General features: G+C 64.1%; 207 protein-coding genes and 4 pseudogenes. 101 read left to right on the top strand and 110 right to left on the bottom strand.

What is annotated here, in order from left to right; all coding sequences use genetic code 11:
* Positions 1 to 117 precede the first annotated feature (117 nt).
* The 6 genes from QTI24_RS21490 to QTI24_RS21465 all read left to right on the top strand — a co-directional run bounded on the left by QTI24_RS21490 (position 118) and on the right by QTI24_RS21465 (position 4,725).
* Positions 118 to 387 carry a GlsB/YeaQ/YmgE family stress response membrane protein gene (locus tag QTI24_RS21490; RefSeq protein WP_286603232.1) on the top strand — a complete coding sequence of 90 codons (270 nt, stop codon included), beginning with the start codon at positions 118 to 120 and terminating at the stop codon, positions 385 to 387.
* A gap of 11 nt (positions 388 to 398) precedes the next feature.
* Positions 399 to 866: a YidB family protein gene (locus QTI24_RS21485; protein WP_286603231.1), complete on the top strand. Its 468-nt coding sequence runs from the start codon at positions 399 to 401 to the stop codon at positions 864 to 866.
* Between the two features lie 356 nt (positions 867 to 1,222).
* On the top strand, positions 1,223 to 2,956 hold the full coding sequence (locus tag QTI24_RS21480) for a RecQ family ATP-dependent DNA helicase (RefSeq protein ID WP_286603229.1): 1,734 nt from the start codon (positions 1,223 to 1,225) through the stop codon (positions 2,954 to 2,956).
* Positions 2,957 to 3,135: 179 nt separating this feature from the next.
* Complete coding sequence (locus tag QTI24_RS21475; protein ID WP_286603226.1) at positions 3,136 to 3,516, top strand: hypothetical protein; 381 nt, start codon at positions 3,136 to 3,138, stop codon at positions 3,514 to 3,516.
* A complete protein-coding gene (locus tag QTI24_RS21470) occupies positions 3,509 to 3,988 on the top strand; it encodes a hypothetical protein (RefSeq protein ID WP_286603224.1) in 480 nt (159 codons plus the stop codon). Before QTI24_RS21475 ends, QTI24_RS21470 begins: the two co-directional genes overlap by 8 nt.
* On the top strand, positions 3,985 to 4,725 hold the full coding sequence (locus QTI24_RS21465) for an alpha/beta hydrolase family protein (RefSeq protein WP_286603222.1): 741 nt from the start codon (positions 3,985 to 3,987) through the stop codon (positions 4,723 to 4,725). The genes QTI24_RS21470 and QTI24_RS21465 overlap by 4 nt, the downstream gene beginning before the upstream one ends.
* A 59-nt stretch (positions 4,726 to 4,784) precedes the next feature.
* Here the strand turns inward: QTI24_RS21465 and QTI24_RS21460 are convergent, their stop codons facing one another.
* From QTI24_RS21460 to QTI24_RS21395, 13 genes are all read right to left on the bottom strand, one after another.
* Positions 4,785 to 6,824 carry an AsmA family protein gene (locus QTI24_RS21460; protein WP_286603221.1) on the bottom strand — a complete coding sequence of 680 codons (2,040 nt, stop codon included), beginning with the start codon at positions 6,822 to 6,824 and terminating at the stop codon, positions 4,785 to 4,787.
* 203 nt (positions 6,825 to 7,027) lie between these two features.
* Positions 7,028 to 7,315 carry a hypothetical protein gene (locus tag QTI24_RS21455; RefSeq protein WP_286603220.1) on the bottom strand — a complete coding sequence of 96 codons (288 nt, stop codon included), beginning with the start codon at positions 7,313 to 7,315 and terminating at the stop codon, positions 7,028 to 7,030.
* 406 nt (positions 7,316 to 7,721) lie between these two features.
* Positions 7,722 to 8,042: a hypothetical protein gene (locus QTI24_RS21450; RefSeq protein WP_286603219.1), complete on the bottom strand. Its 321-nt coding sequence runs from the start codon at positions 8,040 to 8,042 to the stop codon at positions 7,722 to 7,724.
* A 13-nt stretch (positions 8,043 to 8,055) separates the two neighbouring features.
* A complete protein-coding gene (ku, locus tag QTI24_RS21445; protein WP_286603218.1) occupies positions 8,056 to 8,943 on the bottom strand; it encodes a non-homologous end joining protein Ku in 888 nt (295 codons plus the stop codon).
* Position 8,944: 1 nt separating this feature from the next.
* On the bottom strand, positions 8,945 to 9,124 hold the full coding sequence (locus QTI24_RS21440) for a DUF3606 domain-containing protein (RefSeq protein ID WP_286603216.1): 180 nt from the start codon (positions 9,122 to 9,124) through the stop codon (positions 8,945 to 8,947).
* A 174-nt stretch (positions 9,125 to 9,298) separates the two neighbouring features.
* On the bottom strand, positions 9,299 to 10,891 hold the full coding sequence (locus QTI24_RS21435) for a UdgX family uracil-DNA binding protein (RefSeq protein WP_286603214.1): 1,593 nt from the start codon (positions 10,889 to 10,891) through the stop codon (positions 9,299 to 9,301).
* 3 nt (positions 10,892 to 10,894) lie between these two features.
* The gene (locus QTI24_RS21430) at positions 10,895 to 12,298 is read right to left on the bottom strand and encodes a putative DNA modification/repair radical SAM protein (RefSeq protein ID WP_286603250.1); all 1,404 of its coding nucleotides are present in this window, start codon (positions 12,296 to 12,298) and stop codon (positions 10,895 to 10,897) included.
* Positions 12,299 to 12,464: 166 nt separating this feature from the next.
* Positions 12,465 to 13,106: a glutathione S-transferase family protein gene (locus QTI24_RS21425; RefSeq protein ID WP_286603213.1), complete on the bottom strand. Its 642-nt coding sequence runs from the start codon at positions 13,104 to 13,106 to the stop codon at positions 12,465 to 12,467.
* Positions 13,107 to 13,380: 274 nt separating this feature from the next.
* The gene (locus tag QTI24_RS21415) at positions 13,381 to 13,872 is read right to left on the bottom strand and encodes a hypothetical protein (RefSeq protein WP_286603212.1); all 492 of its coding nucleotides are present in this window, start codon (positions 13,870 to 13,872) and stop codon (positions 13,381 to 13,383) included.
* Between the two features lie 31 nt (positions 13,873 to 13,903).
* Positions 13,904 to 14,719 carry an N-formylglutamate amidohydrolase gene (locus tag QTI24_RS21410; RefSeq protein WP_286603211.1) on the bottom strand — a complete coding sequence of 272 codons (816 nt, stop codon included), beginning with the start codon at positions 14,717 to 14,719 and terminating at the stop codon, positions 13,904 to 13,906.
* A 73-nt stretch (positions 14,720 to 14,792) separates the two neighbouring features.
* A complete protein-coding gene (locus QTI24_RS21405; RefSeq protein ID WP_286603209.1) occupies positions 14,793 to 15,074 on the bottom strand; it encodes a hypothetical protein in 282 nt (93 codons plus the stop codon).
* Between the two features lie 965 nt (positions 15,075 to 16,039).
* Positions 16,040 to 16,267, bottom strand: a complete 228-nt coding sequence (locus QTI24_RS21400) for a hypothetical protein (protein ID WP_286603208.1) — start codon at positions 16,265 to 16,267, stop codon at positions 16,040 to 16,042.
* 40 nt (positions 16,268 to 16,307) lie between these two features.
* Positions 16,308 to 16,625 (bottom strand): hypothetical protein, encoded by a 318-nt coding sequence (locus QTI24_RS21395; protein WP_286603207.1) that lies wholly within the window; start codon positions 16,623 to 16,625, stop codon positions 16,308 to 16,310.
* Positions 16,626 to 16,815: 190 nt separating this feature from the next.
* On the opposite strand from QTI24_RS21395, the gene QTI24_RS21390 reads away from it, so the two are divergent.
* A complete protein-coding gene (locus QTI24_RS21390) occupies positions 16,816 to 17,481 on the top strand; it encodes a M48 family metalloprotease (protein ID WP_286603205.1) in 666 nt (221 codons plus the stop codon).
* A 1,338-nt stretch (positions 17,482 to 18,819) separates the two neighbouring features.
* Here the strand turns inward: QTI24_RS21390 and QTI24_RS21385 are convergent.
* Complete coding sequence (locus QTI24_RS21385; protein ID WP_286603203.1) at positions 18,820 to 19,833, bottom strand: LysR family transcriptional regulator; 1,014 nt, start codon at positions 19,831 to 19,833, stop codon at positions 18,820 to 18,822.
* Between the two features lie 137 nt (positions 19,834 to 19,970).
* On the opposite strand from QTI24_RS21385, the gene QTI24_RS21380 reads away from it, so the two are divergent.
* The 3 genes from QTI24_RS21380 (at position 19,971) to QTI24_RS21370 (ending at position 22,891) form a co-directional block, all read left to right on the top strand.
* The gene (locus QTI24_RS21380) at positions 19,971 to 20,960 is read left to right on the top strand and encodes a Bug family tripartite tricarboxylate transporter substrate binding protein (protein WP_286603202.1); all 990 of its coding nucleotides are present in this window, start codon (positions 19,971 to 19,973) and stop codon (positions 20,958 to 20,960) included.
* Positions 20,961 to 20,986: 26 nt separating this feature from the next.
* The gene (locus QTI24_RS21375) at positions 20,987 to 21,985 is read left to right on the top strand and encodes a methyltransferase (protein WP_286603201.1); all 999 of its coding nucleotides are present in this window, start codon (positions 20,987 to 20,989) and stop codon (positions 21,983 to 21,985) included.
* Positions 21,986 to 22,351: 366 nt separating this feature from the next.
* Positions 22,352 to 22,891 carry a hypothetical protein gene (locus tag QTI24_RS21370; protein ID WP_286603200.1) on the top strand — a complete coding sequence of 180 codons (540 nt, stop codon included), beginning with the start codon at positions 22,352 to 22,354 and terminating at the stop codon, positions 22,889 to 22,891.
* 383 nt (positions 22,892 to 23,274) lie between these two features.
* Here QTI24_RS21370 and QTI24_RS21365 read toward each other — a convergent pair whose 3' ends face one another.
* Positions 23,275 to 24,033, bottom strand: a complete 759-nt coding sequence (locus tag QTI24_RS21365; protein WP_286603199.1) for an SOS response-associated peptidase — start codon at positions 24,031 to 24,033, stop codon at positions 23,275 to 23,277.
* Positions 24,033 to 24,257, bottom strand: coding sequence for a hypothetical protein (locus QTI24_RS21360; protein WP_286603198.1), 225 nt, complete (start codon positions 24,255 to 24,257; stop codon positions 24,033 to 24,035). The genes QTI24_RS21365 and QTI24_RS21360 overlap by 1 nt, the downstream gene beginning before the upstream one ends.
* A gap of 53 nt (positions 24,258 to 24,310) precedes the next feature.
* Here QTI24_RS21360 and QTI24_RS31505 point away from each other — a divergent pair, with 53 nt between their 5' ends.
* The 4 genes from QTI24_RS31505 to QTI24_RS21345 all read left to right on the top strand — a co-directional run bounded on the left by QTI24_RS31505 (position 24,311) and on the right by QTI24_RS21345 (position 27,330).
* Positions 24,311 to 24,802: a hypothetical protein gene (locus QTI24_RS31505; protein WP_353506106.1), complete on the top strand. Its 492-nt coding sequence runs from the start codon at positions 24,311 to 24,313 to the stop codon at positions 24,800 to 24,802.
* The gene (locus QTI24_RS21355) at positions 24,799 to 25,824 is read left to right on the top strand and encodes a tyrosine-type recombinase/integrase (protein WP_286603197.1); all 1,026 of its coding nucleotides are present in this window, start codon (positions 24,799 to 24,801) and stop codon (positions 25,822 to 25,824) included. Before QTI24_RS31505 ends, QTI24_RS21355 begins: the two co-directional genes overlap by 4 nt.
* 196 nt (positions 25,825 to 26,020) lie before the next feature.
* Complete coding sequence (locus QTI24_RS21350) at positions 26,021 to 26,680, top strand: sigma-70 family RNA polymerase sigma factor (RefSeq protein ID WP_286603196.1); 660 nt, start codon at positions 26,021 to 26,023, stop codon at positions 26,678 to 26,680.
* On the top strand, positions 26,677 to 27,330 hold the full coding sequence (locus QTI24_RS21345) for a ChrR family anti-sigma-E factor (RefSeq protein WP_286603195.1): 654 nt from the start codon (positions 26,677 to 26,679) through the stop codon (positions 27,328 to 27,330). The genes QTI24_RS21350 and QTI24_RS21345 overlap by 4 nt, the downstream gene beginning before the upstream one ends.
* 308 nt (positions 27,331 to 27,638) lie before the next feature.
* Here QTI24_RS21345 and QTI24_RS21340 read toward each other — a convergent pair whose 3' ends face one another.
* The 4 genes from QTI24_RS21340 to QTI24_RS21325 form a co-directional block, all read right to left on the bottom strand.
* Positions 27,639 to 27,944, bottom strand: a complete 306-nt coding sequence (locus QTI24_RS21340) for a hypothetical protein (RefSeq protein WP_286603193.1) — start codon at positions 27,942 to 27,944, stop codon at positions 27,639 to 27,641.
* Positions 27,931 to 28,185, bottom strand: coding sequence for a hypothetical protein (locus tag QTI24_RS21335; RefSeq protein ID WP_286603191.1), 255 nt, complete (start codon positions 28,183 to 28,185; stop codon positions 27,931 to 27,933). Before QTI24_RS21335 ends, QTI24_RS21340 begins: the two co-directional genes overlap by 14 nt.
* Before the next feature lie 106 nt (positions 28,186 to 28,291).
* On the bottom strand, positions 28,292 to 29,206 hold the full coding sequence (locus QTI24_RS21330) for a ParB/RepB/Spo0J family partition protein (RefSeq protein ID WP_286603189.1): 915 nt from the start codon (positions 29,204 to 29,206) through the stop codon (positions 28,292 to 28,294).
* Positions 29,206 to 29,991, bottom strand: coding sequence for a ParA family protein (locus QTI24_RS21325; RefSeq protein WP_286603188.1), 786 nt, complete (start codon positions 29,989 to 29,991; stop codon positions 29,206 to 29,208). Before QTI24_RS21325 ends, QTI24_RS21330 begins: the two co-directional genes overlap by 1 nt.
* 369 nt (positions 29,992 to 30,360) lie before the next feature.
* Between QTI24_RS21325 and QTI24_RS21320 the strand changes: the two genes are divergently transcribed.
* From QTI24_RS21320 to QTI24_RS21240, 17 genes are all read left to right on the top strand, one after another.
* Positions 30,361 to 30,861, top strand: coding sequence for a hypothetical protein (locus QTI24_RS21320; protein ID WP_286603187.1), 501 nt, complete (start codon positions 30,361 to 30,363; stop codon positions 30,859 to 30,861).
* 64 nt (positions 30,862 to 30,925) lie between these two features.
* Positions 30,926 to 31,228, top strand: coding sequence for a hypothetical protein (locus QTI24_RS21315; RefSeq protein WP_286603185.1), 303 nt, complete (start codon positions 30,926 to 30,928; stop codon positions 31,226 to 31,228).
* A gap of 11 nt (positions 31,229 to 31,239) precedes the next feature.
* The gene (locus QTI24_RS21310) at positions 31,240 to 31,542 is read left to right on the top strand and encodes a TrbC/VirB2 family protein (RefSeq protein ID WP_286603184.1); all 303 of its coding nucleotides are present in this window, start codon (positions 31,240 to 31,242) and stop codon (positions 31,540 to 31,542) included.
* 11 nt (positions 31,543 to 31,553) lie between these two features.
* On the top strand, positions 31,554 to 31,934 hold the full coding sequence (locus QTI24_RS21305) for a VirB3 family type IV secretion system protein (RefSeq protein ID WP_286603183.1): 381 nt from the start codon (positions 31,554 to 31,556) through the stop codon (positions 31,932 to 31,934).
* Entirely contained in the window at positions 31,931 to 34,447 is a 2,517-nt protein-coding gene (locus tag QTI24_RS21300) for a VirB4 family type IV secretion/conjugal transfer ATPase (protein WP_286603182.1), read from the top strand. Before QTI24_RS21305 ends, QTI24_RS21300 begins: the two co-directional genes overlap by 4 nt.
* Positions 34,440 to 35,174, top strand: a complete 735-nt coding sequence (virB5, locus tag QTI24_RS21295; protein ID WP_286603181.1) for a P-type DNA transfer protein VirB5 — start codon at positions 34,440 to 34,442, stop codon at positions 35,172 to 35,174. The genes QTI24_RS21300 and virB5 overlap by 8 nt, the downstream gene beginning before the upstream one ends.
* A 250-nt stretch (positions 35,175 to 35,424) precedes the next feature.
* On the top strand, positions 35,425 to 36,501 hold the full coding sequence (locus QTI24_RS21290) for a TrbL/VirB6 family protein (protein WP_286603180.1): 1,077 nt from the start codon (positions 35,425 to 35,427) through the stop codon (positions 36,499 to 36,501).
* A gap of 155 nt (positions 36,502 to 36,656) precedes the next feature.
* Positions 36,657 to 37,379 carry a VirB8 family type IV secretion system protein gene (locus tag QTI24_RS21285; RefSeq protein ID WP_286603178.1) on the top strand — a complete coding sequence of 241 codons (723 nt, stop codon included), beginning with the start codon at positions 36,657 to 36,659 and terminating at the stop codon, positions 37,377 to 37,379.
* The gene (locus QTI24_RS21280; protein ID WP_286603176.1) at positions 37,376 to 38,209 is read left to right on the top strand and encodes a TrbG/VirB9 family P-type conjugative transfer protein; all 834 of its coding nucleotides are present in this window, start codon (positions 37,376 to 37,378) and stop codon (positions 38,207 to 38,209) included. The genes QTI24_RS21285 and QTI24_RS21280 overlap by 4 nt, the downstream gene beginning before the upstream one ends.
* Positions 38,206 to 39,558, top strand: a complete 1,353-nt coding sequence (gene virB10, locus QTI24_RS21275) for a type IV secretion system protein VirB10 (RefSeq protein ID WP_286603175.1) — start codon at positions 38,206 to 38,208, stop codon at positions 39,556 to 39,558. Before QTI24_RS21280 ends, virB10 begins: the two co-directional genes overlap by 4 nt.
* Positions 39,527 to 40,660: a P-type DNA transfer ATPase VirB11 gene (virB11, locus tag QTI24_RS21270; protein ID WP_286603173.1), complete on the top strand. Its 1,134-nt coding sequence runs from the start codon at positions 39,527 to 39,529 to the stop codon at positions 40,658 to 40,660. The genes virB10 and virB11 overlap by 32 nt, the downstream gene beginning before the upstream one ends.
* The gene (locus QTI24_RS21265) at positions 40,626 to 42,530 is read left to right on the top strand and encodes a type IV secretory system conjugative DNA transfer family protein (RefSeq protein ID WP_286603171.1); all 1,905 of its coding nucleotides are present in this window, start codon (positions 40,626 to 40,628) and stop codon (positions 42,528 to 42,530) included. Before virB11 ends, QTI24_RS21265 begins: the two co-directional genes overlap by 35 nt.
* Before the next feature lie 33 nt (positions 42,531 to 42,563).
* Positions 42,564 to 43,724, top strand: a complete 1,161-nt coding sequence (locus QTI24_RS21260; RefSeq protein WP_286603170.1) for an LPD7 domain-containing protein — start codon at positions 42,564 to 42,566, stop codon at positions 43,722 to 43,724.
* 10 nt (positions 43,725 to 43,734) lie between these two features.
* Positions 43,735 to 44,334 (top strand): phospholipase D family nuclease, encoded by a 600-nt coding sequence (locus tag QTI24_RS21255; protein ID WP_286603169.1) that lies wholly within the window; start codon positions 43,735 to 43,737, stop codon positions 44,332 to 44,334.
* Positions 44,335 to 44,346: 12 nt separating this feature from the next.
* Positions 44,347 to 45,054 (top strand): TraX family protein, encoded by a 708-nt coding sequence (locus QTI24_RS21250; protein ID WP_286603168.1) that lies wholly within the window; start codon positions 44,347 to 44,349, stop codon positions 45,052 to 45,054.
* A gap of 86 nt (positions 45,055 to 45,140) precedes the next feature.
* A complete protein-coding gene (locus QTI24_RS21245; RefSeq protein WP_286603165.1) occupies positions 45,141 to 45,620 on the top strand; it encodes a hypothetical protein in 480 nt (159 codons plus the stop codon).
* On the top strand, positions 45,617 to 46,741 hold the full coding sequence (locus QTI24_RS21240; RefSeq protein WP_286603164.1) for a zeta toxin family protein: 1,125 nt from the start codon (positions 45,617 to 45,619) through the stop codon (positions 46,739 to 46,741). The genes QTI24_RS21245 and QTI24_RS21240 overlap by 4 nt, the downstream gene beginning before the upstream one ends.
* Positions 46,742 to 46,949: 208 nt before the next feature.
* Here QTI24_RS21240 and QTI24_RS21235 read toward each other — a convergent pair whose 3' ends face one another.
* From QTI24_RS21235 to QTI24_RS21210, 6 genes are read right to left on the bottom strand one after another with little or no spacing between them, the layout of a single operon-like run.
* The gene (locus tag QTI24_RS21235; RefSeq protein WP_286603163.1) at positions 46,950 to 51,125 is read right to left on the bottom strand and encodes a PilC/PilY family type IV pilus protein; all 4,176 of its coding nucleotides are present in this window, start codon (positions 51,123 to 51,125) and stop codon (positions 46,950 to 46,952) included.
* Between the two features lie 17 nt (positions 51,126 to 51,142).
* Positions 51,143 to 51,757: a pilus assembly PilX family protein gene (locus QTI24_RS21230; RefSeq protein WP_286603162.1), complete on the bottom strand. Its 615-nt coding sequence runs from the start codon at positions 51,755 to 51,757 to the stop codon at positions 51,143 to 51,145.
* Positions 51,754 to 52,956 carry a PilW family protein gene (locus QTI24_RS21225; protein WP_286603161.1) on the bottom strand — a complete coding sequence of 401 codons (1,203 nt, stop codon included), beginning with the start codon at positions 52,954 to 52,956 and terminating at the stop codon, positions 51,754 to 51,756. Before QTI24_RS21225 ends, QTI24_RS21230 begins: the two co-directional genes overlap by 4 nt.
* A complete protein-coding gene (gene pilV, locus QTI24_RS21220; RefSeq protein WP_286603160.1) occupies positions 52,953 to 53,345 on the bottom strand; it encodes a type IV pilus modification protein PilV in 393 nt (130 codons plus the stop codon). The genes QTI24_RS21225 and pilV overlap by 4 nt, the downstream gene beginning before the upstream one ends.
* Positions 53,342 to 53,968: a prepilin-type N-terminal cleavage/methylation domain-containing protein gene (locus tag QTI24_RS21215; protein WP_286603159.1), complete on the bottom strand. Its 627-nt coding sequence runs from the start codon at positions 53,966 to 53,968 to the stop codon at positions 53,342 to 53,344. The genes pilV and QTI24_RS21215 overlap by 4 nt, the downstream gene beginning before the upstream one ends.
* Positions 53,962 to 54,429 (bottom strand): type IV pilin protein, encoded by a 468-nt coding sequence (locus QTI24_RS21210; RefSeq protein ID WP_286603158.1) that lies wholly within the window; start codon positions 54,427 to 54,429, stop codon positions 53,962 to 53,964. Before QTI24_RS21210 ends, QTI24_RS21215 begins: the two co-directional genes overlap by 7 nt.
* A 540-nt stretch (positions 54,430 to 54,969) precedes the next feature.
* Here QTI24_RS21210 and QTI24_RS21205 point away from each other — a divergent pair.
* Together QTI24_RS21205 and QTI24_RS21200 are read left to right on the top strand one after the other, a co-directional pair.
* On the top strand, positions 54,970 to 55,323 hold the full coding sequence (locus tag QTI24_RS21205; protein WP_286603156.1) for an alpha/beta hydrolase: 354 nt from the start codon (positions 54,970 to 54,972) through the stop codon (positions 55,321 to 55,323).
* Between the two features lie 131 nt (positions 55,324 to 55,454).
* The gene (locus tag QTI24_RS21200; RefSeq protein ID WP_286603154.1) at positions 55,455 to 56,792 is read left to right on the top strand and encodes an MFS family transporter; all 1,338 of its coding nucleotides are present in this window, start codon (positions 55,455 to 55,457) and stop codon (positions 56,790 to 56,792) included.
* 23 nt (positions 56,793 to 56,815) lie between these two features.
* Here the strand turns inward: QTI24_RS21200 and QTI24_RS21195 are convergent, their stop codons facing one another.
* Positions 56,816 to 57,547, bottom strand: a complete 732-nt coding sequence (locus QTI24_RS21195) for a FadR/GntR family transcriptional regulator (protein ID WP_286603152.1) — start codon at positions 57,545 to 57,547, stop codon at positions 56,816 to 56,818.
* 126 nt (positions 57,548 to 57,673) lie between these two features.
* Here QTI24_RS21195 and QTI24_RS21190 point away from each other — a divergent pair, with 126 nt between their 5' ends.
* From QTI24_RS21190 to QTI24_RS21175, 4 genes are all read left to right on the top strand, one after another.
* Positions 57,674 to 58,870, top strand: a complete 1,197-nt coding sequence (locus QTI24_RS21190; RefSeq protein WP_286603151.1) for a mandelate racemase/muconate lactonizing enzyme family protein — start codon at positions 57,674 to 57,676, stop codon at positions 58,868 to 58,870.
* Positions 58,871 to 58,911: 41 nt separating this feature from the next.
* On the top strand, positions 58,912 to 59,868 hold the full coding sequence (locus QTI24_RS21185) for a 2-hydroxyacid dehydrogenase (protein WP_286603150.1): 957 nt from the start codon (positions 58,912 to 58,914) through the stop codon (positions 59,866 to 59,868).
* 60 nt (positions 59,869 to 59,928) lie between these two features.
* Entirely contained in the window at positions 59,929 to 60,948 is a 1,020-nt protein-coding gene (locus tag QTI24_RS21180; RefSeq protein ID WP_286603149.1) for a Bug family tripartite tricarboxylate transporter substrate binding protein, read from the top strand.
* A 122-nt stretch (positions 60,949 to 61,070) separates the two neighbouring features.
* Entirely contained in the window at positions 61,071 to 62,051 is a 981-nt protein-coding gene (locus tag QTI24_RS21175; RefSeq protein ID WP_503011298.1) for a Bug family tripartite tricarboxylate transporter substrate binding protein, read from the top strand.
* A gap of 122 nt (positions 62,052 to 62,173) precedes the next feature.
* Here QTI24_RS21175 and QTI24_RS21170 read toward each other — a convergent pair whose 3' ends face one another.
* Genes QTI24_RS21170 through QTI24_RS21160 form a run of 3 tightly spaced genes read right to left on the bottom strand, consistent with a single transcriptional unit; the run spans position 62,174 to position 65,051 of the window.
* A complete protein-coding gene (locus tag QTI24_RS21170; RefSeq protein ID WP_286603147.1) occupies positions 62,174 to 62,926 on the bottom strand; it encodes a GntR family transcriptional regulator in 753 nt (250 codons plus the stop codon).
* A 52-nt stretch (positions 62,927 to 62,978) separates the two neighbouring features.
* Complete coding sequence (locus tag QTI24_RS21165) at positions 62,979 to 63,971, bottom strand: HpcH/HpaI aldolase/citrate lyase family protein (RefSeq protein ID WP_286603145.1); 993 nt, start codon at positions 63,969 to 63,971, stop codon at positions 62,979 to 62,981.
* Positions 63,972 to 63,986: 15 nt separating this feature from the next.
* Positions 63,987 to 65,051 carry a MaoC family dehydratase gene (locus QTI24_RS21160; RefSeq protein WP_286603144.1) on the bottom strand — a complete coding sequence of 355 codons (1,065 nt, stop codon included), beginning with the start codon at positions 65,049 to 65,051 and terminating at the stop codon, positions 63,987 to 63,989.
* Positions 65,052 to 65,223: 172 nt separating this feature from the next.
* Here QTI24_RS21160 and QTI24_RS21155 point away from each other — a divergent pair, with 172 nt between their 5' ends.
* The 4 genes from QTI24_RS21155 (at position 65,224) to QTI24_RS21140 (ending at position 70,726) form a co-directional block, all read left to right on the top strand.
* Positions 65,224 to 66,441 (top strand): CaiB/BaiF CoA transferase family protein, encoded by a 1,218-nt coding sequence (locus tag QTI24_RS21155; RefSeq protein ID WP_286603142.1) that lies wholly within the window; start codon positions 65,224 to 65,226, stop codon positions 66,439 to 66,441.
* A gap of 74 nt (positions 66,442 to 66,515) precedes the next feature.
* Positions 66,516 to 67,511, top strand: coding sequence for a Bug family tripartite tricarboxylate transporter substrate binding protein (locus tag QTI24_RS21150; RefSeq protein WP_286603248.1), 996 nt, complete (start codon positions 66,516 to 66,518; stop codon positions 67,509 to 67,511).
* Positions 67,512 to 68,256: 745 nt separating this feature from the next.
* Entirely contained in the window at positions 68,257 to 70,173 is a 1,917-nt protein-coding gene (locus QTI24_RS21145; protein ID WP_286603140.1) for a tannase/feruloyl esterase family alpha/beta hydrolase, read from the top strand.
* A gap of 133 nt (positions 70,174 to 70,306) precedes the next feature.
* Positions 70,307 to 70,726, top strand: coding sequence for a MarR family winged helix-turn-helix transcriptional regulator (locus QTI24_RS21140; protein WP_286603138.1), 420 nt, complete (start codon positions 70,307 to 70,309; stop codon positions 70,724 to 70,726).
* A 289-nt stretch (positions 70,727 to 71,015) separates the two neighbouring features.
* Here the strand turns inward: QTI24_RS21140 and QTI24_RS21135 are convergent, their stop codons facing one another.
* Positions 71,016 to 72,275: a fatty acid desaturase family protein gene (locus QTI24_RS21135; protein ID WP_286603136.1), complete on the bottom strand. Its 1,260-nt coding sequence runs from the start codon at positions 72,273 to 72,275 to the stop codon at positions 71,016 to 71,018.
* A gap of 61 nt (positions 72,276 to 72,336) precedes the next feature.
* Here QTI24_RS21135 and QTI24_RS21130 point away from each other — a divergent pair, with 61 nt between their 5' ends.
* Entirely contained in the window at positions 72,337 to 73,368 is a 1,032-nt protein-coding gene (locus QTI24_RS21130) for a GlxA family transcriptional regulator (RefSeq protein WP_286603135.1), read from the top strand.
* 405 nt (positions 73,369 to 73,773) lie between these two features.
* Positions 73,774 to 75,408, top strand: a complete 1,635-nt coding sequence (locus tag QTI24_RS21125; protein WP_286603133.1) for an AMP-binding protein — start codon at positions 73,774 to 73,776, stop codon at positions 75,406 to 75,408.
* 170 nt (positions 75,409 to 75,578) lie between these two features.
* Here the strand turns inward: QTI24_RS21125 and QTI24_RS21120 are convergent, their stop codons facing one another.
* Both QTI24_RS21120 and QTI24_RS21115 read right to left on the bottom strand, forming a co-directional pair.
* Complete coding sequence (locus QTI24_RS21120; RefSeq protein WP_286603132.1) at positions 75,579 to 76,328, bottom strand: Mut7-C RNAse domain-containing protein; 750 nt, start codon at positions 76,326 to 76,328, stop codon at positions 75,579 to 75,581.
* Between the two features lie 31 nt (positions 76,329 to 76,359).
* Positions 76,360 to 76,839 carry an aminoacyl-tRNA deacylase gene (locus QTI24_RS21115; protein ID WP_286603131.1) on the bottom strand — a complete coding sequence of 160 codons (480 nt, stop codon included), beginning with the start codon at positions 76,837 to 76,839 and terminating at the stop codon, positions 76,360 to 76,362.
* Positions 76,840 to 77,000: 161 nt separating this feature from the next.
* Here QTI24_RS21115 and QTI24_RS21110 point away from each other — a divergent pair, with 161 nt between their 5' ends.
* Positions 77,001 to 78,584, top strand: coding sequence for an MFS transporter (locus QTI24_RS21110; RefSeq protein WP_286603130.1), 1,584 nt, complete (start codon positions 77,001 to 77,003; stop codon positions 78,582 to 78,584).
* Positions 78,585 to 78,699: 115 nt separating this feature from the next.
* On the top strand, positions 78,700 to 79,251 hold the full coding sequence (locus tag QTI24_RS21105; protein WP_286603129.1) for an RrF2 family transcriptional regulator: 552 nt from the start codon (positions 78,700 to 78,702) through the stop codon (positions 79,249 to 79,251).
* Between the two features lie 47 nt (positions 79,252 to 79,298).
* Here the strand turns inward: QTI24_RS21105 and QTI24_RS21100 are convergent, their stop codons facing one another.
* Positions 79,299 to 80,519, bottom strand: coding sequence for an NnrS family protein (locus QTI24_RS21100; protein WP_286603127.1), 1,221 nt, complete (start codon positions 80,517 to 80,519; stop codon positions 79,299 to 79,301).
* Positions 80,512 to 80,916 carry a group III truncated hemoglobin gene (locus QTI24_RS21095; RefSeq protein ID WP_286603125.1) on the bottom strand — a complete coding sequence of 135 codons (405 nt, stop codon included), beginning with the start codon at positions 80,914 to 80,916 and terminating at the stop codon, positions 80,512 to 80,514. The genes QTI24_RS21100 and QTI24_RS21095 overlap by 8 nt, the downstream gene beginning before the upstream one ends.
* 167 nt (positions 80,917 to 81,083) lie before the next feature.
* On the opposite strand from QTI24_RS21095, the gene QTI24_RS21090 reads away from it, so the two are divergent.
* Positions 81,084 to 81,413, top strand: coding sequence for a cupin domain-containing protein (locus QTI24_RS21090; protein WP_286603124.1), 330 nt, complete (start codon positions 81,084 to 81,086; stop codon positions 81,411 to 81,413).
* 105 nt (positions 81,414 to 81,518) lie between these two features.
* Here QTI24_RS21090 and QTI24_RS21085 read toward each other — a convergent pair whose 3' ends face one another.
* Positions 81,519 to 83,039: a tripartite tricarboxylate transporter permease gene (locus tag QTI24_RS21085; RefSeq protein ID WP_286603123.1), complete on the bottom strand. Its 1,521-nt coding sequence runs from the start codon at positions 83,037 to 83,039 to the stop codon at positions 81,519 to 81,521.
* 15 nt (positions 83,040 to 83,054) lie between these two features.
* The gene (locus QTI24_RS21080; protein WP_286603122.1) at positions 83,055 to 83,546 is read right to left on the bottom strand and encodes a tripartite tricarboxylate transporter TctB family protein; all 492 of its coding nucleotides are present in this window, start codon (positions 83,544 to 83,546) and stop codon (positions 83,055 to 83,057) included.
* 218 nt (positions 83,547 to 83,764) lie between these two features.
* On the opposite strand from QTI24_RS21080, the gene QTI24_RS21075 reads away from it, so the two are divergent.
* Both QTI24_RS21075 and QTI24_RS21070 read left to right on the top strand, forming a co-directional pair.
* Positions 83,765 to 84,184 (top strand): MarR family winged helix-turn-helix transcriptional regulator, encoded by a 420-nt coding sequence (locus QTI24_RS21075; protein WP_286603121.1) that lies wholly within the window; start codon positions 83,765 to 83,767, stop codon positions 84,182 to 84,184.
* 288 nt (positions 84,185 to 84,472) lie between these two features.
* A complete protein-coding gene (locus tag QTI24_RS21070) occupies positions 84,473 to 84,697 on the top strand; it encodes a hypothetical protein (RefSeq protein WP_286603120.1) in 225 nt (74 codons plus the stop codon).
* Between the two features lie 351 nt (positions 84,698 to 85,048).
* Here the strand turns inward: QTI24_RS21070 and QTI24_RS21065 are convergent, their stop codons facing one another.
* Positions 85,049 to 85,210, bottom strand: a complete 162-nt coding sequence (locus QTI24_RS21065; RefSeq protein ID WP_286603118.1) for a DUF1059 domain-containing protein — start codon at positions 85,208 to 85,210, stop codon at positions 85,049 to 85,051.
* 347 nt (positions 85,211 to 85,557) lie between these two features.
* Here QTI24_RS21065 and QTI24_RS21060 point away from each other — a divergent pair, with 347 nt between their 5' ends.
* Positions 85,558 to 86,562 (top strand): adenylate/guanylate cyclase domain-containing protein, encoded by a 1,005-nt coding sequence (locus tag QTI24_RS21060; protein ID WP_286603116.1) that lies wholly within the window; start codon positions 85,558 to 85,560, stop codon positions 86,560 to 86,562.
* Between the two features lie 643 nt (positions 86,563 to 87,205).
* Here QTI24_RS21060 and QTI24_RS21055 read toward each other — a convergent pair.
* Positions 87,206 to 88,021 (bottom strand): DNA-binding transcriptional regulator, encoded by an 816-nt coding sequence (locus tag QTI24_RS21055; RefSeq protein ID WP_286603115.1) that lies wholly within the window; start codon positions 88,019 to 88,021, stop codon positions 87,206 to 87,208.
* A 124-nt stretch (positions 88,022 to 88,145) separates the two neighbouring features.
* Here QTI24_RS21055 and QTI24_RS21050 point away from each other — a divergent pair, with 124 nt between their 5' ends.
* From QTI24_RS21050 to QTI24_RS21000, 11 genes are all read left to right on the top strand, one after another.
* A complete protein-coding gene (locus QTI24_RS21050; RefSeq protein WP_286603114.1) occupies positions 88,146 to 89,138 on the top strand; it encodes a Bug family tripartite tricarboxylate transporter substrate binding protein in 993 nt (330 codons plus the stop codon).
* An 18-nt stretch (positions 89,139 to 89,156) separates the two neighbouring features.
* Entirely contained in the window at positions 89,157 to 90,932 is a 1,776-nt protein-coding gene (locus tag QTI24_RS21045; protein ID WP_286603113.1) for an FAD-dependent oxidoreductase, read from the top strand.
* Positions 90,932 to 91,882: a 3-carboxyethylcatechol 2,3-dioxygenase gene (locus tag QTI24_RS21040; protein ID WP_286603112.1), complete on the top strand. Its 951-nt coding sequence runs from the start codon at positions 90,932 to 90,934 to the stop codon at positions 91,880 to 91,882. Before QTI24_RS21045 ends, QTI24_RS21040 begins: the two co-directional genes overlap by 1 nt.
* A gap of 15 nt (positions 91,883 to 91,897) precedes the next feature.
* On the top strand, positions 91,898 to 92,686 hold the full coding sequence (gene mhpD / locus QTI24_RS21035) for a 2-keto-4-pentenoate hydratase (RefSeq protein WP_286603110.1): 789 nt from the start codon (positions 91,898 to 91,900) through the stop codon (positions 92,684 to 92,686).
* A 52-nt stretch (positions 92,687 to 92,738) separates the two neighbouring features.
* Complete coding sequence (locus tag QTI24_RS21030; protein ID WP_286603109.1) at positions 92,739 to 93,689, top strand: acetaldehyde dehydrogenase (acetylating); 951 nt, start codon at positions 92,739 to 92,741, stop codon at positions 93,687 to 93,689.
* An 11-nt stretch (positions 93,690 to 93,700) separates the two neighbouring features.
* Entirely contained in the window at positions 93,701 to 94,768 is a 1,068-nt protein-coding gene (gene dmpG / locus QTI24_RS21025) for a 4-hydroxy-2-oxovalerate aldolase (protein ID WP_286603108.1), read from the top strand.
* Between the two features lie 38 nt (positions 94,769 to 94,806).
* Positions 94,807 to 95,676, top strand: coding sequence for an alpha/beta fold hydrolase (locus tag QTI24_RS21020; RefSeq protein WP_286603107.1), 870 nt, complete (start codon positions 94,807 to 94,809; stop codon positions 95,674 to 95,676).
* Between the two features lie 427 nt (positions 95,677 to 96,103).
* Complete coding sequence (locus QTI24_RS21015) at positions 96,104 to 96,922, top strand: zinc-binding dehydrogenase (protein WP_353506104.1); 819 nt, start codon at positions 96,104 to 96,106, stop codon at positions 96,920 to 96,922.
* 20 nt (positions 96,923 to 96,942) lie between these two features.
* Positions 96,943 to 97,482, top strand: coding sequence for a cupin domain-containing protein (locus QTI24_RS21010; RefSeq protein ID WP_286603106.1), 540 nt, complete (start codon positions 96,943 to 96,945; stop codon positions 97,480 to 97,482).
* 281 nt (positions 97,483 to 97,763) lie between these two features.
* The gene (locus QTI24_RS21005) at positions 97,764 to 98,762 is read left to right on the top strand and encodes an ABC transporter substrate-binding protein (protein ID WP_286603105.1); all 999 of its coding nucleotides are present in this window, start codon (positions 97,764 to 97,766) and stop codon (positions 98,760 to 98,762) included.
* Between the two features lie 980 nt (positions 98,763 to 99,742).
* Entirely contained in the window at positions 99,743 to 99,931 is a 189-nt protein-coding gene (locus QTI24_RS21000) for a 2-hydroxycarboxylate transporter family protein (RefSeq protein ID WP_286603104.1), read from the top strand.
* 25 nt (positions 99,932 to 99,956) lie between these two features.
* Here QTI24_RS21000 and QTI24_RS20995 read toward each other — a convergent pair whose 3' ends face one another.
* A complete protein-coding gene (locus QTI24_RS20995; RefSeq protein ID WP_286603103.1) occupies positions 99,957 to 100,877 on the bottom strand; it encodes a LysR family transcriptional regulator in 921 nt (306 codons plus the stop codon).
* 197 nt (positions 100,878 to 101,074) lie between these two features.
* Here QTI24_RS20995 and leuC point away from each other — a divergent pair, with 197 nt between their 5' ends.
* The 3 genes from leuC to QTI24_RS20980 all read left to right on the top strand — a co-directional run bounded on the left by leuC (position 101,075) and on the right by QTI24_RS20980 (position 104,177).
* Entirely contained in the window at positions 101,075 to 102,493 is a 1,419-nt protein-coding gene (gene leuC, locus QTI24_RS20990; RefSeq protein ID WP_286603101.1) for a 3-isopropylmalate dehydratase large subunit, read from the top strand.
* Complete coding sequence (gene leuD, locus QTI24_RS20985) at positions 102,490 to 103,140, top strand: 3-isopropylmalate dehydratase small subunit (protein WP_286603100.1); 651 nt, start codon at positions 102,490 to 102,492, stop codon at positions 103,138 to 103,140. The genes leuC and leuD overlap by 4 nt, the downstream gene beginning before the upstream one ends.
* 71 nt (positions 103,141 to 103,211) lie before the next feature.
* Positions 103,212 to 104,177 carry a tripartite tricarboxylate transporter substrate binding protein gene (locus QTI24_RS20980; protein ID WP_286603247.1) on the top strand — a complete coding sequence of 322 codons (966 nt, stop codon included), beginning with the start codon at positions 103,212 to 103,214 and terminating at the stop codon, positions 104,175 to 104,177.
* 673 nt (positions 104,178 to 104,850) lie between these two features.
* Here QTI24_RS20980 and QTI24_RS20975 read toward each other — a convergent pair.
* From QTI24_RS20975 to QTI24_RS20940, 8 genes are all read right to left on the bottom strand, one after another.
* Positions 104,851 to 105,246: a cupin domain-containing protein gene (locus QTI24_RS20975; RefSeq protein WP_286603098.1), complete on the bottom strand. Its 396-nt coding sequence runs from the start codon at positions 105,244 to 105,246 to the stop codon at positions 104,851 to 104,853.
* 78 nt (positions 105,247 to 105,324) lie between these two features.
* Complete coding sequence (gene msrB / locus QTI24_RS20970; RefSeq protein ID WP_286603096.1) at positions 105,325 to 105,762, bottom strand: peptide-methionine (R)-S-oxide reductase MsrB; 438 nt, start codon at positions 105,760 to 105,762, stop codon at positions 105,325 to 105,327.
* A gap of 77 nt (positions 105,763 to 105,839) precedes the next feature.
* Complete coding sequence (locus QTI24_RS20965; RefSeq protein ID WP_286603095.1) at positions 105,840 to 107,150, bottom strand: epoxide hydrolase family protein; 1,311 nt, start codon at positions 107,148 to 107,150, stop codon at positions 105,840 to 105,842.
* A gap of 226 nt (positions 107,151 to 107,376) precedes the next feature.
* Positions 107,377 to 112,893, bottom strand: coding sequence for a trifunctional serine/threonine-protein kinase/ATP-binding protein/sensor histidine kinase (locus QTI24_RS20960; RefSeq protein ID WP_286603093.1), 5,517 nt, complete (start codon positions 112,891 to 112,893; stop codon positions 107,377 to 107,379).
* A gap of 131 nt (positions 112,894 to 113,024) precedes the next feature.
* The gene (locus QTI24_RS20955) at positions 113,025 to 113,405 is read right to left on the bottom strand and encodes a response regulator transcription factor (protein WP_286603092.1); all 381 of its coding nucleotides are present in this window, start codon (positions 113,403 to 113,405) and stop codon (positions 113,025 to 113,027) included.
* Between the two features lie 172 nt (positions 113,406 to 113,577).
* The gene (locus tag QTI24_RS20950) at positions 113,578 to 114,318 is read right to left on the bottom strand and encodes a response regulator transcription factor (RefSeq protein ID WP_286603091.1); all 741 of its coding nucleotides are present in this window, start codon (positions 114,316 to 114,318) and stop codon (positions 113,578 to 113,580) included.
* 105 nt (positions 114,319 to 114,423) lie between these two features.
* Positions 114,424 to 114,891 carry an Ohr family peroxiredoxin gene (locus QTI24_RS20945; RefSeq protein ID WP_286603090.1) on the bottom strand — a complete coding sequence of 156 codons (468 nt, stop codon included), beginning with the start codon at positions 114,889 to 114,891 and terminating at the stop codon, positions 114,424 to 114,426.
* Between the two features lie 151 nt (positions 114,892 to 115,042).
* Positions 115,043 to 115,363, bottom strand: coding sequence for a hypothetical protein (locus QTI24_RS20940; protein ID WP_286603089.1), 321 nt, complete (start codon positions 115,361 to 115,363; stop codon positions 115,043 to 115,045).
* 570 nt (positions 115,364 to 115,933) lie between these two features.
* Between QTI24_RS20940 and QTI24_RS20935 the strand changes: the two genes are divergently transcribed.
* From QTI24_RS20935 to QTI24_RS20915, 5 genes are all read left to right on the top strand, one after another.
* Positions 115,934 to 116,332 carry a helicase SNF2 gene (locus QTI24_RS20935; RefSeq protein ID WP_286603088.1) on the top strand — a complete coding sequence of 133 codons (399 nt, stop codon included), beginning with the start codon at positions 115,934 to 115,936 and terminating at the stop codon, positions 116,330 to 116,332.
* A 93-nt stretch (positions 116,333 to 116,425) separates the two neighbouring features.
* A complete protein-coding gene (locus tag QTI24_RS20930) occupies positions 116,426 to 116,845 on the top strand; it encodes a helicase SNF2 (RefSeq protein ID WP_286603086.1) in 420 nt (139 codons plus the stop codon).
* A 79-nt stretch (positions 116,846 to 116,924) separates the two neighbouring features.
* The gene (locus QTI24_RS20925; protein ID WP_286603085.1) at positions 116,925 to 117,374 is read left to right on the top strand and encodes an Ohr family peroxiredoxin; all 450 of its coding nucleotides are present in this window, start codon (positions 116,925 to 116,927) and stop codon (positions 117,372 to 117,374) included.
* A gap of 189 nt (positions 117,375 to 117,563) precedes the next feature.
* Positions 117,564 to 117,911, top strand: coding sequence for a hypothetical protein (locus QTI24_RS20920; protein ID WP_286603084.1), 348 nt, complete (start codon positions 117,564 to 117,566; stop codon positions 117,909 to 117,911).
* 115 nt (positions 117,912 to 118,026) lie between these two features.
* Positions 118,027 to 118,482: a MarR family winged helix-turn-helix transcriptional regulator gene (locus tag QTI24_RS20915; protein WP_286603082.1), complete on the top strand. Its 456-nt coding sequence runs from the start codon at positions 118,027 to 118,029 to the stop codon at positions 118,480 to 118,482.
* Positions 118,483 to 118,843: 361 nt separating this feature from the next.
* On the opposite strand, the gene QTI24_RS20910 is transcribed toward QTI24_RS20915, so the two are convergent.
* Positions 118,844 to 120,052 (bottom strand): aromatic ring-hydroxylating dioxygenase subunit alpha, encoded by a 1,209-nt coding sequence (locus QTI24_RS20910; RefSeq protein ID WP_286603080.1) that lies wholly within the window; start codon positions 120,050 to 120,052, stop codon positions 118,844 to 118,846.
* Positions 120,053 to 120,068: 16 nt separating this feature from the next.
* Positions 120,069 to 121,082, bottom strand: a complete 1,014-nt coding sequence (locus QTI24_RS20905) for a Bug family tripartite tricarboxylate transporter substrate binding protein (protein WP_286603079.1) — start codon at positions 121,080 to 121,082, stop codon at positions 120,069 to 120,071.
* A gap of 41 nt (positions 121,083 to 121,123) precedes the next feature.
* Between QTI24_RS20905 and QTI24_RS20900 the strand changes: the two genes are divergently transcribed.
* Together QTI24_RS20900 and QTI24_RS20895 are read left to right on the top strand one after the other, a co-directional pair.
* Positions 121,124 to 122,080 carry a LysR family transcriptional regulator gene (locus tag QTI24_RS20900; protein ID WP_286603078.1) on the top strand — a complete coding sequence of 319 codons (957 nt, stop codon included), beginning with the start codon at positions 121,124 to 121,126 and terminating at the stop codon, positions 122,078 to 122,080.
* A 123-nt stretch (positions 122,081 to 122,203) separates the two neighbouring features.
* Entirely contained in the window at positions 122,204 to 122,665 is a 462-nt protein-coding gene (locus QTI24_RS20895) for an AAC(3)-I family aminoglycoside N-acetyltransferase (protein WP_286603077.1), read from the top strand.
* Between the two features lie 144 nt (positions 122,666 to 122,809).
* Here the strand turns inward: QTI24_RS20895 and kdsA are convergent.
* A pseudogene (gene kdsA / locus QTI24_RS20890) lies at positions 122,810 to 123,662 on the bottom strand (3-deoxy-8-phosphooctulonate synthase).
* Between the two features lie 418 nt (positions 123,663 to 124,080).
* Between kdsA and QTI24_RS20885 the strand changes: the two are divergent.
* The gene (locus QTI24_RS20885) at positions 124,081 to 125,295 is read left to right on the top strand and encodes an alkane 1-monooxygenase (RefSeq protein ID WP_286603075.1); all 1,215 of its coding nucleotides are present in this window, start codon (positions 124,081 to 124,083) and stop codon (positions 125,293 to 125,295) included.
* 56 nt (positions 125,296 to 125,351) lie between these two features.
* On the opposite strand, the pseudogene QTI24_RS20880 reads toward QTI24_RS20885, so the two are convergent.
* From QTI24_RS20880 to QTI24_RS20870, 3 genes and pseudogenes are all read right to left on the bottom strand, one after another.
* Positions 125,352 to 125,723, bottom strand: a pseudogene (locus tag QTI24_RS20880) (helix-turn-helix domain-containing protein); the annotation flags it as partial.
* A 260-nt stretch (positions 125,724 to 125,983) separates the two neighbouring features.
* Complete coding sequence (locus tag QTI24_RS20875) at positions 125,984 to 128,713, bottom strand: DUF6351 family protein (RefSeq protein ID WP_286603074.1); 2,730 nt, start codon at positions 128,711 to 128,713, stop codon at positions 125,984 to 125,986.
* Positions 128,714 to 128,761: 48 nt separating this feature from the next.
* A complete protein-coding gene (locus QTI24_RS20870; RefSeq protein WP_286603073.1) occupies positions 128,762 to 129,763 on the bottom strand; it encodes a tripartite tricarboxylate transporter substrate binding protein in 1,002 nt (333 codons plus the stop codon).
* Between the two features lie 207 nt (positions 129,764 to 129,970).
* Here QTI24_RS20870 and QTI24_RS20865 point away from each other — a divergent pair, with 207 nt between their 5' ends.
* Complete coding sequence (locus QTI24_RS20865; protein ID WP_286603072.1) at positions 129,971 to 130,795, top strand: IclR family transcriptional regulator; 825 nt, start codon at positions 129,971 to 129,973, stop codon at positions 130,793 to 130,795.
* Positions 130,796 to 131,058: 263 nt separating this feature from the next.
* Here the strand turns inward: QTI24_RS20865 and QTI24_RS20860 are convergent, their stop codons facing one another.
* From QTI24_RS20860 to QTI24_RS20745, 24 genes are all read right to left on the bottom strand, one after another.
* On the bottom strand, positions 131,059 to 131,313 hold the full coding sequence (locus QTI24_RS20860; protein WP_286603071.1) for a hypothetical protein: 255 nt from the start codon (positions 131,311 to 131,313) through the stop codon (positions 131,059 to 131,061).
* Between the two features lie 65 nt (positions 131,314 to 131,378).
* Positions 131,379 to 132,893 (bottom strand): FAD-dependent oxidoreductase, encoded by a 1,515-nt coding sequence (locus QTI24_RS20855; RefSeq protein WP_286603070.1) that lies wholly within the window; start codon positions 132,891 to 132,893, stop codon positions 131,379 to 131,381.
* A gap of 413 nt (positions 132,894 to 133,306) precedes the next feature.
* Complete coding sequence (locus QTI24_RS20850) at positions 133,307 to 134,329, bottom strand: alpha/beta fold hydrolase (RefSeq protein WP_286603246.1); 1,023 nt, start codon at positions 134,327 to 134,329, stop codon at positions 133,307 to 133,309.
* A gap of 68 nt (positions 134,330 to 134,397) precedes the next feature.
* Positions 134,398 to 134,775 carry a helicase SNF2 gene (locus QTI24_RS20845; RefSeq protein ID WP_286603068.1) on the bottom strand — a complete coding sequence of 126 codons (378 nt, stop codon included), beginning with the start codon at positions 134,773 to 134,775 and terminating at the stop codon, positions 134,398 to 134,400.
* A 166-nt stretch (positions 134,776 to 134,941) separates the two neighbouring features.
* Positions 134,942 to 135,265: a hypothetical protein gene (locus QTI24_RS20840; RefSeq protein ID WP_286603062.1), complete on the bottom strand. Its 324-nt coding sequence runs from the start codon at positions 135,263 to 135,265 to the stop codon at positions 134,942 to 134,944.
* 628 nt (positions 135,266 to 135,893) lie between these two features.
* A complete protein-coding gene (locus tag QTI24_RS20835; RefSeq protein WP_286603060.1) occupies positions 135,894 to 136,409 on the bottom strand; it encodes an antitoxin Xre/MbcA/ParS toxin-binding domain-containing protein in 516 nt (171 codons plus the stop codon).
* A gap of 202 nt (positions 136,410 to 136,611) precedes the next feature.
* Complete coding sequence (locus tag QTI24_RS20830; protein ID WP_286603059.1) at positions 136,612 to 137,238, bottom strand: acyloxyacyl hydrolase; 627 nt, start codon at positions 137,236 to 137,238, stop codon at positions 136,612 to 136,614.
* Between the two features lie 344 nt (positions 137,239 to 137,582).
* Positions 137,583 to 138,254, bottom strand: coding sequence for a LuxR C-terminal-related transcriptional regulator (locus tag QTI24_RS20825; protein WP_286603058.1), 672 nt, complete (start codon positions 138,252 to 138,254; stop codon positions 137,583 to 137,585).
* 14 nt (positions 138,255 to 138,268) lie between these two features.
* Entirely contained in the window at positions 138,269 to 138,763 is a 495-nt protein-coding gene (locus QTI24_RS20820) for an Ohr family peroxiredoxin (RefSeq protein WP_286603056.1), read from the bottom strand.
* Between the two features lie 134 nt (positions 138,764 to 138,897).
* Positions 138,898 to 139,653 (bottom strand): SDR family oxidoreductase, encoded by a 756-nt coding sequence (locus QTI24_RS20815; protein ID WP_286603054.1) that lies wholly within the window; start codon positions 139,651 to 139,653, stop codon positions 138,898 to 138,900.
* Between the two features lie 27 nt (positions 139,654 to 139,680).
* Positions 139,681 to 140,160: a carboxymuconolactone decarboxylase family protein gene (locus tag QTI24_RS20810; RefSeq protein WP_286603052.1), complete on the bottom strand. Its 480-nt coding sequence runs from the start codon at positions 140,158 to 140,160 to the stop codon at positions 139,681 to 139,683.
* 178 nt (positions 140,161 to 140,338) lie between these two features.
* Positions 140,339 to 141,346, bottom strand: coding sequence for a bestrophin family protein (locus QTI24_RS20805; protein ID WP_286603050.1), 1,008 nt, complete (start codon positions 141,344 to 141,346; stop codon positions 140,339 to 140,341).
* Between the two features lie 12 nt (positions 141,347 to 141,358).
* A complete protein-coding gene (locus QTI24_RS20800) occupies positions 141,359 to 141,991 on the bottom strand; it encodes a peroxiredoxin-like family protein (protein WP_286603048.1) in 633 nt (210 codons plus the stop codon).
* Between the two features lie 411 nt (positions 141,992 to 142,402).
* On the bottom strand, positions 142,403 to 143,182 hold the full coding sequence (locus QTI24_RS20795) for an alpha/beta fold hydrolase (protein ID WP_286603245.1): 780 nt from the start codon (positions 143,180 to 143,182) through the stop codon (positions 142,403 to 142,405).
* A 166-nt stretch (positions 143,183 to 143,348) separates the two neighbouring features.
* Positions 143,349 to 143,669, bottom strand: coding sequence for a hypothetical protein (locus QTI24_RS20790; protein WP_286603046.1), 321 nt, complete (start codon positions 143,667 to 143,669; stop codon positions 143,349 to 143,351).
* A gap of 167 nt (positions 143,670 to 143,836) precedes the next feature.
* Positions 143,837 to 145,510 carry an electron transfer flavoprotein-ubiquinone oxidoreductase gene (locus tag QTI24_RS20785; protein ID WP_286603045.1) on the bottom strand — a complete coding sequence of 558 codons (1,674 nt, stop codon included), beginning with the start codon at positions 145,508 to 145,510 and terminating at the stop codon, positions 143,837 to 143,839.
* 218 nt (positions 145,511 to 145,728) lie between these two features.
* Positions 145,729 to 146,214: an Ohr family peroxiredoxin gene (locus tag QTI24_RS20780; protein WP_286603044.1), complete on the bottom strand. Its 486-nt coding sequence runs from the start codon at positions 146,212 to 146,214 to the stop codon at positions 145,729 to 145,731.
* 84 nt (positions 146,215 to 146,298) lie between these two features.
* Positions 146,299 to 147,489 (bottom strand): bifunctional alpha/beta hydrolase/OsmC family protein, encoded by a 1,191-nt coding sequence (locus tag QTI24_RS20775; RefSeq protein ID WP_286603043.1) that lies wholly within the window; start codon positions 147,487 to 147,489, stop codon positions 146,299 to 146,301.
* Positions 147,490 to 147,566: 77 nt separating this feature from the next.
* On the bottom strand, positions 147,567 to 147,935 hold the full coding sequence (locus QTI24_RS20770) for a hypothetical protein (protein ID WP_286603041.1): 369 nt from the start codon (positions 147,933 to 147,935) through the stop codon (positions 147,567 to 147,569).
* A complete protein-coding gene (locus QTI24_RS20765) occupies positions 147,932 to 148,690 on the bottom strand; it encodes a sensor histidine kinase (protein WP_286603040.1) in 759 nt (252 codons plus the stop codon). The genes QTI24_RS20770 and QTI24_RS20765 overlap by 4 nt, the downstream gene beginning before the upstream one ends.
* Positions 148,691 to 149,309: 619 nt before the next feature.
* Positions 149,310 to 149,918 (bottom strand): glutathione S-transferase family protein, encoded by a 609-nt coding sequence (locus tag QTI24_RS20760; RefSeq protein WP_286603039.1) that lies wholly within the window; start codon positions 149,916 to 149,918, stop codon positions 149,310 to 149,312.
* An 83-nt stretch (positions 149,919 to 150,001) separates the two neighbouring features.
* A complete protein-coding gene (locus QTI24_RS20755) occupies positions 150,002 to 151,024 on the bottom strand; it encodes a glycosyl hydrolase (protein WP_286603038.1) in 1,023 nt (340 codons plus the stop codon).
* 13 nt (positions 151,025 to 151,037) lie between these two features.
* On the bottom strand, positions 151,038 to 153,290 hold the full coding sequence (locus QTI24_RS20750) for a di-heme oxidoredictase family protein (protein ID WP_286603037.1): 2,253 nt from the start codon (positions 153,288 to 153,290) through the stop codon (positions 151,038 to 151,040).
* A 654-nt stretch (positions 153,291 to 153,944) separates the two neighbouring features.
* Complete coding sequence (locus QTI24_RS20745; RefSeq protein WP_286603036.1) at positions 153,945 to 154,424, bottom strand: carboxymuconolactone decarboxylase family protein; 480 nt, start codon at positions 154,422 to 154,424, stop codon at positions 153,945 to 153,947.
* Positions 154,425 to 154,671: 247 nt separating this feature from the next.
* Here QTI24_RS20745 and QTI24_RS20740 point away from each other — a divergent pair, with 247 nt between their 5' ends.
* The 3 genes from QTI24_RS20740 (at position 154,672) to QTI24_RS20730 (ending at position 156,485) form a co-directional block, all read left to right on the top strand.
* The gene (locus tag QTI24_RS20740; protein WP_286603035.1) at positions 154,672 to 155,427 is read left to right on the top strand and encodes an SDR family oxidoreductase; all 756 of its coding nucleotides are present in this window, start codon (positions 154,672 to 154,674) and stop codon (positions 155,425 to 155,427) included.
* 130 nt (positions 155,428 to 155,557) lie between these two features.
* Positions 155,558 to 156,016 carry a carboxymuconolactone decarboxylase family protein gene (locus tag QTI24_RS20735; protein ID WP_286603034.1) on the top strand — a complete coding sequence of 153 codons (459 nt, stop codon included), beginning with the start codon at positions 155,558 to 155,560 and terminating at the stop codon, positions 156,014 to 156,016.
* Between the two features lie 64 nt (positions 156,017 to 156,080).
* Positions 156,081 to 156,485: a cupin domain-containing protein gene (locus QTI24_RS20730; protein WP_286603033.1), complete on the top strand. Its 405-nt coding sequence runs from the start codon at positions 156,081 to 156,083 to the stop codon at positions 156,483 to 156,485.
* A 53-nt stretch (positions 156,486 to 156,538) separates the two neighbouring features.
* Here the strand turns inward: QTI24_RS20730 and QTI24_RS20725 are convergent, their stop codons facing one another.
* From QTI24_RS20725 to QTI24_RS20700, 6 genes are all read right to left on the bottom strand, one after another.
* Positions 156,539 to 157,141: a LuxR C-terminal-related transcriptional regulator gene (locus tag QTI24_RS20725; RefSeq protein WP_286603032.1), complete on the bottom strand. Its 603-nt coding sequence runs from the start codon at positions 157,139 to 157,141 to the stop codon at positions 156,539 to 156,541.
* A gap of 42 nt (positions 157,142 to 157,183) precedes the next feature.
* Entirely contained in the window at positions 157,184 to 157,885 is a 702-nt protein-coding gene (locus tag QTI24_RS20720; protein ID WP_286603030.1) for a dienelactone hydrolase family protein, read from the bottom strand.
* Between the two features lie 27 nt (positions 157,886 to 157,912).
* Positions 157,913 to 158,779: a hypothetical protein gene (locus QTI24_RS20715; protein WP_286603029.1), complete on the bottom strand. Its 867-nt coding sequence runs from the start codon at positions 158,777 to 158,779 to the stop codon at positions 157,913 to 157,915.
* 38 nt (positions 158,780 to 158,817) lie between these two features.
* The gene (locus QTI24_RS20710) at positions 158,818 to 159,645 is read right to left on the bottom strand and encodes an alpha/beta fold hydrolase (RefSeq protein WP_286603244.1); all 828 of its coding nucleotides are present in this window, start codon (positions 159,643 to 159,645) and stop codon (positions 158,818 to 158,820) included.
* Positions 159,646 to 159,941: 296 nt separating this feature from the next.
* Positions 159,942 to 160,967 (bottom strand): LysR family transcriptional regulator, encoded by a 1,026-nt coding sequence (locus QTI24_RS20705; RefSeq protein WP_286603028.1) that lies wholly within the window; start codon positions 160,965 to 160,967, stop codon positions 159,942 to 159,944.
* Between the two features lie 144 nt (positions 160,968 to 161,111).
* Entirely contained in the window at positions 161,112 to 162,188 is a 1,077-nt protein-coding gene (locus QTI24_RS20700) for a glutathione S-transferase family protein (RefSeq protein ID WP_353506102.1), read from the bottom strand.
* 183 nt (positions 162,189 to 162,371) lie between these two features.
* Here QTI24_RS20700 and QTI24_RS20695 point away from each other — a divergent pair, with 183 nt between their 5' ends.
* Together QTI24_RS20695 and QTI24_RS20690 are read left to right on the top strand one after the other, a co-directional pair.
* Positions 162,372 to 163,751, top strand: coding sequence for an amidase (locus tag QTI24_RS20695; protein ID WP_286603026.1), 1,380 nt, complete (start codon positions 162,372 to 162,374; stop codon positions 163,749 to 163,751).
* 29 nt (positions 163,752 to 163,780) lie between these two features.
* On the top strand, positions 163,781 to 164,680 hold the full coding sequence (locus tag QTI24_RS20690; RefSeq protein WP_286603025.1) for a tryptophan 2,3-dioxygenase: 900 nt from the start codon (positions 163,781 to 163,783) through the stop codon (positions 164,678 to 164,680).
* Between the two features lie 43 nt (positions 164,681 to 164,723).
* Here QTI24_RS20690 and QTI24_RS20685 read toward each other — a convergent pair whose 3' ends face one another.
* Positions 164,724 to 165,155, bottom strand: coding sequence for a nuclear transport factor 2 family protein (locus QTI24_RS20685; RefSeq protein WP_286603024.1), 432 nt, complete (start codon positions 165,153 to 165,155; stop codon positions 164,724 to 164,726).
* 278 nt (positions 165,156 to 165,433) lie between these two features.
* Between QTI24_RS20685 and QTI24_RS20680 the strand changes: the two genes are divergently transcribed.
* From QTI24_RS20680 to QTI24_RS20655, 6 genes are all read left to right on the top strand, one after another.
* Entirely contained in the window at positions 165,434 to 166,150 is a 717-nt protein-coding gene (locus QTI24_RS20680; RefSeq protein ID WP_286603023.1) for a nitroreductase, read from the top strand.
* A 59-nt stretch (positions 166,151 to 166,209) separates the two neighbouring features.
* On the top strand, positions 166,210 to 167,160 hold the full coding sequence (locus QTI24_RS20675) for a ring-cleaving dioxygenase (protein ID WP_286603022.1): 951 nt from the start codon (positions 166,210 to 166,212) through the stop codon (positions 167,158 to 167,160).
* 45 nt (positions 167,161 to 167,205) lie between these two features.
* Entirely contained in the window at positions 167,206 to 167,841 is a 636-nt protein-coding gene (gene wrbA / locus QTI24_RS20670; protein ID WP_286603021.1) for an NAD(P)H:quinone oxidoreductase, read from the top strand.
* A gap of 138 nt (positions 167,842 to 167,979) precedes the next feature.
* Positions 167,980 to 168,891, top strand: a complete 912-nt coding sequence (locus QTI24_RS20665; protein ID WP_286603020.1) for a LysR substrate-binding domain-containing protein — start codon at positions 167,980 to 167,982, stop codon at positions 168,889 to 168,891.
* Positions 168,892 to 169,007: 116 nt separating this feature from the next.
* The gene (locus QTI24_RS20660) at positions 169,008 to 170,126 is read left to right on the top strand and encodes an iron-containing alcohol dehydrogenase (protein WP_286603019.1); all 1,119 of its coding nucleotides are present in this window, start codon (positions 169,008 to 169,010) and stop codon (positions 170,124 to 170,126) included.
* Entirely contained in the window at positions 170,123 to 170,911 is a 789-nt protein-coding gene (locus QTI24_RS20655) for a tryptophan 2,3-dioxygenase family protein (RefSeq protein ID WP_286603018.1), read from the top strand. The genes QTI24_RS20660 and QTI24_RS20655 overlap by 4 nt, the downstream gene beginning before the upstream one ends.
* A gap of 15 nt (positions 170,912 to 170,926) precedes the next feature.
* Here QTI24_RS20655 and QTI24_RS20650 read toward each other — a convergent pair whose 3' ends face one another.
* Entirely contained in the window at positions 170,927 to 172,120 is a 1,194-nt protein-coding gene (locus tag QTI24_RS20650) for an MFS transporter (RefSeq protein ID WP_286603017.1), read from the bottom strand.
* Positions 172,121 to 172,266: 146 nt separating this feature from the next.
* Here QTI24_RS20650 and QTI24_RS20645 point away from each other — a divergent pair, with 146 nt between their 5' ends.
* Positions 172,267 to 173,022, top strand: a complete 756-nt coding sequence (locus QTI24_RS20645; protein ID WP_286603016.1) for an AraC family transcriptional regulator — start codon at positions 172,267 to 172,269, stop codon at positions 173,020 to 173,022.
* A gap of 174 nt (positions 173,023 to 173,196) precedes the next feature.
* Complete coding sequence (locus QTI24_RS20640; RefSeq protein WP_286603240.1) at positions 173,197 to 174,198, top strand: SDR family NAD(P)-dependent oxidoreductase; 1,002 nt, start codon at positions 173,197 to 173,199, stop codon at positions 174,196 to 174,198.
* Between the two features lie 28 nt (positions 174,199 to 174,226).
* Here QTI24_RS20640 and QTI24_RS20635 read toward each other — a convergent pair whose 3' ends face one another.
* Entirely contained in the window at positions 174,227 to 175,108 is an 882-nt protein-coding gene (locus QTI24_RS20635) for a LysR family transcriptional regulator (protein WP_286603015.1), read from the bottom strand.
* A 97-nt stretch (positions 175,109 to 175,205) separates the two neighbouring features.
* Here QTI24_RS20635 and QTI24_RS20630 point away from each other — a divergent pair, with 97 nt between their 5' ends.
* On the top strand, positions 175,206 to 175,955 hold the full coding sequence (locus QTI24_RS20630) for an SDR family NAD(P)-dependent oxidoreductase (RefSeq protein ID WP_286603014.1): 750 nt from the start codon (positions 175,206 to 175,208) through the stop codon (positions 175,953 to 175,955).
* Positions 175,956 to 176,009: 54 nt separating this feature from the next.
* Here QTI24_RS20630 and QTI24_RS20625 read toward each other — a convergent pair whose 3' ends face one another.
* Positions 176,010 to 178,352 (bottom strand): ATP-binding protein, encoded by a 2,343-nt coding sequence (locus QTI24_RS20625; protein WP_286603013.1) that lies wholly within the window; start codon positions 178,350 to 178,352, stop codon positions 176,010 to 176,012.
* Positions 178,353 to 178,554: 202 nt separating this feature from the next.
* Here QTI24_RS20625 and QTI24_RS20620 point away from each other — a divergent pair, with 202 nt between their 5' ends.
* Entirely contained in the window at positions 178,555 to 179,292 is a 738-nt protein-coding gene (locus QTI24_RS20620; protein ID WP_286603012.1) for a response regulator, read from the top strand.
* 9 nt (positions 179,293 to 179,301) lie between these two features.
* Here QTI24_RS20620 and QTI24_RS20615 read toward each other — a convergent pair whose 3' ends face one another.
* Positions 179,302 to 179,673: a DNA-binding transcriptional response regulator gene (locus QTI24_RS20615; protein ID WP_286603011.1), complete on the bottom strand. Its 372-nt coding sequence runs from the start codon at positions 179,671 to 179,673 to the stop codon at positions 179,302 to 179,304.
* A 329-nt stretch (positions 179,674 to 180,002) separates the two neighbouring features.
* On the opposite strand from QTI24_RS20615, the gene QTI24_RS20610 reads away from it, so the two are divergent.
* Positions 180,003 to 181,073, top strand: coding sequence for a LysR family transcriptional regulator (locus QTI24_RS20610; RefSeq protein WP_286603010.1), 1,071 nt, complete (start codon positions 180,003 to 180,005; stop codon positions 181,071 to 181,073).
* Here QTI24_RS20610 and QTI24_RS20605 read toward each other — a convergent pair.
* From QTI24_RS20605 to QTI24_RS20585, 4 genes are all read right to left on the bottom strand, one after another.
* Positions 181,010 to 181,378 (bottom strand): cupin domain-containing protein, encoded by a 369-nt coding sequence (locus tag QTI24_RS20605; RefSeq protein WP_286603008.1) that lies wholly within the window; start codon positions 181,376 to 181,378, stop codon positions 181,010 to 181,012. The two genes, QTI24_RS20610 and QTI24_RS20605, sit on opposite strands and share 64 nt — an antisense overlap.
* Positions 181,375 to 181,665: a globin family protein gene (locus tag QTI24_RS20600; protein ID WP_286603007.1), complete on the bottom strand. Its 291-nt coding sequence runs from the start codon at positions 181,663 to 181,665 to the stop codon at positions 181,375 to 181,377. Before QTI24_RS20600 ends, QTI24_RS20605 begins: the two co-directional genes overlap by 4 nt.
* A 201-nt stretch (positions 181,666 to 181,866) precedes the next feature.
* A complete protein-coding gene (locus tag QTI24_RS31500) occupies positions 181,867 to 182,331 on the bottom strand; it encodes a DUF3565 domain-containing protein (RefSeq protein ID WP_353506101.1) in 465 nt (154 codons plus the stop codon).
* A gap of 31 nt (positions 182,332 to 182,362) precedes the next feature.
* Positions 182,363 to 183,016 (bottom strand): alternative oxidase, encoded by a 654-nt coding sequence (locus tag QTI24_RS20585; protein ID WP_286603006.1) that lies wholly within the window; start codon positions 183,014 to 183,016, stop codon positions 182,363 to 182,365.
* Positions 183,017 to 183,327: 311 nt separating this feature from the next.
* On the opposite strand from QTI24_RS20585, the gene QTI24_RS20580 reads away from it, so the two are divergent.
* From QTI24_RS20580 to QTI24_RS20570, 3 genes are all read left to right on the top strand, one after another.
* Positions 183,328 to 184,323 carry a Bug family tripartite tricarboxylate transporter substrate binding protein gene (locus QTI24_RS20580; RefSeq protein WP_286603005.1) on the top strand — a complete coding sequence of 332 codons (996 nt, stop codon included), beginning with the start codon at positions 183,328 to 183,330 and terminating at the stop codon, positions 184,321 to 184,323.
* A 436-nt stretch (positions 184,324 to 184,759) separates the two neighbouring features.
* Positions 184,760 to 185,377, top strand: a complete 618-nt coding sequence (locus QTI24_RS20575; protein ID WP_286603003.1) for a TetR/AcrR family transcriptional regulator — start codon at positions 184,760 to 184,762, stop codon at positions 185,375 to 185,377.
* A 60-nt stretch (positions 185,378 to 185,437) separates the two neighbouring features.
* Positions 185,438 to 188,464: an ATP-binding protein gene (locus QTI24_RS20570; protein ID WP_286603002.1), complete on the top strand. Its 3,027-nt coding sequence runs from the start codon at positions 185,438 to 185,440 to the stop codon at positions 188,462 to 188,464.
* Here QTI24_RS20570 and QTI24_RS20565 read toward each other — a convergent pair.
* From QTI24_RS20565 to QTI24_RS20535, 7 genes and pseudogenes are all read right to left on the bottom strand, one after another.
* A complete protein-coding gene (locus QTI24_RS20565) occupies positions 188,415 to 191,333 on the bottom strand; it encodes an ATP-binding protein (protein ID WP_286603001.1) in 2,919 nt (972 codons plus the stop codon). The genes QTI24_RS20570 and QTI24_RS20565 overlap by 50 nt on opposite strands.
* 69 nt (positions 191,334 to 191,402) lie before the next feature.
* Positions 191,403 to 191,864 (bottom strand): nuclear transport factor 2 family protein, encoded by a 462-nt coding sequence (locus QTI24_RS20560; protein WP_286603000.1) that lies wholly within the window; start codon positions 191,862 to 191,864, stop codon positions 191,403 to 191,405.
* Between the two features lie 148 nt (positions 191,865 to 192,012).
* Positions 192,013 to 192,492 carry an SRPBCC domain-containing protein gene (locus QTI24_RS20555; protein ID WP_286602998.1) on the bottom strand — a complete coding sequence of 160 codons (480 nt, stop codon included), beginning with the start codon at positions 192,490 to 192,492 and terminating at the stop codon, positions 192,013 to 192,015.
* Positions 192,489 to 192,836 (bottom strand): ArsR/SmtB family transcription factor, encoded by a 348-nt coding sequence (locus tag QTI24_RS20550; RefSeq protein WP_286602996.1) that lies wholly within the window; start codon positions 192,834 to 192,836, stop codon positions 192,489 to 192,491. The genes QTI24_RS20555 and QTI24_RS20550 overlap by 4 nt, the downstream gene beginning before the upstream one ends.
* Position 192,837: 1 nt before the next feature.
* Positions 192,838 to 193,521: a glutathione S-transferase family protein gene (locus tag QTI24_RS20545; protein ID WP_286602995.1), complete on the bottom strand. Its 684-nt coding sequence runs from the start codon at positions 193,519 to 193,521 to the stop codon at positions 192,838 to 192,840.
* Between the two features lie 159 nt (positions 193,522 to 193,680).
* Positions 193,681 to 194,598, bottom strand: coding sequence for an MBL fold metallo-hydrolase (locus tag QTI24_RS20540; protein WP_286603236.1), 918 nt, complete (start codon positions 194,596 to 194,598; stop codon positions 193,681 to 193,683).
* Positions 194,599 to 194,862: 264 nt separating this feature from the next.
* Positions 194,863 to 194,949: pseudogene (locus tag QTI24_RS20535) on the bottom strand (transposase); the annotation flags it as partial.
* A 445-nt stretch (positions 194,950 to 195,394) separates the two neighbouring features.
* Between QTI24_RS20535 and QTI24_RS20530 the strand changes: the two are divergent.
* Complete coding sequence (locus tag QTI24_RS20530) at positions 195,395 to 196,453, top strand: diguanylate cyclase domain-containing protein (protein WP_286602994.1); 1,059 nt, start codon at positions 195,395 to 195,397, stop codon at positions 196,451 to 196,453.
* Positions 196,454 to 196,641: 188 nt separating this feature from the next.
* On the opposite strand, the gene QTI24_RS20525 is transcribed toward QTI24_RS20530, so the two are convergent.
* Both QTI24_RS20525 and QTI24_RS20520 read right to left on the bottom strand, forming a co-directional pair.
* Positions 196,642 to 197,802, bottom strand: a complete 1,161-nt coding sequence (locus QTI24_RS20525; protein ID WP_286602993.1) for an IS30 family transposase — start codon at positions 197,800 to 197,802, stop codon at positions 196,642 to 196,644.
* Positions 197,803 to 198,324: 522 nt separating this feature from the next.
* Positions 198,325 to 198,963, bottom strand: coding sequence for an FMN-dependent NADH-azoreductase (locus QTI24_RS20520; protein ID WP_286602992.1), 639 nt, complete (start codon positions 198,961 to 198,963; stop codon positions 198,325 to 198,327).
* Between the two features lie 115 nt (positions 198,964 to 199,078).
* Between QTI24_RS20520 and pdxR the strand changes: the two genes are divergently transcribed.
* The 3 genes from pdxR (at position 199,079) to QTI24_RS20505 (ending at position 201,490) form a co-directional block, all read left to right on the top strand.
* Positions 199,079 to 200,500 carry a MocR-like pyridoxine biosynthesis transcription factor PdxR gene (gene pdxR / locus QTI24_RS20515; protein WP_286603235.1) on the top strand — a complete coding sequence of 474 codons (1,422 nt, stop codon included), beginning with the start codon at positions 199,079 to 199,081 and terminating at the stop codon, positions 200,498 to 200,500.
* Positions 200,501 to 200,625: 125 nt separating this feature from the next.
* Positions 200,626 to 201,081, top strand: a complete 456-nt coding sequence (locus tag QTI24_RS20510; RefSeq protein ID WP_286602990.1) for a carboxymuconolactone decarboxylase family protein — start codon at positions 200,626 to 200,628, stop codon at positions 201,079 to 201,081.
* A gap of 88 nt (positions 201,082 to 201,169) precedes the next feature.
* Complete coding sequence (locus QTI24_RS20505) at positions 201,170 to 201,490, top strand: DMT family transporter (protein WP_286603234.1); 321 nt, start codon at positions 201,170 to 201,172, stop codon at positions 201,488 to 201,490.
* A 204-nt stretch (positions 201,491 to 201,694) separates the two neighbouring features.
* On the opposite strand, the gene QTI24_RS20500 is transcribed toward QTI24_RS20505, so the two are convergent.
* Entirely contained in the window at positions 201,695 to 202,639 is a 945-nt protein-coding gene (locus tag QTI24_RS20500; protein WP_286602989.1) for a LysR substrate-binding domain-containing protein, read from the bottom strand.
* A 135-nt stretch (positions 202,640 to 202,774) separates the two neighbouring features.
* On the opposite strand from QTI24_RS20500, the gene QTI24_RS20495 reads away from it, so the two are divergent.
* Positions 202,775 to 203,779, top strand: a complete 1,005-nt coding sequence (locus QTI24_RS20495; protein WP_286602988.1) for a tripartite tricarboxylate transporter substrate binding protein — start codon at positions 202,775 to 202,777, stop codon at positions 203,777 to 203,779.
* A gap of 32 nt (positions 203,780 to 203,811) precedes the next feature.
* A complete protein-coding gene (locus QTI24_RS20490; RefSeq protein ID WP_286602987.1) occupies positions 203,812 to 205,779 on the top strand; it encodes an Atu1372/SO_1960 family protein in 1,968 nt (655 codons plus the stop codon).
* A gap of 218 nt (positions 205,780 to 205,997) precedes the next feature.
* Here QTI24_RS20490 and QTI24_RS20485 read toward each other — a convergent pair whose 3' ends face one another.
* Positions 205,998 to 206,321, bottom strand: a complete 324-nt coding sequence (locus QTI24_RS20485) for a winged helix-turn-helix transcriptional regulator (RefSeq protein ID WP_286602986.1) — start codon at positions 206,319 to 206,321, stop codon at positions 205,998 to 206,000.
* A gap of 58 nt (positions 206,322 to 206,379) precedes the next feature.
* Here QTI24_RS20485 and QTI24_RS20480 point away from each other — a divergent pair, with 58 nt between their 5' ends.
* The gene (locus QTI24_RS20480; protein WP_286602984.1) at positions 206,380 to 206,985 is read left to right on the top strand and encodes a carboxymuconolactone decarboxylase family protein; all 606 of its coding nucleotides are present in this window, start codon (positions 206,380 to 206,382) and stop codon (positions 206,983 to 206,985) included.
* On the top strand, positions 206,982 to 207,308 hold the full coding sequence (locus QTI24_RS20475) for an EthD family reductase (RefSeq protein WP_286602982.1): 327 nt from the start codon (positions 206,982 to 206,984) through the stop codon (positions 207,306 to 207,308). The genes QTI24_RS20480 and QTI24_RS20475 overlap by 4 nt, the downstream gene beginning before the upstream one ends.
* On the opposite strand, the pseudogene QTI24_RS20470 reads toward QTI24_RS20475, so the two are convergent.
* The 3 genes and pseudogenes from QTI24_RS20470 to QTI24_RS20460 all read right to left on the bottom strand — a co-directional run bounded on the left by QTI24_RS20470 (position 207,274) and on the right by QTI24_RS20460 (position 209,557).
* Positions 207,274 to 207,915, bottom strand: a pseudogene (locus QTI24_RS20470) (serine hydrolase domain-containing protein). The gene QTI24_RS20475 and the pseudogene QTI24_RS20470 sit on opposite strands and share 35 nt — an antisense overlap.
* A 435-nt stretch (positions 207,916 to 208,350) precedes the next feature.
* Positions 208,351 to 208,647: a hypothetical protein gene (locus tag QTI24_RS20465; protein WP_286602981.1), complete on the bottom strand. Its 297-nt coding sequence runs from the start codon at positions 208,645 to 208,647 to the stop codon at positions 208,351 to 208,353.
* Between the two features lie 265 nt (positions 208,648 to 208,912).
* Positions 208,913 to 209,557, bottom strand: a complete 645-nt coding sequence (locus tag QTI24_RS20460) for an ABC transporter ATP-binding protein (protein WP_286602980.1) — start codon at positions 209,555 to 209,557, stop codon at positions 208,913 to 208,915.
* A gap of 173 nt (positions 209,558 to 209,730) precedes the next feature.
* Between QTI24_RS20460 and QTI24_RS20455 the strand changes: the two genes are divergently transcribed.
* Positions 209,731 to 210,447, top strand: coding sequence for a hypothetical protein (locus QTI24_RS20455; RefSeq protein ID WP_286602978.1), 717 nt, complete (start codon positions 209,731 to 209,733; stop codon positions 210,445 to 210,447).
* A gap of 381 nt (positions 210,448 to 210,828) precedes the next feature.
* Here QTI24_RS20455 and QTI24_RS20450 read toward each other — a convergent pair whose 3' ends face one another.
* The gene (locus QTI24_RS20450; RefSeq protein ID WP_286602976.1) at positions 210,829 to 211,983 is read right to left on the bottom strand and encodes an alkene reductase; all 1,155 of its coding nucleotides are present in this window, start codon (positions 211,981 to 211,983) and stop codon (positions 210,829 to 210,831) included.
* 83 nt (positions 211,984 to 212,066) lie between these two features.
* Here QTI24_RS20450 and QTI24_RS20445 point away from each other — a divergent pair, with 83 nt between their 5' ends.
* Positions 212,067 to 212,489 carry a winged helix-turn-helix transcriptional regulator gene (locus QTI24_RS20445; protein ID WP_286602974.1) on the top strand — a complete coding sequence of 141 codons (423 nt, stop codon included), beginning with the start codon at positions 212,067 to 212,069 and terminating at the stop codon, positions 212,487 to 212,489.
* A gap of 136 nt (positions 212,490 to 212,625) precedes the next feature.
* Here QTI24_RS20445 and wrbA (QTI24_RS20440) read toward each other — a convergent pair whose 3' ends face one another.
* Complete coding sequence (wrbA, locus tag QTI24_RS20440; RefSeq protein ID WP_286602973.1) at positions 212,626 to 213,228, bottom strand: NAD(P)H:quinone oxidoreductase; 603 nt, start codon at positions 213,226 to 213,228, stop codon at positions 212,626 to 212,628.
* An 80-nt stretch (positions 213,229 to 213,308) separates the two neighbouring features.
* Positions 213,309 to 213,779, bottom strand: a complete 471-nt coding sequence (locus tag QTI24_RS20435; RefSeq protein WP_286602972.1) for a carboxymuconolactone decarboxylase family protein — start codon at positions 213,777 to 213,779, stop codon at positions 213,309 to 213,311.
* Between the last annotated feature and the right edge of the window lie 80 nt (positions 213,780 to 213,859).

Here is a 213,859-nt window from a genome sequence, read left to right as displayed (position 1 = left end):
CAATCGGGGCAACTCGGCAACCCACACAACAGGCCGGATACAAGGCAGCAGCCGACTTCTTCACAACACGACGGCGGGTAACTACCTATCGCCGGGAGGCATCCATACAAGCGCGTCATGAATCTCATCATCTGGCTGGTCGTGGGCGGCCTGATTGGCTGGGTCGCTAGCATCATCATGAAGACCAATGCGCAGCAAGGCGCGGTCCTCAATGTGATCGTCGGTATTGTCGGATCGCTGCTCGGCGGCTGGCTCGTGGCACCGCTTCTCGGGGCCGCGACGCTCAACCAGAACGACTTCAGCATTCGGGGGTTGTTGGCCTCGCTCATCGGCGCCGTGATCCTTCTGGCGATCGTCAACTTGGTGCGTCGCGGGCATGTCCGCTGAGGGAGAACGCAATGGGCCTGCTTACCCAAATCCTCGGCGGCCTGGCCGGCAACGCGCTGCGCGGCCGTGATGGCCAGCGGACCGGCGGCGGAATGAGCCCGGTGCTGATGGCGCTGCTGCCGGTGGTGCTCAACATGCTGAGCCAGCGCAGCCGGCAAGGCGGCGGCGCGGCCAGTGACGTGGGCGGCATCGGTGACCTGATCGGTCAACTCACACAGAAGGGCTACGGTCGACAGGCCGGCTCCTGGGTCGCCACCGGTGCCAACGAAGCCTTGCCGCCCCAGGCCATTGACGAAGTCTTCGGCCACGATCAGCTGCGCCATATCGCGCAACAGGCGGGCCTTGGCGAAGACGAGGCGCGCAGCGGGCTGTCCGAGTTGCTGCCGGATGTGGTCGACCATTTCACGCCGGAGGGTAACCTGCCCGAGGGCGACCAACTTTCGGCGAGCGTGGACGACTATTTGCGGCGGCTCACGTAGCGGCTGCTGGCGGGGCGCGGGTCTAGCGCGGCGCGTCGAGGTGCGCATTCTCGTCGGTGCATGGCCGGCGCTGATCTGGGGCCGCGTCCGCCTACACACGCCGGTGGGCGCGCGCCTACGCGGCGCGCCGACGCTCTCCATAAAGTGACTGGCCACCAGTCAACGAAGAAGCCCATGGCAAACAGCAACCTCCTCGGAGGTGAACACGCGCCGGCTGCCCCGCGCGGTACAGAGGTCGACGCGCTCGGGCGAGCGCTATCAGCGACAGGCGGCAGAGATGCGGCGCGACCCCACCATATCCATCGAAGGCGCGTCGCCCGCGTCGCCCGACCAACTCGCCACGACCGACGAAGACGATGACGAACCCGACAAAGCCGACAAAGCCGGCGCGCGCGCCTGAACGCCAGGCGAGCGCTGCCAAGACCGAAGCGGTGGCGCGCACCTTGCGCAAGGTCTTCGGCCTGCGCAGGTTGCGCGCGGGGCAACGCGAGGTCATCGCCCGCGTCCTCGACGGCCATTCGACGCTGGCCGTGATGCCGACGGGCGCCGGCAAGTCGCTGTGCTACCAGCTGCCGGCGGTTCTGCTGGAAGGTCGCACGATCGTGGTGTCTCCGCTGATCGCGTTGATGAAGGATCAGTGTGAGAAGCTGCGGCAGCTGGGCATTGGCGCTGTCCAACTCAACAGCCAGTGCCCGCCGGAAGAAATCAGGGCGGCGCAGGCGGCGATCGAAGACGGGTCGGCGCGAATCGTCTTGACCACGCCCGAACGGCTTGCCGACGAAGACTTCATCGCCCTCCTCCAAACCGGTACGACCGCGCTGCTGGTCATAGACGAAGCCCATTGCATCTCACAGTGGGGACACGACTTTCGACCGGCCTTCCTCGAAATCGGTCCAGCATGGCGGGCGCTCGGAACCCCTCCCGTCCTGGCGCTGACGGCCACCGCCAGCGATGAGGTGGCCCGCGACGTGATGGAGCGCCTGGGCATTCCGAAAGCCGGCCTCCTCGACACGGGAAGCTACCGGCCCAACCTGCGCTACGCCGTCGAGCAGCTCGCTACCGAGGACCGGAAGCACGAGCGCACGATCGCCCTGGTCAAGGACATCGTCGGCAGCGGCATCGTCTATGCAGCCACCATCAAGTCCGCCGAGGCAGTGCACGCCGCGCTCCATGCGAGCGGTGAGTCGGTGGCGATCTACCACGGGAGGCTCGGCGGCGCGCAACGGCGTCAGGCGCAGGACGCCTTCATGAGCGGCGCGGCGCGCGTCATGGTGGCCACCAACGCTTTTGGCATGGGCATCGACAAGCCGGACATCCGCTTCGTGCTTCACTACCAGATGCCGTCCGGGCTGGACAGTTACTACCAGGAGTCGGGTCGCGCCGGCCGCGACGGCGCGCCGGCCGACTGCATCCTGCTCTTTCATCGGCGCGACCGTGCGGTGCAGCAGTTCTTTCTGGCCGGGCGCTATCCCGATGCGAAGGAACTGGATGAGGTCTATGCAACCCTGCGCTCGGAGCCGCCTGGTGCCAATGGATGGACCCTGCAGGCGTTGCAAGACAAGCTGCATGCGCCTCGTGCCAAGGTTCACGTCGCGCTGGCGCTGCTCCGGCAACGGCGGATCGTCCGCCAGCTTGCCGACGGTCGTCTCAACGTAACTCGCCCGGCTGTCGCGGCCGACACGCTCAGCGCCATGCTCGACCACTACCGCGAAAAGCGAGAACAGGATCAGGCCACGCTCGAGGGCATGGTGTTCTATGCGCAAACCGGTCTGTGCAGATGGCAAGTGCTGTTGTCGCATCTCCAAGGCGAGGCACCCGCGGCGCGTTGCACGACCTGCGACAACTGCAAACGCATCGCCGTCCACACCGCGCAGGCGGAGCAAGCCAAGGCCGCGCCCCAACCGGTGGAGACCGTGCGCGTGGCGCCCAGCTTCCAACCGGACGCAACGGTGCGGGTCCGGCGATACGGTGTCGGTCAGGTGCTGACCGCGGATGCGCTCGCGGTCGATATCGAGTTTGCCGATGGAAGCAAACGCTCCTTCCATCCCGACTTTGTGCGCCCGGTGCGCTCGGCGCACCCCCGGCCCTGAGTGCGCAGCCCTGTCGGCATCGCCTACACCGTCTGCATGGGCAGGATGACAGCTCGAACCACCCCGGGAGCGTTATCACCGCTCCACGCGCTTGTGCAGAGCCAAGACGCTTGGAGCTGCGAATTGGCGGGGCTCAGTGGGCGCGGCATTGCTCGCCACGATCGCTCTGGAGGTTTCAAATGATTCATCCTCTTTTCAAAGCCGCGCTGAAGCGCCCCGACCTCCTGATCCGTCATCTGGCGAACTATGGGGAGCTTCTCAAATGCGAGGCCGCTGATGCCGGCAAAGGCCTTTTGGTGCAGGCCGCGGCCGGAGTAGCTGCCGCGATGGCACTTGTACTGGCGCTCGGCCTCACCGGCGTCGCCGTCATGCTGGGGATTCTTCAAGCGACCTTTCACTGGGTCTTGGTGGCGGTGCCTGCGGTTGCATGGCTCTGCGTGATGGTGGGCGGACTCATGGCGATGCGGTCCGTGGTTCGGCGAGACATACAGGACGTGCGCGACGAAGTCGAGCGCGATCTCCGGCTTATTCGACTTGCAAAGGAATTGAAGGATGAATGATTCATTCCAAGTCCTCACTCCGAGGGACAAACTCGCCCTGTCACGGGCCGAACTCCTGGCCGCCATGGGCTACCAGCAGATCGAAGACACCCTCGGCACGCCCGAAGTGCAGGCCCTGCCGGCCCCTCGGGCATCCTTGGGGAGTTCCAGGCCTGGCTTTCTCAGCCGGTGGTGGCGTCAACACCCTGCCAGTACGGCGATGGAGTTGCTGGAGCCCGGACTGGCTCGATTCGCCCATCGACACCCCGGCAAGCTCATAACCTACAGCGCCTCCGTGGGGTCCATGTTGGTGCTCCTCAGGCCCTGGCGACTGCTCTCGGTGGGCGCGGTGATCGCACTGCTGTTCAAGGCCTCAGACATCTCCGGAGCGCTTTATGCAGCGTTTCGCGGCTCGGGTCTTGACCCTGCACCGTCGAGTCGCGAGGTTGCCGAGCGTTTTGATGACACTTTCGCTCCCGGTCCGCACTCTTGAAGCAAGTCCTGATCTCTGTGGACGGAACGGACGAGGTGCAAGGGGTGCTTGTGGCCGCGCCGAACACCTTGCCGGGCGTCCTCATCGTCCATGGGTGGGACAGCGACCAGGCCCACTATCAAATCCGAGCGGAAGATCTCGCGGCCCTCGGCTGCGTTTGCCTGACCTTCGACCTGCGCGGGCATGGCCGACGCCAAGATGTGAAGGCGTCCGTCTCCCGGGACGACAACCTGCGCGATGTCTTGGCCGCTTTCGATTTGCTCGCCGGTCAAGCGACGGTAGACCCGAAATCCATGGCGCTGATCGGCACCAGCTACGGCGGCTATCTGGCGGCAGTCGCAAGTGGCAGGCGAAGTGTTCGATGGCTTGCACTCAGGGTCCCGGCCCTGTATCCGGACGAAGACTGGGGCGTGCCGAAGGAGCAACTCGACCGCGCTGCGGTCCTCGCGTACCGGGAGCAGGTCCGGCCGGCCGATTCGGACCGCGCATTGTCTGCGTGTCGGGCGTTCCGAGGCGATGCGTTCGTCGCAGGATCGGAATTCGACGAGCTGGTTCCTGGCCCATGCATCGCGAGCTACGTTCGCGCCTTCCAACGCGCCAAATCAATCACTCATCGCACGATCCAGGGTGCAGATCATGGCCTGACCGACGAGCGAAGCCAGCGCACGTACGACGGCCTGTTGTCCGCCTGGCTCACCGAGATGATTCTCGGGGCGCGCACCCCAAGCAACCGCTGAGGCGCCGGTGCCTCGGACGTGGGGCAATCGAGGGCTCGCCGCAACGGGAGCGGATCGGATCAACGCTTGCGCTCCGGTTGCCGCGCCTGTCCGGCCGCACCTCGTACCTGCTTTTGCACGTCCGCGCAGTCGGTGTTTTCGCCGGGACCGGTTTCGACAAGCGGCAGCAAGGCCGCCAGTGGGTTGATGGTCGCCAAGGCGATCGCGCCGCCGGCGCGAGCGAGGAGCGGGCCCTTCTCGACCTGGAACTCTGGCTGCTTGAAGCTTCCGTGCAGCCGCACGGGCGTGCGCAGCGAAAGAATGCCCACGTCCTTCGGCTTGGGCTCCACCTTCACGTCAAAGCGTTCGTGCGCGAGATCGAACCAACCCTCGCCGAGGATCTGGGTCTGCTCGGTGTCGATGACAAAGAGATTCGCGTCGCCGCGTCCGCGTTTGACGTCGAATGCAACCCCGCCGCAACGCACCACAATGTCTCGATCGCCGCCGACAAGCAGCTGAAGCACTTTGCCGCCGTTGAGCCCGCTCAATGCGTCCAGCAAGTTGGAGACCTCGCCATTGACGATCGTGGCTGAAAGCTTCCCATTGGCCACGGCCGCCGCATCCGCGATCGAATTGCCGCTGCCTTGCAGTTGAAGCCGTGCCCCCAGGCGCCCCGCGCCTTTCGCCAGGGTCTTTGAATCGGGGATCAAACGGTCCACGCGCACGCGCTGCAAGTCGACTTGAACGTCGGACCGGATGGTCGGCTCGCGTGCGTCAAGCGTGACGCGTCCAGCGATCTTGCCGCCGGCGAATCCAAAGTCCAGGCGAGGCATCTTCAGCACCGAATCATGCAAATGCAGCGCTGCGTCCAAGCTTTCCAGAGGAAGCGCATGGGGCACGACCAGCTTGGTCGCGGTCAGCGTGACATCGGCATCGATCTTCTGCAGGCGGCTGCCCTCGAACTCGCCGGCGGGCAACAGGCGGTCCGGCGTCACGGCCTTGTCTTTCTGCTTCGCGGCAGGGCGAGTGGCGGTCTCGCCTTGCGACAGGTCGGGCTTTCCGCCGGTCTGCTTTGTCTCGATGCCGATCAGCGGCCCGAGGTCCGCGATGTTCAGGAGCTTGCTGTGCAGATCCGCCGTGAGCAGTGGCCGCGGCTCCCGCTCGAGGTACGCGCCCTTGCCCGTCACGTCGGTGGATCCGATCTTTCCGGACAGATCCTCCATCGTGTAGCGAGGACCTTTCTGTGTCAGGTGGCCCTGCAGGCGGTACGGCGGCGAGGCCGGCAGCGGCAGAAGCAGGAAGGGATAGAGGTTTGCAAGGGTCCGACCCTCGATGAGCAGCCGTACATCGATGGCGGAGATGTCCGCCGCATCGGCGATCGTGCCTTCGACCTCGACCTTGGTGGTACCGGCGCTCAGGCGGCCCTTGAGCGGAAACGGAACGCCCGACTCCTGGAAGCTGAGGACCTCGCCCGTGAGCGCTTGGCCGGAAAAGCTGGCATCGTGGTACTTGCCCGTGAAGGCGTACTCGGTCGAGTAGCGCGCATTGACGGGGGGAGCATCGGCATCCTTGACCTTCTCCTGACTCGCCGGATCGAACGTGGATGCGCGCACGTCCAGCTCGAAAGGCTCACCGTGATCGATGTAACGCAGCCGGCCTTGGTCGACTGACAGCGTACTGATGCGCAGCTTGCTCGGCTCATCGCTCTGCGTTGGCTCGGCAAGCGTCCAGTTGCGGCGATCGTCGGCAAGGCGCTCGAAGACGAGATCGGGCCGCGTCAGGGCCACACGCGGCACCAGGATCTTGTCAGGGAGGTCGCGAAGGGAGACCGAGAACTCGACCATCTCGGCCTGCGCCATGGCCTTGTCGGTTGCCCAAGGCGCGTTGCCGAAATACACGTCGCGCATCCGGATCGTCGGCGTCCACCCGAGCCGCACGTGCAGATCGGACATCCGGAATTCGCGCTCGGTCTTGCGCGAGATGTAGCGCTCGATCGGTGGCCTGACCCAGTTCCAGTCAAAGAGCACGAGGACGATGACCAGGACCGAGATCACGGCACCAGCGATCACCCAGCCGCGGCGTCGATGCACGCGCGGCGTCGGCGGGCTGGCGGAGATCATCAATCATTCCCAAAAATAGGTGCCTGCAGAACCAGGCAACTCATCCTCTACGCGCGGGCCTCGTGCGCAGTCGGCCGCTGCGCACGCTTGGTGTGGGATTTGGCTTGCGGCGTAGCCCTTGCCAACGCACCTTCAACGACGGTCGACGTAAGCCCCCTCGCTTTGAAAGCGGCCGCGGGCCTAGGCACGCGCTCGGCGGAAGCTCATCTGGGTTCGGCAGCGCCCTTTGGCCTTCGGGGTGAGGGGCCCGAACGGCGGTAGATCGCCCATTTCACGGTCAGGATGTCTGCGGCGATCTTGGCCGCGTTGACCCCGGCATACGGCTCGTCCGGATTGAACTGGAAAGCCTCGTGGAATCGGATCACCTCTGCGTAGTCTTTGTCGAATGTCATCGGACCCATGAGCTCAGCGGGATCGACTCCGGCCGGAATCGCCAGGAACTTCTTTGGATTTGTAGCGCTGTGGTAAAGGTCGACGCTCATCAGATTCATACAACTACCCCTCGACATGTTGAAATGGTGAGGCGAACCGCGATGGGGGTCGACGCCATGGCCGAGCACCCATCGTCAGTTGGGCTGTCCGTTGGTCTAGCAAATGATCTGTCGCATTGGCGGACCGTGCAATCAGCGTGCGCCTACAGGGGTGTGGGCCCGCCGAATCTGGCAAGTCGCCCTGAGACGGGGGCACGCCCCACCGACGCCCGCCCGACTCGCTCGCCTGCTGATCGGCCGGGACCTGTCGGCGGTGCGCAACGCGAACAACGCGAGAAGCGCCTCTCGCAGGTGCGCCTGCGCTCTCCGACGACGGCGGCAACGATGCCGGGCGGCGGGCTGATGGTCGCCTTTCCTTTTGACGCTGGTGTGGCGAGCGTTCCCGGCGTGCTGACCAGCCGGTCCTTCAGGATCGCAGGTCACCAAAACCGAAGCGGCTCCCCGACCTGCTCGGCGCAGGTTCCGCATCCGCGAGCTCGCGCGGCCCCCTGTCCAAGTCATCGACCATGACCTGCAGTGCCAACAAGCCGGCAGCCATGGCCTCGTGGTAGCTTGCTGTTGCGTCCGCCGCTGAATCGATCCTGGTCCACTGCGAGGACTTCGCCTTTTGCTCGATGAGGATCCAGCGATACCCGCCGTCTTGCGACTCATCGACGTAGATCGCGATGCGGCGGATGGACGCAAGCATTGGAGACTTTTGTGAGTCGACCGGCGCTGAGCGCGGCATGCGTGCTTTCCGATCACGCAGCCTTGCGCGCCCTGGCCGGCGCCGCTTTCTTGGGAGCAGCCTTGCTCCGGGTCTTTTTCGAGGCCGGCTTCGAGGACTTCCCGCCCTTGAGGCTGCGGGCAAGCAGCTCAGTCAGATCGATGATCTCCGCACCTTCGGAGGGAGCCTCTTCTTCCGGCTGGATCACCGTTTCGGTGTCCCCCGCCTTCACCTTCTTGTCCACGAGCTTCATGACCTCGTGCTTGAACTCGTCCTTGAAATCCTCGGGCTTCCATTCGCCCGACATGTCCTTGACGAGCTGTTCAGCCATCTTCATTTCTGCTGCGCTGATCTTCGCCCCCTTCGTACCGGCGGGAGGCAGATCCAGGCCTTCGAGGGATTTCACTTCGTCACCCCATCGAAGCAAATTGAGCACGAGCGCCTTGTCGCTGGGCACGAGGGCGGCCAAATGCTGCTTCGTGGCGATCACGACCTTGGCCAGGCCGATTTTCCCGGTCTTGAGGAGTACCTCCCTCAGCAGCGCGAAGACCTTCTGGCCCTTGTTGACTGGGGCGACGTAGTAAGGGCGCTCCAAGTAGACGAACGGAATCGCGTTGGCATCGACGAAGCGTTGAATCTCAATGGTCTGGGTCGTGCGCGGGTACACCGCTTCGATCTCGTCCGGCGATATGACGACGTACTTTCCGTCGTCGTACTCGACGCCCTTCACGATGTCGTCCTTGTCGATCTCCTTGCCGGTCTTCTTGTTGACGCGCTTGTAGCCGACCGGATCCATGGTCCGCTTGTCGAGCCAGTCGAAGTCCACCCCCTCCTCGGTCGTAGCGGTGTGGAGACCGACTGGGATGTGGACCAGTCCGAAGGTGATCGCGCCCTTCCAGAGGGTTCTACCGCCTGTGGCCATCTCACTTCTTCCCGAGTTGCTCGGCGATTCGGTCGACGGCGACGCCCACTTCGGCAACCGCCTTGCGGAGGTCCTCCTCGGTCACATCGAAGCGTTGCATCCAGTAGCGAACTTCGTGCGGCTCGTTGACGTTGATCCGGCTACGGTCCTCTGGCCCGCGATTGTCCAAGTCGTCTGCCATGGCGTTCTCCTTTTGTTGCCTGCGCACAATCTACTTCCCGGGGCCGGCTTCGATGGCGGACAGGACTCTGCTCGCATGAAGGACAGCGCCGATGTCGAGCCAACACGGTCCGCAGCATGCCCACTCAGACGCGGACCACGGTCTCATTGATGTCGGCCTGAACTTGCGATCTGATCAGGTGCCGGTTGGGGCGGCGCGTAACGCGCGCAGTGCGTCTCCCGCCCCGGCGAGCAGAGCGGTCCACTCCGCCTCGCGTCGCGGCAAGCTGTCGCTGCCCGCCCGCAGCACCGCCGCTGGATGAGGCATGACATAGACCGGGAGCCCGTCGCTCGCGCGCGTGAGCCATCGGCCGGCATGCGCTTCGATGCTCACAGCTTCCTGCAGGAGACTCGCCAGCGCCGTTCGGCCCAGTGCGACAAGGGCGCGCGGACGCACGGTGGCGATTTCGGCCTCCAGCCAATGCGCACAAGCCGATGCTTCTCGCTGCGCGGCGGTTTTGTGGATGCGTCGCTTGCCGCGCCACTCGTACTTGAAGTGCTTGATGGCATTCGTGAAATACAACTCCTCCTGCGGCCACTGCAGCGCGCGGATCGCGCGACGCAGGAGCTGGCCGGCCGGGCCGACGAACGGCCGGCCGGCCAGATCCTCCTGATCGCCTGGTTGCTCGCCCACCAGCATCAGCGTCGCGCCGGCACGGCCCTCGCCCCAGACGGTTTCCGTTGCGTCGGCCGCGAAGTCGCACTCCTCGCAGCAGGAGGCCTGGTGCGCGAGGGACGCCAGTCGTTGCGACGGCGAGGCAGGCAGCGGCTCTGCTACCTGCCCGGCCTGGGGTCCGCCGCAAGAAGGTTGGACGCCTTCATGGCATCCGTCCCCCGGCAGTGGCACGGTTCGTCCCGCGCGGCGCTCGCGCGCGGGGCTGACGCGCGTCTCCATGCCATGAGCGCGTTGGTCCGCCTGCTGCATCAGCGAGGTGATTTGCGACGCCTCGGGAAGGTTGCGCCAGAAACGCACTGGCATTTCCCGGCGCATCATCGCGGGCTTCAGGCGCGCCGGGTTGAAAACGCTTCGGTAGTACGCCAGCCACAAGCCCTCGCCTTCGTCCGGGCCAGGGGCGTCCTCGCGCGTCGCCGGCGGGCCGAAGCGCAGTGCATGGCGATCCCAGTGCACGCTGCCCCGCGGGGTGAGGATCGCCCAGCGCATGCTGGCGAACCGATCGACGAAAAAAGGCGCTGCCGCGCGCACCACGTGATGCGCTGGCTCGAACCAGGCGACGTGGCATTCGCCGGCCTCGTCGAGGAGCGGGCGAAAACGCGCGAAGGCGTGCATCTTGTGAACCTCGCGGCGCACCTCGCGCGCCATGCGCTCGAGACGCAAGCGATCATCACGCAGGGTGTCGTTCCAGGCCCGCCGGTCGCGCAAGATGGCAGCGGCCAGCGTATGCGCCGCATGGAAGCGCTCTGGACTGTCGTGCAGCAGTGCGCTGCGCAGCAGTTCGATGAATGCGCGCGGCAGGCGCACCGGTGGCGCAGCGGGATCCGTGTGCGGTGCGCGGCTTGCCTCGGCGGGCAATCGGCCGTGCAGGTCGAACTCGCAGGGGGCCCCGCCGTGCGACCCCTGCAGCGGGTCGTCGATCCATGAGGACTGGCGCACTCGCCCGTCATCCCACCGCACTGCGTCAGGGTTGAACCCGTGGTGCAGGGCACCGCGCAAGGCCGCAAAGATGCCTGGCAGGTCATCGGGCGCAGGGATGATCAGCGAGATGAGCACGGGTCATTCCTGGCTGGACCCGCCCCAGCCGGATGCGAGCACCGTCGGTTGCAAAGGTGGGGCCAGCGGCGCTTCGGTGCCGAGCGAAGCCCTCTCGCCACCCGCGGCGAACAGGTCACCCTGCTGCGCCGGGCGCATCGCCATCCCGGCCCTTGTTTGCTCGGAGGATCGACGCCGCGCGACGATCGCATCCAGCCGAGAGGCGGTGTCGCTTCCCGGCCGATGGTCGGGTAAAGCCACGAACGCCAGAATCCGTGCGCTGGGTGCGCCCAGGCGCAGGATGTCGGCCTTGCGAAGGCACCGCACGCTGCGCGCGCTCAGCAGGCGCTCGACCGATTGCGTACCCAGCCCCGGCACACGCAGCAGAGTCTCCTTCGGTGCGCGATTCACATCCACCGGGAACCAGTCCGGGTGGGCAAGCGCCCACGCCAACTTGGGGTCCACGTCCAGCGACAGCATGCCGCCATCGGTCACCAGCTCGTGCTCCTCGAAACCGTAGAAGCGCATGAGCCAGTCGGCCTGGTACAGCCGGTGCTCACGCATCAGAGGCGCGGCGCGGCCAGGAAGCAGCGCGCTGGCATGCGCGATCGGACTGAACGCGCTGTAGTACACGCGCTTGAGACGATAGCTGCGATACAGGGAAACGCTTGTGCGCAGGATTGCGCGATCGTCGGAGGCATCGGCACCAACAATCATCTGTGTGCTTTGACCGGCCGGAGCAAAGCGCGGTGGCGGCGCTTGCGCCGCAGGGGCGTTGGCCATGGCTCGCGTTCGCCGCGCTGCATGGCCCAACTGCTCTGCCGTGTCGTCGAGCTGCAGACGGATGCGGGCCATCGAGCGCTTGATGGCGCTCGCATTCTTTTGCGGCGCCAATTGCGTCAGAGCGCTCTGGCTGGGCAACTCGATGTTGATGCTCAGGCGGTCGGCATGAAGACCGGCGCGGCCGATGAGGTCGGCGCTCGCGTCAGGAATGGTCTTCAAGTGGATATAGCCGCGGAAATGGTGGTCCTCGCGCAGCCGACGCGCGACTTCGATCAGTTGCTCCATCGTGTAGTCGGGCGACTGGATGATCCCGGAGCTCAGGAACAGGCCCTCGATCACGTTGCGCCGGTAGAAGTCGAGCGTGAGCTGCACCACTTCGTCCAGCGTGAAGCGCGCACGCTCGACGTCGCTCGATTCGCGGTTCACGCAATAAAGGCAGTCGTAGACGCACCAGTTCGTCAGCAACACCTTCAGCAGGGAGATGCACCGGCCGTCGGGTGCGTAGCTGTGACAGATGCCAGTCCCGCTGTTCGACCCCAAGCCCACCTGATCGCGCGAATGGCGCTTGGCGCCACCGGACGACGCGCAGGACGCGTCGTACTTGGCTGCATCGGCCAGGATGGCGAGCTTGCGCAGAATCGGGATGACCATGGTACTGTTATTTTATACAGTATGGCTCCTGAGCGCGCGCCCTTGAACCGCAGGCCGGCATCCTCGGCGGGTATGAGGAAGCCGCTCGCTGCTGGGGTAGGGCGCTTCCAAAGGGGGACTGCTCTGAAGCGAAGGGTCGCAACCGATGCCGAGCTAGGCATCAGGTGAGCAGAAGCGGCATGCCGGGGTCGCCCTTTTGCATGGCGCGCTGGTAGGGCTCCCGCCCTGCAATGCGCTGCAGGTAAGCCAGGATGCTTGGATACGGCCTGAGGTCGAAGGGCATGAAGTAGCGCATCGTGGTCAACGAGAAGAAGGTCATGATGTCCGCGGCGGTGAAGTTCTCGCCTGCCAGGAACGGTACATCGCCGAGGCGCTTCTCGATCAGCGCGAAGGCGCCTACAAGCCGGCCGTTCAGGCGCGCGGCGATGGGGTTGTCGTCCGGCAAGTTCAGTCGCCGCATGAACATGTTGCGGCCCATGTTCGGCTGGAAATTGCCGTTGGCGTAGTGCCACCAGAAGAGGTAGTGAACGTAGTCCGGATGGTCCGGTCCGAGCGTCAGCCGGCCGTTGCCGTACCTCGCGATGAGGTATTCCATGATGGCGCCGGACTCCGCAAGCAGGAGATTCCCGTCGCTGATCACGGGCGCCGTGCCGAGCGGGTGCAGCGCGACAAGTTCAGGCGGTGCCAACGCGGTGACCGGATCCCGCACATAGTGCTTGAGTTCGTACTTCAGGCCGAGCTCCTCGCAGAGCCACACGATGCGCTCCGATTGCGACTTGCCGAGATGGTGGACGGTCAGCACGGTGCTTCCTTGAAAGTGGGACGCTGGATCATCGCAGGTGTATGCGGCTTCAAGCCTCCCAGGACGCAGCCTTGCGGTCAACATGCTCAGACTTCGAGCTCTGCAAACTCGTGCTGGCCGCGCTGCTGCGACGTTGGCTCGCGCGAGTAGGCGCGATACCACCAGGCCATTCCGATCGTGACCACCGAAGAATGGCTTCGGGCCCAAGAATGATGCGGCGCTCGTTTTCCGCTAAGCGACTTCGAAGCTGCAGCCGGAGCCGACTTGCCCCGACTCAGGCTGGCGCGATGACGGTCACCGTTCCATTCGATCCGCGGTACTTGAGAGCTCCGTCCTCGACATACAGGATCCCGCCGCCAGTCGGGTTGGCCCCGGGGGCGAGCGTTGCATTCGCGATCGCCACTACGCCCTGACCGCCTCCAAACTGCCTGGCGGTACGGATGCCGACATTGCCTCCCGCCGCCAGCCGCTGAAACACGACCATGGTTTCGAACGCGGTATTTCCGGCATTGCGGCCATTCAATTGCAGCTTGTCCGCCTGCACGGCGATCTCGTACTTCCCCGCCGGCGCGATCTGGTCGCTTTCGACGAACTCAATGTCGGGATTCGGATCGTCGATCCGGATCGACGCCGCGCCGCCGCGTATGCCAGCTTGCCTGATGCGCAGCGCCGGTTGGTTGAAGTCGGGGTTCGTCGCGACCACCTCCAAGACCGCGGAGGCGGACTGCTGGACGGCGTCATTCGATGTGATGGAAACCGTGGTCATTTGCATTGCTCCTGTGCGTGGGGGTTGCGGGTCAGGAACCGAAAGCGCCGAAACGCGAGAGGAGCGCGGTGCTCAACGTGTGCGAATCGGCATAGCGGCTCACGAGGTTGCCGAAGGCGAAGGCCAGCACTTCGATCAGTCGCCCGCGTTCTAAAGGATCGGTGCGCAACGGCCTCGTGATTTCCAACTGCATCGCGTCGAGGCCGTCGGGATGAGAGCTTCCGTACGTCCTGATCGTGAAACCCCCGTTGAACTGCGGGACCTCCGTACCATTGGGGTCCGGCGGCGAGACGCGGTAGCCGGCACCCTCGAGAAAGCCGCGCAGGCTGCGCCTGCGCGCCAACACTTGCGGGTCCGCGGCGCGCAGCCGCGCGATACCGTCCTCCTCGTCTCGCGCCGTGCCGAGGAAGATCTGCGCCGGATCGGACGGGATGCCCCCCGTTCCGTGGATGTCGAACAGAAGGCCGAGCCCGCCGTTGTCGGCGCGGATCTCGTCGACGAAGGCGCGCACGGTGTCGTGGTACTCGTCGTAGAACGGCGCTGCCGCATCGACCTCGAAGCCGCATTCGCGCGACCGGTTGGCGTCGATGAACTTGCGATGGAACTCGGCGATCACGGCATAAGGCGCCTCGCCGAAGATCTCCAGCACGCGCTGCGCTGCCCCCGCGGCGATCAGGTTGGTGTCGACGTCGCGCGACGGCTCGAAAAGGCAACCCTCGCGGCCGCTGCGCGGCAGCGGCACGCCCGGAACATCGGCCACGCCGCCGTGCGGACAGGTGATGAGCACCGGCAGCGTGCCTCGATGACGCGCCACCAGGTTCGTTGCGTTGAAATCGATCTGCCACATGGAGTCCATCCTTTCGGAGCGACGGTCGAAGTCGGTTCTGCTGAAAAGGCGTGTCAGCTCGGCGCGAGCTTGTTCAGGTATCGCGCCCTCCGTCGTTCGTGTTGCGGTTGAAAATGATCTCGTCGAGCCGAACCAACAGGCCGCTCGGTTCGGCGCGCGCGGCCTCGCGGCGAACCGGGTCGAGCCGCAGCCGACCGCGTTCAATGCCGATCTTTCGTAGCAGCCGAGCCACCGTGCATCGCGTGTCCATCGGCGCGTGCTGCTCATCGGCTGCCTGGCGTCTCTTTGCTCTTCCATCCACTGGCAGGGTCAGAGGATGCGCGATCAGTCTAGTTCGAGTCGCGGCGTCGTGCATGCCGATTGGGGGGTGGCAGGAGCCTGCGCTTTTGCCTCTGCCGGAGGCGGCTTCTGTGGCTCAAGCCTTGGAACAGTTTGACGTCCCCGGCGGCTATGAGCCGAGCGAGCTCCCCATTTGACCTTTTCACGTGAATCAAGCATGCGCTGTCGACGACGGCTGCGCCGAATAGCCGCCGTTTGCGGACTCACCTATTTGTGTGTTGCTCTGTGGGTCAAACCGCGCTTGAATGGCTGCGACGGTGGATTCGAGCCGACCCGGCCTGCGTTGCAGCTCGAATCAGGCGTTGCCCGCGCAAGGCTTCTTGCGCCCCAATAGGAGGGTGCATCATGGTCGGAGACATGGTTGCTATCGCCGCTGAGTGCATTAAGCGGCCTGGAAGGCGCGCCGTCTGGTCTCCCCAGCTCGGGGCGTACGTGTGCCCTGACATCGACAACGTACCTGAAAGCCAACTTGAACGAGCATCCCAGACACGCCCACCCATCAGCCCAACGTTCAAGCTTGTCTTTGCGGCCGCTGCAGCCGGCACTGTCTTATCCCTCGCGTTGTGCGCAGTCCTTGCTATTGCTGCCGGAAGAGAGCCGCCAAGCCTGATGACTGAAGTTGTTCGCGGCTTATTCAGCCTTGCTCAGATTGGGTTCGGCGCGATCGTAGGGCTGCTAGGTGCAAAGCGTCTTGAAGGAGACGCAAGCAATGGGCGAGGCAGCTGATCCTGCCCACAGTGTGCCCCCAAGCAAGGTCAACCAGCCATAGAGGCTGTGGCCATCAGCTGTTGTTTTCAGCGGATGGGGGTGTCACTTCTCCGGCTCGCCCTCGCCGCTTGGACGATCGCCGAGCCACCGCGCCGATGGCTTGCGCGAGCGTGGCACGCGCCTGTGCGTGTACGCGGCGGATGTTCGGGGTGCGCGGGCGCGGCAGCGGCACGAGACGGCTCAGGGCGGCGCGTTCCGAACACCCTTCATGCCTCAGCGCTGCGCGGCGACGTGACGCAGCGCAGCGCTGGCGTTGGCGGCGTGGCTCGCGTATCTGTCGACGACGTCGAGCCCGTTTTTGTCGCCTTGGACGTGCTCTTCTGTCTCGAACGATGCGCCGCCATGCGGGCCGTCGAAGCCCGGCAGCGCCATGGCGTGTACCAGACCAGGCACGGAGTCAACGGCCAGTTTCTGCAATGCCAGTTTTCGATGGTTCTTCACGGTGCGCTCAGCAACCCCGAGCTTTTCTGCAATGGCCCTGTTAGATGCCAGTGTTCCGAGCAGCCAGCAGCAATTCGGCCGTCACCGTCCGTCCCGCGCGACAACAGATCCCTTCGAGTTCCTCGATGACGACGTCGACGCGTCGCAGGAACAGTGCCCGGCTGCCGGGTGTGGCACGGGTGCACAACGCCCATGCGAGCTCGGCCAAGCGTTCTTCTCGCGCCTGACGCGCCCACGGCCGCAATTCGCAATAGCAGAGAAGCGCCAGGCGCCCGAGGTCTTCATGCCGGCGCGCGTAGGCTACGTCGGCCACGAGATCGTCGAGACCCAGCATCAGACTGTCCGAAAGCGTATCCATGGTGCAATGCAGCATTCTGCGGCCTGGGCGATAGGGCGCGCTACCTAAAGCTCATCCTTTCCCTGATGCCTTGCTTCACCCGGATTGATCCCATTCGGCGTCGCCGTCGTATCGAGCGGGAGGCGCCCGCTGGCACGTTTGTTGCGACGCAGCAAGGTGCTCTCTCACTAGAGCGCCGCGGAGTGTGCCCATGCGATGGCTGCTGATGATGTGGATGGTCCTGGTCTGCGGCGCGGCCCGCTGCGAGGACACACGCCCGACGTCGGACATCGCCGAGGTGTTGCGGGTCTCACAACAGAAGCAGCTCGATGCCATGACGCCGGCCGATGCCACGAGTCCACGCGCCCTGAAGGTGCGCGAGTCCTTCGAGAAGCTCTTGCGTGGCCTGAGCGGGCCCGCCCTTTCGAAGGTCGAGCTTCGCGTCGTGCGCGGCGACATCGTGGGCGAGACGCTGCAAGGCCGCATCGTGGTGGCCAATGTTGCCCTGGCGGACCTGCCCGAAGGCGAGCGCATCTTCATCCTCGCGCACGAACTGGGACACGTGGTGCTCGACCACTGGTCGCAGATGGGCCTCACCTACGCGAAATGGGTGCCGGGCCCCGTCGAGCAGCAACACACCGACGCCATTGCGGACCGCCTGGGCCGTGACGCATCGGCGTTGGCCTATCGGCAGGAATTTGAAGCCGACGCCTTCGCCCTGAGCACCCTGCGCGCCTTGGACCTGCCGGACCGGCATGTGGTCGCGGCCTTCATGAATCGCGGCTGGCGCAACGACACCGCGACGCATCCGGGCACACGCAAGCGCCTCTCGGCATTGCGTAACCTGGCGCCGGACTGGCTTTCAGTGCAGCCTTGAGCGTTCCGCGTCAGATCGTCCATTGCCACCCGCGGGGTCCGACGTTGTCGCCCAGATCGAGCGCTGTGAAAAAAAGGCTGCGACGGGCAAGTTCCGGGGTGCACCGTCGTCCGCCGTGAAAACTGCCAACGTTGGCTTTCATCAGCCGCCGTCATTCGGCGGAGCACCTTGAACTTCGGCATGCAGTCTTGAGTTCGCGTTGGGGCTTAAACCTCAAATTGGAAAAGCCACAAGCGGCCGCTGCATGCTGGCGCGCACAAGGGCCGTCTCAACGGCCTCGCGCAGCACCAGTTCCGTGACCGGCTTGATCAGGAAATCCGAGACCCCCGATCAATTGCACGACAGCCATCGCTCGCTCCATGACATAACCCCTGCGCAAGCGCCGGTGCCCTGCGGCCTACACCGTCGCGAGCCAGCATCAGCCATCAACGGCGGACATGCGGCACGACGAGGTTTCGCGGCCAACAGCATGTTTGCGACCGTGCGACGGCGGCGCTTGAAGGGGCCAGTGCGAACGACGTCATTGGCAACGTCACCGCCTTATTGGGCTTGTCCGAGGACGTCAAACACGCGCCTGGCTGCCCGCGAAAGAACAGCAGTGACGCTTGGGCTCGCACACGACCGCAAGCGTCTTCGAGAAGCTCTCCTCCTACAAGTCTACGAAAACCGACCCATCGCTTTGGCGTTGAGTGTTCCACCGGTCGATGTACTGACGCGATCTCTCGGCCAAGGAGGCAATTGCGCTCGCGCCGTCCTTGTGTTTGCCGGTCAAGGCGATTCGGCATTTGTGCTCAGCTCGTCGTTGAAGGTCTGCGTGACCGCTCATGAACCCCTCGGAAGTCGAGCCAGTGAGCTCGACCGATACGTTCCAACCGTCGTACTCAAATCGATGAATAGCTCCGTTGGGCAACATCGCCGAGATCCTCCGAAGTGTTCCCGTCTCCCGCCTTGTCGAAAATCCTATCGCTGGGCGTTTAGCCTGTCATTAGTGTATTTATGTGCAGTTTCCGAACCGAGCAGGCATTAGCCCGTCCGCCGGTCCAATGCTCGGACAGCTGCTACGCAGCGCGCCCTTCCCTCTCGCCGGGAGAATTCGCGCGTTGATGCCGGTTCCGGTCGTTCAGAGCCGAGAAGATCCCAGAATCGATGACCGGTCGCAAGGTGAAGCGGCTCCGGCGCAGCTATTTTCTCGAGGCACACGGCATGGTGGAGCGGACCCGCCAAGTTGTCTTGGCCGTGGTGTCGGCGGCGGAAACTGTTCGTTGCCCGCCCAGCCCTGGCCCTCGCAACTTTGCCGCTTCTCCAGCCAGAACACTTTGATTCTCCGGATGAGAGATTTCAACCCCCGTCTGCTCGCAACGCCGCCGACGCGCGGGAGCGGCGCCCGATGGCCCAACGCGGCATGGACGTAGCAGGCGAACGAAACTCCCTTTGCTGCTCGATGTCGCGGAAAAGCTGGGTGACAAAATCCATGAACAACCTGACGCGAGCGATGCGCCGCGAGCTTGGCGGATACAGCAGGTTGACCGGCGGTACCTCCACGTCCATCTCCCAGTCGGTGAGGGCCGGAACCAGCATGCCGCTCGCGATTTCGCGGCCTTGCCGCTTGTGCCAGTCGAGCACCCGGACCACACCCGCGCCGGCGATGGCCAGATCGCGCACCATGTCCCGATGGGCGTTGTCGACCGTCAGCCAGCCGCCCGCCGTGATCGACACTTGTTCATCCCCGCGCCGGAACCTCCACAGGTCCATGACCGATCCATGGTTCGAGCGAATGCACATGCAGTTGTGATGCTCCAACTCACTCGGGTGCCGTGGCATGCCATTTGCCGCCCAATAGGCGGGCGCGGCACACACGACGAAGCCGGTGGCGCCGATCGGACGCAGCACCAGGTCGCCGATGGCTTGCGGCCAGCCCATCACCAGGAAGACGTCCACGCCGCGAACCTGCTCATCCGTGACCCGCATGAAGTAGCGGATGTCCAGCTGGATCTCCGGGTACATGGCGGCAAATCGCGGCAAGGCAGGCGTCAGGCACTCCTGCGCAATCACCGGCTGCACGCCGACCACGACGGTGCCTCGGGCGCGCGAGGTCGAGGCACTTGCCTGCTCGTCGGCCAGGGCCAGTTGCTCGAGCGCGGGCAGGCAGGCCTCCAGGTAGTTGCCGCCGGAGGCCGTGAGTGCGAGTCCCTGCGAATGCCGTTCGAACAAGGTGACGCCGAGTTCGCGCTCCAAGGCGCCGATCATCTTCGCGACCGCCGCCACACTCACGCCCAGCCTGCGCGAGGCGGCGGAAAAGCTGGAGGTCTCCGCCGCGGCGACGAAGTACTTGAGCGAACGAAGTTTGTCCATGCCGGCTCCCTTAACAATGCTCGACCGCTCGACGCCTCAACCGCTGGTTGAGGCCGCCGGCGCGCGTTGGAGTATTCCCTTCCTGCTTGCCGCCGGTCATATTGAGCGCATCCGTTCGTTGCGACAAGGAGCTCACGATGAACACCGGACGCCGTTCCTTCTCTCTGGCCGCCTTGGCCGCCGCGGGGCTTGGTGCCGCCGGCGCAGCGGTTGCGCAGGCCCAGCCTGCCCCCTGGCCCACGCGGCCCCTGAAGATCGTGGCCGGCGGCGTCGGCAGCGTGACGGACATCCGGGCGCGCTGGCTGGCGGAGCGCCTGGGCAGCGCCTTCGGGCACCCCGTCATCGTCGAGAACAATGCCGCGGCCGGTGGAAACATCGGTGCCGCAGCCGTTGCGCATAGTGCTCCCGATGGCTACACGCTGCTGCTGATCCACCAAGGCACGGCGGCCTTCAATCCCTATCTCTTCGCACGCACGGGCTACGACCCGTTGGCCGACTTCGCGCCGATCACGCGGTGGGGCCATGGTTCCCTGCTGCTGACGGTCGCGCCAGGCGTGCCGGTGAACTCGGTGCGCGAACTCGTGGCGTTGGCCAAGACGAAGCCGGGTGCATTGAATTTTGCTTCGCCGGGCGTCGGCACGCCGCCGCATCTGGCCAGCGAGTTGTTCAAGCGGGCAGCGGGCATCGACGCGGTCCACGTTCCCTACAAGGGTGGCGGAGCCATGATGGGCGCGCTGCTTGCGGGGCAGGTTACATGGGTCATCGAAGGGCTCACGGCGCAGCTGCCGCATGTGCGTACCGGATCACTGCGTGCACTGGGCGTGACCGGCGCAACGCGATCGCCTTCGCTGCCGGAGGTTCCGACGATCGCCGAAGCCGGCGTTGGGGGTTATGAGTTCGCCGGCTGGACTGGCATCGCGGCGCCGGCTAACACGCCGAGGCCGGTTGTCGATCGCATCCACACCGAGATCGCGCGCGTCAGTTCTACCGACGAGGCTCGCGCCTGGTTCGCCAGCGGCGGTGCGGAGCCCGGCCTCATGACGCCTGAGGCTTTCGGCGAGTTCATCCGCAGCGAGAACATGCGATGGGGCCAGGTGATCCGGGAAGCCGGCATCAGGATGGAATGATGGACCCCAGCACGGAGCTGCTCGCCTTGATCAACGCCAACTGGACGACGCAGGTCGTCCGCGCGGCCTGTGAACTCGACATTCCTGGCCACTTGGTGCAAGGCAATTGCAGCCTGGATGAACTGGCCGGTGCAACCGGGTGTCACGCGCCGTCGCTGCGCCGGCTGCTGCGCGCGCTGGCCACGCTCGGCTTGTGCGTCGAGACGGACGCGGGGCAGTTTGGCCTAGCGCCCATGGGTCGCCTCCTGTGCGACGACGACCCGCAGTCACTGCGTGCCTGGGCCTTGCTGGTGGGTGGACCGCACTGGGCAAGGTGGGGCGAGTTGCACGAGAGCGTCCGCACGGGACGCAGCTTCAAGCAGCGCCATCTTGGCGAGGAAGGCTTCGGCGACCTCGATACCGACCCGGCCGCCGCCGCGCTGTTTCATCGGGCCATGGTGCAGATGACGCGACGCACGGCGGCCTCCGTCGTGGCGGCGATCCCGACCGGCAAGGCGGAATGCGTGGTCGATGTGGGCGGCGGTCAGGGCGAGCTGCTGGCAACGGTACTGCAAGCCAACCCGTCGGCGCGCGGCATTCTCTTCGATCTGCCAGCCGGCGTCGCCGGGGCGCACGATGCATTCGAGCGATCCGGCCTGGTTGATCGCTGTCGCATCCAGAGCGGTGACTTCTTCCGCGCTGTCCCCGAAGGGGGCGACATCTACCTGCTCAAGAGCGTCCTGCACAACTGGGACGACGAGCGGGCCATCCGCATTCTGGCGAACTGCCGCGACGCCATGCGACCAGGCGGAACGGTCATCGCCGTCGAGCGGACCATGTCGCGCCGGCCTGACGCGTCCACCGCCGACCGGGTCACGGTTCGGTCCGACTTGAACATGCTCGTGGCGCTCACAGGCCGGGAGCGCACGCATGTCGAATTCGATGCGCTCTTTGCGCAGGCCGGCCTCGGCCCAACAACACTGATCGCAACGGGTGGTGATTTTTCGCTCATCGTGGGCGGCGCGCTGGATGCTTCGCGGCAATAGTTCATTGCAGCATCGGCTTGGAGGGCCGCAATGCAGCAGCGGTGGCTGTCCTTCCCTTCAGTAGCGTGAATTCATGGTGTGGGGCCGACTCCGGGCGCTCAATGGCGAAGGACACCTTGGTATCGACTTCCGGTCCCAAGGTATTGCAGTCATAGCCCGAATGCTTGCGCTCTGGCGCCGTGCCTTCAAAGGATCGAACGTCCGATCTCTTAGCCATCGAAGCGGAAGTTCGGGCCCGGAACGCCGGTTCGCGACATTCAGAAGCAGTCGCTCACGCAGAGCAGCGTGGGATCATCCTTTTCATGGACGCGGAGCCCGATCCAGTCCTCAAGGCTTCATCTTCTTGCTGACTTCCCTCGATACGAAATGACCCTCCGTCGCGTTCTGCTTGTGATCGCCTTCCTGGTCACCACGGGTGCCTGGATTGCCTTCGTCTATTGGATGACGGGGATGGAACGCAAGGAAGCTGCCTACCTGGACATCGACCTGACGGAGGTTCCGACTGGCAGCCCGAAGTTCTACACCTTCCAACGTACACCGCTGGCTCTCGTTCGAACCACCGATGTGATGCTCGATGATCTTCAGGCGCAAACGGTCCACACCTGGAACCAGCGTCCGATCGCGGCCGAGCGTCCGTCGTTCTTCGTCTACTCCCTGCTCAACCCGGCCGACGGATGCGAGGTCGAACACGTGCCCAAGGGCGCGGACCGCTACGCCCCAGTGCGCCCGTGGCAAGGCGGCTATCGCGATCCATGCCGCTTTGGCGAATGGGACTACGCTGGCCGCGCGATCAAGCAATACGCGGACCAGGACGCGCAGCTGCTGCAGATGGCCGACCTGGATGTTCCGGACTTCGAATTCAGGGAACACCATATCCTGCGCATCACTCGTGCTCCGAAGCGATAGTCGAGACTGGTGGTTTGCTGCTACCGAGCAAGCGCCGCAGCCTGGTTCTGCATCTCTCTCCTCAGCTCACGCTCCATTCGCCTTGCCGACATCCATCCCCAGTAGTTGTCTGAGAGACCCTGCAGCATCCGGTCGGCGGCCGCTTTGCGTCTCTTGCTGGCGTGACGCGTGTCGCTACCTTTACGGCCGAAGCTGGACGGGCAACTGAAGGTACGACGCGTGCTCGCCCCCGGTATGGATGACGTGCTGGCCACTGTTGGCGCGCACGTACTCTTCAATGGCTGGCATGAGGGTGCCGAGGAGATGGCGGGAACTGACGACGAAGCGCAACTGCTCGCCGGGGTAGAACGCCAGGCCGATCGGCAGAAGGTCTCCTGCAACAATCAGAAAAGCGAAGGCTCTTCCGGCGGCGCCTTCCTCGCCCGGGCAGGTTTCGGCTTGGGCTCCTTCGGCGGCAGCGGTTCGGCCACCATACCCAGGCGCTCGGCCGGAAACTTCCGCATGAACTCCATCGAGCGCTCGGGCGGTGCATCGAGCCACTCGCCGTACTGCGCCTGCGGCAGGATCACGACCATGCGCTTGTCCTGCATCTCCGGCGGGCGCTTCAAGTCGGGCCGGTGCATGAGCCTGAAGAGCGGATGCGTGTCGGCGTTGATCGTGAGCATCGCGAAGCTCAACTCCCACTCGGCGGTTTCGGGGTTCTTCCACGGCGACCAGAGACCAGCCACGCCGAGCGTCTCGTCGTTGGCGGCCGTGAAGCGCGTCGGCACAAACTGGCCGCTGCGCCAGTCCGGCTCGTAGATCGCCTCGCACGGCACGATGCAGTGCCGCGGCTTAGCCCAGGCGTTCTTGAAGCTCGCAAGTTCGCGGACAGTCTCGGTGCGCGCGTTGTACGTGTTGACGCCGTACCGGACCTCCTTGGCGAAACCGGGCAACAGACCGAAATGCCCCTCGACCAGTTCGAAGTCCGGCACCGCCTCGTCGCCCGACTCGCGCTCGGGCGGCCGGCGAATGAACGGCGCCATCTGCGTCGGGTAGATGTGCAGGCCGCCGGGCGGCGGCTCCCAGTCGGGCGGCAACCGGATGCCGAAGTGTTTCTCGATCTGCCTGCGGCGCTTTTCCGCTTGATAGTGGCTGCACATCAGCGCATTGTGCGGGGCCTCGGTTCATGCGCCACCGGGGCCAGCCATTCGACAGCCGCCGACACGGGCGACATGGCGCGCAGGCGTTCGTCGTCCCAGAGGTCGGCCGCGATCTCGTCGAGCTGCTCTGGATCCACCGTGCGCCAGCGCCGGTGCAGCTCGTGTGCACACGCAGCGATCCAGATCTCGGCGGCGACAGGGTCCATGTAGAGTACTGTACGCACAACCAGTATTGTTGTCGAGACCTGCCGCGTTAAATACTGTACTGTTATCCAGTATGCTCGACACCCCGCCGCTCCACGCGAAATGCTATCCCGCTCCAAGCACAGCTTCCTGGTCGGTCGGCGCCGCCGAGCTCTTCACCGCGTTCGCGCTCACCGACGAATGCTGCGTCTCCGGTGCCTGCATTCGCACGCGCCATCCGGCAGCTCGAGTACGAGGCCTACTTCCTGATGGGTGGAGGCATCGTGCGCTGGGCGTGCGAGCGGAGGCATCCCGTGCCAGGGCCAGGGGCGCCGCCCGCTCGGCGATCTGCTTCTGCCTCTACGTGACCGAGATCGATCCCGAGCGCATGAGCGTGCCGTTCGAGTGCTTCCTCAGAGTCGAGCGCAAGGAGCCCCAGGCAGCGACTTCGAGCAGCGGCAGGAGGAAGTCATGCTGGACACCCACGTCAATTACACTAACGGCATCCAGATCGCCACTCCCTCACCCTACTAAAACCTCCTCCAAAGTCAGGAAACACCAACCCGTGCCGTTAGTGTATTTATGACGTCACTTCCCCTCTTCGAAGATGCCCCCCGCGAAGGCCATCGCCTGGCCTTCGAGCGCTGGCTGCATGACCAGCAGGCGCAGGGCTCGCTGCGGCTGGCGTCCTCGGTCGAGGTCTATCGGGACATGTGGGGGGCCTTTGCTGCGTGGTGCCTCGGCCAGTCGCCTGCCGTCACGCTGGAGGCGCTCGACGCGCGCGATCTCCAGGCCTTCCAGGCCGAGCGCTATGGCATGAAGAGTTCGGACCTGTCGCTGTCCCCGCGCCACGCCTTGCGTCTGCTGCGGCTCATCGATCGTGTCCTGCGCCACCACGCGGCCGTCACGGACACCCCCGTCAACACGGTCGCGGCCGATTGGATCGCCGCCAATCCCGAGATCCGCTACGCAGAAGCCGCGGCCTCGGATCCGTTGCCGGAATTCCTGTCGGTGTCCGAGACCAAGCAACTGATCATCTTTCTGTCGCACGCACGGCCACGGCCGCACCTGTCGGAAGAAAGGCGGGCCGCGCAGGCGTCGTTCAGCTGGCAGGAGGTCCGAAACCGCGCGGCCGTCGCACTGCAGTTGGGCGCCGGGCTGACCCCGGGCGACGTGCGCGTGCTGACGCTCGATGGACCGACCTCGCAGGGCGGACGCGTGCGCGAGCGGCCTTGGAAGGTGGCGGTTCCGGGCAACGGCAACTCGCCGGCGCGCGAAGCGCCGATCGCGCCGTGGGCCGGAGATCTGCTGCAACATTGGCTGCGGGTGCGCGCCGACGCGCGCATCGAGGGCCACTTTCTCTTTCCCTCCACCCGCAGCGGCAAGGCCTGGAGCAAGGAGTCCCACTACAAGGCAGCCAAGCAGGTGCTCGACGAGGCGGGGCTCGATGCCGCCGACGGCGGGTCGTTTCGCTTGCGGCACACGTTCGCGCTGCGTCAGCTCCGACGCGGAGCCGACAGCGAGCAGGTCGCGCGCTGGCTCGGTGTCGAGCCCGAGGCCATGGCCAGGTACCACCGGGTCGTGGCCGCCCCCCAGGACGTCATCTAGTCAACCGCCTCCGCAACCGGCGTCGCGCAACGGAGCTCGACGATCACGCCTTTCGGGCCGGGCGGCAAGGCTCGGGGGCCGATCGTCCGGCTGCCGGGTGTCGCTGCCACCTCTGGCCGCCCGGGCCCCGGACGGATTCATTCGTCTGCACGTCGTGCTGTGATCTAATTTCCCGCGCGGACCGTACCAGCTGCATATGGAACCTGCTGCACAGCCATCGATGTCGGCCTCGCAGATCGCAGCGCAACGCTCCTCACGGCTGTCGATCGTGACTACCCATTCCCATCGGAAGGCCATGCCGACCAGCGAAGAATTGACCGGCCTGGCGCGGGCCGTGGCTGTCGAATCCGACCGGCAGGCATTCGCCGTGCTCTTCAAGCACTTCGCCCCGCGCGTCAAGGCCTATCTGATCCTCGGCGGCACGGGCGACGCCCTGGCCGAGGAGATCACCCAGGAGACGATGGTCAACGTGTGGCGCAGGGCGTCCACCTTCGATCCGGAACGCGCCAGCGTATCCACCTGGATCTTCACCATCGCCCGCAACCTGCGCGTGGACTACTTTCGGCGGCAGGACGCCCGGCTGGTCTACGGGGCCGAGGAGGATGCCGAAGCCCAGGCGGACACCCAGCCCGCGCTCGACGAACATGTGCTCGCACGGGAGCGCGAATCGCGGGTTCGCGTGGCCATGGCCCGCTTGCCCGAAGAACAGGCGCTGGTGCTGCGCCTTTCCTTTTTTGAAGAACGGCCTCATGCACGCATCGCCGCGGAACTCGGAATACCGCTCGGCACCGTCAAGTCGCGCGTTCGACTCGCCGTGAACCAACTGCGCCGGCTGCTCAACGGCATCGAATCATGACCCAACATCATCCAGCGGACGATCTGCTGCTTGGCCTGGCGGCCGGCAACCTGACGAGCGGCGTGGCCGTCCTCACGGCCAGCCACGTCGAAACATGCGCGCATTGCCGCGATCGCCTCCAGGTGCTGGAGGCCGCGGGCGGCGCGCTGCTCGAAAACCTGGCGCCCGAAACGCTGTCGCCCGACGCGCTGGCCCGCACGATGGCGGCCATCGACGCGCCGCAACGCGCGCCGGCCGCGACGCAGACCGAGGGTCGCCTTCCTCGGCCACCGGAAGGCATGCAGTGGCCTCGGGCGCTGAGCGACTGCGTGGCGACCCCTTGGCGCTGGCTCGGCCCCGGTATGCGCTGGAGCCGCGTGACGCTGCCGGCAGACCCGGCTGCCAAGCTCTTCCTGCTGCGCATCGGCGCCGGCCGGAAGCTGGCGATGCACACCCACGCCGGCATGGAGTTGACGCAAGTGCTGTACGGCCGCTTCCACGATGGCCGCGACCACTTCGCGGCCGGAGACTTCGACGAGACCGACGACACGGTGCACCACCAGCCCGAAGTACCGGCGTCTGGCGAATGCATATGCCTGGCCTATGTCGGCGGCAAGGTGGTGTTTCAGGGCGTCCTCGCACGCACGCTCGGCGCGATCATGGGCATGTAGAAACGTCCATCGCTCGCTGAAATGCTTCGGGCGCTCGGTGCAAGCGGTCGACAAGCTGTTCGAGGCGTCCGCCAGCGAGGCGCCGGGCACCCGTCCCTGCCTTGGTCATCGTGAGGGGCGTCGGCCCTGAGGTATCGGATGGCACGTTGCCGGTGGTCGAGTTCATCCCGCAGCCGGCCCGCATTGAAGGAAGCGTCAGCCCCATCGGGATCGAGTTGCAGCGGCTTGTCATCGCTGTCGAGCGCTCCAGGGAAGCGGTTCGGGTCCTCGCCAGAACTCTGACCGGTGCGTCGCCGCAGCAGCCCGCGTCACTGCTCAGAGCGAAGCCGCGCACGCTTCTGCCTCTCGAACCGCGCTTTGGCTGCGCGCACCAGGTCCGCGGGACCGCTCAAGGTGACTTCCGACCATCCGTCGGGAAGGCCATAGCTCTGGACGGCTTCCTGCACCATGCGACGAATCGCATAGATGCGCTGGTGAATCACACCGTACTCCGTGGACAGCATCTTGGCCGAATCGTTGCCGAGGAACAATCGCCGCGCGATCTCGAGCGTGCGCGGATCGAATCGGCGCTCCCGCGCCACACGCTCCAGCAGCGCTTCGTCAACGACAGTCATGGTCGGGGGGCAAGGTCATGAAAAGGCTCATCAGGCCCAAGAATAGCCAATAGAGCATCAGGGTGCCGACCGAGAAGCCGAGCATGCCCCAGCGCGGGAAGCGCGGATCGCCGATCAGGAAGCCGAAGATCAGCGTCACCAGAAAGCTCAAATACGCGATCGGCACCAAGGTCGCGCGCAGCACGGGCTCGATCAGCACGAGCAGCGCGCAGCAGGTGATGCGAAGCAGCTGCAGCGCCACGAAGCACACGCCAAGCAGAAGCCTCAGCGCAAGCGGCCGAGCCAGGCGCCGAGACCTTCTCGCAGCGCGTGCCGCCCGGGTATCGATCATGGAGCGACTCATGGGCCTACTCCTCGGTGGCCCAGCACAGGGGCCTCAGTTCGACCAGCCGCACCAGGGTGCGGCTGCCATCGCCGAAGTGCACCTCGCCGACGTCCCTGTCGTGCGCCTTCAGGCGCAACGAGCCGCGCCGTCCGCTGTGCTCGACCACGAGCACCGTGCGCCCCGCGCTGACAACGCCGCCGGCACGGATCGGGACGGTGGCCGGCGAACGGTCCGCAGCGGCCGGCTGCGGGCGCGCGACTGCCAGCAGCGCGTCCACGTCGGCGCGACGGATCGGACCCGCCTGGGCCAGCACCGCAGCGACCTGCTCCGGACGCTCCTTGAGGGCGCCGGCCAACCGGTACAACACGCGCAGGTCGGCGCCCAGTCGACCTTCCTCGAAGGCTTGCCGCACCGCGGCCGGGGCGTCGATCAATGCTGCGATCTCGGTGACGAAGGAACGCGGCTTGCCCAGGCGACGGGCGATCTCCGCCCTGGTGTGCCCTTCGTGCTCGCGCTCGGCAATGAAGAGCGCCACGTCGAACGGAGACATGTCTTCGCGGTGCAGGTTCTCCACGGCCTGTGCATAGGGATCGATGCGCTCATCGAGGAACGCCGGGATCCTCACCAGTCCCGCCATCCGACTCGCGCGCAGGCGCCGCTCACCGCGGTTGACGACATAGCCGCCCGCGATGTCGGCGTGGGGGCGCACCGAGATCGGCTCGAGCACACCATGCAGGCGGATCGACTCGGCCAGTTCCGCAAGGCTGGCCTCGCTGAGCGTGCGCCGCGGCTGGCGCCGGTCGAGGTCGATCCGCGTGAGCTCGATCTGGAGCAACCCGATGGGCGAAGACGTGGAAGCCACGTCGATCTCCGCCAGCAATGCACTGGCCCTGAACTGCGCGAGGGCGCTGAGGTCGAGCGCTTCGATGCCGTCCATCACGGACCCTCCTGCACGGCGTTCGCCGGCTCCACGCCGTCGATGCGCTGCATCAACAGGTCGAGCGCCACGGCGACCTCGGCCGCTGCGTCGCGCGCCGAGCTCTTTGCCAGGCGCCAGAGCGGCACGCCTGCGGCCAGTGCCTCGGGGATCGCCGAGCGGGTGGAGATCTTGGCTGGGATCACGAACTCGCTGTAATGGGCGACGAGATCGTGCAGCGCGGCCTTCTGGCGCACGGAATGCGGGTTGTAGCGATTGGCGAGCAGCCCGGCCAGCCGCAATCCGGCGTTGTAGCGCCGCCGGATACCGAAGATGGTCTTGAGCATGTCGGTGACGCCGTCGATGCTGTATTCCTCGAGCTCGATCGGGCAGGCCACATGCGTCGCCGCGATCAGTGCGGCGCTCATGCGCAGCCCCAGCGAGGGCGGTGTGTCGATCACGAGGAAGTCGAAGGACTCCGCGAGCGTCGTGACCTGTCGGCGAAAGACGGGCAGGATCAGCTCGGGCCTTGCCAGTTCCAGATCGGCCAGCCGCTTGGTTCCTGCGAAGAGCGTGAGGCATGGCGTGGCCGACGCGATGGCCGCAGTCGCTTGCGGCTCGAAGAACTCGACGGCCTCGCGCCCGCTGGCGAAACGGGCGAGCGATTTAGAAGCGTTGGCCTGCGTATCGAGGTCGATGACGCCGACCCGCAGTCGGTGCCGCTCTGCGAGCCACTCGGCAAGCAGCACACTCAGCGTCGACTTGCCGACGCCACCTTTTTGATTCGTCAGGACCACGACACGCATTTCCGGCTCCTCGTGCAAGCCTCTTGAGAACCTTCGGTCGACAGCCGCGAAACCTTCTGTTGCCCCTCTTGCGGCGGTGCAGCAGGCGGCGCATTGAGGCCCGCTGTTCGAGGCCCTACGATGGGATGGCCCGACATCGCCGCGCGTTCGCATCGTGTGGCACCGAAGTGACGCATGCTTCTCCGACAGCGTAGCTCCGAAAACTTTCCGTGTCCATACATGCTATAGCTGGCTATAGCAATAAAAAGAACGCAATCTGTCTTGACCGTGTATTTGGGGTTGTGGAACAGTGCGCCCATGGAAGCAGGGTCTCGTCAACGCCAACGTGCTGTGTTGAAGGGCTGGACGGGGCCCGGGGCCGTGCGCTGCTTGATGCTCCTGCTCGTCCTCGTCGCCCCTGTGGCGATGGCAGAACCTGCGTTCCCCGGCGCCCGTCCCACAGTCACGGTGGTCGAGCAATCCGCCCGCGACAGCGAGCGGATGCGCGTCCTTCACGACGAATTGAGGCAGTCGCGCCGCGACGCCGAGTCGCTGGCGCGACGCCGTGCCGAGCGGCTTGCGGCCGGCGATGCGACGGGGGCGGACGAAGCGGAGGCCCAAGGAGCCCGGGTGCTCCAGGATATTGACGCGCTCAAGCGCGAGATCGGCACCGCGCAGCCCGGCCCGGCGGCGCGGGGCAGCACGGCCGCACCACCCGCCGCGGCCGCGCCTGCCACGGCATCCAAAGCGGTGCCCGTGAAGAGTCGACCGCCCGCCCGCTGGTGGGACGTGTACGGCAGGGCCGCCGCGGCCCGTGCCGCCGCCGATTCCTCCTCCACCGCGTCGGGCGTCGACGCCACGCGCCACGCCCTGACCCGCCGCCTGGAGTAGAGCATCATGTTCCGCTGCCGTCTCCGTCACAATCCTGCGCCATCCAGAGGAACCAAGGACAACCATGGCCACGACGCGTCGCGACACATCCGCGGAGACGAAGCGCACGACGCAGCCCCTTCCCGACGAACTGACAGCGATGGAGTTGCTCGAGTTCCTGCGTCGCCGCGAGGTCAACGAGCTGATCGTGGTGGAGACCGAGCCCCATCGCTACCAATTGCAGGCCCGGATCACGTGGCGGGCGGGTCGCTCGACGGTCACGGGCACGCGCGGGCCGCGCACCTACCGCAACCTGAACACCCTCGTCACCTACCTGAAGACCCAGGACATCGGCAGCACGCTGGTGCGACTCGAGCTGCTGGCCTGACCCGCCGCGCCATGGCGCAGCGGGTCGGGCGCGCTGGCCATGTCCCGCTGTGGGCCGTGCTGGCGGCACTGGTGGCGTTGGCGCCGGAGTTGGCCGCCGCGGGCAGCCCGTTCGCGACCGGCGCCAACGCCACGCAGTCCCAGTTGGTCGCCATCCTGACCCCGTTGGCCGCGGTGGCGGTCATGGTGTCGGGGGTGATGGCCTGGTTCGGGCGCATCAGCTGGTTCTGGATGGTCGGCGTCATGCTGGGCACGGTGCTGGTGTTCGGCGGGCCACAGATCGTCTCGTGGATCCGCGGGATGTTCGGCGTGTAAGGCGCATCGCCATGGATCGCAACCAGGGCATCGTGGCCGACCCCCTCTTCGTCGGCATGACGCGGCCGTCGATGGTCTGGGGCGTGACCTACTCCGCGTTGATGTTCAACGCCGTACTAACGACCGAGGCGTTCATCTTGACGAAGAACCTCGCCTGGCTGCTGGCCTTCCTTCCGATCCACGGCGTGCTCTATCTGGTGTGCCTCTACGAGCCTCGCTTCTTCGACCTGCTGCAGCTCTGGGGTCGCACCCGGCTGCCGGCGCTGCTCGCGGGCAACCTGCGGCACTGGCGCGCCAGCTCGTACAGCCCGTTGGCCCTGGACTTGCCGGATGCACGCGGGCGGCGGCGCCGCCGAACGCCACCGGTCGTCCTTCACGGGAGGCAATCATGACGCTGGGCCTGCAGAAGGACCGGCTCTTGCGCCGCGAAGCGGGCGCCGACGGCATGATCCCGCTGGTCACGCACGTCGATGCGCACGTCGCGCGCACGCGCGCGGGCGACTACGTCCAGACGCTGCGCCTGGCGGGCGCCAGCTTCGAGAGCGCGGACGATGAAGACATCAACAACTGGCACGAGCGCCTCAACGTCCTGTGGCGCAACATCGCCTCGCCCCATCTCGCGCTGTGGACCCACGTTGTTCGTCGGCGCGAATCGGCCTGGCCGCCGGGCCGCTGCGTTGCCGGCTTTGCCGGGGAGTTTGAAGAGCGCTATCGGCGCCAGATGGCCCGGGAGCACCTGATGGTCAACGAGCTCTACCTCTCGCTCGTCTTTCGGCCGCAGCCCACGCGCATGGGCAACGTGACGCTGCGCTTGCTGAAGTCCACCGATCTGGACGGCGCACGCGCGGAAATGCGCGACTCGCTGGACGAGTGCGCCAAGAAGCGTCAGGAGCTCCTCGCGGCGCTGGAGCGCTACGACCCTGAGACCCTTGGCGTCTACCGGCGTGACGGCAGCGACGTGCTCTGCTCGAGCCTCCTGGAGTTCCATGGCCTGCTGATCAACGGTGAATGGCAGCGCATGCCGCTGCCCCGTGCGCCGCTCAACGAGGTGCTGGCCACGAGCCGGCCCTTTTTTGGCAATGAGGCGATGGAGTACCGGACGGGCACCCAGACCCGGATCGGCGCCTTTCTGGGGATCAAGGAGTACCCGACCCCGAGCGCGCCCGGCATGTTCGGTGCCCTGCTCACCGCGCCTTTTCCGTTCGTGCTGACGCAAAGCTTCACGTTCCTGAGCAAGGGCAGCGCGACCGACATGATGACGCGCCAGCACCACCGCATGGCCGCCGCCGGGGACATGGCAGTGTCGCAAGCGGAAGAACTCAAGGAAGCGCTCGACGACCTGATGAGCAACCGCTTCGTCCTCGGCGATCACCACTTCACGCTCCATGTCCTCGCGGACGCCTTCGATGGCGCGGGCACCGCGGCGGTCGCGCCAAGGCTCAAGCAACTCAATGACCATGTCGCGCAGGCGCGCTACCTGCTGGGCGACACGGGCATGGTCGTGGCGCGCGAGGACCTGGCACTCGAGGCGGCCTTCTGGGCGCAGCTGCCGGGCAACTTTGCCTATCGCACCCGGAAGGCGCCGATCACGAGCCGCAATTTCGCGGCGATGTCACCCTTCCACAATTTTCCGACGGGCCGCGCGACAGGCAACTTCTGGGGTGACGCGCTCGCGATGCTCGTGACACGCGCAGGCTCGCCCTTCTATTTCTCGCTGCACGCGAGCGACCCGCGACGCGCCGACGGCGGCAGTCGCCGCGACGTCGGGCACGTGACCGGCGTGGGACCGGTGGGAACGGGAAAGACCACCCTGCTGGGCTTTTGCATGATCGCCATCTGCAATCGGCTCGATGCCACGCAAGTGATCTTCGACAAGGACGAGGGATTGCATATCCTGGTGCGGGCCTTGGGCGGGCGCTACCTGCCTCTCAAGAACGGGGTGCCCACCGGTTGCAATCCGCTGCAGCTGGACGACAGCCTCGCCGACAACCTGGAGTTCATGCGGCAATGGCTGCGCCGGCTGGTGCTTCGCAGCCCGGCCGACATCCTCACCGTCAGGCAGGAGGACGACCTCGACCAGGCCCTTCGAGGCACCCTGCGCCTGGAGCTACCCTACCGCCGGCTGTCACGCCTTGCGGCGTTTCTCGACGTGACGGACCCCGAAGGCATGCATGCCCGGCTGCGCCCGTGGTGCGCGACCGAGCATGGCGAGTTCGCATGGGTCTTCGACAATCCTGCAGACGAAGTCGCACCGCTGCTGGACCGGCATGCGCTCGTTGGCTTCGACGTGACGGACTTCCTCGACCACGATGTCGTGCGTGCGCCGCTCACGATGTACCTGTTCCATCTGGTGAATCGCATGGTCGATGGCCGGCCGCTGGTCTGCTGGATGGACGAGTTCGCCAAGTTGCTGAACGACCCCGCCTTCGCGAGATTCGCCAAGAACGGTCTCGAAACCTGGCGAAAGAAGAACGCCAACATTGCCACCTTCACCCAGAGCACCAGCCACGTCCTGGACTCGGCGATCGCCCGCGCGATCGTGGAGCAGACCCCGACGAAGATCCTGTTCCCGAACCCCGAGGCCGATCACGCGGAGTACACGGAGGGCTTCAACCTCACGGACCGCGAGTTCGCCTTGATCAAACAGGAACTGGAGCCCGGCTCGCGCCAGTTTCTCATCAAGCAGAACCATGTCAGCGTCGTGGCGCAGCTGGACCTGCGGGGCTTCGACGACGCACTGCAGGTAATCTCCGGCCGCACGGCCCATGTCCGGATCATGCGCGAGGTCATCGCGCAGGAGGGCCCGGAGCCCGCGCGGTGGCTGCCACGCTTTCGCGCCGCGCTCTCGGGTGTATCGATGTCGGGCCACAGCGCCCCCACCTCGAAGGAGCATCGCCATGCGTAGACGACTCATCGGTCTCATCCTTGCAGCCGTCGCGGCGACGATGCCGTGGCACGCGCAAGCGGGCATCCCGGTCATCGACATGGCCGCCGTAGCCAACCTGATGCAGCAGCTTGGCGCCTGGCAGCAACAACTCTCGGGCATGCAGCGTCAGTACGACCAACTCACGCAATCCAACGCGCAACTGCAGCAGACGTACACCGCCTTGACCGGCACGCGAGGCATGGAGCAACTGCTGCCTGGGTCCGACGTTGCCCGGAACTACCTGCCACCGAGCTACAGCGAACTGATGAACACCGTCAATGCCACGTCCGGTGGGTATGCCGGCCTGTCCGGCCAGATCCAGTCGATCATGCGCGCCAACAGCATCCTCTCGGGCTCCCAGATGAGCGCACTGAGTCCGGAGATGCGCCAGGTCGTCGAGCAGGGCCGCCAGGCTTCCGCAATGTTCAGCGCCATGAGCCAGGGCGCCTATCAAAATACCAGCCAGCGCTTCTCCGCGTTACAGCAGCTGGTTGACCGCATCGGGACTGCGAGAGACCCCAAGGCAATCCAGGATCTCCAGGCCCGCATACAGGCCGAGCAAAGCATGCTGACCAACGAACAAACGAGGTTGCAAAGCCTTTATCAGACAGCTCAGTCAGAGGATCTGGCCAGACGTCAGCGCAACCGCGAACGCTCAGCCTCTGACGTCGGTTCGTCTAGATCCCTCGCTCGCGTCGACTACTAGAGATGGAGTACTCAAAATGTCCAAGCTCCTCTGGCCCCTAGTCATCGTAGTCACAGTCGTTGTAGCAGCCGGAGGCACCTACTTTATCGTGCAGCAGAACCCCCCCAATCGACCCTCTCCTCACCGACCAGCAGCGCTGTGGAGTCGCCAGAAAGCAAGCCCGTCACCCGTGACGAAGAGCTCCGTCGAAGGAAGTTGGAAGGCATAGGGAACACCAGAGATCTCAAGCCCGTCCCTATTCCATTGGGCAATGCGAAATAGTGAGGACGCTGTGGGCTTCTTCGCGCAATTTTTCTCCTGGCTGAACGTGCAGGTCGCTGACTACGTCAGTACAAATACAGTCCGCGTCGCCAACGCGATTGAGCCAGCTGCCGTCACTTTGGCAACCATCTACGTGATGATGTGGGGCTTTCTGAGCCTCACCGGTCGGGTCCAGGAGCCCATCTGGGAAGGCGTCAGACGCATTTTGGTGGTTGGCCTGATTTTGGGTTTCGGACTTCGCCTGTGGAGCTACAACGAGATCATTGCAAACACCTTCTTTACGGCTCCTGATCAGCTGGCCGCCTCAGTCATCGGAGCGCCATCGCTCGTCGGAGTGATCGATCAAGTTTGGCTGGACGGCACCGCTATTGCTGAGCATCTCATCAAGAAGGGGAGCATCTTGGACAGCGACTTCGCCTTCTATGCCGCAGGATTTCTTGTCTATCTATTGGTCGGCTTGGCGGTTGTTGTGACAGCTTTCATGCTGGCCCTTTCCAAGGTAGCGATCGCTATCCTTCTGGCCCTCGGCCCAGTGTTCATCGTCATGCTCTTCTTTGATGCAACCAAGCGATTTTTTGAGTCGTGGGTCGCGCAGCTTGCAAACTACGCGCTGATTGGAATTCTCACTCTGTTCACCGGCGCCCTGCTGCTATCGGTTCTAAGGGCGTATGCCGCAAATGCCGCCACTTCGGGGACAGGCATCACGATCGCTGAGAGCGCGAGAGTTTGTCTGGCATCGGCTCTCGTATTTTTGGTGATGAGGCAGGTAATGCCTATCGCATCCGGTCTGGCGAGCGGCGTTGCTCTTACCACCTATGGAACCGTCAGCGGTGTAGTTCGCTGGGGTCTGGGCACTGCTCGGCGCACCACCTACGAATTCGGCCGCGGTGTCCTCGACGGGCTGCACCGGGAGCCGGGCAGCAGATGGGATTCGTTCCGGCGGCTGGCCGGGAACCGCGTCGGGACGGGCGTCGCCAACACTTGGAATCGGATGGGTGGCAACAGGCGTGGGGGCACGGTGGTGCCGCGCGAGCAAGTGATGCCCAACCCGAACACCCTGCGCTAAGGACAAGGAGGACAGGTTGAGGCTCATCCTTCTGCTTCTTTCCGTTGTCGCGCTGCTGTCGGCCTGCGGGACACGTCCACCGCTGCCTCCGGGGTGCGAAGGCACGCTGAGCCCGATCAATGCGACCGCCGATGTCTCAGCCCGAGGAGCGATTCATGAATCGCGAGCCCGACCTTGAGCAATACCTGCAGGAAGCCAGGAGCTGGGAAATCGATCGCGCGCGCAGCGCTGTTCGTTCCTCACGCATCGCGTGGACGGTCGCGGCCCTTGCTTCCCTCGTCGCGCTGCTCGCCGTCTCGGCGGTAGCGGGCTTGACGCCCCTGAAGCAGCCGGTCCCTGTCGTCATCCGCGTTGACAGCACCAGCGGGATCGTCGACGTCGTGCCTACCTACGAAGGCACGACGGATATCGAACAGGTCGTGACGCGCAATCTTCTGTCGAACCACGTGATTGCGCGCGAGCGGTACTTCTACGGAACGGCCGAGGCGGACTACGAGCTGGTCGCGGCACAGAACTCGCCGCGCCTGAACCAGGAATGGGCGGCCCTCTGGAACGTCAACAATCCGGCCTCACCCCTCAACCTGTTCAAAGACGGCACCACCGTTCGCACCCAGATTCGTTCGGTGAGCTTCCTGAAGCTCGAGAGCGGTCGCGACAAGCTCGCGCAGGTCCGCTTCAGTCGCTCTACCCGCCAGGGCGGCAGCGGGGATGAGCAGACAAGCCACTGGGTCTCGACCATCGAGTTCGCCTACACGCAGCCCTCCAAGGACGACAAGCTCCGGTCACTCAACCCGCTCGGGTTTCGTGTAGTCGAGTATCGGCGCGAGCCCGAGGTTGCGACGGGTTCGCCTGCAACCGGCAAGGGAGACGTGCGATGACATGCCTGGCCATCACGCGCGCGATCGTCGTCGCGGCCATGGCGACGGCGGGCTTGGTGCCGAGGGCTTCGGCTGGCACCGTGCCGCCCGCAGGCGCGGTCGATGCACGCATTCGAGTCATTGCCTACAACCCGGATGACGTGGTCGAGCTGCAAGGCTACGTCGGCTTCCAGATCCACATGCAGTGGGCGGAGGGAGAGGAGTTTGTCAACCTGGGCTCCGGCGACAACGGCGCCTTCGACGTCGGCGCCGAGCGCAACCACTTCTTCATCAAGCCGAAGGAGGCCCATGCGACGACCAATCTCACGGTACTCACCAACCGTCGTGCCTATCACTTCGACTATGCCGTGTCCTCCACGGCCCCCACCGGCAAGGCGGCGCGTCGCATGGTGTACTCGATCCGATTCACCTATCCCGCGGACGATGCGCGAGCCGCGGCCGCCGAGCGCGAGCGGCTTTCGACCGAAGCGCGCTTGAGGAAGGCGTCGACCGATCGACCGCGAAACCGCGACTACTGGTTCTGCGGAAGCGGCACGTTGAAACCGATGAGCGCCTATGACGACGGCGTTCAGACCCGTCTTCGATTCCAGGCCCGGTCTGAATTTCCGGCTCTCTTTGTGCAGAACGACGACGGCAGCGAGTCGCTTCTCAACTTCAACATCGACGACGATGAAGTCGTGATCCACCGCGTCGCTCGGCGCTTCGTGCTGCGCCGCGGCCAGTTGGTGGGTTGTGTGGTGAACCGATCGTTCACTGGCGGCGGCGCGCGCACCAGCTCGAACACCACGGTGCCGGGTGTCGAGCGCACCACGCCCGGAGCGGCGCCATGAACTGGAAGGATCGTTGGCGCGCCGGCGTGCCGCATCGTCCGAGCCGCCCGGTGGGCGACGAGCGGCTGGAAGTCGATCGGGAAACCGGCGAGATCCTCTCGGGCCGTGATGAACCTTTCGATGGCGCGCCTTCCGCTGAGCCGGATGCCACCGCCGTTCAGGGCGAGCGCGCCATCCCGTCCGTGAACCGTGAACGGTCGATCCAGTCGCGCGTGAGCAGCAGCCTCGCACTGGGCACCATCGTCCTGCTGGGCGCCGGCTTCCTGTTCTGGTACTACACGGCACAGTACGCCAGGACGCAGGACGCCGAAGACGCCACCAGAAAGGCCGCGGCGGCGCGCGCCGCCGGGGAGATGAAGGTGCCGCCATTGGGCCGCGTCGATCCGCCCGTAGCGCGGACGATGCCCGACGCCGCGGCGACCGCGCCTCTTCCCTTGCCATCGCCCGCACCCGTCCCAGCGACCCCGGGGGCAGCGCCCGCCAAGACGCCCGAGCAGCTGGCGCTCGAGCGGCAGCTTGGCGTCCCGGTGCTGCGGCGCGCGCAGACGGGCCCCGCGGCGGGCGCTGCGAGCCCCTCCCCTGCTGGCGCGTTCGCCGCATCGCCACCGATGTCCGGCCTTCCAATCGCAGCGCCGGGGATGGCACAGTGGCTCGGTGCGCTGCAGGCGCCCGCGACCGCACCCGCGGGCAGCGGGAACCTCGCGGCGATGTTGAAGCCCACGCCGACCCCGGCGGTGAGTGCGCAACTGCTGCCGACCCGCCGCATGCTGCTGCCCAAGGGCGCCTTCATCGATTGCACGCTCGAGACCGCAATCGACTCGACCTTCGAAGGCATGACCACCTGCATCGGCGCGAGCGACGTGTACGGCGCGGACGGCAAGGTGGTCCTGCTGGAGCGTGGCACCAAGTTCGTGGGCGAGCAGCGGGGCGAGCCTCGCCAGGGCCAGGGCCGCGTGTTCGTGGTCTGGAACGAGGCGCGCACGCCCACCGGCGTGGTGGTTCAGCTGGCATCGCCGGGCACGGACGAACTCGGCCGCAACGGCCTGCCGGGCTTTGTCGACACGCATTTCTGGCAGCGCTTCGGCGCCGCAATCCTGCTGTCCGTGATCGACGGCACGATGCAGGCGATCACGGCCCACCAGCAAAGCGGCAACAACATCGGCAGCGGCGGCGGTGTGGTGCTCGGCCCGCAAGGCGGCCGCGACGTGATCGCCGAGGTGCTGCGCAACACCATGTCGATTCCACCGACGGTGATCAAGAACCAGGGCGAGCGCATCCAGATCCTGGTGGCGCGCGATGTCGACTTCAGGCCCGTCTATGCACTGCGCAGCGACCCCGACCGTCGCTAGCACGGCGACGCACAGCGCCCCGGCATCCGATCGGACCGGTGCTGCGGACCCGCACGCGACGGCGAGCGACGAGCCGTCGTCGCTCGCGCTGTTCCTGGGCCCGCTGGCCCCCCTGCTCGGCGACACGGCCGTGACCGAGATCTGCATCAACCAGCCCGGCAGCGCCTTCGTCGAGCGCCAGACCGGCTGGACACAAGAGCTGCTGCCCGCCGCCACCTTCGACTGGTGCATGTCGATCGCCAAACTGGTGGCCAACTTCACGCGTCAGCGCATCTCGGCCAGCGAACCGCTGCTCTCGGCCACGCTGCCCGGGGGAGAGCGCATCCAGGTCGTGCTGCCGCCGGCGACCGAGGACCGCACGGTATCGATCACGATCCGCCGCCCTTCGAACACGCTCTGGAGCCTCGAGGAACTCGGGCAGGCCCGCATGTTCGAGCCGACGCGGGTGGTTCCGCTCGTTCGGTGCGCGGTCCCGGCGGGAACGGACCTTCCTGCGGCAGATCGCGAACTCACGCAGCTGCTGGCGCAGCACCACTTCGTCGCGTTCCTGCGCCGCGCCGTGCAGCTGCGGCGGAACATCCTGCTGTCCGGTGCCACCGGCTCGGGCAAGACGACGCTGAGCAAGGCGCTGATCCTCGAGGTGCCTCCCGAGGAGCGACTGATCACGATCGAGGACGTCAAGGAGCTGTCGCTGCGCAACCAGCCGAACCACGTCCGGCTGTTCTACTCGCAAGGGGCCCAGGGACAGGCCAGCCTCACGGCGGGCCAGTTGCTCGCGAGCGCCAAGCGACAGCGCCCCGACCGGATCTTCGTGTCGGAGCTGCGCACCGCAGACGAGGCGTACGACTACCTCGTGTCGGTCAACACCGGCCATCCGGGGTCGATCACGAGTGTGCATGCCGACAGCGCCCAGATGGCCTTCGTCGCGCTCGCTCAGCTGATGAAGCGCAGCGACGCCGGGCAGGGGATGAGCACGCGCGAAGGCGTGGAGCTTGCGCAGTTGAGTGTCGACGTGGTGGTGCAATGCGCGCGGGACCGACAGCAGCGTGCGGTGACGGAGATCTGGCATGACCCCGGGACCAAGCTCAGAGGGCTTGCATAGCCCGCTGAGGATCACGGTGGCGCTGCTGCTGGCGGCGGTGGTGGGCCTGTACCTCGCCGGCTACTTCTTCCTGATGGCGGTGAAGCTGCCACCGCACCAGGCCACGCCGCTGACCGCGTACCGCTACTGGCAGGACCACGGCGAACGACCGGACATCCGGCGCACGCTGATCCTGGCGCTGGCTGGCGGCCATGGCCTTGCGTTCGGTGTCGTCGGCTTCGCGCTGTTGCCCCGGCGCCGGCCGCTGCACGGCGAGGCAAGGTTCGCGACGAAGCGGGAGATCGCGCGGGCCGGGTTGCTTGGCGAGCACGGCATCATCCTCGGGCGGCTGGGCAATCGCTACCTGGTCTTGCCGGGCCAGCAAGGCGTCGAGCTGGAGGCGCCCCCGCGCAGCGGCAAGGGAGTCGGACTGGTCGTGCCCAACCTGCTGAACTGGCCGGGCTCCGCGATCGTCAGCGACATCAAGGGAGAGAACTTCCTGCGCACGGCCGGCTATCGCGCGGCGCACGGGCAGGAAGTCCACCTGTTCGATCCGCTGTCCGAGCGCGAGCGTTCGGCGCGCTGGAACCCGCTGGGCTACGTGTCCAGCGTGCCCTACCGCTGCATCGATGACCTGCAACGCATCGGGACGATGCTGTTCCCGGACCCGCATGCGGGCGACCCGTTCTGGACCTCTTCCGCGCGATCGCTGTTCCTGGGCATTGCGCTCTACCTGTTCGAGACCGAGGGCTCGACGCGAACCCTCGGCGAGATCTTGCGCCAGGGCATGGCGAGCGACGACGAAGGCTTTCAGAAGCACTGGAAGCGCGTGATCGACGCCTGCGAGCGGGCCGGCTATCCGCTCTCCCAGGAGGCCGTGCAGAGCCTCTACGATGTGATCGACCTGGCGCCGACCACGGCCTCGAGCATCCGCAAGACCTTCACGAGTCGGCTCGACCTCTGGCTCAACCCGCTGATCGACGCGGCGACCTCGGCCAACGACTTCGACCTGCGCGAGTTGCGCCGGCGGCCGATCTCGGTCTACGTGCAGATCAACCCGGACAACGTCGCACGGCTGCAGCCGCTCCTGAACTTGTTCTTCCAGCAGGCGATCGGCCTGCAGACGCGCGAGCTCCCGGAGAACAATCCGGCGCTCAAGCACCAGCTGCTCCTGATGCTGGACGAGTTCCCCGCACTCGGGCGCATTCCGGTGATCGCCGAGTCCACGGCCTTCCTGCCGGGCTACAACGTGCGCACGGTGATCATCGTGCAGTCGAACTCGCAGCTGATCGAGAAGTACGGCATCGAGGGCGCCAAGTCGATCCGCAAGATGCTCGCGGCACGCATCGTGTTCCCGCCCAAGGAGTTCGACGATGCCGAAGCGGTGTCGCGCGAACTCGGAACCTGCACGGTCAGGCAGAAGAACGTGAGCCGCCCGATGTGGGGCGGCGCCGGCAAGTCACCGACTGTGAGCATCAGCGAGCAGCCGCGGCGCCTGCTGCTGCCGCAAGAGGTCAAGGAGCTGGGGCCGCATCGGCTGATCCTGTTCTACGAAGGGTTGCGCCCGGTGCTGGCGCAGCGCGTGTACTACTTCCGCGACCGTTTCTTCGCCCGGCGCGAGTGCCCGCCGCCCGAAGTCCCGCGGCTCGACATCGCGAGCGTCACGCGGTTGCGAACTGCCGCCGGACCGCTTGCCCCCGTCCCCCGACCCGGTGTCCACAGCGCTTTCAAGGAGGTCCCCGCGATGCAAGCCGACCCACAGCACTTCGATGAACTCGACCTCGACGATTTCTCGCTGGATTTCGACGACGTCGAGATCCCGAAGGGCCCGATGACCGACGACGAGATCAAGGCAGCGGCCGACACGTTCATCTCGAGGCTGCTCGACTGACAAGCCCCTCGCCCCATGCAGCAGGAGACCACCATGGCCGCACCTTCCAGTCCTCCCGCCAGTGCCGGACAACCCGGCGAGCTCCCCGATGTCGACGATCCGGCGGGCGCGGCCGGCGTTGTCCAGGAGCACCTGCCGCGCCCTGGCGCGGCGGCGAACCGCCTGGTGCCGGACGCCGTCGTGCGCCGGTTCCTGCGCATCGACGACCGCTACTTCTTTCCCGATCGGACGCTCGCCTTTGTCGACCAGGGCTCCCGGCTCAAGGTGCGCACGCACAACCTCGAAGTGGTCCACAGCGTGGTGGCGATCATGCAGGCCCGGGGATGGCGAGCGATCAGGCTCAAGGGCACCGAGGCGTTCAGGCGCACGGTCTGGCACGAGGCCAGCTTGCAGGGGATTGCGGTCGACGGTTACCGGGCCAATGCGCTCGACCGACAGCTGCTGCAGCGGGCCATGGATCGACGGCCCGGCAGGACCCTGACGCAGCGAGACGAGGCGCCCGCCCGCGCGTCCGCCGATGCCAACCCGGCCAGCGCCGGCAGTGCACAACCGGCGCCCTCGGCGCAATTGCGGGAGCCCGTCACCGGCAAGTTGCTGGCATACGCGCCCGCGCCCTACCACTTTGATCCGGCCGAGCGGATGTCGTACTACGCGCGCGTTCGCACGGCAGCGGGCGAGCGCACGCTGTGGGGCGCGGACCTGGAACGTGCCTTCGCGGAATCGCGCTCGGGCGTGCGGGTCGGAGACGAAGTGACCGTGCGCCAGCGCGGTGCCCGGCCCGTGCCGGTCCGGCTTCCCCTGCGGAACGACGCTGGCGAACTGATCGGCGAGCAAAAATCGATCCGGCAGCGCATGGCCTGGGCCGTCGAGAAAAGTTCGTACCTCGCGACGCTGCGCCAGAAGGCCGAGATGGTTCGCGAGGGCCAGATGGCCGCAGACCTGGTGCTGGCCCAGCACCCGGATCTCGCAGGAGCATTGGCGGGCCTGAAACTGGCCGAGCAGTTCGCGCGCCGACTCACGCCGCGCGAGGACGAGCAGCGCCGTCTCGTGAAGGCGATCCGCGAGGGCATGGCCGATGCGCTCGCGCGCGGCGAGCGGGTGGACCTGCCCGGTCGTCGGACGCCGCCGCAACCACCCCTGCCTCCCCGCGGACGCGCTGCGCGGCGCATCGGCGATCTCGATCGCACGGCCTAGGGGTACAACCATGATGCGGCGGGTCCAACGATGCGCTGGCGCGAGTGCGGTCCTCGTGCTCGCCTCGGCGCTCGCTTTCGCGGCGCCGAGCGGCCTCCGCTGGGATTCGCCCCGGCAGCTGCCCGCTGCGCCACCGGCAGCCACCTCCACCGCGGCAGCGACCGCATCCGCAGCCTTCACGCCGGGGCAGGCCCTGCCCCTGGTCCTGGAGACGATTCGCGGCGCGCGCACTTCCATCGTGGTGGCTGCCTACGCCTTCACGAGCCGTCCGATCGCCGTGGCCCTGCGCGACGCCCAGCGACGGGGCGTCCAGGTGCGGGTCGTTGTGGACGCAGGAGAAGCGCGCCACGGCGACACGGCGGCGCGCTTCCTGGCCAACGAGCGGGTCGCGGTGCGGCTGAACGCACGCTATGCACTGCAGCACAACAAGTTCATGGTCGTCGATGCGCGCACCGTGCAGACCGGCAGCTTCAACTACACGGCGTCCGCGGCGCAACGCAACGCGGAGAACGTGCTCGTGCTGCGCAACACCCCGGATGTCGCGGCGCAGTACGAAGCGCAGTGGCGTCGCCTGTGGGAGGAAGGCATCGATCTGCCGCCGGCGTACTGAGCGGAGGACGACATGAACAAGACCCTGTCTCGGAACCCGTCGCCGGCGGATCAGCACCACGCCGGTCTGGCGATCGCCGGCGGCACCCTGGAAGCCCTGAAATGGGTGGCGCTCGCGTGCATGGCGCTCGATCATGTCAACAAGTACCTGTGGGGTCAGAGATTCGGGGTCGCATTCGAACTCGGGAGACTCGCGATGCCGCTGTTCGGCTTCGTGCTGATGTACAACCTCGCCCGCCCGGGTGCCTGCCGGGACGGCCTGCAGGCGCGGGTCGCACGGCGGTTGCTGGTGGCGGGCGCCTTGGCCGCACCGGCGTCGGTGGCGCTCATCGGCGGGTGGCCGCTGAACATCCTCTTCACGCTGCTGGCGGCCACCTGCATCGTCTGGCTGACCGAACGCGGCGGTGCGGTGCGGCGGGCATGCGCCGTGCTCGTTTTCGTGGCGGCGGGCGCGGTGGTCGAATTCTGGTGGTTCGGGCTGCTGAGTTGCCTCGGCGCGTGGGCCTTCTGCCGCAAACCGTCAGGGTTGCGGCTCGCGGCGTGGACGGCGGCCTTGTCGACGCTGTGGGTCGTGAACCGAAGCTTTGCCGCGCTCGCCTGCCTGCCGCTCGTGTGGACGGCCTGCCGGGTGGAGATCCCGATTCCCCGCCACCGCTGGGCCTTCTATGCCTTCTACCCCGCGCACTTGAGCGCCATCGCGCTGTGGGTTGAACTGAACTGAGCGGCGGCGCCATGGCCTTTCCGTGTTTCGCTGCGGGTCCTTGAGGGCGAGGCGGTGCACGCGCGCCTGCTATAACTCGCGTCGCCATGGACAACCCGATCATTCGTTTCCGCATCGACCCGCACATTGCGAAAGAGGTTCATCGGATGGCGGCGGAGATCGGGATGGAGCTGCCCGACGTCATGCGCGCGATGCTGACCAAGGCGGTGCGCAATCGGAGCTTCTCGATCGATCGCGAGCGGGACGCGCCGACGCGACTCGCCAGCGACCCGGCGGCGGGCGCCTATGAGCCGCGTTACTGGGATCCGCTGAAGCCGGCCCTGGAGGCGGAACTCGCACTCGCCCTGCTTCACCGCATCATCGCGAGGCTCACGACATCACTCGACGAGGCTCTGAGCCTCGAGCAGCCCGACCTTGCGGAATTGGAGCGCGTGCGCGACGAGCGCGATGCGGCGTGCCAGCGCCTGGCCGACTTCGATCCCAACGACCGCGGGGCCGTGCAGGGCATCCTGGCCCGGTTCGGCGCGTCGCTGCCGATCTCCGACCCTGACGGACCAGTGGAATGACCCGGCCCGAACGTCTCGGCGCGCAGGAGCGCGATCGCATCTACGTTCGCCGGATTCGGCCCGACCTGTTCGCAGGCAGCAGCGCCGCGACCACGCCCGTCGCGCTGATCGTGGCGGGCCAGCCCGGCGCAGGGGTGCCGACCGCGGCGTCCCGGCTGCGGCGTGAGCTTCTGAAGACGGCCGGGCCGGCAGTCCACCTTTGCGCCGATCGTCTGCGCGCCTACCATCCTGCCGATCGGACCGTCGAGGGCCCCAACGCATCGTGGCTGGAACTCGACGTCGCCGACTGGTTCGATCGCGCGATGCAGGACGCCCGCCAGCAACGCGTCCACCTGCTCATCGAGAACGAACTCGACGATGGCAAGGCGTCGTTGCCCAACCTGGCGGTGGCGCTGCGCAAGGCGGCGTACGCGGTGCAGACCGTGTTCGTCAGCACGGATCCGGCATGGAGCCGCATCCTGCTTGTCGCGCGCCACGACCTCGGACGCGGGCGCGGGTTGCCGTGCGCCGTCACGACGATACTGAAGCACGATGCTGCGGTCGCCCAGGTGCGCATGGTCATGGGACAGCTCGAGGACCGCCGGGCGGTCGATGGACTGCGAATCATCGACGTCAAGGGCTTGCAGTTCTATGAGAACCGGCTGATCGACGGCGAGTGGGTGCGTGCCGCGCGCGCGCAGGCGACGCTGGACGTGGAGCGCGACCGCGTGCCCCCGCCGCGGGAGCTCGTGCAACTCGCCATGCGGTGGGAGACCCTGGTCCGGCGCCTGGTGAACGATCCCGCGGTGCCGCGCGACCTGGCGAGTCAGGTGCTGCGATGGCGAGATGAGGAGGTCGCGCGGTGCGACGCCACGCCGCCCGGTGCCCAGATGCTCCAGTGGGCGCGCGAGGGCGCCGCGTTCCGTGCGATGGAGCGGCGCGAATTCGAGAAGGAGTTCCCGCATCACGGTCGCGCGGTGAAATCGCTCGGTCTCGCGATCCTTGAAGCCGAGAAGTATCCGCAGCACGAAGGCACACGCCTGGTGCTTCACGCCCGCGAGAACATCGCCCAGCGCATCGAACGCGGGGACATGGCAAGAATCGCCGCCAGGGACAAGCCGCAGGAGCCACCGACGCGTTGACCCCAGGGTCGGGCGCGGCGCTCCGGGCCAGTGCCGTGGTGACGGTGCAGGCAGCCGGTTTGCAGGTGAGCTGGAAGCTCGGGCCTATCAAGCCAGGCGCCGCAAGGCGGCCGCACGAAAGTGCCCGATCAGGAAAGCAGTCCATCGCGAGGCAGCGCGGCCCGCGACGCTGGTCGCGAACGCGCTCTGATCCGCCCCGGCGCGCCCCTCAATCGATCGTCGGCACCTCCCGCCAGTTCAAGAGGCGCACCCCCGGGTCGCCGCCGGGCTTGGTGTCGAACTTGCGGCGCTTGCCTTCCACGTCGCCCCCGATGACCTGGGCCTTGCCATCCACGCCGAGGAACTTCAGATCGGTGATCGCGGCGGCGTTGAACGCGAGCGCCATCGGGGTCCCCTCCGGCGTCACCAAGGCCGATGCCCCGCTGCCGAACTTGATCGCATAGATGTTGCTCTGGCCCGCGGGACTGCACGCAGTGCCCGTGGTCAGCAGGGACGCGAAGGCCACGACGCCGTCGTGGGACGTCGCGTTGGAGATCATCCGCCAGCCGACGTTGTCCGTGCTGCCGAGTTCGATGTACCAGCCTCTCTTGCCCGTGAAGTCGATCGGCGTGGTGCTGACCAGGTCAGCATTCGTGATGGACTTGAGGCCGGAACGCGACATGCCGGTGGTGGCGCCGAACAGGTTCGCCGTGCCGTCCTCGAACGCGTAGAAGGCCTGCGCCGCGCCAGACTTGATGTCGACCGTGTCCAGCAGCTGGCCCGTGCCGAACATCACGTAGCGCTTGCGCGACTTGGGATCGATCTCGACCAGCGGTTGCGAGGTGATCGGCTGCGGATTGGAGGCGCCGTCGGTGACGCTCGCAAGCTTCACCGGCGCGGGGTAGGACCCCGTGGCACTGCGCTCGGCGCTGACGTCGAAGCGCCACACCTGCCCGTCGAGATCGCCCGCGTAGATCGCATCGGCCGTGCCATCCGTGAAGTCCTTGATGTAGGCGGTCGCCTGCGCCAGCCCAGCCGACGCGGTAGGCGTTCGCACCGACTCGAGCAGCGCGCCGTTGCGCGGGTTGACCAGGTACAGGTAGCCGTAGCCGTTGCTGTTGTTGTAGCCCGAGGTCAGCACCACCACCCAGCCGTACTTCTTGGTCTTGATGACATTGGGCGCGCCGTAGCTGTAGCCCATGGTGGTGTCGGTGAACTCCCAGAGCACCTTGTCCTTGACGATCGCCTCGGTGGTCATGCTGTCCGGGTCGGTGATGTCGATCGCGAAGAAGCTCTTGCCGCCCTTGCCGAGTCCGCCGATCAGCACGGAACGCCAGTCCGAGTTGTCCTTGCTCGTGGTGGTGAAGCTACCTCCCGCGTTGTTGAAGTCGATGTCGAAGGCTTGCGGCGTGGCGTTCACATAGAAGTGATGCTCATAGTTGGGGTTCCCGAGCTGGACCAGGCCATTGAGCGTCGACTGGCCCGTGGGTCCGGCGTACAGCGCGCTGGGCACATAGGCAAACTGCTCGGTGCCGGCCGACGCGTCGGTGAGGCCACCCTTGAAGGCATGCAGCATGCCGTCGTTCGCGCCCACATAGACCATCGTGGTGCGCGACGCCTTGGCGGCCTTGAAGGCCGCGTAGCCCGGGTTGATCGACTCCGAGTACCGCATCATCGGCGGGGCCACCGGCGTCACCTTGGCGTCCACGATGTCGCCCAGCAGCGCGTTGCGATGGCGATAGGGCAGTGCGCTGAGGGCCGAGGTCTTTTCCTTGCTGCGATCCCCGCGCAGGTAGTTGAGGAAGTCGGCGCGGTCGTCGCCGTTGGGCGAGTCCCACGGCGTGTTGAGCAGGTCGAACTGAGCGGTCGTCAGGGTTTCCTTGCGGAAGGGCTGGCCGACACGCGCGACGGGGTCCCATGTCACGACGCGACGCTTCACATCCCATCCGGTTCCGGCCAGCTGTGCTTCAAAGGCGCCCGCGCTGGTCCAGCGGGCTTCCACGCTGGGCGAACCGTCCTTGCCGAAAGTCATCTTGCCGGCGCTCAGCACGCCGGTCCAGCCATCGGAGTCGTACTGTGAGGCGTAGGAGTCCGCGCCCGACGACGACACCTGCACGGTCGACAGCGAGAATGACGTGGTGTACGCCTTGATGGCATTCGCGATGCTGGCGAAGGCGCGCGTCAGGCCGTCGACCATCGTGTCGGGCCGACCCGCGGTGAAGTAGTTGTCGGGGCGTGGCTGGACGGTGTTGGTCCGGGTGTCGGTGAGGGTGTCTGCGCTGGTCGCCCACCAGTTCTGCTGGATGTCCGGCGGCTCGGCGGCATAGGGCTTGAAATCGTCCGGTACCTTGAGACCGCCGAACTTCGCGGCGAGATAGAACTGGTTGTTGGCCTGGAAGTCCTGCTCCAGCACGTCCACCCAGTAGGTCTGCACCGTTTGCATGCCCTTCGTCTGGGGCGAACCCGTGTCGTCCGGACGGATGTCCACGGTGTTCGCGTCGTAGGCCAGGCCCGCGATGTACGCGGAGTTGTTGCGGCCGCTGTAGTCGCTGCTGCTGCCGATGCTGCCCACGCCCTGGAGCGCGCCGACCTTGTTGGTGGCCGTCACCGCGTTGACGAGGTCCGGGTCCGAAGTGAACTCTGCAGGCGCTCCCGGCTCGCGGACCCTGAAGTCCGAGTTGCCAGGGACGTTCTTGTCGACGTGGGTGTAGATGTCCCCGATGCCCAGCACGAAGTTCCGCTGGCACGAGTACTGGATCGGGTCCTTCTTCTTCCAGTCGGTGATCACCGGAAAGCCGTCGAGCAACCGCCTCTTCGTGGCCGTGTCGGTCGAATTCAGGTTGCTCCACGCCGAGACGTTCCCAAGGTACTTGAAGTAGCGCAGGACCGCGTAGTACATCTCGCTGACCGGGTCGTAGTCCTTGTAGTTGCCCGGAAGCAGCTGGCCGAACTTGTTCAGGTAGTTCACGACGCCGCTGTCCGAGATGGCGATGCCAGTCAATCCGGCCGTCGCATCGGCATCTTCCTTGTTGGGGTTCTGGATGAATCTGCCGGTGGTGGGATCCCATTCGTTCTCGGGATTGGTCGTGTCGGGCAAGCCGGGAACGGGCTCTTTCGGGCCGACGAACTTCTGGCGCGCGCGCATGACGCCGCCGTCGCGCTGGTCGCTGCTGTCGTTCAGGTAGCCGAAGGCGCTGAAGCGCATGCGTTGCGAGTACTGCTGGATCAGCCCCTCGGGCTTCCAGTTCGAGCCGTACGGCTTGCAGTTGCTCTCGACACCGCCCGGAGCCGATGGATCGCACACCTGGTTGCGCATCGTGAAGTCGGCGCTGGAGGAAGCGCCGATGTCGGAAGTGAACGACTTGACGCTGGCCGCGGAGGGCCGCCGCCATCCGAACTGCATGACGGCGCCGCCGGCGTTTTCGTAGTACTCGATCTTGACGTCGAAGGGCTGGCCGGCCGTCAGCGGGACCGTGGCATCGTAGTCCGTCGGACCCTGGTCCTTCCAGCCATCGATGACCTGCGTGCCGTTGATCCACAGGCGCACGCCGTCATCGCCCCTGACCCGGAAGATGTAGTCGCCGGTCTCGGGCGCCACGTAGCTGCCCGTGAAGCGCGCGGAGAAACCATCGGCGTTGATCCCGGCGACGGGACGATCGCTGCCCCAATCGTGGTCGGCGCTGTCGTTGCTCACGGTCACGGGCGTGCCCGACAGATCCTTGCTGTTGAAGTAGTCGGCCCGGAGCGCGCCCGCCGTGGTCACCAGGCGCATCGCGAAGCCGCGATTGCGCACCTGGACCGTGAGCCTGGAAGCGGCGTCGTACGGCGTTGCGCCCGCGATCTCGCTCGGCGTGAGGTCGCGGTCGTCGAACAGGCCGCGATCCCCGTGCCAGCCCTTTTCGAGGATGGTGGTTTCGACACCGTCGAGCACTTCGTCGACGACGCGCCGGCCGCCGGTCATGGCCCAGCGGAACGGGTCGATCGTGGCGGTCGCGGCCCAGTTGAGGAAGTTGCCGCTCCACATGGCATCGAGCGCGCCGCCGATGCATTTGCGGCCGGTCGCCACGCCGGTCGGCTTGAAGTAGCTCGAATCGCCCCTGAACACGCCGTCACCATTGGCCGGAATGACCGGGTTGGCCGTCGCGACCTTGGTGTAGGTGTAGCACTTGTTCGGATCGAAATAGCCCAGGTACTTGCTGGCGCTGCTGTAGTTGGCCGTGTGCGCCGTTCTCGATGCGGTGGGCCATTCGACCGACAGCGCCAGCGCGAGATTGCCCGGAACGTTCGAGGTGGCGAACACGGGCTGGTCCGTCAGGCTCACGGCGCCGACGAAGCTGTGCGCTCCGAGCAGCGCAGCGAGCGCGAGCACGCGTGCGACGCCCATGCAAGGCAATGAAGTTTTCATGAACGCCTGCTCTCTTGTCATGTCTGGGGCTTGGTGAAGGACGACTGCAGGAAGACCTGTGTGTCGCGGGGACCATCGACGCGCACGCTCAGGCGGTAGATCAACGTGGCAGGCGGCGGCAGATCCTCGCGGGCGCGCTGGCTGCTGCCGCCGGTGACCTGGGTGTTCAGCGGCGCGTAGACGCAGCCCTTGGGCCCGAGCGCGGCCGCCGCGCCCACGTCACTGCACAGGCGGTCGATCACGTACCAGATGGTCACCTTGTCGACGGCGTTCTCGATCTTGGTCGTGGCCACGGCACCGTAGGCCTCCGTGCTCAGCAAGGCCTGCGGAATGCCCCGGGCGTTGGTGGGCAGCGTCTTGGCGCTGTAGTTCAGGGCCTGGTTGCTGTCGATGTCGGCGGTGGCGCCTGCGAGGCCGCCCGTCCTGAACTCCGTCAGGACCTTCTGGGCCGCCTGCTCGCCGCGATTGACCAGGTCGCGCTTGAAGGCCAGGTTGCCCGCACTGAACAGCGAGGCATTCATCGAGCGGACCACCGCCACACCGCCGGCCAGCAGCACGACCAGGATGATCAGGCAGAACAGGAGCACGACGCCGCGCTCGCGCGGCCTCGGCAGTGGCGAGGGCAGTTTCATAGTTTGGGGAGCAACAGAACGTTGCGCAGCGGGATGGTGAAATCGACCACGCGATGGCGGTAGTGCTGGTCGTCGTCGCTGAGGGTCACGGTCTGGTGCAGCGCCGTTTCGCTCAGGTCGCCGAACAGCTTGAGGGCGGTCGGTGCCACCTTTTCGCCGCTGTCCTTCGCCTTCTCGTAGTGGCTGGTGCGCAGGACCAGCGCAATCCGCACCGCTGCGATGCTGCGGGCCGTGAGCGGCGTGCTCATGACCTTCGCGATCGCGTAGTCGCCCGTGGGCGCGACCCATTTCGTGAACGCGCCGGTGGCCGGATCGACCAGCCCGTAGATCGCCTGCATGCGCACGACGCCTTCGGCGATGGCCTGGGCATCGTCGTTGCCGCCGCTTCGGAGCAGGTCATAGCTGAACAGGGTGCGATTGGCGCCGACACCGAACAGCTGGAATTGCACGTTGTTGGCGACCGCATTGCCGAGCGGCGACAGGTAGGCAGCTCCGCTGCCGGCCAGGGTGGCCAGTGCGCCGCCCCCGGCCGTGTAGTAGGTGCTGCCCAGTGGCAGCAGTTCGTTGTCGGCTTCGTCCTTGAAGCCGGGGCTGGCGGCGGAGACCTGTTCGAGCAGGCAGTCGGTGGTCCCGCTCTGGCTGACCAGCGCCAGGTCGTCCTGCTTCATGCCGATGGTGTTGTCCAGGCGCAGGATGTTGGCGCTGGCCCCGCTGGACCGGATGATCCGCGGAACGTCGCCTGCGGCCGCGTTGCCGCCCATCACGACCAGCACGTCCGACAGTGCGTCGGTGCCTTGTCCACTCGCGATCATCAGCGGCGCGACGCGCAGATTGGCGCTGCCCGCGGCACCGCCGAGGAACTTGTCGAAGGGCACCGGAAAGGCCGTGGCGCGTGGAAGGATCGCCGCCGCACCGCGCGCCGCAGTGAGCTTGCAGCCGAAGACGCCGCCAAGGTCCCACGACTGCGCAAAGCCCGAGCCGGCGCTGCGGACCGCGCGGTCGAGCAGGTAGGCGGCATAGGAGCCGGACTGGCCCATGTCGTTGGTGCTGGTGGTCGAGCGCTTCGTCGCCTCCCCGAAGGTCACGGCGCTGGTGACCGCCAGCGTGACGATCAGGCCGATGACGACGGACACCATCAGCTCGATCAGCGTCAGGCCGCGCTGGCGACCTCTCGAATCGGTCAGGATGCTTCTGGTCATGGCAGTACCACGCGGGTGACGAGGCGGGCCGGCGGGTCCGACGCCGGTTTCGAGGGCGCTCGCCAGGTGATCGAGACATCGGCGGCACTGCCGTCGATCACCACCTCGCCCTGGCCGGAGGCAAGTGCTTTCGCCACGCGCGCCTTCCACGGCGTCAGCGATGCCTCGGGCACGGTCAGCGAGCTGTTGAGCCACATCAAGGTGGCCGCTTCGTTCGCGAGCATCGCGGCGCGGTTGCGGTCCTCGGCATCGGTCGAGAAGGTGATGGCGCGCGCCTGCAGGCCGATCAGGCCGAGGATGCCGAATGAAAAGATCAGGATCGCCACCAGCACTTCGAGCAAGGCAATGCCTGTCTGCTGGCGATCGCGGGGGGGGATCTTGGCGTTCATGGTGGGCAACCGTCGGGGTGGGTGGCATCCAGCGTCTTCGCCGGATCGCATAGACGGACCTGGCCGCCGAGAGCGACATTCACTTGCAGCGGCCGGTCGGCGCCCAAGTTCAGGTCGCTGTAGGTGACGCCGTAGGTCTGAACGGGAGGTGCGGAAGTCGGCAGGCTGCAGGTGCCGGCGTTTTCACCGGGGTTGTCGTTGGCGACCACCCTGCCGAGCGAGTTGAAGCAGATCGAGGCCGGACCCGTGATGCTGATGGTCGAGCCGAGGTCGGTCAGGACGCCGGACTCGATGAAGGCGCTGGTCTCGTCGGCCATCATGCTCGGCACGGTCTTGATGACCCAGTTCTTGCCATTGCGCTTGGCCGTGTAGATCGTACTGGTGGCCTTGTCGTCGGTCAGCGAGAAGACCACCTGGCGGCTTCGGCGCAGCGATTCGGTCTGAGCCAGGCGCAGGCCGTCCTGCAGCGAGTCGCTGACGGTGCGCAAGCGGCTGTTGCGGATCCACGCGCTCATCGAGGGCATCGCCAGTCCGACAAGGATCGTCAACACCACCATCGTGACGAGCATCTCGATGAGCGTGAAGCCTGCGACGCGCCCGGCAACGCGGCGGCGCGTCAGCACGTCTGCCCCTTCTTCAGGATCCAGGCGGAGTCGCAGGTGTTCCAGCCCGAGCCAGAGGGAACGCCGGTGGTCTTGCGCACGTTCGCCTGGTCGATCGTGTAGATCGCGCCACTGACGGGTCCGCTGCCCGTCGCCGTGACGGTGTAGGCGGTGTCGGTCAGCCCGTCGCTGCAGCTGAGCACGAAGTTGCCGAAGGTGCGCGCCGCTGCGGAAGCCGAACACGGCGAGAGAAAGGTGGTGCCGACGTCCTTGTAGGTCCGGTTGTCCTGGTAGTGGCGCTCCATGTTGGCGCGCAGGGTGGCCATGGCATTGGTCGCATCCACCACCTGCCCGCGCCTCACGTAGTCCGAATAGGCTGGTATGGCGATGGCGGCAAGGATGCCCACGATGGCCACGGTGATCAGGACTTCGATCAGCGTAAAGCCCGCCGATCGGGTTCGTTCTTGCGCAGTGTTTGGCACTTGTTGACCTTTGAATCAGACGAACGGATTAATACAAAAGGTGACCGAGTGTCACAAGATGTGTATTTTTGTGTACTACCGTTTGTCGGCTGCTTCGAACCGTCCGTCCGCGCTGGACGGCCGCCTACACGTCAAAGGTCGGTCAGGTGAGTGCGCTGTTCCTTGGCCTAAGAAGGGCTCAGCGGCCGCGGCGTGAGATTAAGTGTGGTTGCGCCCACTTCGCTTGGAAGTTCCGCCGACTGGCGCTCGCCGTGTCCTAGCGTTCTTCTGGGAAAAGGTGCCGTAGGTCACTTCGCCCCTCATCCCTGATTTGACGGGGCTGCGTTCACCGCTCCGAACGAGAAGCGAGCGGCCGTGAAGGCGTGCGGCCACTTCAAGCGCTTCGTGTCCACCGGAGCCTTCGGGGCCCGTGTGACCGGTCAGACATCGTTTCCGTTTCGTGAACATGCTGGTTCCTATTGACAAGGGTTTTCCCCTAGCCTCCCATGAGAGACTACTTGTCATGGGTTCGTGCCCAGAACAACATCCAAAGGAAGCACCATGAAGACCTCGAAGATCCTCGCTGCAATGGCTCTGTCCACTCTCGTCATCGCTGGCGCTCACGCGGAGACCTACGAGGGTGTGCACCCCCTGACGTCGTCTGCCAGCCGCGCCGATGTCGCGCGCGAAGCCGTTGCTGCAGCGCACGCGGGCAACGTGTACGGCGATGCCGCTGGCACGGGCGGCAACGCCGAGCCCTTTACGTCGACCGCAAGCCGCGCAGAAGTTCGCGCTCAGGCCGTCGCCAAGGCGAGCGAAAACCGCGACAGTCTCGACCGCCGTTCCTTCTACCGCGACCAGGTGCCGGCCCAATTCAATTCGGGCCCGTCCCTCACGCGGCAAGCCTCGCGCTGATCGACCGTTCTCGCGGTCGCGCCTGAGCGTTTCGCGCACATGTCGCGGCGCCGGCAGACGCCGACGCGCACGATGCTGCAACACATCTGGCGCCCGGATAGCACGCAGATATTCAGAGAGGCGCCTTTTCAATGAGCACAGTCACGTCCGCCGCAGGGGCGGTACCCGGCGATTCCGCCACATCCCACCGGCCCTACACCAGCGAAGAGAAGCGGCATCGCATCTTCGCGATCATGGCGGCCTCCTCGGGCAACCTGGTCGAGTGGTTCGACTTCTACGTCTACGCCTTCAGCGCGCTGTACTTCGCGCCGTCCTTCTTTCCCAAGTCCGACCCGACCGCGCAGTTGCTCAACACGGCAGGCGTGTTCGCCGCCGGCTTCCTGATGCGGCCGATCGGCGGCTGGCTCTTCGGCCGCGTGGCCGACAAGTACGGCCGCAGGACGTCGATGCTGATCTCGGTCACGATGATGTGTGCCGGCTCGCTCGCCATCGCCTGCCTTCCCACCTACGCGGCCATCGGCGCGTGGGCGCCCTTCCTGCTGCTGGTGTGCCGCCTGTTCCAGGGCCTCTCGGTGGGTGGCGAATACGGCACCACGGCCACCTACATGAGCGAGGCGGCGCTGCGCGGACAGCGCGGCTTCTTCTCGTCGTTCCAGTACGTGACGCTCATCGGCGGCCAGTTGCTGGCGGTGCTGGTGATCGTGATCCTCGAGCAATTGCTGAGCGAAGCCGAGCTCAAGGCCTGGGGCTGGCGCATTCCCTTCGTGATCGGCGCCGTCGCGGCGGTGGTCGCGCTCTTCCTGCGTCGCACGCTGCACGAGACTCAGACCGCGGAGTCGCGCGCCAACAAGGAGGCGGGCAGCCTGGCGGGGATCTTCAAGCATCACAGGGCGGCCTTCTTCACGGTGCTGGGCTACACGGCCGGCGGCTCGCTGATCTTCTACACCTTCACGACCTACATGCAGAAGTACCTGGTCAACACGGTGGGCCTGCCGATCAAGACCACGAGCTACGTGATGACCTTCGCGCTCTTCGTCTACATGTGCATGCAACCGGTGTTCGGCGCGCTGTCCGACCGCATCGGGCGGCGCAACAACATGCTGCTGTTCGGTGGCCTGGGTGCTCTGATGACGGTGCCGATCCTCACCTTGCTGCAGGGCGTGACGAGCCCGGTGGTCGCCTTCTTGCTGATCATCCTGGCGCTCGCGATCGTGAGCTTCTACACCTCCATCAGCGGCATCGTGAAGGCCGAGATGTTCCCGCCCGAAGTGCGCGCGCTCGGAGTGGGCCTGGCGTATGCCGTGGCCAATGCGCTGTTCGGTGGCTCCGCCGAGTACGTGGCGCTGGGCCTCAAGTCGCTGGGCCACGAGTCGGCGTTCTACTGGTACGTGACCGGGATGATGGTGCTGGCCTTCGCTGTGGCCTTTCGGCTGCCGCGGCAGGCGAGCTACCTGCACCACGATCACTGAAAGCGGACCTTCGCGTCGGCGAGTCAGTGGCCGAACAGTCGCGCGATGCCCCCGCGTAGATGCGCCTCCATGGCCTGCCGCGCGGCTGCGGTGTCCTGTTGCTCGATGGCCTGCTCCACGGCTGCGTGCTCCTGACACACGCCGGTCCGTCGCTGCCCCTGCGGCCGCCCCGAGAGACTGCGTGAGAGTCCGATGCTGAAGCGGGTCTGCGGTGCCAGGGCGTTCATCGTCATGCCGAAGAAGCGGTTGCCGCAGGCTTGGGCCACCGCGTCGTGGAAGGCGATGTCTTCTGCCACGGCATCGCTTCCGTCTGCAAGGGCCTGCTCAAAGCGCTCGCGGCACAGCCGGATGTGGTGCATCTGATCGGTGGTGCGCGCCAGCGCCGCGCGGGCGGCGGCTTCGCCTTCCATGAAACACCGGAATTCCAGAAAGGCGCGGATGTCGGCGATGTTCTCGAGCGTGCTGAGCGAGATGGGCTTGGCCTGAGGCAGCGCATCCGTGACGAAAGTGCCCGAGCCCTTGCGCGCGTAGACGCGCCCCTCGTCGCGAAGGCGCGCCAGCGCCTGGCGCAGGACCGGGCGCGACACGCCAAGGCGCTGTGACAGAGCCGTTTCACCGGGCAGGCGCGCGCGCGGCTCGAAGCCCGGCGTGCCGAGCAGTTGCATCAGGTCCTCGTAGACCTTGTCTCCCAGCAACCGGTCCGCCACGTGTGCGTGCGTGGCCAGGTCTGGGGCGTCTGAAACGGGTGCTTTCATATAACAGCTCTTTACAGGGTAATCGGCGAGACAGAGGGAACTCTCGGGTGAGGACAATTCACTTCAGGCCCAGATTCCTCGATGAACTCGCAGATTTCTCGCTAAAGATATAAAAAGCTGTAAATCATGTCAACCATCCGCTGCCTCCGTACCTACCGCCTGCCCGACCGGCCCAGCCTGATCTGGCTCGAGCTGGAGACCAGCGATGGCCTGGTCGGCCTGGGGGAGACCTTTCGCGGTGCGGCCTCGGTCGAGACCTGCCTGCATGAGGAGCTCGCGCCCTGGCTGCTGGGGCGCGATGCGAGGCACATCGAGGGCATCTCGCGCCACCTGCTCACGCCCTACGTCGGCTACAACAGTTCCGGTGTGGAGGTGCGTTCGGCCAGTGCCGTCGACATCGCGTTGTGGGACCTGGCGGGCCAGCGCCAGGGCGTGCCCGTCTACGAGGCGCTCGGCGGTGGCGCGCGCCCGAGCGTACCCGTCTACAACACCTGCGCGGGCTACAGCTTCAACACCGCCGGCAAGCGTCGCGACATCGGCACGGACGACCAGTCGCAGGGGCCCTACGACGACCAGGTGGCCTTCATGCGCGACGCCGGCACGCTCGCGCGCAGCCTGCTCGACGAAGGCTACAAGGCCATGAAGATCTGGCCCTTCGACATCTATGCGCCCGCCAGCGGCGGCCACCTGATCACCCTGCCCGACCTGGAAAAGGGCCTGCAGCCGTTCCGCCAGATCCGCGAGGCGGTCGGCAATCGCATCGAAGTGATGTGCGAACTGCACAGCCTGTTCGGCGGCCACTCGGCCTTGCGCATCTGCCAGGCGCTGGAGGAATACAACGTGTTCTGGGTCGAGGATCCGCTGTGCAAGATGGACGACGCCGCCGGCCTCGCCGACCTGCGGCGGCGCACGCGCGTGCCGGTGTGCGGCAGCGAAACGCTGGGCGGCCTGCGCCCCTTCCGCGACCTGCTGGCCGCCGACGCGCTGGACGTGGTGATGCTGGACCTGGCCTGGTGCGGCGGCTTCACCGAAGGGCGCAAGATCGCGGCGCTGGCCCAGGCCTACAACCGGCCGCTGGCGCCGCACGACTGCACCGGCCCCATCACCCTGATGGCGGGGCTGCACATGGCACTGCATGCGCCGACGGCCATCTACCAGGAGGTGGTGCGCGCCACGCTGGCCACCTGGTACCGCGACATCGTCACCGACCTGCCGGTGATCCGCGAGGGCATGGCCCAGCCGCCCATGGCGCCCGGGATCGGGACCCGCCTGCAGGACAGCTTCAAGCAGCGGTCGGATCTCATCGTCCGCGAAAGCCGCTAGCGAGATTGCCAGGTCGTCCCACCTCTTCTTCACAAGACTCCATGCATACCCAGATCGTCGGACTCCATGCGCCGAACGCGCCCCGCTTGCGCGAGCTTCTCGGCCCCGGGCACGAGGTCGAGGCGCTGCAGGGCTTCCCCGCGTCCGGCCCCATTCAGGCGGACGTCGTCATCAGCAACAGCGTCAGCGCCGACGAGGCCGCGCGCCTGCGCTGCCGGCTGCTGCACGTGCCCGGCGCCGGATCGGAACAGATCGCTTGCCCGGCGCTGCCTTCGGGAACCACGGTGTGCAATGTGCACGGCCACGAAGTCCCGATCGCCGAGTTCACGCTGCATGCCGTCCTGGAGCACTTCCTGCAACTCTGGCAGTACCCGGCGCGCCTTGACGCGGCGGCTTGGGCCGAGGCCTATGCCAGCCGCGCTCAGCACGACGAGGCCGATGGCAAGACCGTCGCCATCCTGGGTTTCGGCCACATCGGGCAAGAGATCGCGCGGCGCGCGCGGGCCTTCGGCATGCACGTGATCGCCGTCACGCGCAGCGGCAAGCAGGGATCGGCGGAACTGGCCGACGCGTACGTTCCCGTGTCCACGCTGGACGATGTGCTTCCCCGGGTCCACTGCCTGGTGCTCTGCTGCCCGCTGGACGACAGCACCCGCGGCCTCATCGGTGCGCGCCAGCTCGCACTGCTGCCCGCGCGGTCGCTGCTGGTCAACGTGGCGCGTGCGGAGGTGGTGGACGAGCAGGCGCTGTACGAAGCCCTGCGCGACAAGCCCCTGACGCGGGCCGTCCTCGACGTCTGGTACCAGTACCCGAAGAAGGACCAGGCGGTGAATCCATCACGCTGGCCGCTGCACGAGCTCCCCAACGTACGCGCCACGCCGCACATCTCGGCCATGACGCCGGCCCTGCTCGACCGCCGCTACCGCTTCATGGCGCAGAACATCGAGCGCCTGCAGCAGGGGCAGCCGCTCTTGAACGTGATCTACCAGGTCCCCTGACCGCTTCCCCACCCGCTCGCAGCCACGCGAACGCCCCGTCACACATCAACGGAGATGCCCATGAAAGCCGAGACTTCAATCACCCTGTCCGCCCCCGCCAGGGCCCGACGCGCCCTGCTCGGCATGGCCGCGGCGGCCATGCTGGCGGGTGGCACGTGCCTGCCGGTCCATGCGCAGGACGCGGCGAGCTACCCGAGCAGGATGATCCGCATCACGGTGCCCAACCCGGCGGGCGGCACCTCCGACGTGCTGGGTCGCCTGCTGGCCAAGGAGTTGGGCGAGATGCTCAAGCAGCCGGTGATCGTGGAGAACAAGGCCGGCGGCAATGGCAACATCGGCGCGGCGTTCGTGGCCAAGTCCGCGCCGGACGGCTACAACCTGCTGCTGCTGGACATGAGTGTGCTGACCATCGGCCCGAGCGTGTCGCCGCAAACCACCTACAACCCCCAGAAGGACCTGACGCCGATCGCGATTCCGGCCTATTCGCCGCACCTGCTGGTGGTAAGGAACGATCTCCCGGTGAAGAACCTGGACGAACTCGCCGCCTACGCCAAGAAGAGCGGCAAGCCGCCGAGCTTCGGCACGCCGCTGGCCTCCATCAGCCAGCTCGCGGGCATCCTGCTCGCGCAGGACCGCGGCTTCGAGTTCAATATCATCGGCTACAAGGGTGGCGCCCAGGCCCTGGCCGACCTCGCGGGCGGCCAGATCGACAGCGCGATGGCGAGCGTGGTCGCCACCAACCAGCTGGTGAAGGGCGGCAAGGTCAAGGCCATTGCGGTCACGAGCGCCAAGCCGTTTGCGGCGACTCCCGGTGTGCCGACCGTGGCCTCGCAGATCCCCAACTTCGTCACGGGTTCCTGGCAGGGACTGCTGGCGCCCGCCAACACACCGCCTGCCGTGCTCGACAAGCTGCAGGACGCCGTGCAGCGCATCGTGACGCGCCCCGAATTCGCCAAGCAGCTGCAGGAGCTCGGCTCCGAGCCCTCGGCCATGAACCGCCAGCAGATCGCGGAATGGATGCGTACCGAGACCCAGCGCTGGGGCAAGGTGGTCAAGGACAACAACATCAAGGCGGAGTAGGTCGCGACGCAATGGTCGCCGGCTTTCGTCCCCGGATGTCGGTAGTCAGTCTGCAGTCGAGCGAGACCGATGGGGGCAGCCTACCGTGGCCATCCCGTCACCGTCATCCGCAGGAGAGTCTCATGAAGAATCAGGCTACCGCAGTCGTGGCGGCGTGCGCTCTTGCGCTGGGGGCAGCAATGGGTCCGTCGGCCCACGCGCAGGCCTGGCCCCAGAAAACAGTGACGATCGTCGTGCCTTTTCCCGCCGGCGGTGCGACAGACATGCTGGCGCGTGCCCTCTCCGCGAAGATGCAAGCGAACCTGGGCAAGTCCTTCGTCGTTGACAATCGTGCAGGCGCCGGTGGCACCATCGGCGCCGCCCAGGTGGCACGCGCCCCCGCCGATGGCTACACGCTACTGGTCGCATCGCTGGCGCCCTTCGCGGTGGCGCCGCATTTGATCAAGAGTCTGCCTTTCGATCCTCGCAAGGACTTCGATCTGCTCACGGTCGCTGTTCAAGCGCCAAACGTACTGGCAGTGCCGGCCGCCTCGCCGCACAAGACGCTGGCGGATGTGCTCGCCTTCGAGAAGGCCCATCCTGGCCGCATGACCTTCGCGTCGTCTGGCAATGGTGCTTCCGACCATCTCACAGCAGAACTGATGTGGCAGCGCACCGGCACCACCGGGGTCCATGTGCCTTACAAAGGCGGTGCGCCTGCGATCTCCGACCTGCTGGGCAATCAGGTGGACGCTTCGTTCCAGAACGTCAACGCGGTGCTGTCGCAGATCAACGCCGGCAAGCTGCGCGCATTGGCCGCCACTGGCGACAAGCGCTCGCCGGTGCTACCCGACGTGCCGACACTGACGGAGGCTGGCGTAAAAGACCTGAGCGTGTACTCGTGGCAAGGCGTAGCAGCGCCGAAGGGCCTGCCACCAGACGTGAAACAAAGGATCCACGCCGCATTGATCGCCGCGCTCGGCGATGCAGATGTGAAGAAGAAGTTCGCCGAACTCGGGCTCGAAGTCGTCGGCAACACCCCCGAGCAATTCGCCGCCTTCCAACTGATCGAGTACGCGCGGTGGAAGAAGGTGATCGAGACCGGGAAGATCACCGCAGACTGAGCCAAAGGCTGAAGCAGGCCAGAGAGATCAACGCCACAAGATCCGTCTTCCCTATTGCCTGCATCGTGGCCCTGGTCGCCGGTGACGTGCAAGGGGCGGCACCTTGCCCGAACTTCGGCCAATCAGGTTCCGCGACGAGTACGCCGGAGTTGCGTCAGCAAGCTCCGGCGCTCGGCCGGATACACGGTCTCGCTGATCTCGAGCAACTCGTTCTTGATGTTCTTGTAGTGCCGCAGGACGCGCAATCCTGCAGAGTCTTTCGGAATCTGCAACGCGGCCGCCACGGCAGCATCGATCAAGACAGCGTCCGCGATCTGCAGCACGTCCGTGATCGATTCACCGCAGCGCCCTTCGATCATCGAACTGATGAGGACCTGGGGTTGCTGCAGGACCTCATCTCGTATCGCGGCGAAGCGCCTGTCCACGTAGAAGTTGGCTACCGCCAAGGGCTTCCCATCGCGTGTGTCGACGCGAAATCCGCTGAACACGAGCCAGTTGCTGCCCATCGGCGCCTGCAACCGGCGGGCGCTGTTTCGGTCCAGCGTGATCTCCTTGACGGCTTCGATCTGGCGAACCTCGCTCGCGGCAACGCGAACGAGGTCCTCGATCGAGTCGACCGTCTGGACGTAATGCGTCGCGGCATCGACGTTTTCCACCCGGGTGCCGATCGACTTCTTGCGAGAGACATAGCCTCGCTCCTGCAGGATGTCGAGTGCGGCACGAACCGTCTGCCGGCTGACACCGTACTGCTGCGCCATGGCGACCTCGGTCGGCAACAGACTGCCCACCGCGTAGCGGCGTCCGGTGATCTCTTCGGTCAACCTTCTGGCAAGGTCGACGTACAGGGAGGAAGCTGGACTGGCAGACTTGGGCATCGGAAAGGCAGGCTAGGTCCGGACATTGTAAAGGCCCATCCCGCAGCGAGCCTCAGGCGAAAAACTGCTCGGCTGCTGCCTTGGACAAGGTCATGCCGGTGGCCTTGGCTTTTTCCAGGACGACCCAGAAGTAGCGATAGGTGGCCCGGTCATGCAACTCACCCTTGTACTGCGTCGGCCCCCAGTCCGCCTTCTGGGCGGCCACCAGGATCTCGGACGCATCGGCGACCTCTTCGTAGGCAGGCTGCATGGCTTCGACGATGGGCTTGATCTGCGCGGGATAGATGCTCCACATCCGCAGGAATCCAAACTCGCCGCGCGCACGCGCCGCGTCCTGCCGTACCACCTCGGCATCCTTGAGGTTCAGGCACACGTTGTGGGCGGGCACGACACCATTGGCAAGGGCAGCGGCCGCAACCTCGGCCTTGGCACGCGCGATCAGCCGGTGCTCGAACTGGCCAGGGCTGCGCATTTGGGACGCTGCGATGGCGCCGTGGTGTCCGCTCACGAAGTCCATCAGCCCGAAGTCGAGGACTTCCAGGTTCGGGATGGTCGCGATCTGCGCGACGTCGCGCAAGGCGCCGTGCGTTTCCACCAGGATGTGGAGCGGGATCGTGCGCTCCAGGCCGAGGCGGCGGGCGGTGTCCTGCACGTAGGCCGCCGCCGTCTCGGCTTGCGCGAACGAGGTTGCCTTCGGAACGGTGATGTAGGCGATGTCGCGGCCGGCCTTCGCCAGCAGAATGTCCACGTCTTCCTTCCACGAGGGGTGCGAAGGATCATGGATGCGCACGCCGATCCGCTTGAAGACGTTGTGCGGCGACGCCACCGCGTCGGCGACCATGTTCGCATGCGCGACCTCCTCGCCCGCGGGCGCTCCGTCCTCGCAGTCGGCCGTGATGTCGAAGATCGGGCCGTAGTCGGTCTGCAGCGCAAGCGCCTTGTCGATCAGTTTCTTGCTGCCAGCGAAGTGTTCGCAGGCAGCGAGCACGGGGAACGGCTTTTCGCCGGCGAACAGTGCGTCCTTGGGATGTACGAGCTTTTCCATGGTTCTTCCTTGGGTTCAGGGTTGCTTTTTCGGGATGGCGACGGTGTAGTCGAGGTCCAGCACAACCTCGCTGGGGAAACGGGGTTTCGGGACGCCGGGTTCGGGTAGTGCGATGGCGCCGGCAGTGCCGATGTTCTTGGCACCGATGGTGCGCAGGCGCAAGGCGCCGACTTCGCCGGCGAGGGCATAGGTGTCGACGACCTGCGTCACGCAGGAGAGCGTGTCACCGGCGAACACCGGTGCCACGTGGCTCCCGCCGTTGAGGGCGAGCATGCCAAGGCAGTTCTCCAGCCCGTCGTAGGCCAAGGATCTGCAGAGCGAGATCACGTGCCCGCCGTAGACCAGGCGTTGGCCCGCGGGACTCTGCGCCATCAGGTGGGCGTCGAAATGCGCCTTGGCCGTGTTCTGGTAGAGACGCGCCGCGATGCTGTGGTCACTGTCGTTGACCGTCATGGAGCCCACGTGGTCGATCCGTTCACCCACGGCGTAGTCTTCCCAAAGGTCATCGAACCCGGTGACGCCGGTGACATACCTCGTCTGTGTGAACTCGGGGACCACCAGACGCGACGGGTCGACATGCATGGGTAGCGCCGGCACTGGCGTCGCCTGTGCAGCGACGCCGTCCGTCTGTCGCTTGTGCACCATGACCCATCGCACATAGGTCAGGACAGCCTCCCCTGCCTGATTCGTCGCGGTTGACCGCACGTAGACCACGCCGCTCTTGCCGTTCGAGTTCTCCTTGGTAGCCAGCACCTCGCTGGTCACAGTCAGGGTGTCGCCGGCATACACGGGCTGCAGGAAACGAGCATCGGCGTAGCCCAGGTTGGCGACGGCGTTGAGCGACAGCTCGGGGACTGTCTTGCCGAAGACGACGTTGAACACCAGCAGGTCTTCCATCGGCGCGGAGCGAAGGCCAAGCGCCACCGCCGTGGTGGCCGCGGTATTCAAGGCGGACCGGCTGCCGGTCAGACCGATGTAGAGGCTGCGATCGCCCTCGCCCAGGGTTCGGGGAACGCCGTGCCGAAGGACTTGCCCCGGCTTGAAGTCCTCGAAGAAGTTGCCGCTCCTGCTTTTCGACATGTCAGGGTTTCCTTCTAAAAAATGTGGGTTGCTGGCTTGTAGGTACGTACCTAGTGGCGATATGATACATCGAACGACGTCTTTGTACGTACCTAGATAGTAAATTATCCCGGCACGCTACAAGCGTCACTACCCCGCACGTGCGGTCCAAGTACGTACCAAGGAGATGGAAATGTTCAGTTCAGGTGCACTATCGGATGTCAGGGTCATCGACCTCACGCAAATGCTTGCAGGGCCTTTCTGCACGCAGGTCCTGGCCGACCACGGCGCACAGGTCGTCAAGGTCGAGCCGCCCGAGGGCGAGGGGATGCGACGCACGGGCCCCTTCCTGCCGGACGACGAGTTCCGGTCGTTCGGCGGGTATTTCCAAAGCGTCAACCGGAACAAGGGCTCGATTGCACTGGACCTGAAACATCCCGAGGGCCGGCAGGTGCTGAAGGAACTGGTGTCTTCCGCAGACGTGCTGGTCGAGAATTTCCGCGGCGGCGTGATGGAGCGACTCGGGCTTTCATACGAAGAGCTCTCGGCGATCAATCCTGCCCTCGTGTATGCCACGGTGCGCGGCTTTGGCGATCGACGCAGCGGTGAAAGTCCTTACTACGAATGGCCCGCCTACGACGTGGTTGCACAGGCGATGGGCGGCATCATGGGCATTACCGGACCCGACGAGCACTCGCCGACCAAGATCGGCCCTGGGGTCGGCGATACCGTGCCTGCGCTGATGCTCGCCATCGGCATCCTCTCCGCGGTGCATCACGCACGCAGGACGGGCGAAGGGCAGCTCGTCGACGTGTCGATGGTCGACTGCATCCTGGCGCTGACCGAGCGCATCGTCTACCAGCGCTCGTACCAGGGCGTCGCTCCGAAGCCAGAGGGCAACAAGCACCCGTTGCTCTGCCCCTTCGGGCTGTTCGAGGCGAAGGATGGATGGGTGTCGATCGCCTGCGCGACCGACGCGCTATGGCGCAAGTTGGCCCATGCGATGGAACGCCCCGATCTGGCGGAAGCACCCGAATGCGCAACCAACGCTGCGCGGGTGCAGCATGCGGACCTGGTCATCGGGGCATTGGAGGCCTTCACCGGGCAAAGAACCAAGGACGAACTCAAGGCGATCCTGGGCGGGAAAGTCCCGTTCGGACCGGTCTACACCGCGGAGGACGTGTTTGGGGACGCGCACTTCCAGGTGCGCAACATGTTGGTGGAGGTCGACCACCCCGGCAGCGAGCGCCGGGTCACCATTGCCGGCGTGCCGATCAAGCTCAGTCGAACGCCAGGCGGCATCGCGCGAAGAGCGCCGATGGTCGGCGAAGACACGGACCGAGTCCTGCGGAGTATCGGCATGCCGGTCGACCGCATTCGCGAGCTCCGTGCAACGGGTGTGGTGAGCTGAGCATGAGCAAGTACCCGCGCATCGCCGCATTCAATCCCGATTCAAACACTCTCGACACACAGGACATTCGCACCATGCTCGCTAGCTATTCACTGACGACCCGGCGTTCCTTCGCGCTCTTGTCACTCGCCTTCGCCGCTGCGGGACCCACGATCGCAGCACCCTATCCGGACCGCGCCGTGACCTGGGTCGTACCGTTTGCTGCTGGAGGTCCCGCCGACGCTCTGGCCCGGAACATCGCCGAGAAGGTTGCCGAGAAACTGGGGCGGCCCATCATCATCGACAACGTAGGCGGCGCAGGCGGCACCATCGGCGCGGCCAAGGTCGCCCGGGCGCCGAAGGACGGCTACACGTTCCTGCTTGGTCATGTCGGCCAGATGGCAGCGGCGCCTTCGCTCTACAAGAAGCTTCCATACGATCCGATGAAGGACTTCGAACCAGTGTTCAGGCTGCCCGACACACCGCTGCTCCTGCTTGTTGGAGTCAACTCACCTTACAAGACCGCCCAGCAACTGGTGGCGGCTGCAAAGGCAAAGCCTGGCACCATCAATTTCGGCAACGCAGGCATTGGTTCCACATCCCATCTGGTGGGCGCGCTGTTCGCTCAACGCGCGGGTATCGAAGTGACTTCTGTTTCCTACAAGGGCGCAGCACCGGCCATGGTGGACGTGGTGTCAGGCCAGGTCGATGCAATGTTCGACCAGAGCAATACCGCGCTGACACAGGTCCTGGGTGGCCGCGTGCGAGCCATCGTCCAGACGGGGGCAAGGCGCTTGCCGCAGTTCGCCGACGTGCCCACAGTCGCGGAAGCAACCATCCCCGGTTTCTCTGCGGTGACCTGGTATGGCCTCTACGCGCCGGAGGGCACTCCTGCGTCCGTGCGAGCGGCCATGTACAGCGCCTATCGGAAGGCTCTCGACGAGCCCGCCTTGCGCAGCCGCCTGGTCGCACAGGGCATCCAACTGCTGCCAGACGAAGAGTACAGCGCCGACGCGCTGAGGAAGCTCACTGCGGACGAAAGCAGCCGATGGAAGGGTGTGATTGGCCAGGCGAGAATCGTTGCCGAGTAGGTGGGGGAGTCAGGTTCAAGATCACCTTCTTCGCCTGCGAACGGTGCGCCGCGAGCGCAAACGCACGAGCTGAATCGCGATACGCGAGAGGGTCGCCAAGGTCAGCGGCTTCAGTCGAAGCACCCCTTGTCGGCGGTGAAACGGGCCAGGGCTTCCGGCATACAGCGCCGCGGCCAGGGGTTCGGCCATCGAGCTCCATCGCTCACCGAATCGGTCAGCCGATGCGCTTGAGACGATCTAGCTCTGTAAGCCCCCATTGGTCTTCGCTCTGTGGATCTTTCAGTACGCCAGCATTCAGACCACGGCTTCGATCGGTCGGTGGCGCCCTGCCTTCTCTACCAGTTCATCGCGAGCACCTCGCCACATGCCAAGCCAAGGCCGATTGCGTGCGCGCTGTCGCCGTTTCCCTCTCCTTCAACGCGCGGCAACCGGTACGGTCCGAACGTTCGGCTGGAGCACTTCACGACGGACGTAGTGACGTTGGCGTTCAACTTGATGCCGAGCCCCTCAGCCATGGGGAAGAGCAACTGCAACGGTTCGATCAGGTTTGCGGCAGATGAAGGCTGGCCGCGAGCACGCACCGCCGAAGGCTGGTCATCGTCGATACGGGTATCCCCTGAGCAAATGATTAAGTGAAATAACTATTCTGCCCTTCTCGCTGCCCTTTGCAGTTCTGAGATTCAGACTGAGGTGCGGTGATCGAGCAAGAGATCGCCACAAAGAATAGTTAACAACAGGAGACATCATGCAGTCCCACGCCACGTTGAAGGTCTTGATCGCGGGCGCCCTGTCCGCCGCTGCCGTGACCGGTTGCGGCGGCGGGAGCAGCGGATTTTCGTTGCCGATCGCGGCCGCCCCGGCCCCGGCGCCGGCACCAGCCGCGCCTCCCGCACCGGCCCCCGCACCGGCGCAGCCACCGCTTCTCAACAACCCCGACGCGGCGGCCGGTTGCGCCGCGGTGGCGGCACTCGCCTCCGAGTTGTCGGCGACGGGCCGCAAGGTGAGCGTGACGTCCGCCACGCTATCGAAGACCACCGCCGCCGACGCGAACGGCAATCCGCAGACCTATTGCGCCGTGGTTGGCACCATCAACGGTGGCCGGGCGGGCGCCAAAGCCGCCGGCCAGACCGACGCGCAAACCACCTATGCGATCGGTTTCCAGATCAACCTTCCAAGCACCTGGAACAGCCGCCTCTTCTTCAGCGGCGGCGGCGGAACGGACGGTTCCATCCCCAACACGACGGGCGTCATCACCAACGCCGAGGCGGTCAATCCGCTGCTTTCCGGCTACGCGACCGTGTCGGACGACAGCGGGCACAGTGACAGCGTCAACAGCGACCCCAACAATGCCGGCAGCTCTGCCTTCGGCCTTGACCCGCAGGCGCGCCTGGACTTCGGCTACAACGCCATCGGCCAGACCAAGCAGCTCGCCAACCAGCTGATCGCGCGCTACTACGGCAAGAAGCAGGACTACGCCTATTTCATGGGCTGCTCCGAGGGCGGGCGCGAGGCCATGATGGTGTCGCAGCGCTTCGGCGACGAGTTCGACGGCATCGTGGCCGGTGACCCGGGCTCTGATCTGCCCAAGGCCTGGCTGGCCGAAGCCTGGGACACCCAGCAGTTCGGCGCCGCAGCGGCGGCACAGGGATTCTTCGAGAGCTCCGGTCCAGGGGCCGGCACCACGCCACTGCTCTCCTCGGCATTCACGTCGGCACAGTGGTCGGCCATGCGGACCGCGATCCTCGCCAAGTGCGATGCCGACGACGGCCTGGTGGACGGCATGATCAACAAGTCATGCACCTTTGACGTGAGCTCCCTGGCCTGCGGCGCCGCGGGCGCACCGACGGCCTGCCTCGGCGCTGCGCAAGTCACGGCCATGCAGAAAGTCATGGGCGGCCCGAAGAACAGCGCCGGCGAAGCGCTCTATGCGGACTGGCCGTGGGATGCGGGCATTGGCACGACGGGCTGGCTGATCTGGAAGGTGGGGATCCCGGGCTTCGGCCCGCCCGGCGTGAACGGCGCGATCAACGTGACGCTCGGCGGCGGCGCCGGTCCGCTGGTCTTCACCACCCCGCCCACGCAAGGCCTGTCGACCGCAAACTCGCTGGTGCAATACCAGTTGCATTTCGACTGGGACAACGACGCACCGAAGATCACCACCACCAGCGGCATCTACAGCACGTCTGCCTATGACTTCATGGGCACGCATTCGACCGACTTGTCCACGCTCAAGAACAAGGGCGGCAAGCTGATCGTCTATCACGGCACCAGCGATCCGGTGTTCTCGTTCAACTACACGGCCAACTGGTACAGCGCACTGAGCCAGACGGCTGCCAATGGCACGGTCAAGGACTTTGCCCGGCTGTTCGCAGTGCCTGGCATGAACCATTGCTCGGGCGGTCCGGCAACCGATTCGTTTCCGGCCTTCACCGCAGTCGTCAACTGGGTCGAGAAGGGGCAGGCGCCCGACCGCCTGATCGCGAGTTCGAGCACCACGACGCCGACCCAGTTCGGATGGACGCTGCCGGCAGGTGCGACGACCCGTGTCCGGCCGCTGTGCCCCTATCCGCAGTACGCGAAGTACACCGGTGCGACGGGTACCTCGCCTGCGGCGCTGACAGCGCAGAACGACCCGGCCAACTACGTCTGCACGACACCCTGAAGCGCCTCGCGTACCGGCATCGTCGAGGGCGGCGCAGTGGCTACACTTGCCGCCCATCATGACGGCACGCACCTCGACCCCCTCGCATGAGCCCGCCTCGCATTCCGCTCGTGGAGGTCTGGAGGACGAGCGCATGCGCCGGCTTCTCGGCTACAGCCTCGTGCAGGCGGCGATCCCGACGACCAACCTGTTCCTCAAGAATGTCGGCGAGCCCTTCGATCTCCGCCGGGCTGAATATTCGTTGCTGGTGCTGGTAGACGCGAATCGCGATGTAGGTCCGAAGCAGCTCGCACGTGCGCTCGGCGTGTCGATGCCGTATCTCACAGTGACACTGGACCGGCTCGAAGCGCGCGGCCTGCTGGGTCGCAGCCGCAGCGAGGTCGATCGACGCTCCCAGCATGTGCGGCTGACGCGCAAGGGCGCCGATCTGGTCAAGAGGGCGGAAGCGGTGGCGATGTCGATGGAAAAGGAACTCCTGAGCCATCTGACGCCGGGCGAAGGCGCTTTGCTCTTCGAGTTGCTCCAACGCGTGGCCTCGCAACGACGCGCCTGAGTTAGGCACCATCTGCCGATATTCTGCTCAAGCGTTTCCGTGCGCGTTGCAAGCGCGCGCGACGGTTGTTTCTGCGCCTGAGCGGCCGCCAGGCACAAGCTCATAGCGATTTGGTTGGCGAGTCGCGCAGGACGCTTCATTGGCGCGGAAGGTCATTCCTTGGATGGTCGGCACTCCTTGCCAATCGGAAGGCCTGACTTGCGCATCGGGGTAGCAAAGTTCCGCAGAAAGTGAGGCATCTCGTTCAGGTCCTTGTAGGAATTCCGCCCGACGGACGCGAGGCGAGGCGTCAGGGGTCCGAGTGCTTCAATTTGCGCAGTTGCCCCTCCGAATGGTGAAGTTCCTTCCGCAGTTCTCGGATTTCTTTCTCCCGCCTCTCAGTGTTCGCTGCCCGTCTCTGCTCGGGGGCAAGCGTCTCGCAACGAGACTGCACCGCGGCCAGCGCCTGAGCTGTGACAGCCGGGCTTGAATCGAGGACGGGCTGGCAGGTGCGGATGCAGCGGGCGGCAAGGCCGTCGGAATGGGTCGCCAGAAGGAAACCATGCAGCGCGATGTCGGGACGCGGCCTGCCGACGAGGCTCCTTATGACCTCGGCATAGCCTCCAGCCACGTGGGCTTGCTCCAAGGCGCCCTTGTCCCGCAGCAGCCGGTGCAGGCGCCGGAGGTTGTACGAGGGCACAGTCGGTGCCAGATGGTGCTCGACGTGGTAGTTGACGAAGTTGGGCGCAAACAGCATGCGCTCCCACCACCCCGCATGCACCGTCCGGGTGTTGGACCAGATGTCTTGGCTCATGGTGCCGGGCAGCGCGCCATGTTCGGCGGCGTTGCGAACGCGGCTGACCAGCATGTAGACGGTCAGCCAAGTGGCTGGCCACAGCAGATAGGCGATCGGGTGACCACAAGCCCACAGCATGGCGAGCGCCGCCGCGTGCACCAGCAGGATGCGGCGGGCATTCCACAGCAGGTGGCGCACGCTGCGCTTTCCCGGACCATCGCCACCCACTTCTGTGGGTTCGACACTCTGCTTCTTGTAGGCATAGCCGAAACGCAGCTTTTCGGGCTCGGCATGGGCGTACAGCACGACCAGCGTGGCCGCCGCCTTCAGGCCAGTGAGGCCGATCAGATCGCGCAAGACCTTGCGCGCCAACGAGGCCCGGCTCACCGGGTAGCCACGGTAGTTGGGCAGGTCCGGATCGTCGACGGTGCCGGTCTTCACATGGTGGGTCATGTGATAGCTGCGATAGACCGACAGGTCGGCGAAAACCGGCGCGGCGCACAGCCATTGCCCGATCCAGTCGTTCAACGGGCGTGAGGGCGTGAAGGAGCGATGCGCGCACTCGTGCATCAGGATGCCCAGTCCCAGCTGGCGACCGGCCAACACAAGCATGGCCAGCGCCACGGTTGCAACGCCCGGCCAGGCGACGACGACGGCAAAGCTGGCCACGATCAGGCTCCAGTTGACCAGCAGCATCCAGATGGCCTTCCAGCTGGACTTGCGCTGCAAGTTCAGCAGCTCTTCGCGGTTCAGCAGCTTGCGTACGTCATTCATGGGTCATCCAATGTCGATCTCGATGCCCGATTGAAGCAGAGCAAGTGCAGAATTTGTTGGCATGAAGCGCCAGATACATGACATGAACGCAGGCACGCTAGATGGCCCGGTGCGCGCTGCCATCGTGCTTCCAGACCGGCCCTGGGCAGGCTCGGTGCTGTTGGTGCGCGACCTGCTCCAAGCCGCCGGCACCTTGGCGACGCGCAGTGACGACATTGCCGCAAGCGCGCTGTTCGACGTGCGCCTGGTCGCGCGCAGCAGATCGCCGGTCATCAGCTTCGGGGGTCTGCCACTGGCGCCGGACCTGACGCTGAAGCGAACCGGCGACTTCCGCGTGGTGGTCGTTCCCGCCCAGTTCGCGCCGGCGGTCGAGACGACCGAAGACGATGCAGCGTACGGCGAATGGCTGCGACAGCAGCACGCGCGTGGCGCATTGCTGATGAGCTTCGGCGGCGCACTTCTGCTGGCCAAGTCAGGCTTGCTCGATGGGCGGGCGGCCACCGGTCTGCTGAGCGAACGAGCAATCATCCAGCGCCGTTTTCCAACGATCCGCTACCAGCCCTCACGCCGGATCGTGGCCGCACCGGACATCGTCACGGTCTGCGGCATCGGCCCCACGGTCGACGCCTGTGCCCACCTGATCGAGCGATTCTTCGGTATGCCGCGCGCCCGTCGCTTTCTGCGTCATACCAGCACCGAGGCGCTGCCTGCCGACAACAGGCTCGCGCTGTGGAGCGCGCCGTACAAGGCCCACGGTGACGCGCAGGTGCTGGCGGTGCAGGAGGTGCTCGAGCGCGAGTTGGATCCGGTGCCGAGCCTGGCCGCGCTGGCGCAGCACGTCGGCTTGAGCGAGCGCAGCCTGTCGCGCCGCTTTGCCGACGCCGTCGGATTCAATGTGCGCCAGTACGTGGCGAACCTGCGGCTGGAACACGCCGACCATCTGCTCGTTTCGACACGTCTGCCGCTGGCGCATGTGGCGCGCGAGTGCGGCTATTCGAGCGCCAGCGCCCTGAGTCGGGCCTTTGCCAAGATGCGCGGCAAGGCGCCCCGTCGCCACCGACTCGATCATGCGGCCTGGCATCAGCGACGTTGATCCGACGCCCCGCCGCATCCAGCGGAGCGATCGCGATGTGAACCACTGACGCTGCACTACTGGGATATTTCATTCCCTCATCGTCTTGACGCGAGTCGACTCGCGCATGGGCCGTTTCGGCTTGGAGGATTGGCAGAGATTCACCCGAATCTGTCGGAGTGCAACCTAGGCGTGACCCCCCCGGATGTCTACATTCGATCTCCAACGATGCAGTGCCGACTTGAGCGCCGCCAAGTCACTGGAGACAACGCGAACGACACCATGGATGCGTTGCGCCCAGCGACCGTCGACGGCGCGAACGACCGGGTCGCGCATCGTCGCTAAACAGCAGGCATGGCGGCAATGTTCGCGAACGTCGAGACCTTCGAACCTACTTCAAATCATCAAGCCATCAAGGAGACAAAGATGAATCAACGCCCCTGGGTCCAGTCGTACGGCGACATTGCGCCGCACATCAACCCCGACGCTCACGGCTCGATCGTCGAGTTGCTCGAGCAGGCCATGGTGCGCTACGCCGACAAGACCGCTTTCCGCTCGTTCGGCCAGAGCCTGAGCTTCCGCGATGTCGACAGGCTGTCCGCACGCTTCGCAAGCTATCTCCAACGCGAGCTCGGCGTGCGCAAGGGCGACCGCATCGCGGTGATGATGCCCAACCTGGCAGCCTTCCCGGTCGTCTTCCTGGGCATCGCACGCCTGGGTGCGGTGCAGGTCAACGTCAATCCGCTCTACACACCGCGTGAACTCGCGCACCAGCTCAACGATGCGGGCGTGAAGATCATTGTCCTGTTCAATGGATCCACGCCGACGCTCGCCGAGGTGGTCGAGCAAAGCCCCGTCGTGCACATCATCACGGTCAGCCCCGGCGACGCTTTGCCGAAGCCGCTGCCCGGGCCCGCGCCCGATGCGAGGCTCGGGGCCGTCATGCCTCTGTCGGACATCCTGAACGAAGACAAGTCGTCCGACTACCAGGCCCCGGCGATCACCGGCGACGACCTGCTGTTCCTGCAGTACACCGGCGGCACGACCGGCCTGTCGAAGGGCGCCTGCCTGTCGCATCGCAACTTGGTGGCCAACACCGAGCAGTACAAGGCCTTCATGCACTCGACCATACGGCCGGGCGACGAAGTGGTGGTGACGGCCCTGCCGCTCTATCACATCTTTGCGCTGATGGTGAACTTCATCAGCTACTTCTCCGTCGGGGCCGAGAACTGGCTGGTGGCCAATCCGCGCGACATGGACGGCCTGATCGACACGCTCAAGCAGTCCCGCATGACGGTGTTCACGGGCGTCAACACGCTCTATGCGGGCCTGGCCGCGCACCCACGCCTGAAAGAAGTGGACTTCTCGAATCTGCGCCTGTCCGCCGGCGGTGGCGCAGCCGTGATCGAAGCCACGGCCGCACGCTGGAAGGACCTCACGGGCTGCCTGATTCTCGAGGGTTACGGACTCTCGGAAACGAGCCCGGTACTGTCGATCAACCCGCCGTCCGTCGGCAAGTTCTCCAACACGACGGGGTTGCCGTTGCCCTCGACGGACATCAAGCTGATCGACGACGCGGGCTGCGAGGTCACCCTGGGCGAGCCCGGTGAGATCTGCGCTCGCGGACCGCAGGTGATGAGCGGCTACTGGCAACAGCCCGAGGCCAACGCGGCCGCCTTCACGGCCGACGGGTACTTTCGCACCGGCGATGTCGGCGTCCTGGACGCGCAAGGATTCCTGAAGATCGTCGACCGCATCAAGGACATGATCATCGTCTCCGGATTCAACGTCTACCCGAACGAGATCGAATCAGTCGCGACCGCATGCCCCGGCGTGGCCGAGTGCGCGTGCGTGGGCGTGCCGGATGAGAAGACGGGCGAGGCCTTGCGCCTGTTCGTCGTGCAGGCGCCGGGCGCGACGCTGACCGAGCAGGATGTCATCGACCATTGCCGCGCATCGCTGGCCGGCTACAAGGTCCCCAAGCTCGTGCGCATCGTCGAGGCCCTTCCCAAGTCCACCGTGGGGAAGATCCTTAGGCGCGAGTTGCGGGACGTCGCCTAGCGCAACCGCCAACGGGCGCACGTCTTCGGGTGCGGTCGGCCCACGCTGCTGATGACGGGCGCGCCGGCTCGCCCCCGTGGTCGCGCCGATCAGTGCGCGTGTGAATGCCTGTGACTTGAGCGGCGCGAGTTGCAGAAGGTCTGCGCGCGGTCCTCCGCTTCCGGTCGATGTCATCCTTGCGCCGGCGTCACCAACTCGTCCACCATGGCGCGCATTCGCTGCCAATGCGAGCCCTCCCAGAAGACGCGCCTGCATGCATCGCATGTGCTGAAACGTTGGTAGCGTTCCCGCACCCTCTCCGGTAAGGACGAGGCGACCAGCGACTTGTCGATCTCGTGCAAGGGCGTGTTGCAGTCGAGGCATCGGGTGAACGGCCGCGCGCCGCGCGCGAGGTCGAGTCGATCAAAGACCTCGCGCAACTGTTGCGCGGACCGCAGCGCACGCACGTAGCAGCCATGCGTGATGCCCCGGCGCTTGAGCAGTTCTCGATCTCTCGTGAGCACGATGCGACCTTGCGCGCCAGCGATACGCTCGATCTCATCGTCGCGAAAGCGGTTGTCGTACAGCGTATCGAATCCGGTCATGCGCAGCAGGTGCGCGAGGCCACCCATATGCGCGTCAGCGACGAAACGGGTCACGCGCAATGCGCGCTCGCGCACGCGCAGCAGCGGCGTGATGTCGAGGGCTTCGAACTGTGGAAAGACCGATACCCTGTCGCCATCGTGCAGCAAGGTCTCGAAGCCGACCGACTCGCCGTTGACCAGCACCAAATCGACCTCGGTATGCGGAACGCCGAGCGCCTCGATCATGTGCTTGGTGGTCGCCATTCGTGCGCACCGGCAAGAGAACTCGCGCCCTCGCCGCTCACGCGCGAGGAAGTCATTCAACTCCTCGTAGAACCGGAAGGTCGCGGTGACCATCACTGCCGGTCAGTGCGCCCGTCACGCACCTTCAGAGCTCCGGCGTCTTGGAGAAGCTCCCGTGCGGCTGGCCACGCATCAGCGCACGGAACTGATCGTGCGACATCCGCAGCAGCCGCTCGTGATCGCCACCTTCCATGTAAACGACGTCATTGCTTTCAAGTTCGTCATCGACGATGGTCGGCAGCCCCCATGCCATTCCCACGGGCGGTATCGCGCCGGGGGCGCAGTCATCAAACAGCGCTGCAATCCGGGCCTCGCCGGCCAGCTTCAGTCTGTGGCGACCGACAAAGCGGGAGAACTCACCGAGCATGACCATCCTGTCGGCGGGAACGACGGCCATCACGCAGCCGTCTTCGTCCTCGAGGATGACCGATTTGGCCAGTTGACACGGGCTGACGTTGGCGCAGTGGGCGGTCTCCAGGCTGCTGTGGCTGTGTCCGTGCATGGAGACCTCATAGCGTGCACCACGCTGGTCGAGATAGCTGGACAGATGGGAAGGAATGGACATGGCAATCCCCCTTGTGCGCAAATACGGCGAGGTCGCCGTCCCCTCAGTTTGCACCCGCCGGCGGGGGATCGCAAATTCCTGGAGGCAACCGGCCACAGGCTCCGCGCAGGCTCAGCGGAAACCACCAGACGCTCAGCCCATAATCGGGCAAAGCCCCTTTGATGTCCGTCGCATCCCACTCCCTCTGGTCCCCCCTGCGTCTGCCCGCGTTCCGCGGCCTGTGGGCCGGCAGTGCCATCTATTTCACCGGGAACGCCATGCAGGTCATGGCGGCTTCGTGGCTCATGGTCGAGCTCACGGGCTCCTCTTTCCTCGCAGCGCTGGTGCAGACGGCCGTGTTCCTGCCAATGTTCCTGCTGGCACTGCCCGCAGGCGTGCTGGCCGACATCACCGACCGCCGGCGGCTGATCCTGAATGCGCTGGCCGTTCAGGTGGCCATCATCCTTGTCCTGTCCCTGCTGGCATTGACGGGGTGGGCGGGACCTGGGACCTTGTTGCTGTTCACCTTTTCCGCCGGCTGCTGCACGGCGCTGCTGTCGCCCGCGTGGAATACCAGCCTGGCGGACACCGTGCCGCGCGAGGACATGCCGCAAGCCATCACGGCGATGTCTATCGCCTGGAACAGTGCACGGGCATTGGGGCCGTCAATCGCGGGCTTCGTCTTCGCATGGCTCGGTGCGGGTTGGGTGTTCGTGATGGCGGCAGTGAGCGCACTGGTGATGATGCAAGCACTGCGGCGCTGGCCTCCTGCGCCGCATGCGCAATCCCCCCTGCCGGCGGAGCGCCTTTGGAGCGGCACCGTTGCGGGCCTGCGCTATGCAAGGCACTCGCCGATGATCCTGGCACAGTTGCTGCGCACCGTGGCCTACAGCGGTGCCGGCTCGGCACTGTGGGCCCTGTTGCCGGCCATCGCAGCGCAACAACTCAAATTGGGCGCCACCGGATTCGGGATCCTCATGGGATGCTTGGGCACTGGCGCGGTCGCGGCGGGCCTGGTGCTGGGCAGGTTGCGTGCGCGCATGGGGCTGGAGCGCCTCGTCGCAATGGGGTGCCTGGTTTTCGCGGCCGTGATGCTCATCGCTGCGTTCGTGCGCCTACCGGTCGTGGTCTTCGTGTCGCTTGCTGTCGGCGGCGCAGCCTGGATGGCGGTCATGGCCACCTTCAACACCGCCACGCAGTCCAGCGCGCCGCCCTGGGTCCGTTCGCGCGCCGTGGCACTGCACACGCTCAGCGCGCTCGGTTCGTTCGCCATCGGTTCGGCGTTTTGGGGCGCGCTTTCCGGTATTGCCGGGTTGGCGATTGCCTTGAGCATCGCCGCCCTTGCCATGACAGCAGGCCTGTTGCTCGCCCGCTGGCTGCCGTTGCGGATGGGCGATTCGCAGGAGGTCACACCCGTCACTCTCTGGAAAGACCTTTTCATCAAGGATCAGCCTCTTCCGGGAGACGGCCCGGTGTCGGTGGAGATCTGCTACTGCATCCGCGCCGGCGAGGCAGAGGAATTCTTGAATGCCGTCACCCAGCTGCGCGCTTCGCGGCGCCGCGACGGCGCCACGCTATGGCGCGTTTATCGAGACCTTGGCGATCCGTCGCGGTATATCGAGCGCTTCATCGTCGCCTCTTGGGCCGAATACTTGCACCAGCGCGCTCGGGCCACGCTGGCCGACGAGGAAGTGGAGGCTCGTGTACGGGTGTTCTTGCGCGATGGCGAGGCGGTGACGACCCAACACTACATCGCCGAGCGGTGATACCGAATTCCCGAATCGCCGGCCGATCTGCCGGACACTGCTCGCAATTCCACGAATCGGACTGGAAGCCGCCGCGACCGAGAGCAGGTCTAAAGCAATAGCTAAAATCGTTGTTATGCGCCTGACCCTCTTCACCGACTATTCGCTGCGTGTCCTGCTGGTCCTGGCCACCCGTACCGAATCGCTGGTCACCATTGCCGATCTCACCCAGGCCTACGGCATTTCGCAGGCGCACCTCATGAAAGTCACTCACATCCTGGGCAAGACCGGATGGGTTGAGACTGTGCGCGGGCGCAACGGGGGAATGAGACTGGCAATGCATCCGTCCAAGATCAAGATCGGGACGGTCGTTCGTCAACTCGAGAGCGACTTTGCCGTAGTGGAATGCTTCGGCGCCGGCAACCAGTGCGTTCTGACAGGCGGGTGCGAACTGGCGTCAGTCCTGGCCCGCGCGACTCAGGCGTTCCTCGATGAACTGGATCGCTACAGTCTGGCGGACCTGGCCAATGCCAGTCCCGCGCTCCTTGGGCTTCCCTTGTGGCAGGAAGTGACGTGGCGATCGAAGGTCAAGGATCCCACGGTGGCGATCGTGCCGGGCAAGACGGACGAGTTGTTGCGGCATTCGCCCGGCAAGCTTCCGGCACGCAAGAGGGCACGGGCGGCCTGATTCGGGCCGCGCACTTTTTTTCGGTGCGCGCAGTCGGGAGTCTGCGTTCAGCGCGAAGTGCGCAGCGCCGCAGGCGCGACGGCCCTGTCGGCGCGCGGGCGGATCATCATCGGAAAGAAGCGCCACAGGTAGAGCACGAAAGCCAGCAGCCACGCGGCTGCCGACGCATGCAGCGCGTCAGGCGCGATGTCCGTGGGCAGCAGCGCCACCAGGCGCAGTGCCGCAGCGAGGATCACCAGCGCATAGCTGATCACCATGGCGTGGTCCGTTTGCAGCGGACGGCCCAGATGACCGAGCGCGGTGCGGGTCACCATGCCGATGATGAGCACCGAGAACCCTGCCACGCCGATGACATGCACAGGCCACGCGGCGCGCACGATCCAGCCCATGGCGTGCGCTGCAGCCACGAGCAGTCCTGCCCCGAGCGCCGCATAGCCAACGTAGAGGATCCAGAGCAGTGGCGTGCGCCGCGTCGCCCACGGCCTCCAGGCCAGCACCTGAAACAGCGCGATACAGCCTGCCGCCGCCAGTGCGGCCGCCGTGACGGTGGGAACCCGCAGCAGGCTGCCAAACACTGCAATCACGCCAGCGCCGATCTGCCATTGGCCGCTGCGGGTATGCATCGGAATCGTCAGTCCCGGAATGGCGCGCATGGCAAAGAAGGGAATCACGCGGCGCGCCACCAACAGTGCGATCACGGCCATGCACAGCAAGCCCGCGTTGAGTCGCTGCAGCAGAAGAGCGTAGTCGCCTTGCAGGGCCGCCAGGAGGTAGAGTGCGTCAGCCACGCCCAGTCCCAGCACGAGCAGCGGCAGGCCGTAGTTGCGGCGGTTGCGCGCACCAACGATGGCTCTCCCCAATGCCGCTGCCGCCCAAGCGAAGAAGGCGAGTTCGCTGCAGGCGGCGACCCAGAACGCCAGCGCGCCGTGCACCAGGTAGCCGATGCGCGCGGCCGACCACAGCGCGAGGAGGATGCCGAGTGGGAGCCCCCGCAACGGATTGACTCCGGTCCAGTTGCTCGCGGCTGTCAACAAAAAACCTACGGCAATGGTGGCGATGAAGGCCCAGAGCATCTCATGCGCGTGCCACAGAACGCCGGGCAAGGTCGCCGCGAGGAGCTGCGGCGCGTACACCCAGAGCGCGATGGAGAACGCGGCCCAGAAGCAGCCGGCCAGGTACAACGGTCGAAACCCGAGTTCAAGAAATGCCTGCCATTGCGGCGACGGGCGCGCGCCTCCGGGTTCGGTGATGTGGAGCAGGTCAGTCATGCCGCAGGTCCGTCGGTGCAGTCCGCGGGCGGCGGCTCATCTGATAGCCGTACCAGAGGCTTTGGGCAATGCGCTGTGCCAGGTCGTACGCGTATTCGCCCATGGCCCGATTGGGTTGTGCGGAGGCCTCCTCGCGAAACAAGCGCAGCCAGCGCTCGAACAACTCGGCGCTCAGGTCGGACAGGGCCACATGCTTGGGCATGGGCGTGCCGTTGAAACGACGCGTGCCGCGCAAAATCGATGACCAGAAGTCCACCAGCTTCGCGAGATGGTGGTCCCAGTCTTTGATGTGGGCGTTGAAGATCGGCCCGAGCATTTCGTCTTGGCGCACCTTGACATAGAAGCCATGCACCATGTCTGCGATTTCCTGTTCGGTGCAAAGGTCGGGCGAGCGCAAGTGCTTCTCCAGTGATCAAGGCTGAGACGGCTTGCAGACAAGGCCGTCCACGACAGGGTTGCTCGGATTGATTGAAGTCATAAGATTACTATAAAATGAATCTTATACGCGACAGGCGGTCTTGTATAGCGTGTCGCGATCATTCATCTCAACATTGGGAACACGTCATGGCTTTGAAGCACGCTCGACTGCTGGAGGTGATCGATCTTCATGCTTCCGATGAAGAACGGGGTACGTCGGTAAGCAGCAGCCTACTCAAGACGGATCACCTGCAGTTGATGCAGGTGGTCCTGCCCGCGGGAGCAGGCCTGCCCGAGCATCAGGTCGCCGGCGAGATCACGATCCAGTGCCTTGTCGGGGAGGCGAAAGTGGTCACGCCGCGGCGAACCTGTCAGCTTGCTGTCGGCCAGTTGGTGGCCCTTCCAGGAGGGGAACCGCACGCCGTACAGGCGATTCGCGATGCAACGCTGCTGGTGACAGTGTTGCGCGATCGCTAGCCAACGGCCATGCCCTCGTAGTTCGCGACGAGGCCGAATTTCACATCGAGAGCCGCGTGCTGGGGCAGTCGTCCAGCGCGTGGGATCGAATGCTCAACCGTGAGCTCATCCGACCTCCTCGACGAAGGCTTCCTCGCGCTTGGATCGGATCGAAGGAGACAGCACGATCACCATCAGCAAGAGGGCGGCGATCAGCAGTCCCAGCGAAATCGGGCGTGTGACGAACACGCTCCAGTCGCCACGCGAGAGCAGGAGGGCCCGCCGCAGGTTCTCTTCCATCATCGGCCCGAGGATCAGGCCGAGCAACAGCGGAGCAGGTTCGCAGCCGAGCTTGATGAAGGCGTAGCCCACCACGCCGAAGATCGCGACCAGCCAGATGTCGAACACGTTGTTGTTGGTCGAGTACACGCCGATGGCGCAGAACAGCACGATCGCGGGAAACAGCCACTTGTACGGGATGGTCAGCAGCTTGACCCATAGGCCGATCAGCGGCAGGTTGAGGATCACGAGCATCAGGTTGCCGATCCACATCGACGCGATCAGGCCCCAGAACAGTTCGGGGTTGCTGGTCTTCACCTGCGGACCGGGCTGGATGTTGTGGATGGTCATGGCGCCGACCATCAGCGCCATCACGGGGTTCGGTGGAATTCCAAGGGTCAGCATCGGGATGAAGGAGGTTTGCGCGCCCGCGTTGTTGGCCGCCTCGGGACCAGCCACGCCGCGAATATTGCCCATGCCAAACGGCACTTCGCCCGGCTTGAGCTTGATCTTCTTTTCCAGCGTGTAGGCTGCGAAGGCTGACAACAGCGCGCCACCACCGGGCAGGATCCCGAGAGACGAACCCAGCGCCGTGCCACGCAGCACCGCGGGCGCCATGCGCCTGAGGTCTTCCCTGGTCGGGAACAGGCCAGACACCTTGGCCGTGAACACCTCGCGCTCCTCCTCCGGTCTCGCGAGGTTGGCGATGATCTCGCCGTAGCCGAACACCCCCATGGCGATCGCGATGAAGCCCAGGCCATCCGTCAACTCCGGGATGTCGAAGCAGAAGCGCGCCACACCGGAGTTGACATCGGTGCCGACCAGACCCAGGAGCAGCCCCAGCAGGATCATGCAGATCGCCTTGATCAGCGAGCCCGAGGCCAGAACGACCGCGCCGATCAGGCCCAGGATCATCAGCGAGAAGTACTCGGCAGGGCCGAACTTGAAGGCGATTTCGGTCAGCGGTGGCGCGAAGGCGGCCAGGATCAACGTGCCCACGCAGCCGGCGAAGAACGAGCCCAGTCCTGCAGCCGCGAGCGCGGGCCCGCCTCGCCCTTGCTTGGCCATCTGATGCCCGTCGATCACGGTCACCACGGACGAAGACTCACCGGGCAGGTTCACCAGGATGGCGGTGGTCGAGCCTCCGTATTGCGAGCCGTAGTAGATGCCGGCGAGCATGATCAGCGCGGCCACGGGCGGCAGCGCGTATGTGGCCGGCAGCAGCATCGCGATGGTGGCCGTGGGCCCGATGCCGGGCAGGACGCCGATCAGCGTTCCCAGCAGGCAGCCTATGAAGGCATACGCCAGGTTCTGCAGTGTCACTGCAGTGGCAAAGCCGATCGAAAGATTGGTGATCAGGTCACTCATGGTGCTGCCTCGCGCTCAACCGCTGATGAAAGTGGGCCAGACCTGAAACTGCAACTTCAGCCCGACGATGAAAGTGAGATAGCTGCCGATGGCCAGCACGGTCGCGAGGGTCATCGCCAGCTTCATCCTGAAATCGGTGCCCGCCATGCACGCCACGACGACGAGCGCGTAGATCGCGACGATCAGTCCCATGGCGGGCAGTCCCACGCTGCGCAAGCCCGCGAGGAGGATGCCGAACAGCACGTTGGCGCCAATGATGAAGCCAAGCGGCTTCCAGGCGATCTTGCCGATCGGGTCGCTGTCGCTCACCGGCTTCGCGGTGAGCGAGCCGCCGACCACCACCAGGCCCAACACGGCCAGCAGCGCACCGAGGATCAGCGGGAAGTAGCCCGGCCCCATGCGCGCGGCGCTTCCAACGTTGTAGCTGATGGCGCCCAGCGAGAACGCCACGCCGACCGAGGCGAACATGAGGCCGGAGACGAAGTTCTTCTTGCTCTTGATTTGCATAGGCAATCTTTCTTTCGATTCGGAAGGGACGCCACGCGCCAACGGAGAGCTTGGACGTGGCGCAGGGCGTCGTGCTGACCGGCGCGGTCGGTCGCGCCGGTCAGGTTGCGATCAGATAGATCATGTTATGACGTTAAATACATCATACTGTGAGTAAATACCCTTTGTCAGCCAAGTCGCTGGTACATTGACCTGGCCGAGTTCAATCAAAGTCGTCCATGCCCACCGTTCGAGGATCCATTGACAAGCAACGCTTCGAAGCCCTGTCGGACTTCAGGTTCAGACTTCGCAGCTTCCTTCGCCTCAGCGAGGACGCGGCGCGTGCAGAGGGCATCACCGTGCTTCAGTACCAGGTGCTGCTTCACACGCAAGGCTTCCCGGACCGGGAGTGGGCCTCGATCAGCGAGATTGCAGAGCGGCTGCAGGCCCAGCCACACGGGGTGGTTGCGCTGATCACGCGCTGCGAGGAAGCGGGTCTGGTCAGGCGCAAACCCAGCACCACCGATCGGCGCCAGGTGGAGGTTCATCTGCTGCCGGCAGGCCGCAAGAAGCTCGAGGTCCTCGCGGCCCACCTCGAGGAGCATGTCGCCGACCTGGCGGAGGTGGTGGCGTTCGCGCGCCGCACCCAGCTTTCCTGAGGGCCGCGGTCGGCCGCGGATTCAACCGGTCGTTCGGAACCGACCTTCATCGAGCCGCTGGCAGCAATGATGAAGCCTGGAGCGTGCGAACCCAAGGCTAAGGTGTCTTGACGTGGTACGAACGAAGCCCGCTACCTCGAGGGCTGTTGTACAAGATGAAGTTCATTGCCGGCAGGGTCAAGAAGCGTAGCGAGAATTCCGCCCGAAGGCGTGCAGTGCCTGCACCGGGACCAGTAGCAGCGGAACGTCGGGCAGGACAGGCACGAGTCGGCCGGCTTCGATGTCCTCTTGAAGCGCGAAGCGCATCATCTGCACGATGCCAAGACCATTGAGCGCCGCAATCCGGATCGGGCGGGGTGGGCGCGGGCAATCCGTTCGGGCGACCAAGCGCCCTTTTTCAGGATCTCCGCCATGCGCTCGCCGATCAGAGCGCAGGTGGCCATGGTTACGACGCCGGGGATGCGCGGCATGATGGAACTGTCGGCACGTGTGGCGCCAATTTCATTGGCGTAGTATCGCCTTCGCATTGAAATGAGAGGGCTGAGTGGCGATTAAAGAGGCCTCGAAGGAAAGCTCCCGCTCGGCCAGCCGTCCTAAACAACGTCCGAAATCGAAGATCCACAACGTCGCGCTCCGTGGCTGCAGGCCTTGCTCGCACGTCATCTCCGGAAGGCCGCGTTCTGCCACATTTGCCCCAGTGTCGCCAGATGGGAGGATTTGGCGCCTGATGTTTGCGAATATTCGCAAGCTGCGCGCTTACCGGCCGTCGACCACACCCTCTTCCCGAGGGGAAGCGGGCACGGGTGGCGCACGAACCGAGCAACGCCGCAGGCCAAAGTCGCAGCGCGTCCTGTTCGCCAAGGCCTAATCGTCTTCCTCTGCCATGCCTAGAATGTCCTCGTTCGAGAGCCGCGCCAACAGCTCTGGGTGATCACGAGATAGATGTTCCTTGACGGCCGCGAGGAGTTCTTCATCGCTGTTGCCACGAACGACCTCTCCGCATTCGCAGTTGATGACCTTTCGCATGGCGATCTCCTTTCATTGAACATGGAGGCATTGTGGCCGGCCAGGAAATCCATAACCTTGGCGAAACCTTGGCGCCCAGTCCTGCGACGAGGATTCAACTTTGCGGCCGCCTCACCGTGCGAATTGAGGGCCGAAGGATCGAAGATGACCTCCCCGGTCGCCAGGGACGGCTGCTGTTCGTTTACTTGGCGGCGCACCGTGCGCGCCCGTCATCACGGGCCGAACTCATATCGGCCCTTTGGCCAAACCGGCCGCCGACGGCGAGCGACACGGCGCTCAGCGCTCTGCTAACGAAGCTCAGGTCGGCCCTCGGCCCAGGAATAGTTGGCGGAAAGCCGGACGTTCGGATGACGCTGCCATCAGATGCCTGGGTCGATCTCGAAGCGGCTACCGAGGGCCTGCATCGCGCGACCTCTGCGGTTTCCCAGCAGGATTGGGCTCGGGCCTGGGGGCCCTCCAGGGTCGCGCTTCATATTGCCCAAAGGGGCTTCCATCAGGATCACGACGCCCCTTGGGTGGAAGACATCCGAAGGAGGCTCGAAGACGTGTTGGTTCGAGCGCACGAGTGCGTCGCAGCGATCGGACTTGGACTGTCCGGGTCGGAACTTGCGTCGGCCGAGCGCTCCGCCCGCGCTTTGATCAAACTCGCGCCGTACAGGGAGAGCGGTTATCGGTACCTCATGGAGGTTCTCGCGACCCAAGGGAACGTCGCTGAAGCGCTGTTGACCTATGAACAGTTGCGGCGACTGCTCAGAGAGGAACTGGGCGCATCGCCGGGCCACGCGACGGAGACGCTTCACAGGCAGCTGCTGCAGGGGCATGGCGTGTCGCGGGGAGCGCTGGTCCGAGAGCTGCAAACTGTGCTGTTCACCGACATCGTCTCTTCAACGGAGCGCCTTGCGGCCTTGGGTGATCACGCCTGGCGAGAGCTCTTGGCGGAACATCATGCGATCGTGCGTCAAGAACTCGCACGCTTCGATGGCCGCGAGATCGACACGGCGGGGGACGGCTTCCTGATCGCACTGGACAACCCGGCCGAAGCTATGGGCTGCGCCTGCGCGATCATCAAAAGCGTGTCGGTTCTGGGCATCACCATCAGGGCTGGCGTCCATACGGGCGAGTGTGAAGTGCTGGACGGAAGGATCAGCGGCATCGCCGTTCATGTGGGGGCGCGGATTGCTGCGTTGGCCGGTCCCAACGAGTTGCTCGTATCGTCGACCGTCAAGGACCTTACCGCGGGCTCTGGCATCGGATTTGAGGATCGGGGCGCGCATACGCTTCGTGGCGTGCCTGGCACATGGCGAACCTTTGCGGTCGATCTCGATTCGGTCCCGCGGCGTTCGGAACCGTAGCGTTTGGGCGCGGGCCCCGGCGGCGAGTGCACCAACCCAAGGCCGATCAACTCAACGTTGCCGGCGCCAGCCAGCGAGGTCATCCGCTGAGCGTCAGCCGCCGCGAATGTGAAGCCGCCTCGGACTTCAATCTTTTGTCAACAGCCTTGCGTTCGCTGAGAGAGGTTCGCGCTAGCGGCATCAAGGTCAGCTTCCGATGCAGAAGGTGAAGTTCGGGCCGCGAGGTTGAAGGTCACGAGAGGGCCCTGGACGCCATTTCGCGACATTGGGGAGCAGCCGTTCAAGTGCGACGTGGTCCTGGTTGTCCGTTGCCTCCAACGTTCCGACCGCTGTCGCCTACCCGGATTTCCTCGATGATGCCGGCGAAGGTCAAGTTCCAAAGGAGACCAGCCGGTCGCCGAGGAAAGCGCGGATGTCAGCTATCGGCGATCTCCGTCGTTCGCCAGAGAAATACGACTGGCTGCAACCAGTCTTTTTCTGCCGTAGGCCCTTGTGGTTCGGTCGACGCTGATCGGCCACTTCCGGTCGGTCGCGCGCCGAGTTGCTACGGCCGGTCTCTGACGCCAACCTGCCGTCGAGGACGGAACTGGTTGTAGGCACGTCAGGATGAAGGGTTTACCCGTAATCCATAGATGCGTCATGGTCAGCCACGTGGGGAACTCGCCACGCCTTCGGAGATTTCGTCCGCCAAGGTGCGCAGCAGGGGCACATACCGCGTGGCGATCTCTCGATCAGTCACGGCGTTGTTCTGCAGGACCAGATTGATCGCGCCGATTGCATGCTCCCCGATCCGTATGGGAAAGCCCACGGCCGTCACGCTGGCCTCGGTCAGCCACTCGCCTCTATTCATCGCATAGCCGCGCCTGCGCGTTTCCCGTAGGACCCGCTTCACGTAGGCGCTGTCGCGCGCCATTTCTCCAATGGCGTCGGTGCGTCCCTGTAGCAACGACAGCGTCGCTTCTCGCTCTTCGTCCGCGCACCAGGTCATCCACGCCCGTCCGAGCGAAGAAACCAGCATGGGGATGCGAATACCGATCGTCGCACGGTGCTGTGACAGCATGCTCACGCGGTGGGTGGATTCGCGCACGATCATGAATCCCCCGTCGGGCGTGGCCAGATCGCTCGGCCACGAGAGCGCTCGCAGGTGCGCGCGCATGGCCGGCGCGGCCACCTGGTCTATCCAGTCGGCGCCCACGTATCCCTCGGACAAACGCCTGACTTCAAAGCCCAAGGCATAGGACAACCCGTCGTCCTTGTGATGTACCAAGCCTTCGGTTTTCAGCGTCTCGAGCAGGCGCTTCACGGTCGTGCGGTGCAGCCCGGTGATGCGAGCCAGTTCGACCACCCCGCCGATGCCACCGGGCATCGCGTTCAGGGCGCGCAGCACCGCCAACCCGCGGCTTAGCCCGCGCACTTCCCGATAGAGAGATGGGTCGCCAAAGCTGGTGGACGTGGGCATGAGCCGGCCTCTTTTCGGTGCACTGTGTGCACGGACTATACGGCGCGGGGGGCCGCTCAGACACTGCAAAGCATCCGCAGCGAATGCGATCACCGAATCCTCAACACCTGTATCTGGAGACAAGATGACCATCACCCGCCGTGCCCTTTGCACCCTTGCCGCACTGGGCTTTGCCGCCAATCCATCGTGGGCGCAGGAGTGGCCTGCCAAGCAGCCGATTCGCATCATCGTGCCGTACCCCGCCGGCGGTAACGCCGATTCCGCAGCGCGCGCCGTGGCCGAGACGGCGTCGGCCACCCTCAAGCAGACGATCATCATCGACAACCGCCCTGGCGCGTCCTCGATCATCGGCACCGAAGCGGTATCAAGGGCGCCAGCGGACGGCTACACCATCGGCGTGGTGTCGGACTCCCACGCCATCAACCAGGCGATGGCGAAGCTGCCGAAGGCGGCCGACGTTCTTGGCGCCAAGGTGCCTTACGACGCGATCAAGGACTTCGTTCCGGTCTCCGGGATGATCATCGTGCCGCTGGTTTTGGTGGTGAACCCGAAGATCCCGGCGCGCACCGTCAAGGAACTGGTCCAACTGTCCAAGGACCGCAAGAGCGCGGGCCTGAACTTCGGAACCATGGGAACGGGAAGCCCATGGTCCATCCACATGCACCAGTTGCACAGCCTGACCAGCGGTGACTTCGTGGACGTGCCCTACAAGGGCTTGGCGCCTGCCGCCACGGACCTGCTCGCCGGACAGATCGACACCATGGTCATGCCGGTCCACTACGCGCAGCAGTACATCAAGGCCGGCAAGCTACTTCCGATCGCAACTCTGGGTGCGCAGCGCCATCCGCTTCTCCCCGACGTACCGACGCTGGCGGAGAGCGGATACCCGGGCTTGTCGATCTCCAACTACCTCTTCTTTGTCGCCCCGGCCGGGACCCCCCAAGCCATCGTGGACCGGCTGGGCCGCGAGTTCAACGCCGCACTCAAACAGCCGGCGATGAAGGACAAGCTCGGCGTCTCGGGCGACCCCTACCCGGCCGAATCCGCCGAACTGTCGGCACGTGTGCGTCGCGACATCGACACCTATGGCGCCGTCATCCAGGCAACCGTCAAGTAACTCAGCAGGAAGAAAATCATGACTCGACCCGACGAATATCAGACCGACGTGCTGGTGGTGGGCACCGGCCCGATGGGCGCGACGACCGCCCTCGCACTGGCAAGCTATGGCGTGCGCGTGCACGTGGTCAACCGCTACAACTGGACGGCCAATTCCCCACGGGCGCACATCACCAACCAGCGCGCCATGGAGGTACTGCGCGACCTCGGCGTCGAGCAGGAAGCAAGGCGCGATGCGACCCCTTGGGAATGGATGGGCGACACGCTCTTCACGACGAGCCTTGCCGGACCGGAAATTGCCCGGCTGCGCACTTGGGGCACAGGCGACGAACGCATCGGCGACTACCTGCAGGCCAGCCCTTGCCCGATGATGGACTTGCCGCAGGACAAGATGGAGCCGCTGCTGGTCAAGAACGCCGTCCAGCGCGGCGCCGTCTTCTCGTTCAACACCGAGTACCTGGGCCATGAGCAGGACGCCACCGGCGTGACCGTGATGTTGCGCGACGTTCTCAGTGGTCGCGAATACCAGGTGAGGGCGCGCTACCTCGTGGGTGCAGACGGCGCCAAATCGAAAGTGATGGACGACGCGGGCCTGAAGGTCGAGGGGCAACTGGCGCGCGCTGCGACGGCCTACGTGCTGTTCACTGCCGACCTGACGCGCTACGTTGCGCACCGGCCCAGCATCCTCTACTGGATGGTGACTTCCGATGCTTCCTTCGGCGAAATCGGCATGGGGCTGTTGCGCGCCATCGAGCCATGGAAGCAATGGATCGCAGGCTGGGGCTTCGACATGACGAAGGGCGAGCCTGACTTCTCACCAGAGGAAATCAAGCGCAAGGTGCGCGTCCTCGTGGGCGATCCGGATCTGGAGATCAAGATCGACAGCACGTCGGTCTGGTACGTCAACCAGGCCCATGCGCCTATCTATTCGTCCGGCCGCGTGTTCTGTGGTGGCGACGCGGTGCACCGCCATCCCCCATCGAGTGGTCTGGGCTCGAACACCTGCATGCAGGATGCTTTCAACCTTGCCTGGAAGCTGGCGTTCGTGGTCAAGGGGCATGCCGGCGAGGAGTTGCTGGACTCATACACGGTGGAGCGCGCACCCGTCGGCGCGCAGATCGTGACGCGCGCCAACCAATCGAGGCTGGACTATGCGCCGCTCAACCAGAGCTTCCGCGATGCGGATGCACCGGATCCCCTCGCGGCGGGCATCAAGGAACTTGCCGATCCGGGGCCGGCGGGCGTCGCCCGACGCGCCGCATTGGCTGAGGCGCTGAAGCTGAAGAACTACGAGTTCAATGCGCAGGGCGTCGAGCTCAACCAGCGATGCGTGTCTGCGGCCGTCGTTCCCGAGCCCGATGCGGCCGAGGAAGTCTGGAAGCGTGACCCGCAACTTCACGTCCAGCCGACGACCCGCCCCGGCGCAAAGCTGCCGCATGCCTGGCTGGTGGGCCAAGACGGGCGCCGGGTGTCCACGCTCGATCTGGTTGGCAAGGGCAAGTTCTCACTGGTGACAGGCATCTCTGGCCAGGCTTGGGCGGACGCCGTGTACGAAATGGGCCTGCCGTTCCTGCGCAGCGTCGTGATCGGCGGCCCGGCTGCACAAGACGTTTACTGCAGTTGGCATGCAGTGCGTGAAATCGAGGAAGCCGGTGCGCTGCTGGTGCGTCCCGATGGCGTGGTGGCATGGCGCCAGCATGCCGGCGTGGCGAACGCCGCGCAGGCCAAAAAGGAGCTTGAACAGGCGCTGGCTTCGCTGCTCGGCCAGAAGTCACGGGTGTCGGAGAAGGTGTGATGGAGCGCGCATTCCTCGGCATCTCGCATTCCCCGCTGATGGGGCTCAACCCCGTCGCGCCGGCGGTGGAGCAGGCACTGAAGGCCGCCATTGCCAGCGCACGCGAGCAGGTGCTGGCATTCGCACCGGAACTCGTCGTGCTGGTGGCGCCCGATCACTACAACGGCTTCTTCAATGAGCTGATGCCGCCGTTCTGCATTGGCACGCAGGCGCGTTCGGTGGGTGACTATCTGACGCCCGCTGGCAACCTCAACGTGGATACCGACGCGGCCGTGGCACTGGCCACGCGATTGATGGACGAGGACTTCGACCTCGCCGTCTCGCGCCGCATGCAGGTGGACCACGGCTTCGCACAGTCGCTGCAGCTTCTTTGGGGTGGCCTGGACACACCGCAGGTGCTGCCGATCTTTCTCAACGCGGTAGCCCAGCCCGGAATCCCGCGCCTGCGCCGCTGCCGTGCGCTGGGGCAAGCCATTGGCCGCTTTCTCGACAACGAGCCGCGGCGCACCCTGTTGATTGGCTCAGGGGGCCTCTCGCACGAGCCGCCTGTACCAACACTCTCCCACCCGGACGCGGCTGTTCGCGAACGCATCACCCACCGAAGCGAGCCGACGCCCGCAGAGCGCGAGGCCAAGACGCAGCGCGTGATGGCCGCCGGCCTTGCGCTGGCGGCGGGCGACAGCGCCATGAAGCCGATCAACCCGGAATGGGACCGTCGTTGGATGGATGGGCTGGTCGAAGGGGCTGCCGGGCTCGACGCGCTGTGCGCAATGAGCGAAGACAGCATCGAAAAGGAGGGTGGTCTGTCGGCTCACGAGTCCAAGAGCTGGCTCGTCGCGCGCAGCGCCCTCACCGTGGACCGCCCGCTCACCTGCACCTTGCGCCACTACCAGGCCATTCCCGAATACGTCGCTGGCTTCGGCCTCATGTTGCTAAAGCAACCCAACTGAACAGGAGCAATACAAATGGACCCCCGCATCGAACAGTGGGCCGAGCGTTTGCGCATGGCCGAGGCTCAACGAGAGCCGATCGCCCCCTTGCGCGACGAACTCGGCACCGACTCGGACGGCAGCCTCGCCTACGCCATCCAGCAGGCCAATGTCGCGCATGCCGTGGCGCAGGGCCGCCGCGTTGTGGGCCGCAAGATCGGGCTGACGTCGCCCGCGGTACAACGCCAGCTTGGCGTCGATCAGCCCGACTTCGGCACCTTGTTCGCCGACATGCTCTATGGCGACGACGAGGAAATACCGCTCTCGCGCACGCTGCAACCCAAGGTCGAGGCCGAGGTCGCGCTGGTACTCGAACGTGACCTGCTGGCCGCCGACACCACGCTGGTAGAACTGATCGGCGCCACGGCCTACGTACTGCCGGCCATCGAGATCGTGGGCAGCCGCATCGCCAACTGGAACATCCGATTTGCCGACACGGTCGCCGACAACGCCTCCAGCGGTCTGGTTGCGCTCGGCGGCGTGCCCACGAAGCTCAACGGCCTCGACCTCAAGTTGTGCGGCATGTCGATGGTGCGTGGCGACGAGACGGTGTCGAGCGGAAGCGGAGCGGCGTGCCTGGGCCATCCCCTCAACGCCGCCGTCTGGCTGGCACGCAAGTTGGCCTCGCTTGGCCAACCGCTGCGCGCGGGGGATCTCGTCCTCACGGGCGCCTTGGGACCGGTGGTGCCCGTCATGGCCGGCGACCACTTCGAGGCACGCATTGAAGGAGTGGGCAGCGTGCGCGCGCGCTTCTCCGCAGCATGAGCCATCGCACCGCATCCATCGCAGCAGTCGCTACACCCAACAAGGAACATTCATGACCCGCAAACTTAAAGTCGCCATCATCGGAAGCGGCAACATCGGCACAGACTTGATGATCAAGATCCTGCGCCATGGCCGCCACATCGAAATGGGCGCAATGGTCGGCATCGACGCCGCGTCCGACGGCTTGGCACGTGCTGCGCGCATGGGCGTGGCCACCACTCACGAAGGCGTGGAAGGTCTCTCGCGCCTACCCGTTTTCGACGACATTGACATCGTCTTCGATGCCACCTCGGCCGGCGCGCACATCAAGAACGACGCCTTTCTGCGCAGCCTCAAGCCGGAGGTCCGCCTGGTGGACCTCACGCCCGCGGCGATCGGCCCCTATTGCATTCCCGTGGTGAACGGCCAGGCGCACCTTGACGCGCCCAACGTCAACATGGTCACGTGCGGCGGCCAGGCCACCATCCCGATGGTTGCTGCCGTCTCCCGTGTGACGAAGGTTCACTACGGCGAAATCGTCGCCAGCATCTCGAGCAAGAGCGCCGGCCCCGGCACCCGCGCCAACATCGACGAGTTCACCGAGACCACGTCCAAGGCCATCGAGGTGGTCGGCGGCGCTGCCAAGGGCAAAGCCATCATCGTGCTGAACCCGGCCGAGCCGCCGTTGATGATGCGCGACACCGTCTACACACTGAGCGACTTCGCGGATGAGGACGAAATCGCCGCGTCAGTCGAGCGCATGGCCGCCGACGTGCAGGCTTATGTGCAGGGCTATCGCGTCAAGCAGCGCGTGCAGTTCGATCGAATCGAGGCCGAACGCCCGATCCGCATTCCCGGCGTCGGTGCCCGCATGCACGGGCTGAAGACCTCCATCTTCCTGGAGGTGGAAGGCGCTGCGCACTACCTGCCTGCTTACGCCGGCAACCTCGACATCATGACCAGCGCCGCCTTGCGCACCGCCGAATCCATGGCCGAGCGGATGCTCGCCGCCGTGCCAGCCTGAAGGAGACAGCAATGAGCCACCAACCCGAAAAGAAAATCTACATCTCCGATGTGACCCTGCGTGACGGCAGCCACGCCATCCGCCACCAGTACAGCGTGGAGCAGGCCAAGCAGATCGCCAAGGCGCTCGATGAAGCAAGAGTCGACTCCATCGAGGTCGCCCATGGCGATGGCCTGCAGGGCGGCAGCTTCAACTATGGCTTTGGCGCCCACACCGATGTCGAGTGGATCGAGGCGGTCGCCAGCGTGGTCAAGCACGCGAAGATCGCGACGCTGCTCTTGCCGGGCATCGGAACCGTGCACGACCTCAAGGCCGCCTACGAAGCAGGCGCGCGCATCGTGCGCGTGGCCACGCATTGCACCGAGGCCGACGTTTCGAGGCAGCACATCGAGTACGCGCGCCATCTCGGCATGGAGGCGGTGGGCTTTTTGATGATGAGCCACATGACCAGGCCGCAAGCGCTCGCGCAGCAGGCCAAGCTGATGGAAAGCTACGGCGCGACTTGCTGCTATGTGGTGGATTCAGGCGGTGCGCTGAGCATGAACGACGTGCGAGATCGCTTCTGTGCATTCAAGGACGTGCTCAAGCCCGAAACGCTGACGGGGATGCACGCGCACCACAACCTGAGCCTGGGCGTGGCCAACAGCATCGTTGCGGTGGAAGAAGGCTGTGACCGCGTTGACGCGAGCCTGGCGGGAATGGGCGCCGGGGCGGGCAACGCGCCGCTGGAAGTTTTCATCGCAGCGGCCGCACGCCTCGGCTGGAACCACGGCACTGACCTCTACAAGCTGATGGACGCGGCCGACGACATCGTGCGTCCCTTGCAAGACCGCCCGGTGCGCGTGGATCGCGAGACCTTGGCGCTCGGCTATGCCGGCGTGTATTCGAGCTTCCTGCGCCATTCGGAAGTGGCCGCCAGCAAGTACGGCCTGAAGACCGTGGACATCCTGGTCGAACTGGGCAAGCGCCGCATGGTCGGTGGCCAGGAAGACATGATCGTTGACGTGGCCCTCGACCTGTTGAAGGGCATCGAACACGAGCGCGTTCACCAGCCGCCCACCATGCGCGAAGCCGCCTGAGGCCCTTGTCCCCCAATCAACACATCCGAGACCAAGTCATGTCCACCAACAACGCTCCCATCACCGAATCCGACACAAGCCGCTTCGTCCGCATCAAGGAAGGCGACCTTGACCTGCAACTGCACTACAACGACGCCGGCAGCGGCGCCGAGAATGTGGTGATGCTCCACGGCTCGGGCCCCGGCGCCAGCGGCTGGGCTAATTTCAACCGCAATGTCGAGCCGTTCGTGACCGCCGGCTACCGAGTGGTCTTGATGGACTGTCCGGGCTGGAGCAAGAGCGATCCAGTGGTCAGCACCGGATCGCGTTCCGACCTCAACGCACGGGCGCTCAAGGGCCTGATGGACGCCATTGGCCTCGACAAGGCGCACATCGTCGGCAACTCGATGGGTGGGCACAGTGCGGTGGCCTTTGCGTTGGCCAATCCCGAGCGCGTGGGCAAGCTGGTGCTGATGGGGGGCGGCACCGGGGGCCTCAGCCCGTTCGTGCCGATGCCCACCGAGGGCATCAAGCTGATTGGCGCCCTGTACCGCGATCCCACGATCGAGAACCTCAAGCGCATGATGAACGTGTTCGTCTACGACACGAGCAACCTCACCGAAGAGCTCTTCCAGGCGCGCCTTGACAACATGCTCAGCCGTCGCGACCACCTCGAAAACTTCGTGAAGAGCGCCGAGGCGAACCCAAGGCAGTTCCCAGACGTGGGCCATCGGCTCGGCGAGATCGCGTCTCCGACGCTGGTGGTCTGGGGCCGCGACGACCGCTTCGTTCCACTGGACATCGGCCTGCGGCTGGTGACGGGTCTGCAAAAGGCCGACCTGCATGTCTTTAGCCGCTGCGGCCATTGGGCGCAGTGGGAGCACGCCGAAAAGTTCAACCGCATGGTGCTGGACTTCCTGGCGCGCTGAGCCAACCTAGGCGCTGATCGTTCCTTGAACGCCGCGTTCGATGCGTGGCGATCGGAAAGCTGCGTCCCTTTGAATCCCCCGGCCTGGCGTAGCAGCCCGGTCGCTCTTGCCCCTAGCTCAACGGAGATAACCATGACCAAGATGATGAATGCGGCGCGCCTGCACAAGATCGGTGAACCATTCCAGGTTGACACGATCCCGGTGCCCGAAGTTCGGCCCACCGACGTGCTTGTCGAAGTGAAGGCCGCCGGCGTGGTGCCGAACCTGCGCAATGTGGTGACCAGCTATCCGAAGTGGTTCCCCTTCCTGCCGTTGCCCGCGTTGCCCGCGATCTACGGCCTCGACTCGGCCGGGGTGGTCGCGCAGGTGGGGCAGCCAGGTCCGCGCGGACATCAAGCCCGGCGACCGCGTGTACGTGAATCCGGGCTTGTCTTGCGGAAGCTGCCTTGCCTGTCGGCGGGGCGACCACATCAACTGCACCGCCTACACGTTCCAGGGCTACTTCGGCTTCGGCCCGGGCTCGCAGCAGCTCTTCGAGGACTATCCATACGGCGGCTTCGGCCAGTACCTGACGGCACCCGCCGCCAATCTGGTGAAGTTGCCCGACAGCATCAGCTTCGAGCAAGGCGCTCGCTTCGGCTATCTGGGCACCGCCTACTCGGCACTGCGCAAGGCGCAGTTCTCCCCCGGCCAGACGGTGCTCATTGACGGCGCGACGGGCACGCTGGGGCTCGGCGCGGTCATCCTTGCACTGGCCATGGGCGCGGCCAGGATCTTCGCGACGGGGCGCAACACGACGCTCCTCGAAAAGCTGCAGCAACTCGACCCGCAGCGCATAGTGCCGATCGCGCTCGGATCGCGGCCGACTTCCGAAATCGTGATGGAAGCGACCGGGGGCTTTGGTGTCGATGCGCTCATCGAGGCGCTGGGCCCCAACGCCGCGGTGGCGACGGTGCTCGACTCGTTCAACGCGCTGCGCCACGGCGGGAAGGCGATCAACATCGGTGGCGTCGCCGATCCCATCCCGCTGGAGCCTTTCCCCCTCATGTGCTTGCAGAAGTCCTACATCGGTTCCCTGTGGTTCACGACCGCGGAAGGGCAGGACATGGCGGTGATGGCCCACGCGGGCACGCTGAACCTCGGCGTGTTCGAGCACGAGCGCTTTCCGCTTGAGCGTGTCAACGAAGCACTGGATGCGATCGACCAACGCAGCGGCGGATTCACCAATGTCGTGATCATGCATTGACCGCCAACAAGGAGACCACTATGCACATCCGACGCATCGTCACCGGGCACGACCCGAAGGGAAACGCCGTCTTCGTTTCGGACGCGGCCGCACCGCGTACCACCGAGTTCGAGCACGTTCCTGGTTTCGTCACTTCCCTGTTGTGGGAGACCGCTCCCAATGCTTCAGTGAGCGCGGTCGAGGGCGATCCGGCCGTCACCGCCCGGTCATGGGCTCCCACGCAGGGGGGTACGAACTTGATGTTCATCACGTTCCCGCCCGATGCCGTGATGATGAGTCCCGACTTCGACCCGGCCGCCGCGGGCGGCGAGTACATGCGCGTGCTGCCCGGCTTGGCTGAGAAGTTCGAGATGGAGCATCCCGGAATGCACACCACCGACTCCGTGGACTATGGCGTGCTGATGGAGGGCGAACTGCACCTCGAACTCGACGATGGCGTCACGAAGAAGTTGGCACCCCGCGACGTAGTAATCCAGAACGGCACTCGCCACGCCTGGCGCAACAAGAGCGACAAGCCGGCGACCATGCTGTTCGTCCTTGTGGGAGCCAACCGTCCCTGATGTCTGTGCAAATGCGGTTCGAGGCGTCAACAGCTTCGACCGCCTTACCTGCTTCGCCGCCGTTCGTTGATCCAGTGCGGGCCCTACCCTGCCTGTCGTCAACGACCGTCGTACGGCAGTTGAGCAGCGTCAGCCGTCGTCGGACGGTCGCGCTTAGATCTCGGCACTCGGCCAACTGCGGACGTTTTATCCCCCTGCCGTCAACGACCGCTTTACACTGAGTCTGTTGGAAACCCGATTGAGCAAGGAGGCGGCCAAATTTGCGAGTTGCAGGTCGCGCCATGATGAACATCGATATTGGGTTCAAGGTACTGCGCGCCCTCCTGTGTCTCGCATTTGCAGCGTTGGCGAGTCTGCAAGGCGCATCGGCAGCGGACGCGCCGGCAAAGATTGTTCGTATCGGATTTCTTGAGGTTACCGAGCCTGGTGGTCCGCCGCTTTGGGTTGTGCACGAACTTGCCAAACTCGGCTACGTCGAGGGCAAGAATCTGGTCGTGGAGTACCGCGGCGCACGCAACGATCAAGATCGCCTGGCTGAGTTGGCGGCGGAATTGGTGAAGTTGAATGTTGACCTGATCATTGCAATATCCAACCGGGCGGCTGTCGCCGCCCAGAAGGCGACGCGCACGATTCCGATCGTCGCTTGGGGCGCCCATGGCGCTCTCGAGATCGGGCTGGTGAACAACCTGGCCCGGCCCGGTGGCAATCTCACCGGTGTAGAAAGCCTCGCGCCCGAACTCGACTCCAAGCGCGTTGAGTTCCTGAAACAGATCGTGCCGGCCTTGGCGCAAGTGGCGGTGCTCTATGACTCGGGTGACCAAGCCTCACCGGTGCATCTGAAGTCGACCAGGCGCGCAGCCGCCGCGCTGGGCGTCGCTGTTTCCACGCTGGAGGTACAACGTGATGAAGACTTCGGCCCAGTCTTACAGGCCGCCGCCGGCAAGCCGCTAGGCGGGGTCCTCATTTTCACCACGGGCCTGACGTTCTTGAATATAGGGCGCATCATGGACTTCGCGCTTGTCAATCGCCTGCCGACTGCGTGCGAGTTCAGGGAACTGGTGCAGGCCGGCTGCCTCTTTTCGTACGGACCCAATTTCATCGAATTTGCCCAGCGCAACGCTGCCCAAATCGACAAGATCCTCAAGGGCACGCCGCCTGGCGATTTGCCAGTGGAACAAATGACGAGGTTCGAACTAGCCATCAACGTGAAGAGCGCTGCAGCTCTTGGCGTCACGATCCCCAAAGCGATGCTGATGCGCGCGAACGAAATCATCCAGTGAGGTTATTCCTACGAAGATCAGAAGAGGCGCCAGGACAGCCCGCGGCGGCTCTCGCTGCTGCGTTACGGTCGTTCCCGATGAGGTGTTGACCGCCGCCAATGGGCCCATCCGCGCCCTTCGCGCCTCGCTGGCGAACTTGAGCAGTCAGTCTCGAGGCGACATTTCTGCTACACCCGACCCGCGTGCTTCGGCTAGGCGCAGCCTTGAGATGGCCGCGCCCATGCGTGGTGCAGAAGCCAGCCAAGCCAGAGGGGATGGCTGCTCGATGGTCAGTTGCAGTGGATGAATTTCCCGCTGGTCTGGCACAGCCTTCCGTCCGGACTGATAAGCCGGGCACCATCGCCAGTGCTGTTGTATCGGTTGCCCTCGCTGTCCCAGCACCCTCCGGCATTGCAGTTGCTCAGCGGTGCCGGGGGCGAAGCTGCTCGCGGCGCTACGGGTTGCCACGCCTGTTCTTGCTCTCGCGCGCGCTGGCGATCGACTGCCCCGCCAACGCCAGAAGGGGGACCAATTTGGATCGGCCGGACTGCGGTCGGCGACCCATCGCCCCTCCCTGAAATTGGAGTCTGGGCTGTAGCGCTTGTGAGGGCGAGCACTATGGCAAGGAAGACCAGTGGTCGACTCATTACTGATGCACCTCTCAAACCAGCAAGCGAGCCTTCGATCGCCAGTAGGGCCCGACCATTTCTTTCGATGCCCATGCCGGTCAGAGGTTCAGCCGACCTCCGCAGGGGCCTGCCTCGTCTACGCGTCCTGGTTCAGGGCGCGGGACACTCGGGTCGTCCGACTTAACGCAGGATGGCCTGCGCCTGTTTTACGAGGGCGAACGTCTACGAGGCGACCTTCGCGATCCTTGTCGGGCTTGGCGTGCTCTTCGTGCCGTGGAACTAGATGGTGGCAGCGCTCACGGTGGGCTACTTCATGGTCTGCCTGGGAACTGTTCTGACGATCGTCGTCTCGGCTTCCTGGTCGGCCGTTGGATGAAGATGTATCCGGTCGAGTCTGCCGTCGTGACGGCGTGCCACAGCGGTCTCGGCGGCACGGGTGACATTGCGATCCTGTCGGCCTCCAATCGCATGGAGCTCATGCCCTTTGCGCAGATTTCCACGCGCATCGGCGGTGCGGGCATGGTGGTGCTGGCCGCGCTCCTGCTGAAGGTCGTCCACTAGGGAGGGCACGGATATGAAATACGCCTTACCAACCGCCGCTGCCGTCAGCAGCGCTCCGCTGGGGTTCGAAGCGGCTCAGCATGAAGTCGACGAAAACGCGCGTCTTGGCCGACATGTTGGCTTTGCTGGGGAAAACAAGATAGATGTCGGCCGGCGGCAGCGACCAGTCGGTCAACACGAGCCGCAGGCGGCCGGATCGCAGGTAGGGCGCGGTGTCCCACATCGACCGCATGAGGATGCCGTGTCCGTCAAGTGCCCAAGTGAGCGCACAGTCGCCGTCATTGCTGCTCAATGGTCCCCTGACCTTGACACTCTCACGTCGAGCGCCAGAGCGCAGATGCCAGGTTCCGAAGGTGTCGTCACTTTCGCGAATGAAAAGGCAGGGGTGCCGCTGGAGCTCGCCAGGCTGGGTTGGCTCTCCAGCTCGCTTGAGGTAAGACGGCGCGGCGCAAAGAATGCGCTTGTTGGGCGCCAGAAGGCGAGCGGTCAGGCGGGCGTCTGGAATTTCGCCGAAGCGAATGGAGGCGTCGAAGCTCTGCTCGACCAGATTGACGGGGCGCTCGGTCAGACTGAGCTGCACTTCAACCTCCGGGTAAGCGCGAGCGAACTTCGACAGGGCAGGCGCGATGTGCCGGCGGCCGAAACCCAATGTGGCGCTGAGCTTGATCTGGCCTCGCGGGACAGCTTTCGCGCCGGCCACCTTGCGCTCCAGCTCGTCCATATCCGCCAACACCCGCGCACCTTCGCTGACGTAGATCTCGCCCTCGGGCGTGAGGCTGATTCGACGCGTTGTTCGGTTGAGGAGACGCACCCCCAATCTCGCTTCCAGCGCCGCCAGGCGCTTGCTGGCCGACGGAGGCGTCACACCCATCTGCTGGGCTGCGCCAGCCAGCGTGCCCAGCTTGATCACCAACGTAAAGAACGCAAGGTCAGAGTAGGTATCCATGGTTTCGATTCGTGCCTCAGGCGCAAGTATTAAGTATCTCCAGAGCCATTTATGTTATTTCAGGATACATCTAAAGTTCGTCTCATGAATGGGTTCTTTGAGCGCTGGGGCAGCGTTCTTCGAGCCCGAAGCGCCCGCCCAGCGTCTAGAAGCCCAACCAGTTTTCACCGTCAAGTCAATCTTCCAGGAGAGTCTCAATGACATCTCGTACCCTGTACCAAAAGCTCGTCGACTCGCATACCGTGACCAGGCTCGACGAACAAAACGTCCTGCTGTTTTGTGACCTTCACTTGATGAACGAGTACACCAGCCCTCAGGCCTTTGCCGGGCTGCACGAGCAGGATCGCAAAGTCCTGATGCCCGCACAGAACGTCTCGACGGTGAGCCATGTCATTCCGACCCACCCTGTCGCGAATCGCATCATTCAGAACCCGGCCGCCGCCCTGCAGGCAAGCAACCTCAAGCGCAACTGCGTTCGCCACGGAATCCCCCTGTTCGATACCAACGATGCGCTGCAGGGGATCGAGCACATCATCGTGCCCGAGCACGGAATGATTCGCCCCGGCATGGTGGTGATCTGCGGCGACAGCCACACCACAACCTACGGCGCCCTCGGGGCGCTCGGCTTCGGCATCGGCACGTCGGAGGTCGAGCATGTCCTCGCCACCCAAACCCTGGTCTATCGCACGGCGGATGACATGCGGATTCGGGTCGACGGACAACTGCCGATCGGCACGACCTCGAAGGACCTGATCCTCATGATCATCAGCCGCATCAGTGCGCAAGGCGCGCGCGGCCATGCGGTCGAGTTCTGCGGCAGCGCGATCAAGGCGTTGTCTGTCGAAGCACGATTCACGCTCTGCAACATGACCGTCGAGGCCGGAGCCCGCGGCGCGCTCATCGCGCCGGATCAAGCGGCCATCGACTACGTCTTGGCGCGCGCACCGGACATCACCGGTGACATTCGTGATCGCGCGCTGGCCCACTGGGCAACCCTCTACAGCGATGACGACGCCGTGTTTCACATCGAGCATCGCTTCGACGCCAGCGACGTCGCGCCTTATGTGACCTGGGGTACCAGCCCCGATCAGGCGATCCCCATCAATGGCAACGTGCCGGCACCTGAGGGCTCGCAGCGACTCAGCACGGAGCAGGCCCTACGCTACACCGGCCTTGAGGCAGGCATGTCTCTCGAAGGATTGAAGGTGGATCACGTCTTCATCGGGTCGTGCACGAACGCACGGATCGAAGACTTGCGAGCCGTCGCGAGGGTCGTGGAGGGGCGGCACGTATCGCCAACGCTCAGGGCGATGGTTGTTCCTGGTTCAGGCGCGGTCAAAGTTCAAGCCGAATCCGAAGGGATCGCCAAGATCCTCATGGACGCTGGCTTCGAATGGCGCCAGCCTGGCTGCTCCATGTGCCTTGCGATGAACGACGACATTCTTTCCCCGGGGCAACGATGCGCGTCGACCACCAATCGAAACTTCGAAGGGCGCCAAGGACGCGGCGCCGTCACCCACCTGATGAGCCCCGCCATGGCCGCCGCAGCCGCGATCACCGGCCATATCACCGACGTTCGCCTCATGGACGTTGAAACCTCTGAAAGCGCCGTATGACTGAACTTGCCAACCGTATCGAGGGCATCGCCGCCCCCATCGAGATTGCCAACCTCGACACCGATCAGATCATGCCGAAGCAGTTCCTGCACGGCATCGACAAGTCGGGGCTCGATCAGGGACTGTTGTGGGATCACCGCTTCACCGGCGACGGTCAGCTAAAACCGGACTTCATCCTGAACAGCCCAGCGTACGCCGACACCCGAGTCCTCATCGCTGGCCCCAACTTCGGCTGCGGCTCCAGTCGGGAACATGCCGTGTGGGGGCTTCAGCAATTCGGCATCCAGGCGGTGATTGCGTCCGCCTACGGCGAGATCTTCTATTCGAACGCCATGAACAATCGCCTGCTGGCCGTCATGCTCGCCGAAGAGGAAGTGCAAGCATTGCTCGGCGAATCGAGGCAAAGCTCAACGCCACTGCGCGTGTCGGTCGATGTGGAGACCATGACGGTCAAGTCTCCTCAGCACGCCTTCGCGTTCACGATGAGCGCGCGCCATCGCACGATGTTCCTGCAGGGCCTGGACATGATCGGCGCTTCCTTGAGCCACAAGGCCGAGATTCAGGCATTCGCAGCCCAACATTGGCAAGCCCAGCCGTGGGTGAAAGACGTCGCCGGGCGAACGAAGGCACGCCTGGACGCGCACTGACAGCCAGTCGGCAACAACAACCGGAGTGCCCTCGTAGGCGCCGCAATTCATCAAACCCCAGGAGACAAACCATGCATCGTCGTCACGTACTTCTCTCGCTTGCTCTTTCCATCGGCGCATCGTTCGGAGCGCACGCCCAGACCTTTCCGCAGCGACCGATCAAGCTGATCGTTCCCTACGCGCCCGGCGGCAGCGCCGACATCGCAGCGCGGCTCGTCACCGATGAATGGGCCAAAAAGCTCGGCGGCGTCATGGTGGTTGACAACCGGGCTGGCGCCGGCGGCAATCTGGGCGTGGATGCCGTTGCGAAGTCTGCACCCGACGGCTACACCATCGGCCTCCAAACCGTCTCGCTGGCCATCAACCCGGCGTTGACGCCCAAGATGCCTTACGACACGTTGAAAGACCTGGCTCCGATCGGAATGGTCGCGAGTTCGCAGCACGTCCTCGTTGTGACGAACAACCTGCCAGCCAAGGATGTGAAATCCTTGATTGCGCTTCTGAAGGCCGAGCCCGGCAAGCACAACTACGCCTCCGCGGGAGGGGGCAGTACCTTTCACATGGCCGCCGAACTGTTCAAGGCCAACGCAGATGTTCCGCTGGTCCACATCCCTTACCGTGGCGGTGGTCCGGCACTTGTCGACACCATTGGTGGCCAGGTCAGCCTGAGCTTTCCCGTTCTATCGGCGGCCCTGCCACAAGTGCAAGGCGGCAAGCTTCGTGCGCTTGGCGTCACCGGCACTAAACGATCGCCATTGATGCCCAACGTACCGACGCTCGCTGAAGCAGGTCTACCCAACTACAGCTTCGAGACGTGGTTCATGGTGTTCGCGCCCGCCGCTACGCCCAAAGCCGTCATCGACAAGCTGAACGCCAGCCTGAACGAGACCCTCAGTTCGCCCGCGGTCGCCGCGCGCATGACCAAAGAAGGCTTTGATCCGATTCCGTCGACCCCTGAGCAAGCACGCGCCAGGCTTGAGAAAGAGCTGCCGCTATGGGGCAAGCTCATCAAGGAACGCGGCATCAAGGCCGACTGAACACAAGCGTCCTCATCCCGGCTCCGCGCGCGTCGGCGGCGACCGGCAAAGTTCGGGGGGCGACGCCGTAATGCGCGAGCTCCTTGCGTTCCCTGTGGCTCCGGCCCGGTGGCCTGCGATTGCACCAACGACTGCTGCCGGCCTGATCGGCGACATAAGGACCATGAATTCGAAGGACGGCAACGGGCCCTACCCTGCCCTTCACCAGCACCCAGCATCGGGCCGCTACGCAGCGTTTGCCGTCCTTCCCGCTACCTCGCCGAATTCACGCTGTCAGCCCAATTCCAGTCGTCCAGGTGCCTGGGAGCCGTCGGTATCGACGGCAGGTCCCGGGGCATTGCAGACATAGCCCCTCGCTTGCCCTCGGGCGATCCGCGCCATCGCAGTATCAAATGGCCGCTGTCTAGGACACCGAAGTGGGACTTCGGGCCCAACTCGGTCCATCAACATTGACCACTCTCCGGCGGGTCCGCAAGCGGTTGCGGTCCTTCCCCGCCGCTCGGCGTACTCACGCTATAGGGCCGATTCCAGACACCCAGCGGCACGGCGATCTCAGCATCGACGCGCGGTCTCAAGCCTAGTGCAGCCATTGCCCGTCGCTACCGCGAGGTTTCGATCATGGTTTACCTGTGATGAAGTCGGCGAGCACGTTGCTGTGAGAAGGCGCATCCCTCTAGGGCGCCGTGACGACGATCGGCTTTCCTTTCTCGACGACATAGGTGGCGAGCTCGGAGGCTTTGCCGCTGCCGACGTTCCTCGCGGAATGGAACGTTCCGGCCGGGATGAACAAGGATTCACCGGCCTTGAGTGTTACCGGCAGCTTGCCCTCCAACTGGTACTCCAGTGAACCTTCCAGAACAAAGGCGACTTCCACCCCTGGGTGGGAGTGACTGGGAAACGCAGCTCCGTGGGCAAAATCTACGCGGGTCTGGATGACCTCGCGGACGGAGTCGCCAAGATCGCGGCGCGCGAGCTCGGTACGCCCGATCTCCGGCTTCTGCGCTTGAGCCAACGTCGCCACACCGACTCCGAAGATCATCGCCGCCGCCAAGATTTGAGTCGTTTTCATATGACATCCTTTCAAGCTTCAATCACGAAACATTGAAGACCTGCGCTATCGAGAGCAATCGTCGCCCTAGCACGGCCCTCATTCACGGACATGGTCGAGGTAGGCCTCATAGCCTTCGGCCTTCATATCGTCGTGGTGTACGAACCGCAGCGCTGCAGAGTTGATGCAGTAGCGTAGTCCGCCCTGTTCGCCTGGACCGTCAAGAAATACGTGACCCAGATGACAAGCGCCGTGCGTAGACCGAACCTCGACCCCGCCTTCCATGGGATCCGGGCGTTCGTCCACATTGGCGGCATCGATGGGCTTGGTGAAGCTGGGCCAGCCGCTTCCGGAATCAAACTTGTCGGACGAAGCGAACAGAGGCTCTCCGGACACGATGTCTACGTAGATGCCGGGCTTATCGTTGTAGAGATGCTCTCCCGTTCCAGGGTATTCGGTCGCGCCCTGCTGCGTCACGCGATACTGCTCCCGCGAAAGCTTTGAGATGGCATCGGGATTCTTCCGGTACTTTTCCATTTCGTTCTCCTGAGACGGTGAGGTGGCGGGCGACGCGCTCGATACGCGGTCCGTCCACCGCACGAACTGTCAGACAACTACCGCAATGATTTGAATCCAACGCGCAGTTCAGATGTCAAGAGTTCAGGCTGTTCCCACGCCGCGAAGTGACCGCCTTTGGGAAGCTTGTTGTAGTGCACGAGCTTGGGATATGCTCGCTCCGCCCAAGACCGCGGGACCTGGTAGAGCTCGTCGGGAAACGCGCTCACGGCAACGGGGATGGCGACGCCCATCGGGGCAAAGAACGGCAGCTTGTTCTCTCGATAGAGACGAGCTCCGGATACCGCCGTGTTGGTCAGCCAGGTGATCGTAATGTTGTCGAGGACGTCATCGCGCGTGAGGCCTTCCGGTTGCCCATCGAACGAGCGCGCGATCAGCTCGTAGCTGCGCAGGTCGTGATCGAGGAACCAGGCGGCGAGTCCGACCGGTGAATCCGCAATCCCGTACATCGTCTGCGGATGGTTCGCCATCTGCTGTGCGTAAGACAGCCCGTTGGCGAAGAAGAAGCCTAGCCGCTCGAATGCGTACTTTTCCTCCGCCGAGAGGCCGGCCGGCGGGCTGCCGGACTGGAGCGCCTTGAGGACTTCGGGCGGCACGGCAGAAGGCAAGTTGATGTGGATCCCGAGCAGTTCCGGCGGTGCCAGCACGCCCATCTGTTCCGTGACGAGAGCACCCCAGTCTCCGCCTTGCGCTACATATCGCGTGTAGCCGAGGCGTTTCATCAAGGCGATATTGGCACGCGCGATGCGCGTCGGGTCCCATCCCGTCGTTGTCGGCTTGCCTGAGAATCCGTAACCCGGCATCGACGGAACAACCACGTGAAAGGCGTCGGACGCAGTGCCACCATGCGCGGTGGGATTGGTCAGCGGCTCGATGATCTTTAGCTGCTCGATGACCGAGCCCGGCCAGCCGTGCGTGACGATCAAGGGCAACGCATGTTCATGCTTGGAACGGGCGTGAATGAAGTGAATGTCAAGCCCGTCAATCTCGGTGATGAACTGCGGGTAGGAGTTCAGTTTCGCCTCGACCTTGCGCCAGTCGTACTCCTTAGCCCAGTAGCGCGCGAGCTTCTGAGCCGTCGCGAGCTGCACGCCCTGGGACGGATCGGCGACGGGCTCTTTCTCGGGGAACTTTGTTGCCGCGATACGCCGACGCAGGTCAGCGAGTTCGGCGTCCGTGGCTCGATATTTGAAGGGGCGGATAGCGCCGTCGTCGCTACTCGCCTGTTGCGCACCTTGATTCGCGGCTTGGACCCTTTCCGATAGAGCGAAAAGACCCAGAGTGCTTGCAGCGGTTGCCGCCGCGGCTCCGAGAACGAGACGGCGACCGGGATCGGGCGTTTGCTCCATGGCGAACTCCTTTGCAACGGGGTGGTTGCATTTGGGTGTGACTGCAAATGTTCACAAACCCGAAAGTGAGCATGCCGGGCGGTGCGGTTGGTTTGTATTGCGCCGTGGGATACTGGTGCCACCTCTTGGTATCGACGGACGCGAGTGGTGCACCCGAAACAATCAGCCGGTCTTCAACCAACGGGCCGAGAGCCCGCGTACATGGTTGGGGGCACTGAACCTTGGTTCAGTCGAGGACTGGAAGCGTGAAGCTGAAAACGGCGCCGCAAGGCCGACGGGAGTCCGCCCACAGTCTTCCGCCGTGAGCGCCGATGATGAAGCGGCAGATCGACAGGCCGATTCCCACTCCGCTCGCCTTGGTGGTGTAGAAGGATTCGAAAACCCTCTCGAGATCCTCTTGTGCCATGCCGGGTCCCGAATCGCCGACCGTAACGAGCAAGCCCTCCGACGGGCTCGTTTCGGTGCTGATCACCAACGTCCGCACATCAGTGTCGACGCCGATCATGGCCTCGATCGCGTTGAGTATCAGATTCAAAATTACCTGCTGCAGTTGAACTCGATCTCCGCGAGCCGCTGGCAGATCTTCCGCGTACCGTGTCTCGATCGAGACGTGATTCTTCGACAGCTCTCCTCGCACCAGTGCAATGACTTCTTCGATAGCATCGTTTAGAGCGATGTCCTTCATCTGGGGAGGCACTTTTCTAACCTGGTCGCGAATCCCGCCAATGATGTCCCTCGCCCGATAGGTGTCGTTCACCACGCACTCGAGCGCTTCCCTGACTTCCGCAAGATCCGGGGGCGCCGCCGCGAGAAAGCGCAGCGCAGCATGAGCATTGTTACGTGCGGCACCAATCGGCTGATTGACCTCGTGCGCGATGGAGGCCGCAAGCTGTCCCATTGTCGCCAGACGATTCGCGTGCGCCAAATCCATCTGCAGCGCGCGGACCGCATCCGAGGCGCGCTTGCGCTCCGTCAGGTCCAGCACGAACGCGACGCCTTGGAATCCGCCATCTTCGAAGTTCGCGACCCCGATCAACACGGGCACGCGGCTGCCGTCCTTCCGGAAGAACTCCTTTTCGAACGGTTGCAGGCTGCCGGTCATCTTCAGCTCTGGTACCAACTGCTGTTGGTCACGTATCCGCCACTCCGGTGGCGTCATGTCCGTCCAGCGGATGCTTTGCGACATCAGATCCTCACGGTCGTAGCCAACGATGCGAAGGAACGCGTCATTGGCATCATGGATTCGACCTTCGACGTCGCAAATGACGATCCCAATGATGTTGGCATCCACCAAGCGTCGAATTCGGCGCTCGCGCACGGCGAGGTCGCGGTAGAGGCGCGCGTTCTCCATCGAGATTGCTGCTTCCGAGGCAAGCAGCTTGAGGATGGCCATTCGCGCGGGGGTGAATGCGTGAGGCGTGAGGTTATTCTCCAGGTACAGCATGCCGAGCAATCGGGCCTGCTTGAGTATCGGCAGACAGAGAACCGACCGGGCGTGGTGCGCGCGAATGTAGTCATCGCTGGAGAATGGGTTCTGGCTGGATGCATCAGGCAGCAGAACGCTCTCTCTGGTCCGAAGGACATAGCGATAAACGGACTCGGGAAGATCCATCGCTGTGACGGTCGCTTCTCGTAGATCGACAGTCACTTCATTGCTGCGGGTTGTGACTTCGGCTTCTATCCGATGCTCATCAGCTCGGGAAAGAATCAGCAGACCACGTTCGGCGCCGGCGTGCTCGATTGCCGTGCGCATGAGCGTATCGAGCAGCTTCTCCAGGACGATCTCACCCGATATGGCTTCGGAGACCCTGACCACAGTCGCGAGGTCGAGGTGTTCCGCTGTCTTCGCGATCGCGGTTGGCGACTGCGACGCAGTCGTCTCATCGCGCAGCCGTGGGTAGATCTCATCCAGCTGTTGCACCTTGCCGTCCGCGCCCCAGCGGGCGTAAGCGTCACGCGCGTGCCTCAGATACGCATGAGCGATCGTGTCGAATCCGCGTTTTGCATAAAACTGCGCAGCCAGTTCGAACGCCATAGCCTCCTGTTGAACGAAACCGTTGTCCCTGGCGGACCGGATCGCCTCCTCGTACAGGTTCATGGCCTCTTCCGGCCTGTCTCCGATCCGAGCCATCTCCGCCCGCACCAGTGCGTACCGGTTGTGATAGTTCTGGGGGCAGTTGTCGGCCCAAAGTTTCAGCTTCTTCAGCTTGTCCTCGAGAAGATTAATCAAAAGCGCCTGCTCGTTCAGCGACGCGCGTGGGTACAGCGCCGTCAGGGTGAGTGCATGGTAGAAGTGATGGGTCGCCTCTATGGGCGTCGCCATCGCGGCAGCAAGCATAGGCTCCGCCAAGTGCGCGGCATCCAAAGCCGCCGCAAGCCGGCCGTGCAGGAAAGCGAGGATCTGCTTCATGATCGGATGGAAGACGCTGCCGCAACCGAATGCGGCCTTCGCAATCGTGGCGAGCGACGCGCCCTCATCGAAGCCGGCAGCGTCGAACTTCAGCGGATCGCTCGTCCTTCCCCGCAGGCTGGCGAGGAACTGCTGCTCGAGTTGGATCGTCTGGTAGACCGCGTCGTTGTGGCTTTGGCGGGCAAACTTTGCATTGCGGGCGGCCAACGTGCCCACCTCTTCGAGCGGATCCCCTCTTTCGATCGCCTGCCAGACCATTAGAAAGGACAGATGTCCCGCATAGACCAGGTCACCAACTTCAAGGCAAGCGCGAAGCCCTCGTTCCAGGATCGGCGCGCCAGTCGCGAATGGGCGCCGCCAAAAGTTGACATGGTCGCCATGCAAATGAAGCAGCGCCCCGCGCAGGCGCGCGTTCGAGAATTTCTCGTTGAGCCGCAGCGCCATTTCGGAGAACTCGAACGCCTGCACCATGTCGCCGTGCACCCCAACGAGCATCAGCGCATGCACCGCGTAGGCATAGCTGGACTGGTCAGTGTTGCCGTATCGGAGCGAGAAGTTTACCGCCTTCATGACGACCAGCGGAAATAGCTCCGGCCTGCCGTTGTATGCGCTGGGCACCGCCTCGACGAGCAGATCGATGATGGCTCGCACCTCCGGAGCATCCGCTACTGGCGCATCGAGCAGATCAGCAATACGGCGCTCACCGAGGTTGACCGCTACGGCTCGAAACTCGGCATCTGCAGTTGTCTGAATCTCATCGTCCGATTCGGGAAAGGTGACACCGAACAGTTGCAGTGCTTCGAGCGCAAGGACGAAGCTCTCGTTGTAACTGTTGCCGACCTGATAGGCCTTCATGCGCAAGCTGTAGATCCGAGCGCGGTCGAGGTTGGAGCACGCGTTGCTCAGCATCAGCTCGAACAGCAGATCGGCCGCATCAAATTTGCCTACCAGGTATTCGCACTCGGCCAGGCCCAGATACAGATCGAGCGTCGTGTCGTAGTACCGCGTCCAGGCATCTGCCGCAACAAGCGCCGCTGCTTGCGCCAGATAGTCGCGCGCCGCGCCATAAGCAATCCCGGCCTTTGCTTGGATGCCGGCGAGCACATTCAGCCGGAGCAAGGCCATTTTTTCCTCAACGTCGGTGATCAGATCGACGCCGTGATTGAGTTGGTTGACCACTGCGAAAAGACGCTCGGCCGTGGGCTCCATTTCGCTCGCCGCACGCAACCTGCGTCCGATGCGAAGATGAACTTCGGCTCGCAATGCGGGCTGGATCAGTTCGTACGCCGCCTCCTGCACCCGGTCGTGCGCAAACCGGTAGGCAGAGTCGAGGCGAATGACAAGTCCCGCTTTCGTGGCGTCCCGAAACGCCGGGTGGATCTGTTCGTCCGGCCTGTCCCGCACGATTGCGAGCGTCGCCAAGTCCGCCATGTTGCCAAGACAGGCGAACTCCTTCAAGGCCTCCTGTCCCGGAGCCGGCAGTCGCTTCAGCTTCCCAAGCATCAATTGCACGATATTGTCCGTGTAACCCTCTGCACCAATGCGCGCGACGTCCCAGGTCCAGGTCGCAGCACCCGCATCGAATGACAGAAGCCCCTCGGCGGCGAGCTCGGTCAGGAACTGGATCGCGAAGAAGGGATTGCCGCCGGTCTTTTCAGCCACTAGGCGCGCCAGCGGACGCACGCGCTGCTCATCGCAATGGAGGGCGCTCGCGACAAGCCGGACCAGATCATCGACCCCGAGAGCCGGAAGCACGATGTCGTTCACACGAGTGCCAGTCCGGCGCAGGGCGTCCAGAGCCAGGGCGAGCGGATGCGAGGGTCCGACTTCGTTGTCACGATAGGCGCCGACCAGCAGCAGGTGGCGAGTCTCGCGCTGACCGACCATGTTCTCGACCAGAGCAAGTGTCGCGCCGTCGACCCATTGCAGGTCGTCTAGAAATAGAACCAGCGGATGCTCCGGCTGCGCAAACACCTGCAGGAAGGCGCCGAACACCATCTGGAACCGGTTACGAGAGTCTTGCGATGGCAGGTCTGGGACCTGGGCCTGCTTGCCTATGACGAGTTCCAGTTCGGGAATGAGGGCCGCGATGATCTGGCCGTTCGGCTCGAGGGCTCGCCTGATGGAGTCGCTCCAGCGAGCGAGTTCTGCTTCGCTGCTGCGAAGGATCATCTGCACGAGGCCCTGCAACGCTTGGGCGAGCGTTGCGTACGGAATGTTGCGCTTGAATTGATCGCACTTTCCCGCAGCGAAGATCCTCTTTGAATGGCTCAGTTCCTTCTGCAGCTCGTTGACCACCGACGATTTGCCGATTCCAGAGTAGCCGGAGACAAGCATCAGCTCGCAACCGCCTTCGACAGCGACGCGATCGAATGCCACGAGCAGCGCCTTGATGCTCTCCTCCCGACCGTACAACTCTTCGGGAATTTGGAGGACATCGGGGATGTCGTGCGCCGCCAGAGCAAAGGTCTCGATGCCGCCGGCCAGATGATGTGGCGCGAGGCAGCGCCGCAGGTCGGCGCCAACACCGGCCGCGGTTTGATAACGATTCTCCGGCGTCTTGGCGAGCAACTTCATGATGACTGCCGAAATCGCTGCGGGCACGCCTGGACTCCGCTCGGCAGGAGTCACGGCCTGGCGTGCGATATGGCAATGCATCATTTCCATGGGATTCGCTGCGGCAAACGGCAGCACGCCGGTGACCATCTGGTACAAGATCACGCCCAACGCATAAAGGTCGCTGCGCGCATCGATGGCGCGGTTCATCCGTCCCGTCTGCTCCGGTGCCATGTAGGCCAGCGTGCCGGCGATGATCGCGGGGGGATCTGCTACCTGGTGGTCACGCCTCTGGTGTGAGGCGATGCCAAAGCCAGTGAGCCACACTTGCCCTGTGACGGAATCTACGAGAAAGTTGGCAGGATTGAGGTCCTTATGGATGAGCCCACGTCCGTGGAGCCGACCCAGCGCCGCAGACAGGGCGATGGCGAGGCGGAGAAACTGTCCAATCTCCATGGGGTGGCCGATAAGGCGATCCAGTGGCTCCCCGCCTGTGTACTCCACAACAAGCATCGTTCGTCCGCGCTCGCGAACCAACTCCAACGGTCGCAATGCCCAGGCCGCGTCAAGATAGTCCTTGAATTCATATTCGTGCGCAAGCCGATTGACACTCTGAATCGTGGGGTGATCGGCGCCGGAAGAGACGGGGATGAAAGCGTGCCTGTGGTGCTCGGCATCGTCGCCCCACAATCTGCAAAAGACGCGTTCAGCGTCTGCCCACAACATGTCGACAGAGGCGTTTTCCCAATCAGCCCCGAGCAATGCGGATACGTTCATCTGATTGGCTCCTTCGTCAAGTCAACGCTCCTGGGCCCCGCCGATTCTGGGGAGGTCGTCTTGCTCGACGTCCAAGTTGTAGTTCTTAGTGTGCCTCGCCGATAACGAAAAATGGACGGCTTTGACGCCTCTCAAGGCTGCTTGCCGCGCTCGAAAACGGAACGAAGGCACTTGATCAGGTGGGCTTCCTCCAGCGGTTTGCTAAGGTAACAGCGCACTCCTAAGTCCAGCATGCGCGCCTGAACGCCTTCATCCGGATAGGCAGTGATGAGAATCGTTGGAATCGCGTGCCCGTTCTCGATCAACTGCTTGTAGAGGTCAATCCCCGTTACTGTGGGCATGTGAACATCCGCGACCAGGCAAGCAGTGGCCGCAAGTTTGGTCGATGCGAGGAATTCCCCAGCGGACGGGAACACAGCGACGGAGTAGCCCAGCGATCTAAGCAACCTTCGCATCGAGTCGCGAAAGGGCTCGTCGTCATCGACGATGGAGATCAGGGATGGCTTAAGCAAGGCAGCCTCCGTTGAGTCGCTCGCAGCCGCGACAACCTGTACGACAGCGCGGCCGAGCAACGCTGTGCTGGAGAGGATACCGCCGCAGCGGCCTTTGATCTCTAAGCCTTGGTTTAGGCATGGGGTCAGTCGACGGCCCTCGGCGCGGCGTCAACACGACCATGCGGTCAAGCTACGAATGGTCGGACTTCGTCCGCAGCAGGTTGAGTCTGTCGGCCATCCGGCAGAGTTCGGGGAGCGATGCAGCCCCGACCTTGCGCATCATGTTGCTCCGATGAACTTTTACCGTGGTCTCGGTAACGCCAAGGTCGCCGGCAATTTGCTTGTTCAGGCGCCCCTGAACGACCTGGAGAAGAATCGCGCGCTCACGGGGCGTGAGTTCCTGGAATTGAGCCCTCAGCGCGGTCAGGGATCCTTCGGCCGCGCGACGTGCACGGTCTCGAGCGAGCCCTACGTTCACGGCGTCTAAGAGATCTTGGTCCCGGAACGGCTTGGTCAGAAACTCGATCGCACCCGCCTTCATCGCCTGCACGGTCATCGGGATGTCACCGTGTCCGGTGATGAAGACGATTGGTAGCTCCACCCCCGCGGCGGCAAGATCGCGCTGAAATTCCAGCCCGCTCCTCCCCGGCATCCTCACGTCGAGGACCAGGCAGGTAGGGCTGTCGGGTGATTCCGCTTTCGCGAATTCCGCTATCGACGCAAACGCTTGGGCACGCAGCCCGGCCGATCGCAATAGCCTTTCGAGCGATTCTCGAAATTCCGTGTCGTCGTCGATGACCACAACACAAGCATCTGAGTTCGGCACGGCATTCTCTTGCGAATGAATATGCACAGGAAACCACTCCACATGCCAATGCGGCCATCCGGTCACTATGCTCCCGCCCGTCGGCGCTGCCAGGGCAATGACCATAGCGTCGTGTTGGTCATCTGCCTGGTGTAGCTCGTCAGAGCGGTACGAACAAAGCGGAGCCGACGGCCGGTTCGACAAGGAGAAAGCGAACAGCCGCAGCGCTCATTACGCCGCCACGGCATCCGTGGCAACAGCATTGGTGGCGACCTCGATGTTGCCGTGCACGGCCTTCGAGTACGGGCAAATGTCGTGCGCTGCGTGCGCGATGGCATTCGCCAGGTCGAGGGCAACGCCTGGCATGCGGACGTCTATCCGGGCCTGGATAAAGTACGCCGCGCCGGTCATGCCGAGATCCACTTCGATGTCGACGGACATGTCGGAGGGGAGCGTCACCTTCTTCGCCTTGGCTACGAGACCAAGCGCGCCGGTGTAGCAGGCCGACCAGGCGCCGGCGAACAGCTGTTCCGCGGTCGGATGCATCTTGATCGCCGTGAACTCGATTCCGTCGCCGGCTTTGCCGGGGATCGAGAGCTTGATGTCGACGAGTTCATCGCCGCGAGCGGCGCCTTCACGGTGGCTGGCCGTCGTATGAGTCTTGCCCGTGAGCAGAACGGTTTGGATCTTGGTGGTCATTGCGGAGTCCTCATCGGTTTGTTCGCCCTGTTATCGGAGCGCGCGGACACGTCTGTGCGCCGTGCGCTATTGGCGGAGCGATAGGGCATGGATCGCGCGCCGGATCTGGAGAGAGCTAGCGAGCTAGACGGACGGTCTTAGAAAGCTGTAATCAGTGAATCGAGCCGTTGTCCAGCGCGATGACCATCGGCGGACCAAAGTCCCGGCCCAGCTTTTCCGCGGTACGCGCAAGGAAGTAGTTGTTCCGAGCACGCTCACTGAGCTCGTCGAGTTGAACCTCTCCGCAGCGGTTGCACGGAAACGAGAGCGCCAGATCTGGGTCAAGCAACGATGCGAAGTAGAGCTGATGTGAGGGTCGGGGCGCAGTCAAATTATGGGTGGCGTAATCGTTCATGCCTAGCCCTCGCCCTTCGGGGGCTGCCATCACATCTCCTCGAAAAGGACGATTACTGAAAGCTTGTGTCTGTTGCATGGCGAACTCCTTGGCAACCGATGGTTGGTTGGCTGTGAGTGCAAATCTCACAGCCCGGGAGTGACGATGACAGGCTCCGCGGTTGGTTTGTATTGCCCCAAGGGACATGGGTTCGATCCTCGGGTGTCGATGCGCACGATTTTCGCGCCCGAAACGCAGACACTCCTCAACCGACGGGCCGAGAGCTTGCACCGTTGGTTGGGAGGACTAAACCTTGGTTTAGGGAGGAGCTCGGCACCGCGCCAACAACGTCAACAACGTCAACAAGGCTGCCTTACCAGCCGAAATCTGCCGCAGACCGCGCGGTTGTCGAGGTTGAACGGCGCTCGGCCGTCAAGCCCAGCACATTCATGCGCCGCCGACGGAAGTGTTCCAGTGCCTGATTTCCAGGTGCGATGTAGCAGGCTCCCGATCCGCTTGAATCGATTTGTGTTCCGTTACAACTTCCCTGCATTTGGTCCCTTGACATGGATTCTGACGTGGCTATGATTCTGTCCATCGCATACGCTTACATCGCATACGATTAACTCTCCTAGCCAACCATCTCGTGAACCATCAAAGGAAACTGAAATGAAGACCACCAACTACGTCGCCACCGCCACCATCTCTCTTCTCGCCGCCTTCGGCGTTCTTGTCGGTGCCGGCGCGCGGGCTGAAACCTATCAAGGCGTGCACGCGCCGGTGTCGATCAACAAGCGCGAGGACATTCGCGCCGAGGCTGTGATCAGTGCACGGATCGCGAACCCGTATGCCGAAGGCGCCGCCTCGCACGTCGCGCTTCAGGTGGTCACCTCGTCGACCGACCGCTCCACGGTGCGCGGCGAGGCAGTGGTGAGCGTACGGAGCGCAAACCCCTATGCGGAGAGTTACGGCCAAGGCGTCGCTCCGGTTTCGGTTGGCTCTGTCGATCGCACCGAGCCGCGCAAACAGGCTCGTGCCGCCGCACGCGGTCAGCAACTGCCGCTCTAAATCTCGCCATTTATATCGTATGCGATCGCATCGCATCCGTGTTATACACCACATCCCACCCATCCCATCGAAACAGTCCCAAAGGAAACCGACATGACGACCTCAAACCTTATAGCTACCGCCAAGGCCCAGTTGCAGACGTCCAAGTTCATCTCTGCCGCATTTCTCTCCCTTCTCGGGGCAGCTGTCGGAGCCCAAGCCGAAACCTACCAAGGCGTGCAAGCGCCCGTGTCGGCCAACAGTCGCGTCGAAGTCCGCGTCGAGGCGGTGATTGCCGCTCGCACCGAGAACGCATACGCCGAAGGCGCCTCCTCGCGTGTCGTGCCCCGGCTGGTCGCTTCGACCGAGCGTTCCGCGGTGCGTGCCCAGGCAACAGCGACTGCGCGGAGCGCGAACCCCTATGCGGAAGGCTACGGCCAAGGCGTCGCTTCGGTATCCGTTGGCTCTGTCGATCCGGCCGCGCTGCAAGCCCAGGCTCGCGCCGCCGCGCGCGGCGAGCAACTTCCGCTTTGAGCAGCATTCATCAATCAGTTTTCTCCCGCAACTACATCGCATCCCTCAATTCTTCAACCGCAACCCAAGGAACCACACCATGAGCAAGATCGAAAAAGTCCTGGCCACAGGCAAGACGAACACCACGGTCAACAACACCGCCGGCGCTTCGCGTGGTCACTACGACAGTCTCAACATCCAGCTGTCGTCGCCGGGCGCCAAGCCCGCACATGTCTTCTCGGCGATCCAGCCGCACCCCACTGCAGAGCAGCTGTTCGCGGGCGCCTGGTCCGCTTGCTATATCGCTGCCATCGGCCTCGTCGCCAAGGAGAAGAAGGTGACGCTCCCGCCCAACCTCGCCGTCGAGATCGAAGTCGACCTAGGCCAGACCGGTCAGGCTTACTTCATCCAGGCGCGATTCAATGTCAGCGTGCCGGGCCTGGCGCAAGAAGTCGCCGAAGCCATTGCGCATCAGGCACACGAGATTTGCCCGTATTCGAAGGCCACTCGAGGAAATATCGATGTGGGCGTGACCGTCGTCACGTCGTGAGGCAATACGCGGTCGGCTCGTCGTGTCCAACACGCGGCGTGTCGGCCGCACTTCCTAAATGTCCGCAAGGAAGTCGGCGCGGGAGCCCCGTGGTGGGGCCCGTACCGCGCCCATCGCACGAGCCGGACGGCAGCCGGCTCTGCGCCCTGCATCACGCAAAACCGGCATGACGCCGGCGAAAGGATGGAAATGACGACACAAACCGAAACAGCCGTCCTGGGCGGCAGGCGCCTGAGCGATAGAGGGAAACGCTTGCAGAGCCGTGCCGACCTGCTGTCCAACGCCTACGTCGGGGGGAACGCGCCCAAAGTGCTCGACCTCAGCGCGGTCTCACCTAGCCAGCCAAGCAAGGGGCCTCACTGGCTCCCCTATTTCGCCCCTCTGGCGATCATCGCCATTTCCGCGTTGTGCGCGGCCGTCACCGTCTCCGTCGACGCACCGCGACAAGCGCTCGCCGCAGAGAACGTGGCGAACGTAGGGCAGCTGGTAGCAGCGGTGCGGGGAATCCGATCCGAGCCCGCTGGACTGGATTCCTGACGTGCCGTCAGATGTCGGGCGTCGGAGTACCCACGCGCGATGAGCCTTTCCGATACTATCGCATACGATTTATAATTGAGGCTGCCGAACAAGGGTTCTGGCAAAGAGGACGCAAATGAGACCAACCGACAAAGCTGCTTCTTCGAATCCGAAGCTCTCGGACTTCTTGTGCTTCGCGGTCTACTCTGCGAACCTGGCTTTTGGCAAGACGTACAAGCCGAACCTCGAGCCACTAGGACTCACCTATACGCAGTTCATCACCGTCGTCGCAGTATCGGAGGAGGACAACCAAACCGTCGGCAGTTTGGGGGAGAAGCTGTTTCTCGAATCGAACACGCTCACGCCGATGCTGAAGAAGCTGGAGGCGATGGGGTATCTGGAGAGACAGCGCGATTCGGAGGACGAGCGCCAGGTGCGAGTCCGTCTGACGAAGGAAGGTCGACGGCTGCGCGAACGGCTTCAGAAGATCAGCCTCGCCGACGCCACTGGCCTTGGACCAGACGAATTTGATGAAATCCAGAAGGCGGTTGTGACGCTACGGAGCAATCTCATCGAATCGCAGTCTGATTGAGCCTCTGTCAGGCTTCCGAGGGTGCAGAGCGCGACCTGTCGTCAGGATCCGCTTACGATGCCGGCGAAGGTCAAGTCCCAAAGGTAGACCGGCTGTTCGCGAAGAATTGTGCGAAGGTCTGCATTCGCCAATCGCAGACATTCAACAGCCCAAAGGCGAACGTCTTCAACCAGTCTGACCGGTAGTAGCCTGTGCGCAGGCGACAAGCAGGACCCGGCCAAAAGCGGCCGGTTGGCTGCTGCGCAGAACTCGTGCGATAGCGGACGTTCACGGCGCGCAGACAACGCATTGGTTCGGCGGCACGGGCGCCTGTATCGGCTACCTCCACACGTACACAATGATCAACGGTTCAGCAGCAGTCTCATCGATCGTCCAGGTAGTTGCCGGCGTCAAAGACCACCGGCTCCGCGTCCGGGTCGAAGCTCACGCCGGCTGGATCTTCGCCTGCCTCTAGAAGCGCCAGTTGCGCCTTCAGGTAGCGACGCAGCATCGCGATGCCGCGGTCGGACGTCGCCAGGTGCTCCTCCGAGTGCCGCGTGATCGCGCCCTGGCTCACCATCGCCTCGTAGTCACCGGGCATACGCTGGTGCTCTTCTTCGGTGAGCTCTTCCCAAAGCTTGCCGTTCATGCGCGATCGCATGCGAGTTAGCTCGCCCTTTTCGCTCACGCGGCCGACCACGAAGATGCGGAAGCTGCGATCGTCGATCGGCAGGATCCACCCCAGCGATTCCACCCGACCGTAGCGTCCGACGCGAGGGCTCGGAATGACGCGCAACGTCGGCATGGCCGCTTGGCTGATGCGTCGGAACACCTTGCCATCCGGCAGGCGCCGCACAGAGGTTGTGCGCACCCCGAGTTCGACCGTGTCCCAACTGACCTCAGGCATCTGAGCCATCTGCTCGACGAACTGGGTGCCGCTGAAGCTCGAATGCAGCACAACCACGTGAAAGGGGTCAACCAGGTTCTCGTAGTGCTGCAGCCAATTGCAAGGGATGACTTGCGGCCCGCCGCCGCCGATGCTGGCATCGTTGGTCTCGATGATCTCGCCTTCATCCAAGCGCTCTAGCGCGTCGTAGCGCGGCAGCGTCGGCTTCTTTTCCGGCGGCCCCATGTAGGTCCAGACCAGGCCGTAGAGCTCCTGCACCGGGTACCAGGGTTGCCGAATGCGGCCGCGGGCGCGCCCGAGTTCAGGCTCGCAAGGCTGCTCCAGGCAGTGACCCTCCGCATCGAACAACCAGCCGTGGTAGCAGCAGCGGATGCCGCGCTCTTCGACCCGGCCGTAATAGAGCGACGCGCCGCGATGGGCGCAGTTCGGATGCACCAGGCCAGGCCGCCCGCTCTTGTCCCGAAAGAGGATCAGGTCTTCACCGAGCACCCGCACCTTGCGCGGTGTGTCGCTGGCATCGCCTGCCAGCCCGATCGGGTGCCAGTAGCGACGCAGCAGTTCGCCCATCGGCGTGCCTGGGCCCACCTCGGTCAGCGTCGGGTTGTGGGTCCCGGGCTTGCGTCCATATGCAGTGCCCGTATCGACGGCAATCGGGATCACTTTTTCGGCGGTCGTGGAATTCATCGGTGTTCCTGGTGCATCAATCGGGGGTCACGCCTGCGGCCTTGATCAGCTCGGCGACCCGCGGAAAGTCGGCCTGGTAGCTGGCTCTGAATTCCGCCGGCGTGTTGCCGAGCGGCTCAAATCCGAATGCGATCAGCTTCGCCTGCACCTCGGGGGTGCGAGTGATCTCGCGAAGAGCCTGCGTCCACTGCTCGATGACGGCCGACGGCGTCTTGGCGGGCGCATAGACGCCGATCCAGCTGTCCAGATCGAAGCCGGCGAAGCCCTGCTCGGCGAAGGTGGGCACGTTGGCCATGGTCGAAACGCGGCGGCTTCCCGCAATGCCCAGCACCTTCATGCGCCCGGCCTGTGACTGCGAGCGTGCGGTGGACGGATTGGCCCACGCAAAGTCCAGCACGCCGCCGATCATGTCGTTGTGCGCGGCCGCCTCGGCCTTGTAGGCCACGTGGGTCAGCGCAATGCCGCTTTGGCGCTTGAGCAGTTCGCCCATCAGGTGCGCCTGCGAGCCGTTGCCCCAGGTGCCATAGGTCAGGCCTGGGTGTTGCTTGGCATAGGCGACGAACTCCTTGAGGTTTGAGTAGGGCGCGTCCGCGCGCGCCACCAGCATCGGCCCGCCGGTGGCGAGCTGCGAGATCGTCTCAAAGTCCTTCACCGGGTCATAGGGGAGCTTGGGCTGCAGGATCGCGTTGTTGATGTGGGTCAGCGGCAGGGTGAACAGCACGGTGTAGCCGTCGGGCGATGCCTTCGCCACGGCGTCGGACGCGAGGATCCCGCTCGCGCCCGGCTTCGCCTCCACGATCACGCTCTGGCCCCAGCGCTGCTGCAGCTTCTCGGCATAAACGCGCGCGATCACGTCGATCGGCCCGCCCGCCGTGCCGAAGGGCACGATGCGAATCACCTTGGTCGGAAAGGCGGCGCCGGTCTGGGCCGAGGCGAGCGGCGCCGCAGCGGCCAGAGTGAGTGCGATCAGGCCGGTCACGCAGGCGCGCCGACGCGCCTGCGTGCCGCCAAGGGGACGGCGAGCGGACATGGTGTGGTCTCCTTCATCTTGTGAGTACGCATACGATAGGCGTGCCCCCTGGCGGGATCAATTCGAACGTTTGGATAACTGATATGGATCGTGCTGATATTCGCGGCATCGACATCGCGATGCTTCGAGCCTTCGATGCGCTGCTACGCGAGCGCAGCGTTTCGCGAGCCGCCTCTCGCTTGTTCCTCAGCCAGCCGGCGGTTAGTGCGTCCCTCAAGCGACTGCGCGAGGCCTTCGACGATCCGCTCTTCACGCGCACGCCCCATGGCATAGCGCCCACGCCGTTCGCGCTCGCACTTGCGCCGCGCGTCGAAGCCGTATTGAACGATCTGCAGGGCCTGTTGAACATGGACCGCGCATTCGACCCGGCGACATCGGACCGGATCCTGCGCGTCTCGGGCAGCGATCACAGCAGCCGCGCGATGCTGCCGCTGTTGTGCCGGGAACTCACGGCCTGCGGGTCGCACATCCGCCTGGCGTGGGAGCTGGCGGATTACAGTCAATTGCCTGAAAGGCTGCGCAAGGGCGACATCGATCTCGGCCTACTGCCCCGTATGGCGCCGGCGGCAGGTGTGGAATCGGAGCTGCTGTATGAGGATACGTACTTGGCGGTGGCGCGCCGTGGCCATCCTCGATATGCGAACGGCATGGATCTCGAAGGCTTTTGCGCCATGCCGCACGTAGTGCTGGGGCAGAGCCGCTCGATGCTCGACGACACCATCGATCAGATCCTCGCGCGCCGCGGTCTGGTCCGCCATCTGCAGACCGCCGTCACAACCTTCAGCCAGATGACGGACCTTGTGGCGAGCACCGATGCAATCGCGGTCTTCCCGCAGCGCGTGGCTAGCCGCTACGCGGAACTGCTGGACGCGTTGCCCTTGCCGTTCGAGTTGCCCAGCTACCGCTTGTACGTTTGCTGGAATGCACGATCGGACGCGGATGAAGCCGTGCGCTGGCTGCGCGAGGCCATGGTTCGGCTTGGTCGCATGGGGCATTAGCCGACTTGGTGAGTTTGGGGCGCAGGACCGTACACGGGCCAGAAGCGGACCTACGTCGTCCGTGGCTCGCTGTAGTCATTTGGCAGAATCACTTTCGGTCTGTGGGGCAAGATGCCAGAAAGAATGCACACGATCCATCACTTGACCGCGGCCGACGGTGGCTGGATGTCGGGCATGCTCGACGTATTCGCGGAGGCCTTTGAAGATCCTCAAAGCTACGCCGCCCGTCGTCCCAGTGCCGCCTATCTTCAGCGACTGCTAGCCGGCGATAGCTTTATTGGGCTTGTCGCCCGCGTGGGCAACCGAGTCATCGGGGGACTTGCCGCTTATGTCCTGCAGAAGTTCGAGCAGGAGCGAGCGGAGATCTACATCTACGACCTAGCCGTCATCGCAGCGCATCGTCGCCAGGGCGTTGCAACCGGGCTCATCCGCCGCCTCCAGGAGATCGGCGCTGAGCGCGGTGCTTGGGTGGTCTTTGTGCAGGCCGACCCGCCAGACGCTCCGGCCATCCGCCTCTACGAAAAGCTTGGCGTGCGCGAAGAGGTGCTGCACTTCGACATCCCGGTCCAACGGCCTACGCAGTGAAAGCGATGACCTTCAAGACCAATCGGCCAAGAGCCGTCCTTCGACGCCGGCCTCCAATTCCACAAGGAGGGCATGAAGATCCTGGCGGATGCCGACCTACCCTGAACTTGGCCGTGCGGGTAGGTCGGGTCGCGACCGTCACGTTCAGGCGCGGATATGCAGGGGTGCGAACGACTTCACCAAGTCGTCCAACGCCTTCAACTGCGCGAGAAAAGGCTCCAACTGGTCCAGCGGCAGAGCGCTGGGACCGTCGCGTTTAGCCTGCGTTGGGTCAGGATGCGCTTCAAGAAAGAGGCCGGCCAAGCCTACGGCGAGGCCGGCACGCGCCAGTTCAACCACTTGCTCGCGTCGCCCGCCAGAGACGGCGGCGTTCGTGTCGCGTTGCTGGAGGGCATGGGTAACGTCGAAGATGACGGGCAGGTTCCCGGTGACCTTCTTCATGACTCCGAAGCCAAGCATGTCCACCACCAGGTTGTCGTAGCCGAAACAGGTCCCTCGGTCGCACAGAATGACGGGGGAGTTCCCCGTCTCCCTGATTTTCTCGACGATGTTGAGCACTTGCGGCGGGCTCAGGAATTGCGGCCTCTTTATGTTGATGACCTTGCCCGTCCTGGCACGAGCGACGACCAAATCAGTCTGGCGGGCGAGAAACGCAGGCAACTGTAGAACGTCAACCACTTCAGCGACGGGACTCGCCTGCCATGGCTCGTGTACGTCGGTGAGGACGGGAACCCCGAACTCTGCCTTGACGGCCTCGAAGATTCTCAAGCCCTCTTCCAAACCAGGGCGTCTGAACGAATGGATAGACGAGCGATTCGCCTTGACAAAGCTCGCCTTGACGACGTACGGGATACCAAGCTTTCGCGTGACTCGAACGTACTCCGCCGCAGCATGCAGGGCCATGTCCTTCGACTCGAGCACGTTGACGCCGCCAAAACAGGACAAAGGCATCGCTGTTGTTGACGCTTATTGCAGAGGTGACGGCGACGGTCGTCAAGATGAGTTCTCCTTTGGTGGTACGCGCATTCTCGGCCCTCCGGTCGGACAAGAAATCACGCCATTGACCGAGGTCGACTCCCGAACGTCGGCGTTGGAGAAAGCAGTACGGCCGGTCTGGGCCCTACCCTGCCCTCCACCAGCACCCAGCATCTAGCCGCTACGCAGCGCTTGTTGCCGTTCCTCGCCGCTCGGCGAACTCACACTGTGACGCCGAGTCCGGTCATTCAGGCGCCGCGATGATCTCTGAGTCCACCACCGGTTCCAAAGGGGATTACAGAGAGTGCGCGGGCCGCGGCGCCGGTGCTGGTGATGCCGGTGATCGAGGCTTCGGCGAGCTGAAGGTCTCACCAAAGCGAAGGATTGCCATACCGGACGGTTGGGCGAAGAATGTAGAGGTTCCTCCGAGGTGCCTCGGCATGACAAAGCTATATCTTTCCGTGGGTCCCGACGACCAGCGCGTCGAGTACCGGGACAAGAAGCGCTGGTGGTGGCTGCTATCCGTGGTCTACCCGCTGTTGCCGTTCACCGGCATCGCACTGCACGCCGCCACCGGCCACGAGATTGCCCTGGGCCTGCCGTTGCTGATCAGCTACGGCCTGATGCCGCTGCTGGACCTGCTGATTGGGGAAGACCAGAACAATCCACCGGAGGCTGTCGTGCCGCAGCTCGAGCAGGAGCGGTACTACCGCTGGCTCACGTGGCTCACGGTGCCGCTTCACTTCGTCGCGCTCGTCGGTTGCGCCTGGTGGGTGGGAACACACGACCTGTCGTGGTGGGCGGTGCTGATGCTCGCTTACGTGGCCGGCACCGACTCGGGGCTGGGCATCAACACGGGGCACGAACTGGGACACAAGAACACCGCGGTCGAACAATGGCTGGCGCGCCTCGTCCTGGCGGTGCCGGCCTACGGGCACTTCACCGTCGAGCACGGGCGCGGGCACCATCGCTCGGTATCGACGCCCGAAGACCACGCGAGTGCCCGCATGGGAGAGAGCATCTATCGCTTCGCGTGTCGGGAGTTGCCGGGTGGCATCCGCCGCGCATGGTCATTGGAAGCCGAGCGCCTCGCTCAGCACCGGAGGTCCGTCTGGAGCGTGCACAACACCATGCTCCAAAGCTATGCCGTGACGGCGGTGTTGCAGGTCTCGCTGATCGTCGCTTTCGGATGGGTGATGGTGCCCTTCCTGATCGTGCACAACATGGTGGCGTGGTGGCAGCTCACATCGGCGAACTATGTCGAGCACTATGGCCTGCTGCGCGAGCGACTGCCGAATGGCAAGTACGAAACGCCGCAGCCGCATCATTCGTGGAACACCAACCATCTGGTCACCAACCTTGCGTTGTTTCACCTGCAGCGGCACTCGGACCACCATGCGTACCCGTTGCGCCGCTACCAGTCGTTGCGGCACTTCGAGGATCTTCCGCAATTGCCGAGCGGCTACTTCGGCATGTTCCCGCTCTCGTATGTTCCCGCGCTATGGTTCCGCGTCATGGACCCGCGGCTGTTGGCACTGCCACATGTGAATGGCAACCTGGCGCGCGTCAACATCGACCAGGATCCGGAACGCCGCGCGAGGCTTGTTGCGAGATACACAAGGGGTGGGGAAGCGAGCGGGAGTTTGCAGGCTTGAGTCGCGGCGTCGGCGGACGAGTTGATTTTGACCGCCGCGTCGGCTCCCTCCCGTCGCCGCGGACGAGCCCGGTCCCAGGCTGCCTGGTCGGCCTGGGTCGCCCGATAGCATTCTGGACCACCATTGCGCTTGATCTCGCGGCTGATGGTGGAGGGAGCTCGCCCGAGGATCACCGCGATCGAGCGAATCGAGAAGCCAGCCACCATGGCACGCGAGATCTCCTCGCGCTCGGCCAGCGTCAGTGCCTTCGGTGAACCGCTTCGCTCCGGCGGCTGAATGCCGCCAGTGCGCGACAGAATTCCCTGGACCGACGTGTGCGGTCGATTGAACAGCTGAGCGATCTGATGGAGGGTCCATCTCTGCCTCCATCGTTCCCACATCAATGCCTTCTGGCTGTCTGTGTAGTAGGTTCGCGTCCGGTAAGCCATCTGCAACACTCCTTCTGCCTACGGCAGTTTTCAGTGTGCTGCATCGACCGGTTGAATCCGCAGGCCAAGGTCGGGTTTGGGCGACCGCCGTCATTCGGCAGTCAAATTCGAAGGACAGCAGACAGTCTGAAGCACCTGTCCGAGCTGGACCTCGAAAGACTGCTGGCCTAAAGGGGGCATGGAAGCGCGCGCGGCGCGGGGGGGTGACGCTGCGCGCGCAGGACTGTTGCCCTCCGGAGCAACAGTCAATTGCGTAGGTCCTATTGGCTCAAGGGATGCCCGACCTTCATCTGATTGAGGCCGGTGATCTGGATCCAGGTGCCTGCCAGGGGTTGCTCTTGCAAGCCAGGCTTGGTGTAGTCACACACCCCGCTCGGGAAGACGGCGCGCAGGGATGCGAGATCTGCATCGCGCGTTGCACCGGTCCATGCAGGGTTCCGCGAAGCGTAGCCGGCATAGTCCCCGGCCGTGAGCGGTCGGAGCTGGCACTGCATCGCACGCGACGGCAACGGTTCGCCCGCCTCGAACCGGGGGAACGAAGACGCCGGGTACATCGCGTTGCAGCGCGACGGCGCTGACCCGAAGCCGACGGTCCCGGCTGGCGAGGTGCTGCCATTGCCGTTGACGAACACCGAATTGAACCCACCAAAGACCTGCGGTTCGGCGATGAAGTCATCCGCGGCCCCCGCCGTCGTCGCGCCGAAGCAGCCGTCCACCATCGTCGTTGGCTTGTTCTTGACCACCTTGGCAGCCAGTTTGTCTGCCGACTTGTCATTGGCCACTGCTGTCAGCCACTGATCCATTGCCAGGAACGCCTTCTGGAGGGCAATGTTGCTGCGTCCGGTTTTTGCTGGCCGCGGTGCCTGCAACGGCGTCGTGTGGTTGGCGTTCGGGTCCTGCGTGAACGCGGCGACATTGGCCATGCCGTTCCACATCACGTGGTTGTCGAATTTTCCGGTGGCAGCGGCAATGCGCGCTCGCAAGATGTAGTGGAAGAACTTCAGGTGCATGTCGCCGGCACCCGTGAACTCGTTGTTGATCCCGTCGAGGTCCAGAATCGCAGTCGACGCCAAACCCGCCCCGCCGTACATGATCATGCCGGTCTGGTAAGCCATCTTCAGAGCCTCCGGATCAGGCTGCATGCGCGCGGTGCTCAAGTTGCCGTCCGGGTCCTGACCGCCGATGTTCTGGTTCAGGTGGATGAACTGCGCCATCGTGATCTGGCCGGAGTTCAACGCGTTCAGACCGAACTGCACACCGGCATTGCCCACGTACGAACGGGCGAAGCCGGTCGTGGCATCGACACCGAGCACGTTTTTGTTGTGATCTGGCACGCTCGGGCGCAGGCCTGTCGGATTGGCCGCCAACAGACTGACAGGCGGCGCAGGAAGGACGCCCATCGGCGCAGTAGTGACCACGTTGGCTGGGCTGTACTTTTCGCTGGCCCCGATCACCGTACTGAACACCGAGCTGTTTCCAGGGCCAGCCGTCACGTTGTCGCGATCGCCCTGGTTGGGCTGGCGCAAGACCGTGTCTGTCCGGGCCGCCCAGAAGCTCGCCTGCTGCCGGACGCTGTGGTACGTCGAGTACCCCGACGCCGCCGCGATCTCCGAATTGGTCCAGTTCAACAACGTCGAATTGGCCGCGCGTGCCGCCGCTGTGGCGGTGTCATAGGTCGGGTCGTACGGGCTGTTCGGCACCGGCGAGTAAGTGCCGTTCTGCGTCGTTCCGTTCTTGGTGTGGTTCAGTTGGTAGTTGTAGAACAAACGCCCTTCCATGCTCTGGGGGCCCGAGTTGTCCGGGAAGCCGGCCAGCATCACGATGCCGTCGAGCAGGCCCGGGTAGGTGTCGGCAATCATGCTTTGCTGCATTGCAGAGCCCGAGCTTCCCCAACCCATCGTGTAGAGGACCGGGCCGTTGGCCTTGATGAAGCGCTCCTTGACCATCATCATCGTCTCTGCCGAAATGATGTGGTTGCAGTTCTGGCCGAAGTAGTTCAGCGTCGAGTTCGCGACGGCAAAACCCTTGCTCAGCGGCAGGTCGTTCAACGCGTTGAAGTCGCCTGCTGCGCCGTTCGACGAATTGGTGGATCCACCCACCGGACCCATCGAGCGACCTTGCACGTACCAGCCGCCGCCGCAGCTTTGGCCGAAGGGATAGACCAAGCGACCATTGAAGGCGCTCGGCGGCTTCACAGCGGTGGGGTTGGGATTGTTGACCGGGTCGCCAAGCACAGCAATCTGATAGATGCCGCGATTGATGACCCCGGTCTCGATCCGCACGATGTAGGGCACGGTCTTTCCGTCGAGCAATGTCGTCGTCTCGATCGTTGCCGGCGGGTTCGCCGGGTCGTACTTCTGCCAGACGGCGGTGCCTGCCTTGGTCGCGTCGTGGTAGACCCAATCGACGCGGGTGGACGCGGCGCAGTTCGGATCTGTGTTCGGGCCTGCAGTCAGAGTGGGGCCACCGGGATAGACATTGAAGGTGTCGGTCTGGCAGTGGAAGCTGCCTTCCTGCGGTGCGTACAGGATCGGGCCCTGGATCGGATAGGCGGTCAGCTTGAGACTTCCGCGCACTGCGTTGCTGGCGTCACGCACTTCGATCGTGTTCTCTCCCTGCACCAAGCCAGTCAGCAGTCCGATCGAACCGTTGCCGGTGGCGGCCTGCTGGAACTGACCCGTCACGTCCACGTCGTTGAGCGTGACCTTGACACCAGACACTGCGGCACCGTCAGTGGCCGTCAACTGAATCAGCGTGTCGCTGCCACTGGTCATCTTTTCCGGCGAGGACAAGCTTTGAACCAGCACCGCCGTCCCACCGCCGCCGCCATTCCCACCGTTTCCGTTGTTGCCGCCATTGCCTGCGCCGCCTCCGAAGAAGCCGCCGTTGTTGCCACCGCCGCAGCCGGCCAGCGCGGAGGCCAGCGCCATCAGCAGCAAGCCCGAGGCACGCAGCGGTCGGCCCTTGGCCCAGGTATCCGATCTCGTCATCTTGTCTCCTTGGTTGTGTTGTCGGTACTCAAAAACAAAAATCAAACTTCACTTCGACGCCAGGCCGAGGCGTTCGATCAGCAGCTTGTCCTTGGCATGGGTGTCGCGCGCCCACTTCGCGTAGTCGTCGCCGCTGCGGTACCAGGCGTCTTGGTCCAGCTGATCCAACAGTTCGACGTGCCGGGGGTCTTCCATGGCCTTTTTGAAGGCGTCGTGCAAGGTCCTCGCGACGACGGGGTCCATGCCCTTCGGTGCGGCCAGCCCGTAGGGCGAAGTCGAGACGACGCCACAGCCCAGTTCCTGCGCGGTGGGCACGTTCGGCCAGCGCTTGGTGCGCTTGTCGCCAAAGGTCACGAGCAACCGCATCTGGCCGTCGTCGACCAGCTTGCCCCAGCCGCTGGCGTCGCTCTGGGCCATCACGTGGCCGCCGAGAAGAGCCTGCTGCAGATCGGCGTTGCCCTTGAACGGAATGTGATTCAGCGAAACCTTCGAGTTGATCGCCACCTCCTCCATCAGCAGATGCGGCGAGGAGCCGATGCCGGTGGAGCCGTAGTCGACTTTGCCGGGGTCCTTGCGCGCTGCTTCGATGTAGTCGTTGAACGTCCTGAACGGTGAATCCGCGCGCACCGTGAGGCCGAAGGTGTAGCCCGAAACGCCAAGAATGAAGGTGAAGTCCTTCAGTGGATCCCATTGCATTTTCTGCATGTGCGGCACGCGCAGCATGCCCATCGGGTACTGGGAGATGGTGTACCCATCGGGCTTGGCGGTGATTGCCATGGTTCCAGGGCCGGTGGTCCCTCCGCCGCCCGGTCGGTTCTCGACAATCACGGACTGCCCGAGGTTCTTACCAGCCAACTCGGCCAGTGCACGCATGTGCCTGTCGGTCGAGCCGCCGGCCGGCCAAGGGCAAATCAACGTCACCGGCCTGCCAGGAAAGGACTGGGCGCGCGCTGGGCGAAGTGCCGAAAGCGCTGCCGCACCAACCGCTCCGGCGAGAACTGCCCGCCGGGAACTGCCTGGGGACGTGGAATCGGGAGTGCCAGGTTTCATGTGAGCCCTTGGAATCGTCGTTCGTTGTGAATTCAAGGACTATCATTTATTCCGATCTACGGAATATCAATTCCAGTCCCGGCAAAGTCTATGAGTGGGCTTTTTTCTTGTAAACATACCTTAGGGAATTTCCGGATCGGTAGAACCCTAGCCCTACAACAATGGTCCTCATTTGATATATTCCGTATATCGGAATAAGGTAGTCACATGGGACGAAGACGAGCCGCAGCTCCATTGCGCAAGACGGGCGACGCGACGACCGACCCGCGATACGTCACCGCGTTGGCGCGCGGCATCGAACTTCTACGGGCGTTCAAGCCACAGGACCGTTGGTTGAGTCATGGCGAGATCGTGCGACGTACCGCATTGCCGCGGGCGACGGTGTCCCGCCTGACCTTCACGCTGACAGCGCTCGGCTATCTGCAGCACCGGGACGAGGCTGGCGAATACGCACTGAGCCCCGCAGTGCTCGGCCTCGGATTCGCGATGCTCGGCAACTTCGACATCGCCCGTATTGCAAGGCCAACCCTGCAGGCCCTTGCCGACAGGTGCAAGGCGGCCGTATCGCTCGGCGCAAGGCACAACCTGGAAATGATCTACGTCGCACATTGCCGCAGCACAGCGCGACTGATCCTCGGCCTGGACGTCGGCGCACGCTTGCCGCTCGCTCGCACCGCCATGGGCCGTGCGGTCCTGTGCGCCACGCCGACGATCGAGCGCGAGTTGCTACTCGAGGGCATCGCCTCGGCAGAGGGCGACGGTTGGCCGCCGCTGAGTCGGCGGCTCACGGAAGTGCAAGCTCAGTTGGACGCACGAGGCTTTGTCACGACCGAAGGCGAATGGGATCCAGCAATTTCCGCAGCTGCCGTGCCGGTGAATCTGGGCGACGGCCGCACCCTTCTCGGCCTGTCGGTCGGCGGAGCGTCAACATGGCTGAACGGCACCTTCTTGCACGACGAGGTCGGGCCGCTGCTAGTGAGCGCCGCTGCTGAAATCGTCGCCGCCATTCATGCGGCTGCTTGGAAGAACTAATGCGAAGCCGCTCCCGCTGCTGCATCGCGCCGCCGCCGAAAGTCGGATCCCGACTGAGAATGTGTGTTGGCCAAACTCGATCCTTAGTGGCGAGCACGCCCAGGTTGACCCGTGGTCGCCGGGCCGACCGGCCAGCGGCATGCTTAGCATCGACCGGCCTGCTCTTGATGCACGGCGTTTGCGCCGGACATGGAATGTCCGCCTGTCGCTAGGCCAATTCGCGGACGCAATGCGGAGGGCAAACTCTTCCGATGGTTCCATCCTCATTCAGGTCGACATGTAGCGTGCTTGTCGCCCTTCTCATGAGTAAGGTCGCTTGTGCAGCGAAAGCGGTCTTCCGACCCGGCCGATGCGGATGACTGCAAATGGCGGAAGACCTCGATGTGGTCATTGATCGCGGCGCAATGCAGGGCGGTCCGCCGCTGATCGTTGGTTGTTGTGTGGTCGTAGCCGGCGGCCTGCAGCTTGCGCACGATCGCCAAGCTGTCCCCCACCGCGCAGCGCTTTTGGTTCCACATCCGTCGCTACGCGCCGGCCGCTTCCATGACGCTCTTCACATCGGCTCTGGTCCGATCGCAGCGGGCTAGCCGGGAGCCACAGAGGTCTCGAGCTCACGCTCCGCACGCAGGCTGGCCAGGTCACGACCGATTGTCACGACGGCGAGCTCACGGTCGCCTTGACGGTAGGCCACACTGCAGTCGCGTGCCGACAGCGATCCGTCAATCTCGATCGCGTCCCAGCGTTCGGCATGACCCACGTATTGGATGGCAACGTCGTAGTGCTGGCTCCAGAAGAATGGGCTGATGTCAAAAGGTTGGCGCCGCCCAAGCATGTTCAGCGCGGCGACCTGGCCCTGTCGCTGCGCAAGCGCCCAGTGTTCGACGCGAATGCGCTCACCTGAATGCGAATCGGGCCAGCGCGCAATGTCGCCGGCTGCGAAGATGCCCGGCGCGCTGGTCTGCAGGTATGCGTCGACGCTGACGCCCCGGTCGACCGCAAGCCCGGCTTGCTCGGCCAGCACGATCGATGGTCGCACGCCGACACCCGCGACGATCAGGTCGGCCTCGATCACAGTGCCGTCGGCGAGGCTGGCGCGCTTGCCGTCCACGCGCGTCACCGTCGTGCTCAGATGAAAGGTCACGCCGTGTGACGCGTGCAACTCGCGCACGAACTCACCGACCTCCGGACCGAGCACGCGCAACATCGGCACGGCGTCAGGGGCCACGACATGCACTTCAAGGCCTCGACCACGCAGCGATGCCGCGACCTCGAGGCCGATGAAGCTCGCCCCGATCACGAGCGCCGAGTGGGCCGACGCTGCCCGCGCAACGATTGCGCGGCTGTCGGCGAAGTTGCGCAGGCTCAGCACCTGGCCCGCTGCTGCGCCGGGCACGGCCAACTGCACTGCGTCGGCACCGGTAGCGAGGAGCAGCGCGCCGAAGGTGAGCCCTTGGCCTCCGGCCACGTGCACCTGGCGTGCGGCCACGTCAATCGCCTCGACACGTGTGTTCAGCCGCAGGTCGATGCGCTGTTCCCGGTACCACTCGTCTGGCTTCAGCGGCATCCAGTCGGCCTCTGCCGTGCCGGCAAGGAAATCCTTCGACAGGTTGGGCCGGTCATAAGGCGGGTCGACGTCGGCGCTGAGCATCGTGAGGCGGCCCTCGTAGCCTTCCCGCCGCAACTTTTCGGCCGCAGCCAAGCCGGCCCCGCCGCCACCGACGATGACCACATTGTCCAACGGCGCGTTCCTGCGCGAACGCGGGGCAGCAACGATTCGCTCGCGGGCGAACACCCGTCCGCCGACCTGCTCAGTGCGCCAGGTGGGCAGGTCGTCGAGTGCCGGGGCGCACAGTGCCGAGCCATCGCGGATGTCGAACTGCGAGTGATGCATCGGGCAATGCAGCACGTGTCCGCAGATCAGGCCGTCGGCGAGCGCCGCGTGATAGTGCGTGCACTGCGCGCCGATCGCGTAGAACGCATCGCCCTGGCGCAGCAGAAGAGCGTCGTCGCCGTCGATCTGCCCGGACAGCATCGCGCCGTCGGCGATGTGTTCGAGCGGAACGCCTGCTTTCAGATCGAGTGGGGTGGAGTCTGTCATGGTTTTGTGTGCGCGCAATGGTCCAGTCGTCAAATGCCTCGAAGCTATGCGGTAGTACTAGCCAGAGGCTCAGATTCAGAAGGCAACCCGCTGTTTCACAATGTCGCTACGCGTTCCCGCGTACAGCGCGCGGCCATCCGCATTCATCGATGCAAAGGACTTGGGTGGTGGCTTACGGTGCTTGCGAACAAAAGCATCGTAGGCAACCACGCTGGCCGACGCAAGACACGCGCGGGGGTCCACCGTGTTGCCGGGCGAACACCAATCGCACGCGGCCTGGCCGACCCATGGACTTTGCCGTTGCCAGAGCGGAATGCAGCTCGGCAGAGCGAGCACCAATCCCAACATATCCCTAGAGGGTCTGCACCGCGACCTGCCGGGTGCTGCATTCGGGTAGCGTCCAAACATCAGGCTCACAGCCGAGTCACATCCACGACGGCGGCTGCGAGGGCATCGGGTGCCTCCTGAGGCAGGTTGTGCCCTATCCCACCGCCGATAAGCCGGTGCGCGTAGGGTCCCGAGAACTTCTTGGCGTAGCTGCTGGGCTCGGGGTGCGGCGCACCGTTGGCGTCCCCTTCGAGCGTGATCGTCGGCACACGGATGACCGGAGCCTGGGCCAGGAGCGATTCAAAATCGTCGTACCTCGCTTCGCCTTCCGCTAGGCCAAGCCTCCAGCGATAGTTGTGGATCACAATGGCCACGTGATCCGGATTGTCGAGGGCAGCCGCACTGCGTTCAAAGGTGGCGACGTCAAAGGCCCATTTCGGCGACGCTGTCTGCCAGATCAGCCGGGCGAACTCTTTGCGGTTCTTCTCATAGCCCAAACGCCCCCGTTCGGTGGCGAAGTAGTACTGGTACCACCATTGCTGTTCAGCTTGGGGCAACAGGGGAATCTCGCCAATCTTCTGGCTGCCGATCAGATAGCCGCTGACGGAGACCAACGCATTGACGCGCTGCGGCCAGAGTGCCGCCATGATGCACGCCGTGCGCGCGCCCCAGTCGCAGCCCGCAACCACGGCCTTCTCGATTTTCAGCGCATCCAGTAGGTCGACGATGTCGAGCGCGATCGCGCTTTGCTGACCGTTGCGGGGCGTCTTGTCCGAGATGAACCGAGTGCCACCGTATCCTCGCAGATGTGGAACGATCACCCGATGGCCAGCCGCTGCCAGCATCGGGGCGACGTCTGCGTACGTATGGATGTCATAGGGCCAGCCGTGCAACAGGATCACCGGCGCTCCGTTTGCCGGGCCGAGTTCGGCGTACTCGACACGTAGCACGCCTGCGTCAACGCTTCTGAGCGCCTTGAGTTGCTTCAAGGGTGATGCCCTGGAAATTGTGGATTGAGCGAAGGCAGCCCCGCCATTGAGTTGTGTCGCCACGCCGAGTGCCGCGGCGCCCAGGAATGAACGTCGCGGCAGGGATGGCCTGTCTGACATGCGGAACTCGTCGCGACGCTGAAGGATCGAGTGTGCCGGCGCGCCCGGCAAGGTGGTCAGCGGCGTTCTCACTGGGTGCTCTCAGTCACGCCCCGTGCCGCGGTGGCACCCGCTTCGGCGCGAACGGCCTGGCGGTCTAGAGAAGTGCCAGTGACGCGAGCGACGCCGGCGCCCTCACCATACGGGTTGCCCGCACGCGTCGCACCCAGAGCCAGAGACCGCACCGTCTCCTTGTCGGCTTGACCGCGGAACGCTGGCGCGACACCTGAACGAGCCCCCTCTCGGAAGGGATCAGCTGCGTGGGCCGCGGCAAGCGCTTGGCTGCGCACTTCGTCGCGGTCTGCGTTCGATTTGAATTTCAGTACTCCCTGGTACTGCTCGGCGCTCGCACTCATCGCGCAGAGGGAGGAAAGCGCGGTCGCGCCAATGACGAAAGAGAGTTTCATGGCAGGTTCCTTCAGAGGATCGACAAATGGGAAATGGAAAAGGCCGCAGCGCGCGTGGGATGCATTCGAGCACCAGCGAGATCATCTGTTCGGCTGCGCACGGCCCCGGGGGCGGGCGTGTGTATGCACCGAAAGTCGACAAGAAGATCGTTGGGCAACACGCTCATCACCGGGAAGGTATCGAGGATTCCAAATAGCTTGCGGCCTCATCGCGGTCATAGAACCGCCCGTTCAATGTGAAGCCGGACTGCACCGAATCTTTCACAGAGATGACCCCACCAGCCGCGGATCTCGAGACGACCAGTTCGTCGGGCAAACCACCAATCATGTGAATGGGGGCCAGCCGGCCATCTGCGAAGCGCGACGGATAGACATGGCCCGTCTCTGTGTTTCGGAACGCTGGTCGAAATCCGTAGCACCTGTTGTCGGCGCTGACACCTCCACATCCCTGATAGGCCATGTTCTCTTCCTTAAGGATCAACTGATTCATTTGTTCACCTCGTGGTCAATCTCGGACTGGGCCGCACTGTTTTCAGAACTCTCAGAAGAAGCAATGAACTGAGGCAATGCTAGGAATTCAATGCGCTTGTCGGTAGATCTCTCTCTCGCAACTTGGTGTATCCCGGTGGGCACCAACACAAAAGCGTCCATAGGGATTGGTGTTGGACCTTCAACACCGTGATCCCCTGCACATCTCTACCGCGCTTCCCGACACGCCCCTACGCTTTGAGCACGCAACGGCATGGCGACGACAAAAGCAGATTTGCTTACCCAAGCAATTGCGGATCACATCTGCCCGAGTACCACAGAAGGCAGCCGCTTCAATCAACTGGTGACTACGAATCATGACCAAGATCTTTGCGTCCGCATTGCTTTCGATCCTCGCTGCTATGACGGTGCTCTACGCTATGCAGCCAGTAGACGCTGCCGTTCGGGCTCCGGCTTCAGTCGACCGGATCACAGATCCCTTCGCCTCCACAATGAATTTGACAATGCCGCCGCCACAGGAGCCGTACGACGCCACTCCGATCACTCCGGTCGAAACCGTTGGAGCTGCAGCCTACGAGCCCTTCTAAACAGATCGCCCCCCGTGCCAGGCGAGTACTGCGGGAGGACGCTCAACCCATCGCGGCAAATCGGTCGGCGCGCGCGGCGTCGAGGACTGCATCAAGATGCGTATCCATCCGTTCGAGGGGGATGCGGTCCCCAAGCCATGCATTCGGGGCAACGAACCATTGCGTGGCCGACCAGCCGTCGAAGACTCCTGACAGCTCGGCCAACACACGCCGCGTCTCGGTTCTCGCTCCAAGACCTCTTCGGTCAAGCTGAAACGCTGGCACCCAAACGGATTGATTCCATTCGAAGCACAGGATCTCTCCCGAAGCGATCGAGCGCGAGAGGCTCGCGTGGTCACCGGTACCACGTCCGGACTGCAGTTGGGCCAAGTCATGCCAGCGCAAGAGACCGCCCGTCGCTCGATAGGCGTCAAGCAGCGCGATGAATGCGACATCGCGCTGAGACTCTTGCACTCGATCGACAAAGCTGCAGCGTAGTGGGTGCCCAACGGGGCCTGTTGGCGCGCCGTTGCGAATCCCGTTGGAAACTTTCTCAAGGCTGATACTGAGTATGACCATCGATTGCCCCTTCGGAAGCATCACCGACCGTGGTTGACAACGTCGAACAACCAAAGCAGCCTGCTCAGGTATGTCGGCCTGATGCGCACGGCGCACCCCGTAGGACGCGCGCGCACGAGCGGCGCCGGCCGCGATGAAGGTCGCTTGGGCACAGGGGGCGAAGTGGGCATGGACAGGTTAGACATGGCCTATTTCCTTCGCCTCAGAATCTGTACGCGTAGCGCAGTTGCACGAAGTTCTCGCCAGGATTCGGATGCTTGATGCCAGCGTTCGAGAAATGCTGCAGGCGCAGCGTCACCTCTTGCTCAAGCGCCGCACCGAATTGCCAGCCTAAGGCCAGGTGGTCGCCGAAATTGAACGCCGTACTGAATCGCCGCGACCCGTTGCCATAGATCGGGAAGATCCAGTTGGCTCCGATGCCTGCCTCGAAAAAGAAATGACTCCAGCCCCGCGGTCGCAGCCGGATCACCGGCGTAATGCCAACCTGCGTCACTTCATGGCGCCCGGACCACGCCGCGCTCCTCGAGATGCGCCAACGTCCCAGCGAAAAGTCCAGGTACCCCTCCCAAAGTCCCCAATCGTTCTCAAGGCGCCACGGCAAGTCCCATGTGACGCCGATCGTTGCCGATGCGACGTCATCTCCTGCGCCGGCCTGCACGTAGGCCGAGTTGAGATTGCGCAGCAATGCCTCACCGGCATTGGCGGATCCGGACAGCGCCACCGCGCTCAGGAGAATCGATTGAACAGCGCGACCCCGCCAAGTAGCGCGGATCAAGGATGGCAGGCACGATTGCATGAAGCCCCTCTTGTTGGATGAAGCGACGATCAAGATGGAGGCATCCCAACGACGAAGTCGTCCGACGCCTGCGCCGCAATGCATCCAATGCTAGGCACCGGCTTCTCTGCTCGGAAGACTGCCTTGGGGTACTACGGTGTTGTCGAAAAGGCATCAACAATGCGACTGCCTTTGAAGGAAACACTGAGCTCTCTCCTGAGCGAGAGCGAGTTTCTGCGGGCATGACTCACCTTGAGCAGAGAGCGCTTCTGAGCAAATGAACGTCGCGGAATACCGATCCAAGTCATGGACGGAGCGGATGGTTCGGCGCCGATCGGGCGCCCTCAAATCCCGAACATCTGGGATTTGACTGTCCTCAGTGCCTTCGCACGGCCCGGTTACAGCAGGCCGTCGCGTTGGCTGCGCATCGAAGCACGCGGGCCGGCACTGGACATCGGTGGCCGCTCCTCCGTGAGCAAGCCCCGACGACGCGCTTCCCGCAATGCGGCAGTCCGCGTCGGCTCTCCGAGCTTCCCCAGAATGGCTTTCACATGGCTCTTGACCGTGCCCTCGCCGATGCCCAGGTGGCGACCGATGTCCTTGTTGTTCAATCCGCGGGCAATGAGATGTAGAACCTCCAGCTCGCGGCCCGTCGGCACGACAAAAGTCAGACTGTCCAGCAGTTGCTCCGCCACCGAATCGGAAAGGTACCTGCGGCCCACCGCGACGCAGCGCACCGCTTCCGAGAGTTCATCGGCCGTGCAGTCCTGCAGCACGTAGCCGCGGATTCCCGCATCCACGGCCCGGCGAATCTGCAATCCCGCGTTCTGGTCAGTGACGATCAGCGACGAACTCGCGGTACTCCGGCGACTTCGAACGGTCGCGGTCGCACCATGCAGGCCTGTCGCGTAGTCGGTCACGAGGACGTCGGCAGCGGACGCGTCGGTCTCGCCCATTTGCACCGCAAAGTCCGCGCGAGAGCGAAGCAGCGCGGCGATGCCGGCGGCGACATAGGTGTCGCGATGCGTGACTGCCACGCTGATCTTCGAGGCTGCGGCCTGAGCGGTCATTTCGGCTCCAATCTCTACGTCGCCAGTGCGACGATGCTGTTGAATCCGTTCCTTGCCATCTTTGCATAGGGACAGAATCGTTCGGTGCTGCGCACCAGCTCTTCAGCGATGCCCTTCTCGACGCCTGGCAAGGAAATACGAACGTCAGCCGAGAGCGCGAAGAGTCCATCGACCGGATCCCGCCCGAGTGCGACAGAGACCTGAACGCTCGAGCCGCGAAGCGCGATACCGCTCCTGGCTGCAAGCAAGTTGAGCGCGCCGTGAAAGCACGCGGCGAACGCCGCTGCAAACAGCTGCTCGGGATTCGTTCCGCCGCCTTCGCCGCCGAGCTCAGGCGGAAGCCGCAACTGCACGTCGAGGTTTCCATCCTCGGCGCGCACGATACCCGAGGCACGCGCGTGTTCTGCCTCTCCGCCGCTGGCCGTGACCTTCGTCGAATAGAGCGCCAGGAAGTTTGGCCCCTGGTACTTGTTCAGCAGCGTCACCGGCGGGGGTTGCAGCTTGGACACGTTGAGCGGCTCCGCCGCAACTCCTTGAGTTGGCGGCCCCTGACGCGAAGCCCGCTTCGACGGTCCTCGCGACGCAGGGGACGCCGGGTCTGGGCACATCGTTTTCGTGACCGGTTGCGGCGGAGGCGCTGGCATCAGCGAGGCGCCTTGGGCAGCGCGAACCAGGCGTCGAAGTCGAGCGCACCGATGCGCGGGTTGGCGCCCGGCACGAGCGTATCGTCCTTGAGCTCCGCTCCGAAGTAACGCGCATGCACGTCCGGCACCACGGTGCGCGAGTCGCTCGAAGCCTTGAGAAAGCGTTGAACGAGTTCGGACAGGCGCACACGCTCCGGCCCCGCGATCTCGACCACCGCGTTGAGCGGCGAGCCCAAGGTGTAGTCGGCCACCGCCGCCGCGACATCGTCCGACGCAATCGGCTGCACGAAGGCCGGCGAAAGATGGACGGTGTCACCTTCCGCGCCGGATTGCGCGATAGAACCCAAGAACTCGAAGAACTGGGTTGAGTGGACGATGGTGTAGGGCATCTTCGATTCGCGGATGAGCCTCTCTTGCTCGATCTTGGCGCGGAAGTAGCCGCTTTCGGTCAGCCGGGCCGTGCCGACCACCGACAGCGCCACATGGTGCTTGACGCCGGCCTTGGCCTCGGCGGCCAGCAGGTTGCGACCCGAGGTCTGAAAGAAGTCGAAGACGGCCTTGTCTTCAAACGACGGGGAGTTCGCCACGTCCAGCACCACCTGGGTGCCGACGAGCGCGGCGTCGAGGCCCTCGCCCGTGATCGTGTTGATGCCCGAAGCGGGCGAAGCCGCAATGACCTCGTGCCCACGGGCACGCAACCTGTTGACGACCTTTGAGCCGATGAGCCCGGAGCCACCGATGACAACGATTTTCATGATCGCTTTCCTTCGCGAGTGAATGAATCAGGAGAGCTTGGCCTTGTCCAGCCCGAAGACCTTGTCGGAAGCGCCGGGCACACTCTTGAAGCCGATGTTCAGACGACTCCACGCATTGGTGGACATCACCAGGAAGGTGAGGTCGGAAATCTCCTTTTCCGACAGTTGCGTGCGCACACGGTCGTAGATGTCGTCGGGCACACCTTGCTCAGGCAGCTTGGTCAGCACCTCGGTCCACGCCAGTGCCGCGCGCTCACGCGGAATGAACAGTGCCGAGTCGCGCCATGCCGCGAGATGGTAGAGCCGCAGTTCGCGCTCCCCGTGGATCTTCGCCTGCTTGACGTGCATGTCCAGGCAGAAGGCGCAGCCGTTGAGCTGGGACGTTCGGATGGACACGAGATCGCGAATCGGCTCTTCGATGGAGCTTTCCTTGATGGCGTTGAGAAACTCGACGAACTTCTTGAATAGTTCGGGAGACTGCTCGACGTAGTTGACGCGTTGGGTCATGACAGATTCCTTTGAAGAGGCGGCAGATGCCTTGGCTCAGAGCGGCTGAGCTGCCCGGTTTGCGAAGATCGCGATGAAGCGCCTTGATCGTAGGTTTGGGGCGTCGCCCGCGGTAGCCATGCACACGAGCGCACCATGTTGAGCGCCACGCACCAATCGAGCGGCCCAGCGAGATCGCTCAAAGAATGATGTCGTTCGTCGGCTCCGGCAGTGCGGGCAGATCGGCATCGCCGATGATTTCCTTCAACTCGCGCTCAATCATCTTGGCAATCTGCGTGATAGGCACGTCGTTGGCGCTGCCTTCGAAGGGGTTCTCCGTGCTCTCCCCGACCTGCTCCAGCGACGTGTACATCCACGAGATGGTTGCGCTGAACGGAATGACGAGCCAAACCATGCTGCCCTGCATGAAGCCCGCGATGCCTTCGTTGAGCTTGTCAAACTCTTTGAGCAGACCGAACGGAAGCAGCGCACAGAAGGCCCATACGAAGATCGTGTTGATGATTGCGTACTGCCGCGGGTACGGGAAGTTCTTGAGGCGCTCCGCGCGCCCCTGTTGCTCGATGAACTCTTTCAGAATCTTGTTCAGCTCGATGTAGGAAGTGAGCGATATGCCATCCTCGTCCAGCAGTCGCCTGAGCGCGCGCCCCTGAAGCCAGAGCACTTGGGTGGCCTTGTTGCTGGCCTTCAGGATCTGGCGCTGCTCCTCCTCCGACAGATACTTGCACAGCTCCTCGTCGATGGACGTCTCACGTTCGGGAATGCGATAGGCGCGGCGATACTCGGCATGCGAGGCCTTTTCCATCGACTCCCACACCCTAGGCGTCCTGAGTTCGTAGCGCAGGCAGGTCAACCATGCCGCATGCCGCTCGACGAGGTCGCGGGTGTCGGCAGGCTTGGCCACGAAGCCACGGACGCAGATGCCCCAGAACCTGCTGCTGTTGAGGATGGAAGTCCACACGTGCTGCGCATCGGCCGTGCGGTTGTAGGTCTGGACGTTCTTGAAACCGACGATGAACGATGTTGCCGTTCCGAGGAGCCCGACCACGGTCAGCGGAAGCGTGAGCCACCGCAGGCCGAGTACCTGGTAGAGGATCACGGGGATGCCGCCTACCGCAAGCAGCACGTAGATCTGGCGCCGCGTCCAGACGAGAAACTCGGAAACTCTGTAGGTCTTGCCCAGGTGCATGATGGATGTTCGCTAGGCGTGAAGCGCCAGTTCCTCGATGGCTGCGATGACATCGAGCGGCTCGACGCGTTGCCGGGCGTCCTCCTCGATCAGGGCGAACCGGATGCGACCGGTGCGGTCAACCACATATGTAGACGGAACGGGGAGCACCCACAGCCCGTTGCCGTTCAACACCGGTATATCGGTTCCGACCGAGCCATAGAAGTCCACCAGTTCCGGATGGAGCGTGAACGCGATACCGAATCCGTTTGCCGCTTCCAGGGAAGAGTCGCTCAAGACCGTGAACGCGAGCTCATTGTTCTCGGCGGTACTCAGCGAGTTGTCGGGTGTCTGCGGCGAGATCGCCAGCAGCGTGGCGCCCAGCCGCGCCAACTCGCTCTCCTGCTGGCGCCATGCGCGCAACTGCAAGTTGCAGTAGGTGCACCATCCGCCGCGATAGAAGACGATCACCAGTGGCCCCTTGCGCCAAAGCTTGGAAAGGCGCACCGGATTGCCGAAGGCGTCAGGCAGGACCACATCGGGTGCGGGGTCCCCGGCGCGCTTGGCGCGCGCCGCGATCCCTGTCGCATCGAAGACGTCGTCCGCACCATCGGTCAGAGCACCCGAAGCGACGGAGCCGCGTCCGTACAGGTCGGCACGCGTCATGGCAAGCTCCCGTCGGCGATCGCTTCGCCTGCATCGAGCGATGACGCATGCGGTGCGCCGTGCGCTTGGCCGAACGCATCACAGAATGCACGTATCGCACTTCCAGGCGTCTCCTGCAACGCCTCCGAGGCAGCAAGCACAGAACTGACCGCGATCGTCATGACGATCGCAATGCTGCCTGCGGCGCCTTGGAGCCGGCGCGCTCGTTCAGATGTTTTCATGAATGGTCCTCCTGGATCGATGGTTCGCAGTCGTCATCGAGACGCTGTGTTGCGCGGCATCGGGAGCGACGACCCTGACCCTGTGAGCCTAGGCTTTGCCGCGTCGGAACGGTAGGCGGCCGGCGGGGATCGCGGTGTTTCCTGCCGCGCACCAATGCGCCTCGCGGGCAGCGCCTACGTCGGGATCCGCTCAAGGCTGCACCGCGTCCGCCTCAACGGCCTCGGCCGCCGCGACGATGAGGCGACTCACCGCGTTGGGCTTGGAAATCATGACCACATGCGACGCTCCGTTCACAACCACCGTTTTCTTCGACTTCGCTCGTTCGGCCATGAATGCCAGCGCAGCAGGTGGAATGTTCTTGTCACGATCGCCGTAGATGAACCACGATGGAATCGTCTTCCATGCCGCCGCAGGAGCCACCTCGACCAAGGCACTCTCGGTGATGGGCCGTTGCGCGACGGCCATCAGGTAGCCGGCCGCCGGCGGCACGTCGGCAGCGAACTGACTGGAGAACTTGTCCTGGAGGATGTAGAGGTCCTTGGCTCCGTCGGGCAACGAAACGGGCGGCGCAAGCGTCGGACCGAGCGTGCTCCCTGGAAACTTGCCCGAAAGATCGACCGCTGACTCCCCCACATCGGGGGCGAATGCCGCGACGAAGACCAAGGCCTTCACGTTGGCTTTTCCATCTGCGGCGGCAGAGATGACCGAACCACCGTAGGAGTGGCCGACCAGCACGACCGGCCCTTTGACTGACGCGACGAGCGCGGCGACGTACGCCGCATCGGACTTGACTCCCCGAAGCGGGTTCGCAACCGCAATAACGGGAAAGCTCCGGGCGCGAAGGCTTCGCGCCACATTGTTCCAACTCGACGAATCGGCGAAAGCGCCGTGGACCAGCACGATGGTTGGTCTTGCCTGCGGCGCGACGGGCGTCGCCGCGCCGACAGGCGTTGCGAGATGCAAGGTCATGATGCCGACGGCTGCGATTGCCAGCGCCAGGCGCGAGATCTTCTTCATGTTCAAGTTCCTTTGAATGCGGGTTCAGTTGAGTTCTTCAAACAGAGGGATGCGAACTTCATTTCGAGCGATCGGCACCCACACATTGCCTTCGCTCTCACGAGACCGGTTCGCAGTGTCAGCACAGGGCTGACGCCGCTGCTTGGCTTTCCGGCGCCTTCGCGCACGCCGAGTCCGGCGGGGTATGACGTTGATCTCCGCTTGCGCTGCAGATGTCCTGGAAGACAGGTCTTGCCGTGATGGCTGCCGTGGCGAGTTCCAGTTCCACATGGGCCGCGCCTCCTTTCGCGATCACACCCGCGGCAGCGATGGCAATCAGGCAGATCGCCAGGTAGCCCCAGCGCCAGACCGCTTCCATGGCATCTCGCGGCGTGGAATCGGCACTTGGAATATGGACCGAATCGGACGAAGGGGTCGGGGATTGCATGCGCTGCGTCATGGTGATACCTCAAAGGGCTAAGCCCTAGGCCTCAGAACGACTGAGGCACCGTTTCGCGAACATCGCGATTACGGCGCCAATCCTAGAAATCACCCTCGAGAAGCGGTAGACCTGCGACGGGTACCGCCATGTTGACCGTGCAGCATCAATCTGCTTGCTCGCCAGGCCTACATCGAGTCATAGCCTGGACCGTCACCGCCCTGCGGTGCGACCCACACGATATTCTGGGTCGGGTCCTTGATGTCGCAGGTCTTGCAATGAATGCAGTCCTGCGCATTGATCTGAAGCCGGTCCTCTCCCTTGTCATTCCTCAGAAATTCGTACACCCCCGCGGGGCAGTAGCGGCTCTCAGGTCCGGCGTAGGTGCGCAGGTTGACAGACACCGGCACCGTCGCGTCGCGCAAGGTTAGGTGCACCGGTTGGTCCTCGGCATGGTGGGTATTGCTCAGGTAGACAGAACTCAGCCGATCGAACGTGAGTTTTCCGTCTGGCTTGGGATATGCGATTGGGTCGCACTGGCGAGCTTGGAGCAGGCTCGAATGATCCGGTTGCTTGCCGTGCAGAGTCCACGGCGGCGTACGGATGCCGAGCTTTGGCATGAGCAACTGCTCGACGCCCGTCATTACCGTGCCGACGACGGCGCCCTTCTTGAACCAGAGCTTGAAGTTCCGAAACTCGTGCAACTCGGCATGAAGCCAGCTTCGCTCAAACGCCTCTGGATAGGCAGTCAGCTCGTCGCTCGAACGCCCTTCGCGCAGCGCGGCACACGCGGCCTCGGCTGCCAGCATGCCAGTCTTGATCGCCGCATGACTTCCCTTGATGCGTGCCGCATTCAGATAACCAGCTTCGCAGCCCACCAGTGCACCACCCGGGAACACGGTCTTCGGCAGGCTTTGCGGGAAGCCATTGTTGATGGCACGCGCGCTGTATCCGAGGCGTCTGCCGCCTTCGATGTGCGCGCGGACGGCAGGATGCGTCTTCCATCGCTGGAACTCCTCGAAAGGGCTGAGCCATGGATTCTGGTAGTCCAGCCCGATGACGAAGCCCAGCGATACCCTGTTGCCATCGAGATGGTAGACAAAGCCGCCGCCGAATGTGCCGCCATCCATCGGCCACCCCGCTGTGTGAACGACGAGACCCGGCTTGGCTTGCGCTGGTGCGACCTCCCAGGTCTCCTTCAGCCCAATAGCGTAGCTGGCCGGGTCACGCCCCTCGGCCAGGTCGAAGCGCTCGATCAACTGGCGGCCAAGCTGTCCCCGTGCACCTTCGGCGAAAATGGTGTACTTGCCGCGAAGTTCAACGCCCGGCTGGAACGCGTCCGTCCTTTCACCATCACGCCCGACCCCCACGTCGCCAGTGGCCACGCCCTTGACGCGGCCCGCTCTGTCATAGAGCACCTCTGTCGCGGCGAAGCCCGCGAACACATCCACTCCCAGGCCTTCGGCATGCTGCCCCAGCCACTTCACGACATTGCCGAGGCTGATGACGTAGTTGCCGTGATTGCGAAAGCACCTGGGTACCAGGAAGCTCGGCGTCCGCATCGAACGCTTTGCACCGAGAAAAAGGAACTCGTCAGCCGTCACAGGCTGAATCAAGGGCGCGCCTAGTTGCTTCCAATCGGGCAATAAATCATCGATCGCCCTGGGATCCATCACTGCGCCCGAGAGAATGTGGGCCCCGGCCTCGCTCCCCTTGTCGAGCACGACGACCGATGCCTCGGGCATGATTTGCTTGGTCCTGATGGCCGCGGCCATGCCCGCCGGCCCGCCGCCTACGATGACGATGTCGTAGTCGAACTGTTCTCTCGCGTCGACAACGGAAGGGGCGACATGATCGGCCATTCGGATTCTCTGTTGAGCTACGGTTCAAGGGCGATCTGATACCCGTCGTCTTCATGGCGACGGTCGGAGGGCAGGAAATCGATCACTTCACTGGCACAACCGCATTGACGCCTCGGCTCCTCACCAGAACAACAAGGGACTTCGCAGGCCAAACCCCAGGGCAGGTTCACGATGTTGCCTAGGAGGCACCAATGTCATTTGCGCTCAGTAGCGACGGTTCATACCAAGCTGACGGTGCAGCGCATTCCCTCTTGCGCCATCTTCGCGTACGGGCAGGCTTTTTCCGTCTCCGCCACGAGCGCGGCGGCGTGCGCCACGTCCATATGTGGCAGGCTGACTGTGAGCTCGGCCGTGATCCTGAACAGGCCGTCTGAGGGCGCCCGTTCGAACGAGACCGTCGAGGCAATGTCGATGTCCCGGGGCAAGTGCATCTCCTTGGCGGCGGCCACCAGGGTCATTGCGCCATGGAAGCAGGCGGCGAAGCCTGCCGCCAGGAGTTGCTCCGGATTCGCTCCTCCACCGTTGCCCCCCAACTCTTCGGGGAGCCGAAGGGCCAGGTCGAGATTGCCGTCGTCGGAAACCGCCCTGCCCGCAGACCGCGCATGACGGGTTGAAACGCCCACGGTGGTGGCGTAGAGCGGCACGATCGCATGGCAGGCCTGCGGCGCAGCTCCCTTGACAAACAAGGCTGCAAGTTGGGTCATGACGGAACTCTCCTTTGGAATGAGATGAGGCTTTCCAATGCAGTGCGCCAACGGGCGCGCATGCACAACGATGTGACTTCGGGCTCACGTCGACGGCTCCAGCGTTGCGCTTTCAAACCACGCACCCAGCGCGAGCGTCCGGTGCACGGGGCATCGTTGCGCCACCTCCAGCAGCTGCCCGCGCTGCATGTCATCCAGGGAGCCCTCGATGGAGATCTGGCAACTGAAGACATCAGCGGGAGAGTGCTGTTTGTCCTTACGGTGATTTACCGCCGTACGGATGCGCGTCACTGCCCAGCCCTCGCTATCAGCATGGTGACGCAAGGTCATCGTGGTGCAGGCAGCCAGAGCCGACGACAACAGGTCGTACGGCGTCGGGCCCGACCCCAACCCGCCAGCCGGCTCAGGCTCGTCGGCCAACCACCGCGCGCCTCCGGCGCGGAGCGCGAGTTGGAATTTCCCGAGCCTCGTCTCCTCCGCCACGGCGTCCGCGTGAGCCGGCTCGGGCGAAGGCTCGGGCAGGTAGCGCGAGGCCCACGCCGCGATCAGATTGGCCGCGTGCTCCGCGTCGTTGCGGCTCGAAAGCAAATGGTCAGCCTCGTCCAGCGAAACGAAACTCTTGGGATGCCGAGCGGCAAGGAAGATATGCGTGGCGTTCTCGATGTCGACTGTCTGGTCGCGCGGTGCGTGCAACAGCAAAAGCGGTCGTCGCAAGGCCGCGATCCGAACGCCCTGATCGTGCCCACGCAAGCCATCGACGAACGTCTTTCCCACAGACAGGGGGCGTCCGGCAACCTGCACCAGCGATTGCGCCTGGATCTCGAGCCGTGCCAAGCCCTCGGGGTCGAGCAGGTGCAGGAGATGCGCAACGTCGAATGGCGCCGCGATGGTGGCAACCGCCCGTGCGCTAGCAATGTCGCCCGTGGCCGCCAGGATGGCCGCACCGCCCAGGCTGTGTCCTATCAGAATGTCTGGCGGCATTCCTGCCGCCTGCATGGCGTGGGCAGCCGACACCAGATCTCCCACATTCATGCTGAAGCTCGAGTCAGCGAAGTTGCCCTCGCTTTCTCCCAGCCCCGTGAAGTCGAAGCGCAGCACACCGATCCCCGCACTTGCGAGCGTTCGTGCGATGCGTACGGCGGCCAGGTTTTTCTTTCCGCAAGTGAAGCAGTGCGCAAAAAGAGCCCAGCCGCGCCGAACGCCCTCAGGCATTTCGAGGCTGCCGGACAGGCGCCGGCCCTCGCGGTTGTGGAAGTCAAAGGGACGCGTCGGCATGATGCTGTCCGCTACCCACTTGAATCTCCGTGCGGTAGGGGTCCCGTCCGATGATGGCGGTGGCTCGAGCCATGAGGTCAATTCCTCGGCGACGTGGAATCCCGCCAAGACAAGGTGGACAACAGCACGCCGTCTCCATCGATCTCGAACTCGTCAGGTAGCGGTCCGTCGATCCGCTCCAACTGAACCACACCGGCCAATCGCTCCCGCAGTTCGGTCGCCCAGGCAGCACCGTGGGCCATCCAGATGGGACTCGTCTCGTCACCGTCGAGCGAAGGTTCCAGCATCACGATGACGCGCAGGTCGTTGGCATCCGAACGCCCGTCAGGCCGGATCGCCCAGAGGCGGCGGACCGCGGGGGTTGCGTCATACCATGTCTTCAGCGTCGTCGACACGAAGGCGTGCGGGCGGGACGCGTCAAGAAAAGGATCGAGTGTGATTTTCATGGGGATGCGATCGATGAATGATCTGCGTGGGCGGAAGAGGTATCCGCTGGCGTTGCAGATGGGTGCAGAGGCAGCCAGACGCTGAACTCCGCACCTTGGTTGATTCCCGCGGAAGTGGCCTTCACGAACCCGCCATGTGCGGCGGCCAGTCCGTGGACCAGCGCAAGCCCCACGCCGAGACCGCCGTGCAGCCCTTCGCCGACGGAGGCTCCAGCCTGGCTGAACAGTCCAAAGACATCCGGCAGGAAATCGGGAGCAATACCGCGGCCGCAATCGACCACGGAAATCCTGGCAAAGCCGCCTTCCGAGAGCAAGCGCACGAGGATGCGCCCACCTGCAGGTGAGAACTTCACGGCGTTGTCCAGCAAGTTCCCCACGATCTGCTCGAGCCTGAGCGCGTCTGCGTAGCAGACCAATGGACTGGAAGCCCGCACTTCCGTGGTGACGCGTCCCGGCGACCAGTTCGCGCTCAGCGCGGCCACAAGATCCATCACCAGCTTGCCGAAGTTCACCTCGGCGCGATGAAGCGTCAGCTTGCCCGTACGTACCCGGGAAACGTCGAGGAGGTCGTTGATGATGCGCGCCTGGCTCTCGATGGCACGCTGTATCGCATCGGCGATGCGCCGCAGGTGTGTCGGTGCCGTCGATGCCGGCAACCGCGTCAAGAGCTTCGCGTTCATCTGGATGACGTTCAGAGGTTGCCTGAGCTCGTGCGACACGACGGCCAGCACCCTGTCTCTGGTGGCGCAACGCATGTTCATCCGGCGTGCGCGTCGAGCGCGTGATAGTTCTTCATTGGTGTTCCGTGTCTTCGATGCAATGTCCCGCGTTCATCGAAACGCAGCTTCGATGGATCGAGGTGCTTTCAACGTTGGAGTGATCCTAGGCAGCCCTCTGGGCGGCCGGAAGGCCCGCGCAACGGCGCACCGTGTTGCCACGCGAGCACCAATCACGGCGATCGCTTCGCATCGAGTTCCTGTCACGGAGCGCCCTTCTGATCCGTCAATTCGTGTGAGGCGCACTCGCGCCCCGGGGTCATTCAGGCCGTGTTGTCGTGCGCATTGACGGATCAGGCACTCCAACTGTCAGACAGGAATCCCTCTACGAAGCAGCAGTGCACAGGTCGTTCTCATCACGGGCGGCGGCGCCGAAATCTGTCGCGGCATGCGCCCTCGCCTTCAAGGCATCGTGTACTGCATCCTTGGATCGAACGAGGAAGCGGAAGACGCCGAGCAAGGCTCAGGTGGCGGACAAGCGCAAGCGCTTTGCAGTGTCGACCCCAGCCCACCTCCGTCTCGTGGAAGACTTTGCCAGCGCGCTGCAGCGCGGCGGCGCCATCCGGCAACGTGGCCTCGCTGACTCCGCGTTGATCATCTAGCGGGCGTCTGGCACCAGTTCCACCCATGCTCGCTGGCTCTTGACTCGTTCGATCCACTCATGAATGGAGGCAAAGCGCTCCATGTCGTAACCGCCTTGCGAAGCCAGCGAGACATAAGCGAACACCGCCGTGTCCGCGACGGTGTAGCGCTCGCCGACCAGCCAAGCCCGACCGCGCAGCCACTGCTCCAGCTTCTCGAGCGCCGGATAGCCCTCCGCATGAAATCGCTGGATCTCCTGCTGCATATCGCCCGCAAGGCCGCGCAGATGCAGGACGCGCGGAATGGCGATCGCCTTTTGCAGATCGGCCTGTTCGAAGAACAGCCAGCTCAGCACCTCCGCGCGCTCATGAGGATCGTCCGGTAGCAAGGGCGTGCCGTGCGCGAGGTAGAGCAGGATCGCCCCGGACTCCACGATCGTGCGGCTGTTCTCGAGCTGCAGCACAGGGACGCGGGCGAAGCGGCTGATCGCGCGAAACGCGGGCTCCTGCGCCTCGCCCTTCGCGAGATCGAGCGTGATGCGCTCGTACGGAAGTCCCAGTTGGCTCAGCAGGATACGGACCTTCCACGAGTTGCCGGACAGGCGACTGTCATAGAGGCGCAGCATCTTTTCACTCCATCTTCGATTGGGCAGTGACGATTCTCACACCAACAGCGCAACCACGAACAACTCCGGCCCGTCGAGTCGTGTCAGGTTTTGAACGGCAGCGAGATGTAGTGCTTGCCAAGGTCAGTCAACTCGCCGGGCGCGCCCAGCAGGCTCGTATGGTGGAGATCCATGTTCCAGCGGCCGGTGAACCAGGCGTAGCGAAACACGTCGGTGCGCGCCTCGCAGGTGGCGACCATCTCGCTCATCTGTGCCTTGTGCTTTGCGACAGTGTCGATCTGCGCGCCGTCGGCCTGGCCATGCCAGTTCGCGAACTCGGTGATCCAGAACGGTTTGCCGTATTTCCCCAGACCGTCGAGTTGCGCGGCGAGTCCATAGTCATACCAGTGAAACGCCAGGTAGTCGATGTTCGGATCGCGGTTGTTGTTGGACGCCCGGTACGCGCCGAAGAACGCGTCGAGCCACACCACAGGATCGGCAAAGCCCGGCATCGTGCCCCACGTGATGGCCGGGCCGACCAGCTTCACCCCCGTGCGCTTCGCGAGCGCTTCGAAGCGCGGCCAGACTTGTGCCGCTTGCGCCGGCGTGAGGTTGGCCTGATCGGTGAGATTCGGTTCGTTGAGCAGCAGCAGGTGCCGGATGTCCGGGTGACTCAGCAGGAAGGATTCGACTTCGGCTGCCTCGAAGTCGCCATTCCACAGCATTGGATGAAAGTCCATGCCATAGCGCGAGCGGAAGTCAGCGGGAACCTTGCTACTGGGCCGCAGGCCCCAGCCGTACCACCAGCTCACACCAGGCGACAGCGCCGCGAGGTCGGCGGCGTCGGCGAAGTCGTAGGCGACGCCACGTTTGGTGCTCTTGGTGACGGGTACGGGTCCGCCCGGCATCGGGTCGGGAACAGGCGCACCGGCACCTGGATTGGAATCCTCGCCACTGGGTCGCACGCCGCTTGGCGGTGGGGCGCCGCTGGCACCGGCGGAGAGGCCGCCGGCATTGCCGCCTCCACCACCGCAGGCGCCTAGCGCACCGACTGCCGCGGCGGACGAGAGTCCGAGACCGAGAAGCTGCCTGCGCCGCGGGCTATCGAAGTTGCGAGGAGTCTTCACGCGTTCTCTTTCCTCACAGCGACTTGATGAAGTCGATCACCTTGCGACGGTCATCTGCGTTCATCGTCTTGAAACGCTCGCGACTGGCCTTTCCTTGACCCCCGTGCCAAAGGATGGCTTCCTCGACCGTGCGTGCACGACCGTCGTGCAGATAGCGAACCTTGGCGTCGATGCGTTCGAGCAGCCCCAGACCCCACAACGGCGCGGTCCGCCATTCCTGCGGAGAAGCGCGGCCCTGCGGATAGGTGTCGGCCAGTTCCTCGCCCATGTCGTGAAGCAACAGATCGGTGTAGGGGCGAATGGTCTGCCTTCTGAGCTCGGCAAACCTGTGTGCGCCACCGGTCTGCAGCGTCGCCACGTGGCAGGCCGTGCACCGCGCCTCGACAAAAAGCTCGCGGCCGCGTGCCACGCTCACTTGCATCGCATTCTCGGCCTGCACCTGCGCTGCGGTTTCAGCCGGCGACTGCGCCAGGATCTTTTCAGCGTGAATTCCCAACGGTTGCTCCCCTTCGAAGTGGCGTGCGGCAGGCACCGCGAGGAGGCTTGTGTAGCGCACCAGCAGCTCGAGGTCCGCGTCGCTCAACTCGGGACCCTTGCCGTCCTGAGTTCGGCAATCGGAGCCGGACGACGCTTTTCCGCAGATGTGCGTGGGGAGCATGCGCGTGGTCACTCCCATGTCCGCGTTGAGCGCGACCGCCGTCTGATCCATCACGGACGCACTGGTGCCCCGCCAACCGAAGCGCCCGACGCGCTTGACGCTCGGATCCGCAAGGTCGGTGACAATCTGCAGCTTGCCGACCGCGCCATCCGGATCCCCCTTGCTCGCCGTGGCCAGCGCCTCCAGCGTCGATTCGGACACGGCCTCGAGCAGGCCCATCCCGGCAAGATGCGGCGCCGTTCGCACCGACATGCGCGGCGGCAGTTCCAGTGGCTTGCCGGACGTGTCGGTCAGGGTGTAGTGCGGCTTCTGCAGCGTGTACGGCGTGCGATCGGCAAACTGCCCACCCACCTCTTCGTAGCGATCGATCTTCAGTACCGCCTGGCGGCCGTCGTAGGTCTTGCCGCCTTCCGCCACTTGGCCTTGTGCCAACCGCCCCCCGAACCGTCCATCGGTGATCAGATTGCCAGCGCCGTCGCTGTCGCCGGTCAGCACGACCATGGTATTGAGGGGTAGACCGATGCCTGGCGAGCTCTTGCCGTTGCTGGTATGACAGGCAATGCATGCGGCCTGCTGGAATCGGGGACCGGCCTTGCCGGCCTGCGAGTTGAAGAGCGTCGGATTGCCTGCCTCGGCGTGCGTGCCGGTCAGGAATGATGTGTGGAACAGTCGACGCCCTTCGACGAAAGGCTGGATGTTGATGCCGGCGATGTTGGTGCCCGCCTGCAGAAAGAGCATGTCGGGTTGGTTGGACGTGTCTTCCTGCGAGGTCATCATCGCGCCGCCAGCCATCGCCTCGGTCGGCAGCACGCGCGAATCCCAGGGGATCAGCGGATTGCCGCAGCAAGGGCCGCGGTACCACGGTTGCACCCCGGTCTTGCCCACCTGGTACACCATGGCCTCGGCGTAGTAGTTGAAGCGGCCCAGGGCATCACCCTGCTTCCCGGCGAGAAAAATGCCGAGCTCGAATTCCAGCAGGTCGCCCTGGCGCAGTGGGCGGTTCAGCGCCGCGGACCGCGTGATCTGCTTGACCAGCACGAACTCCCCGTCCTTGGGCGGAACGCTCAAGTCGGTGTCGTAGTTGTCGTTCGGATCTTCCGGCAGCGATTCGTAGTTCGCGACGGGTGTCTTCAGTTCTTGCCCCGCACGCAAGGATCCCTCAGGGAGCCGCCTCATCCCGCCGTTGTCACCGTAGAGTGCAACCGCGGCCGGACCATAGGGATCCCCGTCGCGGCGGCCGATGTAGCTGTGCCTGAAATTGGTCCCGTACATCCACCATTGCGGCCGCATCACGATCGTCAGGATGCGGTTGGCCGGGTCCGTCGGCGACGCGTTCTCGTAGATGGTGAGTTCGTGCGTCCGGCGCTCGAAGTAATGAGGCGCGAATGTCAGATACGGGTCATCGCTCGGCGTGCCGTTGCCCACTTCACGGGCATGACGATCGCGTGTTCGCCCACCGACACGGGTGACCAGCGTGCCATCGGACAACGTGTACTGGGTGACCGGCTGCGGATCTGCCCAGGCGAGCGGCTTGTACCCGTCGAGGTTGTCCGGGCCCAGGGCTTCCACCGGCGCGGCCGGTGCAGTGCCCGTTCCGGTTCCGGGCATCGCGCCGCCGCCTCCGCCGGACCCTCCGCAGGCAAAGAGACTCAGGCAGGCAGGCGCGACGAGGCAGACTCGCAGCCATCTCAGCAGACGCTTCGTTCGAGGTGAGGAAAACATCAAGCAACTCCAATGCAGTGCTGGAAAGGGACAGGATTCGCGGGAATGCATCGCAAAACGGGCGCGCGCGGCGCATGCCTCGGTCGAGGCGGGCACGGATGGCAAAGGGATAGCAGCGAGTCTTCGGCCGGCACCTCAGTGCCGAGCCGGCGCTAGGGCGTCAACAAGCGCCTGACAGCGCAAGAGCCGCTGGACGAACGGACCGCAGGAGGCCGCTTGCATGGCGGAAGTTCTGGAGGTTCGCTCGTCGGGCCGCTTCGTCTAGGGCCTGGTGATGCGGGATGCCCTGGGCGGATTTGATCGCCTTGGCGAGACGCTTGATGCCGACCAGCGTCGTCGGGCGAAGATCATCGTTGGACATGCAGTTCCTTCGGTTCACTGCGAGACGTCACCCGTCGACCGTCCCTCGAACCAGGACATGACATGCATACGAAGTGGATGCAAAGGCAGCGCTGATCAACAGCTTTACGAAGACGGGTGGAAGGGGCCTGCCGGGAACCTGTATCCAAATACTACAACAACTTCGTGTCGCCGTGGCAACTAGGCGAGCTGTGCTTGGTCCAGTCCGAAAGCCACGTCCGAGGAACCCGCCACGGTCCTGAAGGCGACGTTGATGCGATTCCAGGCGTTGATCGCGACAACCAGGAAGCTCAGGTCCGAGAGTTCCTTTTCCGAAAAGTGAGCGCGGGTCGACGCGTAGATCGCATCAGGCACGCCCTGCTCGGACAGCTTGGTCAGGGCCTCGGTCCATCCGAGTGCGGCACGCTCGCGCGCAACGAACAGGGGCGACTCGCGCCAAACCGCGATGTGATGCAGGCGCAATTCCCGCTCGCCGTCGAGCCTCGCCTGTTTCACGTGCATGTCTAGGCAGAACAGGCACCCATTGAGCTGCGAGGCTCTGATCGAGACCAAGCATCGCAATGTCCGATCGATCGAACCTTCCTTGGCGGCTGCATGGAATGCCAGGAATCTCTCGAAGAGCTCTGGCGACTGTTGAACATAGTGAATGCGCTGGGTCATTGCGTCTGGACTCCCGAAGGTCGATGAAGAAAGGGCAAGAGACGGATGGACGACTCCGCAGTCCATCGCCACTCGCTAGACGGATGAGAGCGCCGGTTTGTGACAACGCGCCGCGTTGGATCGCCCCCCTCAAAGGGGCAGGGCTTTGTCGGCCCAACAGCCGCTGTCCTCCGCGCCCTGAGTTCCTAAGCTTCACCCAACGGCGACCTCCAGAGTTGCCATGGACCATCGAACGAAAGGATGCCCTGTGAAGATCGCAGTCATCGGCGGAAGCGGGCTCATTGGAATGAAGCTGGTCCACAAGCTTCATCAACGCGGCCACCACGTCATCGCCGCTTCGCCCTCCACAGGCGTCGACACTCTGGCACGAGAAGACCTGGCCGACGCCCTCGCGGGTGCGATGGTCCTGGTGGACGTCGCCGATCCGTCCTCGATCTCGGATGCAGAGGTCATGCACTTCTTCGAGACCTCGACGCGCAACGTACTGGCCGCAGGGCAGGCGGCCGGCGTGCGCCACCACGTGACGCTGTCGGTTGTGGGCGCGGAGCGCCTTCATGAAATCGGTTACCTGCGCGCCAAGCTTGCCCAGGAGAAGAAGATCAAGGCCGCGCTCGTCGCTTACACCATCGTGCGCGCCACGCAGTTCTTCGAGTTTGCGGGAAGCATCGCCGACGCGGCCACTGAAGGCGATGCAGTTCGGCTGCCTCCGGCACGGGTGCAGCCCATGGCCGCCGACGACGTTGCGGAAGCGCTCGCAGAAGTCGCCGCACAAGCGGCCGTCAACAGGATCATCGAGATCGCAGGCCCCGTGGCCATGGGTCTCGACGAGTTCGTCGGTCAGTTCCTGCGCGCGAACCAGGACGCCCGCAAGGTGGTCGTCGATCCCGATGCGCCCTACTTTGGCGCTGCGCTGGACGATCAGGCCTTTACACCCGGAAAGAGTACTCGTCTTGGCAAGACTCGCCTGGCGGATTGGCTCGACCGCACAGTCGAGAAGCGCTGAGTGCCCATGTCCCCTCCGGCGATGCCGCTCAAGCTTTCGAAGGTTGTCACAACACGAGGGACTCCAACGTCTTAGGTATGTGAACCCGATCACCCCCTTTCAACCTCAACTCCCACCACAAGGAACTCTCATGAACCAAGCCCGACTCCCCTGGACCCAGATCGCACCGAAGTCCTACCAGGCCATGGCCAGCGTCAATGCATCGATCGCCAAGTCCACCCTGGGGCCAGCCCTCTCCGAGCTCGTGCAGACGCGGGTCTCCCAGATCAATGGCTGCGCGTTCTGCCTCGACATGCACGCACGCGACCTGCGCAAGCACGGAGAGACCTGGCAGCGCATCAACAGCCTTTCGACGTGGCGCGAAGCCGCCTTCTATTCCGATCGAGAACGCGCGGCGCTGAACTGGGCCGAGACCATGACCCGCCTCGCCGATCAGCACGGCGACCAGGACGGCGCGTTCAACCAGCTCAAGGAACTGTTCAGCGAACAGGAAATCGTCGAGCTGAGCTGGACGATCGCTCTGATCAACGCGTGGAACCGGATGGCCGTCGGCATGCGCCAGCCGCCGTCCGACGCGCCCATCGAGTGAGCGGCGTTCGACCTTCTGCAACCCCGCCCTGCAAGACAGGGCCCCTCAAGGAGAAATGATGTCCATGTCCATCTGGCACACCGGCAAGCACCTGCTTCTCGCATGCGGCCTGCTGATTGCGCAACAAGCCGGCGCAGCACCGGAAGCCGTCGTCACACCTCTGCTGACGCAGGACCTTCCCAATATCCCGGGCAAGGAGGTCCTGATGATCAGCGTGGACTATCCGCCGGGCGCAGTGGATCCGGTGCACCGGCACGATGCACACGCGTTCGTCTACGTCCTCGAAGGCTCCATCGTGATGGGCGTCAAAGGCGGCAAGGAAGTCACGCTCACCAAGGGCCAGACCTTCTACGAAGGGCTCAATGACGTCCACACTATCGGACGCAATGCGAGCAAGACGCAACCGGCCAAGTTCATCGTTACGCTGATCAAGGACAAGGGCGCCGAGTTCTTCATCCCGGTGAAGTAGCGACGCGTGCGCGCGCCAACGCGCGCGTACGGCCCCTCGTCGGTGGCAGTCGATCAGAATGGATGCACCAGACCGCGTCCGGTCGCCTCGATCGCCACCTGAGTGCGCGACATGGCCTGAAACTTGGTGCACAGCGTCGCTACATGCGCCTTCACGGTGTGCGTCGAGATCTCGAGTTGGCGCGCGATGCCCTTGTTGCCGTCGCCTTGCACCACGAGGCGAAGCACCTCGCGTTCCCGCGCCGTGAGCTTCGCGGGCGGCGGACCACTGGCGAGCAACGCGGACGCGGCGCGACACAGATAGCGACTGCCACCGCGCGCCACGTGCCGGATCGCATCAATCAACTCGTGCGCGTCCGAACTCTGCAAAAGACACCCACGCGCTCCGCTTTCCAGTACCTGCAGCATTTCGCCTTGCCGCGCCTGCCGAGCGATGACGATGACTCGAGATCCACGGGTTGTTTCCGCGCCTGCCTCGAGAAGCGCGAGCGCATTCACGGCATCCGCCACGATGACGTCCGGGGTGCCATCGCCGTGGTCATGAAGGACACCTGCCTCGACGCCGGAGGCTGACGCAATCAGCGCCAGCAGACCCGCGGCTAGCAACGGTTCGTCGTGACAGATGCGAACGGAGATCGTGGGCGATGGGTGGTTCATGGTCCTTCTTTCAGCGCCGTGCGGCATCACGTTGACAGGAGCTCAGGCCTTCCTCAGGTGCCGCGCCAGAAATGCGGCGGTCCTGCCGTTGGCCAGGGCTGCTGCTTCGGCGTCGTAGCTGATGCCGCGGTGACGTGCAAATGCGTGGTGGCACCCCGGATAGCGATGGACCTCCACCTGCGGATGGTTCACCAGCGCCGCAACGATTTGCTGCTGAGCCTCCTTCGGGATGTACTCGTCCTCTCCCGCGAGATGCAGGATCAGCGGACTTTCGATGCCGGCTGCCTCCTCGAGATGCAGGTGGGTGTTGCCCGGGTAGTACGCGACCGCCACGTCCGCCCCGACACGCGCGGTCGTCAGATAGGTCATGAGGCCTCCGAGGCAGTAGCCCACCAGGCCCACCTTGCCGGTGGCGTCCGGCATCGCGCGCGCCGCTTCGATCGTTGCGGCGATGTCTCTCACGCCTGCGTCGAGGTCGAACGCGGTGTACAGCGCCAGAGCCTTCGCACGCTCGGCCTCGGTCCGATCGGACAGGTCAAGGCCCGGCTCCGTCCGCCAGAAGAGATCGGGGCAGATCGCCAGGTAACCCTGCGCTGCAAGCTCATCGCAGGACTGGCGCAAGTCGGCGTTGACGCCAAATACTTCATGGATGACGACGACGGCCGGCGCAGGGGTCACGACTGGACGCGCGACGTAGGCCGACAAGGTGCCGTCGACGGTGCTGATCTGGATCTGGTTGTGCATGTTGTTCTCGACCAAGGTCTGCGCGTTTCAGGCATTCAGCCAGAAAGCGAGGTTGCGAACGTACTGTTGGGTGGAGCGAAGCGCCTCGGGGAATCTGCTCATTGCGTCGCCGGGCGGCTCGCTCACGAACGACGGACAGCCCGCCGAAGGATCCCAGTTGTAGTCTGCGAAGTGGTGAAAAGTCGACTGGGCAATGGCCCGCCCGCCGCCCCCGCCGGTGCGTTCGAACGCCACCGCGATGTTGAAGCGCCGACCGGATGCGGTGCTCGCTGCGTCCATGACCACGCGGGCGCTCGCGTCATCCGACGGCGCACTCACTGCGCCTTCGTGCGGATGCGCCGGCAGGTACTGGATGACGCCGGTCGGGGAATGTCTGTCGCGCATCACCGGATGAATGCTGCCGACCGACTGCACTCGCTGGAAATCGCCGTTGGCGCCGGAGTGGTAGTTGGGCCAAGAGATGCGGGCCGCAGAGGGGTTGTCAGGACGATGGCGGTCTTTGTCGGGTTCCAGATTGCTGCTGTGGAAATGATGTGCAGCCCCGACGCCGTCGAGGTCGCAGATCGAGCATCCCAGATCCATGTGGTCCCGAGTGACCATCAGACCGCCGCCCCGTCGCCGAAAGCGACTGATGCCCATGCAATCCTCGGTGGTCAGGCCATCACCGACATCCACGGCGAAGAGCCAGAGTTGATCAACCTCCGAGTCATGCAGATTCGACAGCACGGGATCCGGAACGCCGCGCCGCGTTCGATTGCGAGCCACCACGCGGAACGCAGCTTGCCCATCGTTGTCCTGCAGACCGGACAGGAATGAGCGCAGGCGACTGAAGCGGTCGATGTTCCAGTCATCCGGATCGCCCTCGATCGTGGTTTGCAGCAGCAGGTTCAGCATGGCGTGTCAGTGACGTGGTGACAAGTCGTTGGCCGGGCTCAACCTCGCAGGAAGGCGAGCAGGTCCGCGTTCACCCGGTCCTGCATCGTGGCCGTGAGGCCATGGGGTGCGCCGGGGTAGTAGATTTCCTTTGCCCCCTTGATGAGGCGCGCGGACTTCTTCGCGGAGTCGTGGATCGGCACGATCTGATCGTCTTCGCCGTGCATCACCAGCGTCGGGATGTCGAACTTCTTCAGATCGGCCGTGAAGTCGGTCTCGGAGAACGCCTTGATGCATTCGTAGGCGTTCTTCTGGCCGCATTGCATGCTCCAGAGCCAGAACGCGTCCAGGATGCCCTGCGACACCTTCGCGCCCGGGCGGTTGGCGCCGTAGAACGCCTTCGCAAAATCCTTGTAGAACTGCGAGCGGTCCCCTGCGATTCCGGCGCGGATACCGTCGAACACCTCGATGGGCAAGCCCTCCGGATTCGTTGCGGACTTGACCATGATCGGTGGTACGGCCCCGATGAGCACGGCCTTGGCCACGCGCTTTGTGCCATGTCGGCTGATGTAGCGCGCGACCTCGCCGCCACCGGTCGAATGGCCGACCATGGCGACGCTCTTCAGGTCGAGCGCATCGAAGAGCGTTGCGAGGTCATCGGCATAGCCGTTCATGTCGTTGTTCGATGACGACTGGGTCGAGCGGCCATGACCGCGGCGGTCATGCGCGATGACCCGGAAGCCGTTGCGTGCGAGAAAGTGCATCTGCCCGTCCCACGCGTCCGCATTGAGCGGCCAGCCATGCGAGAAGGTGACCACGGGGCCTTCGCCCCAGTCCTTGTAGTAGATCTGCGTGCCGTCTTTGGTGCTAATGGTGTTGCCGGTCATTGCTGAGCTCCGTTCGGGATGGGTGGTGTGTTGCTGGGGAGAAGCGTCGGCCGCGTCGTGCATGCCGAACGCAAGCGTGCTGGTGGCCACGGCTGCACCGGTTGCAATGAGGTTTCGACGCAAGGGGTTTTGCAGGGATTTCATGGGATTCCTGGTTGACGAGGGAGAGGTTGAGCGCACGCGTTTCGGAGGTCCGTCACGTTGCGCCATGGAACAAATCGTAGGTTCGGCCTCTCGACGCCGGTAGATCCGCGAGAGGACCCAGACTGTTGTTGAGTGCGCACCAATGGTGGCCGTCAGGCCACGGCCGCCGGCATGCCAGTCCCTATGCCGAGGTCTGTCAGGCACTGAAGGTCGGACGCACGGATCTGAGTCGTCATGAAGTCGATGAAGACCCGCATGCGCGAAGGCAGGTGCTGGCGACTCAGGTAGCAGATGTAGTGGCCACGGTCGTCCGGTGCATACCGCACCAGGCACGGAACGAGAGCGCCGGAGCGCAGTGCATCGCAGACCAGGTAGCCGGCCATCTGTGCGATGCCATGCCCGTCGAGCACGGCCTGCAGCACCAGGCTGGGGTCGTTGTAGGTGACCTTGGCCGGCGGCTGGAACTTGCGCACCTGACCATCCACCTTGAACTCCCACTCGTAGAGCCGGCCCGACCCATAGCGAAAATTGACGCATTGATGATGGGCCAAGTCATCCACGCTGTCTGGCAATCCGTGGGCGTCCCGGTACTCGGGCGAGGCGCAGACCAGCATCTGCATCGGGATGATCTGCTTGGCGATGATCTGGGCATCCTCCAGCCGTCCATTGCGAAACGCGATGTCCACACGGTCCGAGATGAAGTCGGTCGGCTTATCGTCGAGGACCAGGTCGATCGACACGTCGGGATAGGCCGCTCGAAACGCGCCGAGCAAGGGCGCCACCACTCGCCGGCCAAACCCAACCGGCGAACTGATCCGCAGATGGCCGCGCGGGGGGCCTTCGCGAAGGTCGCGCATCTCCTCGACCGCCTGCACGATCCGGTCGACCCCGGTATGACAATTGGCGTAGAAGAGATCGCCTTCGCGGGTCAGGGTGGTGCTTCGCGTCGTCCGCAGGAAGAGTCGTACGTTCAGTTGGTCTTCGAGCTTCTGGACGCTGCGGCTCACCGCAGAGCGGCCGATACCCAGGCGGTCGGCAGCCCGGGCGAAGCTGCCTTCGGTGACCACGGCAATGAAGGCGACCACCCCCGCGTAGGTCGTGGCAAAACTCGAGGCCAGGGGATCCGCGCGCGACGCAAGCGGGGTCGTTTCGGGAGAGAGGACGGCAGAGGATGTCATGTGAGCGGCTCCGTGGGCAGAAGGAGACCAAGGGTTCGATCTCGCGAAAGCCAGTGCGGCTACTTTGCTCGCCGGCTCCTGCAATGACCAGTTAATGCCGGTCAAGGTGTGTTATGGCCCGCTCCTGTCAGTTCTCCCGACGTCTCACAACGCGGCCAAGGCCTCGGAGTGCGGCAAGCTGTCGATCGAGGCCCGGATCGCTTCCTTGCGTAGGGAGGGCCGCTCGGCAAGTGTCTCGAAGTAACGAGCGACGTTGGGGAACTCGTCCCACATCGGCGCCAGGCCGAGATATGCCAGGCGCACCAGGTTGACCCCCCAGACGGCATCCGCAAGGGAGAATGAGTCACCGTCCAGGTACATGGATCGTCCGTTCAGCGCACCGTCCAGGTCTTTCAGCAATTCGCCCACCTGGTTGCGAGCGGCTCGCTGGAATGCCGCGTCATGGCGCACCCTCTGGCCACCGGCTTCCTTCGCGATCTTGGCTCGATAGGCGGCGATCAGTTCAGGCTCATGCGCATTGGCAGAAATCATGGCCTCCAATGCCATGAGCTTGTGTTCGTACACCGTTGCCATCGTCGTCCTGAGTGCATCCGGTCGCCCGTCGTCATCCGGATGGAAGCCGTAGAGCAGCGCGGTGTTCGGGATCCGGTCGACGATGCCGACCTGGCGCATCACCTCGGCCATCGCATTCGGATCCTGCGGAACAAGCTGGATCGTCTCCCGCGACAGAGCATCGAGATAGCAGCAGATCCTCAACGAATCCGCGATCACGCGTCCGCCCTGGTGATCGACAAGCAGTGGCACGACGCACGGATCAAAGCCTTCGGTCTCAACCGAGGTACGCCCGCTGTAGCCCGCGACGAACGGCCGATCCAGTTCCCGGCCAGCGATCAACCGAAGGCGCACATAGGCAGGGGCGTAGTGCTCGGCAGGGATGAGGCCCTCCGATCCCATTGAGCCCAGGATGATCATCTCGTTCGATCGATAGGACAGACGCTTCTCGTGGAGCACCGTCCGCACCTTCTGCGAGCACAGCGAGCTCGCGGCATGGAACAACTCGAATCGCGGATCTGCTTCATCGCCCACGATGGTGGCGCGAGCGGGATCAACCATCGCGGCGCGAGCCGCAGCAGTCATTTTCATCAACGGCCGATCGATCGTCATGACATCACTCTTGATCGCTTGCATGGCAGGTACTCCATCAGGTTCGATGAGCGGCACTCTAGGTTCGCCCACTTCCCTTGAGAAGCCGGCAATCCTTAGACGCAGGTTCCGAGGACGGCGAACGGTCTCACTCGACTTCATCGTCCACGTTCCTGAACGCTGTGTTCCGCAAAGACCTGCACACAGCCTTTGCGCGATGGCCTATCTTTTCGCTTCAGATCTGCCTCGAATCCACAACCCATGAGCCACACCCGTCCGTCCCCCGTCGCAGCCCTGCGCGCCCCCGGCCTTCGCGAGGCGCTCGGCGCGCTCGCGACCCGACGCACAACGACCGTCGGGTTGATCGCTCAGGCGCTCGAATCGGCCGAAGCGTGCAAGCGAAGCGTCAACGCCTTCTCGGTCATCGACTGGGATCGCGCCCTGAAGGCGGCGGCAGACAGCGATCTTCGCTATGCGGAAGGCAGGCCACGCGCGCTCGAAGGGCTGCCCATCGGCATCAAGGATCTGATCGACACGAAGGATGTCGAGACCCGCTACGGTTCGGCGGCCTATCTGGGTCACGTCCCTGGCGCCGATGCGGAAGTCGTAAGGCAGCTTCTCGCGCAAGGCGCCATTCCCATTGGCAAGACCACGACGCATGAGTTTGCGTGGGGTGTCACCACGGCCAGTACTGTCTATGGAGACACGCTCAATCCGCTCGACCGTGCGCGTTCGCCCGGTGGATCGAGCGGCGGAGCGGCAGCTGCCATCGCCTACGGTTCTGTCGCGGCCGGTCTGGGCACGGATACGGGCGGGTCCGTCCGGATTCCCGCTGCGCTGTGCGGGGTCGTCGGGTTCAAGCCGACGTTCGACACACTCTCCACGCGCGGCGTGTTCCCGTTGGCCCCGACCCTGGACCATCCCGGCGTCCTCGGGATGAGCGTCGACGATGTCGTGATCCTCGCGCAAGCGTTTCAAATCGAAGTTCCCGACGACGATGCATGGATCTCCGCGCGGTTGGGAGTCCTGCGCGAAATCCCGCCCATTCCCTTGAGCCCCGACATCGCATCCACTTTCGACGATGCGATGGACTGCCTCGCTGAGGTGTTTGCGTGCCTGAAGGTCAGCCCACCGGGTCTCTTCGATGACGTCTATGGCGCGTTTGCCAGCATCGTCCTGACCGAGGGAACGATCGAACACTTCAGGCGGAACGACTGGGATCGCATCGTCAGCCACTACGGTTCGGAGACCGTCGAGAGGCTGGAACGCGCGAAGACCGTGAACCTTCGCGACTACGCGTGGGCCCAGCAGGCCCGGCGTCGCTTTGCGGCGAACCTGCACGAGCTCATGTCGACGATCGACTACCTCGTCCTGCCGACCTGCCCTTGCACGGCGCCGCTGATTGGCGCGCACGCTACAACGATCGGCGGGTGGTCCGGCAGCGTCCGAGAAGCCTTGATGACCTACACGGCGCCATTCAACGTCGCCGGATTTCCGGCGATCTCGATTCCCTTGGCCTGGTCGGGCACCGCCCTCCCCGCGGCGCTGCAAATCGTCGCCAGGCCGGGCCAGGACGGGGCCCTGTTGCAGATCGCGCAGCAGATGGAGTTGATCCTTCGCGCCGCACCTCGAATGAACTGACACCCCAAGCAATCCACAGGAGAGCCACGATGAGCGATACCCCCACCAATGTCGTCGAGAACCGCGCGTCCACCGGTTCGTTCACCGGGCAGACGCCCTACAGCGCATGGATGCAGACCGACGCACTCCATTCGCTGCAACGCACCGTGAGCGATCACCCCGGCGAGCACGCGTGGATCACGCATGTGCAGGTGTCCGAGCTCTACTGGATGCTCATCATCAAGGAGATCCAGACGGCGCAAGGGTTCCTGCGCGCCGACAACCTGCGCCAGGCTCACCGGACCTTGCTGCGCGTGGTCGCCCATCAGGAGCCGCTCCAGGCCATCTGGCGATCGATCGACTGGATGACACCAACCGACCTGTTGGCCATCCTCTCGCGCGCGGTGGCCACCTATGGCAAGGACACCGCTCTGCAGGGATGGACGTACCGGCAGATGGTCTACCTGCTGGGGATCAAGCAGCCCCAGCACCTTGAGCACTTCAAGCCGCAACCCCAGCGCTGGGCCCAGCTCAACCAGGCGCTATCCGAGCCAAGCCTCTACGACGATGTTCTCGCTTGTTTCAGCCGCATCGGCATGAACGTGCCGAAGGCATTGCTCGAACGCGACCTGAGTGCGCCCTACACGCCCAGCAAGGAAGTCGAGGAGCTTTGGCGTGACATCTACGCCGATCCGGACGGGAACGTCGAGCTTCAGCAACTTGGAGAGACGCTGGCGGACATCGCCGAGGGCTTCAGCCAGTGGAAGCATCGCCACCTGATGGCGACGCGTCGGACCTTCGGCGCGCGGCCGGCCTACTTCGGCACCGAGGGCGTCGCGTGGCTGGTGCCCACGATGGACGAGATTCCGTTCCCGGAACTCTGGTCGGCGCGCACCTTCATCGGAGATCCGCCGCCCGTGTGCCCGCACATGGCCGGTCGAAGAAGCTGACAATGCGAGATGTCGCCACCCTCTTCGCACGTCAAGGCCCTGCTCATCGAGTCTTCGACTCCGTGCGCGGGGGAAGAAACCCCTTCGCGTGGGCCAAGTCCGGCCAGGGCAGCACCGTTTCCCCGGACACCCGCCACTTGCCATTGGTCCGCCGAAGCCTGAGTTCATAGAGCGCCGGGTCCGCGTCGTCGCTCATGCGTCGAAAGAGGATGGCGGTTGCCTCGTCGCCTTGCTCCTCGATGTGCAGGATTCGCTTCTCGGTGGACAGCGGCTTCTCGCCTGCATCGCGGCGGCTTCTGAACTCGTCCATCATTTGCGGCTTCGAGAAGCGGGCGACTTCGCCCTGCGGAGTGAGCACCAGAAAGCCGAGATCCTCGGTGTAGAGCTTCTCCATTTCATCCATCCGATAGTGGCTTCCGGTTTCGGCGAGCACATCGATGAACGCAACGATCTCTGGGTTGTGAGATGGGGACATCACTTTTTCCTTTGCTGAAGATGGGGTGCACGAAGCTCACTTCGCGAGCTCGCCTGAATGATGTCGGGCGTGCGACAAGGTAGACACGCCGTTTCGCGCCACGTGCCCCTCTCTCTTTGGAGCTAGTGCCGCCATCAGCACTGCAGAGCCCGAAGCGGCATGGATCGTTCGCCATTCCCGGACCCTGCGTACAAGCATTGCCGCCTTCTCAGGCGGGCACCGCGTCCCTACGATTTCCTCGCCTTCATCAAAGCGTCACACACCACGAGGAACCCACCATGTCAGCGAACCTACGGATGGAAAATTTCGAACTGAATGCAAGCCCGTTCATTGATGACCTGATCCGCGAGCGGCGCACCAAGCGCGGCTTCCTCGATCGACCCGTCTCGCTCGACGTGGTCCGGGACATTCTTTCGATTGCGAAGTACGCGCCCAGCTCCAGCAACACGCAACCCTGGCGCTGCTACGTCGTGACGGGAAACGCACGCAAGCGCCTCACCGCGGCAGCGGTGGAGGCGTTTCGCGCCGGCCCGGAGAAACTGGAGCCCGAGTACCCCTTCTTTCCACAGCCGCTTCACGATCCGTACTCGACCCGCTTCAACACCTTTCGCGGCCAGCTTGGCGATGCGCAAGGCGTCCACCGCAGCGACAAGGCTGGACGCATGCGTGATGTCGAGCGTCAATTCCTCTTTTTCGACGCGCCTGTCGGCATCATCTTCACGATGGATCGGCGCCTCGAATGGGCGAGCTTCATCTGCTATGGCTGCTTCTTGCAGAACATCATGCTGGCCGCCAGGGGCAGAGGCCTCGACACCTGCCCTCAACAGATCTGGTCGCTGCAGTATCCCGTGCTGCGCACCGAGCTCGGAATTCCCGAAGACCAGATGGTGATCGCCGGCATGTCGCTCGGATGGGCAGACAACAGCATGCCCGAGAACCGGATGTCCTTGCACAAGGTGCAGATGGACGAGTTCACCTCGTTCATCGATGCATAGGCGCGAGCATCCGAAGAGACGCTCCATCGAACAACCCGCTTCATCCAAAGGAAACTCCCATGTCACTCATCAAAGGCTTCCACCACCTGACCGCCTGCGTCAGCGGCGCACAGGAGGACGTTGATTTCTACGTCAAGCTGCTGGGACAAAGTCTCGTCAAGAAGACCGTTCTGCTCGACGGCGAAGAGCCTGTCTACCACCTCTACTACGGCAACCCCCAGGGCGATGCCGGCACCCTGGTGACGTCCTTCCCCTTCAAGCAGAAGGGCGTGAAGGGACGGCGCGGCTCGGGCCAGATCAAGGTGATCAATTATTCTGTGCCCAAGGACTCCCTCGACTTCTGGCGCGAACGCTTCAGCGCCAAGGGGATCGCCTTCGACAAGGACGTCGTCGAGCGCTTCGACGAACGGCGACAGCGTTTCCAGCATCCCTGCGGCATCGAGTTCGATCTCGTCGCATCGGACCGGGACACCCGCCCTCCCTGCTCGGCCAGCGACATTCCGCACGAGGTCGCGATCCGCGGCGTTCACAGCATCACGTTGTCGCTTCGCGAGGTGGCCGAATCCATCATCTTCATGCAGGACGCGCTGGAGTTCCGCTACGCCGGCGAGTCCGGCGCTTATCACCGTTTTGAAACCGCCGACGGCACCCCTGGCACCGTCGTCGAGTTCCTTCACGAGCCGGATCGCTTGCAAGGATCGTCCATCTACGGCGAAGGCACGATCCATCACGTGGCCTTCGCGGTGGATAACGTCGAACAGCAAATGATCATCAAGGAGAAGCTGATGTCGATGGGCCACATCGACACGTCCGAATCCGTCAATCGCAACTACTTCCGTTCGATGTATTTCAAGATGCCCGGCGGGGTCATGTTCGAGGCGGCCACGACCGACATCGGATTCGCCATCGACGAGGAGCCTGGTCACTTCGGCGCGGAGTTCCAGCTCCCGCCGTGGCTGCGCGACCGCAAGCAGGAACTTCTCGGACGCCTGGAACCCATCGCGGTCTGAATTCGTCGCCGCGATTCCACCCATCATCAAATGCAGGTCCTTCCCATGTCCAAACCCAAGGTTCTCATCGCTTTCTATTCGCGCAACAGTTCGACCGAGCTTCTGGCCAAGGCGGTCGCCGAAGGTGCCATCGCTGAGGGCGCCGAGGTCCGGCTTCGCCGAGCCCGCGAGTTCGTCAGCCATGACGTCATGCGGCAATCTCCCGGCTGGTCGGAGCGCGCCACCGAGATGAACACGAAGTACGAGGCTCCGACGGAAGCAGATGCCGAATGGGCGGATGCCATCGTCTTCGGAACACCGACGCGATTCGGATCGATCTGTGCAGAGCTCAAGGCCTACATCGACACCCTCGGTGGCCTCTGGTTCCAGGGCAAACTCAATGGCAAGGTCGGCTCGGTCTTCGGCTCGACCTCCTCTAAGCACGGCGGCAACGAGTCGACGCTCCTGTCGATCTACGCGCCGATGGCACACCTCGGCTTGATCATCGTGCCGCTCGGATATGCCGATCCCGCGATGTTCAAGGCGGGCACTCCCTACGGAGCGACACATGTCTCCCAGAGAGATTCCGTCATGCCCGACGCTGACCATCTCGCCGTGGCCAGCTTCCAGGGAAGGCGCGTCGCATCGGTCGCCCAGGCGCTGGTCCGCGCGAGCGCACGCACTCTGGAGACCGTCGCCTGATCGAGAGTAGGACAGACAGGCCGGGCCCGCTGCCGGACGCGGCCTTGCAGGTCTTGACGCAGAACGGGACGGTCCATTGACCGCCGCGCCCATCCGGCGTCATGCTGCGGCCATGCGCCACCTTTCATCAGGCTTCACATGCTGGATCTGAAGGATGTCTACTATTTCGTGCAGGTCGTGGACCGCGGAGGCTTCACCGCCGCCGGCGTCAGCCTTCGCCTGCCCAAGTCGACATTGAGTCACCGTGTTCAAGAGCTCGAAGCGTCCCTGGGTGTTCGCCTTCTCAACAGGACCTCCCGCCAGTTCGGAATGACCGACATCGGCAAGGAGTTCTATCAGTACGCCATCGCGACGCTGCAGAGCGCGGAGGCCGCTGAAGAGGCGGTCCGGCAGAGACTGACGGAGCCGAGCGGCGTGATTCGACTGACCACGGCTGTCGAGATCGCCCAGTTCGCTCTTCGGGATCTTCTTCCCATTTTTCTCAATCGGCACCCGAAGGTCCGTATCACCGAGATCGCGACCGATCGCTATGTGGACATCGTAGGCGAAGGCTTCGATCTCGCGATTCGCGGTCATACGACACCGCTGCAGGACTCTACGCTGGTGCAGCGGGCGATCGCCCACGTTCCGTGGTATCTCTTCGCCGGGCCCAAGTACCTGGAGCAGATGGGCGTGCCCGAACGTCCGGAGGACCTGGCGCAACATGCCACCATTTCCATGGTGCGCAACGGACCGCTGCAGTGGCGCTTGCGGGGACCCGATGGCGCGGAGATCGACATGCCCATCGACCCCAGGTTCCAGAGCAACAACATGGTCGCGCTCAAGGAAGCGGCATGCGCCAACCTCGGCATCGCCGCACTGCCCGGCTACATCTGTCGATCGGAACTGCAGGGCGGTACCTTGCGGCATCTTTTGCCCGACTGGGTGGCTGCAGACGCTCGCATGTCCGCACTGATACCCTTCCGGACAGGATTGCTTCCGGCTGTGCGTTCGCTGGTGGATTTCCTCGCGGTCGAGATTCCTGTCATCACGGCATTCGATCCGCCCTGAACACGCCGGACTTCCATCGTCCACCGGCATGGACGCTACGTCTGAGTTTCGACGGCTTGTGAGCGGGTACTCGAGGCTCTATCTTTTCGATCCTGTTATCGAAAAGGTCGATCGAAATGAATCAGTACAACTGCTTGCCGCAGGACGGTGTCTTCTGGGGCGAACACATTCTGCAAAGCACGGTGGCGCGGCTCGCGGACTATGGGATCGGCCACGCGATCACGTTCACTGTCGAGCCGTTGGCGAAGCTGAACCAGACCCACGTGCAGCCTAATCTGAAGCAAGGCGTCGGCACCTTCACGGATCTGCCTGCGCACGCTCCCGACAGCGCCATCCAGCAAGGGCTCGATGCCTGCGAGCGGGCCGGGGCCGAGTCGATCATTGCCCTCGGCGGCGGATCCGTCCTCGACGCTGCCAAGGCCGTGTCCCATCTCCACCATGAAAGGACCGGGCGGTTCCTTCCGATCGCAGCATTGCCCACGACGCTGTCCGGCTCCGAGTTCTCGCACTACTTCGGCATCACCGAAACGGACGGCGCGCAAAAATTCAAGCGCAGCTACGCTGTGCGCGAGACCACGCCGAAGGTCGTCGTGATCGACCCCGTACTCGTGCTCGATACGCCCCGTGCGCTGCTTCTGTCCTCGGCCGTCAAGGGGATGGATCATGCGGTCGAAGGCATGCGCAAGGTCACCAAGGAGCATCCGCACGCGATCATGGCCGCCAGCGGCGTGGCACGATTCCTCAGAGTGCTCGAGAAATGGCCGAAGGCCACGCAGACCCGAGAGGCCATCGAGAAAGGCCTGGTGACCACCGATGACCTACTGCAACTGCAATTGGCCGCCTGGCAGTGCTACTTCTCCCCCGCCTCGGTCATCTATGGACTGAGCCACCGGATCGGTCACATCCTCGGCGGAACCTACGGCCTGCCGCACAGCGCGACATCCTGCATCACCCTCGCGCCGGTGATCCGGGCCTGCGCGGACTTCTATGGTGAGAAGCTGGAAGTCTTCGCTGCATCGGTCGGAGAGGATGATGTCGCGACGCAGTTGGCAGAGAAGATCTCGGGCGTGGTGAAGACGCTGGGGCTGCCCGATCGTGTCAGTGCGTTCGACCTCGACAAGGCCCGGCTTCCGGAAGTCGCCACGCTCCTGAAGAAGAACTATCCCAACGAGGTTGCCGACCTTGGCGCCGGCGCCTCGGCCAAGCTCGACGCGCTGCTCGAGAGTCTGTGGTGAATCTCGGCAGTCCCCAATCGCAGGGTGACCCGGGAGAATTCGGGTTGATTGTCGCCGCGCAAGTGTCCGAGCTCTGGTGGGCGCTGATCGTCAGGGAGCTTCGAACCGCCCAGGAGCAGCTTCGCGCCGACAACCTGACCGAAGCCTCCCGATCGCTCCGACGCGCGGTCACCCATTTCGAGCCTCTGAACGCCACCTTGCGCTCGATCGCCTGGATGACGCCGAACCGCTTGTTCGTCTTGCTGTCCCGGGTTTCAGTCCAGCTTGGACAGGACACGGCCTTTCAAGGCCCGATCCATCGTCAACTGATCGATCTGCTGGGCCTCCAGCAGGTAGACCAGCTGCAGCCGGCACCTTCTCGGTCCCGACGTCGCGAGCGACCGAGCCCAGCGCTCGCCGCCGAGCCCAGCCTTTACGACGATGTGCTCGCCTACCTGAGCCGCATCGGGTTGACCGTGCCGGCGCATCTGCTCGAACGAACAGCGGGGTCACCCTATGTGCCCAACGAGACGATCGAGCAAATCTGGCGCGAGATCTACGAGGATCCCTATCCGGACGTTCCGCTGCAGCAACTCGGCGACACGCTCGCGGAGATCGCCAACGCATTCACGGACTGGACCGGCCGGCTCCGAAAGACAACGCGCCGAGCGTTCACCGGTCGTTCGCCAGTGGCCAAAGGTGGCGAGACCTCGGCGCCTACTTTCGATGAGCTTCCGTTTCCGGACCTCTGGCTGGCGCGCGGCTTCATAGGAAGCGCTCCCGAGGCACACCCCCTCGCGGCCTGACGCGCGCGCGCCCCTTTATCCGTCGACGCGAACGGCTCGCCCCACGGACGCCCCCAGTGCGCACATCACGATGCAGAGCACCACGCAGGCCACGAGCGGTGCGGTCCAGTTTCCCGCGAATTCGTGCAGAACGCCGACGAAGATCGGTCCCACAGCCGCCATCAGATAGCCGATGCACTGCGACATGCCGGAGAGCGATGCAGCGACCTGCTGAGTGCCTGCGCGCAGCCCGACGAAGGCGAGACTCAGGATCAGGGCGGCCCCCATCCCCATTCCGAAAGCGAAGACCCAGAACCCGGCCCACGCGGGCAGCGCCAGCAGGCCCACCAGTGCGCAGCCGCTCAATGCCGGCGAAGCAACGGCAAGCCAGCGCTGGTCAGGCAATCGCTGAAGCAGCGGCACCAACAGCAGTGCGGGCACGGCGCCCGCCAGTTGCATCCATCCATGGAGCGTTCCGGCGCGTGCGCTCGAATAGCCTGCGTCGTGCAGCAGCGAGGCCAGCCACGCGATGGCAGCGAAGTGAATGAAGCAGGTCAAACCCAGATAGCCAGCCACCTGCCAGGCCAGGCTCGAACGCCATACCGATTCACGCGGCGTTGGTGCCGAAAGAATGGGACTCGAGCGCGTCTGGCTGCGCAACTGGGGAAGCCAAACAAGGGCCGCGATCAGCGGCAGCCCTGCTACCGTCGCCAGCGCGCTTTGCCAGCCGGCGCGCAGTACGTGTTCAAGCGGCACGGCAAGCGCGGACATTGCGCCCGCGGCGGCGATCATCGCCAGCGCATAGCAAGCTGTCAGCGCGGCCACCTGCCGCGGAAAGTCTCGCTTCAGGAGACTGGGCAGCAAAACGTTGGCGATCGCAATCGCGCCACCGATCAAGCCTGTTCCGACAAACAGCGCCGAGACGGTCCCGGCCGACCGCAGCACGATGCCGCAGATCAGCAGCGCCAATGCGCCAAAAATCGCTCTTTCCAAGCCATGCCGACGCGCGATCGGAGCCGCCATCGGCGAGACCACGGCGAATGCAAGCAGCGGCAGGGTCGTTAGCAGTCCGGCCTGCGAGGCGTTGAGCATGAAGCTGTCACGAACAGGATCAAGCAGCGGCCCGAGCACGGTGATCGGTGCACGCAGGCTCGCGGCAACGAGCAGGATGCCGGTGATGAGAAACGTAGGACGAAGTTGGACGCGCAGCGGGGAAGTCGAGTGAGGCATGCGTTGAAGCTGTTCGGAACGAAACCTCACTCTAGTGATTGCCCACGAGTCTGAATCTGCATGCATCGACGCAAAGTCTTCAAATCCGGTCAAATTGAGTGATGTCGTCGTCAGGTCGGAGCCCATGGACTTTCGAGTTCGATGCGATGGACGCGACCATCGCTGCAGTTCAGATTCGAACGCAACATGTCGTCGAGGAGTTGGCCACGCATAGGCACCGGCAGGGCCAGCTGGTGATGGTGTTGCACGGCGCCGTGACCTGCGAGGTACAGGGTGCGCTGTGGATGGCGCCCACGCACGGCGGGCTGTGGATACCCGGGGGCGTTCCGCACAGCAATCAGATGACCGCCAACGGCAATGCCTGCTTTCTCTTCGTCGAGGATGGCGCCGTGCAGATGCCGACGACCTGCTGCGCACTGGCCATCAGCCCCTTGCTGCGCGAACTGGTCATCCATCTGGCTACCTTGCCGACAAGGACGCAGCGAAATCCGGAAACCGTGCGGTTGCACGCCGTGCTGCTGGATCAGCTCGTGCGCATGCCGACCGAGACGATGCACCTGCCCGTCTCCGACGAGCCGCGCCTGCGACGGCTCATCGACGCCCTGATGCGGGATCCGTCCGATCGCACCACCGCGTCCCAATGGGCGTCGCGCCTTGCAATGAGCGAGCGCACATTCAACCGGTTCCTTCAATCGGAGACCGGCCTGACGTTCGGACGTTGGCGGCAGCGGCTGCACCTGGTATTGGCCCTGCAGTGGATGGCATCCGGTGCGTCGGTGCAGCAAGCCGCCGATCGCCTGGGCTACGAGACCGTGACCGCCTTCATCGTCATGTTCAAGAAGTCCATGGGGACGCCCCCTGCACGCTATTTCTCCGAGCGTCGATCGCGCCGTGGTGCCTGAGCGTCACGCCGTGGGGTCCAGTGCACCGAAGCGGCAGCCTCTCCGAGCGCGGCGTCAAGCGCGCCACGCCATGTCATGCGCATCCCGGCCCCAGGGCATTGCTGCCTGCCCGGCAACGCCGTGTGGCCTGTTTGGCTGCTACCGCGTCCAAGGGGCGGCCCCTACGATGCCGCCATGCATGAAAAGCAAGCAACCTCGCCTGAAGAGGCTGGCGATTCCCGACTGGGTATGACGTCCACCGCTGATGAAGTTCTGTCAGGCATCGACCTGCGCGGGAAGCGCATCCTCGTGACCGGTGTGTCGTCCGGGATCGGCGTGGAAACCGCGCGGTCCTTGGCCGCGCGCGGCGCGCAGGTCATCGGCACCGCCCGGGACCTTGGCAAAGCCGCAGACGCCACCGCGCCGGTCCGTGCCGCTGTGGCCGGCGGCGGCCTCGAACTGGTCGCACTCGACCTGGCCTCGCTCGCGAGCGCGCGCAGCTGCGCCGATGCTCTTGTTCGCGACGGGCGCCCGTTCGATGTCGTGATCGCCAACGCGGGGGTCATGGCGACACCGTTGGGCCGCACGCGTGACGGCTTCGAAACACAGCTGGGTACCAACCATCTCGGCCACTTCGTGTTCGTCAATCGCCTCGCCCCCTTGATCGCCGACGGTGGCCGGGTCGTGGTCGTAGCCTCCGCCTCCCATCGCTCGGCGAACTTCACGCTCGATGATCTGAACTTCGAACGCACCGCGTATGAGCCCGGAATCGCGTATGCGCGTTCCAAGACCGCCAATATCCTGTTCGCTGTCGAGTTCGATCGACGCCACAAGTCGCGCGGCGTGCGCGCGACCGCCGTGCATCCCGGAACCGTCCGCACGGAGCTCGGACGGCATATCGGCCTCGAAGCGATGGATCAGATCCTGCAGCGAATCAGCGTCGACCTGGTGGCACAAGGCCAGCCACCGTTCCAATGGAAGAGCGTGCCTCAGGGTGCAGCGACTACGGTGTGGGCCGGCGTCGTCGCGACATCCACCGAGGTCGGTGGCCGGTACTGCGAAAACTGCCACGTGTCCGAGGTGGTCGACCGGGCTGTCAGTCCCGTTGCCGAAGGCGTTTGCTCGTACGCGCTCGACCCGGAAACCGCAAGACGGCTGTGGAGCAAGAGCGAGGAATTGGTGGGTGAGCACTTCTGAATGCCGCAGCGCCGATGGCATGCCTGCGTCAAGAGAAGGACACCAATTTGGCAGCAAGGAAATCAATGAAGAGGCGCGCCCTTGCGGGAGCGTGGCGTCCGAAGGCGTGCAATGCATACACCGACACCAACGGAAGTGGAACCTTCGGCAGCACCGGCTTCAACCTGCCGGCGTCGATGTCGTCCTGGATGGCAAAGCGCAGCATCTGCACGATGCCCATCCCGTTCAACGCCGCAATGCGCGTCGCAACGCCACTGTCCGCATCGAGGACACCTTCCGGCGTGAAGACGCTGCCGTCGGCGAACTTCAACGGAAAAGGCCTGCCGGCGAGCACGTAGCGGACGTGATCGTGATCCCGAAGCGCTTCCTTGCTCTTTGGAGCGCCGTGGGCGGTCAGGTATGCCGGCGACGCCGCCAGCACCATGGGCAGCCTGGCAAGCAAGCGCGAGGTCAGGTCGGAGTCCGCGACATCGCCTGCCCGCACCGCGATGTCGAAACCTTCGCGGATCAGGTCAACGTGCCTGTCCGTCAGGCTGATCTCAAGCTTGAGCCCTCGATGTCGGGGCAGGAACTCCCGGGTCAGCGGCTCCATCAGCACCCGGCCCAGATCTCCGGGTGCCGTCACGCGCAAGAGGCCTTGGGCCGTCGCCGTCGCGTGCATCACATCGCCCGCCTCGTCGAGCGCGCGAAGCAGCGGTGCGACGCGTTCGAAGTACGCCGCACCCTCCTGGGTCAGCGTCAAGGTGCGGGTGGACCGCTGGAACAGACGCACGCCGAACCGCGCCTCGAGCCGCGCCACGCTCTTGGAGATTGCCGATGGCGAAGTGCCCAACGCCCGCGCCGCACCGCTGAACGAGCCGGCCTCCACCGTGCGCACAAATGCGATCAGACCCTGGGTTCGATCCAGCATCGATTCAACTTCTTTTGGAACAAATGTTTGTCAAATTATGGACTACTCAATCCATTCAGGAATACCTAAATTCGTTGCATCAACCAAGGAACAACTCATGAGCAAGCTATCCGGAAAAATTGCAGTCATCACGGGCGGGAGCAGCGGCATCGGTCTCGCCGCGGCGAAGGCCTTCGCGGCCCAAGGCGCCAAGGTCGTCATCGTGGGTCGGCGGCGGGATGCCGTGGACATCGCCCTGGCCGAACTCGGCCCCGAAGCCACAGGAATCATCGGGGACGTCGGCGATTTGTCGACACATGACCGGCTGGTCGCGGAGGTCTCGGCCCGATTCGGCGCGATCGACATCTACATGGCCAACGCCGGCATCAATCGCATCGAGCCTTCATTGGCGGTGAGCGTGGAGAGCTACGACGCCCAATTCGCGACCAACACGCGAGGCGTCTTCTTTGGCGTCACCAAGATGCTGCCCTTGATGCGCGAGGGGGGGTCCATCATCCTCACGGGCTCGATCGCGAGCGCGAAGGTGCTCGACGACCATGCGGTCTACGCAGGGACCAAGGCGGCCATCGGCGCATTTGCTCGAAGCTGGGCGCTGGAACTGAAGGGTCGCGGCATCCGCGTCAACGTCCTCAGCCCCGGGCCGGTCGACACGCCCATCCTGGAAAAGCTCGGCATCTCGCCAGAAGACCGACCTGCGTTCGAGAAAGGCGTGGCATCGGCGATCCCGCTCGGCCGTCTCGGCCGGCCCAATGAGCTTGCGCGCGCCGCGCTGTTCCTGGCATCCGACGAGAGCAGCTTTGTGACGGGCATTGACTTGCGCGTCGATGGCGGCATTGCCATCACATAGGTTCAGACGTCGTGACCATACTGGCCAGGCTCAGTGTGTGTTGACTTCAGCGCACTAACCCGTGACTCGCAACACCCGGGCCAGGCTCGCGCCGAGGTCGCGCGCCGAAAGCGGCTTCTGCAGGACTTCGTCGGCGCCGATCGCTGCACCCAGCGAGTCGGCAGCACCGCTTTCGCGCGCCTTTCCTGCCCTCGCTCCCAGATACCCGCTCATCAGCACGATGGGGATGGACTCGCGTATCCCTCGCACTTCGCGAATCAGCGCCGATCCCGACATTTCCGGCATGCGCTCATCCGTCATCAGGGCATCGAAGCGCTCGGGGTCTTCCCGGAATGCCGCGAGCGCAGCCGCACTCGAAGTAAAGCCGATGGGCACATAGCCCAGATCCGCAAGAGTACGGGTCGCAAGATCCACCAACGGCTCCTCGTCGTCGACGATCAGCACACGCTGACCATCGCCGCGCGGCGGGGCCGACTCCTGTTGATCGTTCGGCTCTGCCGCGTCACCGGAGCGCGGCAGGTAGACAACGAAGGTGCTGCCGGCGCCGAGGGAACTCGCCACGTCGATGGCACCGCCGAGCTCGGTGACGATGCCATGCACGAGGGAAAGGCCCAGACCGGTACCGGTGCCGACCTCCTTGGTGGTGAAGAAGGGATCGAAAATGCGATCGATGATCTCCGGCGCGATGCCGGCGCCGGTATCTGCGACCGTGAGTACGACATATTCGCCGGGCCGACGTGCGCCGATCGTCCCGGCGCGTCGAGCCTCGACGCGCTCGATGGCGAGCTCGACGCGCAACCTTCCGCCGCCCGGCATTGCCTGGATGGAATTGGTCGCAAGATTGGCCACGACCTGATGTACCTGAGTCGCGTCGCCGAGTACCGCGGCGGCCCCCGCGTGCAGCGTGGCGTGCACCGTCACGGTCGCAGGCAACTTCGCCGAGACCAGGTCAAGCACCTCGCGTACCACCCCCTCGACGTGGACCGGCACACGTTCGCCGACCGCGCTGCGACTGAAAGCCAGCAAGCGCTCGACGAGTGCGCGTCCGCGCTCGCCGGCGACCATGATGCTGTCGAGGTCGCGCGCGAGGCGACTCCCCTTGGCCGCATCACGCAATGCCATCTCGCCATAGCCGAGAATCGCGCCGAGGATGTTGTTGAAGTCGTGCGCGATTCCGCCCGCAAGTGTTCCTATCGACTCGAGGCGTTGCGCCCGGCGCAGCTTGCGCTCCATGGTCCTCAACCCTTCCTCCGCGAGCTTGCGCGCCGTGATGTCGGTAGCCGATCCAGTCCACCGTGCGACCTTGCCCGCGTCGTCGCGCTTGCAGATGGCCTGAAGGTTGTGCCAGCGAGGCTCCCCATTGACGAGGTAGCGCACTTCCATGGCAATTCGCTCGCCCGTTCCGGCAAACAATGCCTGCCGCGCGGTCTCCCATCTCACGAAATCCTCCGGGTGCATGTTGATTCGCGCTCTGTAGTCATCCCTGTCGGCCCAGGTCGTGCCTGGCGGAAACCCGGCCAGTTCAAACGCTCTCGGCGATGCAAAGTACGTGTCGGTAGGAATGTGCCAATCCCAGTACCCCGATTCGCTCGCGGCCATGGCGAGTTCGTAGCGCTGCTCGGACTCCCGCAACGCCTCTTCGGCGCGCTTGCGCTCGGTGATGTCTCGCACCGTGCCGGTCCAGCGAACGACCGCGCCGGAACGACTGCGCGCTGCCATGCCGGCCAGTTGCACCCAGCGCGTCGTTCCGTCCCGGATGAAGCGGGTCTCGACTCCAAAGCGCGCCTCCTTGCCGGCAAAGTGCTCGGCAAACGCACGCAGCAATGGCGCACGATCCTCGGGATGGAACGGAATTTGTGCGATGAACTCATCGCGGCCGGTGAAACATGCGCCCGGCGCGAGGCCGTAGATCTCCAGCAATCGTGGCGAGGCATAGATGGCGTCCTTGGCGACGATCCAGTCCCAGAAGCCATCGTCGCTGGCGTCCATGGCGCGCACGTAGCGCTGCTGATCGCGCAGCGCTCTGGCACGCCGAGCGCTCATCCAGCCTATGACAAGTCCCGCGACTGAGAACGTGACGAAGCGGGGCAGATCGAGAAAGCCGCCAATCAGCGGATAAGGCACCTCGATCAGCTGGGGCAGCGTGAGTGTGGCCGCCAGTGCAGCCACGAGTCCGGGTCCCGCGCCGCCGAACCACGCCGCGGCCAGCACGGCAAACACGAACAGGCCCGCGAGGCTGAGAGTCGGGCCGGCGGGTGAGAGGTGCACCAGCACCGCAATCACGATGCAGGCGGGCGCAAGCGCGTACCGCACAGCGACCGATTGCGTCACTCGCTCGTCGAGCAAGGCGGCTCCAGCCGACAACACCTTCTTTCGGGTAAATGGATTGGAACGCACCCTTCTTGCTCCGAGGCTGCGCGGCGGAAACCGCGCATGAAGCGTCCCAACAGGACGAATAGCGCGGCAGCATACACGGCCCAGGGCTCGCCAATTGTTACACTTCCGATCCGCTGAGCGGCGAGGTTGCGGGCCTGATCCGTGCATCGCGGAACCTGGCCGGTCCGGCCCGACACAAGCGCACTGACGAGGAAGGAAAAATATGGAATTGCCGGCGCAGGGCGTAGCGCCACACGTTCTTGTGGTCGACGACGACCCGTCGATACGGCAGATGCTGGTGGATTTTCTCGGTGACTACGACTTCAAGGTCAGCGCTGTGGCATCTGGTGCGGCAATGAGGGAGGCACTGAACCTCAGCGCCGTGGACTTGCTGGTTCTCGATGTCCGCCTCCCTGACGAGGACGGCATCCAGATCGCACGCCGTTTGCGCGAGCAGTCCGACTTGGCCATCATCGTCATCACTGGCAGGCGTGACGAGGCCGACCGTGTGATGGCGCTCGAGCTTGGCGCCGACGATTACCTGACGAAGCCCTTCTCGCCGCGTGAACTGTTGGCCCGCGTCCGCGCGCTGCTGCGCCGATCGAAGATGCGGGAGGTTGCAAGCCGCCGCGAGTCCGGAGTCCGCGCCTACCGCTTCGCCGGGTGGGAACTCAACGTGGGCTTGCGCAGGCTGTCCTCACCGCTAGGGGAAGTCGTTGGCCTGTCCAACGGCGAATACAACCTCCTCACCGCCTTTCTAGGTGCGCCGCAGCGCGTGCTGACGCGCGCCCAGCTGCTTGAGCTCTCACGCCTTCATGACGACGAGGTCTATGACCGCTCCATCGACGTGAAGGTCGGTCGGCTCCGTCGCAAGCTGGAGTCCGACGACCGGCCTCCCATCATCCGCACCGACCGCGGCGCCGGCTACATCTTCATTCCGACGGTCGAGATCGTGCGTTGACGCAATCGCTCAACCGCCGCCCAGACACCGAGCGACCGCCGTAAGTAGTTCCTTGCACGTGAATGGCTTCGGCAGCATTCGGGCGACGCCGAATCGCCGCGCCGCGTCCTCTGACGCGGCGACGTCTCGCCTGAACCGGCCCGATATGGCAAGGATTGGAGCGCCGCCATGGCGGACACTGAGCGCCCGCAGCACGACAGCGGCCTGCGCAGGGTTCGGAACATCCGCGATCACGAGCGCGACGCCCCTGGGCGTCGAATCGTCCATCTCGACCAGATAGCCCGCCTCGGTCAGCCAGCGCACGAGCAGTTCGCGGATGAGGTCATCCGTTTCGACGATCAACAGCCGTCTGTTTTTATCTGGAGTTCTTTCGGTGGTCATGGCGGAGGGCCGCTCCGACGCGCTTCGTCAAATTGAGTAAGGCCATTGCACCGCCAGAGGTGCACGGTAATGTGTCTGTGGGGTCATGTTGTGTGTCAACCGACACAAATGCATGCAGCAGCTCCTGCATGACACCCTCCACGACGCTCCAATATGACAACTGAGAAGTGCCATTGCGATGCCGACATCGTGCGACCACGTCCCGAGAAGACATTGAATCCCCTCGATCTGCAGGAGCGAAACATGGAATTCAATACGAGCATCCGGGACGCGCGCCGCACGGTGCCAGCATCGCCATCGATGCCTCTTCAAATCAAGGGGACGCTTTCATGACGTGCATCTCGGCCCCCTTTGCACCCGCCCCGACCCCTCTGCGTGCAGACCCCTTGGCCTCGAGTTTTGCCACGAGCTATGCGGGGGTCGTCGCTTTCATCGCCGTGGTCACCGAAGGCAGCTTCGCGCGGGCCGCCGAGCGCCTGGGCATCGGCCGCTCTGCGGTAAGCCGCAGCGTCCAAAGGCTCGAAGACCAGCTGAACGTGCGCCTGATCCTTCGGACCACGCGCAGTACCACTCTGACCCGCGAAGGTGACCTCTTCTTCGCCAATTGCCACGCCGGGGTCGATCGAATCGTCCGGTCCATTGAGGAAATGCGGGATCTACGTGAGGGCCCTCCCCGCGGTCATCTTCGGATCAGTGCGCCGGTTGGCTTCGGGCGGAGAGTGGTCGCCCCCTTGCTCGGCGAGTTCCGAGCAACCTATCCGGACGTGTCGATCGACCTGCTTCTGGACGACAAGCCCGCCGACTTCATCTCCGACCGCGTGGACATCGCATTTCGCAATGGGCGGCTGGAGGACGACCGGACCATTGCGAAGCAGATCATCCCGATGCAGATACTGGTCTGCGCCTCGCCCGAGTACCGGGACGCCCGCGGATTGCCCGACAGCGTGGATGACTTGGCCCATCACCAATGCATCAACTTTCGCTATGGGGCGGGCCGGCTCCACGAATGGGAGTTCAAGGTGGACGGCCAGGTCCGGAAGTTCCAGCCACAGGCCAAGATCACCTACAACGACCCGAGCCTGGTGCTGCAGGCCGTGCTCGACGGGCACGGCATCGCACAGATGGCGGGCTACCTGGCCAGCGATGGACTCCGCTCCGGCGCACTCGTTCCATGCCTCGCGCGGTATGCACCTGAAGACCGCGGCCACTACATCTGCTACTTGAGCCGGCAACACCTGCCTTCACGCATGCGCGTCTTCATCGACCTCATGACAGCCAGGATCCGAGCGTGCAACCATCAGTGCCTGACAGACCATAGGGACCTGAACGCCCCGGCTCAATCGGTGCGGCTGGCCGGCAGCACGAGGGTCATGAGCACCCTGCTTTCTTCCAGCGCATGAAGGCCGTGCAGCAAGCGGCCAGCGAGGTACATGATGTGCCCGGCCTTCAGCAGCTTCAAGTTGCCGTCGACGTGCACCTCTACCCTTCCGCGCAAGCACTGCAAGGTCATCGATGTCGAGACGGCGTGCGACGGCACCCGCCTTCCGGCAGGAAGCACCAGCCACATGATCTTGACGTCGCGAGCCTTCAAGAGTGCACAGGTCTCTTCGGCGTGCATGTCGAGAGCGCCGAGATTCACGACCTGACCGGATGATGTGTGGGTGATCGCCATAGGGTGCTGACCTCTTCGCAGCCGTTCGGTCAAGCCTCATCTGGCTCGACGTCCGGCAAGCGGCCGTATCGAACGCAGTCGATGACCTGCCCGTTCTTGACAACGAACTCGGCGAACTCCTTATGGTGTCCGTAGAGCAGGTTACGCGCAACGCCGTGGGCGATTTGCTGGAGTTCTTGCGCCGCCGCGGAGGGTAGCAGCGCGTCGGTGTGCTTGTGCCATAGCGTGAGCCAGCGGGCAAAGTGCGCCTCCGACATCGTCTCCAACGCCATGTGCTTCTTGAAGACATTGCCGCGGAACGACTTGCTGGCCAGGAGCACGGTGCTCCAGAAATCCACCATCCGCTCTAGGTGCATCCCACGTCGCGCCGATGGCCTTGTCGAAGATGGGCCCGATCTCCGGATCGCTTCGCACGTCCACATAAAAGCAATCGACGAGTTCTTTCAAACTATCGCGACTGACCAGCCGCCTCATACCTGCTGCTTTGTCGTTCATGAAAGGCCTGGTTTGCGTTGCGTGCGTCACGTATCAAGTGCAGCATAAAACTCGACGAAGAACCGGACCGGTCCCATCGGCTCCACGCGGTGCAGCACATCCGGAACCACGATGCCTGGGGCCTCCGGCGTGAGCGTCACGTCCGTGCTCCAGATGTCGACGACGTAGCGCAATCGCCCTTCCAGGACGTGGATCCTTCCCCAAACGCTGCCTCGGGTCGAGTGATCCTTGCGCAATGCGGCGGGAACAGAGTCCTCCGTGAAAACCGGACTGGCCCTGTAGGGCTTGTAGTGCTCAGGCAATTCGAACCTTTCGCACCGCAGGCACTGCAAGTGGGCGCCGATCTGGCTTGTTCTGCCTTCTTCGCTCAATACCCAGGGGCGGAACACCAGCGGCGGGTTGTGCCGGACGTGCTGGCGATGCCCGCAGTCCAGTAAGGCGACCCAGTCGAACACCTCGTCCTGCACGAAGTCAACGATGGAACGTTGCATTTCCAGCTCCGGTATGTATGCGGCGCAGTCCCTAGAACACCTCGTGTGCACCTTGCGGATTGCAGAGCGAATCCGCCATCGCATGGTTGACGTCGCGGTGCCCGGCCTCGTCATCCCGGACGGCCAACACCACGTCGCGCAGCCGTGCGTCCTGATCCAGGCCCCAATACGCTATCGCGAGTGCAGGGGCCACGACATTCTCGACCCTGCCTTCGTCGATCTCCTTCAAATAGAGCGTGTAGCTGACCACGGCCTCTTCCTCGAAATAACCCACCAGCCGGTGTGCCGTACGGGCCGAGCACACGTACAGCGCCAGGAAGCACACGCAGAACACGGCCTGTGTCAGCAGGACCACGATGCGTTCGAACCAGTTGGGCTTTGCGATCTCCAGGAACGTCATCAGGTGCATGCGCTCGTTCTCGGCCTCCGTCAGCAGCTTCTGGATCCAGCCTTCATCGTCGATCATCCAGCGCAGGCACTTCAGGTGGATCAGCATGCCGCCCACCATGCCAGGCACTGCAGCAACGGTTTCCAACACGATCGCGCGGTTTCCATAGCGCTTTGCGAAGAAGGTGTCGGCCAAGAGCCGAAGCGTCAGCGTAATGCCCAGTGCCAGGCGATCCGAAATGCCATGAGGCTTGTGATGCTTGTAGCTGTCGGATGGAGTGCTGTGCTGCGTGTTCATGGACGACCTTCTGGAATCGAAGCTGGACGTCTGCTTCGGACGTTTTTGGATGACTGTGCGCCAGGCGTCTCGTATCGCCTTTGCTCAGGAAGCGACGCACTGAAGCAAATGCTAGAAGGTGCCGATCTTTGTCGGAAGGTCGATCTGTCTCACCTTGGTGTTTCCTGGAAGGCACCGACGCGAAGCACCGATCTCCGATGCCGTGACAACTGCCCGAAGCTGTTGTCGGGATTCGGTTAAATTGGAAAGAAACGACTGAACACAATGCATAGCACTCGCCTCCTGTTCCCAAGACTTGTTGGATTGCGGCCATGACCCTTTGCCTGCGTCGTCGTCATGTCCTGGGGCTCGCCGGCAGCGCCCTGCTAAGTGTTACCGGCGTGCATGCCGGCACATTCCCTGGCAGGCCGCTGAGCATGATCGTCCCCTACCCTGCAGGAGGCCCCGCTGACGCGCAGGCGCGGCAGCTTGAACCGCCAATGCGCGACGCGTTGGGCCAACCGCTCGTGGTGGACAACGTGGGTGGTGCCAGCGGCTCCATCGGCATTCACAAGCTTTTGTCGGCGCCACCAGACGGCTACACGATGCTTCTCGGCACTCCCAGCGAGGTGATCCTCGCGCCGCTTGCGCTGTCGGCCGTCAAGCACACGCCCGAACAGCTTCGCCTCATTGGCGTGACAGGCCACTCGCCCATGATTCTGGTCGGCAGTCAGCACCTCGGACCCCAATCCCTGGAACAGCTCGCGGCGCGCGCGCGCGACAGCCAAAGGCCAAGCCTGACTTACGGCAGCATCGGTCCCGGCTCCCTCCATCACTTGATATTGGAAGACCTCGCATCGCACTGGGGAGTCGTCATGACGCACGTTCCCTACAAGGGCGTCGCTCCCATGGTGCAGGATCTCATGGGTGGTCACCTCGATTTGTCGATCCTGCCGTCTGCTGGCAATGTGGTCGACCTGATCACCCAAGGCAAGCTGCGCGCATACGCCGTTGCCGATACCCGGCGTCTACAACAGCTGGCCCAGGTCCCGACCTTCGCCGAAGCGGCGGGCCCGGGCTTTCGCGACTTCACCTACGAGATATGGGGCGGCATGTTCGTGGATCGAAGGATTCAACTTGAACATGCGCTGCGCCTCAACGCGGCGCTGAACGCCGCCCTGATGGACGTGGAATTTCAACAAGCGCAGTTGGCGGCCGGCTCCGTTCCGGGAGTGGCGATGAGTCTGGGAGAGGCCGAACGTGTTCTTACGGAACAGACCGCGCGCTTCCGGAGCATTGCCCAGAAGATCAACCTTCGGCCTCAATAGGGCGAGAGGCAAGACGCCTCGGGTCCGGGCCAATCGAACGGACGCCAGTCGGTACACGCTTCCCTCAGAAGCGACCGTCTCGGGAAACAGCGCCCTGACAGGAGGCTAGAAAGGCAACCGTGTGGCAATAGCCGCACGCAGTTGATCCCTCTGTAACTTCTGAATGTCCACGCGAGGCACTACTCACCGTTCATTGCGCACCCTAGATTCAGGGACTCGTCTGAATCCAAGGAATACCTGATGAACAAGCTGCCTGGAAAGAATTCGCCGTCGTCACTGACGGCAACCGTGGCAGCGGCCTCGTGCAGCCAGGAGCTTCATCGCCGAAGGCGCCAGAGTGCCTTGAGCACTGCCCGGTTTGACAGGTCAAGATACGGAACGTATCGTATCGAATTCCGAGCAATCGCTTGCCGTCCAACCTGTTTCTTCGAAGCGCATGCCCAGTTCCCCTCGAGCATCCGGCCGTTCCCAGGCGCCCGCCGGCCGCCCGCGGAGCGACGACGCCACGCGGGCGGTGCGTGCGGCCGCCTTGGCGCTGGCCTATGAAAAGGGCACCCAGTTCGCCACGGTCGAACGCATTGCCGCCCACAGCGGCGTGGCGAAAACCTCGATCTATCGCCGGTGGCCCAACGCGGCCAGCATCGTGATGGACGCCTTTCTGGCCGACGTCGGTCCCAAGATCCGCTACCGCCGAAAGTCCTCTGTACAGGAGACCTTCGCCGACTCTGTTCGGCAGTTGGTTGCCTCATTCGAGGGCCCGCGTGGCGATCTGCTGCGCCACGTCCTCGGCGCTGCACAGTCGGACACGCAGTTGCAGCGGGCGTTCCAAGAGAACTGGTTCGCGCCCCGCCGGGCGCAGGCCATCGCCGTCATCGCGCAGGCGCAGGCCGATGGCGAGTTGTCGGCGTGCATCGACTCCGATGCGCTGGTGGACACCATCTATGGCGCCGTGTACTACCGGCTGATGATTCCCTATAGCGACCTCTCGACGGCCTACGTAGAAACGATGGTGCGTCAGGTCTTCGAGGGTGTGATGGGTGGCCGCTCCGCGTGATCCGCGGGAAAGGCTCGCATGTGGCAGGCGCTCTGCCACTCCGATGAAGGAAGAAGAACCATGAATGCCTTCGCGAATGCGGGCGACGCACCGACTCCTGTCTCGCTCCATGGACCGGGGAACGTCGCCATCAACGCTGCCGTATCTCGTGCCCAGAGCGTCTCCTTCGGGCCGTTTCGCCTCGATCCCCCCGCGCGGCGCGTCGAGAAGGACGGCGTCCCGTTCCCGCTCAGCAGCCGCGCGCTCGACATCCTGATCGTGCTCGTGGAGCATGCCGGCGAAATCGTCGGCCACAGGGACCTGATCGCACGAGTTTGGCGCCATCTCGAGGTGGGCCCTGGCAGCCTGCGCACACACGTCGCCAGCCTGCGCAAGGCACTGGGCGATGGCGAAGGCGGCGCCCGGTACATCGCGAACGTCGCAGGCCAAGGCTATTCCTTCGTCGCACCAGTCCAACGCTGGCACCTGTCCGAACCCGCGTCCTCTCCAGTACGGGCCGGCGCCCGCGAGGGTGCCGCCTTCAAAATGCGTACGCTGCCACCGCTGCTCACCCGGATGGTCGGGCGCGACGAGGCGAGTTGCGCCATCGCCCACGACCTGATTGCACATCGATTCCTCACGATCGTCGGCCCTGGAGGGATGGGAAAGACAACGGTCGCCGTGGCCATCTCGCATGCCATGCGCGAATCTTTCGCCGATGCGGTGTGCTTTGTGGACTTGGGCACCCTGTCGAATCCCGCGCATGTCGCCTCCACGGTCGCTTCGACGCTCGGGCTCACTATCGGAGCCGAGGACGCACTGCCGGAGTTGCGCGAATCGCTGCGGCGGGCGCGAATGCTCCTGGTTCTTGACAATTGCGAACACGTGATAGGGGCGGCGGCGGCGCTGTCCGAGCAGATCTTTCGCGAGGCGCCAGGGGTACACATCCTCGCGACCAGTCGTGAGGCTTTGCGGGTCGATGGCGAGTGCACCTATCTGCTGCCCGCACTCGAGTACCCGCCGTCCGACATCCGCCTAGATGCAACCGCGGCCCAGTCCTTCCCGGCCGTCAAGCTCTTCATCGAGTGCGTCGCCGCCACCGGTTCCCGGTTCGAGTTGAGTGACGCTGACGCGCCTATCGTGGCGAGCATCTGCAGTCGGCTCGATGGAATCGCACTCGCGATCGAATTCGCGGCGGGGCGTGTCGGCGTCTACGGCATCGACGGCATCGACACCTTGCTGAACAGCCGCTTCGGCCTGGAATGGCCCGGTAGGCGCACCGCGCCGCAGCGCCACCAGACGCTCCATGCCACGCTCGATTGGAGTCACGATCTGCTTTCCGGCAGCGAGCGGGCGGTGCTGCGACGACTGTCCATCTTCGTCGGTACCTTCACGCTGGAAGCCGCACAGGCGGTAGCGTCCTCAGGCGACTTCGACAACGATAGTGTCGTCATCGATGTCGGCGAACTCGTGGCGAAGTCGGTGGTGTCCGCCGTCGCGGCCAACGACCGCATGGTGCGCTACCGGCTCCTGGAGACCACCCGTGCCTACGCATTGGAAAAGCTCAACGAGAGCAATGAACTGGAGGCTACCGCCGCACGTCACGCAGCGTATTTCACGCGGCTCTTCGATTCCGGGGGCGGCATCGACCCCCATCGCGACGATCGTGCCCTCGCACTCGCCGAGCACCTGGGCAACGTGCGGGCGGCGCTTGATTGGTGCTTCAACGAGCAGGCGAATACCCCACGGAGCACGGCGCTGGGTGTTGACCTCGCGGCCGCAGCGGCGCCAGTCCTCATGCAGCTCCTCCTATTGAACGAGGCCCACCGGTGGACCACGGCGGCCTTGTCGATGCTGGACGATGCAGACCGCTGGACCAGCAAGGAAATGATCCTGCAGGAAACGCTAGCAATTGCGTCGATGTGGACGCGATCCAATGGAAGTGACCTGCGCAACGCCATCACCCGCGGCCTCGAGATCGCCAACCGCCTGGGTCATGCCCCGCACCGGCTGCGATGGATGGTGGGAATGCACATCTATCTCCTGCGGATTGGGGATTTCTTCGGCACACGCGAAGTGGCTGAAACGCTGGATGCGGTCGCCCGCACATCGGAAGATGTCTCGTTCATGGTCATGTCCGACTGGCTGCGTGGATCGTCGGCGCATTTCATCGGCGATCAGCAAGCGGCGAGACGGCTCTTCCAGGATGGTTTCGGGCGCACCGGGCCGCGGAACCTGCAGCTCTTCGGGCTCGACTATCGCGTGCGGGCGCTGGTGACCTTCAGCCGCGTGCTGTGGCTCAGCGGATGCCCCGACCGCGCGATGCAGGTCGCGCGAGAGGCGATCAGCGAGGCAGAGACTTTCGGCAGGCCGCTCGACGTGTGCTTCTCGCTGCTCTACCCCACGTCGGTGTTCCTCTGGTGCGGCGAATGGGAATCGGCACGGCGTTCTTTCGCCCAGCTGACGCAGCACACCAACTGGCCCGCACTGCCTTCGTTCCACTCGACGGGCCAGGCCCTGGAAGGCGAGTTGCTCCTGAACCTTGGAGAAATGGAGCGCGGCATCGCGATGTTGCGCACCGCCTTGCAAAGCATGCGGGATCATCGACAGCTCCTCTTCTTCACGCGGGCCGCCTGCGCACTCGCGGATGGCCTCATGAGACAGGGGCAGCCGGCCGACGCTCTCACCGTCGTCGACGACGCTATTGCTGAAACCGACGGTGGCGCCGAGGGAACGGAGTTCGCGGAATTGCTGCGGATGCGTGCCGAGGCCTTGATGCGGCTGCCCGGCTCCGACGCATCGTGCGTGGAAGACGCGCTGACGCGCTCGCTCGACTGTGCGCGCCGCCAGCACGCACTGAGCTGGGAGTTGCGAACATCCATGACGCTCGCGCGCCATCGCGCTAGCCAGGGCCACCGTGACGAGGCTCATCGCGTGCTCGTCGCGGCCCATCAGTCGTTCACCGAGGGTTTCATGACCCCGGACCTGCAGTCGGCCGCGCGCATGCTGAAAGAGTTGGCCCCGTCGGCCGAGGCGCCGGGTCCGCGCACCCGACGCATCAGGAAGTCAAGGGAGATCCCAGCGTCGTCAGGAGATCCCGCGCAGTGATGAGGTCGACCGTGCGGTGACCTTCGGAGAAGCGGCCGTGGATTGGCGCAAGCAGTCGTCTCGCCGGCTCAACCCGGCGTTGTCGTAGCCAGAGGCCCGCGAGGCTGTTTGACGCGCGCAGTTCCCAGGACAAGGCCCCTTGTCGGCGTGCGAAGTCGATGGCGTCAAGAAGGCATTGCTCAGCCGATTGCAGGTCGGCGGCCGGGGCGCTCGCCAGGATCTCACCTTTTACGCGCAGCGCCTCGGGCATGTTCGAGTAGCCGCCATGGCGTTCGATGAGCGAGATCGCTTCCTCGATGGCCGCCATGGCCTCGGAATGCTTCCCCATTTTGGTGAGGCCTTCGGCCAGCGCGATGATGAACACACCGGTGCGCATATCGTAGCGATCGGCCCGCACGGCCCGCAAGCTCTCACTCAACAGCCCGACACCCAACTCGGGCCTCGCGTGCCGGACCGCGACCTCGCCGCGCAGCCCCATGGCGACCGCCGCATAGGGCGACAGCGAGTGCTTGGTGGCATGAGCATGCAGCCGCTCGGCGATTCTTTCCTCGCGCGACCAATCGCCACGCCAGAGAAACACGGACCCGGCCCAAATCAACGCGATGCAAAGCGTCACGGGATGATCGAGCGACTCGGCCTGCTCGATCGCGTGCTGCGCCAGGACAGCCGCCTGATCGCATCGACCGCGAAGCCAGTGGCATCGTGCCTGGCCGGACAACGCATGGACGCGGTGATCGAAACCGAGGCGAGCCGTGCGAATGCGATTGCCCTCGCTGCTGCCCTTCAGCGCGGCCTCCCAGTGCACCTCGGCGTCGGCGATTTGCCCCGACAGATCGAGCGCCACGCCCAGCATCGAATCCACCGTTCCCGACGCCACAGGGTCGCGCATGGCGCCTGCCACCACGTCGGCGTGCCGTGCCGCCTCGAGCGAACCCCTGAAATCGCCCATCCGAAGCAGGCACGTGCCGAGGCCGGCGAGCAGCCTCAACTGGTAGGCGTAGTCTTGGAGTTCCTTGGCAATCTCGAGGCCGTGCGAGAACGCGCACCGCACCTCCTCGCTGTTGCCGCGGGTGAACATGAGCGACTGACCGAGCGAGGCCTGCAGTTCCATCTCACGGCGCGTCCCCCGCGCAGACTCCGGCAGCGAGGCGATGGCCTTCTCCATCCAGCCACGACATTCGGTCAGGAGCGACATCTCGAGGAAAAGCGGCGCCGCCGCGGCGGCCAGCGCGGTGCCTACTTCCATGTCGCCGGCATCTGAAAGGCTCCAGTCCAGCGCAGCGCGCACGTTGCCGAGCAGTTCGGTCGGCTGCAGGGGCGTTCTTTCGGCCTCGGTGGCGAATATCGGCAGTGCGCGCCGCTCGACCGCCCCCCGGAACCAGGACGCATGTCGCGACGCCACCGCGGTCGACTCGCCGCACTCGATCAGCCTTTGCAAGGCATAGACCCGCGTGCTGTCCAGCAGGCGATAGCACATGCCCTTTCCTCGGGCCTCGTTGGTCAGCAACGACTTCGCCACCAGGTTCGCGACGGCCTCGACGACTTCAGCATCGTCTGTACCAGGCTCGCCCGCCACGAACTGGGCCGCTTCGAGCGAAAAGTTTCCTACGAATGCCGAAAGCCTGCGTAGCACCGTGCGCTCGATCTCCGTCAACAAGTTGTAGCTCCATTCGAGAGCTGCGCTCATCGTCTGGTGACGCGGCACAGCTGTGCGGCGACCATGCCACAGCACAGCGATGCTCTTGTTGAGCAAGGCGGCGATCCCCTCGACTCCGTAGGCATCCAGGCGCCCGGCGGCCAGCTCGATGGCGAGCGCAATGCCGTCGAGCTCCCGGCAGATCCTCGCCACGGCTGGCGCGTCGGCGTCGCCGAGTCTGAAACGCCCGGCGTTCACCCCCGCCCGCTGCACGAAAAGTTGCACCGCCGGGTAGGCTAGGGCTTCTTCGGCACCGAGCGAATCGCCAGCGGGTGGACACGCGAGCGGCGGCAGCAGGTGCACCCGTTCGCCCTCGACACGCAGGGACTCTCGGCTGGTCGCGAGGATATGGACCCGGGGTGCTTCCATGTAGATCCGATCGGCCAGCGCCGCTACAGCGCCGATCAAGTGCTCGCAGCTGTCCAGAACGAGCAGCATGTGCTTGTCGCGCAGGAAGTTCACGATTCCCGACGGAGCGTCGCCGAGGTGACCGACGAGCCCCAGTGTCGCCGCGAGCGTCCCGGGGACCAGGGTAGCGTCATTGACCGTGCACAAGTCGATGAAGCACGCGCCGTCGTCGAAAATCGGAAACATCGCGTGCGCCGTCGAGACGGCGACCGTCGTCTTGCCGATGCCTCCGGGACCGACCACTGTCACAAACCGCTTCTGTCGCAACTCCGCCTGGATCGCGCGAATGGTGTCGTCACGGCCCACCACACGTGCAGCCGAAGCCGGCAGTCCCGCGGCCGGCTCCGGACGCGCGGGAGCTTGCCCGAGCAATTGGTTCCGTGACACGTATGAGACGGGCGCCACGAAGCAATAGCCCTGGCCGGCGACGTTCGTCACGTATCGGGCGTCGGATGCGGCGTCGCCCAGGGCCTTGCGCAAGGCGACCATGTGGACTCGAAGGCTGCCCTCATCGACCACGACGTCGGGCCAAGCTCGTGCCATTAGCTTCCGCTTGTCGATGACTTGACCGGCCGCAGCAACAAGCGCGATCAGCAGGCTCAGCGCGCGTCCTCCGAGACGCACCGGCACGCCGTCCCTGTCGAGGAGCCGCTCGGCCGCGGACAGCCGGAAGGGACCGAACGCGGCAATCCAGTCTTCCTTGTCAGCGTGGTCCATCGTCGGTGTCGTCATCGCGTCGGCTTTACCTATGCAATCGAGCAACATTCTCGCTTCTCCTAGGATGCAGGAAGCCTCGACCCGGCTCGTCGGCAGGGCCATAGTCGAAGCTAACGCTCATGCCTGCGGCGCTGCGTCCGGCGGCCGACGCGTGAGGACCGCACTTTGAAGAGTTCGAATCTCCGGCGGCGAGTCGACCGGCCGCTTGTTGAGTATGAACAAGCGGACGATCTTGTCTGAGTGCATCGAAAAGTGGAAGGTCAGGGTCAGCACGCCCGGCAGCCCAGCCTTGTCGAATTCGCCATCCACGTTGGCAGTGAGGATCACCTCGCCGAAGTGCTCAGCAGCGTTAACGACCTGCATGGTCATTTTGCCGCCGACGATCTCGCGCTCGGCCCATCCTCGGATCGCATTCGTCCCCAGAAAGTCGCGCAACTGGTCGTTGACCAGCGCCCCGGGTGCAAAGCAGGCCACCAACGCGTCGGCATCGAAGGCATTGGTGGCTGCGACATAGGCTGTGACCGGCGGGGGCAGGCCGCCCGCCGGCAAATCCGCGATCTGCTCGCGCGAAGGTGTCATGAGGTCGCTTTGGTCTGTGCGTCTGGCGCGATCATCGACCTGTGCCGCGCCTTCTGCACGTCAGAACATGTCAAGCGTTGTCAATTTTGTCGGCCGGCGCCCGGGACGCGACATGCCACGAAGAACTGTCGGTCCCCTGCGCGCTTGCCTACGGTCCGGCTGGCGACCTTGGGGGCCGCGTTATCTCCAGCCTGAGCCGGTCTAGGCTTTCTTCCGTTCCTCGTATTCGCTGCGCGCGATCTTCATGTCCGTCGAGGTACGCGAGCTGCTCGGTGTAGACCATGCGAGTTCCGTGCTTGTGGGCAAAGAATTCGACCGTCACGAGTGAAACCGATAGGCGGCGTGAGTCGAGCTGGATGCCGTAGGCGAAGACGATGCGCCGTGCAGATTCGATGTCGAAGAACACTTTCTCGATCTGCTGAACGCGTCCGTCGGGATAGACGACTTGATGCGTCTCATGCCCGAACGGGCGGAAGTCCAGACGGTACCCGGTTGTGTGCTCGGCGTGGCAGTCGGACCAGCGGCGCTTTGCCTGCGGGTCGGCCCAGGCCTGGAATACCGCCTCGGGCGTGGCGTCGAACTCGCGTTCGATGATGAAGTCGGTGTGCGTGCTGGGGATGTCCTTCATGACGCGGCCTTGCCTTTCTGCTCGGCGAGGTAGGCATCCAACTGGTCGAACTGCGCATTGAGCAGCGCCTTTCGCCTGGCGACCCATGCTCCCATTGCATCGAGCGCCTTGGGCTCGGCCGTATAGGTGCGCACGCGGCCATGTTTCTGGGAGGCGACGAATCCACCTTCCTCAAGCACGGCCAGGTGCTTGACTGCCGAAGGCAGCGCAATGCCAAGCGGTTCGGCCAGTTCGGACACCGATGCTGGCCCTCGGCTCAGGCGATCAAGCATGCCACGGCGATACGCGTCGGCCAGAGCAAAGAACATGCGATCGAGCCGTGCGGGATCGGCGATTGCTTGCATCTCAGGCCGTCGCCGGATCGAAGAAGCGCCGAGAAAGGCCGCTACGCCCTGGATAGAACTTGAAGTAGGGCCGCGCGTGATCAATGGTGGACGCCACCGATGGATGATCCATCAACCGCTCGAAGTAGGCGGCCAGGTGGACATGCTGCGGTGACAGCGGCACGTATGTCACCGCATAGAACAGGGCCGGCGCCGCGGCGCAGTCAGCCATGCTGAACGCCTCGCCAGCCACCCAGGTCCGCCCTTCAAGGTGTCGGTCGATGAACGCGTAGGTCGATGACAAGCCTTCTCGTGCTTTGGCCACCCCGTGTGCGTCATGCTGACCTTCCGGCCGCAGAAGGTCAGCGGTCAGCGCCTGCATCGGCGTCATCACGTGCAGGTCGAAAAGACGGTCCCACAAGCGCACCTCAAGCGCGGCGTCCGGAGCATCCGGGATGAGCGTGCGGTCTGACTTTGCGTGACGCTGGAGATACTCGATCATGATGCTCGATTCGGGCACGGGCCGATGCCCGTCCACCAAGAGCGGCATCTTGCCTGTGGGCCACAGGGCGAGGTGCGACGCCCGCTCTTCGGGGTCGCCCAGGTTGAGCAGCCGCTTCTTGACCTCAATGCCCAACACGTCGATCGCGATGAGCACCTTGTGGCAGTAGGACGAGAGCGGGTGATAGTGCAGCGTGAGGTCCATGAGTCATCAATACTTTCCAATAACGGAAAGTATATGTTCATGCGCATGCCGAAACAAGAGGGGCGCTGAGTACCCCCCTCGCTCGGGACTCGCCAAGCAGTGGGAACCGTAGTGCCCCAAGCCCCATCAATCGGGCGACTTTGACACGCCCGCGCGCGGTCAGTAATCCCAGATGACCGGTACCCAGCGAAAGATGTCGCCGTCGAGCGCCACCCGGCCTACGGATGGGAACGGCAGGTGAGCAGCCACCAGCAGCCCGCGGGTTTGCGCCAGTTCGCGGAACAGACCGACACGAACGCGGGCAGATTCCTCGGGGTCATGCTCGAAACCGTTGTGCCAGTCGGGGTGGTCGAATGCGACCGGGAACATGGCGTCGCCGGCGAACATCAGTCGTTCACCGCCCGACACCAAATCGACCACGCTGTGCCCTGGGGTGTGGCCGCCGGTGAGACGGACGACTACACCTGGCGCAACCTCATGCTTGTCCTCAAAAATCCGCAGCCTGTCGCGGTACTCGTTGTAGAAGCTCGTGGCGGTCGAGCGGAGCACGCCCGGCACCGGCTTCGGCATGACCGTTTGGGAGAAATCGGGCGAGATCCAGAACTCGACTTCGGCCGCAGCAACATGGATACGCACGTCCGGACTCAGTCGCTCCTTGATCCCGGGGACGAGCAGCCCGCCCACGTGGTCCATGTGCATGTGGGTAATGATCACGTCGGTCACGGACTCGAGTTCGATGCCGGCCGCGGCCAAGCGCTGGGGAAACTGCCCGGCGCGCGGAAACCCCGAGAACTGCCCGCCCAGCCCAGCGTCGATGAGGATGGTCTGGTCACCGCTGCGGGCGACCATCACGTTCAGCGGCCAGTCAAACTTGTCCGGCGGCATGAACATGTGGTCCAGCCAGTTCGCCAGATCGGCCGGGTCGGCATTGGTGGCCATCGTCGAGGTTGGGAGCGGCAGCACCCCATCGCTGACCACCAGCGCATCAATCTCTCCAACCCGAAGCGCGTATCGGGACGGAACCAGGTCGTTGGATCTCTGGCTACTGGGATGCAAGGTGTCAGCTACGGAAAACATGGCGAAACTCTCCAAAAGGACGGCCCGATTACCCGGACCAAGACCAGCCAGGCGACTGGCAGCAAATTGCCGTTCAACACCCAAGGTTGTCCGGCACCGATCACGGCAGAAGGCCGACTGACACTCATCGTAGGTAGGAGGAGCAGGAGGCGGTAGGCCTGCGAACGGGCTCACTGTGGTGCCTGATATGCACCAAACGCGCGTGGAACGTTGCTATCCGCGGATCAGGTGCAAGACCTATGTCAAGACGGGATCACCGCGCGTACGGTTGAGCGACCACTCGTCGTTCTGCTCGAGCATCATGGCGCCAACCAGGCGCGTGATCGAGGCGTCGTTGGGGAAGATGCCCACTGACCTCCGCGGTGCGCGCTGCCCCTGGCTCTCAGTGAACAGATGGCAACCGATGGCACTGAAGGTACAACCGTCAGGACGCGGGCACACGTGCTCCCCCTCGAGAACTCGTCGTCCTGCAATTCCACTGACAACCTTAGCGCGGGAGAAATCTACCTGGGAAGTGCTTCGACAGCTGGAGGTCGATCCCAGTGCCCCACAAGGGCGGCGCGCCCCTGGCCACGGACGTGGTCGGCGGGCGCCTGGATGTCGGCGTCAACGACATCAGCGGCATCCTTCCGCTGGCGCGCGGCAAGAAGCAGGAGCGGAAGTCGCGCGTATTCCCCGTTCGGAATCAGCCCCGTCCCGCTGATGTCTTGGTGCCGACCCGAGTCGCGGACACCGACGGCCAGGGAAGGGCTTCGATATATTCTTGGGTCATCTGCCACATTCCGAGACACGTTCAATGATCAAGACTCGTTCATTGCTGCTTTTCATCGGCGGCTTATGGACTTTCGCCGTTGGAATCTTCGGAAATCTCGTTGCACAACAGATTATCGACCCCAGCAACTTCGATGCGGTGGCGGCCGTTCACAGAGCCCTGTGCGTCACCGTCAACGTTACGATCTGGCAGATATTCCTGCTCGCGGCCGCGGCGACGGCGAGCGTCATCGTGCTCAACCGCGCAATCGAGCTGAAGCAGAAGAAGGCAACTGAACTCGAGGCGCAAATGGCCCATGATCGCCGCGAGTCCGAAGCGCAGATCGACTACCGCGACCAGACCATCGGCACGCTCCAGCGCCATTTGCACGATGCTAGGCAGTTCAGGTTCCTCGATGTCGTCACGGGCATTCCTAACGAGGCCAGATGGAAGAACGACATCATCCAGTACTCGGCGAAGGCGTCCATCGACACGCCACGACAGGTCGCGCTGATCGACTTGGTAGACTTCGGCCGCCTCAACGATGAACTGGGCTACAGCACCGTCGACAAGATATTGCGATACTTGGCGCAGTCCCTAGAAGAGAGCATGCGCAAGAACGAAGGCCTCTACAAGCGCCACCTGGTGGACAATGCGCTGCTGCCGAGCAGGCTCTACCGCAAGTATCCTGGGGGCGACGAGTTCTACGTCGTGGCGGAAGGTTCGGAAGCGTCCATGATAGGCCTTCTCACCCGGTTGCAGCGGTTGATCAGGACTCGCCTAGACGAGCACATTTCTCAGTCGATCGCGCAATCGAAAGCTCCGCTTCAGATCCTATTCTCAGGCGCCGTTTGCGAACTCCATCGTGATGAAGAACCTGAGGCGCTGACCCGCCGCCTCGAGGACCACCTGCGGCCGACCCGCTATCCCGATGCGACACTGCGCTTGAACTGGCAGTCCGGACAGAGGAGTGCCGACTTTTTGGTCGGCTCGATCGAACACAATCTCTATCGCGAAGCCGAGCGAGAATTCGCCATCGCGAGACCTGAAACCCGAAAGGCCCCGCAGGCGCTACCTCCCGAGTTGCCTGGTGCGCCGTCGTAGGGCGCCTTGGTCGTCACGATGCCTGAGAGGGGCTGGGCAACCACGCCTGAAGCGATGATGTCGTCGCCGCCTGGATCGCTCGCGACGAACGCGTGGCGGCATTGATTCGGCCGGAGACGTCTGTCTATGGGCTCGCGATATTGTTTGAACGTCAGCGCGGTCGCGACGGCAGGTTTGGGCTTGCGGATTCAACCGGTCGATGCAACGATCTGGCTGAACATCTCAGCCGGCGTGTGGAAGTCGAGGGTCTTCCTTGGTCGCTCGTTCAATTGTCTTGCAACGGCATTCAGCTTGGCCTGTGAATGGCTCGAGAGATCGATCCCTTTAGGGAAGTACTGCCTGAGCAAGCCGTTCGTGTTTTCGTTGGTTCCGCGCTGCCAAGGATTGTGCGGGTCGCAGAAGTAGACCTGGATGTCGGTCGCCAGGGTGAAGCGCTTGTGAGCCGCCATCTCCTTGCCTCGATCCCAGGTCAGCGACTTGTATAGCTCCTGCGGGAGCTTGCGAGCGTTTTTGATCAGCGCATTGACGACGGTCTCGGTATCGGTGCCCCCGAGTTTCACCAGCATCACGTAGCGTGTTTGACGCTCGACCAGGGTGGCAATCTGACTGCTCGTGCCTCCGAACAGCAGGTCGCCTTCCCAATGACCAGGCACTGCCCGATCTTCCACCGTGGCCGGGCGCTCGCTGATGGACACCGTGTCGAGAATTCTTCCGTGATTGTCGGTCTTCTGCGTGTGATGGCGCGAACGGCGCATGACCCGCGTGCGCCGCAGGTGCTGCAGCAACTCCTTCTTCAATGCGCCTCGAGCTTGGATGAAGAGGCTGCGATAGATGGTCTCGTGTGACACCTGGAAGTCCTCGTCGCCAGCATAACTATGCCTGAGCCACCCCGCGATCTGCTCGGGCGCCCACAGCGATTGGAGCTTGGCAGCCACGATGCGCGCCAAGGCTCTGTTCCTTGACAGTTTGCATCTCTTGGGACGGTGGCCGCGGTCCCACGCCGCTTGGTCGGCCTGAGCAGCCCGGTAGCCCTCGCGACCACCGTTGCGCTTGATCTCCCGGCTAACAGTCGATGGCGCTCGCCCGAGGATGCTGGCGATCGCTCGAATCGAGAAGCCGGCCACGACAGCACGTGAGATCTCCTCGCGCTCGCACAAAGTCAGCGCCAAGCAAGACCGGCACCGTTTTGGCGGCGGTATGCCGCCTGTTCGGGACAGAATCCCTTCGACCGACGAATGCGATCGATCGAACAACTGCGCTATCTGTTGAAGGCTGTCGCCTGCTTTCCAGCGCTCCCACATAAGCGCCTTCTGGCTGTCCGTGTAGTAGGTCCGGATCCGATACTTCATCTGCAACACTCCTTCTGCCTAAGGCAGGATCAGTGTGTTGCATCGACCGGTTGAATCCGCAGCTGCGAAGCTGACACTGGTTTCGAGGACCGCTTTCAGGAAGGGCGCAGCCCGTTGCAGACTTTAAGTTTGCCGACCTCGCCTCCGAAAGCAGCCGTTGAAAGCAGCTCTGAGCCGGTGCCGTCGCCGAGCGGCAATGGATCGATGCCCGCGCGAGTGAGGCCTTGTACTCGGTTCCACCGCGCCATTTCCTGCCGCTCAAATGGGATCGCGTCTTCTTGTCGGCCATGAGGCCATGCCCGATCTGCAGCATGACGACGGCGACGAAGGCGGCGAGCGTCAGCACGCCGAAGAGCCAATCCCCAGCCCCTGACGAGACCCTGCCCGTACACCTCAATCGAGTACCGATGTTGGCAAGGCGCTTGATACCTGCGCGACTACACCCAAACACCCAACCATCCAACCATCCAACCATCCAATTATTGGATCTATTTCTCAAGGTACCACCGTGACCTTCGCCGATCAGTGTGCGCATCGCGATCGCGTGCCGAACTCGGCCGAGCTGAAATGCTCCTGCAGGGCTCGCTCCGCCCTGGCCCGCGCCTCGTTCACAGCCTCAGGACCGTGGCCGGTTCCTTCTACTGAGAAGAAGCGCAGGTCTCTCAGCCCAATCGAGCCGAAGACGACCTTCAGATAGGGCGTCAGGAAGTCCGGTTGCCTGGCCCGCTCTCCCGAGAAAACGCCACCCGAAGCAATGGCGATGAAGACGGGCCGATCTGACAGAAGTCCCACCTTGCCTGACGATGTCACGTTGAAAGTGCGACGGGCGCGAACAACGTGATCAATCCAAGCCTTCAAGGCTGAGGGGACGCTGAGGTTGTGCATGGGCGTGCCGATGACAAGGACGTCCGAAACTTCCAACTCGCGGATCAGGACTTCGGATCTGGACACAGTACCCTCCTGGTTGATCTGCGCCGCTGCGTCGTGCTGCGCCATCGCATAGTTCCCATCTACATGCGAGATGCCGCCCTCGCCAAGCGACCGATCCACGACGATGGCCTCGGGCACGTCCTTCAGTAGGCAGTCAACGATCGTTCGAGCGAGTCGATAGCTCTCCGCTGCCTGCCCGCGCGGGCTGCAGCTCAGGTGCAGGATATTCATGGTTGATCCAGTTCCGGTTTCATGTGGTGCAACCAGTCTAGGAAACCCATGGTATTGGCAGAAGATCCATGAAATAGACTTTTGGGTGATCCATGATCTTCGAGGGGACGCAAGCATGACTGTGATCGAATCCAGCAATCTCTCGCCCTTGGACCGCAGCGCCGCAGAGCCCTTCTACAGGCAGATCTACGACCGGTTTCGCAGCGCCATAGCCAGCGGCACGCTCAAGCCCGGCGACCGGATCCCTTCGGCGCGCGCATTGATGAAGGAACTGGGCTTGGCGAGAGGCACGATCGAAGCGGCCTACTCGCTGCTTGCTGCCGAAGGCTACATTCAGGCGCGCGGGCAGGCAGGAACCATCGTGACGCCTGGCCTCAAGCCCGGGGCTTCGCTTGCAAATCCGCCGCCGCGCGCGGAAGACCATGAGGCCCCGCCCAGTTTTCGGCCGGATACGACCTTGCCCTTTCAAATGGGCTTGCCGGCGCTGGACGCATTTCCTCGAAAGATCTGGGCGCGTCTTGGCGCTCGCTGCGTCCGCGCCATGCAGCCCGTCGACATGGCGCATCCCTCGGTCTACGGCCTGCAGGCACTTCGCGCGGAGATAGCCTCCTACTTGAACATCTCTCGCGGCCTGAACTGCGCTCCTTCACAGATCTTTGTGACCTCCGGTTATCGCCACACCATCGGGCTGATCGGGCGCGCACTTCTCAAGGAAGGAGACCGCGTCTGGCTCGAGAATCCAGGCTATCCCCCGACGCGGGAGATGTTGACCCACATGAACATCGACGGTGTGGCAGTGCCCGTGGACCAGGAGGGGATCGACGTCCTCGAAGGCATTCGACTGGCACCTCGCGCACGTGCCGCGGTCGTCACTCCGGCGCATCAGAGTCCGCTGGGCGTGTCCCTTTCCTTGTCCCGTCGCTTGACCCTGTTGAACTGGGCGGCGCAGCACAAGGCCTGGGTCATCGAGGATGACTACGACGGAGAGTACCGGTATGCCAGCCGGCCGCTGCCTGCGCTGAAGAGCCTGGATCGTGAGGGACGCGTGCTGTACGCAGGCACCTTCAGCAAGGTTCTCTTCCCGAGCATCCGACTGGCCTATCTTGTGGTTCCTGAAGCCCTGGTCGATCGTTTTGAACAGATCAGCCAGGCCTTCGCGGGGGGCAGCCCCCAGTTGACGCAATGCATCGTCACGGCCTTCATCACCGAGGGCCACTTCGCCCGACACATCCAACGCATGCGCAAGCTCTACGCCCAGCGCCGGACAGAAGCGGTAGCGGGCCTGGAGGCTGTGCTGGGCAAGCATGTGCGAATCGACTCGCAGCCCGGCGGCATGCACCTGATCCTGCGCCTCAAGGCGACGCGCTCGGACAAGAAACTCGTCGCGCGCATGAAGCAAGCCGGCCTTTACGGGGAAGCCTTGTCGGACTGGACGATGAACGCGGACGGCTCATCCGCCGTGCTGCTCAGTTTCACGAACATCGAATCGCGCTCCATTGCCGAGCGACTAGCGAGGCAAATCCTTGGCCTAATGTGACGGCGATAATGGTCTGGCCAGGCCGTGATCATGGATCAGTAACAACGACCATTCTTGGCTCTTCTTAATAGATCCAAGAATACGCATCATGACGTCCTCTCTTCACCAAACAAGCAAGGATGATCATGAGCAATCGCATCGACTACGCCGCGGCGTCCCCTGACGGCTACAAGGCCTTCGGCGGCGTCTATCTCACCGTCTTGAAAAGCGGCCTGCCCAAGGAACTTGTAGACATCGTCTACCTGCGAGTCTCCCAGATCAATGGCTGCGCCTTCTGCATCGACATGCACTCGCGCGATCTACTCAGGGGCGGCTTGAGTGTCGACAAGCTCGTGTTGGTACCGGTCTGGCATGACGCTGGCCCGGTGTTCACTGCCCGCGAGCGTGCCGCCCTGGCATGGGCGGAAAGCGTCACAAGGGTCGCCGAAAGCGGAGTTCCCGATGCCGCCTATGAATCTGCGGCTTCCGCGTTCAACGACAAGGAACTTGCCGATCTCACCTACGCCATCGGGCTCATGAACGCCTTCAACCGCTTCGGCATTGCGTTCCGCTCGACCCCGGCTGCCGCTGCAAAGGCCTGAACCCGGCTGCCGCAAGCGCCGCAGATGGCGAGCCCGTCAAAGGGCGCTTGCGTTCATCCTAACGAACCAATGATTGGACCTGTCAGCCATGGCATGGATATTCCTGACTGTCGCCGGCTTCCTCGAAATCGCATTCGCCTTTGCGATGAAGTCGTCCGAAGGTTTTACACGCTTGATCCCCGCGCTGGGCACGGTGGCATTCGGCCTGACGAGTGTTGTCCTCCTTTCAACTGCCTTGCGCACGTTGCCCATGGGGACGGGCTATGCAGTCTGGACAGGCATTGGAGCGGCCGGCACGGCAATCCTGGGAATCCTGGTTTTGGGTGACTCCGCGGCGCCGCTGAGGATCCTTTGCATCGGGCTCATCCTGGCCGGCGTCGTCGGCTTGAAATTGATCTCCGGAGACTGAACACCTTGCCCTCTATCGTCATCGATGGCCGGCTCCCCATACTGGGCAAGTCGCCCGTGTCTCCGTGGACGCTCTTCTGGATCTCCAGCATCGCCGTGTTCCTGGTCTAGGTGGCTTGAGCGGGTGCGTCCAAGGCAAGCACTCTCGTCTGGATGGTCGAAGCCGTCATCGGTGAATCTGAACCCGGAAAGGCTTCTTCGGGAGTCAGCTTTTCGATGAAGAGGCACCCGCCTCAGCTGGGTCGAACACGGTGAACGTCTGGCGGATCTGCGCGAGCAGATGACCGGCCGCGACCGAAAGCGGTCGACCTTCGCGCATCAGCAGGCGGACCTGCGCGGTCTTGCACAGCTTGTGCGACAGGTCGAGCGTCACGAGCTGGCCGGCCTCGATCTCGGGCGCCGAGGCCATGCCTGCGCCCACGAAGGACACGCCCTGGGTCGAGCGAACGAAGCGCTTGAGAGCCATCACGGAGTTGCTGCGGAAGGCCGCATGCAGCGTGACGTGCTCCGCGTACGCAAGTAGCTCCACAAGGCGACCGACGCCGTAGTCGGGAGGCATGAGCGCGAGGGGATAGTCCAGGACCTGCCGCAGCTGCAGCGGACCCTTGAGCTTCGTCAGCGGATGACCTGCACGGACCAGCAGCTTCGTCGGTGCGGCGGCACTGGCGACGACCCGCAGTTTCGGATCGGACGGCGGGTTGTACGCGATGCCGATGTGCGCCTCGTCCTCCATGACCTGGCCGACAAGTTCGCCGACAGGCATGGCATCGACCGTCACCGAGAGCTTGGGATGCGCTGCGCAGAAGGGCGCGACCACCTGGTCGAGCAGGCCGCCGATGAAGCCTTCGCTTGCCACGATCCGCACGCTGCCGGCGTCCATCGACTCGATGGCGCGCAGTCGCTCCCCCAGTTGTTCCTGGTGCGCCTGGCACGCCTTCCAGTAGTCGAGCACGTGCAGGGCTGCATCGGTCGCGACCACCCCGCGCGACTGGCGCTCGAACAGCACCAGGCCGAGTTCCTCCTCCAGCAGCGCCACCTGTCGCGTGATCACCGACGGCGCGGTGTTCAGCGCATCGGCGGCGCCGCGGATCGACCCGCTGACCAGCACCTCTCGGAAGTACTTCAGGCGTTTCTGATTGATTTCTCGCATGGCGCGCCCCCGTCCGTTGCCCAAGGAGCAACGAAGTGGTCAAAAAATTGCTGTTGCTCGAACGAATGCTAGCTCAAACAATCCGCTTCACCCACCTATTCGCGACCACCCGTACCCTCAAGACAAGGAGCTTTCATGCGATACCTCAAGAAGTCCGCCGCCTGCCTGATGGCCACCATCGCAGTGCTTTCCATCGGCGCCCAGGCGCCGGCCCTCGCAGCGGAAGCGTTTCCCTCGAAGCCGCTGACCATGCTTGTGGCGTTCCCGCCCGGCGGTCCGGCCGACGTGCTGGCCCGCGCGATGCAACCCACGATGAGCCGACTGCTGGGTCAGCCCTTCATCATCGAGAACCTGCCGGGCGCGGGCGGCGCACTGGCGGCGCAGCGGTTGCTCAGCCGTCCGGCCGACGGCTACACGCTGATCATGGGCTCGCCCAACGAGGCGATCCTCGCGCCGCTGGCCAACGCGTCGGCTAAGTACAAGGCCGAGGAGTTTGCGCTCCTGGCGCCGATCTCCACGCATCCGCTGGTGGTGATGGCCCGCAACGACCTGCCGTTCAACTCGCTCGAGCAACTGATCGCAGACGGCAGGAAGCCCGGCAGCAAGAGCCTCACCTTCGGCAGCCCGGGCTACGGTTCGATGTACCACATCGTCTCCGAATACATGGCGCAGACCACGGGCGCCAAGCTGTTGCACGTGCCCTACAAGGGTGCCACGCCGATGCTGCAGGACCTGGTCGGCCAGCAGATCGACATCACGATCCTGCCGAATCTCGGCGCCTCGACCCAGCTGCTCGAAAGCCACAAGCTCAAGGCCATCAACGTGCTCGACACGCAGCGCATGCCCACGCTGCCCGACGCTGCCGCGATCTCCGAATCGGCGATCCCGCAGAAGGCAGAGCTCGTGCATTCGGTCTGGCTGGCCGTCATGACCAAGAGCGGCATTCCGGTCGACCGCCAGAAGGTGCTGCTGGAAGCGTCGCAGAAGGCGATCCAGTCGCCCGAGATGATCAAGGCACTCGAGCAGTCCGGCGTGCAGCCGATGAAGCCGCAATCACTTGAAGCCTCTGCGAAGTTCTACGCCGACGAGACGGCGAAGTTCCAGAAGATGGCGCGCTCGATCAAGCTGGCTGCCGAATGAGCCGCTGAAACCTGATGGAAGAAAGGTCCTACATGAACATCCTCGTCGCCGGTTTCCAGCACGAAACCAACACCTTTGCACCCACTGTTGCCAGCTACGAAAGCTTCGTGCGCGGCGAAGACTTCCCCGGCATGGTGCGCGGCGAACGGGTCTTCGAACTGCTCGACGTCAATGTTCCGATTAGCGGATTCATCCACCACGTGCGGGCGAACGGCCACAGTGTGACGCCCGTGATCTGGGCCGGCGCGGGGGCCTCCGCCCATGTCACGACCGATGCCTACGAGCGTATCGCGGGGGAGATCCTCGCGACGGTGAAGACCGCGTCCTACGATGCCATCTACCTGGACCTGCACGGGGCCATGGTCACGCAGCATCTCGACGACGGGGAAGGCGAACTGCTGGCCCGCATCCGCGCCGTCGTGGGACCCGCGGTGAAGATCGTGGCTTCGCTGGATTCGCACGCCAACGTCACGACCCGGATGCTCGCGCTGTCGGACGGCCTGGTGGCCTACCGGACCTATCCCCACATCGACATGGCCGACACCGGCCGCCGCGCGGGCGAGATCCTGCTGGCGCTGATGGGGGCTGACAAGCCTGCCTGCCAAGTCGTGCGGCGCGTGCCTTTCCTCATTCCGGTCAACAGCATGTCGACGATGCTGCAACCCGCACGCGGCGTCTACGACCTGTTGGAGGAACTCGAGGCCCAGGGCGTGCTCTCGCTGTCCTTCGCGCCCGGGTTTCCGGCGGCCGACTTTCCGGAATGTGGCCCCGTGGTCTGGGGCTACGGCTTTGACCAGGCGCGCATCGAGCAAGCGGTCGACGCGCTCTTCGCGGGCGTGTGCGTTCCCGAAGAGAAATGGGCGGTGCAATTCCAAGAGCCGGAGGCTGCGGTGCGGCGCGCCATGCGCATCGCGGAGACGGCGACCCGCCCGGTGATCCTTGCGGACACGCAGGACAATCCCGGCGTCGGTGGCGATTCGAACACCACGGGCGTGTTGCGGACGCTGCTGAAGTACGGCGTGAAGGACGCGGCGATCGGGCTCATCTGCGACCCGGTCACCGCGGCTGCCGCCCATGCAGCCGGCGTCGGCGCGACGATCGACATCGCGCTGGGCGGTTGCCCGCAGGTGCCGGGCGACGAGCCCCTTCGCGCCGCCTGCCGGGTCGAAGCACTCGCGGATGGCAAGTTCGTCTACGGCGGTCCGATGATGAACGGCAAGCAGGCCGACCTGGGCCCCATGGCCTGCCTGCGCATCGACGGCGTGCGCGTCGCGGTGAGTTCGAGCAAGGCGCAGATGCTCGACAGGAACATGTACCGCACCGTCGGCATCGCACCCGAGGACATGAAGATCCTCGTGAACAAGAGTTCGGTGCATTTTCGCGCCGACTTTGCGCCGATCGCCGAGGAGATTCTCGTCGTGCGTTCGCCCGGTCCCTTTGTCGCCGATCCGTCGCAACTGCCGTGGCGCCATTTGGGCCAGGGCATGCGCATGAAGCCGAACGGGCCGGCGTTTTCTGGCGATGCGGGTCGGGGCTCAGATGCATACCAACGCCTCGAGGCCTTGGGAATCGAATTACCCACGCCGAGCGCGCCGGCCGCGGCGTATCTTCCTTTTGTGCGCGCGGGGCAGATGCTCTATCTGTCCGGCCACCTTGCGCGGTTAAACGGCCAAGTCTTGGCTGGTCGGCTTGGTGACGGTTTGAGCACTGCGCAGGGCATTGAAGCCGCGCGTGCGACGGCCACCGAACTACTCTCGACCCTCCATGCCGCGACAGGCGATCTGAACAAGATCATGCGAATCGTGAAGCTCACGAGCTTCGTGGCGTCGGCCGGAGACTTCACCGAGCAGCACCTGGTCACGAACGGAGCTAGCCAGCTGTTCGCTGAAGTGTTCGGCGACAAGGGCGCTCACGCCCGTAGCGCAGTAGGCGTGGCGCAGCTTCCGCTGGGCGCCTGCGTGGAGATCGAACTGATCGCGCAACTCGTGGAAGCGGCCTAGGTCGGTGGGACGTTCATGTATCCGCTTTGGGCAGGAGCCGGCACTCCAGGCATTGGGAGCGTTCTTGCCAGAGTAGCCGACGGCTTCGCAGCGCAAGCGGTCGTCGAGGAAGGCAAGCACGGACGACTGCACGTCAACGTTCAGCGGACGTTTTAGCGGTCGGCACCGTGGGCTCTCCATGGCGCGACGCGCCAACGCGTATGGTGCGAGTCACCTTCTCATCGCTTTCGATGCCCCCACTGGTCCGCCCAAGCTGACAACGGCTTCAGCGCCTTCGCAAGTCGTCGGCCTTCGTCCGTTAGTCGATAGCCACCCTCGGCATGTTCGACAAGGTCGGCTTCCCTCAGTTCAGTGAGCCGCGTGTTGAGCAATCTGGCGTTCGTCTCGCAAGCGTCTTGCAGGGCCCTGAAGGTCAGCGGGTCCCCCCGAAGTTCCCAGAGCACGCGCAGCGCCGTGCGCCGTCCCAGCAGGTCCAGAGCGACCATGATGGGGCGGCCGGTGGTGGAACCGCGAACTGGTTGGCCGATACGAGGTGCCGTCATGCTTTACTTTATACAGCAAGGAGCCTACGATAGCGCGGCCCTTGAATCATGAATCTTTATGCCCGCACGCATCGAGCCAGCAACTCCACCATTTGGTGAAGACATTTCCAGGCCACTCGACAGGCTGATGAAGGGACAGCCCCCCTTTCGGCTGTTCACGACGTTGGCACGCGACCCTCGTCTATTTCAAAAGTTCTTTGCGGGCGGGTTGCTGGACAAAGGCAACTTGAGCATCCGACAGCGCGAAATCGTGATTCATCGCATAACGGCGTTGTGCAAATCCGAATATGAATGGGGCATCCACGTCACGGCCTTCTCAAGGCTTGGCGGCCTGACGCCGGAGCAGGTTCAGGCGACCGTCACGGGTTCGGCGAACGAAGCCTGCTGGTCAGCCGAGGAACAGGTCCTTCTGCGCCTGTGTGACTCTCTGCACGAGCACTCCGACATCGACGGTGGACTGTGGAACGAGTTGCGAAAGTACTTTGCCGAAGAAGCCATCATTGAACTGCTGATGCTGGCTGGCTTCTATCGCACCGTCAGCTACCTTACGAACGGGCTGCGCATGCCCTTGGAAGAGGCGAGCGCACGATTCCCGACTGAGGCTGCTTCTGACCGAGTCGTCGGCGTATTGACTACCGTGCAACAACAGGAGAAATCTCGATGATCAAAGCCAGTGTCATGTACCCGTACGCCGCAGGCGCTCGATTCGATCATGCTTACTACCGCGAGAGGCATATGCCAATGATGAAGCGGCTGCTCGGCGCTGCATGTCTGTACTACACGGTGGACAAGGGCATCTCAGGGCGTGCTCCGGGCACTGACCCTGCTTACGTCGCCAAGTGCGAATTCGTCTGCACTTCTGTCGAAGCTTACCGGGCAGCCTCCGGCCGGCACCAGCAGGAGATCAGGAGCGACATCGCCAACTACACGGATATTCAACCCGTGGTGCAGATCAGTGAGGTAGTAGTAGAGCGTTCGGAAGTCTGACCAGTGTGCGAATGTCGCCAAGCACCGCACCGCGTATGGCGAATCCCTGGGAGTACGAAAGAGCCACGTACTGCCATTTGCCATCGCGACCACGTGCATATGAATGCGCACGACTCCTCACGACCGTTCCGTAGTTTTCTTGGAAGCGCGTGCTCTTCATGCCCAGCGGCGCGAAAATTCGTTCCTGCGCGAAGGCGGCCAGGCTCAGTCCGCTAACTCGCCGCACGATGAGTCCGAGAAGCGTGTAGCCCGTGTTGCTGTAGAGATGCTCTGCTCCCGGCTCGAAGTTCAGTCACTTCTGCTGAAACACAAGGCCCAGAATGTCGCCCTCTGTGATGGTGTCGTCTAGCCGTAGGCCGGCCAGAGTCAGCAAATCCCACTGGTCGCGCAGACCGCTGGTGTGATGCAGAAGATGCCGGATGGTGATGGGCGCGCCCTCCAACTGAAGCTCCGGTACGTACTTCTTCACCGGGTCGTCCAGTGACAGCTTGCCTTCCTGTGCCAGCAGCTGGATAGCGTAGCCAGTGAACTGCTTGGACAGAGATGGCCGCGTGGAATACGGTGTTCGGTTTGATGGGGATGCTGTATTCGAGGCTGGCTTGGCCATAGCCGCGGCTGTAGACGATCTTGCCCTCCTTCATGACCGCAAGGGCCAAGTCGGGGGAATCGGGCTTGTCCCAGGCAGCGAATAGTTTGTCGATGTCGGCTGGGCTGGGCGTGGCGGCGGAGGCCGACAACGCGAAAGCAACCAGCCAGGCCGGGTTCAAGGCTAGACGAAGGAGCAAGAAAAACATTCGGGAGACCTCCTGGAGTCACAGGATGGTAGGTCGTCGAGCAGGGTGGCTGGCGTACTAGCAACAACCACTGTGCCGCTTGCTGGTAGGTCTGCACTAGGCGCGGGAGCTGTCGGTCTCGAACGTCTGCTGTCCTTAGGCTGCTACTTCCGCAATGGGGGCCCGGTGCGGAAGTTGCGCGCTCGCGAAATCGGTCTTTCTAGCCCAAGTGCCGCGGTCAACCATCAACCGAAATTGGCTGGAGCTCTCTACGCCGCCCGCCTCTGCGCCGCGGGTTGGTCGGACGCAGCGAGCACTCCGACGAATGTTGAGGCCTTGTCGACGAGCACTCGCACAACCTCCTCGGTCTCTTCGAAGGTGCCTGCCACGGACACCTGCAGCCTCATGAACTGTTGCGCAGCGTAGGCGTAGTCGACGTGGAGTACGTCAACGCCGCGGGCGGCATAGAGGCCGAGGATGCGGCAAAGCAAGCCAGCATCGCGCTCAACTAGATAAACCTGCTCGAGGGTGGGCGCAGTTCGTGGGGTGAGGTTGGGAGAATTCATGACTTCGATCCTGGTCGTCGGCGATGGCTAGCCCTGCTGAGGCTAGCGATGAGGACGCGCGTGGATCGAAGACGGGAGAAGAAGTTGCCCGAAGCGTCGACCCGGCTGACCGGGACGACGCGCACGTGCCCGGTCAGCGGGGAATTCGAATAATCACCGGAATCAACGTGCGAAGTGGCATGCGTCGAAGTCTAGCAGTGGTCGACCCTTGCGCACCGCGAGGTCCGGTCTTGGCCCGCATTCAGTCGCGAGTACAGACCTAAGGTCATGATGCAAGTAACGGAAGTTCAATCAAAGCTGAAAGCGGAACTGCGTCCAACTGGGCTGCGCTTGCCACCACGATGGCACGGTTGGAAGACCCAGCCACGTCGGCAAGCGCACGCCACAGGAAGCGGATAGACGCGTTGTCAAGCCCGGCTGTGGGCTCATCAAGCAAGGTCAATGCGCGTCCCGAAGCGAGCGCAGCCGCGAGCCAAACCTTGCGCTTCGAACCGGTCGAGAGCATGTACATCGGCTTGGCAAGATGCGGGGCCAAAGATAATCCCGCAACACAGCTTCCCCACCGGACTTCATCGAAGCCGGCATCGCTGGCCCGGAGCATTGAAGTGCAGTCAGTCGCGGTGACCTCGTCGAACTCGTCAGTCGCCGGGTCCACGAAGAACACGCTTCGCTGATAGGACTTGAGGTCTCGGTTGCTGCCAGCGCGTGCAAGAGTCAGCTCGCCCTTTGCAGCCAGCCTGCCCGCCAGCAATCGGAGAATCGTCGATTTTCCGCTGCCGTCGTCGCCGTACAGTTGGGTGAGTCCGGCCCCGATGGACGCGCTCCATCCGGATAGGAGCGGCGGGTGACCTGGATAGGCGAAGCACAAGTCTTTGACGACAAGAATGGGCTCGGATGCCGCTGAGTTCATGCCCTAACCCTACCGCATCCCCGCACGAACACAGAGCTGAGCACTGTCCACGCAGTGCATCAGAGGCGGCCAGGGCATTGCCAGGCAGGCTGGAGCTGCTCTGTCCCAGCCTAAGGCGCCGGAAGCCGGGCACTCCCGAACATCGGGCGAGGCTGGTCGACTAGCATGTCGGCATGAACCCATTGCAGTTCGAACTCGATCGCCTGTACGGACTGGGTGCGAGCGCCGCGCACGGCGCTGCCCCAGCGGCCGCCCAGGGCGTTCGAGCCTTGGTGCTGGAGCTGAGGCCCCCCGCGGGATGGGCCCAGCTTTCCTCGGTCTGGACGGGCGTCCAATCGGACCTCGGTTTTCCTCCCCCGGCCATCGCGGTCTCGGGAGTCGACGCACTGCAGCTGTGGTTCTCCCTTGCATCGCCGACTTCGCCGAGTGCTGGCGAGCTTTTCCTGCAGGGCCTGCGTGCGCGGTATCTGCCGCACGTAGGATCGACCCACGTACGTCTGATCGCCGACGCGGCGCAACTCCCGTCCGCGCCGCCCTTAGAGACCAGCCCGGATCGCTGGTCGGCATTCGTCGCCCCCGACTTGGCTTCAGTGTTTGCCGATACGCCGTGGCTGGACCTTCCTCCCACCGGCGAAGGCCAGGCAACGCTTCTGCGCGCGCTCGAGCCCATCCGGCAAGTTGCCTTCGAAGCAGCGTTAAGCCAGCTTAGCGTCATAGAGGAAGTGCCAGCTGACTTGAAGCTGTCCGGCTTGCCGAAAGTGGCCACCTCCGAACAAGGGGGCGCCGACGCAGAGCGCTTCCTAAGAGGCGTCATGAACGACGAATCGGTGCCTATGGCTTTGCGGATAGAAGCCGCAAAGGGCTTGCTTGGCCATTCCAAGCGATCGTAGGCAGATCGCCGGAACCATCAGACGGAGATCCTTGGATAAAGCTGCGGTCTCGCCTTCGGCTCGGTCGGCTCGCTGCTTCGCAGCAGCGATAGCAGTCGTCCAATCCCGCGTATGCGAATGACCGCAAGGTATCGCTCTGCAGCCATTGCCAGCGCCTTGCCCCGTTGTCGGTGCCTCGCGTCGAGTAGGTTCCCTTGCAGAGGTAGAGAGCGGCGCTCCGCGTTCCTACATGTTGGCCATTGCCAACGTGCCAAGTCTCCATCGCGCAAACGCATTGGAACTCCTTGTCCCAGCGCGCTTGCTCCTGCGACAGCCGATGCAGCGAAATGCACGCCGCCAGCTCCGATCCCTGCCTCTGACTCAGTCCGGCACGCGAACGCTTCAGAGAACTGCAGCCTGGGACCCGCCGAAGCTTGAAAAGTCCGTGAATCCAAGCGGTCCTCGGCGGGTGTAGTAGGTCGACCGGTCCGCTTCGACCAGCGGCCATCCGTGCCTGAGCCGCTCTGCCAGGTCCGGGTTCCCGATGTAGGGCCTGCCGAACGCGATCAGATCCACCAGCCCGGTCTCTAGTGCTGCCTCGGCACCCTCACGGCTCTTGAAGCCTCCGCACCAGATGATCGCTCCCGGGAAAGTGGCGCGAACCTTCGCCAGCAAGCCATGATCGATGTAGCGCGCCTTGAATTCGGCGGTCTCCATGTTGCCCGTCGGCATGAGTTCGTAGATCAGGTGCAGATAAGCGACGCCTCGGCGCCCCAGCTCCTCGGCGAGGTACAGCAAGGTGCCCTCGACGTCCGGATCCGCCGGCATCGAGTTGAAAAGGCCGAATGGAGACAGCCGGACACCAACGCGCCCGGGGCCCAGTTCGTGCACCGCCGCGTCCACCACTTCCATCAGGAAGCGGGTGCGATCCTGGAGGCTGCCGCCGCCGTAGCGGTCCTTGCGCGTGTTGAGCACCGGGTTCATGAACTGCTCGAACAGGTAGCCATTGGCAGCGTGCAGCTCCACGCCATCGAAGCCGGTCTCTCTCGCATCGACGAATACCTGGGCGAACGTCCGAACCAGGGCGGACACCTCATTCGTCGCGAGCCGTCTCGGCGTTCCTGCGCGGATGTAGCCCAGTTTGCCGTTCGCATCATGGACGAACACGTCAGAATGCTCGGCCCTCTGTTCCGTCACGCCCCAGGGCATCTCGCCGTTGGGCATGATCGAGGGATGCGCCATTCTGCCGACGTGCCATAGCTGCATGAAAACCGCGCCCCCCTTTCGGTGGATCTCGTCAGTCACGAGGCGCCAGTTTCTTCGTTGGGCCTCCGAATAGATGCCAGGCGTCCACGCATATCCCTTGCTGGACGGCGCGACATCAACCGCCTCAGTCACGATCAGGCCCGCACTCGCACGCTGCCCGTAGTACGTAGCCATGAGTGCATTGGGGACGTCGCCCTCGGATGTGCGCGTGCGGGTCATGGGCGCCATCACAATCCGATTGTTCAGTGACACAGTGCCGCCGAGCGACAGGGGTTCAAACAGGTCTGCCACAGTCTTCCTTCAGTTGATTTCGAGACTGAAGGTTATTTGTCGCAAGGCGTCGTATCTACACACACATTGGTCAGTGGTTGAACATGAAGCTCATCAAACGACTTCCAGGCTTGCCGGTTGAACGGGCGCTGGGAATGATTTCCGGGCGGTGGAAGGCCGTTCTCCTGCTTGCCCTGGGAGAGGGTCCCCAACGCACCTGCGAACTGGACAATCGGATTGCCGGCCTGTCGCAGAAGGTGCTGATCGATCAACTGCGCGCGCTTGAGGAACACGGACTGGTGAGCAAGCAGCCTGTCGCGTCGGACTTGCAGGGGGTCGAGTACCGGTTAACCCCGCTGGGCGAGAGCCTGTTGCCCATCCTCTGCTCGCTGATGGATTGGGGCGCCCATCACGCCAGCGAAGTCGACGAAGCCCAAAGGCTGCTGCCGTGCGAGCTTGTCGTGCAAGGTCGTGCTGCATTCGTGACCGGCCGTGGACGCGCTCGCGCGCGTGAGCAAGGACGGTAGCGCGACTCCGGCAGGAGCGCTCGGGAACGCTGGGCGACTGCCCGGCCTGTCACAGGGCTGCTCGTACGAGCGGGAGTTCCGGATGAAGAAATGGCACGCCCACGGCGCGCGCCCTGCCCTATCGCACCGGGCTCTTCTAGCCGAAGAGCTTGGACGCAATGGACGCGACGTGCCTGCCTTGGAACTCGGCCATGCCCAGCTCCTGCTCACTGGGCATGCGCTCGCCTTTACCGCCGGCGATGGTGGCGGCGCCATACGGGCTGCCGCCCTTGATCTCGTCGATTCCCATCTGACGGGCTTCGGCGTAGGGCAGTCCGACCACGACCATCCCGTGATGCAACAGCGTCGGCAGGAAGGTGAGGATGGTGCTCTCCTGGCCGCCGTGCTGGGTGGCGGTGGAGGTGAACACCGATCCAACCTTTCCGACCAGTTCGCCCTTCATCCACAGCGGCCCGGTCTGGTCGATGAAGGCGCGCATCTGTGCGCTGACATTGCCGAACCGGGTGGGCGAACCGAAGACGATCGCATCGTAGTTCGCGAGTTCCTCCGGCTTCGCAAGCTGCGCCGGTTGGTCGACCTTGCCGCCAGCCCCAAGGAACACGTCGGGGGGCACCGTCTCAGGGACCCTCTTCAGGTCCACGACGCTGCCCGGCACGCTGCGTGCCCCGCGCGCCACGGCTCCTGCCATGGCCTCGATGTGTCCGTAGAAGCTGTGATAGAGAACGAGAACTCTTGCCATTGAATGAGCTTGCCTGGAGTGGTTGAGAAAGAAGAGTGACGGCATTCGCCGATACGGCGAAGCACTTGCCGCGGTCCGCCCTACTTCTGCAGGGCAGCCTGAGGGATGTTCCGGAAACTGATGGCCATGCGGTTGTAGGTGTTCATCAGTCCGATTGCGATCGTGAGGTCCACCAGTTCGCGCTCCTCGAAGACGTGCCGCGCTGCTTCGTAGTGCGCGTCCGGAACGCCGGTCTCGGCCACACGCGTCACCGACTCGGCCCAGGCCAGAGCGGCGCGCTCGCGCGGATCGAAGAGTTCGCCCGCCTCCCGCCAGGCCTGCACAAGCGCGAGCTTCTCGATGGCCTGCCCCTTCTTCAGAAGATCTCGCGTGTGCATGTCCAGACAGAAAGCACAGTTGTTGATCTGCGAGACGCGCAAGTACACGAGATCGACAAGCACAGGTGAAAGCGCACTCTGCGCCACGTAGCCATAGACAGTGCCGAGCGCCTTCAGGCCGGCGGGAGCGAGTGCGTTGTAGTGTATGCGGTCAATAAACCGCGTCCTGTTCATCGACGCAGATCAAGTGCAGGGGTTGAGCTACGAGGTTGGCAGCGCGATGTTCCAGGGCAGTAGCGCCTCGTAGTCGTCGA

This window comes from Variovorax sp. J22P240, assembly GCF_030316855.1.
Classification (GTDB): Bacteria; Pseudomonadota; Gammaproteobacteria; order Burkholderiales; family Burkholderiaceae_C; genus Variovorax.
The sequence above is the reverse complement of the archived record's forward strand: the minus strand, read 5'-3'. Positions and strand labels throughout refer to the sequence as shown.

Bases quoted from the DNA above. Each gene is read 5' to 3' on its own strand.
- QTI24_RS20490 (WP_286602987.1), top strand. From the start codon at position 203,812: ATGAACATCCTCGTCGCCGGTTTCCAGCACGAAACCAACACCTTTGCA.
- QTI24_RS20860 (WP_286603071.1), bottom strand. From the start codon at position 131,313: ATGTGGAACCAAAAGCGCTGCGCGGTGGGGGACAGCTTGGCGATCGTG.
- QTI24_RS21105 (WP_286603129.1), top strand. From the start codon at position 78,700: ATGCGCCTGACCCTCTTCACCGACTATTCGCTGCGTGTCCTGCTGGTC.
- mhpD (WP_286603110.1), top strand. From the start codon at position 91,898: ATGGACCCCCGCATCGAACAGTGGGCCGAGCGTTTGCGCATGGCCGAG.
- QTI24_RS21145 (WP_286603140.1), top strand. From the start codon at position 68,257: ATGCAGTCCCACGCCACGTTGAAGGTCTTGATCGCGGGCGCCCTGTCC.
- QTI24_RS20685 (WP_286603024.1), bottom strand. From the start codon at position 165,155: ATGTCCCCATCTCACAACCCAGAGATCGTTGCGTTCATCGATGTGCTC.
- QTI24_RS20445 (WP_286602974.1), top strand. From the start codon at position 212,067: ATGAAGCTCATCAAACGACTTCCAGGCTTGCCGGTTGAACGGGCGCTG.
- QTI24_RS21395 (WP_286603207.1), bottom strand. From the start codon at position 16,625: ATGGATACGCTTTCGGACAGTCTGATGCTGGGTCTCGACGATCTCGTG.
- QTI24_RS21460 (WP_286603221.1), bottom strand. From the start codon at position 6,824: ATGATCTCCGCCAGCCCGCCGACGCCGCGCGTGCATCGACGCCGCGGC.
- QTI24_RS20770 (WP_286603041.1), bottom strand. From the start codon at position 147,935: ATGAAAATCACACTCGATCCTTTTCTTGACGCGTCCCGCCCGCACGCC.
- QTI24_RS20475 (WP_286602982.1), top strand. From the start codon at position 206,982: ATGATCAAAGCCAGTGTCATGTACCCGTACGCCGCAGGCGCTCGATTC.
- QTI24_RS20645 (WP_286603016.1), top strand. From the start codon at position 172,267: ATGGACGCGACCATCGCTGCAGTTCAGATTCGAACGCAACATGTCGTC.
- QTI24_RS21230 (WP_286603162.1), bottom strand. From the start codon at position 51,757: ATGAAACTGCCCTCGCCACTGCCGAGGCCGCGCGAGCGCGGCGTCGTG.
- QTI24_RS21040 (WP_286603112.1), top strand. From the start codon at position 90,932: ATGGAGCGCGCATTCCTCGGCATCTCGCATTCCCCGCTGATGGGGCTC.
- QTI24_RS20785 (WP_286603045.1), bottom strand. From the start codon at position 145,510: ATGGCCGATCATGTCGCCCCTTCCGTTGTCGACGCGAGAGAACAGTTC.
- QTI24_RS21405 (WP_286603209.1), bottom strand. From the start codon at position 15,074: ATGCACGACGCCGCGACTCGAACTAGACTGATCGCGCATCCTCTGACC.
- QTI24_RS20825 (WP_286603058.1), bottom strand. From the start codon at position 138,254: ATGACCGCTCAGGCCGCAGCCTCGAAGATCAGCGTGGCAGTCACGCAT.
- QTI24_RS20910 (WP_286603080.1), bottom strand. From the start codon at position 120,052: ATGAATTCCACGACCGCCGAAAAAGTGATCCCGATTGCCGTCGATACG.
- QTI24_RS21155 (WP_286603142.1), top strand. From the start codon at position 65,224: ATGTTCAGTTCAGGTGCACTATCGGATGTCAGGGTCATCGACCTCACG.
- QTI24_RS20610 (WP_286603010.1), top strand. From the start codon at position 180,003: ATGACGTGCATCTCGGCCCCCTTTGCACCCGCCCCGACCCCTCTGCGT.
- QTI24_RS21135 (WP_286603136.1), bottom strand. From the start codon at position 72,275: ATGAATGACGTACGCAAGCTGCTGAACCGCGAAGAGCTGCTGAACTTG.
- QTI24_RS21310 (WP_286603184.1), top strand. From the start codon at position 31,240: ATGGCGCAGCGGGTCGGGCGCGCTGGCCATGTCCCGCTGTGGGCCGTG.
- QTI24_RS20975 (WP_286603098.1), bottom strand. From the start codon at position 105,246: ATGAAAACGACTCAAATCTTGGCGGCGGCGATGATCTTCGGAGTCGGT.
- QTI24_RS21485 (WP_286603231.1), top strand. From the start codon at position 399: ATGGGCCTGCTTACCCAAATCCTCGGCGGCCTGGCCGGCAACGCGCTG.
- QTI24_RS20510 (WP_286602990.1), top strand. From the start codon at position 200,626: ATGAGCAATCGCATCGACTACGCCGCGGCGTCCCCTGACGGCTACAAG.
- QTI24_RS21410 (WP_286603211.1), bottom strand. From the start codon at position 14,719: ATGTGGCAGATCGATTTCAACGCAACGAACCTGGTGGCGCGTCATCGA.
- QTI24_RS20925 (WP_286603085.1), top strand. From the start codon at position 116,925: ATGAGCAAGATCGAAAAAGTCCTGGCCACAGGCAAGACGAACACCACG.
- QTI24_RS21060 (WP_286603116.1), top strand. From the start codon at position 85,558: ATGACGCTGCCATCAGATGCCTGGGTCGATCTCGAAGCGGCTACCGAG.
- QTI24_RS20640 (WP_286603240.1), top strand. From the start codon at position 173,197: ATGCATGAAAAGCAAGCAACCTCGCCTGAAGAGGCTGGCGATTCCCGA.
- wrbA (WP_286603021.1), top strand. From the start codon at position 167,206: ATGTCCAAACCCAAGGTTCTCATCGCTTTCTATTCGCGCAACAGTTCG.
- pilV (WP_286603160.1), bottom strand. From the start codon at position 53,345: ATGAACGCCAAGATCCCCCCCCGCGATCGCCAGCAGACAGGCATTGCC.
- QTI24_RS20885 (WP_286603075.1), top strand. From the start codon at position 124,081: ATGACAAAGCTATATCTTTCCGTGGGTCCCGACGACCAGCGCGTCGAG.
- QTI24_RS21225 (WP_286603161.1), bottom strand. From the start codon at position 52,956: ATGACCAGAAGCATCCTGACCGATTCGAGAGGTCGCCAGCGCGGCCTG.
- QTI24_RS20505 (WP_286603234.1), top strand. From the start codon at position 201,170: ATGGCATGGATATTCCTGACTGTCGCCGGCTTCCTCGAAATCGCATTC.
- QTI24_RS21385 (WP_286603203.1), bottom strand. From the start codon at position 19,833: ATGGACAAACTTCGTTCGCTCAAGTACTTCGTCGCCGCGGCGGAGACC.
- QTI24_RS21055 (WP_286603115.1), bottom strand. From the start codon at position 88,021: ATGCCCACGTCCACCAGCTTTGGCGACCCATCTCTCTATCGGGAAGTG.
- QTI24_RS20775 (WP_286603043.1), bottom strand. From the start codon at position 147,489: ATGCCGACGCGTCCCTTTGACTTCCACAACCGCGAGGGCCGGCGCCTG.
- QTI24_RS21280 (WP_286603176.1), top strand. From the start codon at position 37,376: ATGACATGCCTGGCCATCACGCGCGCGATCGTCGTCGCGGCCATGGCG.
- QTI24_RS20735 (WP_286603034.1), top strand. From the start codon at position 155,558: ATGAACCAAGCCCGACTCCCCTGGACCCAGATCGCACCGAAGTCCTAC.
- QTI24_RS21085 (WP_286603123.1), bottom strand. From the start codon at position 83,039: ATGAGTGACCTGATCACCAATCTTTCGATCGGCTTTGCCACTGCAGTG.
- QTI24_RS20695 (WP_286603026.1), top strand. From the start codon at position 162,372: ATGAGCCACACCCGTCCGTCCCCCGTCGCAGCCCTGCGCGCCCCCGGC.
- QTI24_RS21475 (WP_286603226.1), top strand. From the start codon at position 3,136: ATGATTCATCCTCTTTTCAAAGCCGCGCTGAAGCGCCCCGACCTCCTG.
- QTI24_RS20580 (WP_286603005.1), top strand. From the start codon at position 183,328: ATGACCCTTTGCCTGCGTCGTCGTCATGTCCTGGGGCTCGCCGGCAGC.
- QTI24_RS20710 (WP_286603244.1), bottom strand. From the start codon at position 159,645: ATGACCGGCAACACCATTAGCACCAAAGACGGCACGCAGATCTACTAC.
- QTI24_RS21345 (WP_286603195.1), top strand. From the start codon at position 26,677: ATGACCCAACATCATCCAGCGGACGATCTGCTGCTTGGCCTGGCGGCC.
- QTI24_RS21150 (WP_286603248.1), top strand. From the start codon at position 66,516: ATGCTCGCTAGCTATTCACTGACGACCCGGCGTTCCTTCGCGCTCTTG.
- QTI24_RS21340 (WP_286603193.1), bottom strand. From the start codon at position 27,944: ATGACTGTCGTTGACGAAGCGCTGCTGGAGCGTGTGGCGCGGGAGCGC.
- QTI24_RS20525 (WP_286602993.1), bottom strand. From the start codon at position 197,802: ATGAAGTATCGGATCCGGACCTACTACACGGACAGCCAGAAGGCGCTT.
- QTI24_RS20730 (WP_286603033.1), top strand. From the start codon at position 156,081: ATGTCCATCTGGCACACCGGCAAGCACCTGCTTCTCGCATGCGGCCTG.
- QTI24_RS21285 (WP_286603178.1), top strand. From the start codon at position 36,657: ATGAATCGCGAGCCCGACCTTGAGCAATACCTGCAGGAAGCCAGGAGC.
- QTI24_RS21140 (WP_286603138.1), top strand. From the start codon at position 70,307: ATGCGCCGGCTTCTCGGCTACAGCCTCGTGCAGGCGGCGATCCCGACG.
- QTI24_RS20750 (WP_286603037.1), bottom strand. From the start codon at position 153,290: ATGCCCGGAACCGGAACGGGCACTGCACCGGCCGCGCCGGTGGAAGCC.
- QTI24_RS21350 (WP_286603196.1), top strand. From the start codon at position 26,021: ATGGAACCTGCTGCACAGCCATCGATGTCGGCCTCGCAGATCGCAGCG.
- QTI24_RS21245 (WP_286603165.1), top strand. From the start codon at position 45,141: ATGGACAACCCGATCATTCGTTTCCGCATCGACCCGCACATTGCGAAA.
- QTI24_RS20565 (WP_286603001.1), bottom strand. From the start codon at position 191,333: ATGTTGCTCGATTGCATAGGTAAAGCCGACGCGATGACGACACCGACG.
- QTI24_RS21315 (WP_286603185.1), top strand. From the start codon at position 30,926: ATGGCCACGACGCGTCGCGACACATCCGCGGAGACGAAGCGCACGACG.
- QTI24_RS21020 (WP_286603107.1), top strand. From the start codon at position 94,807: ATGTCCACCAACAACGCTCCCATCACCGAATCCGACACAAGCCGCTTC.
- QTI24_RS20935 (WP_286603088.1), top strand. From the start codon at position 115,934: ATGAAGACCACCAACTACGTCGCCACCGCCACCATCTCTCTTCTCGCC.
- QTI24_RS21170 (WP_286603147.1), bottom strand. From the start codon at position 62,926: ATGCCCAAGTCTGCCAGTCCAGCTTCCTCCCTGTACGTCGACCTTGCC.
- QTI24_RS21390 (WP_286603205.1), top strand. From the start codon at position 16,816: ATGCGATGGCTGCTGATGATGTGGATGGTCCTGGTCTGCGGCGCGGCC.
- QTI24_RS21380 (WP_286603202.1), top strand. From the start codon at position 19,971: ATGAACACCGGACGCCGTTCCTTCTCTCTGGCCGCCTTGGCCGCCGCG.
- QTI24_RS20570 (WP_286603002.1), top strand. From the start codon at position 185,438: ATGAATGCCTTCGCGAATGCGGGCGACGCACCGACTCCTGTCTCGCTC.
- QTI24_RS20805 (WP_286603050.1), bottom strand. From the start codon at position 141,346: ATGCACCTGGGCAAGACCTACAGAGTTTCCGAGTTTCTCGTCTGGACG.
- QTI24_RS21450 (WP_286603219.1), bottom strand. From the start codon at position 8,042: ATGCCGCGCTCAGCGCCGGTCGACTCACAAAAGTCTCCAATGCTTGCG.
- QTI24_RS20930 (WP_286603086.1), top strand. From the start codon at position 116,426: ATGACGACCTCAAACCTTATAGCTACCGCCAAGGCCCAGTTGCAGACG.
- QTI24_RS21045 (WP_286603113.1), top strand. From the start codon at position 89,157: ATGACTCGACCCGACGAATATCAGACCGACGTGCTGGTGGTGGGCACC.
- QTI24_RS21125 (WP_286603133.1), top strand. From the start codon at position 73,774: ATGAATCAACGCCCCTGGGTCCAGTCGTACGGCGACATTGCGCCGCAC.
- QTI24_RS20720 (WP_286603030.1), bottom strand. From the start codon at position 157,885: ATGCACAACCAGATCCAGATCAGCACCGTCGACGGCACCTTGTCGGCC.
- QTI24_RS21300 (WP_286603182.1), top strand. From the start codon at position 31,931: ATGACGCTGGGCCTGCAGAAGGACCGGCTCTTGCGCCGCGAAGCGGGC.
- QTI24_RS20485 (WP_286602986.1), bottom strand. From the start codon at position 206,321: ATGACGGCACCTCGTATCGGCCAACCAGTTCGCGGTTCCACCACCGGC.
- msrB (WP_286603096.1), bottom strand. From the start codon at position 105,762: ATGGAAAAGTACCGGAAGAATCCCGATGCCATCTCAAAGCTTTCGCGG.
- QTI24_RS21030 (WP_286603109.1), top strand. From the start codon at position 92,739: ATGACCCGCAAACTTAAAGTCGCCATCATCGGAAGCGGCAACATCGGC.
- QTI24_RS20850 (WP_286603246.1), bottom strand. From the start codon at position 134,329: ATGTCAGACAGGCCATCCCTGCCGCGACGTTCATTCCTGGGCGCCGCG.
- QTI24_RS21010 (WP_286603106.1), top strand. From the start codon at position 96,943: ATGCACATCCGACGCATCGTCACCGGGCACGACCCGAAGGGAAACGCC.
- QTI24_RS20760 (WP_286603039.1), bottom strand. From the start codon at position 149,918: ATGCTGCGCCTCTATGACAGTCGCCTGTCCGGCAACTCGTGGAAGGTC.
- QTI24_RS20995 (WP_286603103.1), bottom strand. From the start codon at position 100,877: ATGGATACCTACTCTGACCTTGCGTTCTTTACGTTGGTGATCAAGCTG.
- QTI24_RS20690 (WP_286603025.1), top strand. From the start codon at position 163,781: ATGAGCGATACCCCCACCAATGTCGTCGAGAACCGCGCGTCCACCGGT.
- QTI24_RS21235 (WP_286603163.1), bottom strand. From the start codon at position 51,125: ATGAAAACTTCATTGCCTTGCATGGGCGTCGCACGCGTGCTCGCGCTC.
- QTI24_RS21090 (WP_286603124.1), top strand. From the start codon at position 81,084: ATGGCTTTGAAGCACGCTCGACTGCTGGAGGTGATCGATCTTCATGCT.
- QTI24_RS20650 (WP_286603017.1), bottom strand. From the start codon at position 172,120: ATGCCTCACTCGACTTCCCCGCTGCGCGTCCAACTTCGTCCTACGTTT.
- dmpG (WP_286603108.1), top strand. From the start codon at position 93,701: ATGAGCCACCAACCCGAAAAGAAAATCTACATCTCCGATGTGACCCTG.
- QTI24_RS21065 (WP_286603118.1), bottom strand. From the start codon at position 85,210: ATGCGAAAGGTCATCAACTGCGAATGCGGAGAGGTCGTTCGTGGCAAC.
- QTI24_RS20980 (WP_286603247.1), top strand. From the start codon at position 103,212: ATGCATCGTCGTCACGTACTTCTCTCGCTTGCTCTTTCCATCGGCGCA.
- QTI24_RS20950 (WP_286603091.1), bottom strand. From the start codon at position 114,318: ATGGTCATTGCCCTGGCAGCGCCGACGGGCGGGAGCATAGTGACCGGA.
- QTI24_RS20895 (WP_286603077.1), top strand. From the start codon at position 122,204: ATGCACACGATCCATCACTTGACCGCGGCCGACGGTGGCTGGATGTCG.
- QTI24_RS20800 (WP_286603048.1), bottom strand. From the start codon at position 141,991: ATGACGCGTGCCGACCTGTACGGACGCGGCTCCGTCGCTTCGGGTGCT.
- QTI24_RS20865 (WP_286603072.1), top strand. From the start codon at position 129,971: ATGGGACGAAGACGAGCCGCAGCTCCATTGCGCAAGACGGGCGACGCG.
- QTI24_RS21265 (WP_286603171.1), top strand. From the start codon at position 40,626: ATGACCCCGGGACCAAGCTCAGAGGGCTTGCATAGCCCGCTGAGGATC.
- QTI24_RS21080 (WP_286603122.1), bottom strand. From the start codon at position 83,546: ATGCAAATCAAGAGCAAGAAGAACTTCGTCTCCGGCCTCATGTTCGCC.
- QTI24_RS20765 (WP_286603040.1), bottom strand. From the start codon at position 148,690: ATGCGTTGCGCCACCAGAGACAGGGTGCTGGCCGTCGTGTCGCACGAG.
- QTI24_RS21205 (WP_286603156.1), top strand. From the start codon at position 54,970: ATGAAGACCTCGAAGATCCTCGCTGCAATGGCTCTGTCCACTCTCGTC.
- QTI24_RS20460 (WP_286602980.1), bottom strand. From the start codon at position 209,557: ATGAACTCAGCGGCATCCGAGCCCATTCTTGTCGTCAAAGACTTGTGC.
- QTI24_RS21455 (WP_286603220.1), bottom strand. From the start codon at position 7,315: ATGAATCTGATGAGCGTCGACCTTTACCACAGCGCTACAAATCCAAAG.
- QTI24_RS21290 (WP_286603180.1), top strand. From the start codon at position 35,425: ATGCGAAATAGTGAGGACGCTGTGGGCTTCTTCGCGCAATTTTTCTCC.
- QTI24_RS31505 (WP_353506106.1), top strand. From the start codon at position 24,311: ATGCTCGACACCCCGCCGCTCCACGCGAAATGCTATCCCGCTCCAAGC.
- QTI24_RS20520 (WP_286602992.1), bottom strand. From the start codon at position 198,963: ATGAATATCCTGCACCTGAGCTGCAGCCCGCGCGGGCAGGCAGCGGAG.
- QTI24_RS21200 (WP_286603154.1), top strand. From the start codon at position 55,455: ATGAGCACAGTCACGTCCGCCGCAGGGGCGGTACCCGGCGATTCCGCC.
- QTI24_RS20965 (WP_286603095.1), bottom strand. From the start codon at position 107,150: ATGGAGCAAACGCCCGATCCCGGTCGCCGTCTCGTTCTCGGAGCCGCG.
- QTI24_RS20495 (WP_286602988.1), top strand. From the start codon at position 202,775: ATGCGATACCTCAAGAAGTCCGCCGCCTGCCTGATGGCCACCATCGCA.
- QTI24_RS21190 (WP_286603151.1), top strand. From the start codon at position 57,674: ATGTCAACCATCCGCTGCCTCCGTACCTACCGCCTGCCCGACCGGCCC.
- ku (WP_286603218.1), bottom strand. From the start codon at position 8,943: ATGGCCACAGGCGGTAGAACCCTCTGGAAGGGCGCGATCACCTTCGGA.
- QTI24_RS20780 (WP_286603044.1), bottom strand. From the start codon at position 146,214: ATGACCCAACTTGCAGCCTTGTTTGTCAAGGGAGCTGCGCCGCAGGCC.
- QTI24_RS21480 (WP_286603229.1), top strand. From the start codon at position 1,223: ATGACGAACCCGACAAAGCCGACAAAGCCGGCGCGCGCGCCTGAACGC.
- QTI24_RS20465 (WP_286602981.1), bottom strand. From the start codon at position 208,647: ATGAATTCTCCCAACCTCACCCCACGAACTGCGCCCACCCTCGAGCAG.
- QTI24_RS20630 (WP_286603014.1), top strand. From the start codon at position 175,206: ATGAGCAAGCTATCCGGAAAAATTGCAGTCATCACGGGCGGGAGCAGC.
- QTI24_RS21120 (WP_286603132.1), bottom strand. From the start codon at position 76,328: ATGGTCACCGCGACCTTCCGGTTCTACGAGGAGTTGAATGACTTCCTC.
- QTI24_RS21250 (WP_286603168.1), top strand. From the start codon at position 44,347: ATGAACAAGACCCTGTCTCGGAACCCGTCGCCGGCGGATCAGCACCAC.
- QTI24_RS21180 (WP_286603149.1), top strand. From the start codon at position 59,929: ATGAAAGCCGAGACTTCAATCACCCTGTCCGCCCCCGCCAGGGCCCGA.
- QTI24_RS20550 (WP_286602996.1), bottom strand. From the start codon at position 192,836: ATGCAAGCAATCGCCGATCCCGCACGGCTCGATCGCATGTTCTTTGCT.
- QTI24_RS21100 (WP_286603127.1), bottom strand. From the start codon at position 80,519: ATGACTGACCTGCTCCACATCACCGAACCCGGAGGCGCGCGCCCGTCG.
- QTI24_RS20575 (WP_286603003.1), top strand. From the start codon at position 184,760: ATGCCCAGTTCCCCTCGAGCATCCGGCCGTTCCCAGGCGCCCGCCGGC.
- QTI24_RS20620 (WP_286603012.1), top strand. From the start codon at position 178,555: ATGGAATTGCCGGCGCAGGGCGTAGCGCCACACGTTCTTGTGGTCGAC.
- virB10 (WP_286603175.1), top strand. From the start codon at position 38,206: ATGAACTGGAAGGATCGTTGGCGCGCCGGCGTGCCGCATCGTCCGAGC.
- virB5 (WP_286603181.1), top strand. From the start codon at position 34,440: ATGCGTAGACGACTCATCGGTCTCATCCTTGCAGCCGTCGCGGCGACG.
- QTI24_RS21115 (WP_286603131.1), bottom strand. From the start codon at position 76,839: ATGTCCATTCCTTCCCATCTGTCCAGCTATCTCGACCAGCGTGGTGCA.
- QTI24_RS20905 (WP_286603079.1), bottom strand. From the start codon at position 121,082: ATGTCCGCTCGCCGTCCCCTTGGCGGCACGCAGGCGCGTCGGCGCGCC.
- QTI24_RS20585 (WP_286603006.1), bottom strand. From the start codon at position 183,016: ATGAACACGCAGCACAGCACTCCATCCGACAGCTACAAGCATCACAAG.
- QTI24_RS31500 (WP_353506101.1), bottom strand. From the start codon at position 182,331: ATGCAACGTTCCATCGTTGACTTCGTGCAGGACGAGGTGTTCGACTGG.
- QTI24_RS21195 (WP_286603152.1), bottom strand. From the start codon at position 57,547: ATGAAAGCACCCGTTTCAGACGCCCCAGACCTGGCCACGCACGCACAC.
- QTI24_RS20855 (WP_286603070.1), bottom strand. From the start codon at position 132,893: ATGACAGACTCCACCCCACTCGATCTGAAAGCAGGCGTTCCGCTCGAA.
- QTI24_RS20875 (WP_286603074.1), bottom strand. From the start codon at position 128,713: ATGACGAGATCGGATACCTGGGCCAAGGGCCGACCGCTGCGTGCCTCG.
- QTI24_RS21490 (WP_286603232.1), top strand. From the start codon at position 118: ATGAATCTCATCATCTGGCTGGTCGTGGGCGGCCTGATTGGCTGGGTC.
- QTI24_RS20705 (WP_286603028.1), bottom strand. From the start codon at position 160,967: ATGACATCCTCTGCCGTCCTCTCTCCCGAAACGACCCCGCTTGCGTCG.
- QTI24_RS20560 (WP_286603000.1), bottom strand. From the start codon at position 191,864: ATGACACCTTCGCGCGAGCAGATCGCGGATTTGCCGGCGGGCGGCCTG.
- QTI24_RS20745 (WP_286603036.1), bottom strand. From the start codon at position 154,424: ATGACCCAGCGCATTCACTATGTTCAACAGTCGCCAGAGCTCTTCGAG.
- QTI24_RS20915 (WP_286603082.1), top strand. From the start codon at position 118,027: ATGAGACCAACCGACAAAGCTGCTTCTTCGAATCCGAAGCTCTCGGAC.
- QTI24_RS21365 (WP_286603199.1), bottom strand. From the start codon at position 24,033: ATGTGCAGCCACTATCAAGCGGAAAAGCGCCGCAGGCAGATCGAGAAA.
- QTI24_RS21165 (WP_286603145.1), bottom strand. From the start codon at position 63,971: ATGGAAAAGCTCGTACATCCCAAGGACGCACTGTTCGCCGGCGAAAAG.
- QTI24_RS21255 (WP_286603169.1), top strand. From the start codon at position 43,735: ATGATGCGGCGGGTCCAACGATGCGCTGGCGCGAGTGCGGTCCTCGTG.
- QTI24_RS20840 (WP_286603062.1), bottom strand. From the start codon at position 135,265: ATGAATCAGTTGATCCTTAAGGAAGAGAACATGGCCTATCAGGGATGT.
- QTI24_RS21325 (WP_286603188.1), bottom strand. From the start codon at position 29,991: ATGCGTGTCGTGGTCCTGACGAATCAAAAAGGTGGCGTCGGCAAGTCG.
- QTI24_RS20530 (WP_286602994.1), top strand. From the start codon at position 195,395: ATGATCAAGACTCGTTCATTGCTGCTTTTCATCGGCGGCTTATGGACT.
- QTI24_RS21160 (WP_286603144.1), bottom strand. From the start codon at position 65,051: ATGTCGAAAAGCAGGAGCGGCAACTTCTTCGAGGACTTCAAGCCGGGG.
- QTI24_RS21440 (WP_286603216.1), bottom strand. From the start codon at position 9,124: ATGGCAGACGACTTGGACAATCGCGGGCCAGAGGACCGTAGCCGGATC.
- QTI24_RS20845 (WP_286603068.1), bottom strand. From the start codon at position 134,775: ATGAAACTCTCTTTCGTCATTGGCGCGACCGCGCTTTCCTCCCTCTGC.
- QTI24_RS20455 (WP_286602978.1), top strand. From the start codon at position 209,731: ATGAACCCATTGCAGTTCGAACTCGATCGCCTGTACGGACTGGGTGCG.
- QTI24_RS21050 (WP_286603114.1), top strand. From the start codon at position 88,146: ATGACCATCACCCGCCGTGCCCTTTGCACCCTTGCCGCACTGGGCTTT.
- QTI24_RS21240 (WP_286603164.1), top strand. From the start codon at position 45,617: ATGACCCGGCCCGAACGTCTCGGCGCGCAGGAGCGCGATCGCATCTAC.
- QTI24_RS20795 (WP_286603245.1), bottom strand. From the start codon at position 143,182: ATGACCTTGCATCTCGCAACGCCTGTCGGCGCGGCGACGCCCGTCGCG.
- QTI24_RS20540 (WP_286603236.1), bottom strand. From the start codon at position 194,598: ATGTTTTCCGTAGCTGACACCTTGCATCCCAGTAGCCAGAGATCCAAC.
- QTI24_RS20500 (WP_286602989.1), bottom strand. From the start codon at position 202,639: ATGCGAGAAATCAATCAGAAACGCCTGAAGTACTTCCGAGAGGTGCTG.
- QTI24_RS20680 (WP_286603023.1), top strand. From the start codon at position 165,434: ATGTCAGCGAACCTACGGATGGAAAATTTCGAACTGAATGCAAGCCCG.
- QTI24_RS21185 (WP_286603150.1), top strand. From the start codon at position 58,912: ATGCATACCCAGATCGTCGGACTCCATGCGCCGAACGCGCCCCGCTTG.
- QTI24_RS20835 (WP_286603060.1), bottom strand. From the start codon at position 136,409: ATGGTCATACTCAGTATCAGCCTTGAGAAAGTTTCCAACGGGATTCGC.
- QTI24_RS21470 (WP_286603224.1), top strand. From the start codon at position 3,509: ATGAATGATTCATTCCAAGTCCTCACTCCGAGGGACAAACTCGCCCTG.
- QTI24_RS21305 (WP_286603183.1), top strand. From the start codon at position 31,554: ATGGATCGCAACCAGGGCATCGTGGCCGACCCCCTCTTCGTCGGCATG.
- QTI24_RS21075 (WP_286603121.1), top strand. From the start codon at position 83,765: ATGCCCACCGTTCGAGGATCCATTGACAAGCAACGCTTCGAAGCCCTG.
- QTI24_RS20790 (WP_286603046.1), bottom strand. From the start codon at position 143,669: ATGACGCAGCGCATGCAATCCCCGACCCCTTCGTCCGATTCGGTCCAT.
- QTI24_RS21370 (WP_286603200.1), top strand. From the start codon at position 22,352: ATGACCCTCCGTCGCGTTCTGCTTGTGATCGCCTTCCTGGTCACCACG.
- QTI24_RS20675 (WP_286603022.1), top strand. From the start codon at position 166,210: ATGTCACTCATCAAAGGCTTCCACCACCTGACCGCCTGCGTCAGCGGC.
- wrbA (WP_286602973.1), bottom strand. From the start codon at position 213,228: ATGGCAAGAGTTCTCGTTCTCTATCACAGCTTCTACGGACACATCGAG.
- QTI24_RS20960 (WP_286603093.1), bottom strand. From the start codon at position 112,893: ATGAACGTATCCGCATTGCTCGGGGCTGATTGGGAAAACGCCTCTGTC.
- QTI24_RS20715 (WP_286603029.1), bottom strand. From the start codon at position 158,779: ATGCTGAACCTGCTGCTGCAAACCACGATCGAGGGCGATCCGGATGAC.
- QTI24_RS21130 (WP_286603135.1), top strand. From the start codon at position 72,337: ATGAAGCGCCAGATACATGACATGAACGCAGGCACGCTAGATGGCCCG.
- leuC (WP_286603101.1), top strand. From the start codon at position 101,075: ATGACATCTCGTACCCTGTACCAAAAGCTCGTCGACTCGCATACCGTG.
- QTI24_RS21330 (WP_286603189.1), bottom strand. From the start codon at position 29,206: ATGGACGGCATCGAAGCGCTCGACCTCAGCGCCCTCGCGCAGTTCAGG.
- QTI24_RS20435 (WP_286602972.1), bottom strand. From the start codon at position 213,779: ATGAACAGGACGCGGTTTATTGACCGCATACACTACAACGCACTCGCT.
- QTI24_RS20480 (WP_286602984.1), top strand. From the start codon at position 206,380: ATGCCCGCACGCATCGAGCCAGCAACTCCACCATTTGGTGAAGACATT.
- QTI24_RS20635 (WP_286603015.1), bottom strand. From the start codon at position 175,108: ATGCTGGATCGAACCCAGGGTCTGATCGCATTTGTGCGCACGGTGGAG.
- QTI24_RS20810 (WP_286603052.1), bottom strand. From the start codon at position 140,160: ATGACCCAACGCGTCAACTACGTCGAGCAGTCTCCCGAACTATTCAAG.
- QTI24_RS21005 (WP_286603105.1), top strand. From the start codon at position 97,764: ATGATGAACATCGATATTGGGTTCAAGGTACTGCGCGCCCTCCTGTGT.
- leuD (WP_286603100.1), top strand. From the start codon at position 102,490: ATGACTGAACTTGCCAACCGTATCGAGGGCATCGCCGCCCCCATCGAG.
- QTI24_RS20555 (WP_286602998.1), bottom strand. From the start codon at position 192,492: ATGAAGGACATCCCCAGCACGCACACCGACTTCATCATCGAACGCGAG.
- QTI24_RS20665 (WP_286603020.1), top strand. From the start codon at position 167,980: ATGCTGGATCTGAAGGATGTCTACTATTTCGTGCAGGTCGTGGACCGC.
- QTI24_RS20940 (WP_286603089.1), bottom strand. From the start codon at position 115,363: ATGCAACAGACACAAGCTTTCAGTAATCGTCCTTTTCGAGGAGATGTG.
- QTI24_RS21110 (WP_286603130.1), top strand. From the start codon at position 77,001: ATGTCCGTCGCATCCCACTCCCTCTGGTCCCCCCTGCGTCTGCCCGCG.
- pdxR (WP_286603235.1), top strand. From the start codon at position 199,079: ATGACTGTGATCGAATCCAGCAATCTCTCGCCCTTGGACCGCAGCGCC.
- QTI24_RS21415 (WP_286603212.1), bottom strand. From the start codon at position 13,872: ATGACCACGGTTTCCATCACATCGAATGACGCCGTCCAGCAGTCCGCC.
- QTI24_RS20545 (WP_286602995.1), bottom strand. From the start codon at position 193,521: ATGGACCTCACGCTGCACTATCACCCGCTCTCGTCCTACTGCCACAAG.
- QTI24_RS20660 (WP_286603019.1), top strand. From the start codon at position 169,008: ATGAATCAGTACAACTGCTTGCCGCAGGACGGTGTCTTCTGGGGCGAA.
- QTI24_RS21355 (WP_286603197.1), top strand. From the start codon at position 24,799: ATGACGTCACTTCCCCTCTTCGAAGATGCCCCCCGCGAAGGCCATCGC.
- virB11 (WP_286603173.1), top strand. From the start codon at position 39,527: ATGCACTGCGCAGCGACCCCGACCGTCGCTAGCACGGCGACGCACAGC.
- QTI24_RS21260 (WP_286603170.1), top strand. From the start codon at position 42,564: ATGGCCGCACCTTCCAGTCCTCCCGCCAGTGCCGGACAACCCGGCGAG.
- QTI24_RS21175 (WP_503011298.1), top strand. From the start codon at position 61,071: ATGAAGAATCAGGCTACCGCAGTCGTGGCGGCGTGCGCTCTTGCGCTG.
- QTI24_RS20870 (WP_286603073.1), bottom strand. From the start codon at position 129,763: ATGAAACCTGGCACTCCCGATTCCACGTCCCCAGGCAGTTCCCGGCGG.
- QTI24_RS20615 (WP_286603011.1), bottom strand. From the start codon at position 179,673: ATGACCACCGAAAGAACTCCAGATAAAAACAGACGGCTGTTGATCGTC.
- QTI24_RS20725 (WP_286603032.1), bottom strand. From the start codon at position 157,141: ATGAACCACCCATCGCCCACGATCTCCGTTCGCATCTGTCACGACGAA.
- QTI24_RS20920 (WP_286603084.1), top strand. From the start codon at position 117,564: ATGACGACACAAACCGAAACAGCCGTCCTGGGCGGCAGGCGCCTGAGC.
- QTI24_RS20945 (WP_286603090.1), bottom strand. From the start codon at position 114,891: ATGACCACCAAGATCCAAACCGTTCTGCTCACGGGCAAGACTCATACG.
- QTI24_RS21000 (WP_286603104.1), top strand. From the start codon at position 99,743: ATGAAGATGTATCCGGTCGAGTCTGCCGTCGTGACGGCGTGCCACAGC.
- QTI24_RS20815 (WP_286603054.1), bottom strand. From the start codon at position 139,653: ATGAAAATCGTTGTCATCGGTGGCTCCGGGCTCATCGGCTCAAAGGTC.